Consider the following 181650-nt stretch of genomic DNA (forward strand, 5'->3'; position numbering starts at 1 on the left):
AGGAGGAGTGGAACGCGGTCGGTCTTCCGTGGTTCGGCTCGGAGCACTGGCGGGCCCCGCACGAGGAGGGGGAGCGGCTGGCGCGGCGGGCCCTCGGCCACGAGGCCTGCGAGGACGCCTTCCGCTCGGGCGCCCGCCTCACCCCGGACGAGGTCGTCGCGCTGGCCCTGGACACGACGGCCGGGCCCGGCGCCGCAGGAGGGGGATCAGTGGCAGGAGGGGGATCGGCGGGGCGGCGAGGAACGCACCGAACCGACCGTCCGGCTGCCTTCGGCCTCTATTGAGGTGTGTCGGCGTGCTGCCCCGCCGCACCCGCGCCGCGGCGGCGGCGTCCCTCACGCCGACTCCTTCAGCGCCGTCAGCAGTTGGTCGCTCGTGGCCACCGCGCCGAAGATGCCACCCTGCATGGTCACCATGCGCAGCGCGGCCTCGTAGTTGCTCCGCTCCGTGGCACCGGTGCAGTCCGACAGCAACAGGCATTCGTAGCCGCGGTCGTTGGCCTCGCGCATCGTGGTGTGCACGCACACGTCGGTGGTGATCCCGGTGAGCACCAGGTGTGTGATGCCGCGGGTACGCAGCACCAGGTCCAGATCGGTGGCGTAGAAGGAGCCCTTGCCCGGCTCCGGCGCGGGTGAGCGAGATGTCGTAGCCCATGGCATCGACGTAACCGCCGAGGCCGCAGAAGTCGGTCTGCCAGTCGATGCACAACAAGGCGGTACGCGAGACGGCGAGGCTGCCGTCGAAGGGCCAGAGGTACGGGGTGGCGTCAACGATGGCCACGGTCACGTCCCTTCGGGGTGGTGGGATGCGCGGGAGCCCGGAACGAGACGTTCCGCGGCGAGGTACAAGGCGGCACCGGCCAGCAGTCCTGCGACGGCTTCGCAGTACTGCGGACCCTCGTAGTGCACGAACGCGGCCACCACGGCCCCGCCCGCCCACGCGGCCAGGGCGCTGAACCGCAGCACGGAGCCGTCCGGCCGTGCCTCGGCGGGGCCCCGGCGTCAGCAGCCCGCCGTGGTGGTCGGTGAGCAGGCCGAGGAAGTCCCCGCCCGCCGAGCCGGGATCGGCCGCCGCGCCCGCTCCGACGATCACGGCACCGACGACCAGCGCCAGCAGGTTGGCCAGCGGGAAGGCGGTGAGCGCGGCCAGCACGGCCTCGCGCCCGTTGCGGGACCAGCGGGTGAAGTCCGCGGTCATGGTGCCGGAGTCGGCGAACCCGGCCACCACCATCGTGACGCAGGCGCCGAACGTCAGGGCTCCGCCGGCCGGGGCCTGGCCGCCGTAGGACAGTACGGAACCCGGGTCCGAGTCACGCAGCGCCAGCGCGATGGCCACACCGCCCAGCACCAGGTACAGCGGTGCCGCGATCCAGCCGATGACCACGGTCGCCAGGAACCCCGAGGCGAGGTGGGCACCGCGGGCACCGAAGGTGACCGCGGCCACGCGGGCGAACGTGTTGCCGGTGCGGCCGGCCAGATAGCTGAGCGCACCGACGTAGCCGCCCAGGATCAGACAGCCCGCACGGAATCGCCGCTGGGGAAGTACGGCAACTGGCGAGGTGTGTGAACCGGCCCGGATCCTGTAGTGCGCGGGGCCCGTCAACAGGTCGACGGGCCCCGCGCGTTGGGTGGGTTTACAGGTTGCCGCCGCGGTTCAGCCAGCATCGGACGGCGCCGCCGTCGTAGACGGTGACGTAGTCGGCCTTGCCGTCTCCGCTGATGTCGCGGAACGTCGACTTGGCGCCGGGGTATCCGGTCTTCTTGACGAAGTCGCGGTGTTCCTCGAAGCCGCCGTTGCCGCGCCCGCCCTGGTTGAGGTAGGCGTGGACGGTCCCGTCGGGGCCGACCATGAGGTAGTCGGCCTTCTTGTCGCCGTCGACGTCGGCGAGGCGCAGCTTGTCGCGGGATCCGTAGAAGACGCCGGGTGCCCAGTTCAGGTGTTCCTCCCAGCGCCAGTCGTATTCGTCGCTGCCCGGCAGGTTGAAGTACGCGTGCACGGACCCGTCTTCGCCCACCCTCAGATAGTCGTCGCGGCCGTCGCCGTTGACATCGGCGAAGCGTACGGAGTCCTGTTCGGCGCCGTCGAGGTCGAGGTCGATCGATCCACCCTCGTCCCAGCTGATCGTGGAGCCGTCGACCAGGCCCTCGTTGAGGTAGTTGAAGACGAGCCTGTCGTCGCCCGACGGCGGGATCAACACGATGTCCGCCCGTCCGTCACCGTCGACGTCCGGAAAGTCGATCTTCCAGCCGTCCGGCCAGGCCTCCGCGAGGTCGATGTCGGCCTTCACCTCTTCCCAGCGCGGCTGCCCGGGGCGGTCCTCGCGGTTCAGGGCGATACGCAGTGAGTGGTCCCTCGTATCCGTATCGACGCGGACGTAGTCGTCCCGGCCGTCACCGTCGAAGTCCGCGAGCTGGGTCTGGCCCTGAGGGTGTGTCATACCGGGGGCGATCACTCCCAGGGGGCGCCACCCGGGGCCCGCCGCGCTCGTGCCGTCCCCGTCGTCGCAGGGGGAGGAGACGCGGGACGGGTCAGGCTTTTCGATCCATCCCTTGCGTGCGGCGTCCTCGATCCCGGAGTAGAAGTCGCCGCCGAGCTTGGCGTAGCCCGCGTCGTCGGGGTGGGCATCGCTCTCCAGGCCGTCCCCTACGGAGATGTCCCCGGTATCGGTCAGCACGACGCGTTGGCCCTGGGCGCGCAGGTCGGCGACGATGCCCGGCAGTTCGGCGTTGAAGGCGTCGATCCGGGGTTGCAGGCCTGCCTTTCCGGTCGGGAGTACCTTCGCCACCACCACGACCGCCTTGGGCGAGTCCTTGTGGAGCCGGGTGATCAGGCTCTTCATACGCTCCGGGGCCGAGTCCAACTCGTAGTTCTGGTTGAAGTCGTTGGTGCCGGCGTGGAGCGTGATCACGTTGGGCCGGTACTGGGGAACGGTGCAGGCCGCCACCTCCGCGATCTCGTCGATCCGCCACCCGGGGTGGCCCTCGTGATCGAGGTCGGGCATCGTTCCCCGGCGCTGCGAGCCGGTGAAGTCGACCTGTCCGTCCGCGACGGTCTCGCGCAGCCTGGCGTAGAGCGCTCCGCGGTACCCGTTGTTGTCCGAACTCTCCACGCCCGCGGTGATCGAGTCGCCCAGCGGCATCACCCGCAGCGGCTGTTTCGTGATCGCGTCACCGCTGTCCACGCCCACCACCACGTCGCCGGGCTCCACGATCGTGCCGTTGCGCCACAGCGCGCGCAGCTGTGCCGCGTAGCCGTACGCCATGGTGCGGTAGCCGCGGGTGTTGGGAACCCCGTCGGCGTCCTGCCCGGTGTCCACGCCGCTCGTGCTGCTGGTGAAGCCCGTGTCCACGCGGCGGATCCGGTGCCCGGCCGCCGCGACACCGTCGATGATCGCCTTCGACCGCGCGCGGTAGGAGGACGTCCCGCTGAACATGGCCTCGCGAACGCTCGCGTCCTTGGACGGGGCGGGATCCCCGACGAGCACGGTGGTGTTGGGCACCACGAGGTAGATCTGCTCCAGGAGGTCCCGCAGCTGGTTCGCCTCATCGGCGGCACTGCGCGCGTTGCGCGTGGTGAGGTCGTTGGCGACGTCGATCTGCAGCACCACGACGTTGGGTTTGTACGTGGGCAGGTCCTCGGAGAGGTGCTGGCGCAGCTGCTCCATGCTCTGGCCCGGGAAGGCTTCCTGCTGGTTGTCGCCGTCGCTGACGGTGCCGCCCTCGGTGGATCCCACGTAGTCGAAGCTTGCCTCTTCGTCCGCGGCCGTACTGGTCGAACCTCCGGTACTGCCACGGGAGTTCGGGCACGGGCCACCGCCCTGCACGACGAGGCAGGCCCGCATGATCCCCCGCCCGCCGGCCTCGTCCTGCCCGTTCTCGCCGTCCATTCCGTATCCGCCCGTGGGCATGGCCGACATCTGAGGTCCGCCGTCGACGCGGGTGGCTCTGGGCCTGGTGGCGACCGGATCGTGATCGGAGCCGCCCCTGCTGGGTTGGGCCTCCGCGCTGAGAAGCTCTGCCGAACTGGTGGTCACGGTGAAGTCGAGTTCTCGTCGCGATCCGTCGGGGCTGTGGTGGGTCGGCATGCCGCTGCGCACGACAGCGGGAGGGATGCCGGTGTCCGGTGTGCGGATGTCGGCGAAACCCCTGCGCGATCGCAGCGTTTCGGGTGTGGTGTTGAAGTCTCCGGACACCGTCCAGTCGTATCGCCTTCCGGCCGCCCGGGAAGCCCGCTCGACAGCGGTTCCGACGTCGGTGAGCATGCGGACGGCGTCGCCACCGCCGCCGGAGAGCGCGTGGTAGCTGAAGTACCAGTCGTCACCGAGGCGGATGCCGACGGCCGGCCGGCCACGGCCGCTGCTGTGATCGCTGTCCACGATCATGGCTTCGTCGGCTCGTACCGTGGACATGACGATCGTGTTGACCCGGCCGCCCGGCCTGTCCGGGTCGTTCGTCTGGACGAACAGCATGTACCAGTTGCCCGGACGGGGTCCCGACGGCTCGTCCGAGCGCCAGCGCCAGTAGGAGGCCGTGTGATTGCCGTACGAGCCCGGCGGTCGTGTCTCGGCGTGGGCACTGTTCGGCTGGTCGGGACCGGCTTCCTGCAGCATCGCCACATGCGGCCGGGCCTGAGCGAGGACGCTCGGCATGTAGTCCGTCCACATACTGGCTCCGTTCGAGGTGGCTCCCTGCATGTTCCACGTCATGAAGGGTGTCTCGTACGGTGGCAGAGCCTGCGCGGGACTGCTGGTGAGAACCGTGAACGGCACCACCAGGAGCGCCACCAGCAACGTCTGGACGGCGCTGAAGGCAATGGCACGAGTGCGCGGTCTACCGACGTGAGTGGGTAAGTACTGCCCATCCGGGGGCACTTCGTCTTCTCGAAACGTCATGGGGGGAGGCTCACTCTCCTGTCTCATCCCTGCCGCGCTCGCGGCACCGCTCCGTCGTGACGGCTCAGCCGCGGTTCTGCCGTCCGTGGCGTCACTGGTGTGCGGCCGTGGGCCCGGCTCGGCCGCGCGCTCGGTCGATCAACACCCTGCCTGTCACGGCGGTCACGCGTGAGGGCAGTTACGAGGTGATGACACGCCTGAGGTGATCGCGGGACGTACGGACCCAAGACGGGCATCGCCCGCCTGCGTACGGGCACGGCTCACCCGGCTCAACGCCTGCACGCCGGCGATGCGGTGGAGGTGTTCTCCCGCTCTCGGTCAGCTGCTTCGGGCGTGGCCCATTTCGGCCGGGAACGCGGCCGTGTCGCAGTCGAACCCCGAGACCACCTCGTGGAGTTCCCACGCGCCGTGAACGTTGCGCACGAACTCCACGACGGTCGCAGAAGTGGACCCGGCCACCGGTGCGAAGTCGGTCCGCATCAGGTCCGTGTACGTCTCCACGACCACGGCTTCGGCGTTCTCGATGTCGCCGAACGTGCGGGGGCCGTGGTCCTGGTGGATCACCACTCCGACCACCACGCGGGCGTAGGAGGGCGCCAGGCGGTCGAGTTCGAGAGCCATGACCTCGACGAAGCCGAGACCCATCCCGGTCTCGCTGTGCCGGCTCATATTGATGGTGCCGTCGGGCGAGCGGCTGTCGTAGTGGACGACGTACCTGGGCTGTCCGTCGGTGGCGTCGCTGGAGTAGGTCGCGGCGACGATGTCGAGATGGTGTGGTGGCTGTCCGAGGGGGCTGGGGTCCCAGCGCAGCTTGACTTCGATCTTCTGTAGTCCTGTCGTGACGCTGCTCACAGGACGCCGCCTTTCCCGCGTCGAATCGACCAGGGCCCCTCCCGGCCCCGCGTCTCAAGTATGGCCCGCGACCAGCGCCTTGATGCCTTCTTAACCCAATTCGGCTCCGCACGGCGCCGCCGCGACGAGGGTGTGCGTGAGCCACTGTCCGCGTGCACCGAGGCGCTCGACGTCACCATGGCCATGACGTCTCCGCAGCACCGGCCGCGACACCCGGCTGCACCGGCACGCCCCGGAAGAGGCGCTGCGGCGGTTCCTGCTTCTGCTCGTGGACCACGCCGCCGTGGGCAAGGGCATGTCCAGCGTGCTGGAGAGCGTCATGGCGACGGACTCACCGCACGGTCGGACCTTACTGCCGTTGTGCCATAGTGATGGTCGAATGACGGAGAGTGGAACGGGGAGGTGGCGACAGTGGCCGATTGGCGTCCCGTCCGGCAATCGCGTACGCACGAGCTCGTCCTGGAGAGCATCGAGGAACAGGTGCTCGCCGGGAAGCTGAAGGCCGGGGACAGGCTCCCGCCCGAGCGTGAGCTGGCGCCGGTGCTCGGGGTCAGCCGGTCCGCTCTGCGTGAGGCGCTGCGGGTGATGGAGACGATCGGGGTGCTGGTGGCCACGGCCGGGCGCGGACCGGACGCGGGGGCCCGGATCGTACGGGATCCAGACGGCGCCCTCGGCCGGCTGCTGCGGCTGCATGTCGCGCTCGGCAGTTACAGCCTGGAGGACGTGATGGAGTCGCGGGTGACGCTGGAGCGGTCCAGCTTCGAGGCGGCCGCCCGGTCCGCGTCGAAGAAGGAGCTGGCCGAGGCCGACGCCATCCTCAAGAGCATGCGGGCTCCCGGGCTCACGGTGGCCGAGTTCAACGACCTGGACACCAGGTTCCATGTGCACATCGCCCGTATCTCCGGCAATGAACTGATCTCGACGCTGACCTCGGCGGTGCGCGAGTCCGTACGGACCCTGATCCTCGACGCCGAGGAGGCGGCCGGCGAGGACTGGCCGGAGACGGCCCGCGCCCTGAACGCGGAGCACACCGAGCTGCTGCGGCTTGTCCGGGCCGGCAAGGGGGCCCGCGCCGCGGACCTCGTCGAGAAGCACATCCGCGGCTTCCACGGCACGCTCGTCGACGAGGACTCCGCCGCGCACGGGGAGTAGAGCTCCAAGGGTCCGGCGCTTCCTTCCTACGGAAGCATCCAGGACAGCACCGGAAGGGACTGCAGGTACACCAGCGCGCACAGGACGGCGAGCATGGCGGCGCTGTAGCCGACGACCCTGCGCAGCAGGATCCGTTCGCTGCCGGGCTCGCCGACCGCGGTCGCGGCGATGGTCAGGTTCTGCGGGCTGACCAGCTTGCCGACCACGCCGCCCGAGGTGTTCGCGGCGACAAGGAGGGTCGGGTCGATGCCGGCCTTCTGCCCCGCGGTCTGCTGGAGCGTGGCGAAGAGGGCGTTCGCCGAGGTGTCCGATCCGGTGACGGCCGTGCCGAGCCAGCCGAGACAGGGGGACAGGAGCGCGAACGCCCCGCCGGTCGCGGCCAGCCAGGTGCCGATCGCGACGGTCTGCCCCGACTGGTTCATGACGTAGGACAGGGACAGCACGGTGGCGACCGTGGCGATCGCGACGCGCATGTTCTTCACCGTGCGACCGGCCGCGAGCACGGCGGTACGGCCGCTCATCGGGAAACGGTCGCTGCGGGTGCGGCGGTAGATCAGGGTGACGAGGATCCCGGAGACGATCAACAAGGTGCCGGGGTTGCCGAGCACCTCCAGCGTGTAGACGGCGCTGCCGGCCGCGGAGCCGTCGGAGGCGAGGAGGTTGCCGTACAGGCCGGGCCACTCGATCTCCAGATTCCAGGTGCTCAGCGCCTTCGGCACGTCGATGCCGCCGATGTTCAGCTTGGCGAGCGCGAAGATCACGATGACCAGCAGGTACGGCAGTACGGCGAGGGTGACGCGGCGCGGCGTGAGCCGCTCCGTCTCGACCTGGGAGCGCTGGCCGTCCGGGGTGGCGGGACGCCAGAAGCGCAGCATGAGGACCGCGGCGGCGAACCCGGCCAGCGAGGCGACGACATCGGTCAGCTCGTACGCGAAGTGGCCCGAGCACCAGAACTGGGCGAGCGCGAAGACACCACCGGTGAGCAGGGCGATGGGCCACAGCTGCCGCACGCCGCGGACCCCGTCGACGAGGAAGAGCAGCAGCGTCGGCACGAAGAGGGCGAGCAACGGGCTCTGGCGTCCGACGACCGCGGCGATCTCGTCCGCGGGGATCCCGGTCAGGTTCCCGGCCGTGGTGATCGGGATGGCCATCGCGCCGAAGGCGACCGGCGCGGTGTTCGCCACGAGGACGGTGACGGCGGCGCGCAGCGGCGGCAGGCCGAGCGCCATCAGCATGGCGGAGGTGATCGCGACGGGGGCGCCGAACCCGGCGAGGGCCTCGAGGAGGCCGCCGAAGCAGAAGGCGATCAGCATGGCCTGGACGCGCAGGTCGCCCCGTCCCACCGCGCTGAAGGAACGTCGCAGATCCTCGAAACGGTTGCTCACCACGGTGAGTTCGTAGAACCAGATGGCGGCGACCACGATGAGCATCACGGGGAAGAGGCCGAAGACCAGGCCCTGTGAGGCGGACAGCAGACCGAGGCCGACCGGCATCCCCATGCCGAACACGGCGACGAGCAAGGCGCTGATCAGCGCGCCGAACGCCGACTGCAGGGCGGGTCGCCCCGCCACCATGAGCAGGACGAAGAAGACCGCCAGGGGCACGATGCCCAGCAGTGCCGTCCCGGCGAGACTGCCGCCGACGGCGTGCACATCCGGCGTGTAGGCAGCGAGTGCCGCCCAGGGGGCTGAGGTCACGAACGTACTCCTCGTCGAGTTACGGACGCCGAAGCCGACCGGGATTCCGGGCGGAGGGCGGCATTCAGTAGTGCACTCGGTAACACCTGATGTCAATAAGGTCCGACCAAATTGATGTCAGAGCCACAGGGGGGAGCGCATGAGGTGCGACGCTAGTATGGTCGGACCGTAAATCAGTCGCGAGATCAGTCGCGAGATCGGATCGTGGAGGTTCCTCCCTTGCGTATCGGACTCTTCGCCACGTGCCTGGGAGACACCCTCTTCCCCGACGCGGTCAAGGCCACCGCCATCCTGCTGAGCAGACTCGGACACGAACTGGTCTTCCCGCCGGACCAGTCCTGCTGCGGCCAGATGCACGTGAACACCGGGTACCAACGCGAACCGGTGCCGCTCGTGCGCAACTTCGCCGAGCAGTTCGGTGACACGGCCATCGACGCCGTCGTCATGCCGTCGGGATCCTGCGCGGGATCGGTTCGCCACCAGCACGAGATCGTCGCCGAGCGGTACGGGGACCGTGCGCTGCGCGCCGGGGTCGCGCAGGTCAAGGCGAAGACGTACGAGCTGTCCGAACTGCTCGTCGATGTGCTGGGCGTGGTGGACGTCGGGGCCTATTTCCCGCACCGCGTCACCTACCACCCGACCTGTCACTCCCTGCGGATGCTGCGCGTCGGCGAGAAGCCGCTGCGGCTGCTGCGCGCGGTCGAGGACATCGACCTGGTCGAGCTTCCGGAGGCCGACGCCTGCTGCGGATTCGGCGGCACGTTCGCCGTGAAGAACGCCGACACCTCCACCGCCATGCTCCAGGACAAGATCGCCCATGTGACCGGCACCGGCGCCGCCGTCTGCACCGCCGGGGACTCCTCCTGCCTGATGCACATCGGCGGCGGACTCTCCCGCATCAGCTCCGGCACCCGCACCCTGCACCTGGCGCAGATCCTGGCAGCCACCCGCACCACGCCGTACGCCATGACGGAGGCCGCACGATGAGCAGCACCTTCCTCGGCATGCCCGCCGCCCCGCCCCGCGCCCCCTACGGCGAGGGGAACCTGCGCGGCGACGAGAAGTTCCCCAAGGCCGCCCACACGGAGCTGGGCGACGAGCAGCTCCGCGGGAACCTGCGCAAGGCGACCCACTCCATTCGTGCCAAGCGGCTCGCGGTGACCGGCGAACTGCCCGACTGGGAGGAGCTCAGGACGGCGGGTTCGACGATCAAGACCGACACGATGAACCGGCTCCCCGAACTCCTTGAGCAGTTGGAGGAGAGGGTCACCGCGGCCGGCGGCACCGTCCACTGGGCACGGGACGCCGTCGAGGCGAACGCGATCGTGACCCGCCTGGTCGAGGCGACCGGCAGCGACGAGGTCATCAAGGTCAAGTCCATGGCCACCCAGGAGATCGGGCTCAACGAGCACCTGGAGGACCGGGGCATCACGGCGTACGAGACCGATCTCGCCGAACTCATCGTGCAGTTGGCGCACGACAAGCCCTCGCACATCCTGGTCCCGGCCATCCACCGCAACCGCGACGAGATCCGGGAGATCTTCCTGCACGGCATCCCCGGCGTCGACCCGGGCCTGGACTCCGTCCCCGCGGACCTGGCCGCGGCAGCCCGCGCCTATCTGCGCGAGAAGTTCATGACCACCAAGGTCGCCGTCTCCGGGGCCAACTTCGGCATCGCCGAGACCGGCACCCTGTCGGTCGTCGAGTCCGAGGGCAACGGCCGGATGTGCCTGACGATGCCGCAGACCCTGATCACCGTCATGGGCATCGAGAAGGTGCTGCCCCGCTACAGCGACCTGGAGGTCTTCTTCCAGCTGCTGCCCCGCTCCTCCACCGGCGAGCGCATGAACCCGTACACCTCGCTGTGGACGGGGGTCACCCCCGGCGACGGGCCTCAGGAGTTCCACCTCGTACTGCTCGACAACGGCCGCACCGCCGCGCTCGCCGACGCCGTCGGGCGCGAGGCCCTCAACTGCATCCGCTGCTCGGCGTGCCTGAACGTCTGCCCCGTCTACGAGCGGGCCGGCGGGCACGCGTACGGATCGACCTATCCCGGACCGATCGGCGCGGTGCTCACCCCGCAACTGGCCGGCATGCACGAGGCCAAGGACGACCCCAACAGCTCGCTGCCGTACGCCTCCAGCCTGTGCGGCGCCTGCTTCGACGCCTGCCCGGTGAAGATCGACATTCCTTCGCTGCTCGTCGAACTGCGTCACCAGCACACCGAGCAGACGGGGGCGACCGCCGAGAAGCTGGCCATGAAGGCGGCCGGCGCCGTGATGTCACGGCCGAAGCTCTACAAGAGCGCGCAGCACGCCGCCGGTCTCGGCCGGGTGGTCGCGGGCCGGGACCGGAAGATCTCCCATCTGCCGCCGCCCTTCAACGGCTGGAGCGAAAGCCGGGACACCCCCGCCCCGCCCAAGCAGACCTTCCGCGCCTGGCTCGCCTCCGCCGAAGGCGCGGCCGCGCTGGACCGGGCGGCGGCCGAGGGCACGGGCCCCGCGGCGGCCGGAGGCGCGGGCCCCGCGGCGGGGGAGCCCGCCCCCGACACCTCACCCACACCCACGTCCGGCGAACACCCCGAGGAGCAGCGATGACCGGCACCATGGACGCCCGCGAGAGCGTGCTCGGACGCGTCCGGGACGCGCTGACCCTCGCCCCCAAGCCGCCCGCCTCGGTCGAGCGCGGCTACCGCAGGGGGCGGACACTGCCCGACGAGGAACGGCTCGACCTGCTCGTCGACCGGCTCGTCGACTACAAGGCCACCGTGCACACCTGCGTCGCGGACACCACGGCCGCCGTCGTCGCGCAGGTGCTCGCCGACCGGGGCGCCCGCACCGTGGGTGTCCCACCCAGTCTCGACCCGTCCTGGCTCGCCGACTTCGACGGCACCGTACGAGAGGATTCCGCCGACGTACCGGCTCCCCGGCTCGACGACCTCGACGGCGTGGTCACGGCCTCCGCGGTGACGTGCGCGGAGACCGGAACGATCTTCCTGGACGGCTCCCCGGACCAGGGGCGGCGCGCGCTGACACTCGTACCCGACCTGCACGTCTGTGTTGTCGACCTGTCGAGCGTCGAGGTGGGGGTCCCCGAAGCGGTGGCCCGCCTCGTGCCGGAGCGTCCGACGACGCTCATCAGCGGCCCGTCGGCCACGTCCGACATCGAGCTCGAGCGGGTCGAGGGCGTGCACGGGCCGCGCACTCTGGACGTGGTGATCCGGACGGACGTCTGACGGGCCGTCACGTCGTGGTGAGTGGTCCGGGCTGCGTCGAAGGTGTGCCGTTCGGGAGCCGACGGCGTGCCGCTCAGCTGTTGCGGTAGCGCTCCAACTCCTCGACCAGGCGCTGCAGATGGGCCCGCATGGCCTCCTGTGCGGCGGGGCCGTCGCCCTTGCGGACGGCGTCGAGGATACGGCTGTGGTCGTGCAGCCCCTGCTCGTCGGAGTCGCGGACGCGGATGACCCGGTCGAGTTCGCTCTGCAAGGGGTCGAGGGAGCCGTCGAGTACCACCGCCACCATGGAGCGCAGCAGGGCGTTGTCGCAGGCCGCGGAGATCAGCCGGTGGAAGCGGAGGGTGGCGCCGCGCGGGAGTTCCGTGCCGTACTCCAGGGCGTCGGTGTGCACGGCCAGGCTGTGCTCCAGTTCCTCCAGGGCGAGGCGTGAGCGGTGCCGGGCGGCGTCCGCCGCGGCGGCCGGTTCGACCGCGAGCCGCGCCACCAGCTGATCGTGCAGTTGGGCGTCGGTGCTGAGTTCGCTGGCCTCCGCCAGAAGGGAGGCGGCGCGCTCCACTCGTAGGGTCGAGGCGACGAGCCGGGCACCTTCCCGGGTGAGCACGCGGCCGTCCGTCAACGCGGCCTCTGTCAGGCCGAGTTGGTCGAGCCGGCGCAGCCGTCTGGCGACGGTGGACACACTGGCCTCCGCGCCCCGCTCGGCGGCCAGACGCTGGAGGACCTCACCGCCCAGCGGTCGCCCTGCCCGGTCCAGCTCGACCAGGAGCAGGCGCTCCAACATCGTCAACTCGCTCGACTGCACGCGGCCATCCCACCACACCTCGGCCGTGCCGCCCGCCCCAGGGCGCTTGTCCGGCAACTCTCCGGTGGCAACTCTCCGGCCGGTACGGAGTTTTGGCGCTCAGCCCCGGACCGCTGCCTCCGGCGCGGCGGCGACCGCCGCCTCCGGGACGTCCTCGGCCAGGGAGCCCGGCTCTATTCGCTTGACCACGAACATGTAGACCAGGCAGCCGGCCAGGGCCACACCGCTCGCGGAGAGCAGTCCGGGGACGAAGGTGCCGGTGGCGTCCTTGAGGAAGCCGATGGCGGCGGGCGAGACGATGCCGGCCAGGTTGGATATCGCGTTCTGGAATCCGGCGACGGCCCCGGTGACGGAACCGGTGCCCTGCGGAGAGATGTCGGCGGGCACCGCGAGGATGCTGGACGTCGCGAAGGAGACCCCGGCGAAGGCCAGCGAGAGCAGCGCCAGCGCCTGCCAGGCCTCCGGGGTGATCCCGGCAAGGCCCACGACGGCGGAGAGCGCCATGCCCACCACGATGCAGCCCTTGCGGGCGACGTTGAGCGAGTACCGCCCGGAGGCGACGATCCGGTCCGAGAGCCAGCCGCCCAGCCAGGAGCCGACGAATCCCGCGATGCCCGGGATGGTGCCGAGGAAGCCCAGCTCCAGCAGGTCGAAGCCGCGGTCCTCCACCAGGTAGCTGGGGAACCAGGTGATGAAGAAGTAGATGACGTAGGCCTGGCAGGCGAAGCCGATGCCGAGGCCCCAGACCGTACGGGAGCGCAGCAGTACCCGCCAGCCGATCTTGGCGGCCGGGCCCTCGTCCGCCGTCCGGTCCCGCTGGATGTGCTCCAACTCCTGGGCGTTGACGCGGGGATGGGTCTCCGGTCGGTCGCGGTAGACGAGGAGCCACACCGCCACCCACACAAGGCCGAGCCCGCCGGTGACGAGGAAGGAACCCTTCCAGCCGAGGGCGGCGATCAGGGCCGTGACCAGGGGGACGGAGAGCAGGGTGCCGCCGCGGGCACCGGAGTCGTAGATCCCGCTGGCCAGGGCTCTTTCGCGAACGGGGAACCAGTCACCGACCATCTTGGTCGCCGCCGGGAAGGCCGCCGCCTCCCCGGTGCCGAGCAGCAACCGCATCCCCAGCAGCGAACCGGCCCCGCGCACCAGCACGGTGGCCGCGGTGAACACCGACCACCAGGCCACCGCGAAGGCGAAGGTGAGCCGGGCGCCGAAGCGGTCCACGAGGGAGCCGGCCGGGATCTGGCAGATCGAGTACGTCCAGAAGAAGGCGCCCAGGATCAGCCCGGTCTCGCCGGAGGAGATGTGCAGGTCGTGGCTCATGAAGGGGAGCGCGACCGAGAGGTTGGCGCGGTCGATGTAGTTGATCGCCATGGCGGCGAACGCGAGTCCCACCATGAGCCAACGAACCCGGCTGGCCGGGGCAGTTGGCGACTTTCTCTGTGCCATTGGGCAATGGAACCCCGCCGTCCGCACCCTGTCAATAGTGACAGGGTGCCGGGTCCGAGTGCCGGGTCCGAGCGCCGGGTCCGGGTGTCGGTCCGGGGGGTGTCCGGGTGTTTGTAGCCACCATTGACGTGATGTGTGCGCGCTGCGAAACTCCCCTGGTCCGAGCCGCCGACCGATCGTTCGGGCGGTGTGGCCGGATGTCCTGTGTGGTGACTCGACGGAAGGCGGGACCATCCTGTGCGTGCGGAACCCATGAGAAGCGAACCCCGGCGACGGGGGCGGCGCCTCGCCGGTGCGTTGGGCGCCGGCCTGCTGCTGGCCGCGGCCACCGTGCCGCAGGCGCAGGCGCAGGCGCGGGCCGGTGCCGACGGGCGGGGTGGTGGCTCCGTCACCTCGCTGCGGCAGGGGGCCGTCACCATCAAGCGAGACACGTGGGGCGCCCCGAACATCTACTCCGGCACCACGTTCGGGCTGTTCTACGGGTACGGCTACGCCGCGGCCCAAGACCGCCTGTTCCAGCTCGACATGACCAGGCGCGGCGCCGAAGGCACCGTCTCCGAAGTGCTGGGCGGCGACTACGCGGACTTCGACTCCGCCGTCCGCTCCAACGTCGACACCGCCTCGGTGCGCGAGCAGTACGAGCATCTCTCCTCGCGCGACCGGGACATCCTCGACGGGTACGCGAACGGCCTGAACACCTGGATCGACAAGGCCCTGGCCGACCGCGACCGGCTGCTGCCGAAGGAGTACCACGACTTCGGCTTCACCCCGAAGCGCTGGACCGGCCTGGACGTCGCGATGGTGACCGTCGGCACTATGGCGATCCGCTTCTCCGACTACAACGCCGAACTCGACAACCTCGCCCAACTACGGCAGGTGGAGGCGAAGTTCGGGAAGAAGCGGGGGCGCGAGGTCTTCGACCAGCTGCACTGGACCGTGGACCCGAAGGCACCGTCGACGCTGTCCGCGGCCGACCGGGGCGACACCCCGGCCGGACAGCGGGCACCCTCGGCGCTTCCCGCCTCCGGCTCCGTGAACGGGCTGCGCCCGGGCGCGCCACCGGCGGCCGCCGCCCCGCCCGAGAAGACGCTGCCCGAGCCCGCGAAGGGTGGTGACAGGGGCAAGCAACGGGCGGCCGTCACCGAGCAGTTGGACGCGCTGTGGGCCCCGGCCCGCCAGCCCCGGTTCTCCAACATGATGCTCGTCGGCAAGAAGCGTGCGCGCGGCGCCGAGAGCCTGCTGCTCAACGGGCCGCAGTTCGGCACGTTCAACCCGTCCTACGTGTACGAAGTCGGGCTGCACGGCGCCGGGTTCGATGTCGTGGGCAACACACCCTTCGCGTACCCGGTGGTGCTCTTCGGGCACAACGCCGACATCTCCTGGGGTGCCACGGCCGGCAACGGTGACACCGTCGACATCTACGAGGAGCACCTCGACCCCGCCGATCGCCTGCGCTACCGGTACGACGGCGCGTACCGCAGGATGACGACACGCACCGAGACCGTACGGGTCAAGGGCGGGGCGGACCGCGAGGTGACGGTGCACTCGACCGTGCACGGACCGGTCGTCGCCGTCGACGCGGAGCGTGGTGTCGCGTACACGAAGAAGCGCAGTTGGGCGGGGAAGGAGCTGGAGTCGCTGTTCGCCTGGGTCGACTCCACGCAGGCCCGCGACCATGCCGAGTGGGAGCAGCAGGCGCGGCGCCTCGCCATCAGCATCAACTGGTACTACAGCGACCGGCACGGCAACATCGGCTACTTCTTCGCCGGACACTTCCCCGAGCGCCTCGCGGGCCAGGACCGGCGGCTGCCCGCCGACGGCAGCGGCGCCATGGAGTGGCGGGGCACCCAGCCCGTCGCCACCGGCAACCCCCACGTCCTCAATCCGCGCGAGGGCTACCTGGCCAACTGGAACAACTCGCCCGCGCCCGGCTACCCGAACTCCGACTTCACCCCCTGGGCCCGCGCCGACCGGGTCGTGCTGCTGCAGAAGCAGCTCGCCGCGAAGCGGAGTGTCGGCGCCGACGAGCTGTGGCGGATGATGAAGAACGCCGCGCTCACGGACGTCAACGCGGACTGGTTCCGGCCCCTCGTCCGCAAGGCCGCCGCCGGTCTTCCGGCCGACAGCGCGGAGCGGCGCGTCGCCGACGCCCTGGCCGCCTGGGACGGCCGCAGCACCGACGACGACCGTGACGGCCACTACGACAGCCCCGGCCCCGCCATCATGCGGACCTGGCTCGACGCGGCCCTCGCCGACACCCTCGGCAAGAGTCTGCCGAAGGACGTGGCCGCGAAGTACACCACCACCGAATACGCCGCCCCGGGCAAGCCGACGCCGGGCAGCCAGCACGTCACCGCCGGCGGCCAGGTCCTCTACAACGCCCTGCTCGGCAAGGACGCCTCCGTGCCCCAGCGCGTGAACCTGCTCGGCGACCGGAACTCCACGGACGTGATCCGCGAGGCCCTCCGTACGACGGCGCGAAAGCTCACCGACGCGTACGGGACCAACCGCACGGCCGACTGGCTCGCCCCCACCGCCCGACACACCTTCGGCACCAGCAGCTACCTCGGCGTCCCCATGACCGACAAGAACGCCGAGCTCTCCGGCCCGGTCTACATGAACCGCGGCACCGAGAACGATCTGATGGTGGCGGGCCGCGACCGCATCGCAGGACACGATGTCCTCCCGCCCGGCCAGAGCGGCTTCACCGCACCCGACGGCACCCGCTCACCCCACTACGCCGACCAGCTCGACCTGTACGTCAACTGGCGCCACAAGCCGACGTACTTCACCGAGCAGGAGGTGAACGAGAACCTCAAGTCGACGGAACGGCTGAGGTTCAGGACGCGCTGACGCAGTGACGCCCTGACGTCAGCGGCTCAGTCCCGGTTGTCGACGATGCGCTTGATCTTGCCGATCGAGCGCATCAGGGTCTCCGGTTCCACGATGTCGACCGAGACGGTGACACCGACGCCGTCCTTGACCCCCTTGACGATCTCCGCGGCGGCGGTCGAACGCTGGTCGGGGCCCGCGTCGGTGCGGGCCTCGACGCGTACGGTCAGGTGGTCCATGCGGCCACGGCGGGTCAGTTCCAGCTGGAAGTGCGGGGCCACGCCGGTGCTGCGCAGGACTATCTCCTCGATCTGGCTGGGGAAGACGTTCACCCCGCGCAGGATGATCATGTCGTCGCAGCGTCCGGTGACCTTCCGCATGCGGCGGAACGGCGCGCGGGCCGTTCCGGGCAGCAGCCGGGTCAGGTCACGGGTGCGGTAGCGGATGACGGGCATGGCCTCCTTGGTGAGCGAGGTGAACGTCAACTCGCCCTCCTCGCCGTCGGGAAGGACCTCGCCCGTGATGGGGTCGACGACCTCCGGGAGGAAGTGGTCCTCCCAGATGTGCAGGCCGTCCTTCGAGTCGACGCACTCCTGGGCCACACCCGGGCCGATGACCTCGGAGAGGCCGTAGATGTCGACGGCGTGGATGTCCATGCGGTCCTCGATCTCCCGGCGCATGGCCTCGGTCCAGGGCTCGGCGCCGAAGATGCCCACCTGGAGGGAGGTACCGCGCGGGTCGATGCCCTGGCGTTCGAACTCGTCGAGCAGGGTGAGCATGTAGGACGGCGTGACGAGGATGATCTCGGGCCGGAAGTCCTGGATGATCTGCACCTGCCGCGCGGTCATCCCGCCGGAAGCGGGGACGACGGTGCAGCCGGCCCGCTCCGCCCCGTAGTGCGCGCCCAGGCCGCCGGTGAACAGGCCGTATCCGTAGGAGTTGTGCACCTTGTGTCCCGGGCGGCCGCCCGCCGCGCGGATCGAGCGGGCGAAGACGTCGGCCCACATCGACAGGTCGTTCTCGGTGTAGCCGACGACCGTGGGGCGTCCCGTGGTGCCGCTGGAGGCGTGGATGCGGCGGACATCCTCCTGGGGGACGGCGAACATCCCGAAGGGGTAGCTGTCGCGCAGGTCCGCCTTGGTGGTGTACGGGAAGCGCGCGAGGTCTTCGAGAGTGCGGCAGTCCTCGGGGCGCACCCCGGCCGCGTCGAACTTCTTCCGGTACAGCTCTACGTTGTCGTAGGCGTGCCGCAGCGTCGCTCGCAGGCGGGTGAGCTGAAGCTCTCCGAGCTCGTCGCCGGTCAAGCGCTCACCGGCGTCCCGGAGTTCCCCGGGGAGCGGGGGACCGAGCCGCTGCTCCGTGCCGGCCCTGGTCATCGGCTTGCTGCCCATCGTCATGCCTCCACACTTCGGATCACGCGGCTTCGCCCCCGGAACTCGGCGACGACTTCCTCGCCCCGCCGGACAGTGATGTCGTAGATGCCGCTCCGCCCGTAGGTGGTGCGCTCCATCGCCGTCGCCCGCAGCACGTCGCCCTCCATGGCGGGCGTCACGAAGGTGATGTCCGCGCCCGCGGCCACCGTCACCGGGCCGTGGCTGTTGCAGGCACAGGCGAAGGCGGTGTCGGCGAGCAGGAAGACGTAGCCGCCGTGGGCGATGCCGTGTCCGTTGACCATGTTCTCGCGCACGGTCATCCGCAGTTCGGCCGACCCCTGGCCGGCGTCGAGCAGCTCGATGCCGAGCAGTTGGGACGCCTTGTCGGCGGCGAACATCCGCTGAGCCGGCCCGTCGTCGTCCGTCGTTCGCGCCTCCGTCGGCTCTTCCGGCCGCTCTTCCACCGGCCCTTCCGTCGGCTTTCCGGAATCGGAGATTTCCACAGTTCATCGACCACCCTTGCTGCCCGACCGAACATTCGGTTAGCGTGACGCCGCGATCAAGGAATCAGCATCTGAAGTGCCTGTCAAGAGGTGGATTGTCTTGTCCGAAACCCCCAGCGAGCGCCCCGACTTCTTCGCCCGCCACCAGAATCTGCTGGAGCGGGCGGTCGCCGCCGCGGCCGAGCGCGACCACTGGTCGGCGTACCCGGAGTCCCCGAGCCCCAAGGTGTACGGAGACGAGGCCGCGCCGACCGGGGAGGCCGCCTTCCGCGCGCAGCTCGACACCGCCTTCGAACTCCCCGGCCACCCCGGGGCCGGGACGGTCTCCGTCGGCGAGCGTTCCCCGTACGGGTTCGGCCTGGGCATCGACTACCCGAACGTGACACCGGAGTCGGCGGTCGCCGCGGCGAAGGCGGCCGCCCCGGCCTGGCGCGCGGCCACCGCGGACGTACGCGCGGGCGTCGCCGCCGAGATCCTGGCCCGGCTCAACGCGGCCGCCTTCGAGATGGCGCACGCCGTGCACCACACCACCGGGCAGCCGTTCGTGATGGCCTTCCAGGCCGGCGGCCCGCACGCCCAGGACCGCGGTCTCGAAGCGGTGGCGTACGCCTGGGCCGAGCAGAAGAAGCTCCCGCGGACGGCCCGTTGGACCAAGCCGCAGCGCAAGGGCGACGACCTGGTGATGGAGAAGACCTTCACCCCGGTCGGCCGCGGCATCAACCTCCTCGTCGCCTGCAACACCTTCCCGACGTGGAACGGCTACCCGGGCCTGTTCGCAGGACTCGTCACCGGCAACCCGGTGATCGTCAAGCCGCACCCGGGCGCCGTCCTGCCGCTCGCCCTCACCGTCCGCATCGCCCGCGAGGTCCTCACCGAGGCCGGCTTCGACCCGGACGTCGTGCTGCTCGCGGCCGAGGGCGCCGGGCAGCGCACCGCCGCCGAGCTCGCCGTGCACCCCGACGTACGCGTCGTGGACTTCACCGGCTCCAAGGAGTTCGGCAACTGGCTGGAGGACAACGCCCGCCAGGCCGTCGTCTACACCGAGAAGGCCGGGCTCAACACCGTCGTCCTGGACTCCACCGACGACTACAAGGGCCTGCTGCGCAACCTCGCCTTCTCGCTGTCCCTCTACAGCGGCCAGATGTGCACCACCCCGCAGAACCTGCTGGTCCCGCGCGACGGCATCCGTACGGACCAGGGCCCGCGCACGGCGGCCGAGTTCGCCGACGACCTCGCGCTCGCCCTCGACAAGCTGCTCGGCGATCCGCAGCGGGCCGCGGGGACGCTCGGCGCGATCGTCAGCGCCTCGGTCGGCGAGCGGCTCGACGCGGCGGCGGGCCTCGGCAAGCCCGTCCACCCCTCGCGGACCCTGGAACACCCCGAGTACGAGGGCGCCGTGCTGCGCACCCCGCACGTGGCGTTCCTCGACACCGCGGACGCGGACAGCCGGGAGACCTTCACCCGCGAGTGGTTCGGCCCCATCTCCTTTGTGATCGCCACCGATTCCACCGAGCACAGCCTCCGGCTGTTCACCGGGACGGTGCGCGAGCACGGCGCGCTGACGTCGACGGTGCACGCCGACGACGAGGACGTTCTCGCCGCCGCCCGGCTCGCGGCCCTGGATGCCGGGGTGCACCTCTCGGAGAACCTCACCGGCGCGGTGTTCTCCAACCAGACCGCCGCGTTCAGCGACTTCCACGGCAGCGCCGCCAACGCGGCGGCCTCCGCGACGCTCACCGACTCGGCGTTCGTCACGGGGCGCTTCGACGTCCTGCAGTCGCGTCGGCACGTGGCGGCGGAAGCCGTCGAGCTGGAGCGGATGTGAGTACGGATGTGAGTACGGGTTTGCGTACGCGCAACGCCATCAGCGGCCGGATGATCGAGGAACTGCACGCCGTCTGCGACGCGTTGGAGCGTGAGCCGGGGCTCGGCATCCTCGACGCACCCGGAGCGCACCCGGTCGCCGACGACCTCACGCAGGCCGTGCTGTTCGAGGGCCAGGACAAGAAGGACCGGATGACACGTTTCTTGGAGAAGAAGGGGAGCGGTCGATGAGTTCGATGGCGCACGACAACACGGCGGCAGCCGCCGCCCCGGACGCCGACGCCGCCGAAGACCGCCTCCGGGCCCACTTCGAGCGCACCATCGCGAAGGACCAGCGGATCGAACCGCGCGACTGGATGCCGGACGGCTACCGCAGGACACTGGTCCGGCAGATCGCCCAGCACGCCCACTCCGAGATCATCGGTATGCAGCCGGAGGGCGACTGGATCACGCGCGCGCCCTCACTGCGCCGCAAGGCGATCCTGTTCGCGAAGGTGCAGGACGAGGCGGGCCACGGCCTGTACCTGTACTCGGCGGCCGAGACGCTCGGCGCGGACCGGCAGGACCTGACCGAGCGGCTGGTCTCGGGCCGCCAGAAGTACTCCTCGATCTTCAACTACCCGACCCCGACCTTCGCGGACGTCGGCGTCATCGGCTGGTTCGTCGACGGCGCGGCGATCTGCAACCAGGTGCCGCTGTGCCGCGGCTCGTACGGCCCGTACGCGCGGGCCATGGTGCGGGTGTGCAAGGAGGAGTCCTTCCACCAACGCCAGGGCTACGAACTGCTGATGACGATGACGCGCGGCACCGAGGAACAGCGGGCCATGGTGCAAGGCGCCGTCGACCGCTGGTGGTGGCCCTCGCTGATGATGTTCGGGCCGCCGGACGACGACTCGCCCAACTCCGCCCAGTCGATGGCCTGGCGCATCAAGCGGCACTCCAACGACGAGCTGCGGCAGAAGTTCGTCGACATGACCGTCCCGCAGGCCGAGAAGCTGGGCGTCACCCTCCCCGACCCCGAGCTGCGGTGGAACGAGGAGCGCGGCCACCACGACTTCGGCACACCGGACTTCGCCGAGCTGACGCGCGTCATCAAGGGCGAAGGACCGTGCAACGCCGAGCGCGTCGACCGCCGCCGCACGGCACACGAAGAAGGCGCCTGGGTGCGCGAAGCGGCGGCGGCGCACGCGGCCAAGCAGACCAAGCGGGCCGAGCGGGAATCAGACCGGGAAGCGAAGGAGCACGCCGCATGAGCGGGACGAACGGCCAGTGGCCGCTGTACGAGATCTTCGTGCGCGGCAAGCGCGGACTCAACCACGTGCACGTCGGCTCGCTGCGCGCCGCCGACGACCGGATGGCGCTCACCCACGCCCGCGACCTGTACACCCGGCGCAACGAAGGCGTCAGCGTCTGGGCGGTGCGCAGCGACGGCATCGCCGCCTCCGCCCCCGACGAGAAGGACCCCTTCTTCGAGCCGAGCGGCGACAAGGTCTACCGCCACCCGACGTTCTACGACATCCCGGACGACGTCCCGCACATCTAGTGCGAAGGAACAGGAACAGGAACTGGAACAGGAACGGGAACAGACATGAGTGACGATCACGCGCATCTGGCCCTGGCCGACCTGGGGGCCGAGGAGGCGTCCGACGGCGACCGCTGGGCCTTCGGCACCGGCTTCGCCGACCCGCTGCACGGCGTGCCGACCGCGCTGCCCGAGGGCGTCGACGGCCGTGCGCTCGCCGCCTGTTGCACGGCGCTCGGCGACGACGCGCTGGTCGCCGCGCAGCGGCTCGCCCAGTGGTGCACCCGCGCGCCCGAACTGGAGGAGGAGGTCGCGCTCGCCAACATCGGCCTCGACCTGCTCGGCCAGGCCCGCCTGCTGTACTCCCGGGCGGGCCAGTGCGACGGCACCGGCCGCGACGAGGACGCGTACGCCTACTTCCGCGACGCGGACGCGTTCCGCAACGTCCGCCTGGCCGAACTCCCCGGCGGGGACTTCGCGTTCTGCGTCGGCAGGCTCCTGGTGCAGTCCGCCTGGCGGCTCGCCCTGTTCGAGCAGCTCACCGGCTGCGCCGACCCGGTGCTCGCCGCCGTCGCGGGCAAGGGCGCCAAGGAACTGGCCTACCACCGCCAGTACGCCGCCGAGTGGGTCGTCCGGCTCGGCGACGGCACCGCGGAATCCCACCGCCGCATGCAGCAGGCGTGGGACGAACTGGCGCCCTGGATGGGGGAGTTGTACGGGGACGGGGTTGCGGAGGCGTTCGGCGTCGCGCCGCGCGAGGTGGCCGATGTGACGCGTGCGGTCCTCGGGCAGGTGGCACAGGCCGCGGGCCTCACCTCGTCGCCCATGGCGACGGTCCCCGGTTCCGGCCGCGCCGGAGACCACACGGAGCACCTGGAGCCACTCCTCGCCGAGCTGCAGAGCGTGGCCCGCGCCCACCCGGACGCCGCATGGTGACCGCGGCCGGTGCCCCGAGCGCGGAGCGGATCGCCGCGGAGGTCGTGGACCCGGAACTGCCCATGCTCACCCTCGCGGAGTTGGGCGTGCTGCGAGCCGTGCGGACCGGCGTCGACGGTTCGGTGACCGCCACCCTCACGCCCACGTACTCCGGCTGCCCCGCGATGGCCGAGATGCGATCCGACCTGGCCGCGCGTCTCGCACGGGCCGGATTCACCGACGTCCGTATCGAGACGGTCCTCGACCCGCCCTGGACGACCGACTGGATATCGGACGAGGGCCGCCGCAAGCTCACCGAACACGGCATCGCACCACCGGGACCGGCCCCGAGACACCACGGAACCGGCCCGCTCCCTCTGGTCCTCTCACCGACCCGCTGGTCCGCGTCCGCGTCCGTGCCCTGCCCGCACTGCGGCTCGGCCGACACCGAGGAGACCTCCCGCTTCGGCGCCACCTCCTGCCGGGCGCTGCGCCGCTGCCGCAGCTGTCTGGAACCGTACGAGCAGGTCAAGGAGATCTGATGACCGCCCCCACCGTCTCCACCACCGCACCGGCGCGTGTTCGCCGCAGGCCGGCCTTCCACACCCTTCGGGTCGCCGCGGTCGAGCGGCTGACCGAGGACTCCGCGGCCGTCACCCTCGACGTACCGGCCGATCTCGCCGAGGAGTTCGCGTTCGCGCCCGGCCAGTCCCTGACGCTGCGCCGCGAGATCGCGGGCCGCGACGAGCGCCGCTCGTACTCGATCTGCTCACCGGTCGGCAGCGGCCCGCGGATCGGCGTCCGCGTCGTCCCCGGCGGCCTCTTCTCCTCGTGGCTGGTGAACGACGTACGTGCCGGGGACGAGGTCGACGTCATGTCCCCTACCGGCATGTTCACCCCTGACCTCACCGAAGCGGGCCACCACGTACTGATCGCGGCCGGTTCCGGCATCACCCCGATGCTGTCCATCGCCGCCTCGGTCCTCGCCGCGGACGAGCGCTCCCGAGTCACCCTCTTCTACGGCAACCGGCGCACCGGCACCGTGATGTTCGCCGACGAGCTGGCCGACCTCAAGGACGCGTACCCGAGCCGCTTCCAGCTCGCCCACGTCCTCTCCCGCGAACCGCGCGAGGCCGAGCTGCTCTCGGGACGCCTGGACGCCGACCGCCTCGCCGCGCTCATCGGCTCCCTCGTCGACACCGCGGACGCCGACCACTGGTGGCTGTGCGGCCCGCACGGCATGGTCCGCGACGCGCGGTCCGTCCTCGACGGTCTCGGCGTCCCCGAACTCCGCGTCCACCAGGAACTCTTCTACGCGGACGACGCCCCGCCCCGCGAGACACCCCACACCGGGACACCTCGGGCGTCCGGCCCCACCAGCGAGGTGACCATCAGCCTCGACGGCCGCACGACCACCACCCCGCTGTCCCGGGACCGCAGCATCCTGGAAGGCGCCCAACAGGCCCGCCCCGACGTGCCGTTCGCCTGCAAGGGCGGCGTCTGCGGCACCTGCAGGGCACTCGTGTGCGACGGCGAGGCGGACATGCGCCGCAACTTCGCCCTCGAACGGTCCGAGGTCGACGCCGGCTACGTCCTCACCTGCCAGACCTTCGCCGTGTCCGACTCCTTGACGGTCGACTTCGACAGCTGAGCCGTGGCGGCCCGCGCCCGTCAGTCCTGATGGCCGAGCGCGACGTCGAGGGCGTCGCTCGGGGCGCCGGTGCCCGACACCGTGACCGCCTTCGAGGCCGGCGGGTAGCCGCTCGCGATGACGGTGTACGTGTCACCGCTCAGACCCGCGAAGGCGTACGCGCCGTCGATGCCGCGGACCGTGCCCGTGACGGTCGCGGCGGAGCGCAGCGCGGCGTCCTGCCGGGTGGCGTACGGCTGGAAGCCCTCCGCTCTGCCGGGGAACGTGTAGGCGCCGGGCGGCAGCCCAGGCGCCGTGCCACGCCCGAGTCGACGAGGCGGTCGCGCTCGGCGTCGTCGAGGATCTCGCGCACCAGGGTGCCGGGCTGACCCCAGTCGTCGTCCTCGGCGTGGTCGACGTACGCGGCACGGGTGATGTCACCGTCGGCGTACCAGCTGGGCGGCGTGCCGCGCCCCGACGTGTCCAGTACGGGTCGGGACGGCCGGGAGCGGGGTCCTCCGGAGGGCTGCTCACCAGGCGCGCCCTGGAACACCGGTGGATTCGCCGATGGCAGCCCGTGGCGGCGGGCCGACACTGCGGGCACAGCCCCTTGGACACGCATACACGGAGGTACCTCGTGGGCATACTCGCTCGGTTATCCAGGCGGTCCGTCACCGTCACCGCACTGGGGGCGCTGCTGTGCGGCGCCCTGTCCGGCATCCCCCTGGCCGACCCGGCCGCGGCGTCCGCCCGCGCGGTCGCGGCCCCCACGGTCACCGTCCCACCCACAGGCAGTCACGGCTTCCCGTTCCTCGCGGCGGCGGAGGACCTCGGGTCCTTCGGCTACACCGAGCGGGAGTACTTCTTCTCGGGCACCGCCACCTCGTACGCCAAGTCCGGTCTGTGGACCTCGGACGGCCGATGGACCGTCCGCGCCACCGACACCGCGGCCTACAAGAGCCGCCTGCTGGTGCGCAGGCCCGCCGACCCGGCCGAGTTCAACGGCACGGTGGTCGTGGAATGGCTCAACGTCAGCGGCCAGATCGAACTCTCCCCCGACTACTGGTTCGAGCGGGAGGAGCTGCTGCGCCAGGGCTACGCCTGGGTCGGCGTCTCGGCACAAGCCGTCGGGGTCAACGGCGGACTGGGCGAGATCAAGGGCCTGAAGGGCTGGGACCCGGCACGGTACGGCAGCCTGGTCCACCCCGGGGACGCCTTCGCCTACGACATCTTCTCCCAGGCGGGCCAGGCCCTGCGCACCCCGGACGGGCCCGACCCGCTCGGCGGGCTCACGGTCCGCACGCTGCTCGCCGACGGCGAATCGCAATCGGCGGGCTTCATGACGACGTACGTCAACGCCGTCCAGCCGGTGTCCAAGGCCTACGACGGCTTCATGGTGCACAGCAACAGCGCGATCGCCTCACCGATCAGTGGTGTGCTCGCCGACACCCTGCTGATGCCGAACCCGTCCCGGGTCAGAACCGACCTGACGGTGCCGACGTTCGTCGTGCTCACCGAGACCGACGTGCCGGGCGCCGCCATCGCACGACAGCCGGACACCGGCAGCGTCGTGCACTGGGAACTGGCCGGCACCGCACACGGCGACCAGTGGGCGTACGACCTCGGCGAAGCGACCGTGCGGAAATCGGCGGGCTCGGCCGGCCCGTCGGCCGACTGCGCCGCCGGCTCGGCCCCCTTCAACGACGGGCCCGGCCACTGGTCGATGAACGCGGCGCTGCGCCACCTCGCCGCCTGGGCGCGTGGCGGCGCACGCCCGCCGAGCGCTCCACCGGTGAGCACCCTCCTGCGTGACCCCGCCACCGGCCTGGCCTCCGGAGGGGTCCGGCTGCCGGACGTCACGGTGCCCACCCGTACGCTCACCGGCTTGCGCGACACCACCGACAGCGGAGTCTTCTGCGGCCTGTACGGTGCGCGCGACCCCTGGAACGGCGATGCCGACGCCTGGGACCGGCACGACGACGGCGACCCCTCCGACCCGAACTTCCCTGCCACGGCTGAACCAGTGCTCAGCAGGCTCTACCCGACCCACGCCGACTACGTGGGCAAGGTACGCACCGCCGCGCAGGCGTCCGTCAACGCCGGCTACCTGCTGCCCGAGGACGCGACGGCGATCGTCGACGCCGCGCAGGATTCGGACATCGGCGGCTGACCCCGAACCCCATGCCTCACCCCTGGACGGGTGGATCATCCTCCGCTTAAGCTCATCCCACATTCCATAGAATCCAGAATCTGGGAAGGGTGCGGTCGATGAGGGCGCGGGCGGCCATCGTCCCCGGAGCCGGGGAAGCCATGGAGATCCGTGACTTCGAGGTGCCCGAGCCCGGTCCTGGCCAGTTCGTACTGAAGGTGGAACTCACCGGGATGTGCGGCACGGACACGCACATCCACCGCGGTCGCCTTCCCGGTGTCACCTTCCCCGCGCTGCTCGGACACGAGATCGTCGGCACACTCAGCGCCCTCGGGCCCGGTCTGCGCACGGACCACGCGGGACGGCCGGTCGCCGTGGGGGACCGGGTGGGTGTGCTGCCCGCGCTGAGCTGTGGGGTCTGCTTCGACTGTCAGGTCAGGCACCGGCCGGAGGCCTGCCGCGACCGGCGCCCGTCCTACGGATTCGCCTCGCCGGTGGGGGAGGTCCCCGATCTGAGCGGTGGGTTCAGCGAGTACCTGTTCGCCTCGAACGTGGGCAGCGTCTTTCATCGCACCGAACTCCCGCCCGAAATCGCCGTGTTGCAGGAACCGCTGTCGGTGGCGCTGCACGGCATCGACCGGGGCCGTGTCGGGATCGGCGCCACGGTGGTGGTTCAAGGGGTCGGAGCGATCGGCCTCATGGCCGTCGCCGCGGCCCGTGCGGCGGGCGCCGCACGCATCGTCGCGCTCGGCGCCCCCGGCACCCGCCTCGCTCTCGCCCGGGAGCTGGGCGCCGACGACGTCGTCGACATCACCGAACACACCGACACCGCACAGCTGCGCCGCGCCGTACTGACCGCACTCGGCCGACCGGAAGGCGCCGACTGCGTGCTCGGCACGGCCGGTTCGCCCCAGGCGTTCACCGAGGCCATCGGATACCTCGCGAACGGCGGCGTACTCGCCGAACTCGGAAACTTCACCGACAGGGGCACCATCCCCTTCAACCCCTTCTCCGACCTGCTGCGACGCGACCTCACGCTCACCGGCGTCTACGGCGCGGGCCCCGAGATGCGGCGCCGCTACCACGAGGCGCTGACACTCCTGGAGCGGCAGGACCGGCCGTACGAGCGGGTGGTCAGCCATCGCGTACCGCTGGAGCGGGTCGGCGAGGCGCTGGCCGCGCTCGACGGCAGCTACTCCCTCGACGGCCGCGACGTCGTCAAGGCCGCCGTCGCGCCCGCCACCTGAACACGCCCTTCCCGTTCCTCCCTCCCCCTCCGCTTCTCCCAACTGTCGTGAGGAGACCGCTTTTCATGCGCAGAATCCCTGTGCCGGTCACGGCTGTCGCGGCCGTGGCCCTGCTGGCCGCGGGCTGTGGCTCGCCGCCGCAGAAGGGCGGTGCCGGAAGCCTCGGCACCGCCCAACACCCGGTAGAGATACGGGTGTTGGCCAACGACGCCTTCGCCAAGCAGTGGCAGGACAAGCTCGTCCCGCGATTCCGCGAGGAGCACCCGGGCATCAAGGTCAGGGTCGATGGGCTGCCCTATGCCGATCAGCTCCCGAAGACGATGCTCGATCTGACCGGCGTCACCCCCACGTACGACATCGTGCTGGCCGACGACCCGTGGATCCCCCGGCTCGCGGAGAGCGGGGCACTGCTCGATCTGCGTAATGGCGCCGTCAGCAAATTCACCGACAAGGCGTACGACTGGGCCGACTTCACGCCGTCCGACCTGGCGGCCGGGCAGGCCGAGGGACATCAGTACGCCGTGCCCGTGCGCACCAACCTGATGCTGATGTTCTACAACCGGTCCCTCTACAAGAAGGCCGGGGTCGACGAGCCCGACGAGCGGACGACCTGGAAGCAGTACCTCAAGGACGCCCGCAAGCTCGACCAGGACACCAACGGCGACGGCAAGAAGGACTCCTGGACGATCGGCACGTACTTCACCAAGGACCCGCTGACGCCCACCATTTGGCAGTCGATCCTCAACGCCGACGGCGGTCACTTGATGGACGGCCGCCACCGCGTGACGTTCAACAACGCCAAGGGCGTGAAGGCGCTGCAAACGCACGTGGATCTGCTGGGGCACGCGCCGCCAGGGGCGAGTACGTATCAGTTCAACGAGCCCCTTGAAGCGTTCCGGCAGGGCCGGACGGCCACCATGTTCATGTGGGGCAGCGTCTACAAGGGCACCGCCCTCGACAAGACGTCCACCAAGCTCGCCCCGGGAGACGTCGGCATCACCACCATGCCCGCCGGTTCCGCCGGGCCCAGCACACACCGCGGCGTCTGGTCGGCGGCGATCACGAAGAAGTCCCGCCACCAGGCCGCCGCGTGGACGTTCCTCCAGTGGGTCACCTCGAAGAAGGGCGAGCGGTGGGCCGGCGCCAACCTGGGCTCGTTCCCCGCCCGCCGCTCCACACTCGCCGACCCGCCCGCCGACTGGCTCGGCCCCGTCTACGAGGCCATCAAGAAGGGCGACAAGGCCGTGCAGGCCGGGAAGATGTACCGCCCCCGGCTCCCGGAGTCCGACGCCGTCCAGCAGATCCTCGCGCTCCAGACCAGCCGGGCCATGTCCGGTGAGGTCAGTGCGAAGGGCGCCCTCGACCAGGCGGAGAAGGACATCCATACGCTCCTTGCGGCAAAGGGGTACGACCAGTGACCACCCCCACCATGAAGCCCGGCGGGCTCCTTCCGTTCCGCCGTGGCGCCCGCCTCGGCGAGCCCGGCACGGCGTGGCTGTTCCTGACCCCCGCGCTCGTGCTGCTCGGCGGCATGCTGCTCTACCCGATCGCGTACACGGTGTGGGTCAGCTTCTCCTCGTTCGACCTCGCGAAGTTCGAGCCCTCCGGATGGGTCGGCTGGAGCAACTACCGGCTCGTACTGCAGGATCCGGGCTTCGCGCAGTCCCTGAAGGTGACCGGCGTCTACCTGATCCTCGCGCTCCCACTCCAGATGGTGCTCGGATTCGCGATTGCCTTTCTGCTCAACGTGGACTGGAAGGGCCGCGGCGTGCTCAGGGCGCTGTTCCTCATCCCGATGGTGGTCGCCCCGGTCGTCGCGGGCGGGATCTGGCGGATGCTGCTCGACCCGATGTGGGGCATCGTCAACCACGTACTCGGGCTCGTCGGCATCGGGCCCGTGGAGTGGCTCGGCGACCCGACGCTCGCCATGGTCAGCCTCGTCGTCATCGACACCTGGCGCTGGACACCTTTCGTGGTGCTGATCGCCTCGGCCGGAATCATGGCGCTGCCCTCCGAGGTGTACGAGGCGGCCAAGATGGACGGCGCGTCCGCGCTGCGCACCCTGTGGCGGATCACGCTGCCGCTCCTCGTACCGGTCATGTCGGCGGCGTTCATCGTGCGCTGGCTCGGCGCGGTGAAGATGTTCGACATCGCGCTCGCCGCCACCAAGGGCGGCCCCGGACAGGCCACCGACGTGGTGAACCTCTACATCTACGACAAGGGCTTCCGCAGCCTGGAGTTCGGCAGCGCCTCCTCCATGGCCACCCTGGTGCTGCTGCTGACGCTGGCGGTCACGTACGTGCTCTTCCGGATGACCCGGCGGCTGGAGAACCGATGGTGAGCGAGACGGTACAGACGGCCTCCGGGCCCCGGAAGCGGACCGCGCCCACCCCCGCGCGGGACGGTGGCGGACGGCGGCAAGGACGTCCTGGCATCAGGTGGGGCCGGGTCCTGGCCATCGCGGGAGCCTGCCTGGTGACACTGGCCTTCCTCTTCCCGGTGCTGTGGATGGTCAGCATCTCGCTCAAGCTGCCGCGGGACATCTTCTCCAGCTCGCCCCGCCTGTTCAGCGAGCTGACCTCGACGAACTACACGAGCTACTTCCAGCAGGCCCGGATCCTGCCTCGCATGATCAACACGGTGATCGTGGCGGGCGGTTCGGCCATCGTGTCGATGGTCGTCGGCTCGATGGCCGGCTACGCGCTCTCGCGGCTGCGGATGCGCGGCGCGGGCGTGGTCGCCGGGCTGATCCTCGCCTCCCGCGCGGTGCCGCCTATCGCCCTCGTCGTCCCGATGTTCCTGGTCGCCCGCAAACTCCAGCTGACGGACCAGTACATCACCGTGATCCTCGCCTACATGACCTTCCTCATCCCGTACGTGGTGTGGCTGATGCAGGCCTTCTTCCGCGGTCTGCCACGGGAGTTGGAGGAGTCGGCGATGGTCGACGGGTGCACACGGTTCGGCGCGTTCTTCCGCATCATCGTGCCGTGCAGCCTCAGCGGGCTCGTCTCCACGCTGATCTACTGCATCATCCTGGCCTGGGAAGAGCTGCTGTTCGCGCTGGTCCTCACCAACGACCACGCGGTCACCATCCCGGTCGCCATCGCGGGCATGGCCGCCGACACCGAACGGGGCGGGCTTTGGGGCCCGCTCGCGGCCGTCGGAGTACTGACCGTGCTGCCGGTCGTCGTCTTCGCCCTCGCCGTACAGAAGTACCTCGTCAAGGGTCTCGCGGACGGAGCCACCAAGGGATGACCTCACGCATCCGGGACGTCCGCGCCAGGCTCGTCGAACTGCCCTACCCGCGCCCCTTCCGCCCCTCCTGGGCGCCGGAGGGCGGCCACCGCGTCATGTCCGCCGTGATCGTGGAGGTGGAGACCGAGGACGGTGTCGTCGGCGTCGCCGGCGGGGACATGGGGCACGGCACAGGGCCCATGCTCCTCGAAACGGTTCGTACGTGGCTGCGCCCCGCGCTCGTCGGCCTCGACGTCTTCGCCACCACCGGCATCGCCAACCGGCTCCGATACGTCGCCGAATACGTCTTCCCCCGGCCCTGGGTGGTGGGCGTCGCCGTCTGGGACGCGGTCGGCAGGACCTGCGGCCGGCCGCTGCACCAACTGTGGGGCGGCGAACCGGACCCGGTGCGCGCCTACGCCAGCTTCGGCGAGGTGCGCGGTGTCGAGGAACGGGTCGACGACGCACTCAGCGCGGTCGCGGCGGGGTTCACCGGCATCAAGCTGCGGGTGCACGCCGACACGATCGCCGAAGACGTGGCCCAGGTGACGGCCGTGCGGGAAGCGGTCGGTCCCGACGTGGCGCTGATGGTCGACGCCAACCAGGCGGCCGCGGCCTGGCGTTACCGGCCCGACGGCACCCGGATGATCTGGGACCTCGAACGGGCCCTCGCCACCGCCCGCGAGTTCGCCGACCTCGGCGTGGCCTGGCTGGAGGAGCCGCTGGGCCGTCACGACTACCGCGCCCAGCGGGAGTTGACGGCCGCCTCACCCGTCCCGATCGCGGGCTGCGAGCACAACCGCGGCATCGGGCAGCTCGTCCGCCTCCTGGAGGACGACTGCTTCGACATCTACCAGCCCGACGCCAACGAGAGCGAGGAGATCGGCGCGCTGCGGATGTTCGGGATGATGGCCGCGGCGCGGCAGCGGAAGGTGATCCCGCACGCCTGGGCGACCGGCCTCGGCGTGGCGGGCAACCTTCAGCTCTGCGCCTCGCTGCCGAACTGCGACTGGCTGGAGTATCCGTACGACCCCCCGGTGATCGTGCCGGAGGTCTTCCACGTGATGCTCACCCGCCCGTTGCTGCCCGACGCCTCCGGGAACGTAACCCTTCCCGAGGGCCCGGGGATCGGCGTCGAACTTGACCGTGCGGCCATCGAGCCGCTGACCGTACAGCAGGTGTGAGAGGCGCACATGACCCAGCCAGAACCCTTCAGGACGAAGGCGGACCTCGCCGCGGAGCACATCAAACAGCTGATCATGTCCGGGCGGGCCGAACCGGGCACGAAGCTCGTGGCACGCCCGGTCGCGGAGGCCGTCGGCATCAGCGAGACGCCTGTCAGGGAGGCCATCAAGCAGCTCGTCTCGGAGGGCTGGCTGGTCGAACGGCCGCACGTGGGCGCGGTGGTGGCCCAGGTGACGGTGGACAACGCGCGCGAGCTGTACGGGGTCAGGGCGGCGCTGTCGGCCCTTGCCCTGGAACTCGGCGGACCGCTGGAGGGGGACCGGCTGGAGCAGGTCGACGAGGTACTCGCCGACTCCGCCGAAGCGGTCGCAGCCGAGGACGTGGCCCGGTTCGCCACCCTCAACAGGCGCTTCCACTCACTGCTCTGCGACACCGAGCACACCCGGATGATCCACCGGATGCTGCTCGGCGTCTGGTCCCAGACCGCGACGGCGCAACGCGGTTTCCAGCTGGTGCCGTGGCGGCTTCCCGAGTCCCACGCCGAGCACCTCGCCATCCGGAACGCGCTCGTGGAGGGCGAGTTCCACAAGGCGGCGGAACTCGTGCGCACCCACGAACTGGCGGCCATGGACGCGCTGATCCGCGCGCTCGACGCCTCGTCGGCGAAGAACGAGTGAACCCGTGAATCCGTGAACCCGTGAACCCGTAATCCGTGAATCCAAGGAGAGCCACATGCACACCGGGCACCGCGTAGCGGAGCGCGAGATCACCCAGCGGACCGACCTGTGCCGACCGGACGGGCGGCTCAACCCGGCCGCCGTCGGCTGGAGCCGGGCTCCCCTGCACCGCACCAACATCAGGGGCTGGGGCCGCACGATGCGCTGGGAGTACTGGTGCGTCGTCACGCCGACCCATCTGTTCGCCATCACCGCGTCCAGCCTCGACTACCTGTCCAGCAAGGGCGCCTGGTGCCTGGACCGCCGCACCAACACCCCCGTCCGCTCGGTGGAGGTGACCAAGCCCGCCAGGGGCGTCAACTTCCCGGACCGCTGCGGCGAGGGCAGCGTCTGGCTGGGGCCCGGCGAGAACTCGGTCTCGATCGAGGAGGTCCCCGGGCACACCCGACTGCGGGTGGACGCGGGTGACCTCCGGGCCGATCTGCGGGTGGAGCGCGTCGAGGGCAGGGACAGCCTCGCGGTGGTGGTGCCCTGGTCGGACCGGCGGTTCCAGTACACGGTCAAGGACGTCGGCCGGCCCGTGGAAGGCACCCTCACCGTGCACGGGACGCGGATCCCGGTGTCGGCCGAGGAATCCGTGGCCACCCTGGACCACGGCCGCGGCCGCTGGCCGAGCAGCACCCTGTGGAACTGGGGCGCCGCGCACGGCAGTTGCGACGGCCGGGAGATCGGCCTCCAGATCGGCGGCAAGTGGACCGACGGCACGGGCAGCGTGGAGAACGGCCTGTTCATCGACGGCCGCCTGCACAAGATCAGCGAAGAACTGGTGTGGCGCTACGACAGCCGGGACTGGTACGCCCCGTGGCAGATCACCGGTGAGCGCGTCGACCTGGAGTTCAAGCCCGAGTACGTACGCTCGTCCGACACCTCCAGGCTGTGGATGCGCAGCCGGGAGGACCAGGCGTTCGGCCGGTACCAGGGCCGCGTCGTCGACGACGACGGCGAGACCGTGGAGGTGCGGGACCTCTTCGGCTGGGCCGAGGAGGTGTACCGGCGCTGGTGAGCCGGGGGTGGCACCCGAACTCACCTCCCTTTACGGCTCGTTGGCACCGCCATACGCTCCCGTGTCATGTCCATCATCCAACGGAGACCCTTGGCGCTGGCCGCCGCGGCCGCGCTCCTCGCCGCCTGCGCCCTGAGCGCCACGCCCACGCCCGCGTCCGCGTCCGCCGCGGATACGACGGCCGATGTGACGGCCGACGCGACCGTCGTGCCGGTCCAGCAGACCGGGCCCGCCGAGAAGCGGTTCAACATGGTGGTGCTCGGCGACGGTTACACGGCCGACGAGATGCCCGAGTTCCGTGCGGACGTCGAACGGCACATGAACGTGCTCTGGTCGATCGAGCCGTTCGCCTCGTACCGCTCATACATCAACGTCTGGGCCGTCGAGGCGCCTTCGGCGGAGTCGGGCGTCGACTGCGACCCGGGCCTCGACGCGCCCCGCCGCGACACCCGTCTCGACATGGGGTTCTGGGGCGGCTGCGACGCGGACAGCGTGCAGCGGCTGCTGACCGTGGACAGCTCGGCCGCCACCGCGCAGGCCGACCTGGTGGCGGGCACGACCACGGCCAACCGGCAGATCGTGGCGCTCGGCAACAGCGACACCTACGGCGGCGCGGGCGGCACGTACGCGACGGCGTCGGGTGGCAACGCCCTGTCCTCGCTGATCACTCCGCACGAGATCGGCCACTCGCTCGGGGGGCTCCAGGACGAGTACGACTACTACGGCCGCGGCGAGCCCGGCGGCGCCTACCAGGGTGGCGAACCCGCCTCCGCCCACCACACCACCCTCACCGCCGAGCAGCTGGCCGACCGCAAGAAGAAGTGGTGGCGCTGGCTCGGCGAGGAGAGCCTCTCGGGCGGCAGGATAGGGACGTACGAGGGCGGCATGTACAGCACCACAGGTGTCTGGCGGCCCAGCAGGCACTCGATGATGAAGACGCTCGGTTACGCCTTCGACCAGATCGGCCGCGAGGTCATGGTCAAGGCGATCTCGGGCAAGGTGAACCTGATCCAGGACCACACCCCCGACTCCGCCCCGGTGGGCGCGGACCGGGCCGTGTTCGTCGACACCATGCACCCGGTCGGCGGTGAACTCGACACCGTGTGGCGGCTGGACGGGAAGCCGGTCGCGCACAGCGTCCGCAGCCTGGACCTCAAGAAGCTCGGCATCGACCTCGGGCGCGGCAAGCACAAGCTGACCGCGACCGTCACCGACCCGACGCCGTTCGTACGCGATCCCGAGATCCGGGGTTCCGAGGCGTTGACGCGTACCGTCGAATGGACCGTGGACGGCACGCTCACCACCCAACCGGACGCCACCGAGGCCGAGTTCACCCACCACACCGCGACCGACACCCCGGTCGGCGCCCGGTCGGTGATCCACGCGGACACCACCCACCCGGCCACCGGAGTGCCACGCGTGCGCTGGGCCGTGGACGGCAAGGACATCGCGAACCCCGGCAACGACCGCGACCTGGACCTCGGCGCACTCGGCCGCACGCCCCACACCGTCACGGCCCGCACCGGTGACTCCGTCCTGACCTGGACGGTCGACGCGACACCTGCCACCACCTCGTACGAGCTGTCCGCACCGCTGCGGACCGTCAAGAGGCCCGGGCAGCCGACGCGTTACGTGTACGACGGACCGTTCACGATGAAGCTCACCGGGCGGGACGACCAGGAGGGCGCGGTCGTCAGCCAGTTCCGGGTGGACGGCGACGGCTGGTACACGTACTACGGCTGGCCGACGGACGCGGACGCGCCGTACCGGTTCACCCCGGAGGGGACCGTCATCGACGACCTCGTGTACGGAAAGCTCGGCGACGCCCGCGCGGTGCCGTGGGACGATCCGACGCCGCGCTACGGCACGCACACGATCGAGTACCGGTCGGTCGACGCGGCCGGGAACATCGCCCCGGCACGGAAGTTCGAGGTCACGTTGGTCGAGAAGCGGGACTGAGACGACCCGCACCCCCGAGCGCCGCCCGGACCGCCACGGGGTCCGGGCGGCACGGGTCAGTCGCGCCAGGTGTCGTTGAGGGTGACGGTGCCGGAGGAGGGGACGGTCGCCGTGCGGTTGGCTCCGCTCTCCCAGGTCACGTTGCCGCCCGCGTCCTTGCGGAGGTACTTGTACGCGAAGGTGGTTCCGGCGGGCAGCGACACGTTCAGCTTCCACACCGGGTAGGCGGCCGGGTCGAGCTTCAGGGCGTTCGCGGTGTTCCAGTTGCCCAGCTGGCTCTTGTCGCCGGTGACGTAGACGTTCTGGCCCCACGTGGTGGTGGCGTTCACGTTGAAGGACGCCCCGGTGGCGGGGGCCGGCTCGGTCGGGCCGCCGCCGCCCGCGCAGGTCCTGGCCCCGATGTGCAGCGCGACGGCCGTGTTGGCGCCGAGCGTGGCGGTGAACTGTCCCGCGGAGTTCACGGTGACACCCTTGCCGGACTGGACGTCGCAGTAGTCGCCGGCGGGCAGTGACGTCTGGAAGGTACGGGTCAGCGACGAGCCTTCGTGGTTGATGGCGACGTACGCCTTGGCGCCGCGGCCGAACGCGATCTGGTTGTTGCCGTTGTCCCACCAGTCGGTGACGGCCTGGCCGCGTGCGGTGTTGCGCCAGGCGACCATGCTCGCGATCTCGCGCCAGGCGTGCTGGCACTTCCAGCCGTCGGTGTAACAGGCGTTCACCTGGCCGTTGTTGGGGCCGCCCGCGTCCCTGTCGCTGAACTCGTATCCGGAGTGCACGTCCGGTGCGCCGTAGGGCCAGGCGAGCATGAAGACGTGGGCGAGAGTGTAGTTGGCGCCGTCCTTGTAGCTCAGTGTGGAGCCGTTGCGTTCGGTGTCGTGATTGTCGACGAAGGTCGCGGCCCTGCCGCTGGAGAGGTACCCCCATCCCTCGCCGAAGTTCTTCAAGTAGGCGAGCTTCTCACTGTTGAAGACGCGCTTGAGATCGCGGCCGTACTGGAACTCCTGGACGTCGCCCGTGTTCAGGTACTCGCCCGGCTGCACGGCCTCGCCGGCCGCCCCGATGACCTCCTGCTTCCAATAGGCGCCGGAGTCGCTCAGCCGGGACTTGATGTCGGCGAGGTCGCCCGCGGGCATGTGCTTGGCCGCGTCGATCCGGAAGCCGTCGACCCCCAGGGAGAGCAGGTCGTTCAGGTACGCCGCGATGCGCCCCCGCACATGGTCCTCGCCGGTGTCGAGGTCGGGCAGGCCGTCCAGTTCGCAGTGCTGGACGTTCCAGCGGTCCTGGTAGTTGTTGATCACGGAGCGGCAGTCGTCCATGTCCGCGCCGGAGTAGGTGCCGGGGTAGTCGTACTTGCTGTACCCGGTGCCGCCTGTGCCCGTGCCGGAGGAGTTGGCCATGTGGTTGATGACCGTGTCCGCGACCACCTTCACGCCCGCGGCGTGGCAGGTGTCCACCATGGACTTGAAGGCGGCCCGGTCACCGAACTTGGTGGCGATCTTGTAGCTGACGGGCTGATAGGCGGTCCACCACTGCGCGCCCTGCACGCGCTCCTGCGGCGGGGAGACCTGGACGTAGCCGTATCCGGCCGGGCCGAGGGTGTTCGTGCACTCCTTGGCGACCGAGGCGAAGTTCCACTCGAACATCACCGCGGTGACGTCCTTGTCGCCGGGTGGGGCGGCCTGCGCCGGGCCCGGCGACATGACGGAAGCGGCGGCTCCGGCTAAGGCGGCGAGCGTGGCGGTCACGGACTTTCTGGCCATGAATCATCCCTTTCGGAGGGCGAAATGGGGTGCGCGGCGAGCGGCCAGTAGGGCGGCATCGCTATCTGTAAGTCCTTGATGGAACTTGCTGCAAGATGTTGCGGGCTTGACCGTACGAGGACCCCACCCCACGGTCAATACTTGGGACAGGCAGAGGCGGCGAGGGTTTCCGCTCGGCGTCTGAGGTAGCGGGGTGTCAACGGCCGCAGGGGCCGGAGTGGTCGCAGTAGGGCTGGAGTCCACTGTCGCCGCAGCCGCACAGGACGACTCTGGTCTCCCGGCGCGGGCCGACCTCCGCGTCCGTTTCGGTTTCCGCGTCCGTCTCCGTCTCCGTTTCCGGGGCCGTCGCCGTGGTCGGGGCGAGCAGCAGGTCGCCTCGTACGTAGAGCTGTCCGGCCGGAGTGCGTGTGATGCGGGTGGGGCGGTCCGGGGTCTCCGCCTCGGCGTCGGCCAGTTCGTAGTGGAGTGCTCCCGACGGGCAGCGGCGCACCACCTCCGCCACCTGGTCGGCCGGGGCTCCGTCGGGGCGGATCCAGGGGCGCACGGTCGTGTCGAAGACCGAGGGAAGGCCGTTGACGCACTCGGCGGCGTGCAGACACCGTCGCGCCTCGAAGGTCACGGTGATGTCCGGGGACTTGTAGGCCTTCTTGTGGGGTTTGCCGTTCATGATGCCGGTCTCCCTGGCCGCGTCATGGGCCGATCGCGTCAGTCGCTGACCTTGCTCCGGGCCTGGTAGAGCAGGTCGGCGTACTCGGGGTGGCGGTTGATCCAGTCCGCGTAGAAGGGGCAGGTCGCCAGGACGCGCAGCCCCGCATCGCGTGCCTCGTCCAGAGACGTACGGACCAGTGAGGATCCGATCCCCTGCCCCTCGTGTCCGGGCTCCACCTCGGTGTGCACGAAGGCGATCAGCTCCGGTGTGCGGATGTACTCGGCGTGGCCCGCGACCGCGGACCTCTCGCCGGACCCGTCGTCGGCCCCCTCGTCGAGCAGCGCCTCGTAGCGCCGCTTCTCCGGTACGTCGACAATCTTGACCGCCACGTGTCCTCCTCGGGAGCCGGGCCGGGCGGGGCCGGCGGAATGCCGTGCGGGCCCTTCCAGGATGCGGCCCGGGAACGGACCGCGCATGGCGGGCTCCGCCGGGCCCCGCCGGTGGGGCGGCGGCCCCGGCTCGGCGGGCGCGGACCGCACCTCACCCGCCCGTCGCCCTGCGCAGCACCCGTCCCGGCCGCGCCCCCGTGACCTCGCCGTCGCGCAGCACGGGCTCGCCCGCCACCAGGGCCGTCGCGCACACCGGTCGCGTACTGCCAGGGGTCGGCGATGCTGTCGCCGATCCGGTCGCTGTAGTGGCCCGGCCCCAGCATGGCGAGGACGACGCCCTCGGGCAGGAAGGTGCGGCCCACGGCCGGGCGGAGGCCGGCGAGGATCCGCTCGCGGGACCCGCGGTCGTCGTCGCGTACGCCGCCATCGGCCTGCTGGTCATCCTGGTCATGCGGATGCTCGCCGAACTCTCCGTCGCCCGGCCCGACACCGGATCGTTCTCCAGCTACGCCGGGCGCGAACTCGGCCCCTGGGCCGGTCTCACCATCGGCTGGCTGTACGCCTATCAGTGGTGCACTCGCTGGCCGAACGCGGTGAGGTGCCCCGCGTCCTGACCCGCACCACCCGTCAGGGCGTGCCCGCCGCGGCCGTGATCGGCGCCTCCAGCATCGGGCTGCTCACCGTGGTCGCCAACTACTTCCTGCCGAGCGACGCCGTGCGCTGTCGCTGACCCTGGGCGTGACGGCCCTCGCCGTCGCCGCGGGCGTGATCCACCAGCGGCGGCGGGCGGCGAAGGGCTGAGAGCCGGTGCCGGGCAGGGCCTGCCCCGAACGACAGGTGACAGGTCCTAGATCCGCGAGTTGCGCAGCGACTGCCACACCGCGCCGGCCAGGGCCCGCGTCGACCGGGCCACCGACAGGTGCTCGTGCTGCCGGTAGAGCTCCCAGTTGTACTGGACCAGCGACATCTTGTTGGACGACAGCGACCCCGCCTGTCCTGCCCGGTACACCGCCAGCGGCTCGTCCAGGCCCCTGGCGTCGTGGCCGTCCCGCATGATCGACAGCCACAGGGCGTAGTCCTGCCGCTTGCGCATCGAGGGCATCAGCCGCGTGCCCAGCACGTTGCGGTCGTACATGGCGGTCAGGGCGCCGATGTGGTCCCGGACGAGCATCTGCCGGTAGTCCACGTGCGGCGTGGCGTGGATGACCCGCCCGTTCGGCACGAAGTCGGTGCTCTCGCCCGCGTGGTCGGCGTCCATCTTGAAGTACGAGGTGAACGTGAGCGGCGCGGTGCCCTCCGCGGCGAACGCGAGCTGGCGTTCCAGCTTCCGCGGCAGCCACATGTCGTCGCTGTCGAGGAAGGCGATGTAGTCACCCTTGGCCCGCTCCATGGAGAGGTTGCGGGCCCGGCCCGCTCCGCCGCGCTCGGGTGCCGCCTCCGGGCGGACGCGCTCGTCCTGCCGGGCGAACTCCTGGAGCAGGTCCATGGAGCCGTCCGACGACTGGTCGTCGGTGACCAGGAGCTCCACATCGCCGTGGGTCTGTGTGAGCACCGACCGCACCGCGGCACCGAGCGTGTCCGCCGAGTTGTAGACGGGCATCACGACGGAAACCAGGGGCACTGCAATTCTCCTTTGACGGGTCTGGGACGACGGCCCATTCAAACACCCGTTGTCCGGTGCTCGAGCAAGTTGGCCCGCGCCCAGTCCTCGAAGCGTGTCAGCGGGATGTCCAGGGCGCGGGCGTACTCGGGGCGGCCCGGCTGGCTCGCGGCGTTCATCCAGGTGCCCGAGGCGCCCATGGCCGGCATGCCGGCGGCGAGGGCCTGCTCCAGGGTCAGGTCCGGAGCGGTGATGGGCCGGTCGAGGACGCGGCCGAGTGTCTCGGCGATCTCCGCCATCGAGCGGTACTCGCTGGCCAGTTCAAGCTCCACCTCGTGGAAGCGGTCCGGGTCCGTGAGAGCCGCGGCGGCCGCGGCGCCGATGTCGGTGACCGCGGTGAGGGAGAGCCGGGTGTCGGGCTTGATGAGTGTGATCAGGCCGCCCTCGATGCCGCGCGGGAAGAGGTAGGCCATGGAGGGCAGCAGGTTCTCCATGAAGAAGCCCGGCTTGATGAGGGTCCAGCGCCGAAAGCCGGCCTCGCGGACCAGGTCCTGGATGGCGGCCTTGGTGTCGAGGGCGGGAGCCATGAAGTCCCAGCGCCCCTCGGCCCAGCCGGGCACCTCGGTGTGCCGGCCCGCGCCGGCCACGGAGGTGTGCACGAACTGGTCCACCCCGGCGGCCCGGGCGCCCTCGACGAGGTTGGTGGCCTGGGTCAGCTCGTTGTCGAAGTCGGCGCCCTCGGCGGTGAACCGGGGCATCTGGACGGAGAAGACGGCCCGTGCCCCTTCGGCCGCGCGCCGCACGGATTCACGGTCAAGGAGGTCTCCGGCGACGAGCTCGGCGCCGAGCGCGGCGACGGCGCGGGCCCGGTCGGTGTCCGGGTCCCTGACCAGGGCGCGTACGGGGGTGCCCGCGGCCAGCAGCGCACGGGCGGTGGCGCCGCCCTGGCGCCCGGTGGCACCGGTGACGAGTACGGGGGTCGGGGTTGGGGTTGGGGTGGTGGACGGCATGGGCATGTGAGGGGTCCTTTGGTGTGCGAGCGCTCGGGCGTACGGAGTCCTGAGGTGTACGGAGTCCTGAGGTGTACGGAGTGCTCGGGCGTGCGGGCGGTCGGACGCAGGCGTCGGCCACGAAAATGGCGGGGTCCGCCACTTCCGTTCGGCTACGATATGGCGGGCCCCGCCACTTAAGCAATCCTGGAGCTGAACACATGGTTGAGCGGCAGCGCGCCGACGCCCGGCGCAACTACGAGCGGATCCTCGCCGTGGCCGAGCGGGAGGTCGCCGCGCGGGGCGCCGAGGCCTCCCTGGAGCAGATCGCGCGCGTGGCCGGGGTCGGCTCCGCGACCGTGCGCAGGCACTTCCCGACGCGGCGGGCGTTGCTGGAGGCGGTCTCGCGGCAGCGGATCGAGACGCTGTGCGCGCGGGCGCGGGAGCTCGACTCGGGGGAGGCCGGTGGCCGGGAGGCGCTGCTGGAGTGGCTGGGCGACGTCGTCGCCTACTGCGTCACCGCTCGCGGGCTCGCCGAGGCCCTGTCGTACGACGAGGGGCAGGATCCCGTACGGGGGAACTCCTGCGCGGCGCCGCTCATCGAGGCGGGGGAGCCGCTGCTGCGGAGCGCCGCGCGGGAGGGCGCGGTGGCGCCACACATCACCGTCGAGGACCTGATCACCCTCGCCGTCGGCCTCGCCCTCGCCACCGAGCACCACCCCGAGCCCACCGCCCGCGCCGAGGCGCTGCTCGGCTTGGCGGTGGCGGGGATCAGTCCGCAGCGGGGCTGACGTCGGGCACTCCCCGCCGAATGTCCGAGAAATGGGCAGCCGAGGTCCGGGGTCTGGTGAGGAGGCCCATGGTGAGCAGGCCGGCGGGGCCGCCCGCGACGCCCGGTCAACTGACGGGAACCGTAAGGGACATGACGGAGCGTGGGGTGGACGGCGTCCTGTCCGGGAACTTCCCGCTGCCCGCCGCGCTGCGCCTGGCCCAACCGCCCAACCGCCCAACCGCCCAACCGCCCAACCGCCCAGCCGTTCCCGGAACTGACCGGCATACCGGGAATGCCGCGCCGCGGCCGACTGCTGTTGAGATGGCTACGAATGACCACGAACGACCACGACCGACTCTTGCGAGGTACACCCCCACATGAGCCAGCCAACACACGTCGAGAGCCTGGACGCGCCTGGTGACGACGGCAGAACCGACCCGCCCGCGGTCGGGACTTCGGCGCGCGCGGGCGTTCTCATAGCCGTCCTTGTCGCCTCCGCGTTCGTGATGATCCTCAACGAGACGATCCTGAGCGTCGCCCTGCGCGACCTCACCGTCGACCTGGGAGTCTCCACGACCACGGTGCAGTGGCTGACCAGCGGCTTCCTGCTGACGATGGCCGTGGTCATCCCGATCACCGGCTTCCTCCTCGAACGCTTCTCCGCGCGCCAGATCTTCCTGGCCTCGCTGACGGCGTTCAGCACCGGCACCCTGATCAGCGCCCTCGCGCCCGGCTTCGGCGTGCTGCTCACCGGTCGTGTCGTGCAGGCCTTCGGCACCGCCGTGATGATCCCGATGCTCATGACGACGGTGATGCGCCTGATCCCCGCGGAGCGCCGCGGGTCGATGATGGGCACCATCACGATCGTCATCGCGGTCGCCCCTGCCATCGGCCCGACGGTCGGCGGCGCGGTACTGGCGTCGCTGGGCTGGCGCTGGATGTTCTGGATCGTCCTGCCGCTGGCGGTGGCCGCTCTGGTGATCGGCGCGATATTGCTGCGCCTGGACAGCGAGACGCGAAAGGTGCCGCTGGACGTGCTGTCGGTGGTGCTCTCCGCCATCGGCTTCGGCGGCGTCCTCTACGGCCTCGCCTCCATCGGCGAGTCCGGTGGCGGGGAGCACACCATCGAGCCGTGGATGCCGATCGTCGCCGGTCTGCTGTCCCTCACCGCGTTCGTCCTGCGCCAACTGCGCCTGCAGCGCCAGGACCGCGCCCTGCTGGACCTGCGCCCACTGGCCAACCCCACCTTCTCCGTGGCCCTGTTGCTGTCCGCGCTGCTGTTCATGTGCATGCTGGGCGCGGCCGCGATCCTGCTGCCGCTCTACCTCCAGACGGTCATGGGGACGACGACGTTCGTCAGCGGCCTCGCCGTCCTCCCCGGCGGCCTGCTCCTCGGTCTCCTCGGCCGCCCCGTGGGCCGCCTCTACGACCGTGCCGGCGCCCGCCCCCTGGTAATCCCCGGCGCGGCCGCGCTCGCCGCCTCGCTGTGGCTGTTCTCGCTGCTCGGCCCGGACTCCTCGCTGACGGCGGTCATCGCCATCCACCTGCTGCTCATGGGCGGGCTCGGCCTGATGATGACCCCGCTGATGACGGCGTCCCTGAACGCGCTGCCGGACCACCTGCACTCCCACGGCAGTGCGATCCTCGCGACGTTGCAGCAGGTCGCGGGCGCCTTCGGCACGGCGGTCTTCGTCACCGTGGCGTCCGTGGCGTCCGACGCCGCGTCCGGCGCGCCCGACGCGAGCGGCCTGAGCGCGGCGTTCGTCCTCGCGGGCGTCATCGGTCTCGTGGCGTTCGCGGCATCGCTGTTCTTCGGCCGCGGCGCGCGCTCCGTAGGAGCCGGCGGCAAGTGAGGCGGCTGACCGCTCCCGGATCCGGGTACGCGTAAGGGGTCAGGGCGAGTCGAGGAGCAGAGGGTGTCCGAGCCGGTGTCTGAGACGGTGTTCCGAGGCCAGGACCTGCCACCGGCGCAGCGGTGGGAGGCGTGGCGTCAGATGGCCATCGCCAGTCATGAGACCAGCGAGATCACCACCGAGCACACGGCCGACTTCGACGCGACGCTGCGCGTACTGGGCCTGGGAGCGGTGCACGTGTCCACGCTCACCTGTCCGTCACTGGGCTCGAATCGCACATCGAGACTGATCCGGCAGTCGGACCCCGAGCTCTACCACCTCACATTCGCCCGACGGGGATCCATCGCCATGGACCACGCCGACCGGCAGGTGGTGCAAGGCGAAGGGGTCCTGACGCTGTCCACCACCTCACGGCCCTACCGGGCCCAAGTCGCCCCGGGCCGGGACGGTGTGGCGAACCGGTTCACGCTGGTGCAGGCCCTCCTGCCCCGGGCCCTGCTCCCGGTCCCCGCCGACGCCGCCGACCGTCTACTGGGGGTGCCGCTGCCCGCCCACGACGGCCCCGGTGCGCTGTTCGCCCAGTGCGTCGACCGCCTCGCTGCGGACACCACCAGCTACGCGCCCGCGCAGGCCGCGCGGCTGGGTGGCGTGATTCTCGGCCTGGCCGCCTCGCTGCTCGGTCACCACCTCGACACCGACCACGTGCCGTCGGCCGACTCCCGGACCCGCCGGGACACCCTGACGGTCCGCGTCCACGCGTTCATCGAGCAGCACCTGGGTGACCCCGGGCTCGGCCCGGATCTGATCGCCGCGGCCCATCACATCTCGGTGCGCTCACTGCACCGCCTCTTCCAGGGGCAGGGGACCACCGTCGGCGCGGTCGTCCGCCGCCACCGGCTCGAACGCGCCCGGCAGGACCTGGCCGACCCGGCGCTGAACACCCGGCCCGTCCACGCGATCGCCGCCCGCTGCGGCTTCCCGCGCCCTGCCGACTTCACCCGGTCCTTCCGCACCGCCTACGGCCTGCCCCCGCGTGACTACCGCCGCCTCGCCCAAGGCCACGGACCTGGCACGCCACGCTAAGCACCTGGCACGCGGTGCGAACACCGCCTCCGTGAGCAGTGGTCTACTCAGGAGTCGCCCACGCCACGACCAAGGGCGCGGGCGATGACCACGACGAGAAATCGGGGAGTCCAGATGAAGTCCGTCCTGCGCAAGGAGCGCATCGGAGCGGCCGCGGTGGCCGGTGTCGCGCTGTTCGGCGTCGTGACCGCGACCGCGACACCGGCCCCTGCGGCGAGCGCCTCAGGCGTCAAAACGGTGCGGCAGGAACGCAAGGGATCGTGCCACGCCTACATGTGGGCCAAGAGCACCGGGGCGCACCGGTACTACACCAAGCTCAACATGCTCAACCCCGGCCCGACGACCGGGTGTTACGCCTGGATGGAGCGGAAGCACAACGGCAAGGTCAAGCGGGTGACCAAGATCTACAAGGTTCGGAAGCACAAAGGCGAGGAGAGCGGCTGGCACTGGGACGGCTCCGGCTACCGGGCACGGGTGTGCATGGGAGTCCACTGGGCCCCCGGCCCCATCTCCGGAGTCAGCTGCTCCAAGTTCTGGTGACCGTGTGGGGCGGAGGCCGTTGGGCGGCATCGCGCGGGCGGCTCGTGCGTGGTGTGCTCAGCGGACCTTTTTGATGGGGATCACGACCAGCGCGCCCACCACGCAGATCGCCGCGGCGACATGCAGCATCGTGGCGTAGCTGTCGCCGCCGACCGTGGCGACGAGGAAGCCGGCGAGGCCGGGGGCGAGGGCCTGTGGTGCGGCGTTGGCGACGTTGAAGACGCCGAGGTCTTTCGCGGCGTTGTCGGGGTCGGGCAGGACGTCCATGACGAGCGCGATGTCGACGCCGATGTACATGCCGTAGCCGAGGCCGAGCACCAACTCGGCCCAGTAGAAGGCGCCGACGGAGTCCACGTGCACCAGCATGTACGTGCCGATGCCGAAGAGCAGGGTGGCCGTGCCCACGAACACCTTGCGGCGGCCCGTCTTGTCGGAGAGCCAGCCCGCGGTCTGCGAGGTGACCATCACGGCGACGGTGTAGACGAGGATGCCGGTGGCCATCGCGCCGGTGGCCTCGCTCACGGACAGGTCGAGCTGGTGCTCCAGGTACATGAGCCGGAACGTCGTGAACATGAACGACGCCAGCAGGATCATGAACCTGGACACGAACGCCCAGGCGAAGTCCGGGTGTTGGCGCGGACTCACCCAGAACGTCTTGACCGCGGTGCGCCAGCCGCCGTCGCGCGGCGGGCGCGTCCGCAGCGGGACGTCCGGCAGCATCACGGCGTACAGGACCATCGCGGCGAGGCCCACGAGGCCCGGCACCATGAACAGCACCAGCATGTCGGTGGCGAGGAGCTTGCCCACGTACGCGGCTCCCAGCACGCCGAGGTTCTGCATCAGGCCGACGAGACCGGAGACCTTGCCGCGCTGCCAGGTCGGCACCTGGTCGGCGACCGAGGCCAGATAGGCGGCGAGCGCGGCGTTGGCGCACACCTGGCCGATCAGCCAGGCCACGGCGACGGTGGCTACGTTGGGGGCGAGGGCGATCCCCAGGAGGCAGAGGGTGAGCCCGGTCGACCCGGCCACCAGCCAGGGGCGGCGGCGCCCGAAGCGGCCGGTGGTCATGTCGCTGATCCGGCCGAAGATCGGATTGGCGAGGAAGGCGCCCGCCGCGCCGAGCGAGGAGACGGTGGCCAGCGCGGTGACCGCGTCACCGTCCGCGGTGAGGGTCTGCAACTTGAGCGTGAGGCTGACGTAGACCGGGGTGAGGAGCGCGAAGTACAGGCCGGCCTGCGCGGTCGCGAGAAAGGCGAGAAGCCGGGGCGGGGCCTTGCGCGTGGGCGGCGGGACGGTGGACGCCGGTTCGGTTCTTGGTGTGTCCGTGTTGGTGCCGTGCGGGGTGGATCCCATGGTTCGCCTCCTTGCGAGCCAGGGCGGATGGGGGGGGGTGTCGGACCGGGACGCCAGGAACTGACATGTGGGGGCGGGCGCCCGGTCCGACGAGTGTCGTGCGGGAGGGGGTGGTCCGGTGGGTGCGCGGGTCCCCCTACGCAGGGTGGGTCCCCTGCGTCGACTGGAGCGGCGGGGTTCGGGACGGAACTCCGTGGCGCGGGAAGGGCCCCAGCGCGTCCGGCCGTCAGGCCGTCACGCCGTGGTGCGGCCCATCGCGGTGAGCGCGCTCCGGTTGCGGGCCAGGAGGTCGAAGCGGTCGAGCTCGGTGGTGTCGATCTCGGCGATGTGCCAGGCGAGGGCGGCGCCGCCGGCCTCGATGGCGGCGGAGACGTCGACGTCGCCGGTGCCGATCGGGGTCTGCGGCTCCTGGCGCACGGCCTTGCCGTCCTTGAGGTGCGCCGCCACCACGCGGCCGTCGAGCGCGCGCAGTACGGCGGCCGGGTCCTGGTCCGCGACGGTGGCCCAGTAGACGTCGAGTTCGGCGATGGCCCGGGAGCCGACGAGCTGCCAGAACACGTCGTAGCCGAGGCGGCCGTCGGGCAGCTTCGTCCACTCCATGTCGTGGTTGTGGTAGCCGAGGCGGATGCCGTGGCCGGCCAGTTCGGTGGCGGCCTCGTCGACGCGTGCGGCGAAGCGGGTCAGCGTGTCCAGGTCACCGAAGATGTCCCGGCCGAAGTGGTCTCCGCCGTCGAAGCCCTCGACGAGCCCGGGGATCGGGATGAAGACGGTGTCGGTGCCGAGGATGCGGCACTCCTCCGCGAGCGTGGCGAGCCCCTCCGCGGCGATCGAGGCGTGCAGGGAGCAGACGGAGAGGCCCGCCGCGTCCAGGTCGGCGCGGAGCGCACGCGCCTTGGCGAGGCGGTCGTCGGCGGGGGTGCGCCAGTCGCCGAAGCCGAAGGGCTCGACGTTCCGGTAGCCGAGCTCCGCGAGGCGGGCGAGGGTGCCCGCGCGGTCCTGCTCGAGTTCCTCGCGAAGGCTGTACAGCTGGACGGCGAGCGTGCCGGTGGGGGTGTCCGTGGGCGTGTCTGTAGGGGTGTCCGTGGCGGTCATGGTGGGTCGGTCCTCCGGGTATCGGTCGTGGCGGTCGTGTCAGTGGTGTCAGTCGACGATGAGGGGGCGGAGCGTGCTGTGGGCGATGTCGAGGCCCTGGACGACCTTCTCCGGGGTGCCGCCCCAGACGGGGTCCTCGTGCTCGACGGAGAGGGTGCCGGTGAAGCCGTGCTCGTAGAGCCGGTCGAGGACCGTGCCCCAGTCGACCTGCCCGCGCCCCGGGACGCGGTAGCGCCACCAGCCCATGTCCCAGGGGTTCTTGGAGCGGTCGCGGGCCGGGCCGAAGTGACCGTAGCGCTGCCGGTCGCGCGGGCGCAGCTCGACGTCCTTGGCCTGCGCGTGCACGATGCGGTCGGCGTACGGGGCGATGGTGTCGACCGGATCGATGCCGATCCAAGTGAGGTGCGAGGGATCCCAGTTGAGGTACAGGCCCAGGTCGAACATCCACTCCCACAGCTCCGGGGAGTAGGCGAGGTTGCCGGGGTAGCCGTCCGGGTGCCAGCCCTCCATCACGCAGTTCTCGATGATGAGCTTGACGCCGCGCTCGCCCGCGTAGTCCACCAACTCCGGGAAGACGCGCTCCGCTTCGGCGAGGTTCTCGGCGACCGGCTTCGTCCAGTCGCGGCCGATGAACGTACCCACGTACGGGATGTCGAGGCGCTGCGCCGTGTCGATGGCGTGCTTGAGGTGGGTGCCGTACGCGGCGCGCTGGGCGGGGTCGGGGTGGAGGTGGTTCTCGTAGTAGGCGAGCGCGGAGATCTCCAGGCCGTGGCGGTCGAGCAGGGCCCGGGTGCGGTCCTCGTCCTCGGTGGTGAAGGTGGCTACGGGGAGGTGGGCGGCCTCGAAGTCGCGGCCTCCGGTGCCGGGCCAGACGGCGACCTCCAGGGCCTGGTAGCCGCGGCCCGCCGCGTACCCGGCGATCCTGTCGAGGTCCCAGGAGGGCAGGCACGCGGTGAGCATGCCGAGCTTGATCTGGCTCGCGTCCGGGTTCGTCTTCGGTTGACTCATGGTCAGTTCACCTTTGTCCAGGCGCCGTTGGCGGATGAGGTCAGGAAGGCGTCGACGAGTCGTGCCGAGCGCAGCCCGTCGGCGAAGAGCGGGAGGCCCTCGGGGGTCTCGCCGGTGGTGACGGCCGCGTACACGTCGGCGACGAACGCGGCGAAGCAGTCGACGTAGCCCTGCGGATGTCCTGGCGGGACGACGTTGAGGCGCTGTTGGGCGGGGGAGGTGTGTCCGGCGCCGCGGTGCAGGATCCGGGAGGTGTCCTCGCCGCCGAGCCAGAGGGTGTCGGGGTTCTCCTGGTCGAAGACGGCGCTGCCGGCCGAGCCGTCCAGTTCGAACCAGAGCCGGTTCTTGCGGCCCGCGGAGACCTGCGACACCACGGTGGAGGCGAGGGCGCCGCCGTCGGTGCGCAGCAGGAGGGCGGCGGCGTCCTCGGTGGTGACCGTGGAACGCGCTGCCGAACCGGCCGCCTTCGAGAAGGACTTGGCGCCCGCGCCGGGCCGCTCCGGGACCGTGACCGTACGGTGCGCCGTCAGTTCCGTGAAGCGTTCGCCGGTGACCCACTCGACGAGGTCGCACCAGTGCGAGCCGATGTCGGCGAACGCGCGGGAGGCGCCACCGGCCCCCGGGTCCACGCGCCAGCCGGAGGCCTCCGGGTCGAGCATCCAGTCCTGGAGGTAACTGCCGTGCAGCAGTTGCCAGTTGCCGAACTCCCCGGCCTCGGCCCGGCTGCGCAGTTCCCGTACGAGGGGGTGGTAGCGGTACACGAACGGCACGGCGGCGACGGTGCCCGCCCGCTCGGCCGCGTGCGTCAGTCGCTCGGCGTCGGCCACGGAGGTCGCCAGGGGCTTCTCGCACACCACGTGCTTTCCGGCCGCGAGGGCGCGTTCGGCGTACGCCGCGTGGGTGCGGTTGGGGGTGCAGATGTGCACGACGTCGACGTCCGCGTCCGCGAGCAGATCCTCGAAGTCGCCGTAGGCGGCGACGGGTTGGCCGGGCGCCGACCAGTCGGCGGCGACCCGCGCGGAACGCTCAGGGGTGGAGGCGAGCACACCGGTCAGCCGGCCTCCCGCGGTGCGGACCGAGCGGCGGTGCACCTCGGCGATCATGCCTGCGCCGACGATCGCGGAGCGCGGCGTGGATGGTGCGGAGCGCGGCGTGGATGGTGGTGCGGGCGGGGCCATTTGCGGCCGCCCTCCTTTCGGCGTCGACACATGGCGCCGTGCACACCGTCGGCGGAGGTAACTCGTCCCGCTCATGAACGTAGGACATTCAATTTGACCCTGACAAGCAAAAGTTACTGCATCTTGAGAGTCATAAATGATGCGGAGGGGGTACGGTATGCAGCCATGTCCACCCCTGCCTCGGTTGCCTCGGTTCGCGCCCGCCTGTCCGTGCCCACCCTGAGGTTCCGGGACGGCGGCGGGCTGCTGTACTCCACGCTGGCCCGGCTGGTCGCGTCGGGCGCCGCCGTGCACCGCGCCGACCTGGTGGAACGCGCGGGTCTCGCCCGCTCGACCGTCACCCGGCACCTGGACGCCCTGATCGAGGCCGGCGTGGTGGTCGAAGGGGGTGGTGTGCCGCGCGGCGGCCGTGGGCGCCCGCCGCAACTCCTCGCGCTCAACCCGCGGGCGGGCCTGGTCGCGGTGGCGGACATCGGGGCGCGCGACGCCCGCCTCGCCATCGCCGACCTCTCGCAGAATCCGCTGGCCACCGCGCACATCGCCGTGGATCTCGCGCAGGGCCCCGAAGCGGTGCTCGGGCAGATCGAGGAGTCCCTGCGCGCGCTGCACGCGTCCACGTCCGACGGCGACGCCCCGCTGTGCGCCGTCGCGGTCGGCCTCCCGGGGCCCGTCGACCACGCCGCGGGGGCGCCGGTCCGGCCACCGATCATGCCGGGCTGGGACGGGTACCCCGTGGGCGACGTGCTCGCGGAGCGCTTCGGCTGCGTGGTCCTCGTCGACAACGACGTGAACCTGATGGCACTGGGCGAGGCGCGCAGCCTGCCCGAGGAGCAACTGCCCCTGCTGTTCGTGAAGGTGTCGACCGGCATCGGCGGCGGACTGGTGTCGGCGGACGGCGAACTGCACCGCGGGGCGGACGGCGCCGCGGGCGACATCGGCCATCTTCCGGTCACCTCCGCCGGCGCCGCGGAGATGGTGTGCCGGTGCGGGAAGGCCGGCTGCGTCGAGGCGGTCGCCTCCGCCGCGGTCATGGTGCGCACCCTCAACGCGGGCCGCGCGGCCGGGAGTTCGGCGCTTCGCAGCACGGGCGATCTGGTCGGACTCGTGGCCCACGGCGACCCCGAGGCGCTGCGCGTCGTACGTGCCGGAGCCGAGCGGATCGGCGAGGTGGTGGCCCTCCTGCTGCACGTCTACAACCCGGCCAGGGTCGTCCTCGGCGGCGCCCTCGCCGGCGCGGGCGACGAACTGCTCGCCGGGGTGCGCTCGGTGGTCTACCGCCAGGCGCTGCCGCTGGCCACCCGCAGGCTCGTCCTCGAACCGAGCACGCTGGGCGAGCACGCGGGCCGGGTGGGCGGCACGGTCCTCGCGGTGGAACACGTGCTGTCGCCGGACGGCGTGATGGACCTGATGGAACGGAGGTTGGACCGCAGCACACAAGCCGCCCCGGCCTCATGAAGCGACGAACGCACCCCCATGAATCGACGAACGCACCCCCATGAATCGCTGAACGCCCCCTTGACACCCCGACCCGCGGGTGTTTTCTTGATGCAAGATCGTGCACTTCGCGGCGGAGGACTCGTCCCCCGAACCCACCCCGCCCGAAGGGACGTCACACCTCATGAGCCGCAGCGTCAACGTCGGCATCCTCGGCACCGGTTCGATCTTCCGGGCCTACGCAGCCGGTATCGCCACCCTCCCCGAACTGACCGTCACCCGCGTCGCCGACGTGGACCTGGAACGGGCCCGCACCGCCGCGGCCGAGTTCGGCATCCCCGCCGCGGGCACCACGGAGGAGCTGCTGGCCGACGACGACGTGGAGATCGTCGTCAACATCACCCCGCCCGCCGTCCACGCGCCCCTCAACGAGGCCGCCCTGCGCGCCGGGAAGCACGTCTACACGGAGAAGCCGCTCGCCGCGTCCACCGAGCTGGCGCGAGCCAACCTCACCACCGCGACCGAGACCGGGCGCACGCTCGGCGGCGCGCCCGACACGTTCCTCGGCACGGCCGGGCAGACCGCGCGCGCCGCGCTCGACGAGGGCCTGATCGGCACGCCGTTCGCCGCGACGAGCTTCGTCCGCTCCAGCCGGGTGCAGGCCTGGCACCCGAGCCCCGGCTTCTTCTTCCAGGCGGGTGGCGGCCCCGTCCTGGACTGGGGGCCGTACCATGTGGCCGCCCTGGTCAACCTGTTGGGCCCGGTGCGGGACGTCATGGGCGCGAACACCATGGCGGAGCGGGAGTTGGCGGTGACGTCCCCCGAGCGCACCGTCGAGTCGGTGCCGGTGGAGGTGCCCACGCACGCCACCTCCATCCTCCGCTTCGACTCGGGGGTGCTGGCGACGGTGATGTACTCCTTCGACGTGTGGGACACCGAACTGCCCCACCTGGAGATCTACGGCACCGCCGGCACCCTCTCCCTGCCCGACCCCAACACCTTCGACCGGCCGGTGCGCATCAAGCGCCGCGGTGACACCGAGTGGCGCGAACTCCCCGCGGCGACCGCGCCGAAGGCCCCCGCCACCGGACCGTTCCGCGGCCTCGGCGTCCTCGACCTCGCCCGGCACCTCGACGGGGGCCCGCACCGCGCGTCCGGCGAGTTCGCGTTCCACGTACTGGACGTCCTGGAGCGGATGTCCCTCGCCTCCCCGGAGTCCGGCGCGCTCACGGTGCTCTCCTCGGTGAAGCGGCCGGCGCCGCTTGACCGGGACTGAGGCGGCACGGGTCGGCTGACCGGGACTGAGGCGGCACGGGTCGGCTCTTGGGGAGAGCGGTACGGGCCGCTACTTTGGGGAAAGCTCCGTGGCAGTTGACCGGATCTGCTCAAGGGGGAGGGGGACCGTGGCCGTATCGCCCAGGGTCAAGGCCGCGATCATGACGGTCGGCGGGTTGGGGATCGTTTCGACGCCGTTGTACTGGCTGCTGGCCGGCCCCAATGCGGGACAGTTGGCGGCCGCCTGTGTTCAGGGCACCACCGGGATCGTCGCGTTGATCTGGGCGTTCTTCACCACTCCGGCCACGCCACCGCACACCCACCCCACGGACACCGCGGTCGACACCGGGAGGGCGAGGGCCACCGGCGGCGGCGCGGCATCGACCGGCGTACGGCGTCCGCGTGGCGTACGGAAGGGGGCCGCGCGAGCACAGCGTACGGGCGACGCGAGCGCTGCCGGCCCGGACAGCAAAGCCAACTCCGGCGTCGACTACAGCAGTTGAGCGGGCCCGAGCCATGCCGCGACGTCGGAGGAAGAGGCGACCGCCGGAGCCGGGGGCCGGTCAGGACGGGGCCCCGCCCGATCCCCTCCGGGACGCCGCGGGAGGCGGGGACCCGGCCGGGGACGAGGAGCCCGTGCACGTGAGCGGCACAGGTTCGGCCACGGCGAGTGGGGGCGGCATCGCCAACACCGGGGTGCTGCACATCGGGACTCTGGTCCAGCCGGGCCAGAGCCCACCGCCCCCGCCGCCGTCGCCCGCCGAGATACCCGCATGGGTGGTGGACCGCGACGAGGTGGAACAGGCCGTCGCCGCCGTCTGCTCGTCGGGCGCGAGCCCGGTGGGCATCACCACCGGATTGGAAGGGTCCGGCGGATTCGGAAAGACGACCGTGGCCCAGATGGTGTGCGCGGCCCGTGAGGTCCGCGAGCACTTCCGCGACCGCGTGTATCTGGTCACCGTGGGCCGAGGCGTGCGCGACGCCACCTCGATCGCCGCGAAGATCGGCGAGGTGACCCGCTTCGTCACCGGGGACACGGCCACGTTCACCGACCCCGACCTCGCGGGGGCGCACCTGGGACGACTGCTCGACCAACACCCCGATCGGCGCACTCTCCTGGTTCTCGACGACGTGTGGGACGAGGATCAGCTCGCCCCGTTCCTCATCGGCGGCGACCGGTGCGTACGACTGGTCACCACCCGCGCCCCCGGCATCCTTCCGCCGCGAGCCACCCGCATCAAGGTCGACCAGATGACCGCGACACAGGCCCGTACGGTGCTCGCCTGGGACGTGCCGCCACTCGGACAGGAGACGAGCAGTGGCCTGCTCCGGGCCACCGGACGGTGGCCACTGCTGCTGCGCCTGGTCAACCGCGTGATCGCCCTGCGGGTGGCGACCGGTTCCGATCCCGGCGCCGCCGCCCTGAGCACCCTGAACCACTTGCGGGAACAGGGGCCGGCCGCCGTCGACGATCCGCACCTCGTCCCGGACCTCGACGACCCGCGACAGCGGAGGAAGTTGATCCGGGCGACGCTGGAAGCGGCGACCGGCCTCCTGCCTCCCAGCGGCGCACAGCGCTTCGCCGAACTCGGCGTCTTCGCCGACGGCGCGGCGGCCCCCGTCCATCTCGTGGTCACGCTCTGGCAGGCGACCGCCCAGTACGACGAACTCCGATCACGGCGCCTCTGCAAGACCATGAACGACCTCTCCCTGCTGACCCTGGACGCCGCGCAGGGAGGCGAGTTGACCCTGCACGACGTCATCCGCGACTACCTGCGCGCGGAAGCCGGCCCCGACAGCCTCACCGACCTCAACGGCCTGCTCGTCGATGCGATCGAGTCCGAGCTGCCCGAAGCCCCGGCGCTCGTGCCTTCCGCACCCCAACCCCGCCGCGCCTGGTGGGAGTTGACGGACCGATACCTGCTCGACCACGCGGTCACCCACCTGCTCGCGGCCGGGCGCACCGAGCGGGCCGAAGCCGTGGCCTGCGACATCCGGTGGGTCGAGGCCCGGCTGCGTGGGCAGGGCCCCAGCGCCCCCTGGAGGGACTGCTTCCGCGTCCCGACCTCCACAGCGGCCCGGCGAGCGGAGGACCTGGCCCGCATCGCGCATCTGCTCGCGCCCATCGAGCCCGCCGAGGCACTGACCTCCGTCCTCCACAGTCGCCTGGAGGCGCTGCCTGAATGGCGCGACCAGATCGCGGCACGACAGCGCGACCAGGTCTCGGCGCCACAGCACGGCCCACGACGGCCGACGCTGCGCAACGTGACGTCCCCACCGGACCTGCCGAGCCCCGCTTTGCTGCGCGCGCTGCCCGGAAAGGGCCCGATCGCAGCTGTGGCGATCTCGCCCGACGGGACGTGGCTCGTCGCCGCCGGGGAAGGCGGGGCCCTTCGGATCTGGGATCCGAAGTCCGGCCGCAAAGCTGTGCAGTTCGGCTGGGCCGATGACACCGGAGCCGTTCACCGGCCGAATGCGGTGGCGATCTCACCCGACGGCAGCCGACTCGCCACCGTCTGCCACGACGGAGCCGTAGCCATCTGGGACCCGGACACCGGCGAGGCCCTGACCGCCTTCCCCTGCGGCGCCGAGATCAGCGATCTGGCGATGTCCCCCGACGGCAGCCGGCTCGCCACCGCCTGCCACGACGGGACCGTACGCATCTGGGACCCGGACACCGGCGAGCAGACCCTGCCGCCTCTGCGGCACGAAGGACCAGTGAGCGTGGTGGAGTTCGCCCCGGACGGCACCTGGCTCGCCAGTGCGGGCGCCGACGCGACGGTGCGGCTCTGGGACCCGGCCACCGGCCGGGAAACCGCACGCAACACAGCCCACCGCGCACCGGTGACGGCGCTGGCGATCGCCCCGGACGGGACCTGGCTGGCCACCGCGAGCCACGAACGGACCATTCACATCTGGGACCCGGACACAGAGGACGAGATCGCCACCCTGTCCGACGGGGAGGAGTGGGAGAAGTGGGCGCTCGCCCCGGACGGCACCTGGCGAGCGACCACAAGCCGGGGAATCGTGCTGATCTGGGATCCGCGGACGGGGGAGCAACTCGCGCAACTCACCGATACGGACCGCGTGAACGACCTGGCGATCTCCTCGGACGGCACCTGGCTCGCCACCGCCTGCCACGACGGGACCGTACGGATCTGGGACCCGGACGGCCGCGGCAAGCCGGCACACCTCCGGGACCAGGCATCGGCCCGCACCACGGGCAGCCCGTACGTTGTCGCGCAGTCCACGGTCGCCATCGCGCCCGATGACACCTGGCTCGCGAGCGCGGGCCGCGACGGGACCGTACGCATCTGGGACCCGGCCGCCCGCCTGGACGCGGCGCGCCACTCGGCGGCCACGCGTGCGCGGAGAGTGGCAGCGCTGCAGTCGTCCGCCACGCCCGAGTACGACTTCCCGAACCCGACACGCGCGACCGCGCCGGACGGTACGTGGTTCGCCCGCGCCGGCCGGTACGGCAAGGTCGAGATCTGCGAGCGGGGCAGTGGACGCACGACGCTCGAACTCGAAGCGTTCGTCGACATCGTGACGGCGGTGGCGGTCGCCCCGGACGGCACCTGGCTCGCCGCCGTCAGCCGTGACGGAAGCGTTGTCATGTGGGATCTGCCCGGCGGACAGCGCACCGTCCTCAGGGAGACCCACTGGCTGGAACTGCACAACCTCGCCATGGCACCGGACGGAACCCGCTTCGCGACCGTCGGATACGAGCGCGTGGAGGTCTGGTCCAGATCCGATGCGGCCCTGATCGCCACGCTCGACGACACGGAAGAGGTCCACGAAATCGCCCTCGCCCCGTTCGGGGGCTTCCTGGCCGCGGTCGGCGGAAACTCGATCCGTATCTGGGACGTGGCCGCACGACGGATCGTCACCTCCATGCGAACCGAGCTGCCCGTGAGCCGCTGCGCCTGGGCACCGGACGGCCGACGTCTCGCCGTGCACGGCGAACTCGGCTCCCACCTCTACGAGTTCGACCCCGGCGACACGACCTGACCCCGCCGCCATCGCGGTGACGGTTCCGGACGACACCGGCGTGGGAGGCGTCAACCGGCCCGTCGAGCGCCGCGGGGGACCGGGTCGGTCCGTGCGGGGAGGGGTGAGGAGAGGCCCGATTCGTAGGCGAGGAGTGCGGCCTGGGTGCGGCTGGTCAGTTGGAGTTTGGAGAGCAGCCGTGAGGTGTGTGCCTTCACGCTGGAGAGGCTGAGGTGGGCCGTCGCGGCGATCTGCGCGTTGGACATGCCCTCGCCGATCAGACGCAGCACTTGCAGCTCCCCTTCGCCCAGCCGGTCCATCCGGCGCCCGGCGGCCGCGATGTGGCCCGGCAGATGGCGGGCCGGCGCGAGGAGGTCGGACACGGCCTCCCGGGAGAGCACCGTCGCGCCGTGCGCGGCGGCGCGGACGCTGGGGGCGATTTCCTCCGGGGCCGCTTGCTGGTTCAGGATCCCGGCAGCGCCCGCCGAGAGCGCGGCCCGCACCTCGCCGAAGTCCGGGTGGGCGCTCAGGATCAGGACGGCCGGGGTGTGTCCCGTTCGCCGGCCCTCCCGCACGACCTCCCGCGTGGTGGCGAGGCCGTCGTGCGGCGGCAGGTCCATGGATATCAGGACGACGTCGGGCCGCAGTTCGGCGCAGAGCTCCAGTGCCCGCGACGACTCCTCCGCCTCGCCGACCACGCGCAGATCCTCGGAGTCCTCCAGCAGGGCCCGTAGGCCGAGGCGGAGCAGCGCGTGGCTGTCCGCGATCAGTGCGCTGAGCGTGGGCCCTCGATCGGGGAGGGCGCCCGGGGAGCGGGCGTATCGGCCCTGCACGGTTCACCGTCTCTTCCGCGACGGCCGCCGAACCCGGTGGGGGCCAGGGCCGTCTCAGTGTTCGAGACTATGCCCGACGTAACACGGAATTTATGGAGGAAGGTCACCATCGTCGGGGACGAAGGACCCATGCGGAGATGACCATGGCCGGGTATCCGGCAGGCGCCGGGAGAGAGCGCCCGCCGCGCCCGCCGCGCCCGCCGCGCCCGCCGCGCCCGCCGTCAGTCCGTCTTCGGCTCGGTGAGTTCGAAGCGGAACGTGGTGCCGGTGCCGGAGGAACCGGTCACGGTGATCTTGTGCTTGCCCGGTTCGAGGTCCTTGAGCTCGGCCGTCCACGTTCCGTCCTCGTCGACCACGGCCTTCGCCAGGACCTTCTCGCGAACCACCCCGGCAGCGTCCTCGACCTTGGTGGTCAGGGTCAGTTCGTCGCCGGGGGTGCCGGTGCCGCGCACGACGACCGGTTCGCCCTCGGCCGGTTCGACCGCGGCGTCCTGCTCGGGGAACTCCACGACGGGCGCGGTGGGTTCGGTACCGGGGGACTCCTCCGGGTCCTCCGGCGTGGGGGACTCCTCCGGTGTCGGGGACTCCTCCGGTGTCGGGGTGTCATCGGGAGCAGTGGTTTCCTCCGGTGACGTGGTGTCCTCGGGCGTGGGCGTCGCCTCCTCCGACGCCTCCGTGTCCTCCGGCGCTGCCGCATCCGTATCGGTGTCCGCCGGGGACTCCTCCGCGGACCTGCCGGAACGCGCCGCCTCGGAGGCGGGCGTCGGAGCGGAAGGCGATGTGACGCCGTCCCTGGTCGGTACGTAGTCGACGAAGACGGAGCCGATCTGGGCTGCCTGGCTCAGGTCGCCCTGGTCCCAGGAGACGCCGGAGCAGTCCTCGGGTGTACCCGTGGAACTACTGGCCTGGGGCCAGGCGACGAGACGGTAGTAGCCGGCCCGGTCGAAGGAGACGCTGCCGAGCTCGGACAGGGTGACACCGTAGGTCCCCGACGAGTGGTCGCGGATGGAGACGCTCTTCGGCGTGGGGGTCGCCGAGGCAGGTGTGCCGTTCTGGTCCACGAACTGGTAGTAGACCTCGTCGGTCACATTGCAGCCCGTGGTGGCACTCCGAGCGGAGTTGAGCGCGTCCACGATGAAGCGGCCGGCGTTCACGCCTTCCCCCACGCCGACCTGATTCCCCCACCCCGACTGGGAGTTGGGGCCGTCGTGGCCGGCCAGGCCGTTGCCGATCGCGTCCCAGAAGTTGATCGCCACCGGGTGCCCGGTCTGCCCGCTCCGCCCCTCGACCCGTAGGTCGAACTGGGACTGGGCGGTCCCCGACGACGTGGTCACCTCCATGATCTGGGGGACGACGCGCGAGGTCGACTGGGCCGATACGACGGAGTCTCCGCGCACGCTCAGCACCAGGAGGTCGGAGAGGCCGTCCCGGGTTCGGCTGACGATCTGGTAGCTCTGGTCGATGGACGATTGGACGTCGTCCACCTTCGTGGCCGTGTACCAGACCGCGTTGGCCAGCGGGTCGAACCGGTACCGCACCCGGGTCGGCGACTCACCCGCGGGCACCCGCACCACGACATCCGCCCGGAACTCGTCGGGTCCGGCGGTCGTGTGCTGCATGGCGCCGAGCGTTCCCACGAAGGCGGGGGCGTCGGCCGTTCCGGGCGCGGACCTGACGTCGAACGCCCCCGACTCGACACCCGCCACGCTGCTCCCGGCCGCGTAGCCGCCCTGCGATACGAGGGTGAGGGCCGTGACGGTGGCGGTGAGGCCCCCGACGGCGGCCAGTGCGACGGCCCGGGGGCGTATGCGGCGGCCGCTGTGGGACCGGTCGTGGGACGGCGTGCGCATCATCTTCGTCTCCGGAAACTCGTCCTGCATTCGGCCCGTATTCGGCCTGCACCCATTAACGCGGCAAGAATTCCCTCACATATTAGCCGGAGGAAAGTGGAGTTGCGGGTGGGTATTTGGTCCCGGCCGGACCGGGACCAATTGCTCCCGACCGGTTCGTACAGGGGTCGGCAAGGGCTTACGCAGGTCTTATGACCTGTGAGTACGGGATGGGTGTGCAACTTTCGATCCGTCGTTGCACACAAAGTCCACGGCGGTGCGCAAAAGGTCGAGCGAAATCCCTGCGGGGCGTTTTCCCGTGAATTCCTGGCCTAATGTGGACAGCGTTCAGCCCGCCGAATTCCGGTCGCCGGATTCCTCACTTATGGACAGGCCATGACTGAAAACACCTCGAAGAAGCAGCGCTCCCGCAAGCGGACGCTGATGGCTTCCTCCGCCGTACTCGCCGGCGCCGCGCTCCTGGCCGCGGGCGGCTACGCGGCCTTCACCTCCAGCGCCATCCTGGGGTCCGGCCGGTTCTCGGTGACCGACACCCCCGGTGGCGGGCAGCCCGGTACCGACGCCGAGGCGGTGCTCCTCGCCAACGGGCAGAAGAAGAGCACCGTCAACCTGTCGCTGCAGGGGCTGGAGAACAACTCGCAGCGGTCCACCTCGGACAAGGTCGCGTTCACCAACGGCGGCACCGGCGCCGACGCGGTCCCGATCGAGGACCTGGTGCTCCAGGACGTCTCGATCAACGGAGCCGCCGCCAGCACCGAACTCCAGCAGGCCCTGACCGTCGAGTTCGTACTGGACAGCGGCAGCCAGAACGAGAGGAGCTACACGGCGACGCTGGCCGACCTGGTGAACAACCCGGGCGGGTTCCAGCAGGACGTGAAGCTGGATCCGTCCGAGGCGTCGTCCTCGGACTGGACCTTCAGGGTCACGCCCGCTGACGACCTCACCTCGGCGGCGAGCCAGGAGATCGACAGCGTGTCGCTGACCTTCACCGGCACGACGTCCTGAGTACGCGGGCGACCATGCGTATCCCCTTCGGGGTCGCCGGAGCGGTCCTGTGCGTGGCGGCCTGCACCGTCCCCGCCAGTGCCGCTCCGGCGGCCGGTGACGACGGGCGGGCCGCCGCCGACCGGATCGTGATCCGGGAGGCGGGGGCCACCGCCTGGAGCGCGGACACCGACATGCGACCCGGGGACACCGCCGTCCGTTACCTGGACGTGCGTTCCGGGCACGGGGCTCCGCTGACCGTGTCCTCGGCGGTTTCGGCGACCGGGTCCCTGGCGCGGGCCGACGGTCTGGAGGCCGGGATCAGCTCGTGCGAAGTGCGGTGGAGCGCGGGTGGACGGTGCGTGTCCGGCGCGGAGCCGCTCCTCTCCGGGGGCACCGCGCTCGGAAAGGAGCGCGGCCTGCCGGCCATCGCTTTGGACGCCGGCGGGACCCGCCACCTGAAGTTCGTCTTCACCGTGCCCGCCGAGCCGGCGCAGAACCTCAACGGCACCTGGGCGCGCGTCACTTACTCGGTGCACGCATCGGGTGCCGGAGGCGACACCACGGGGCACGGCGACGGGACCACCGGCTCGGACGCCGCCGACACCCGCGGCCACGCGGGCTCGGGCACCGCGGACACCGGGGGAACCGGCTCCGGCGGCGGGGCCACCGACGCCGACGCCGATGGCCCCGGCGGTGGGTGGATGGCGAGCACCGGCACCGACCCCTGGCCGTTCGTGTTCCTCGCGGCAGGGCTGCTGGTCGCCGGCACCGGCACGGTCGCCGCGGCCCGGCGGCGTCGCGGCAAGGACGTGGCCGCGGTCGACGTCCGGTCTTCGGAACTCGTGGAGCCGACGTCATGAGCGGGCGCACCGAATCCCTCACACGGCAGGCGAGCGAAGCCGATCACCGACGCCGAGCCGATAGCCCAGCCGAAGGCGACGGCCACGTCGAAGACGGTGGCGCGCCCGAGGCACCTGACCGCCCCCGCTCCTCCGGAACCCCGTCACGCAAGCGCGAACGACCGCTGTGGAAGCGGCTGTTGAGCGCGCTTGCCACGCTCCTCACCGTGGCTCTGATCGTCGGCGTCGCGGGGGCCGCGGCCGCCTGGAAGCTCGGCGACTACCGCTACGTTCCGATCCTCACCAACTCGATGGCCCCCGGCATGCCCAAGGGGTCCATGGCGATCACCCAGCCGATCAGCCCCGGCGAAGTGCGGGAAGGCATGGTCATCGCCTTCCTGCCGCCCGAGCCCTGGACCCCGGACGACGGCAACCCGGTCGTGCACCGTGTCGAGAAGCTCACCGAACCCGACGAGGGCAAGCTCGTCTCCCTGGAGACCAAGGGCGACAACAACGAGGCCAAGGACCCCTGGAAGATCAACCTCAATTACGGCGGCGGCACATACGCCGAGGTCGTCGAGGTCGTCCCCAAAGCCGGCACCGCGGCCACCGAGCTGAACGACATCGGGCTGTTCGGCGTGGGCGCGCTCCTCTTCGGGTTCCTTCTGTTCGCCTACGGAGTGCGCCGACTGTGGGCGCTGCGTTCAAGGCGCTCGACGCCGACGTAATCACCGGCCGGTGGCGGCTCGGTTTTAGTTGTGTTCCTCGTCGATGGTGACGGCGCTGCCGTTGTCGAGCTTGACGACGACCCGTACGCCGCCCTTCTTGGCGGCGGCCTCCAACTCGCCCTCGGTGCAGCGCTTGGGCACGTTGGCCTCGCTGCAGATCCAGCCGTTGCCGTTGATGGTCGTGGCGGTGGCGGTGTAGAACGCGGTCTTGGTGCCTTCGTTGTCGAGGATGTACTTGCCCGGGGCCAGGTAGCCGAGCTCTCCGGAGCGGGTGCCGCTCGGCTTGCCGGTGTCCGAGTCGTCGCCACCGCCGCCGCTGCTGGAGTGGTCCTCGACGATGCTGACCGCGACACCCTTCTCGATCTTCACCGTGGCGGAGACACCCTTCTTGGAAGCGGCCTCCAACTGCTCCTCGGTGCACGGGGTGGCGGCCTGCCCCTCGGCGTCGCCGCATATCTCGCCGGCGCCCTGGATATCGGTGTCGTCGGAGGTGAAGAACGCCTGCTCGGTGCCCTTCAGGTCGCTGACGGTGTACTTGCCGGGCGCCAGGTAGGAGACATTGCCGAACCAGGTGCCGGACACACCCTTGCTCGCGGACTGCCCACCGGAGCCGCTGCCGGTCTGCGACTCCGCGTTGTCGGCGCCGCCCGAACCGGCGTTGTCGGCCTTGTCCTTGGCCTCCGACTGCGAGGCCGAGGAGCCGGAACCGCTCGACTTGGTGTCTCCGTCCGAGTTCCCCTGGCAGGCCGTGAGCAGGGCGGTCGTGGCCATCAGGGCGGCGCCGGTGAGGACGGCCTTGCGGCGGTGGTTGCGAAGCATGATGTGTTTCCCCCGTTGCGGTAGGGATGGGTGGCCGGCCCGATCGGCAAGCCATGGTGTGCGCTTGGTCGATCTTGAGCCTGCCTCATCCGGGGTGCTCGGGTGAAGCACGGTTACGAGGTGATGACGTACTCGGCGTACCCCTGAGACGTTCGGGGGGCGCTGCTTCAGGTCACCACCACTTGCCGCAGCCGGTGGAGTCGCAGGCGCGCATGTAGACGCTCCAAGCGCCCCGGTAGACGTAGGTCTTCCCGAACTTCATCTTCTTCTGGGTTCGGCGTCCCGACTCCCAGTTGACCCTCATCTGGACCGACGGGTGGCCCCAGGCGCCGGCCCACTTGAGGTGGCCGTTGTAGCCGCCACGACCGTCCTTGTGCCATGTCTTTCCGACATCCGCGGTGAGATCTCGTGGGCTGTGGAGGGTCTTGACGTGCCACCTCGCCGTCGCGTCCACGGAGCCGGTTGATCCGGCGTGGGGCGAGGCTGTCGCCTGGTCGGCCGACGCGGCGGCAAGGCCGGTGCCGAGGACGGCGGCTGCCGTAGCGAGCGCGATGCGGCTTCGAGCGGACATGATGATCCCCTGACGATGATCGGGTATGCCGGTTCCGGGTATGCCGGTTCCGGCTTTGCCGGTGCAAGAAGCTAGCGCGCCGTCGCGGTGGAATCGTTAGCGGTGAGTGCCAGATGGTTGGCATGGCGCGCCGCATTCGTCGTGCAGTGCCAAGTGGCGGTATTCACGCGGCGGCAGACCGTAGGCGACGCGGAAGGCTCGCCCTGGAAGAGACGGTGCAGGGAACGGGTCGAGACGTGGTGGGCGAGCAGCGTGGCCGCCAGGGTGAAGTGGTCAGCCGTCAGCCGTCAGCCGTCAGCCGTCAGCCGTCAGCCGTCAGCCGTCAGCCGTCAGGCGTCGAAGCGGTGGCGGGCGGCCTCGATGTGTTCGAAGTAGCGGTGCGTCCAGTCGCACATTCCGTCGACGGTTGCGCGCAGGCCCTGGCCCGGATCGGTGAGGGTGTACTCGACGCGCGGCGGGACGGTGGGGTGCACGTCTCTCTCGACCAGGCCGTTGCGTTCCAGCATGCGCAGGTTCTGGGTGAGCATCTTGTGGCTGATGCCCTCGATCTCGTTCCGCAGTTCGCTGAAGCGCAGGGTGCGTTCACCGAGGGTCTCGATGATCAGGAACGCCCACTTGTTGGCGACGTCGGAGAAGATCTCGCGCGCCAATGAGTCCGCGCGCCTGAGGTCAGCTTCCTCGGACGAGCCCTTGACCTGCTTGGTCACCATCGGGTTCCCCTGTCACTGAAAAGTGCGTTCTTCCACGTCAGCGCAGACTCTCCTACGGTTCCTGAGTAACCACAAGAGACCGAGGAGGCGGGCGACATGGCCATCGACCTGGTGAACCCGACCGGATTACCCACGATCGATGTCTACCGGCAGGTCTCGATCGGGGCGGGGTCGAAGCTCGTCTTCGTCGCCGGCCAGGTCGCCTGGGATGCCGAGGGGGTGACGGTCGGCGAGGGCGACCTCGCCGCGCAGGTCGAGCAGTGCTACCTCAACATCGGCACCGCTCTGGCCGAGGCCGGCGGCTCCTTCGACGACGTGGCGAAACTGACCGTCTACGTCGTCGACTGGACCCCCGACAAGATGCCCTCGCTCCTGGAGGGCATCTCCCGGGCGTCCGCGAAGCTGGGCACCACCCCGGTCCCGCCGGCCACGCTGCTGGGTGTCGCGGCCCTGGACGTCCCCGCCCATCTGGTCGAGATCGAAGCCACCGCGATCCTAGACTGACGTGACCGGGGAGCTTCGCGCGGACGTCATGTCTGCAGCGCCCTGAAGTCCCCGAGCCACGCGTAGCCGCGCCCCGCGGAACCGTCCGCCCAGGGCCGCACGGTGTACGGGGCGAAGACGCTGTTGAGCAGCCAAGGGGGTTGGCCGGGGCCCCACTTGTTCACCATCGCGGAGCCTTGGCGGTAGCCGTAGGTCGCGACGGCGAGGCGGCCCGTGCCGCGGTAGAGCTCCATCTGGTGGCGCAGGAAGTGCTTGTTGTCCTCGTACCACGGCAACGACGCGAGGAACGCGTTCCACTTCCGCTGCGGGAAGGGCGCGTCGATCGCCGCCTGGACGACCTCCCACACCTTCGTACCGGCGGGGAAGCCGTACGCGTCCGTGAACGCGGCCGGGACCGGATCCTCGTTGTGGCGGCCCCAGAGGTCCACGAGGGAGAACTCCGTGACCAGGAACGTCTGGTCGTCGCGCATCTTCGGCAGGATGTAGTCCAGGAACGGCCGCGCGTCGTCGGCCGCCGGCACGTGCGGGTGGATGTCGACGCCCTTGATCTCCGGAGTCTCGCGTACGTACCTCATCCAGCGCCGGGCGACCGGGTTGTGGCCCTTGGGCAGGTCGAGCGCGGTCAGTGAGCCCATGTAGAGGGTGGTGCGGCAGTCCTCGCCGCAGTGTTCGGCGCGGTGGGCGATGGTGCGGCGGGCGGCGGTCTCGTGGAAGACGTTGAGGGCCTCGGTCTGGTCCACGGGTCGGGTGTCGATGAACGGTTCGTTGCCGACGACCAGGATGTCGACGTGGTCCATCAGCGCGGCGAGGGTCGGTTCGAGGCGGTCGAGCATGGCCGCCATCTCCGGGCTGCCGGCCGCGGGAAGCCGTGAATCGCGGTAGGGGAACTTGATGCTGCACACGGTGCGGTACCCCTGGGTGCCGAGTTCCACGATCCGCTGGACGTTGGGGTCCTCGGCGGGATTGCCGGTGTCCTCGTGGTGCACCGGGACGAAGCCGCGGATCCAGGTGGCGCGGCCGAGTTCGAGCTCACCGACGTCGATGTCGACGATGTTCTCGTTGAAGTTCGCGCCGAGCGCGCCGAACGCGCCGGGGACGGCCCCGCGCGGGGCGGGCCTGGTGGCGGAGGAGGGAGTGGGTAAGGCGGGCGAGGCGGCCGTCACGGCCAGGGCGGCCGCGGCAGCCCCGGCACCGGCCCCGGTGAGGACGCGGCGTCGGGACAGTGGGAGGGAGGGGCGCTGGGAGTGGGTCATCGGTTTCCTTTCGGAAGGGCTGAGGCGTCGGGTCGACGGAGCGGGGGAGTGGGGCGTCCAGTGGCCGAACCACCCCGCGCCGCGCGGAATTTGGGCGAACAGCACCGAAGTGCGTGAAGGTACTTCCTTGCGTACCCGCGCACCAAAGGGCATGGGTCACCCGCGTGTCGCGGCCCCTTCCGTGATCCCCTCGACGGTCCTCAGCGGAACGCCGCGATATTGCGGGCCACCCAGTCGGCGAACGGGCGCGGTGCGCGGCCGAGGACCCGTTCCACGTCCGGGCTGATCCGCAGTTCGGCCGGGTTCGGGGAGCCGATGATGTCCAGGGTGTCGTCAGCCAGTTCCGCTGGTACGAATCGGGCCATGCCGGCCTTGGCCTCGTCGCGGGTGAGCTCCTGGAAGCGCACCGGCGAGCCGAGTGCGGCGGCGATCGCCTCCGTCTGCTGACGCGGCGTGACGACCTCGGGGCCGGTCAACTCGTATACGCCGTACGTGTGTTGCTCGCCCAGCAGGCAGGCCGCCGCGACCTCGGCGATGTCCGCCGGGTCGACGACGGGCACCCCGACGTCACCGAACGGTGCGGCCGCCACTCCCCGCGCGCGGACGGACTCCGCCCAGGCGAGCGCGTTGGAGGCGAAGCCGCCCGGCCGCAGCAGGGCCCAGTCGAGGCCGGAGGCCCGTACCGCGTCCTCCAACGCCCGCATGGCGACCCGCGTCGTGCCGAGGGGGCGGGTCGCCACGCCCTGCGAGGACAGCAGGACGACGCGGCGGACCCCGAGGGTCGCGGCCAGCTCGACGACATCGGCCGGCCTGGCTCCGGGGGCGTGCAGGTCGCCGGAGAGCAGCAGGAACAGCGCCTTCGCCCCGGCGAGGGCGGGCTCCAGGCTCGACGGCTCACGCAGGTCGGCCGCCACGTGCCGCACCCCGGACGGCACCTCCGTGGCATGCCGCGACACCGCCGTCACCTGCTCGCCCGCCTCGGCCAGTGCCCGCGTCAGCGGACGGCCTACGTTTCCGGTCGCTCCGGTCACCACGATCATGGTCAACTCCCCGTCTGGAACGTCGTATTGGGTATCCGCGGTGACGCTAGGAGTCCGGCTCGCGAGTCGTAAGTACGTACCTGGAGGTAAGCTCAAGTCATGGGGGAAGGTGCGCAGTTGGCGCGGGTCGAGGCCGGTGGGCGGAGTGACGCGAGTCACGAGGACTGTCCGGCGCGCGAGGTTCTCAACCATGTGACGAGCAGATGGGGCGTGTGGGTGCTGATCGCCCTGCGCGACGCCGACTTGAGGTACTACGAACTTCGCCGGAGCCTCCAGGGCGTCAGCGAGAAGATGCTCGCCCAGACGCTGCGCGCGCTGGTGCACGACGGCCTCGTCCGGCGCGAGGTCGAGCCCACGACGCCGCCGCAGGTCACCTATGGGATCACGACGTTCGGGACGGAAGTCGTCGAGTCGCTCGAGGAGTTGTTCCAGCGGATCGGCCGAGGCCCTGGCGCTGCGGCGAACTGAACACCGCTTCAGGTTGCCCGCGCCGAAAGGGCCGGTGCCAGCCAGCGGCCCAGGAAGGCGCGCAGCCGGGCCTCGTCCTGGGGAGGCTCGCCGGGGTGCTGAAGGAGCGAGGTGAGCAGGCGCATGATCATTTCCGCGAGGCCGTCGAGGTCCGCGTCGTCGACACCCGCGGCGGCCCAGTCGACGGGGAAGCGCCGCAGCATCTTGGCGCCGTAGCCGATGGTGTCACTCGTCGTGGCTCCGCGGCCGAAGGCGTTGGTGTCTCCGAGTTGCAGCAGCAGGCTGAGCCGTGGCTCGGTGGGGATGGTGCGTACGCAGAAGACCATGCCCTCGACGACGGCTTCGGCCGGGTCGGTGATGCCTTGCAGGTGCGCGATCATCAGGTCGACGAACGACTCGGCGCCCTGGGCCGCCACCTCGGCGACGATGTCCCCAAGCCGCCCGAAGTGCCGGTACACGGTCTGGCGGGTGACGCCGAGTTCCCCGGCGACGTCGGACAGGGTCGTCTTCGTGACGCCGTGCCGGTCGACACAGCGGGCGGTCGCGTCGATGATCCGCTGCCGTGCCTCCGCGTCCGATGCGGGAGGCCGTCCTCCCCAGCCGTGGTGCCCCATGTCCTCAGGATCGCACAGGCTCCTCGGCTCGTTGGGGTGTGGTGGTCGTGCTGAGCACCGCCACGACCAGGCCGGTCGCGGCGAGGGCACACAGCGCGGCGTACCAGAGGCTGCCGACCGGTGTGCCCTGCTCGGTGACACCGCCGGACGCGTCGACGTACGCGGGCAGCGCGACCAGCCAGAGCGCGACATGGACGACGAGGTACAGCGCCGGATAGGTGCGGGCGAACCCCGGCGACGCCACCGCCGGCTCCTGATGTGTCCGGCGCGTGCGCCACGCGTCCGTGAAGAGGTAGAGGCCGACGATCCACACCACGGCGATCTCTACGCCGAGTATGGCCCGCTGGACGCCGAGTCGGTCGCCACCCGCGAAGAGGTTGCTGGGGATACCGGCGATGCCCATCGCCAGCGGTGTCAGGACACCGGCCGCCACCGTGCGCAGGCCGACCTGACGACCCGTGAGCGCGGCACGGCCGTCCTTAGGGCCGACGAACCGTACGACGAGGTAGGTCATCGCGCCGAAGGACACCGACGCGAACAGGAACATGCTGTTCATCGGGACGGAGGCGAGCGCGGGCTCGTTGATCGTCTTGTTGCCGGGGTTCCAGGCCCACCACTTCAGTTGCGGCCCGAGCTGATCGAAGATCTCGTAGAAGACCTGGCAGACGAACGCGACGGCCAGTGACCCGGCCAGCGGACCGGACAGCCTGCCGCGCCGGGCGAACACGCCCAGGGCGCGGACCAGTTCGTAGGCGAGCTGCGAAAGCGCCGGGTAGAACGCCACGATGTAGAGCGGCAGCCGGTCGTACATGAACTGCACCGTGAACACGTTGTGGGAGAAGATGAACCCGACGTGCTCCTGAAGCCCGAACCAGCTCGGGAAGTAGAGCGGCGGCTCGATCACCGCCAGGTAGACGACCGAGGCGAACCACAGCGAGATGTTGACCGGGTCGCCGTCGCGGCGCCACCGCCGCCACGCGTGGACGAAGGCGAACACCGCGCCGCCGACGACGAGGAGTTCGAGGAACGGCATGGTGCCGCTCTCCAGGCCGAACGGGTTGCGGAAGTCCACGACGGGAGCCGCGTCATGGCAGGAGAAGCCGAGCCGTTCCGCGAGGCGCTCGGCGGCGGAGTCGCATGAATAGGTCATTCGTCACTCACTCCTGCGGTCGGTCGGCCGGTGTGGTGGCCCGGTTCAGTCGTTGACGAGGTCGGTCTTGGTGGCGGGGGAGTGGGTGTCGTAGGTGTGGAGGTTGGCCCGCGTGACGTGGGTGAAGTCGGTGCCGGGCGGGTCCTGTTGGTCGTCGAAGCCGTGCGGGACGACCGTGCGGCCGAACAGTTCGCGCAGCTTGTAGCGCGCGATGCGGAGCCAGAACCGCGGGTCGGTGGCCATCTCGCGCAGTGACTTGTCGAGGTTGAAGACCTGGGTGAACGTCCGGTCCACGTACTCGTCCTCGCGGCTCGTGGCGGTGATGGCGTTGAAGACGGGCCAGCTCATGCGCGCGGCGATCCTGCGGCGCCAGGCGGGCACGACCTCGGTCCCGGTCGCGAAGTCGTAGGCCTGGTCACGGGCCATCGCGAGCATCCACGGCACGTCGAGCGACGCCTTCTGCCGCGTGAGGAACTCGCGGAAGAAGGCGGCGTCGAGAGTGTCACGCGCGCGCAGCAGCTCGGCGAGGATGAGCGCGGAGCGGGAGGCCGAGCTCATGCCCTGGGCGTAGAACGGGTTGAACGCGCAGATGGAGTCACCGATGCTCACCAGGCCGAGGGGCGGCCGGTCGAGCAGGTCGAAGCGGCGCCACTTGTTGCCGGTCGAGCGGGTGAGGTGCACCTCGGACGTGGGCGTGCAGTCGTGCATCGCCCGGCCGAAGGACGCCGCGCGCACCCGGTCCGCCGCGGCCTCGAAGGTGTCCACCTCGCGGGGCATCTTGAGCCCCCACGCTCCCATGCACACGATGGCCCGATCGCCCTCGATCGGGAAGAAGTTGCTGAGGAACTCGTGCTCCTCGGGATGGTCGCCGGTGTCCTGGGTCGGGGTGACGACGAGGTGCTTCCACCACCACGACGCGGGACGCCGGTCGGCGGGCGGCAGGTCGTACCACCGGGAGGTGTAGGTGACCTTGGCGTCCAGGGTCTTCTCCTCGGCCGCCGACCACCCAGCCCCGGCCAGCCAGTCCGCCACGGAGGAGCCGCGCCCCAGCGCGTCGACGACCAGGTCGGCGGCGATCGAACTCGATCCCGAGCCCGAGCCCGAGTCTTCGGCACTCGTACGGAAGTCAACTCCCTCTACGCGCCCGGTCGTTGTCCCGCCGCCGCTGGTACGCAGCCCGGTCACCGTCACGCCCTCCCGGATCTCGATGGCCGGGAGTTCGCGGACCTTGTCGCGCAGGACCCGCTCGATGAGCACGCGAGAGCTGTACACCATCGTCATCGAACTGGACTTGCGCGCGGCCCAGCCGTCGTTCTCGCAGTACGCCGCGTCCAGCGACGGCATCAGGAGCATCCCGCCCGCGGCGATCAGCGCCTCCTCGAACCCGGGGAAGATCTCGCCGATCGCGCGGCGCCCGGAGTTGAGCAGGAAGTGCGGGTGCTTGCTCTGCGGTACGCCGCGTCGGTGCTCGGCGTCCGGCGGGAGCTGGTCCCGTTCCAGGACGATCACCTTGTCGAAGTGGCGCGCGAGCACCCCCGCGGCGCACAGCCCCGCGACGCTGCCGCCGAGCACCACGGCCGTCTTTCCCCGCATGATCCCTCCATTCATACACGTGGTGACTGAATGTATGATCGATGGGAGGGGAAGCTAACAGGCGCGGCTCGAAGGTGCCAGCCTTACGCGGGGACTTTCGGGTGTGCGCGCGGATGCGGATGCGGATTCGGATGCGGATGCGGGCCGGGCGCGGGCGTCACACCCCGCCCCACACCTCTTCCGCCGTCTCCACGATGAGGCGCAGCTTGGCCAACTGGTCATCGGCGGTAAGCCTGTTGCCCTCGACGGTGGAGGAGAAGCCGCACTGCGGGGACAGGGACAGCTGGTCGATGTCGATGTAGCGGGAGGCCTCCTCGATGCGCCGCTTGAGGGTGTCCTTGTCCTCCAACTGAGGCCGCTTGGTGGTGACGAGGCCGAGAACGACCTGCTTGCCCTTGGGGACGTAGCGCAGCGGTTCGAAGCCGCCGGAGCGCTCGTCGTCGTACTCCAGGAAGAAGCCGTCGACGTCGAGGCCGCCGAAGACGGCCTCGGCGATGAAGTCGTAGCTGCCCGAAGCGGCCCAGGAGGAGGCGAAGTTGCCGCGGCACATGTGCGTGGTGACACGCAGGTCGCCGGGGCGGCCGGCGAGCGCCCGGTTGATGTTCGCGATGTACGTCTCGTGCTGGTGCTCCGCGTCGCCGCCGATGGACGCGACGTAGGAACGCTGCTCGGGGTCGTTCAGGTACGCGAGCGAGGTGTCGTCCAACTGGAGGTACCGGCAGCCGAGTTCGTGCACGCCGCGGATCTGGGCCGCGTAGGCGTCGGTGAGGTCGGACCAGAAGGCGTCGAGGTCGGGGTAGACGGCCGGGTCGATCGCGGCGCGGCCGCCGCGGTAGTGGACCATGCTCGGCGAGGGGATGGTCAGCTTCGGGGTGACACCCTCGGCGACGGTGTCGCGCAGGAAGGCGAAGGCGTCCGCGAAGATGGTGTGTTCCAGTGTCACCTTGCCGTCGATGCGCGCGGAGGGCGGCGCGAACTCGATGTCGCCGTCCTCGTTGTGGAAGCGCACGTGCAGCGACTCGTCCTCGACGCGCCGCACGCCGCCCAGGGCGTAGATGAAGTCCATGTGCCACGACGCGCGGCGGAACTCGCCGTCGGTGGCGCTGCGCAGCCCCGCCTCCTTCTGCGTCGCGACCACGTCACGTACCGCCGTGTCCTCGGCGGCGGCGAGCGCGGCATCGTCGATCTTCCCGGCGGCGTGCTGTTCGCGGGCCCGCAGGAGCGCGGGCGGGCGCAGCAGGCTGCCGACGTGGTCGGCGCGGAACGGGGGCTGGGTGGTGGCGGCCATGGCGGGGTCCTTTCCTCGGTTCTTCGACTCTTCGGTTCTTCGACTCTTCGGCACCTCGGTGGTGGCCACCACCCTCACCCGAATCGGTGCGTCACTGGAAGACCGAACGGAAGCTTCTTCTGCTCCCCCTGCTCACAGGCCGTTTCGGCCCTCCGTAGAATGCGCGTTCGCGGCTCGGCCCATCTCCCGGGCGGGGCGGGATGAGGGAGTGATGAGCGAACCCGGGGCGGGGCGCCAGGACGCCGTGGCCGCCATGCTGGAGCAGTGGCAACGCGAGTTCCCCGAGGTGGATGCCACCGCGTTGGGGGTGTTCGGGCGGCTGCATCGCAGTTTCAACCGCTATCAGGCCCAGTTGAACGCGTTCTTCGAGGCCTACGACCTCACCGTTCCGGCCTTCGGGGTGCTGGCCGCGCTGCGGCGGGCCGGTGCCCCCTACCGGCGAACCGTCAGTGAACTGGCCGACGCCAACCTGCTGACCAGCGGCGGCATCACGCAGCGGGTGGACAAGCTGGAGGCCGCCGGGCTCGCGCTGCGCGTGCGGGACCCGGACGACCGCAGGATCGTACACATCCAACTCACCGACCGGGGGCTGGCGCTCGCCGAGGAGATCATCGGCGCCCACTTCGCCCACGAGGCGGACATGCTCGCCGACCTCTCGGACTCCGAACGTATGCAGCTCGGGGGCCTGTTGAGCCGGCTTGAGCGTTCCCTGGACCGGGCGGCGGAGCGGCGCGGCATCTGAGGGCACAACACATGTGAAGCGGTCGCGATCTCTTGGCACGAAGGGGTTGTGGCCGCTTCTTGCGGCCTGCTAGAAATCTTAGCGCTCAAACATTTAGCGCTAAGTCATATCCGTCAGGGCCGCCAGGGCCCGCAGGAGGGCCGAATGAGTACCAGCGTCACTCCCGACGCCACGGGGCAGGACATCGCGGCGCGCCTCGAACGGTTGCCCATGTCCCGCTGGCAGATCACCGTGCGCCTCGCCATCGGTGTGGTCACCTTCTTCGAAGCCTTCGACCAGCTGCTGATCGCCTACACGCTGCCCGTCATCACCAAGGAGTGGGACATCTCCGCGGCGGGCACCACGCTCACCCTCACCATCGGCTCGATCGGCATGCTGCTCGGCGCCTACGTCTCCGGGTGGGCCGCCGACCGGGTCGGCCGGGTCAAGGTCATCTCGATCTGTGTCGCCCTCACCGCCCTGTGCAGTCTGCTGATGGCCGGCTGCACCTCGCTGCTGCCGTTCCTCGTCCTCCGGTTCGTGCAGGGACTCGCCATCGGGGGCGAGGTGCCGACCGCCGCCGCCTACATCAGCGAGATCAGCCGGGCACACCGTCGTGGCCGCTTCGTCCTCTTCTACGAGATCGTCTTCCCGGCCGGACTCGCGGCCGGCGCGCTGCTCGCCGCCTGGGTCATCCCGCACTGGGGCTGGCGCGCGCTCTACCTGTTCGCCGCCGTCCCCGGCCTGGCCGCCGTGCTCCTCCAGCGCCGCATCCCGGAGTCGCCCCGCTGGCTGGCATCCCGCGGACACCACGAAAAGGCGCGCGCGGCAATGGACTTCATCGAGAAACAGGTGCGCCGCGCCACCGGCAGGGAACTGCCCGAACCGACCGTGCGGGAAGCCCTGCCGGCCGCCGCTCCTGCCCCCGCCCGCGGCACACTGCGGGACCTGTTCACCGGCCGCTACCGCCGCCGCACACTGGTCATCTGGACGATCTGGTTCGTCGGCTACCTCGCCAACTACGGCATCACGTCCTGGCTGCCCACCATCTACAAGGGCGTCTACGACATGTCGCTGAGCTCCGCGCTCTGGTACAGCACCATGGCCTCGGTCGCCGGACTCGTCGGCTGCGTCCTCGCCGCGCTCCTGGTGGACCGGGTCGGCCGGCGCGGGATCGTCGTGGGCGGCCTCGGCGGGACGACCGCGATGCTCGTCGTCCTGGCCGTGCTCGGCGCCGGAGCGCCCTGGCAGCTGGCGGTGTGGTCCTCGCTGGCGGCGATGTTCAACTTCGCGGTCAACATCAGCCTCTACCTGTACACACCCGAGCTCTACCCGACCCGTGCCCGCGCCCTCGGCTGCAGCATGGGCGGCGTCATGAACCGCCTGGGGCTGATCGTCGGCCCGCTGCTCGTGGGCCTGGTCTACGGCGGCGGCACCCAGCTGTCGGCGGTCTTCCTCCTGCTCTCCGTCTTCACCCTCGCCGGCGCCGTGGTGGCCGGTCTCTTCGCCGAGGAGACGACCGGCCGCACCCTGGAGGAGGTCTCACCATGAGCGACCCGCGGCACGAGAAGCGGACGGCCGCGAACCTGTGCACCTGCGACGGCGCCACCCCGGCCCCCGCCTCCCCGGCCTCCGCCTCCCCGAACCTCGCCGTCCCGCCCGACGCGGTCCACGTGACCGGCGACGCCCGGCCGGACGGTTCGACCGCGCTGAGCGTCATCCTGCTCGGCACCGGCGCCGGGCCCTACCCGGCGCCCGGTCGACAGGGCGCGTCCACCGCGGTCGTCGTCGGCGACCGCACGTACCTCGTGGACGCCGGATACGGCGCGCTGCGCAAATACGCGCAGGCCGGACTGCGCCTCAGCGACCTGCGCGCGGTCTTCCTCACCCATCTGCACTCCGACCACACCGCCGACCTCTTCAACCTGTTCCTCCTCGGCTGGGGCCCGGCCAACCACGGCGTGAACCAGCCGGTCCACATCGCGGGTCCCGGCCCCGACCGCACCCTGCCCGAGCACCCGCAACCCGGCACCGAGGGCCTGCTCACCCACCTCCTCGCCGCCTTCGGCCAGGACGCCGCCGTACGCATGCGCACCAGTGCGCGCACCCCGCTGACGGACCTCGTCCGGCCCCACGACCTGGTCTCCCCGCCACCCGGCAAGGACCTGCTCGTGTACGAGGACGACCGGGTACGGGTCACCGCCCGCGAGGTCCCGCACCCACCGCTGCACCAGAGTTTCGGCTACCGATTCGAGACCGAGGAGGGCGTCGTCGCCTTCTCCGGCGACACCGCGTACAGCGACAGCGTCGGCGAACTCGCCGCGGGCGCCGACCTGTTGGTCCACGAGACCATGGAGCCCGACTTCTACCGCGGCCTCGGCTACTCCGACCGCCTCCTCGACTTCCTCAGCGCCTCCCACACCGCGCCCGGTGACGTCGGCAGGCTCGCCGCCGCGGCCGGAGCGCGCCGCGTCGCCCTCAGCCACATCGGCCCACCGGACCCGCGCGAGGTCGGTGACGAGGACTGGACCCGCAAGGTGGCCGCCACCTACACCGGCCCTGTCGTCGTCGGGCACGACCTGACCCGCCTCGTTCCCGCTCGCCGCACGACCTCCTGACCAACCCTTCCCCCCCGAGTTCCACGGAGAACCGCACCATGCACGAGAACAAGCAGCAGCACCACCGCGCGACTCGCGAGACACCCACCGTCGGCATCGTGGGCGGCGGTGTCGGCGGGCTGGCCGCCGCGATCGCCCTGCGCCAAGTCGGCCTGGAGGCAGTCGTCTTCGAACAGACGGCACACTTCGGCCGCGTCGGCGCCGACATCAACCTCACGCCCAACGCGGTCAAGGCCCTCGACGGCCTGGGCATCGGCGACACACTACGACGCACGGCGGCCCGCCCCACCCGCCGTCTCAGCCGGACCTGGGACACCGGCGAGGAGACCTCCCGTATCGAAATGGGTGAGGAAGCCCTGACCCGGTACGGGTCACCGCAACTCACCATGCACCGCGCCGACTTGCTCGCCGCGCTGGAGGAGGCGCTGCCGTCCGGCGCCGTCCGCTTCGGCAGCCGCCTCACCCACACCACCGAGCACGCCGACGGTGTCACCGCGACGTTCGAGGACGGCACCGAGACGGACGTCGACATCCTGGTCGGCGCCGACGGCATCCACTCCGTCGTACGCACCGCCCTGTTCGGCCCGGAGAGCCCGCACTTCACCGGCGTCGTCGCCTACCGCTCCGTGGTCCCCGCGGGCCGCCTCGACCTCCCCGGCCTGGACGCCTTCACCAAGTGGTGGGGGCCCGACCCGGCCACCCAGCTGGTCACCTTCCCCCTCAACCGGGGCCGGGACCTGTTCGTCTTCGCGACCACCGCCCAGGAGAGCTGGCAGCACGAGTCCTGGACCACCCCGGGCGACGCCGCCGAACTCCGTTCCCACTACCGGGACTTCCACCCCGAGGCGCGCGCCGTCCTCGACGCCTGCGACGAGGTCCTCAAGTCCGCCCTGTACGTCCGCGACCCCCTGCCCTCGTGGTCCTCGGGCCGCCGCACCCTGCTCGGCGACGCCTGCCACCCGATGACACCCTTCATGGCCCAGGGCGCCGCCATGGCCATCGAGGACGCCGTCGTCCTCGCCCGCGCCCTGGCCGGCGCCGACCCCCGCTGCCCCGAACCGGCCCTGAAGTCGTACGAGACCACCCGCCAGGAGCGCACCGCCCGCGTCCAACTCGGCTCCCGCGGCAACGACTGGCTGCGCACCTCGGGCAACGGCGAGTGGGTGTACGGATACGACGCCTGGACGGTGCCCCTGGGCTGAGGCCGCCGGTCAGCGGCCCGCGTGCCTCCTGAGGTACCGGCCGACCACCTCGTTGAACTCCTCGGCGCGTTCGACCTGGGATCAGTGCCCGCACCGGCTGAAGAAGTGCGCGTCGGCGTTCGGGATCCCGGTGACGGACATCGGCATCCAGTACCCGCACGGCCCGTTCGAGACCGTCGTTCGTGCCGTAGCCCTTACCCGCATGATCGACAGGATGCGGGGGGCGGGGTGGTGTCCAGGGACAGGCAGCGCTCCACCCACCGGTCGGTGTCGGCGCGGGTGGCGTACGTGGATGTCTGGCGACGGAACTTCGCCACCACGGTGTCCGTGAGGTCCGCGACGGAGGGTGTCCGGTGGGTGTCGAGGGCCTCGTACGTGACCGGGTCACCGCCGTCGGTGAACTCGACGGTGACGCTGGCTCCCCAGCGGCCCGGCAGGTGGGCGTCGAGCGCGGGGTCGTGCCTCACCAGCACCTCGGGAGCGTCCGGCGGCAGCGGCCCACGGAAGAAGCCGACGTCCGTCGCCGCCCCGCCGAGCCAGGCCGCGACGGCGAAGGTGGCACTGGCCGCCGCCTCGGTGGGTCCCTCCGGATCGCGGTCGGCGGTGACGAAGCGCAAGAGAGGGCCCGGCAGGCCGATCCTGACGCGCCGGGTCCGGTCCAACGGCGCTCCCTGCGCGGCGAGTTCGGCCAACGCGTCCAGCGCGGCGTGCAGCGGCCGGGCGCACGGGTAGCGCTTGAAGGTACAGTCACGGAGATGTGGCCCTGTTGCCGTGGGCGCTTCGGGCGGCGTGCCGAGCGCGGCGGTGGCCGGGCCGTCCAGCAGGGTGCGGGAGGCCCGCGCCCCGGCCCGCGCGAGGTGGGCGGCCTCCGTTCCGTCGGCGGCGGCGTGTCCGAGCAACAGGTAGTGTCCCGCGCCCAGTTGGTCGCCGCTGAGGAGTCCGCCGAGGCCCGCCGCCGCGATCCCGAGGGCCGCCACGGTGTCGTCCTCGTCGAGGCCCAGCAGGCTCGCCACCGCCGCCGCCGCGCCCAGCGCGCCGAAGGTCGCCGACGGCCACCAGGACCGCTCGTACAGCCGCGGGCCGCCGAACCGCAGGCCCGCCTCGACGACCACCTCGTAGCCGCTGATCACCGCGTCGACGACCGCCCGGCCCGGCCGCCCCTCCCGCTCGGCCACGGCCTGCGCGGCCGGCACCACCACGGCGCCCGGCGCCACCGCCGCGCCGGGGTGCAGCGCGTCGTACTCGTCGACGTGCGCGAGGACCGACTCCGCCCACACGACCGTACGCAGCGGATGGGTGCCGGACAGGGCGGGCGTCCGCATGGCGCCCGCGTCCCCCATGTCCCTGACGAGGCCGCCCAGTTGGGCCGCCAGTGGGTGCCCTGAGCCCGCCACCACGCACCCCACAGTGTCGAGTACGTGCAGCGCGGCGAGCGCACGTGTTTCGGTGTCCGCCGCCCGCGCCGCCCGGCGTCCCCGGCGGGCCAGGTCCTCCAGTACGGTCACCGGCGGGGCCCCTCCCGTAGGGCGGGCAGCACCTGTGTGCCCACGCTCTCCACGAGTTCGGTCGGCGGATCGTACGAGCCGACGTGCTGGAGGAAGACCCCGCTCACGCCCGAGGCGTGCAGGGAACGCATCCGGTCGGCGATCTCCTCGGCCGTGCCGAACAGGCAGAACTGCCGCACGAAGCGGAGCGCGTCATCGTCGCTGACCCACTGCGAGCAGATCCGCACCGCCGCCTCCCAGTCCTCGGCGTGGACCAGGTCCGGGTAGACACCCTCCACCCGTGCGGGGACGTCGAGTTCGATGCCCGCGAGGGCGAGGAACGGCGCCCCGCCGTTCTGGGCGATGGACGCGCAGATCGGCTTGATGGTCCGGGCGGCGGCCTCGACGTCGTCTGTGACCGCGCAGTACGCCGAGACGGTCAGCGGGATCGCGGAGGCGTCGCGGCCCGCCGCCTCCGCGCCCTCCCGCACCCGGGCCGTGGCCCCGTCGAGCGTCTTCGGCGAGGCACCACTGAGCAGGATGACACCGTCGGCGAGCTCCCCGGCGAGCCGCAGGTTCTTCGGGCCGCTCGCGGCGAAGTGGATCGGCACCTCGGGCCGCGGGTCGCGCAGTCGCGAGCGCACACCGTCGTAGTCCCACTCCTCGCCGGACAGCAGCGCCCGCAGCTGTGTGATCCCGTCCCGCATCGCGGCGCGTGTGCTGGGGCGCAGCCCCACGGGCCCGACCGAACTGTTGCCGACACCGAGCCCGAGCGTGAACCGGCCCGGCGCCAGCTCGGCGACGCTACGGGCGGCGGATGCCACGACGGCCGGGTGCCGAGTCACCAGGTTGGTGACGGCCGTGCCGAGCGAGATCCGTTCGGTGCCGAGCGCCGCCGCCGTCAAGGCCGTGAAGACGTCACGCCACAGCAGCTGCGAGTCGGGGAACCACGCCTCGTCGAAGCCGAGTTGCTCGGCTCTGCGCACCGTCCCCACGAGCGTGTCCACGCGTTCGCAGGGCGGGACACGGATGCCGACGCGCGGACCGGCGGCGGGACCCGCCGCGCTCATGCCGCCTGCTCCTCGCGCAGGAAGTCGAGGTGCAGGGCGTTGAAGCGGGCGGCGTGCTCGTGCTGCGGCCAGTGCCCGCACTCGGCGAAGATCTCCAGCCGGGAGTTCGGCACCCGCTCCGCCAGCTTGTGGGCCTCGGGGACATCACCGAAGGGGTTCTGCGCGCCCCAGACGACGAGCGTCGGTGCGGCGATGCGGTTCAGCTGCTCGGTGGTGAGGAGGTCCTCGGTGCGGTTGACCATGTCCTGGAGGCAGAGCAGGTGCGGCAGTTGCTTGACGAACTCGGGGCGGTGGTAGATGTCGTGCCGTACGCGGACGAGTTCGTCGCTGACGTTCGCCGCCGGGTCGAACATGAGCAGTTCCAGGCGCTTGCGGGTCAGGCCGATGTCGTCGCTCTCCACCGCCTTGCGGGTGCTGGTCCTGATCCGCTCCATCACCTCGGGGTTGGCGACGGTGCCGCCGGGAGCGACGAGGGAGAGCCGCCCGACCCGCTCCGGGTGGTCGGCCGCGAGCCGCCCGGCCACCCAGCCGCCGAGGGACTCGCCGACGAAGTGCGCCTTGTCGATGCCCTGGGAGTCGAGGTAGGCGAGGACGTGGTCGACGTAGCGGGGGATGCGGTAGTCGTGGTCGGGGCCCTCGGTGTAGCCGTGGCCGAGCATGTCGATGGCGTGGCAGGCGTAACCGGCCGCCGCGTGCGCCGGGATGTTGCGGACGAACGCCTCCAGGTGGCCGCTGGTGCCGTGCAGGAACACCACCGGATCGCCCTCGCCCGCCCGGAGCGTACGGGTGCGCAGCCCTGCCACGTCCACGTAGGACAGTCGGAAGTCGGTGCCGGTCAGATCGGTCCAGATGCTCATCGGGGGTCTCTCTTTCTGAACGTACGAAACGTGTGAAGTGTGGTGCGTGGCAAGGGAGTTCAGGGGCGGGGCTCGATCACGGCGACACCCATTCCGGTGAGCCACTCGTCGATCGCGGAGTAGGCGAGGGTGTGTCCGGTGCACGGGCCGACGGCGGCCTTCATGGCGATCCACGAGCGGATCTCCTGGGCGCCGTTGCCGGCCTCGGCGGCGAGCTCGTCCGAGGTCAGGCCGAGCACCGGGCCGATGTCACCCGACGTGACCATGTCGAGGAAGCGGCGGTCGAACTCCTCGTTGATACGGGGTCGGGCCGCACGGATGATCTGCCGTCGACGCACCTCGTACTCGCTCCAGGAGTCACGGCCGTTCAGCCATGCCTCCACCAGGAAGCGGTCGTCGTCGTTCAATGTCTCGAACCACTTGGGCCAGGGCAGTTGGTGCGAGAGTCCGCCGGACGCGATCACGGCGACGCGCTTCGCGGAACCGTCCGCGCGCACCGCCCGCCCGATGGCCTCGCCGAGTGCCCGGCAGCGGTCGAGGGACGGCAGGGGCGGCGCGAACATGTTGATGACCACCGGAACGATCGGCACATCGAGGTCCGGCAGCAGGTGCTGGAGGCTGTGCGTGATGCCGTGGTCGACGGTCAGACGCAGCGAGAACGCGGGGTCGAACCCGTCCCCGACCAGCGAGTCCACCAGATGGCGCGCGAGGTCGGTGTCGACGGGCAGTGGCCCGGACGGGGTGCCTGCCTCGCCCGCGCCGAGCACCTCGCCGACGCCGACGGTGAAGGCGGGCATCATGTCGAGGAAGAAGCCGCGGAAGTGATTCGAGCCGATGACGACGAGAGCGTCCGGGCCTTGCTCCGCGAGGAGTTGACGTGCTGTGCCGAGGCCGTCGCGGAAGGCGTGGGCGCCCTTGAGGTGGTCCACCTCCGCCCAGTGGGTGTTCATCAGGGTGCTGTGGGAGGCCCCGACCCCCATCACGACGGAACTCATGACACCGGGCCCCTCTCTGCGGCGGACACGTCCGCTCTGGTGCGCGTACAGGTGTTGATCACGGCGTGCACGAGCGCGCGCGTGAGGCGGTGTGCCTCACGGGCGTCCGCGACGTTCATCCCGGCGGGGAAGTCCAGCTTCATCGGCGCGTCCGCGCCGATGCGGTCCATGCCGATACGGGCGGTCGGGATGCCTCGGGCGCGCAGGATATTGGCGTCCGTGGCACCGCTGTTGAGGAGGATCGGCTCGTGCGGACGGCCCTCGATCTCCTCCCACGCGGCCTTGCCCGCGCGGACGATCCAGCTCTCCTGAGGGGTGGCGGTGCCGGGGATGGCCAGGGTCATCTCCCAGTCCAGGTCGATGTCCGGGTGCTCGGCGCGGATCGCGTCGATGGCCTCGGCGAACTCGCGGCGGGCCTCCTGCGGGCTCGTCCGCGGGCTGATCCGCAGATCGACGTCGAGTCGGCACTGGGCGGGGGAGAGGGAGGCCGTGCGGGCCCAACCCCCCTCCACGGAACCGATGTTGGCCTGCGGCGCCACGAGCCCGTCGGTGTGCTTCGCCGCGTACTCGGGGAACCAGCGCTCAAGCCCGGTGATCACCTTCGCCGCGTCGACGATCGGGTTGCGGTAGTCCATCCGGTGCCGGCTGCCGACGTACGAGTACGTTCCGTTGACCCGGATCCGGAACCAGCACAGGCCGACCTCCTCCCACGCCGCGGTCCAGCCGGGCTTGGTGATCAGCGCGTAGTCGGCCCACAGCCCCTGTTCGAGCATGAAGGAACAGCCGTTGCCCTGGCCCGCGTTGTACCGCGCGCCGTCGACGGGCCTGCGGTTGGTCGGCATGCCGCCCGCGCCGAGCCCCACCAGGACGTCACCGGTCAGTGGCACTCCGGCCCGCCGCACCGCCTCGACGGCGGCGATCACACAGGCGCCGTGCCCCTTGGGGTTGCTGGCGCCGAGGCCGATGACGTGGTGTCCGTCGACGACCGGCTCGGTCCGCATGTCCAGGCGGAGTTCGGGGCCGATCCAGGGGACGTCCTCCTCCTCGGTGCCGACGGTGAGGGTGTCGATGGGCGCGTACAGGAGCAGGTCCGGTCCGGTGCCGTCGCCGCGCAGCCGGCCGACCGCGTTGCCCTGGTCGGCGTCGATGGGCTGGTAGCGGCCCTCGGCGCCCGCTTCGACGAGCCGGTCCGCCAGCCAGCCGGCCAGTGGGCCCTCCTCGCCGGTCGGGCTGGGGATCGCGACCATCCCGGAGATCAGCTCGGCGATACGGCGCTCGTCGATGTGGGCCCAGGCCGCCTCGGTCCAGGCGCGGCGCCGCTCGGCCGCGGCGGTGGCTTCAGCGTCCATCGGTGCCGGCCTGTGCCGCACGGGCGAGCGGCCGTTCGTCGCGGACGACGGTGCCGGTGGTCTTGAGGACCAGTGCGGCTCCGGCGCGCCGGAGCGTCGGGGCGGCGGCGAGCGCCACCAGGGCGCCGCACAGGCCGACCTTGAGGGCTGACCGTGACATGAGGGACCTCCAACTGGTGCTGAGGGGTGGGCTGTTCACAGGGATCGGGAGACGGAGGAGGGGACGGGCGCGGGGTCGAGGAAGGCGCGCGCTAGGGCGGCGTAGCGACCCGGGCGTTCCTCCGCGGGATGGTGCGAGGTGCGGGAGAGCACGGCCATGTCGGCGCGGGGCAGCCGGTCCGCGAGGGCCAACGCGTGGACGGGGGAGCAGAACGGGTCGTACGCGCCCCACAGCAGCAGGACCGGCGCCGCGACCTCGCCGAGCAGGGCGCCCAGGTCCTCGGGTTCCCCGCGCCCGGTGGCGGCGGTGCCGCGGGCGAGGGCGCGCGGTGCGACGGCGTTGCGATGGCGCAGCTCGACGGTCTCCTGGGGCGGGCCCGTCGGGTCGTACCATTCGAGCCGTGTCATCAGGGCGCGCATCTTGGCGGGGCTCGGGCCACCGTCGCCGTAGTACTCCTCGCGGGCCCGTACGGCGGGTGAGGGCTCGTCCCGCGCCGGGCCCGGCACAGGTGTGCTGCCGGTGATCACCAGGCGTCCGACCCGCTCCGGGTGGCGCGCGGCGAGCAGCAGGGCGACCGAGCCGCCCAGTGACTGGCACACGAAGTCGGCCCGTTCCACGCCGAGTTGGTCGAGCAGCCCGCGTACGTGGTCGGCGTGGAAGGCGAACTGTCCGCCCGTGATGTCGGGGCTGTCAGAGCCGCCGTACTGCGGCAGGTCGACGAGGAGCAGCCTGCGCCCCTCGCCCAACTGGTGGGCCACGGCGCCGAAGTCCGTCCACGCAGAGCAGCCGGGGCCGCCGCCGTGCAGCAGCACCGTGGGAGTCCCGGCGCCGCCGAGATCGGTGACGTGGACACCCGCACCATGGACGTCGACCAGTCGGCCGGCCGGGACCTCAGCAGTCACGGGTGGGCCGTATCTGGGGCGGCTGGACGGTGAGTTCGCGCTGCTCGACGTGGCGGCGCCAGGCCGTCAGCGACAGGTCGGGCCGGTACAGGCGCTCCGGCGGCGCGTCGGTGACATCGACCATCCAGGCGTCCTGGCCGGTGAACTGCCCGTGGAACAGCCAGCGGATCGCCGCCAGGTACTTGGCCTTGAACAACGCCGCCTTGGGACCGGTCTCGTAACGCACCATCAGCTGCACGTAGCGGACGTGGTCGGCGTCCACGGGGACGTACCACTCGTAGTGGATGAAGTGCGGGTACGCGACCCGCAGCAGACCCGGAAGGCGGATCGACACGAAGCCGGGGATGTCAAGGGACTTGATGACCGGGTTGATGTTCTGCGACTTGCCCGGGTGGTCGGGCAGCGGCATCCGCTTCCACCACCGCTTGTTGGTCCAGGTGCCGAGGCCGGGGAACTCCGCCTCCCAGTGCACCTCGTCCTGGACCCGGATCAGCCAGTCGCCCTTCTCGACGACACGGGTCTTGTTCCACGCCGGCATGACCTTGAACAGCCGCCAAAGAGCCGTGTTGTGAAGGTACTTGGCGTGGCCCTCGTCGAAGCCGTTCTCGGCGGCGAACCGCCAGTTGCCGTCTCGGACGTCGGTGCGGCCACCCATCACGAACGGCTGGTCGAGCAGCTCGTCGGGGATGTCCCGCTCCACCGGAGGTGTCTCGCCGTCACTGTCACCGACGTAGACCCAGACGAGCCCGAGGCGTTCGGCGACCGGGTAGCTGCGGACGGCCAGCTTGCCGCAGATGGGGGAGTCGGGGCCGTCGGTGAGGACGGCGCGCAGCTTGCCGCTCTCCAGGTCGAAGGTCCAGCCGTGATAGGCGCAGCTGACGGTGCCGGGGTACTGGGGACGGCCGAGCGAGAGCGGCACACCCCGGTGCGGACAGCGGTCGTGCAGCGCACGGACCACACCCTTGTCGTCCCTGGCCAGCATGATCTTCTCGCCGAGCAGGGTGATCTGTACGGGCTTCTCGGTGATCTGGCCGGCCCACTGCACCGGGTACCAGTAGTCGCGGAAACCCAGCTCAGCGCTGTTGTACATGGGCCAGCTCGACCAGTCCTGCCCCTCGGGGTCCGACACCGGCCGCTCGGTGGTGTGTTCGCGGGTGGCCGGGGGCGTGGCCGCATTTCGGGGCCTGCGCCGGGCGGCCTGGGGTGCGGCGGCCGCCGTGGCGGTGGTCGTCTTCGGGTTGGTGTCTGCTGGATTCACCTTGTCCGTCCTTCGTGTCTGTTCATGTCGTGGCGGCTTCGCGCGCTCAGCCGGGGGAGGGGAGCGGGGGCGCCGGTCACAGGTCGAGGACCAGCCGCTCGGAGCGGGCGCGGGAGACGCAGAGCATCGCGGTCTGGCCCGAGGCCTGTTCGTCGGCGCTGAGCAGCGAGTCGCGGTGGTCCACGTCGCCGCTGAGCACCTTGGTCTCGCAGCTGCCGCAGATGCCCTCGCGGCAGGCACTGTCGACGACGATCCCGGCCTCGTCGAGGCAGTCCAGGACGGTGCGGTCCGCGGGGACCCGCACCGTCGTACCGGACCGATCGCACACCACCTCGAACTCCCGGTCCGCCGCCGCGTCCCCGGCCACCGCCTTCGCCTTGAACCGCTCGATGTGCAGGCTGCCATCGGGCCAGTCCGCGCACCGCTCCTCGACCGCCGCGAGCAGCCCTTCGGGCCCGCAGCAGTAGACGGCGGTGTCCGTACGAGGGATGCCGAGCAGCGCCGCCAGGTCCAGTGGGCCGCGCTCGGCCTCCACCGCGAGGTCGACCTTGTCGCCGTGGGCGGCGAGTTCGGCGGTGAACGCCATCGAGGAGCGCAGCCTGCCGCCGTAGGCCAGCGACCACGGTGTGCCGCTCGCCTCGGCGGCGGCGATCATCGGCAGCAGCGGGGTGATGCCGATGCCGCCCGCGACGAACTGGTAGCGCTCGGCGGGGGCGAGCGCGAAGTTGTTGCGGGGGCCGCCCACTTCGACGAGTTCCCCGACCCGCAGCGCCTCATGGACATACCGCGAGCCACCCCGAGAGTTCTCCTCGCGCAGCACCGCGACGCGGTACGTGAAGCGGTCGGCCGGGTCGCCGCACAGCGAGTACTGGCGGACCACGCCGGGCAGCCCCAGGTCGATATGGGCTCCGGGGGTCCACTCCGGCAGCGCGCCCCCGTCGGGGTCCACCAGGGTCAGCGAGACGACCCCGTCGGACTCCCTGCGCAGCTGCTCCACCCGCAGATCGAGGACACCTTCGAGGTCGTCCAACGGCTGGTTCACGATTGCCTCCTGAGGGACTGCGGATGCTCGCTCGTACTATGTACGAGTCTAAGTACGGACGTCAATGGACGGATGCGCGAAGAGGCGCTGAACGTCCGCCGCGGGCAGCTTTTCGGCAAGGGCCAGGGTCAGCAGCAGCCGCGCCTTCCACGGGCTCAGGTCGCCCGCAGCGACGAACCCTCCGGCCCGCGTCCCCGCGTGCGGCACCACCCGTCCCGAGCCCACCCGGGAGGCCTGACACACCAACACGCCCTCGCCCGCCGCTCGTTCCAGGGCCGCTTGTTCGGCCGGGGTCGGATAGCCCCCACCGAGACCCGCGCTCACGATGCCCGCAGCGCCGGCCGCCACCGCGGCGTCCACCAGTGCCCCGTCCGCGCCGAGGAAGGAGACCACGACGTCGACGCGCGGCAGCGCGCCCGGCAGCGCCGTCGGGTCGAACGGCGGATCCGGTGGTGTCTCCTCCGGTCTGCGGGAGTACACCACCTGGCCGTCGGCGTCCGCGACGCCCAGCGGGCCGAACTCCGGGGAGCGGAACGCGTCCAGCCGGTACGTCGCCGTCTTCGCCGCGTCGCGCGCGGCCAGGATCGAGCCGTCGAACACCACGAGGACGCCGCGCCCCGCCGACGCCGGATCGGCGGCCACCCGCACCGCGTCGAGCAGGTTGGAAGGACCGTCGCCGCCCAGCGCGGACGCCGGGCGCATGGCCCCGGTCACGACCACCGGCACCCGGCCGCCGACCGTCAGGGAGAGCAGGAAGGTCACCTCCTCCAGGCCGTTGGTGCCGCAACTGACCACGACACCTGTCGCCTCGGGGTCGGCGGCTTCCCGTGTCACCCGGCGGGCGAGCGCGGCCAGGTCTTCAACGGTCCAGGCGTGGCTGGGTGGTCGGGCGGTGTCGGTGTCACCGGCGTCATAGGTGTCACCGGCGTCGTCGTGGCCCGTGCGCGCGTCGTCGTCCGTGGGTGACCAGGATGTCACCCGGACCTCGGCCACGTCGTCCAGCTCCGGCAGCTCGGCCACCAAATCCCGTGGTGGGACCCGGCGTTGGGACTCCCCGTAGGCCGTGCGGTCCATCCGGTCGTGTCCGCGCGCCTCGATCGTGCCGCCCGTGGCGATCCACGTCACCACGGGGCGCCGGCTTCCGTCTGCCATTACGCCGCCCCCTTCCGCTCCGCGCCCGCCGTCGGCCGCTCGCACTCCGTCAGGAACTCGGCGACGGCGCGGGCGAACTGCTCGGGCCGGTGGTCGACGGACGGCACGCCTGTCTCCGGAAGCAGGGCGGAACGCGCCCCGGGAATACGGTTCTTGAGGTGTGTCATGTCCGGTCGGGAGAACGTGTCCAGCGCCCCGCACAGGATCAGGGTGGGGGCCAGGACCTGCCCGACGCGCTCCTCCATCCGGTAGGCGTTCACCGCCTCGTGCCCCTCCTCGACCCGGTCGAGCACGGTCAGCGCGTCGCGTACGAGCCGCGCCTTGAGGTCGGGCCGGTCGGCGGGATAGTAGGACTCGCGCCCGCGCCACAACTCCAGCAGGTGACCACCGTCCGCGCGCGCGTCGACCTGGTCGATCGGCGGCCGTGACGCCACCCGCCGACGCCGCTCGGCATCGACGTACGGCACACCGGAGAGCACCAGCGCCGTTACCCGTTCGGGGAGCCGGGCCGCCACGTCGAGAGCCACCACACCGCCGGTGTGATGCCCCACGAGAGACACGCGGGGCAGGCCGATGGCATCGCACAGGGCGACGACACCATCGGCGAACAGCTCGATGGACCACGCCTGTTGGGGCCGGGCCGAGGCGCCGAAACCCAAAGTGTCCATGGCGATCGCGCGTCGGTGCTCGCCCAGCAGCGGCAGCACATCCCGGTACTCGTCCCAGGAGCGCGGGGTCTGATGGAGCAGGAGGACGGGCTCGCCCCGTCCCTCCTCCACGTAGTGGATCTGGCCGAAAGGCGTGTCGGCGTAGCCGCGTCGCATGCTCACACGCTCTCCTTCATGTGCGCGTCGTCCGCTCCGGCGGGCGGTGCCCCGTCCTTGGTCGCGGTCGGTGCGGTCCCCTTCGGCTCGCGCAGGAACACCCCCGCCACCAGCGACAGCACCGACATCGTCGCCATGTAGGCGGCGATGCCGACCCAGCCGCCGGTGGCGTCGTGCAGGTACGTGGCGATGGCCGGGGCGACCGCGTTGCCCGCGATCAGACCCACCGTGAAGCCGATCGACATGCCGGTGAAGCGGACGTGTGCCGGGAACACCTGCGAGAAGTAGGCGGGCACCACCGCGTAGTTGGCGGAGTAGCCGATGAAGAGCAGGGCGAAGCCGAGCAGCATCAGCCAGTACTCGCGGGTCTCCAGGAGCGCGAGTCACGCGAAGGGCAGAAAGACCATGGAGACCGCACCGGCGAGGAACAGTGTCCGGTTGCCGAAGCGGTCGGAGAGCGCTCCGGCGAGCGGGACGCAGACGATGATGACGAGCGTCGCGGGCAGCAGCACGGAGACCATGGTGTCGCTGTCCAGACCCAGGGCCGTGCGCCCGTACTCCAGGCTGTAGACACTCGCCATGGTGAAGGCGACGCCCGCGCTGAGAATGCCGATGGAGGCCAGCGCCACCTGTTTGCCGGACTCGCGGAACACCTCCACGATCGGCAGCCTGCGCACCGTGTTCTCCGCCTTGACCCCGGTGAACTCCGGGCTCTCCGTCACCTTCAGGCGGACGACGAGGCCCACGACGATCAGCACCGCACTGGCCAGGAACGGCAGTCGCCAGCCCCAGGACTCCAGTTGCTCGTCGGGCAGTTGGAGGACGCCGAGGAAGGCCAGGTTCGCCAGGAGAAGACCGGCGGACGTGCCGGTGTTGATCAGGGAGCCGCGGAAGCCGCGCCTGCCCTCCTCGGCGTGCTCGACGGTCATCAGGATCGCGCCGCTGTACTCGCCGCCGACGGAGAAGCCCTGGATGAGCCGGGCGAGGACGAGCAGGACCGGAGCGACGATCCCCACCTGTCCGTACGTCGGGAGCAGACCCACCGCGACCGTGGCACCGCCCATCAGGCCCAGCGTGACGACCAGGACTCCCTTCCGGCCGAGCCGGTCACCGTAGTGCCCGAACACGACGGCGCCGACGGGCCGGGCGACGAAGCCGATGGCGAAGGTCGACAGCGAGAGGAGGGTTCCCACCAAGGGGTCGGAGGTGGGGAAGAAGAGCTTGGCGAAGACGACGGACGACGCGAGTCCGTAGATCGAGAAGTCGTAGTACTCCACCGTGGTGCCGATCCAGCCCGCGGCAGCGGCCTTTCGGCTCTGGGCCCGGCGTGAACCCGGGTCGGTTTCGGTCATGGAGGGGGTTCCTTAAGCGGTAGCAGAGGCGAGTGGCTCGGGTGCGGGAGACGTGGTGTGTCAGGGCAGCCGGAAATCTGCGTCTTGCTCGTGGCGCTGTCGATCGCGAGGCGCGGGCACCGGGCCGTGGGCCGAGCGGCGGAAAATCTCGGGATCAGGTGTCTCGTACTATGTACCGGCCACCGTATGCCGTCAAGGTTCGGCCATGTTTCACGGCCGTTGCGGCACAGAAAAACCCGTCACGGCCAGGCGGTCGTGACGGGTCGGGAGGGGAGTTGAAAGGGGTGGGTCAGTCGGCGATGTCGGATCGGCGCACGAGGCCCTCGGCGAGGCAGTCGAGCCCGAAGCGGAACTGGTCGTCGCTGGGCAGCGTGGTGATCTCGGCGGCGAGATCCACCATGTTGGAGAAGCCCTCACGAGGCAGGCCCGCGTAGAAGTGCGTGCGCTGTCGCCGCAGTTCCTCGACGTCCGGGTGGTCGGGCTTCCCCCACGAGCGCGGTGCCTGGTACGAGGCGAATCCGAGCGTGTACTGGAGGATCATCCCGTAGGCACGCACCGCGTCGTGGTCCGCGAATCCGACCGCGCGCAGTTGGCCGATGACCGAGTCGAAGGCCCCGCGCATCGATTCGGGTCCGGTGTTCACGCGCGTCGAGAACAGCCGGACGATGCTGGGGTGCTCCCGCATCATCCCCAGGAACGCCCAGGCCAGGGAGCGCACCACATCGGCGGGGGCGGTCACGTCCTCGGACGGCAGCCGGAACTTGCCCATCACGTGGTCGGCGATACCGTCGAGGATCTCTTCCTTGCTGCGGAAGTAGCTGTAGAGCGTCATCGGCCCCACGCCGAGCTCCGAGGCGAGGCGCCGGATGGTGAGGACGTCGACGTCCTCCTCGTCGCAGATCCGGGTGGCCACCTCGATGATCTGGTCCGGCGAGAGGGACTTGGCGCCCCGCGGCTTCCGCTTGGCGGCGGACGCGGACGCGGACGCACCCGACGGCGAACCAGCCACTCCGCTTCTCCTTCCACCACCCGCCCACAACGCCGGGCGACCACAACAAGGGCCCGTACAAGATACCGTACGGCCGCCTCGCGCAGACGCGAATCCCTGGGGTGTGTATCGTGCACAAGCCATGCATCGTGCACCCTTGTTGTGCGCTGCGCACCGCCGGTCCCTACGTCACCGTGAACACCCGCCGCCTCCACCCCCACGAGGAGACGCACCATGACCGACCAGGCCGAACGCCCCTACGCCCAACCGCCCGTCCGTCTGCCGCTGGCCGGGGACACCCCGCTCCAACCGCCCGCCGTATGGGAGGAGTTGCGCGAGCGGTGCCCCGTCGCGCACGCCACGCTGCCCAGCGGTGACACCGCCGTCTATCTGACCCGGTACGACGACGTACGGGGCCTGCTCTCCGACCCCCGCTTCGTCCGTCCCTCCGCGGCGGACAACGCCGCCCGCATGGCGCCCGAGGGGGCCGGCGGGGCGGCGGCGACCGGCAGTTCCGCCATCGCGGTACCCGACCGCGGCGAGCCGCACCAGCGCTGGCGGCGGCAGGTGGGCCGGTACTTCACCGCCAAGCGGATGACCGCCCTGCGCCCCGGCATGACCCGGCTCGCCGAGGACCTCGTGGACGCCATGCTCGCCGACGCAGCCCCCGCCGACCTGCGGTCCGGCCTCGGGTTCCCGTTCCCCGTCTACGTCATCTGCGAGCTGCTCGGGGTTCCGGCACGGGACCGGGACCGGTTCTCCGGCTGGTCCGACAGCTTCCTCAGCGTCACCCGCTACGGCGCCGACGAAATCCGCGCGGCCCACGAGGAGTTCGTCGCCTACATGTCCGCGCACATCGCGGCCAAGCGCGCCGAACCGGCCGACGACCTCCTCAGCGTGCTCATCACGCAGAGCGAGGACGGTGGCGGGCTGAGCGATGACGAACTCGTTGCCACCGGAATGGGGTTGCTGGTCGCGGGACACGAGACCACCGCCAACATGATCGGCAAGATGGTCTCGATGCTGCTCGACGACCGGAGCCGCTGGGAGCGGCTGCTGGCGGACCGCTCCCTGGTGCGCACCGCCGTCGAGGAGTCCCTGCGGTTCGACAGCAACCTCGGCTTCGGGCTCCGCCGTTACCTCGGTGAGGACGTGGAGATCGACGGGGAGCTCGTGCCCGCGGGCAGCACGGTCGTGTGCAGCATGCCGGCCGCCAACCGCGACGAGCGTGCCTTCGGCGGCGCCGACGAGATGGACCTCACCCGCGCCCCGAATCCCCACCTGACCTTCGGCGTGGGGCCGCACTCGTGTCTCGGCCAGGCCCTTGCCCGCACCGAACTCCAGGTGGTCCTGGAGGTGTTGCTCGACCGTGTGCCGACGCTGCGCTTCGCCGTTCCCGTCGCCGAACTGCGCAGGACCGAGGGTCTGCTCGTCGGTGGACTGAGCGAGGTGCCCGTCGCGTGGTGACGCGGCGGGCGAGCGCCCGGGACCGGGATCAGAGGGAGGGGCAGGACTCGTACCGCAATCCGTGCCCGTGCCGGAACTGTGGGTCCGCCGTGTCGAAGGGGACGTCGGTGCGGCTCTCCGTCACCGCCCGCATCGAGCTCGGCAGGTCGAACGGGAGGCGGCCCTGCGGTGCGGCGCGGCCGAAGAGGACCGAGAGCAGGGCCTCGTCGCAGGAGCCGAAGTCGGCGAGGACCGCGGCGGGTTCGTCGGCCAGGGCGCCGAGGACCGCCGGGCGGTCGAGGTAGACCACGAGGACGGTCGGGAGCCGCTTGGCCAGGGTCAGGATCCGGTCCCGGTCCTGTTCGGCGAAGTCCAGTGAACCGGCGTGGAAGCCGGCCGCGAGTCCGTCCCTGGCCTCGAACGGCGCCCGGACCCGGAGCACCGCCACGTCGGCCCCCTCGGGCTCCGCCGCCACCTCGGCGTACTCCGAGAGCGCGGTGGGGGCGATGCCCTCCGCGTAGATCCGGAGGCCGGGTCGGAGGGGGAGGCACGGGGTGTCGGTGGCGGGGCCCGTGCGGTTGGTGAGGAGGGTCAGGGAGCGGCGTTGCGCGTCGAGGGCGGCGGCGCGGAACTCGGCGCGGCCCGCGACGCGTTCGGCCCGCTCCGGGTCCACATAGGGGTCGTCGAAGAGGCCGAGGCGGAACTTCTCGGTGAGGATGCGGCGGACCGAGCGGTCGATGCGGTCCATCGACACCTCGCCCGTGCGCAGGAGGTCGAGGACGAGGTCGGTGCGGTACTCGCCGCCGAACTGGTCGACGCCCGCGTCCAGGGCCTTCAGCAGACGCTGCCTCGGCGTCAGGTGCTCCGCTCCCCACGCCCGCGCCGACACCTCGTCGCCGAGCGCCGTACCGTCGCTGATCAGGCTCCAGTCGGTGCAGACGATGCCCTCGAAGCCGAGGCGTTCGCGCAGCACGCCCGTGATCACGGAGCGGTTGAAGCCGAAGCCGACCTCCTCGTACTCGGTGCCGACGGGCATGCCGTAGTAGGGCATCATCTGCGTCGCGCCCGCCTCCAGCGCGGCGATGAACGGCTTGAGGTGCAGCTCGAACCGGCCGCCCGGATAGACCTGTTCGCGTCCGTACGGGAAGTGCGGGTCCTCGCCGTCCTTCTGCGGGCCGCCGCCGGGGAAGTGCTTGACCATCGCGGCGACCGACTCGCCGTCGGGGTGCGCGCCGTCCAGGCCGCGGACGTACGCCGCCGCCATGCGCGACACCAGGTCCACGTCCTCGCCGAACGTGGTGAAGACGCGGGCCCAGCGCGGCTCGGTCGCCAGGTCGACCTGGGGGTGCAGCGCGACGTGCAGGCCGACCGCGCGGTACTCCTGGCGGACGACGTCGGCGAACCTCTCGGTCACCTCGTCCGAACCGATGGCGGCCAGGCCGAGTGTCTCCGGCCACTGCGAGAAGAAACCGGCGGGTGACTCGCTCTCGGGGTCGCCGGTGAGCGCGTTGCGCGGGTCGGCCGACAGCGGATGCCGGGTGTCGGTGGAGAAGGTGACGGGGATGCCCAACGGGCGTGCCAGGGCGATGCGTTGGACCTCGTTGTGCCATTCCGCGAACTCGCGCGGGGTCGGCTTCGTGCCGAGCAGGCCGAAGTGGGTGATGCGCCGCTCCTCGATGGTCGGGCGCAGTGCGGGCAGGCCGAACTCGGTGTTCGGGGTGTCGACGTCCTGGAGCGTGCCCATGGGGTGGAACAGCTGGCCCGCCTTGTCCTGAGGCGACAGCCGGGCGACGAGGTCGTCGACCCGCCGCTCGATGGGGAGCGTCGGATCCTGGTACGGCAGGTCGGCGGCGGCGTCGGCGGCGGCGGGGCGCGGCATGGGGTGGCTCCTCGGGTGTGTGGTTCGGGTGGGTGGTTCGGCTGGGAGTTACTGGGCGGCGTCCATCGGGGGCGCCTGCGCCGCCAGGTCGTCCGCGAGCGCGCGCAGCGTCGCCGACGGGATCCCGCCGCTGCCGGCCAGGTCGAAGAGGCTCGCGGACCGGGGGACGACCAGGCCCTCGGTGCGGGTGAGTTCGGGGGCGTGGCGTTCCACGACGGCGCGGAGCACGGGCTCGGACAGGAGGTCGGTGAGGGGGCGGGCGAGCAGGGTGGCGGCCGGGAGCAGGTGGAGTTCCGGCAGTGGCTCGGCGGTCGCGGCGGCGCGCTCCGCCTGCGCGCGTACGAGGAGGTGTGCGGCGGTCGGCTCGGTGTCGTAGGGGAGGCCGAGGCGCTCGAACTGGCTGCGGGGCGCGTCGTTCTCCCGCATCAGGCGGCACAGCAGGGACGCCATGCGCAGCTCCAAGGCGTCGTCATGGAGCGGGTTTCGCTGCTCCGGGTCCGCCTCGACGTCGAAGAGGAGGGTGCCGTGTGTCCATGAACTCACCCAGCCGGACGCCGCGTTGACACGCATCGTCGGCAGGCCCTTGGTGAAGGAGAAGGGTTCGGCCTGCCGCCAGCCGGAGAGTTCCGCGACCGAGAACCGGGATGTCATGTGGGTGGGCATCAGCGTGTACTCCTCCAAGGGTGTGTTGGAGGGGTGGGCTGCCGCCCGCAGGTACACGTAACGGCCGTCGGTGACATTGACATGGCCGCCGTGGATGCCGAAGAGGGCGCCATCGGCGGGTGGTGTCTCGCCGCGCGCGACGGCCGCGAGGTCCCGGCCCTGCATGTCGGCGGGCGGAGTGAGGGCGAAGTGGGCGAGCACGGTGGGCGCGAGGTCGATCGTGCGGGCCAGCGTGTCCGAGCGGGTGCCCGGCCGGGGGTCGGACGGGTCGTGCAGGAACATGGGGAGGTGGACCAGCTCCTCGTACCAGGGCTGGACACACTTGGCCCACCAGCCGTGCTCGCCGAGCAGGAAGCCGTGGTCGGTGTTGACGACGAGCAGGGTGTCCGACCACATGTCGTGGGCGTCCATGAAGTCCAGTACGCGGCCCAGGGAGCGGTCGCACATCGTCACCAGCGCCGCGTACGCGCTGCGCGCGTGGGCGATCTCTGCCGCCGTCTCGCCGGTCTTGGCGTAGGGCGGCCAGTCGAACTCGGGGCCGTCGTAGCCGTCCGGGTAGAGCTTGCGGTAGTGCGGGGGAGCGAAGAACGGCTCGTGCGGGTCGAAGAGTTCGAGCTGCAGCAGCCAGTCGTCGGCTTCCGCGTTGGTGTCGAGGAAGTGCAGGCCCGCGTCGACGGTGCGGGTCTGGGAGTGGGTCTCCTCGGTGGGCTGGTAGCCCCGGTTCACCAGGTTCTGCGGGAACTGGGCGGCGCGGCCGCGTAGTTGGGTATCGGTAGGTGGGTTCACCACACCCTTCCAGGGGTCGTTCTCCTGGCCGCGAAAGAACTCCCAGGTGGAGAAGCGGGTGTGGTAGGTCGCGCCGCCGTCCTCCCAGTAGTGCGGGTGGTCGCTGGCCAGGTGGGTGTGGACCCCCGACCGCTTGAGGAGTTCCGGCATCGAGTCGTCGAACGGCTCCAGCGGACCCCAGCTGCGGTGCAGGAAGTTGTGCCTGCCGGTGTGCAGTTCGCGGCGGGCCGGCATGCAGGGCAGCGATCCGGCGCGGAAATTGTCGTACGTCGTCGATCTCGCCGCCAGGCGCTGGAAGTTGGGGGCCTGGACGTCGGACGACGGTGCGTACGGCGGCAGCAGGTGCCGGTTGAGGCTGTCGAACATGAGGATGATGGCGCGTGGCATGGCGGCCGGCTCCCGTCTCTTCTCGTCCCTTCCTGACTCTTCCCGTCTCTCGCGGTCAGCCCTTGACGCCGCCGCTGAGCAGGTCCACCCGCCAGTACCGCTGGAGGAACATCATCAGGGCGACCAGCGGGACGATCGCGAGCAGGGCGCCGGTGATGGCGAGGGTGTAGAGGGCCGGCGCCGACGAACCCCGGTTGAGCATCAGATAGAGGCCCAGTGTGAGCGGGAACTTGTGCTCGTCGCTGAGCATGATGAACGGCAGCAGGAAGTTGTTCCAGATGCCGACGAACTGGAGCATGAAGACGGTGACGAGGCCGGGCAGCATCATTGGCGCCGCGACGGAGCGGAAGGTGCGGAACTCGCCCGCGCCGTCCATGCGGGCGGCCTCAAGCGTGCTCAGCGGCACCGAGCCCTGCGCGTAGATGCAGGCGAGGTAGATCCCGAACGGGCTGATGACGCTGGGCAGCAGCACGGCCCAGTACGTGTTGGTCAGGCCGAGCCCCGAAACCAGGAAGTACTGCGGCATCGCCAGCGCCACCTGCGGGATCATGACCGCGCCGAGGAGGACGGTGAAGACCGTGCCGCGGCCTCGGAACCGGAAGCGGGCCAGCGCGTATCCGGCGGCCGCCGAGACCGCGGTGGACAGGGCCGCGCCGCCGCCCGCGTAGAGCAGGCTGTTCGCCGCCCACAGCCAGAAGCGGCCGCCCTCGTAGCGGGACAGGTCCGCTACGTTGCCGAGGAAATCGGAGCCGGGCACGAACGGCACGGTGGAGAAGAGGTCTGCCGGCGATTTCGTGGCGGAGGTGAGCACCCAGAAGATCGGCGCCAGTGTGTAGAGGGCGCCGAGGATCAGGGCGGCGGTGGGGAGCAGTGCCACGCGCTCGCGCCGTCGCCGTCCGGCCGCGCTCGTCGCCGAACTCCCGTGGTGGCGTGGGCCGTTCGGGGGGACGGGGGTCTTGTGGGCTCCGGGCAGAGTTGTCGTTGTCATCAGGCGTCCTCGGATATGGTCCGCCGCTGCAGCATGCGCAGCAGCCCCAGGGAGACAATCACCGTGCCCGCCGCGAGGACCACGGACATGGCGGCCGAGCCCGACAGGTCGTCGGTGCCGAAGCCGTCCTGGTAGATCTTCATCATCGGGAAGAAGGACGAGGAGATCGACGGGGACATGCTGAGCAGGGTCATCGGCTCGGAGTAGGTCTGCAGCGTGGCGATCACGGAGAACAGGAGGGTGAGTACGAGCGCGGGCGCGAGCAGCGGGACCTTGATGCGCCAGGCGATCTGCCACTGGGACGCCCCGTCGATGGCCGCGGCCTCCGTCACCTCGGCGGGGATCGAGCGCAGCGAGGTGTAGAGGACGACCATGTTGAAGCCGACGCCGCCCCAGATGGCGATGTTGCCGAGCGAGCCGTAGATGCTCCCGCCGTTCAGGAAGTCGGCCGCGGGGAGCCCTAGTTGGTCAAGGAGCCGGTTCACCGGGCTGGTGGAGGGGAGGTAGAGGAAGCCCCAGAGCAGCGAGCCGATCACGCCCGGCACCGCGTACGGCAGGAAGATCGCGGTCCGGGTGAACCGCTTCGCCCGTGCGCGCGGCAGGTCGAGCAGGAGCGCGAAGAGCAGGGCGAGCCCGAGGGTCAGCGGCACGGAGATCGCCGCGAAGCGGGCGAGCCGGAGCAGCGAGTCGACCAGCTCCGGGTCGGTGAGCGCGGCGCCGTAGTTCTCCAGCCCCGCGAACTCCGGCCGCTTGACCCCGTACGCACCGCCACTGGAGCGCTGCCGCATCAGGCTCAGGTAGACCGCGTACCCGACGGGGATCGCGATGAAGACGAGGAACAGGAGAAGGGCGGGGGCGAGGAAGGCCCAGGGTGGCAGCGTGGAGCGGCCGCCGCCGGAGTGCGTGCGGCGGGGTTTCGGGCGGATAGGTGTCGCGGGTGCGGTGGTGGGTGTCGCGGGTTCGGTGGTGGTGGGTTCCGGTGGGGTGATGGTGTCCGGTTCGTTGGCGGGGTTCATGTGGCGCTCCGGTGGCGGGAGGTGTGCGGGCGGTCGGTGACCGTGAAGCCGGTGCGTTCGAGGTCGGCGACGACGGCACGCTGTGTCGCCGCCGTCACCTCGCGGAACGAGGCTCCGGAGCCCGTCACCTTCTTCACCTCGTCCTCCCAGGTGTCGAAGCCGACCTGGACGTTCGGCCCCCAGGTGACCGGTGCCGCGCGCTGTGCGGCCGTCACCGCGACGTCCCAGAAGTCGCGCTGGCCCTTGACGAGTTCGGGGGCGGGGCGGCCCGCGACCTGCTCCAGACCGGGGTCCGACGCGGGGAAGAGGCCGCCGTTCGCGGCCAAGGTCCGGGTGCCGGCGGCCGTGGCGTTGAGCCAGGTCAGGAACTCCACGGCCGCCTCGGGATGCCGTACGTCCTTCGTCAGCATCGCCGAACTGCCGCCCATCAGCCCGGTGCTCTTCTCCCCGGCCCACGTCGGCATCGGAGCGACCGCCCAGCGGCCCGCGGTCTTCGGCGCCACGGAGACGGCCGAGCCGGGGCCCCAGGCGCCGACGGTCCAGCTCAGCAGTCGGCCGGAGTTCATCTTGGTGCCCCACTCGGGCGTCCACATCGCCGATTCGTCGGTGAGCCCGTGGCCGGTCAACTCGTCCCAGAACGCGGCGATCCTTCGGGTGCCTGAGCCGTCGATCCCGACGTGCCACGACTCGCCGTCCGTGCTCCACCACCGCGCGCCCAGCGGCTGCGCGTAGGCGGCGGCCATCGAGGCGTCCAGCGGGAGGCCGCCGAGCACCGAGTCCGGGGCGACCTCGGGCACCCGGCGGGCGAGGCGGGCGTAGTCCTCCCAGGTCTCCGGCACGTCCAGGCGATACTTGGCGAACAGGTCCCTGCGGTACATGAACAGCATCGGCGCGACGTCCTGCGGGACCGCGTAGGTGACACCGTCCATGGTGACAAGCTCGCGCACCGCGTCCGAGTAGCGGTCGGCGAACATGTCGGCGTAGTCGCTGATGTCCTTCGCGATGCCGCTGACCACGAGGTTCGGCAGCTTGTGGTACTCGGCCTGCGCGATGTCGGGGCCCTGGCCCGCCCGGACCGCGGCGAGCAGTTTGGGCAGCATGTCGTCGGGGCCCGCGGCCTGCACCACGTTCACCTGGATACGAGGGTGTGTCCTGTTCCATGCCTCGGCCATCTGGGCGGCGTTGGTGGCCCAGGTCCAGTACCGCAGTGTCACCTTCCCACCCGGCGTGCCACCACCGGCCCCGCAGCCCGCGGTGGCCAAGGCGCCGGCGCCGGCCGCGGCGAGGCCGAGAAACGTACGCCGTGGGAGCGAGGTCGTCATGCGTGGTCCATCCGTCGTCGTCGATTCGGAATGTCGAAGCGCTTCGATCGATGTCTTGTTCGTGACTGTAATCACGGGGTCCGGGGCCCTGGCAATGCCTCGTACGCGACGGATTTCGTGAACTGGTCCCCCAGTTGAAGGGGTGTTGTCGCAGTCCTTGTCGAAATCGGAAGCGCTTCCTACGATTTGCGAACCGCTTCGACAGTCGCCCGCCCGTCAGCGCCAGTCAGCCGTCGAACTGCCCCCGCACGGCACCGAGGAGAGCTTCCATGACACCGTCGACACCCTCGACACTCTCGACGCCCGCGACACCGGTCGGATCCGGCCTCACGCCCCGGGACCACTTCCTGTTCGGCGGTGACTACAACCCCGAGCAGTGGGACGCGGCGACCCGGGCCGAGGATGTGGAGCTGATGCTCCGGGCCGGCGTCGACACCGCCACCGTCGGGGTGTTCGCCTGGTCGTGGCTCGAACCGGCCGAAGGGCACTACGAGTTCGGCTGGCTGGACGAGGTGTTCGAGCGGCTCCACGCGGCGGGCATCGGCGTCGTCCTCGCCACGCCGACCGCCTCCCCGCCACCGTGGTTCACCCTGGCGCACCCGGACGCGCTCCCGGTCCAGCCGGACGGCAGCCGGCACACCCACGGCAGCCGCGACACCTACGCCATCAGCGCCCCCGCCTACCGGGATGCCTGCCGCCGCATCGCCCGCGCGCTCGCGGAGCGCTACGGCACCCACCCCGCGCTGCGCGGCTGGCACATCCACAACGAGTACGGGAGCCTCGACCACTCCGACCACGCGGCGGCCGCCTTCCGACGCTGGCTGAAGCGGCGGTACGGGACGTTGGAGGAGCTCAACCGGTGCTGGGGCACGGCGTTCTGGTCACAGCGCTACGGCGACTGGGCCGAGATCCTGCCGCCCCGCCAGACCCAGTACATGCACAACCCGACGCACGCGCTCGACTTCCGCCGGTGCACCGCCGACGAGTTCCGTGACGCGTACGCCGAGCAGGTCGCCGAGATCCGCGCCGCCGGCTCGACCGCCGCGGCCACCACCAACTTCATGCTGCCGTCCTGGAACCACCTCGACCACTGGTCCTGGCGGCCGCACCTCGACGCCGTCTCCATCGACCACTACCTCGACACCACCGGGCCGTCGGGCGAGACCCACGTCGCGTACGCCGGAGACCTGGCCCGCTCCTGGGCGGGCGGACACCCCTGGCTGCTCATGGAGCAGGGCACCACCCAGATCGCGCTCGGCGACCGGCACGCCCACAAGGCGCCGGACCGGGTGCTGCGCAACACGCTCTCCTACCTCGCCCGGGGATCGCAGGGCGCGCTCTTCTTCCAGTGGCGCGCCTCCGCCGCCGGGTCCGAGACGTGGCACGGCGGGATGGTGCCGCACACCGGCCCGGACACGGCCCGGTTCGAGTCCGTCGTCGAACTCGGCGCCACACTGCGCCGGTTGGCCGAGGCCGCCGAGCCACCCACCGAAGGACCCGTCGTCGACGCCGACGTGGCGATCCTGTGGGAGGCCGACGGATGGTGGGCCCTGGAGAACGACGGGCTGCCGTCGGACCGCCTCGGTTTCCCCGAAGCGGTGCGGCGCACCCACGCCGCGCTCTGGCGCTCCGGTATCCCCGCCGACTTCGTCCCCGCGGACGCCGACCTGAGCGGCTACCGGGTCCTCCTCGTCCCGTCGATGATGCCGGTCTCCGCCGAACTCGCCGAGCGCTGGCAGCAGTTCACCGCCGCTGGCGGCACGGTCGTGATCGGCTACTTCACCGGCATGACGGACGAACGCCTGCACGTCGTGCGGGGCGGCTACCCGGGCGCCCTGCGCGACCTCCTCGGCATCCGCACCACCGAACTCCACCCCCTGGCCACCGGCGAACACGTCCGCCTCTCCGACGGCACGCCGACCACCCACTGGAGCGAACACATCGAACTGCGTGGCGCCGAAGCGGAGTTGAGCTACGCCGACGGCCCTCTCGACGGCCTCCCCGCCGTGACCCGCCACCCGGTCGGCGCCGGACACGCGTGGTACGTCTCGACCCACCTGCCCGACGACACCCTGCGCCGCTTCCTCGACGACATCTGCTCCCGGTCCGGTGTCACACCCACCGTCGCCGGCCTCCCGGACGGCGTGGAAGCGGTCCGCCGTCGCGGCCGCGACCACACGTACCTGTTCGTCCTGAACCACGGCACGTCCGCGCTTCACCTCACGGGAGGCGAACGGGAGTTGACGCGCGACACCGACCTGACGGCCGAGCCGGTGCGGGTGCCGCCGCGTGGTGTGGCGGTGGTGCGGGAGAACACGAAGCCCGTACGCGTCGAGACCGCGTACTGAACGTCACCTCAGGTGGCCCGCACCGAAAGGGGCGGTGCCGGCCGACGGCCCAGGAAGGCGCGCAGGTGGGTCGCGTCCTGGGGAGGCGGCATCTTGGTCAGACCGTGGTCCGCCTCGCGAACGACCTGTCCGCGGCGGCACGGACGTACGCACGCCAGCCGCCGTACGACGTGATCTCCTGGGCGCCCGTGAGGGCCTCGGGTTCGCACAGGAAGCCGGTCACGAGGCGTCCGTCGGCGAGTTCCACGGTTCCCAGCGTCATCGGGCGGGGCAGGGCGGCGAGGAGTGCGCCCAGTCCTTCGGCGGGCAGTTGCCACAGTTCCGCCTCGATCGAGCCGCCGCCTTCGCCTTCGCCTTCGCCTTTGTCTTTGTCTTCGGCCGGGCCTGCCCGGACCAGGCCCGGCTTGGCGGGCGTCGTGTCGAGCGCGTAGAGGCGGTAGGCGGGTGCGGTCGTGGTCGGGCCCAGCAAGCGGCCGCCGAGGGCGAGCAGTTGGCCGTTCAGCGGCTGGCCGGACAGGTGTGCGCCGACGACTGCCAACTGGAGGGGTGGCGCGGTGAGCAGGGTCGCGATGCGGGCGAGGCGCTCGTCCGTGAAGGGCGCGCCGATCAGCATGACGCCGAACGGCAACCCGTTCACCTCGCCCGCAGGGACGGCGACCGCCGCCAGGTCGAACAGGTTCGTCGAGTTGGTGAACCGGCCGAGCCGGGCGTTGGCTCCCAGGGGGTCGGCCGCGACCTCGGCGATCGTCGGGTGACCCGGCGTCGTGGGCAGGAGCAGCGCGTCCGCGGGGCCGAGGGTGGCGAGGGCCCGGGTGCGCAGCGCGGCCAGCCTTCTCTGGTCGGCGTAGAGCTGGTGGGCCGGGATGTGCTTGGCCGCGGAGATGATCCCGGCGACGGTCGGATCGAGGTCCTTCGACTCCGGTTTCGGTCCCGGTTCCAAGTCGTGGTCCGCGTGCGCGTCGACGAAGGCGCCGACGGCCGCGTACCGTTCGGCGACGAACGCGCCCTCGTACAGCATCGCCGCCGCCTCGGTGAACGGTGTCAGGTCGACGGGCAGGAGTTCGGCGCCCGCGTCCGAGAGCCGTCGCGCGGCGGCGGCGAACGCCTCGGCCCAGCCCTCGTCCAGGTCGCCGAGCTGCTCCGGCGCGGGGACCGCGACCCGCCACGGCCCCGGGCTCCGCCGCGCCACCGGCGGGAGGGCCCGCGTCGGCGGCGTCGTCATGAAGGACAGCGCGCGTTCGGCCTCGGGGAGCGTACGGGCGAAGACCGTGACGCAGTCGAGCGAGGCGCAGGCGGGGACGACGCCCTCGGTCGGGACGAGGCCGATGGTCGGTTTGAGGCCGACGATGCCGTTGAAGGCCGCCGGGACCCGGCCCGAGCCCGCGGTGTCCGTGCCGAGCGCGAAGTCGGCGATGCCGAGGGCGACCGAGACCGCCGATCCCGACGAGGAGCCGCCCGCCACGTACTCCGGGTCGACGGCGCCCCGGACCGCGCCGTACGGGCTGCGGGTGCCGACGAGGCCGGTCGCGAACTGGTCGAGGTTCGTCGTGCCGAGGACCACGGCGCCCGCCGCCTTCAGGCGGGCCACCACCGGGGCGTCGGCCTCGGGCTCGTACGCGTACGAGGGGCAGCCCGCGGTGGTCGGGAGTCCGGCCACGTCGATGTTGCCCTTGACCGCGAACACCGTCCCGGCGAGGGGGAGTTGTTCTCCGGCGGCGAGCCGCGCGTCGACGGCGGAAGCGTCCGCCGCGACCTCGGACCGCGGGCGCAGGCCGATCCACACCTCGGGCCGGTCCACTTGCGCGATGCGCGCGTACGCGGCCCGCACCCGCTCCGTTGCCGTGATCATGCCGCCACCCCCGGAGAATCGAGGGGAGCGAGGACGATCAGCGCGGCTCCCGGCTCCACCTGGCTGCCCGGTTTCGTCAGGACCTCCGCCACGATGCCGTCGGCGGGCGCCGCCACCCGGGACTCCATCTTCATCGCCTCCAGCGAGAGGAGTTGCTGGCCGGCCGACACACGGTCGCCGGTCTCGACGCTCACCTGCCAGACACACGCGGTGAACTCGGCCTCGACCAGGTGGCCGCCCTCGGGAACCGCGATCTCGGCGGGCGGCGCGGCGACCTCGGCGGCCGCCTCGGCGCGCGTGAACTCGCCCGCCGCCTCCCAGGCTTCGCGCTCCGCGCCGAACGCGGCACCCTGCCTGGCCCGGAACGCGGCGATCGACTCGGCGTTCTCGGCGAGGAACCTCTCGTGGTCGGCGAGCGAGAAGGTGCCGTCCTCGGTCCTCGGCACGAAACGGCCGGAGGCGATGTCCGCGCGCAGCTCCAGGAGTTCGTCGGCCTCGACCGGGTACCACTTGATCCTGTCGAAGAAGCGCAGCAGCCAGGGCTTGCCCGGTTCGAAGGCGCCGCGTTGCCGCCACGGCGACCAGACCTGTGTGGTGCGGCCGACGAACTGGTAGCCGCCGGGGCCCTCCATGCCGTAGACGCACAGGTACGCGCCGCCTATGCCGACCGAGTTCTCCGCGGTCCAGGTGCGGGCCGGGTTGTACTTGGTGGTGACGAGGCGGTGCCGCGGGTCGAGCGGGGTGGCGACGGGCGCGCCCAGGTACACATCGCCCAGGCCGAGGACCAGGTACTCGGCGTCGAAGACGGTGCGGTACACGTCCTCGACGCTCTCCAGGCCGTTGACACGGCGGATGAACTCGATGTTCCACGGGCACCAAGGGGCGTCGTCGCGCACGCCCGCCATGTAGCGGGCGATGGCCTCGCGGGTCGCGGGGTCGTCCCAGGACAGCGGCAGGTGCACGGTCCGGCTGGGCACCGTCAGCTCGCCGGTGGCCGGGAGTTCGTCCTCCACCTGGAGCACGAGGTCGAGGAGTGCGGACTGCGGCAGCGCGTCGGGGTCCGTCTGGACCTGGAGCGAGCGGATGCCCGGGGTCAGGTCGATGACACCGCCCAACTCCCTTGCGGCCAGGGCCTGGGCGAGGGCGTGGACGCGCATGCGCAGCGCCAGGTCGAGCCGCATCGGCCCGTACTCGATGAGCAGGTTGTCGTCGCCGCTGCGCCGGTACGTGACCGAGGGCCGGTCCGCCGTCTCCTCCCGGTGGGCGAGGATGCCGCCGTCGACGACGGCCGCGCGGTCGGCGAGCGGGGGCGCGGCCGGAGTGCGCCGCAGCTCGGCGGCAGTCCGTGCCGTCACCGGTACGAAGCGGACCGTGTCGCCGGGACGGAACTGGCCGAGCTTCCAGCGCTGCCCGGTGACGACGGTGGCCGGGCAGACGAAGCCGCCGAGGGACGGGCCGTCGGGGCCGAGCAGGACGGGCATGTCGCCGGTGTAGTCGACGGCGCCGACGGAGTACGGCGTGTCGTGGATGTTGGAGGGATGCAGGCCTGCCTCGCCGCCGTCCGTGCGCGCCCAGCGCGGCTTGGGGCCGACCAGGCGGACGCCGGTGCGCGCCGAGTTGAAGTGCACCTTCCAGTCCGCGGCGTAGAACTCGCGGATGTCGTCCTCGGTGAAGAACTCGGGGGCGGCGTTCGGGCCTTCGACCACGCCGACGTGCCACTCGCGGCCGAAGACGGGACGCGGATCGGGGGAGACGTCGGGGGAGACGTCGGGGGAGACGTCGGGGGAGACGTCCCGCACGGCGGAGGCCCTGTCCGGGCGGGTGCGCCGCTCGCCGCCGATGGCCGCACGCAGGACGTCACCCGTGCGCAGGGCGCGCCCGCCGTGCCCGCCGAACCGGCCCAGCGTGAACGTGGCCGCGCTGCCCAGGAACCGCGGCACGTCCAGGCCGCCCGCGAACAACACGTAGGTACGCAGGCCCCGTTCGTCGGGCGCCGCGACGGCGAGGGTCTGCCCGGCGCCGACGGTGACCGGCTCCCATTGCGGTACGGCGACCTCGTCGACGGTCACGCGCGCGGGCGCCCCGGTGACACACACCGTCGTCGGGTGGGTGAACGTCAGGGACGGCCCCTGGAGCGTGCACTCAAGGCCGGGCGCGCCCTCGTCGTTGCCGAGCGCCGTGTTGCCGAGCCGGAAGGACAGGTCGTCCATCGGCCCGCACGGTGGCACCCCGACCTGCCAGTGACCGCTGCGGCCAGGCCAGTCCTGCACGGTGGTGAGGGTGCCGGGCGCGAGGACCTCGATACGGGGCGTGGGATCGCCGATCGCGGCGAGCGAGGCGGTGGAGTGGGCCGCGGCGCGCACGTCCTCGTCGCGGAGCGCGGCGCGCACCAGGCCGAGGTTGGTCTCGATGCCGTCGACGCGGGTCGCGGCGAGCGCCGACTCCAGCCGGTCGAGCGCCCGCGCGCGATCCTCGCCGTACGCGACGACCTTCGCGAGCATCGGATCGTACGAGGTGGTGACCTCGGTCCCGGTCTCCACCCACGTGTCCACGCGGACGCCGTCGGGGAAGTCGACGCGGGTCAGCAGGCCCGCGCTCGGGCGGTGGTCGCGTGAGGGATCCTCGGCGTAGACACGTGCCTCGACGGCGTGGCCCCTGGGGGCCGGTGGCTCGGTGACGACGGCGGTGTCGCCCTGGGCGAGGCGCAGCATCCACTCGACGAGGTCGACGCCGTAGATCTCCTCGGTGACGGGGTGTTCCACCTGGAGCCGGGTGTTGACCTCCAGGAAGTACGCCTCCTCGCGGGCGGCGTCGTACACGAACTCCACGGTACCGGCGGAGCGGTAGTCGACGGAGGCACACAAGTCCCGGGCGGATGTGGCGAGTTGGCGGCGGACACGGTCCGGCAGGCCCGGTGCGGGGGCCTCCTCGACGACCTTCTGGTTGCGGCGTTGCAGCGAGCAGTCGCGGTCGCCGAAGGTGACGACCGAGCCCGCGCCGTCGCCGAAGACCTGCACCTCGACGTGGCGGGCCCGCTCCACCAACCGCTCCAGGAAGACACCCGCGGAGGAGAAGGAGGCCGCGGCCACCCGCTGCACCCGCTCCCACGCGTCGGCGAGCTCGGCGGCGTCGCGACATGCCCGCATGCCGATGCCGCCACCGCCGCCGGTGGCCTTGAGCATCACCGGGTAGCCGATCTCCTCGGCCGCGGTGAGCGCGGCGGCCACGTCGGGCAGCAGCCCGGTGCCGGGGGCGAGGGGCACGCCGGCCTTTCGCGCGGCGGCGCGCGCGGTGTGCTTGGCGCCGAACAGCTCCAGTTGGTCCGGGGTGGGGCCGACGAAGACGAGCCCGGCGTCGGCGCAGCGGCGCGCGAAGTCGGCGTCCTCGGACAGGAATCCGTAGCCGGGGTGGACGGCTCCGGCGCCGGTCTCCTTGGCGGCCGCGAGGATCAGGTCGGCGTCGAGGTAGGACTCCTTGGCGGGCGCCGGGCCGAGCCGGACGGCTTCGTCGGCGAGCCGGACGTGTGCGGCGCCGCGGTCCGGGTCGGAGTAGACCGCGACGGTGCGCAGGCCGAGCCGGCGGGCGGTGCGGATGACGCGCGCCGCGATCTCGCCGCGGTTGGCGACCAGCAGGGTGTCGAACGTCATGGTGCTCAGCCCTTCAGCCCTCGTCCGGCTCGGTGATGGTCAGCTGTACGGCGGTCGGGTCGAAGCCGTTGCAAGGGTTGTTGATCTGCGGGCAGTTGGAGAGCAGCGCGATGACATCGGTCTCGGCGCGCAGCACGACCTTCAACCCCGGGGCCGAGATGCCGTCGACGATGCCGAGGGTGCCGTCCTCCTCGACCGGCACGTTCATGTACCAGTTGATGTTGGAGACCAGGTCGCGCTTGCCGAGGCCGTGCCTGCTGCCCTCGGCGAGGAAGTTGTCCACGCAGGCGTGCTGCGACCAGGTGTGATGGCCGTAGCGGAGGGTGTTGGACTCCTTGGAACAGGCGCCGCCGACGGTGTCGTGCCGCCCGCAGGTGTCCTCGACGACGGTCATCAGCGGGGTGTGCTCGTTGGACAGCAGCACCGAGCCGGTGGTCAGGAAGAGGGAGCCCTGGGCCTGGAGGGTGTCGGGGGCGCTGTAGCGGACGGCGGTGTCGTGGGCGTCGTAGAGGAGGAAGTCGACGGCCTGGTTGCCGTGCAGGTCGGTGATGGTCAGGAACTGGCCCGCGCGGACGACCGCGGACCAGGCGGCGCGGGCCGGGACGGTCTCGTCGTGGACGACGCGGCGCGTGGGGCCGGTGACGGCGTCGGTGCCGGTGATGGCGGCGGTCATGCGATCCCCCGGGCGGTGAGGTGGTCGGCGGTGTTGAGGAAGGCGCGGCGGCCCTCAGGGGTGTCGTCCCACAGCGCGTCGCCGGGGGCGGTCGGACGGGCCCCGTACGCGAGGACTTCGAGGGCGCCGCAGGTGTACGCGGGCCGGGGGTCCAGAGGGTGCGGGACGTTGGCGATCAGCACGGTCAGCGGTTGCTCGGCGCGCAGGGTGACGGACGCGCTGGGGCCCGCGGAGCCGGTGAACTCGGTGCCGCCGTCGGCGGCGACGCGTACGCCCTGGAAGAAGGAGACGGACGGCGGCAGGTCGCGCGGGGCGAGCCCGTTCTTGAGGGCGGCGAGCTTGAACAGCTCGCGCCCGGCCGGTGAGGCGGACTGCGGGGAACCGTCCCCGTACCGCGCGGTGTTGCGCGCGAGGGTCGAGGTGCCGGTCAGGGCGTCGTGCCGGCCGGAGGTGTCCTCGGTGAGGGACGCGAGGACCCGGCCCTGGTCGGACAGGAGCAGGTGCCCCGCTCCGAGGTAGGCGTTCCAGAACACCTTGACCGTGTCGGCGGCGTTCAGCCGTTCCCAGGGGCGGTCGGCGCTGAACAGCAGGAGGTGGGCACAGGCGTCGCCGGTGAGGTCGGTCAGGCGCACCTCGGTGCCGCGCGCGAGGACCTTGTGGGTGTAGTTGCCGCCCGCCACGGTCTCGGCCCACACGATCGCCTCGGCGGCGATGCCGTCCGGGGGCGTCGGCCAGTCGCGCGCGGGGAGTACGGGCATGGTGTCGGCCCGGGTGCCCTCCTGGGCGCGGGCGTGGGCGCGGGCGCCCTGCGCGGATGCGGTTCCTGACGCTGCCGACGCGGTTCCTGACGCCGCCGATGTGGTTCCCGGCGCCGCCGATGCTGTCGTCGTCACTGCTCAACCTCCGGCTCGGCCCTATTTCTGTCGTACGACAGAAATTAAGTGCGGGCCAAGTCGGCGCCGTTGCCCGCGAGTTGCGGACCGGTTACCGGAAGCTCACCCTCGGAGCCGGGGGCGGTCGGAGGCCCGTGGGCCTGTGCGAGGATCGCGGGGTGAGCACGCCAACCAGCAGAAGAGTCGGCCGTCCGCGCGCCCAGGAGCGTCCCGCCAGCGGTCTCGAACCGCGCGAAGAGGTCCTCGCCGCGGCCGCCGAACTGTTCACCACGCGCGGCTACACCGCCACCTCGACCCGGGCGGTCGCCGAGCGGGCGGGCCTGCGCCAGGCGTCCCTCTACCACTACTTCGACGGCAAGGACGCGATCCTCGCGGCGCTCCTGGAAGGCACCGTCCGGCCCTCGCTGCGGGTGGCGCACGAGCTGGTGCCCCGCGCCGACGTGCCCCCGGAGGCGCGGCTGTGGGCCCTGTGCCACTCCGACGTGGCGCTGCTGTGCGGCGGCCCGCACAACCTCGGCGCGCTCTACCTCCTCCCCGAGGTGCAGACCGACCGCTTCACCGTCTTCCACGAGGTCAGGGCCGAACTCAAGGAGTCCTACGCGCAGTTGCTGGCCGCCACCGAACCGGGCTCGGCGCTGGACGCGCGGGAACTGGCGCTCCGCGCCGACCTCGTCTTCGGCCTCACGGAGAGCGTGATCCTCATCCGCCGCGCCGCACCCGAGCGCGAGCCGGGGTCCCTGGCCGAGGCGACCGCCGACGCGGCCCTGCGGATCGCGGGCGTGCCACAGCGCTCCCTGGCACGGCCGCGCCGCGAGGGGCGGGGGCTCCTCGCGGCGCGGGGGTGACGCGGCGCGCCGAAGGACGCGCAGATCAGTCTCAGGTCCGTACGGCCTCCGAGGCGACGCCCCGGCGCCAGCGGTACACCGCCCCCACGACGACCACGCCCCCCACGAACAGCACCGTGAACCACTGGAAGTACCAGTGACCGCCCTCCGGGTCGTACACCCCGGCCCGCGGCCAGGCGAGGTTGACCGTCATGAACAGCCCGTAGCATACCGCGAGTACATTGACGGGCAGGCCCCAACGGCCGAGCGAGAACAACGGCCTGCCCCGCTCGTCGACATCGCCGCCGCCGCTGGCGTCGGCAGGCGGCCACTGGCCCCGCAGCCGCCGGACCAGCATCGGCGTGGTGACCCCCGCGTAGGCGAGGTACAGCATCGCGATGCACGTCGTACCGATGGCCACGAAGGCTTCCGGCGATGCGAGGTTGAGCAGCGCGAGCGCGGCGGCGAGGACGCCGACCACCACGGCCGGGGCGAAGGGCATGCCCGTACGCGGTGACACCTTCGCCAGGCGTGCGGAGCAGGGCAGCACACCGTCGCGCGCCATGGAGAACAGCATCCGGGTGCCCGCGGTCTGGATGGCGAGCGTGGCCACGGCGATGGCCACCGCGACGTCCGCGAGGAGCGCCTTGCCGACGCCGTCGCCCAGGCTGCTGGTGAGGACGTAGCCAAGGCCCTCAGCGGCGAGGCGGCCGTCGAAGAGGCTGGGCGCGGCGAGCAGGCCGCCGAGCAGCAGCAGTCCGCCCAGCGTGCCCGCCGCGGCGAGCGCGCCGAGGATGGTGCGCGGAGCGGTACGGCGCGGATCCCGGGTCTCCTCGCTCATCTCGCCCGCGCTGTCGAAGCCGATGAGGACGTACGCCGCGGTGAACGAGCCCACCAACAGCGCGCCGATCGGGCCGCCCTGACCACCCGTCTGGAAGGTGACCGTGGCGCCGCGTTCGGCGTGCGTGAACAGCAGCAGCACGATGAGGAGCGCGCCGATGACCTCGGCGGTGACACCGACCCGGTTGACGGCCGACATGACGCGGTTGTCGAGGACGTTCACGACCGTGGTCAACGCCAGCAGGCCGAGAGCGAGCAGCGCGGCGTTGGCCGCGCCGGTCGGCGTGGTGGGTGCGGGGTCGCCGCCGATGAGTTGGAAGCCGGACCAGATGGCGGGTAGGACGACCTGCAGCGCGAGCGCCGCGGCAGCCACCACGACCACTTGACCGATGACCATGACCCAGCCCGTGAACCAGCCGACGACCGGGCCGCTCAGCCGGCTCGACCACTGGTAGATCGCGCCGGATATCGGGTAGCGGGCGGCGAGTTCGGCGAAGCAGGCGGCGACGAGCAGTTGGCCGATGAACACGGCGGGCCAGGTCCAGAAGAACAGCGGCCCGCCGAAGGAGTAGCCGAGCGAGAAGAACTGGAAGACCGTGGTCAGCACGGAGATGAACGAGAACCCGGCGGCGAAGGAGGCGTACCGCCCCATCTGCCTTCGCAGTTCCTGGGGGTAGCCGAAACCGGCGAGCGAGCGGTCGTCGTCGGGGCCGGATCCGGAGCCGGCGCCGACTCCGGGGGACGCGGGTGACGGTGATGCGGGATCGGTGGTCACGGACATGGCGGTCCCCTGTCACGGAGGCATGGTCATGGCGGCATGGTCACGGAGGCATGTGCCGACTGAGTTCCTGTCGTGCGACAGAAATTAGGCACGGCTGGTTTCCGTGACATATCGCGGCCGTGTCCCGACCGTTAGTGACTCCTCTCCCGGAGGAACGCGCGCCACCCGTTACCCGTACGAAACGGGACGCCCCTACGTTCCTGCCGGAAGGAGTGTGGTGTCCTCGTGATGTCTTCGTGGTGGCTGCCATGAGTGAGCGCATGCCGCGCCGGGCGGTTGCGATACGGGCCAACAGGTCGGCGGACATTCGTCAGTGGACGGAGGTCATGGAGCGCGAACACGCCGGCATGTCCTTCCGCGCGACGGGTGGCGACTTCACCGGCGACCTACGTGTGGTGGGGGAGCGGGACCTCCACATGCTCAGCGTCGACGCGAAGTCGCTCGTCTCCCACCGCAGTTCGAAGGATGTGGCGCGGGACACCGCGGAGCGCATCGACATCGTCTACATGCTCGACGGCGGCGCCGTGGCCGAGCAGAACGGCGAACGGACGGTGCTGCGCGGCGGCGAGGCATGTCTCGTCAACCTCGGAGCGCCGTTCCGCTTCCACTGCCCCGGCCCCTTCCGGCAACTGGTCCTGACGGTGCCCACGGCGGAGCTGCGCCGACGCGGGACGCCGGTGGACGAGCTGATGACACACGCGCTGCGCGTCGACTCGCACGGACTCGGGGCTCCGTGGCTGGCCTTCGTACAAGGCCTGTGGTCGTTGGTCTCCCGGCAGGGTCCCGAACCGCTGTCCAGTCTCCTGCCCAGCCTGCTGGACGCCATCGAGATGCTCATGGGAACCAGCCCCGACCTGGCCGCCGCCCGTGCACAGAGCGCGTCGCAGCGCCTGTACGCCGAGGCCATGTCGCTGATCGAGACCTCCAGCCACGACCCGGCCTTCGGCCCCGACACCCTGGCCGCACTGCTCCACGTCTCGCGCCGCACCGTCTTCCGGGCGTTCGCCGAGCACGGAACCACGGTGGCCGAGGAGATACTGCGCTGCCGGCTTCGGCGCGCCGAGCGGGCGCTGCGCGTCCAGGGCGGACGGGCCACCGTCGAACACATCGCGTACGCCTGCGGGTTCCGGTCGGCATCGACCTTCCACGCGCGCTTTCAGGAGCGGTTCGGCGTCTCGCCCCGGCGATACGTACGTGGGGCGGGCGCCGGCACGCGTTCGGAGCAGGTCGGCACCCGCTCGGAGAAACCGAAACCCATGCGCCGCACGGGCAACCACGACGCGTAACCCCACGTACGAAGGCTGTGCCCATGCCCACCGACCGAGAGTTCGTGGAAGCCGCCATCGCCCGGCACGGCCTGACCGTCCCGCCCGACGAGGTCGACCTCTTCGTGGCGAACTACGCCCCGTGCAGAGCCGCGCTCGAAGCCCTCTACCGGCTGAACGGCGTCCGCTACGAGGAACCGGCCGTGATCTTCAACGCCATGACCTGAGACGGGAATTAGCGACATGACCACAGTGGACCGTATCCCCGCCACAAGCACCACGGGAGCCAGAACCCTCACGGACGTCGCCGAGGCGATCAGGACCGGGGCGACCACCAGCGTCCAGGTCGTCACCGACGCGATCGAGGTCGCCGAGCGGTACGACAAGGCGGTCGGCGTCTACCTCGCCCGCTACGACGAGCAGGCCCTCGAAGCCGCCCGGGCCGCCGACGCCGCGCTGGCCGCCGGTGAACCGGTCGGCCCGCTGCACGGTGTGCCGCTGGGCATCAAGGACATCATCACCACCCGCGAGGGAGAGACCACGGCCCAGTCGCTCGTCCACGACCGTACGGCGATGTCGGGCGACGCCGTGGTCGTCGAACGGCTGAGAGCCGCCGGCGGCATCGTCATGGGCAAGCTCACCACGATGGAATTCGCCATCGGCATGCCGGACCCCGCCAAGCCGTTCCCGATCCCGCGCTGCTCCTGGGACCTCGAACGCTGGGCCGGAGGATCGAGCTCCGGCTCCGGTTCCTCGGTCTCGCTCGGCGCCGTCCTCGGTGCCCTCGGCACCGACACCGGCGGCTCCATCCGGATCCCCGCGGCGTACTGCGGCATCACCGGCCTCATGCCCACGTACGGCCTGGTCCCCAAGTCCGGTACGGTGCCGCTGGGGTACACCCTGGACCACATCGGCCCGATGGCCCGCTCGGCGCGCGACTGCGCCGCCCTGCTCGACGTACTGGCCGGTCCCCACCCCTCGGACCCCACCCTCGCCACGCCGCCCGGCGCCGACCGCACCGGCTCCGTCACTGGCTCCGTCACTGGCTCCTTCACCGATGCCCTCACCGGGGATCTCACGGGAGTTCGCATCGGCGTCGACCGCCTGGAGCGGGTCAACCCGGAGTACGACCCGGCCCTGAACCGGGCCTTCGACGCCGCCCTCGACGTCCTCGCCGGACTCGGCGCGCAGGTCGTCGAGATCGAACTGCCCCACTACGCCGAGATGACCACGGCCGACGAAGTCATCATGTTCACCGAGGCGTTCAGCCACCATCTGCCGGACCTGCGTACCCGGTGGCTCGACTACGGAGCCGCGACCCGCCGGACCATCGGCACCGGCGTCTACTACAGCGCCGCCGACTACCTCCAGGCCCAACGGGCCCGCCGCGTCGGCCAGAAGGCGATCCGACGGACCTTCGAGGACGTCGACCTCGTCCTCACACCCACCGCGGGCGGCGGCGCCGCCTCCTTGGAACGGGTCAAGGACGGCTTCTTCCAGCCCGGCGGCATCGGGCCCGTCTACACGGGCTACTGGGACACCACAGGAAACCCGGTGATGAGCGTTCCCTTCGGATTCACCGACGACGGCATGCCGCTGGGGCTGCAGATCGCGGGGCGCTGGTTCGACGAGCGGCTCGTGCTGCGCGCCGGAGACGCCTTCCAGGGCCGGACGGACTGGCACCTGCACACCCCCGACCCCCTGGACGACGTCCCGGCCCCTTGAACGTCGCCCCGGCGAACGTCGCCCCGGCGAACGTCGCCCCGGCCACGCGGGAATACGACGCGTGCCACGGCGATTGGCCATGACATGAAGGCCATCGTGTACAGCAGCAACGGCGACTCCGACGTACTGGCGCTGGAGGAGCGCCCCGTCCCCGAACCCGGTCCCGGCGAGGTCCGCGTCGAGGTACATGTCTCCGGAGTCAACCCCACCGACTGGAAGGTCAGGGCCGGAGTCTCGGGTCGACTCGGGGACGGCGAGAGCCAGGTACCCAACCAGGACGGCGCGGGCCGCATCGACGCCGTCGGCGCCGGAGTCGACCCCGCACGGATCGGTGAGCGGGTCTGGCTGTACCTCTCCGCCGCCGGGCGCCCGGACGGCGGCACGGCGCAGGAGTACCTGACCATCCCCGCCGAGCGGGCCGTGCCGCTTCCGGACGGCGCCGATGACGACCTGGGCGCGGCGCTCGGCGTGCCCGCGCTCACCGCACACCGGGCCCTGACCCTCGCCGCCGAAGGACCGGACCGGCTGGCGCCCGGAGCGCTCGCCGGGCGGACCGTACTGATCGCCGGAGGAGCGGGCGCGGTCGGCAACGCGGCGATCCAACTGGCCCGTTGGGCCGGGGCGACGGTCATCACGACCGTCAGCTCCCCGGAGAAGGCGGACCTGGCGCGGGCCGCCGGCGCCCACCACATCGTCAACTACCGTACGCAGGACGCCGCCAAGGCCGTCCTCGAACTGGCGCCGGACGGAGTGGACCTCGTCGCCGAAGTCGCCCCGGCGGTCAACGCCGAGCTGAACCTGGCCGTCACCAGGAACAACGCGACGATCGCCTTCTACGCCAACAACGGCGGCGACGAACTGCGCCTGCCGCTGCGCGCGACCTTCGGCCGGAACCTGGACTGGCACGGCCTGTCCCTGTACACGGTCCCGGCCGAGTCGATGCGGCGCGGCGTGGCGGCCGTCTCGGAGGCGGTCGCCTCCGGCGCGCTGCGGGCGGGCACGGACGCCGGCCTGCCGTTCACCCGCTTCCCGCTGGCCGACACGGCGAAGGCGCACGAGGCCGTCGAGAGCGGCGCGGTGGGCAAGGTCCTCATCGACGTCAGGGCGGCCGACTAGGTCCTGTCCGACGGGCACGGCTGAAGCCGCATCTGCCCATGCCAGGGCAGCGGGGCGGACGTTGGGAGAACCATGATGGTCGGCTCTTGACCTCTACCAAGCTTGAGGTCGGACGATCTCCTGAATTGATCCGCAAGAGGCGGAGCTCGGGGACGAAGGGCAGGCCAATGGAGACAGTGACCGAATGGATCAAGAAGAACTCCCATGTGCTCGTGAACAGGAAGCCTGACGAGCCACTGGACGATCTGCGGCCGCTCGCCCCGCTGGTACGGGACGCCAAGATCGTGGCGCTTGGAGCAGCCGCCCGACAGACCCACGAATTGTCGGACGTGGCGCATCGCATCGTGCGGCTGCTGGTGGAAGAGGAGGGGTTCCGCTCCCTTGCCCTGGAGGGCGACGACCCTGGTCGCCTCGGCCTGGACGTCTATGTCGCCACCGGCGAGGGAGACCCCCGTGCCTTGCTGGGAAAGGCACGACCGTTCTGGCAGACCGCCGAGATCCTCGATCTCGTCCACTGGATGCGGTCCTACAACAAGCGTCACCCAGGCGACCCTGTACGTTTCGCGCAGTTCCCTGCTGAACCAGTGCGGCACACCACACGGCTCGATGGTCTGGCCGAACTGGAACGCACGCTGGCCGACGGTGTGAACTGGTGGCAGCAGCTCACCGGCGACAAAGTCGTCTACTGGGGCGGTATGGCGCACACCGCCGTCGGCGCCCCTCGCACCGTGTCCCCCTCCGAGCCCTTGGAGTCCCATCAGAACATGGGCGGATACCTGCGTGAACGACTGGGGCTGGACTACCGGTCCGTGGGCCTGACCATGGCGCATGGTTCCATCGGCCAACCACTGCCCGCTCCACCCCCAGACTTCGTCGACAGCCTGCTGCATGCGGCCGCCGAGAACAGGGCGGGATACGTCCTGAATCTGGGCACACCCCAACCCCAGCCGATCCGCCGCCTCCTGGACACCCCGACGCGCACGCGGCTGATCGGCCCGTTCTACGATCCCCGGGATGATGCGGCCCACCACATGTCGGGCGGGTCACTCGCGAGCTGGTTCGACGTCGTCGTCCACACCACAGAGGTGACACCGTCCCGGCCCTTGCCCTGAAGGCTGCACAGGTTGACGCTGATCCGCCGGTCAGGACCTTGCGGACGACTGAGCCCTTCAGTCCTGGACGATGACGTTCGTGCCCGGACCGCCGTGGAGTTCGTCGGTGCCGGGGCCGCCGTAGAGGGTGTCGTCACCCTTGCCGCCGTACAGGATGTCGTCGCCCTCGCCGCCGTCGAGGTGGTCGTTGCCCGCGCCGGCGCGGATGGTGTCATGGCCCGCGTCGCCGGCCAGGTTCTGGTCCTTCGCGCCGCCGCGGATCTCGTCGTCGCCGTCACCGCCGCTGACGGAGGAACCGTCGCCGGTGGCGGTGAGGGTGTCGTTGTCGGCGCCGCCGAGCACGACGGCCCCGCCGCCCTTCGCGGTCACGGTGTCGGCGCCGTCGTCGCCGAGGACGACCGCGGCCCTGCCGACACCGATGGTGTCGTCGCCTGCGCCGCCGCGCACGGAGTTGCCGTCGACGCTTCCGGTGTCGGTGAGCCGGTCCGCGCCCGCGCCGAGGTCGATGGCGGCGTAGTAGTAGGTCTGGCCGGTGGTGTTGTCGTAGGTCACGGTGTCGTCGCCGTCGCCCGCGTTCACCTTCAGGCTCGCGTACGGGTCCTGGCTCTCGACCGTGGTGACGGTGCAGCTGACCCGGGTGGGATCGGCGGCGTCAGGGTGGGCGCAGCCGGTGGTGACGTCGATGGGGGCGACGTCGTCGATGACATACGTGATCCGGTCCGAGCCGGCCGCCGTGGACGCGGTGACGGTGGCCTCGTTGGCCTGTCCGGCGCCGGCGGTGTAGACGACGGTGCGGCCGGTGGTGTCGAACCCGGCGGTGGCCGTGTTGGACGTAGTGGTGGCGGTGGTTGTGGTGGTTGTGGTGGTCGCGGCGTCGGCCGGTCCGGGGAGCGCGAAGGGGACGGCGAGGCCCGCGCCGAGGACCAGGGACAGCAGCGGGGCGGTGCGCAGGGCGCGACGGTGGGTGGGGCGGATGTCCATGTGTGGGTCTCCATACGAACTACGTGACGTTGACACATGGTTGAGACACCGGCGGCGGCTCGGGGGTTGCGACCGGTTTCCACCCCCGATTCGGACAAGCCTGGACCGCACCCCTTCCTGACCAGCACCGTCCATCGGCCCCTCAGGCGGCGATCGCCGCTGCGCCGCCCCCGCGTAGCCGAAAGTTCACGCGGCTCCATCCGCCCGGGTGGGTCCGGCCCTTGTGGGGTGGCCGATCCCAATGGTAGACACTCTGTAAATTTTCCTTCGCTTTGCTCGGGGTTATACATGGTGTCGCATCAGTGCAATGACGCACTCGGCAGCCCGCCTGAGTGGTCGTTCCTCAACGGCCGCAGGATCGTGGACTGTTCGGAGCTGCTGCCGGGCCCGTACGCCAGCACCCTGCTGGCCGACCTCGGCGCGGACGTGATCAAGGTCGAGCGTCCGGCCGGCGATCCCACCCGCCGTAGTCCCACGAGATTCGGCGCGGTCAACCGCAACAAGCGCTCGGTCGTGCTCGACCTGAAGACGGGCGACGGGTGCGAGGCCTTCCTCGGGCTCGCCGCCACCGCCGACGCGGTCGTCGAGGGGTTCAGGCCCGGAGTCCTCGACCGGCTCGGGGTGGGCTGGAACGTGCTGCGCCGGGTCAATGAACGGCTCGTCCTGTGCTCGCTCAGCGGCTTCGGCCAGGACGGTCCGTACGCCGACAAGCCGGGTCACGACCTCAACTTCCTTGGCCTCTCGGGGTACTTCGCGGCGCCGGGGACCGTGGACGGCGGGGTGGTCAGGCCCGGCGTGCGGATCGCGGACATGCTCGGCGGCCTGTACGGCGCGCTGTCCCTCGCGGTGGCGCTGGCCAGTGTGGACCGCACCGGCCGCGGGCAGCACCTCGACCTGTCGCTCACCGAGGCCGCGGTCGCGGCCGCCGCGCCGTTCGTGCTGGGGCTGCCCGACGGCCGCCCCGCCACTGAGGCCGACCTCGTGATGGGCGACAACGACGTCTTCCGTACCGCCGACGGCAGGGAGCTCGTCTTCGCCTGCTTCGAGGACAAGTCCTGGCGCGCCTTCCGGGAGGACCTCGCCGCCGAGTTCCCCGAGTTCCCCGAACTCGCCACGGCGGCCTGGGACGAGCGGGCGGCGCGTACCAGCGCGAGGGCCGAGGTGAGCGGGGTCCTGCGACGGGTCTTCGCCGCCCGCCCGCGCGGCTGGTGGGACGAGCGGCTGACGGCCCTCGGGCTGCCCTGGACCCCGGTCGTCGCCGACCGGGACGAGCTGCTGAGCCATCCACTCCTCGTCGAGCGGGAGGTGTTCGGCGCGCTGCCGGACACACCCGGAACCGCGCTGCCCGACACACCAGCAACGCGGTACGCGCGCTTTCCCACGCGGTTCTCCGACGGCCTGGATACCGTTCGCCGTCCGCCACCCCAACTCGGCGAACACACCGCCGAGTTGCTGGGCCAGGACCAGGATCAGAACCGGAATTCCGCGGAGGTGACCGCATGACCGCGATGCAGGTGGCCTCGCTCGTGCTGCTGCTCCCCGCGTTCGGCGTCGCCATGTGGCGGGACATCAACGTGGGCCTCGTGACCATGCCGCTCGCCCTCGTGGTCGCGGCCGCCGCGGGCATCGCGCCCGAAGAGGTCGTCAAGCACTTCCCCGGCGGCATCGTCCTGCTCATCATCGGCGTGATGTACCTGTTCGCCCACGCCAGGGAGAGCGGCGCCATCGACCTGGTGGTGGGCTGGGCGGTCCGGCTCTGCGGGCGCAGGATCTGGCTGATGCCCTGGACCATGTTCCTGCTCTCCGCGGTCATCAGCGGGGTCGGAACGCTCCCCTCGGCCACCGTGGCGATCACCCTCCCACTCGCCCTGCGCATGGCCCGGACACACGGCATCCCCGTCACGCTGATGGCCGTGATCGCCCTGGCCGGGGGAGGGGCCGGCGGATTCTCGCCGGTCGCGCCCTGGACGAAGATCGTGGACGAGGCCGTCGCGGGGGCCGGCATCGCCTACTCCCCCTGGGCGCTGTTCGCGCTCGTGACGGGGCTGCAACTCGTCCTCGCCGTCGTCGCGTTCCTCGCGTTCGGCGGTCTGCGGCTGCTGCGCTCCGACAGCGAGCGGCGCGCGGCCGAGCGCGAGGTCGGCCAAGTGGTGCGTGGGGCCGCGCCCATGTCGACGTATCAGCTGTGCTCGCTGCTCGGCCTCGGCGTCTTTGTCGTGAGCGCCTTCGCCTTCGACGTGGACGTCGCCACGGTCGGCCTGGTGCTCGGGGCGCTGCTGCACGCCGTGTTCCGCCCGGACGGCAAGCGCGTGGTCAGCGGCCTGCCGTGGAACGTCATCCTGCTGACGACGGGTGTGCTGCTCTACGTGGGTGTGCTGGACGACCTCGGGACCCTGGACCGGATCGCGGCCGGCCTGGAACACGTGTCCTCGCAGGTGCTCGCCGTCCTCGCGGTGCTCTTCCTCGGGACGATCTTCGCCACCTTCGAGTCCTCGACCGTGGCGGTCCTGAGCATCACCGCGCCGGTGGCCGTGGCCGCCATCCCGGCAGGCGCGTCAGGGGCCGTCATGACGGGGATCGTCGCGGCGCTCTGTGTCTCGGTGAGCTCGGTGGCGGTCAGCCCGTTCCACCTCGGCGGGGCGCTCGCGGTCGCGAACTCCGAAGAGGCCGAGCAGAGCCGGGTGCTGCGCATGCTGCTGCTGTGGTCGCTCGGCGCGGCCCTCGTCGTACCCCTGGCGACCCTGCTCGTGCCGCTCGCCGCGGGGCTGTGAGCCGAGGCCCCGCCGGGCCGGGGGCAGCCGGGTCCGGAGACCGCCGGGTCCGGGTCCGGCTCCGGGTCACGACTCGGTCGGGCCGCGGACCTCCTCGGGGTCGCCGTCGAACCCGTTGGCCCAGTAACGGCCGCGCAGGGAGAGGTCGAGGAGCATTCCCGTGACCTCCTCCGGTGTCATGGCCGGCGGGTCCGTCTCCAGCCACCACTGAAGGACGCCGATCTGCTCGCCCACCCAGGCCCGGGCGAGTACCTCCGGGTCGATGCGCACGCTCACGCCGAAGTGGGCGGCTCGGTCGGTGAAGACCTCCGCGGCGGAGGCCACGCGGCTGTCGGTGAAGGTCCTGAGGGCGCGCCCGTTGCCCTCGCCCCGGACGATCATCCGGTAGGTGTCGCGCTCCTCCAGGGCGTGCCGGAAGAGTTCGAGGACCGGCTTACCAGTGAAGCCGCGGTGCGACTCCAGGGCCAACGGCCTTGTGCGGGTGTGCAGTTCGGTCTGCAGGTCGTCGACGATCTGGTCGAGCAGGGCCTGCTTGTCGCTGTGGTACTTGTAAAACGTCGCCCGGCTGATGTCCGCGTGCTCGGTGATGTCCTCGACCGTCACCTTGTCGTAGCCACGCTCCAGGACCAGCTGCACCAGCGCGTCCTTCAGCAGTCGCTTGGTCCGCCGCCGCCTGCGGTCTTCGGCCATGTCCTCGTCCCCCCTCGTACCGGTTCCGGAGCTGTACGGAGCTTACCCAGCCCTTCACACCGAGACTAATTGGTGACACTATGTATGAAATCAAACAGACTGTAAGTGACTTCTGCAAGTAGCTAGGGAGTGCTGGATGCTCAACCTGGGGCGCTTCATCACCCGCAGTGCGTCGTACTGGCCCGGCCGCGAGGCCCTGGTGTGCGAGGGGCGGCGCTGGACCTTCGCCCAACTCGAAGCCCGTAGCAATCAGTTGGCCTCCGCGCTGCTGGGGCTCGGGCTGCGGAGCGGCGACGCGGTCGGCACCTTCGCCGCCAACCGGGCCGAACTCGTGGAGGCGGAAATAGCCTTCTACAAGGCCGGGTTCCTGCGGGTCCCGATCAACGCCCGGCTCGGCGGCGGCGAAACCCGGCACATCCTCGTGGACGCCGATGTGCGGCTGCTGCTCACCGACGCCGCGCACGCCGAACAGGCCGCCGAGGCGATCCGCGCCTGTGGCCGCGACATTCCCCTGGTGGTCTTCGACGACGCCGCCCCGGTCGGCAGCGAGACCAACGCCGCCCCGGTCGGCCGCGAGACCTACGCCGACCTCCTGGTGAAGGGCTCCGAGGACCCGGTCGCCGTCGATGTGGACCCCGGCCACCCGTGCGTACTGCACTTCACGTCCGGCTCCACGGGCAAGCTGAAGGCGGCGGTGCAGACCACGGGCAACCGGCTGGCCAACATGCGCAAGCGCCTGATGTCTCCGGAGAACTCCACGGAGGACTCCGCGGAGACGCCGGGCCGTTATCTCGTCGCGGGCCCCATCACCCACGCCTCCGGCATGGGCGTGCTGGCCCAGCTCAGCCGGGGCAACGCGATCGTGGTTCTGCCCTCCTTCCATCCGGCGGGCTTCCTGGACACGGTCGCCAAGGAGCGCGTGACCTCGACGTTCCTCGTGCCGACCATGCTGAACATGGTGCTGGCGCACCCCGCGGCCCCGACCGTCGACCTGTCCTCGCTGACCTGTGTGCGGATCGGCGGCGCCCCCGTCTCCCCGCAACGGCTGCGGGACGCCGTCGAGTTGTTCGGCCCGATCGTGATGCAGGGGTACGGGCAGGCCGAGACCACCAGCGGGATCACCATCCTGACGCCGGGCGACGTTGTACGCGGGCTCGACGGGGACCCGGACATCCTGCTCTCGTGCGGGCGCGCCGTGTTCGACACGGAGATCCGCATCGTCGACGAGGAGATGAACCCCGTGCCGGCCGGCACCAAGGGCGAACTGATCGTCCGCGGGCCCGACTGTGTGACGTCCTACTGGAACGAACCCGAACTGTCGGCCGAGACCTTCAAGAACGGCTGGGTCCTGACCGGGGACATCGCCTATCTGCGCGAGGACGGCTATCTGTTCATCGTCGACCGCAAGAAGGACATGATCATCTCGGGTGGCTTCAACATCTACTGCAGCGAGGTCGAGGCCGCCCTGTACGAGCACCCCGCGGTCGGCGAGGCCTGTGTAGTCGGCGTCCCCGACGAGAAGTGGGGGGAGGCCGTGAAGGCCGTCGTCGTTCCGAAGGCGGACGCCGCGATCGACCCGGCCGCCCTGATCGACTTCTGCGCCGAGCGCCTCGACCGCTTCAAGAAGCCCAGGACCGTGGACGTCGTCGACGCCCTGCCCGTCAACCGCAACGGCAAGATCGACCGCAAGGCCGTCCGCGCCCCCTACTGGGCCGACAGCGCCCGCGCCGTGAACTGAGGACCCCGCCATGACCTTCGAACTCACGCCGTCGTACGACGACATGCCGTCGATCAGGACCGTCGTCGAGGACCTGCGCGGCTACCTCTCCGGCGAACTCGCCGACTACGAGCGCGCACACGACCTCGGCCCCGAATCGGTCTTCGACCGCTCGATGCTGCAACCCGTCTGGAAGCGCAGCCGCGAACTCGGCTTCTACGGCATCCACCTCCCGCCGGAACACGGCGGCCGCGGTCTGACCAACACCGAACTCGCCGTCCTCAAGGAGGAGGTGGGCGCGTCCGGGCGGGCGCTCTACCACAGCGTGCTCGGCGACATGGGCGGGCCGCTGCGCGCCGGAGCCGTCTTCCAGCACGCCACGGACGAGCAGGTACGGCGCTATCTGCGCCCGGTCGTCGAGGGCGACCGCGCCTGCTGCTTCTCGCTGACCGAGACCGACGCCGGTTCCGACGTGCGGGCGATGCGGACCACCGCCACGCCCGACGGCGACGGCTGGCGGCTGACCGGGCGCAAGGTCTTCAGCTCGGCCGGACCCTTCGCCGACTTCTCCCTCCTCGTGGCCCGCATGGCGGGCGAGGAGGAGTCCTACTCCGCGTTCCTCGTCGACCTCGACGCCCCGGGCTGCTCCGTGCTCCCCGGCGAAGTACCGCTGTCCGGCCAGCACATCGAGGCCGACATCGCCTTGGACGACTGCTACGTGGGCCCGGACCAACTGCTCGGGAGGGTGGGCGACGGCCTGCGCATCGGCCTCGGCCGCGTCACCACCAACCGGCTCCTGCACTGCCCGACCATCCTCGGCCACGCCCGCCGCATCCTCGAACTGACCGTGGACTACACCCGTACGAGAAGGGTCTCCGGCGGCGTCCTCGCGGACCTGCAGTCCATCCAGCACAAGCTCGCCGACATGGCCACGGCCTTCTACGCCGCGCGCAGCATGACGTACGACGCCCTGGCCGCCCTCGACCGCGGCGAGAGCCCCCGGGTCGAGGCATTCATGTGCAAGCTGTTCGTCGCGGAGAACGCCTTCCGCATCGCCGACGAGAGCATGCAGATCCACGGCAAGGCGGGCATGGTCCGCGGCTCGGAGATCGAGTGGATGTTCCGCCGCCTGCGCATGTTCCGGATCCTCACGGGATCCTCCGAGATCCAGAAGAACGGCATCGCCAAGGCGCTGCTGCGCTGACATGCGAGGGACGGGGCCGGTGGCCGCGGCGCCGGCAGGCACTCCTGCGTAACCCCAGGTCAATCTGGGGTTACCGGGGCCGACCGGGCGGATTCCCGGTCCCCGCCCCCGCTTCGTACCGCGCCTCGTCCCGTGGTTAGCCTGGCGTATCCGACCAACAATGTGCGGCGCCGGCTCGCCACGTCGGTGATGCCGTGCGCCCGTCGAGAGGAGACCCGTCGGTGAAGTTCGGGATCAATGTGCTCAATTACGGGCCGGGTACCACCCCCGCCTCCATGGAGGACTGGGTTCTCCGCGCCGAGGGCCTGGGGTTCCACCTGGCGATGATCTCGGACCATGTGACGCTCCCTCAGGAGGCCCTGCCGGTCTTCCCGCCGCCGTTCTACGACCCGTTCACCACCCTCGCCTACCTCGCAGGCCGCACCACGACCATCGAGCTGGGCACCACGGTCATCGTCCTGCCGTACCGGCACCCGCTGCAGACGGCCCGGGTCACGGCGAACATCGACCAGATGACCAACGGACGGTTCGTGTTCGGCGTGGGCGTCGGCTGGTCCGAGCAGGAATTCCAGGCGCTGGGCGTGGACTTCGCCGCCCGCGGCAAGATCAGCGACGAGTACCTGGAGTCCATCAAGGACCACTGGACCAAGCCGCTGATCTCGTTCCACGGCGAGCACCTGGACTACACCGACATCACCACGGGACCCGCCCCGGCCCGTGACCCGCACCCGCCGGTGTGGGTCGGCGGCCTCAACGGCCCCGCCATCCGGCGGGCCGCGCGGTTCGGCGACGCCTGGCACCCGTTCGGTCTCGGCCCGGCCGAGCTCCGGGAGCGGCTGCCCAAGCTCAAGGCCGCCGCCGAGGCGGCCGGGCGTCCCACGCCCGCCCTCGCGCCGCGCATCCCGCTGCACATCACCGAGCAGCCGGTTCCGGAGGAGGGACGGCTCACCGGGCACGGCACCGTCGCCCAGATCCGCCGCGACCTGGCGGAACTGGCCGAGCTGGAGCCCGACTGGATCATCCTCGACACCTTCCTCACCTTCTACCTCGGCGCCGTCTCCGCGGACGAGGTCCCCCGCCACGACCCGGCCCAGCTGGAGATCGCGGCGGCGGAGCTGATCGACCTCAAGGGCGAGACCCTGCGCTGACAAGCGGTCAGGCCCGGACGGGCGACGGCGTCCCTGGGGCCTGGTCCGAACGGCAGGCCCTCACGGCAGGTCCCAACGGCAGGTCCTAGCTCTGCAGATCCGCCCTGCGGTGGCGCTCGGTGAGCCGGGAGCCGGATTCGCGGCGGGCCGCGCGTCGTCGCCGTGCTCCGGATCCACGCCGAGCACACTCACGTCCCCGGCGGAGCGCCGCCGGAAGCCCTCCAGGATCTCGACGGTGGTCGTCTTCCCCGCGTCGTTGGGCCCGAGCAGCGCGCACACCTCGCCGCGGTGGACGTCCAGGTCGACACCGCGCAGCACGTCGACGTCGCCGTACGTCATGGTCAGACCGCGTGCACGGATGACGGGCCGCTCGGGCGCGTCGGGCGCGTCGGGCGCGTAGGGCACCGTCATGGCTTCGCCTCCGTGACGGCGGGGACGGCGGGGGCGGCGGGAGCGGCGGAGCCCGCGCTCTCGACGATCGCCCGCAGCGCCGCGACATGCCCTTCGAAGGCGGTACGCCCACGATCCGTGAGCCGCACCCTGGTGCGCCGCTTGCGGCCGCCGCCCTCCTTGCGCAGCTCCAGATACCCGGCCTCCTCAAGGGTGTGCAGCTGCTTGGACAGCGCCGAGTCACTGAGCGAGAGGCTGTCGCGGACGAAGGAGAACTCCGCCCACTCCGTCGCGGCGAGCAGTGACACCACCGACAGCCGGGTGGCGGGATGAATCAACTCGTCGAAGCCGTCGGGAACGCTCATCGGCCCGCCCCCGGCACCGCCGCACCCGTCGCTCGGGCCCGCGCCGACCTGGCCGTCCAACGCGTCATCGGCCCCACGAACAGCACGAACACCGCCGCCGACACCGTGGCCTGGATCAGGCTGCCGGGGAGCGGCGCCAGGGAGTCGACCAGCCGACCGGACAGCAGCACGGTCCCACCGGTCACCACCGCGCCCGCGACGAAACCGGCGAACATCCGCGGCGTGCAACGGGTGTGGTGCAGCATGACCCGGCTGCGCCGCTGACGGCGCACGAACAGCCGTCCCAGCAGCGCGAGATACGCCGCCATGACCAGACCCGCACCCCACCCGGGCAGTTCGAGGCCGAGCCCGGCGAGGAACAGCCACATGAGCACGGCCGTCCCCCACGGGCTGTCGCTGCCGACGGCCGCGGACCGCTCCACCTCGTCGTACACCCGCTCCTGCGGCACGCGGATGCGCTGCAGGTCCCGCCATGCCTGGTCGGCGTCCATCGGTGCGCTCACATTCCACTCCCTCCCGTACCCGCTCCACTTTCCTGGTGGGCAAGTGAAGGTCGGGCGGCGTGGTGCACCATGTGGAACATGACCGAGACCCTTCCGACGTACGACGATGTGGTGCGCGCGCACGAGCGCATCGCCGGGCACGCGCACCGCACCCCGGTCCTCACCTCCCGCCTCACGGACGCCGAACTCGGCGCCCACTTCTTCTTCAAGGCGGAGAACCTGCAACGCATGGGTGCCTTCAAGTTCCGCGGCGCGTTCAACGCCCTGTCCCGGTTCACCCCCGAGCAGCGCCGCGCCGGCGTCGTCGCCTACTCCTCCGGGAACCACGCCCAGGCCGTCGCCCTCGCCGCGAGCATCCTCGGCATCCCCGCCACCATCGTGATGCCGCACGACGCGCCGGCCGCCAAACTCGCCGCCACCAAGGGGTACGGGGCGTCCGTCGTCTCGTACGACCGCTACACCGAGGACCGCGAGGAGATCGGCCGGGCGCTGGCGGCGGAACACGGGCTCACCCTCGTACCGCCCTACGACCACCCCGATGTGATGGCGGGTCAGGGCACCGCGGCCAAGGAGCTCTTCGAGGACGTGGGCGAACTGGACGCGCTCTTCGTCCCGCTGGGCGGCGGCGGCCTGCTCTCCGGGACCCTCCTGTCCGCCCGTGCCCTCGCCCCCGACTGCACGGTCCATGGCGTGGAGCCCGAGGCGGGCAACGACGCCCAACTCTCCCTCCAGCGAGGCGAGATCGTGCACATCGACACCCCGCAGACCATCGCCGACGGCGCCCAGACACAGCACCTGGGCCGCCACACCTTCCCCGTCATCCGCGACCACGTCACGGACGTACTGACCGCCACCGACGCCCAACTGGTCGACTGCATGCGCCTGTTCGCCTCCCGCATGAAGACGGTCGTGGAACCCACGGGCTGCCTCGGCTTCGCCGCCGCCCGCGAACGCGCCGACGCGCTGCGCGGCAAGCGCGTCGGTGTCATCATCAGCGGCGGAAACGTGGACCTGGAGCGCTTCGCGGGCCTGCTGATGCCGTGACGTCAGCCCGCGCGGCAGATGTAGATGGGGCCGAGCCAGTGGGTGCAGGTGGGAGTGGGAGTGGGCGTGGGCGTGGGAGCGGGCGTGCTGGGGGCGGTGGGCTCGGTGGGCTCGGTCGGCTTGCTCGGTTCCGTTGGTTCCGTCGGTTCCGGAGTCGGTGTCGGTGTCTGCGTCTGCGTGGGTGCTGCGGGGGTGGGGGTCGGGGTAGGCGTGGTCGGTGTCGGTGTCGGTGTCGGTGTCGGTGTCGGGCTGGTGGGTCGATCGGCCGGGGTGTCGTCGGTCGAAGGTGTGTCGGCCGTGGGCTCCTCCAGTGTGGGCCGCTCGGCCGTGGGCGGAGCCGCGGGACCGGCCGGGGTGTCCGGGGCATCCGGAGGGCTCGGGCGTTCGGCGTTCGGGGGCGTGGGGGCGGCCGGTGTCTTCGGGTGCGTGGAATCGTCCGGTGTCGCCCCGGAGTTGCCGGGCGCGGGTGAGCGCTCCGAGCGGTCCTGCGGGGCAACCGGCGTAGGGGGAGCGGAGGTTGACTGGGGTGCGGGCGGGGTCGATGGAGGTGTCTCGCGCTCGGCGGGTGGCTCGCTCCGCACCGCTGCCGAACGCTGGGGCGGCACCGTATCGGTGTTCCCGGCGAGCATGAGCCCGGCCGCAGCGACGGCCCCCGCCACCGAGACCCCGAGCACCCCGGCCACCGCCCCCTGCGCCTTCGCCCCGCCGGTCAGCGTGTGCCGGATGCCGTGCAGCAGCCCGGAACCGGCCGCGTGCCCGCTCGCGGCGGCGCCGCCGGAGGCCCCCGCCCCGGCCGCGAGCGGCAGCAGGAACTTGCCCGCTCCGCCGAGCACGAAGATCAGGAGGGCCGGGCCGACCAGGGCCGGGAGTTGGTCGTTGGCGCGCAGCAGGACGGTGAGCCGGGCACGGCAGTCCTCGCAGTCGTCGACGTGTGCGAGGAGCTTCTCCGACTGGCGCGCGGAGGCGCTGCCGCGCACGTGCGCGGGCATCCGGTCCCAGTGGCTCTCGCAGGCCGGATCGTCCGGGGTTCCCGGGTGTGCCCGCAGGAACGCCTGCCGCATGCCCTCGCGCGCCCGGTGCAGCAGCACGGCCGTGGCTCCGCTGCCCGCGCCGATGCCCCGGCCCACCGCCTCCAGCGGCTGCCCCTCCGCCTCGGCCAGCCACAGCGCCTTCACCCACCGCTTGGGCAGCTGCCCGAGTACCTGGGTCAGCAGGTCCACCGCGGAGGCGCGGGTGGCCGGGTCCTGGTCGCCGTAGCCCCCGGAACCGTACGCGGCGGTGCTCGACACCTGCACCGGTTCGACGCCGGTGTGCGGGTCGATGGGTGTCTCGCGCGCCGCTCCGCGCCCGGCCGAGGCGGCCAGGTGGCGCACGGTCGTCGTCAGGTACGCGGCCACGTTGTCGACCGTGTGCCCGGCGGAGAGGCGGCGCCAGACCCGGAAGTGCGCCTCGGCGACGAGGTCGTCGGCGAGCCACGGGCTGCCGGTGAGCGAGCGCGCATACGCGACGAGGCGAGGCTGCTCCGCCTCGTAGACGCGTGCGTACGCGGCCGGGCTGAGGCCGCCTTCCGTGGCGGCAGGGGGTATCGGCGCGGCGGGGCCGTCGGTCATGGCAGGAGTCTTCCGTTCCGTCCGGCGTCGGCGGTGCTCTGGGGACGCTCTGCCCGACTGCGGATCGGGTGGCGAGTTTGAAACCGTAATTCACAAATGTCGGATTTTGGAGGGGTGGGTGGCACAGCTCACAACCACCTCTTCAAGAAATGCCGTAATCCCCGGCCCCGCTGCCGCGTCGAACGGACATCTGACACCCACGGCGCACAGCGCACAGCGCAGAACGCAGAGCGCAGTACACAGAAAGGGGCCCGTCATGCCGACCACGCTGCCCGTCACGCTCGAACAGCCCGCCCGCGCCCGCCTCGTCACCGCCGAGGGGGAGGGGTCCGAGCGTGGTCTCACCGTCACCCTCCGCTACGAAACCACCGATCCGCTCGCCCTCCGGCTGGTGTTCCCCGGCGAGGCCGCGCTCGACGGGGCGGAGGTGACCTGGGCCTTCGCCCGCGCCCTCCTCGACGACGGGCTGCGCGTGCCGACGGGGACCGGGGACGTCCATGTGTGGCCGTGCGGCCGGGCGCGCACCGTCGTCGAACTGCACGCGCCGCAGGGCATGGCCGTCGTCCAGTTCGACACCTCGGTGCTCCGCCGTTTCCTGCTGCGTACGTACGCGCTGGTGCCGGCCGGCGGCGAGGACGTGACCGCCGTCGTCGACCGCGCGCTCGCCGCGCTGCTCGGTCCCGGCGCGGAACGGTGACGCCCTACGCGGTCCGCAGAGTGGGCCAGGTCGTCTGCTCCTCCAGGGCGAACGAGACTTCCAGGAGGGTGCGTTCGTCGCCGTACGCCGCTGAGAGGTGTACGCCGATGGGGACACCCTCGCGTGCCATGCCCATGGGGAGCGAGATGCCGGGTGCGCCGGTGACGTTGTGCAGCGGGGTGAAGGAGACGTAGCGCTGGAGCCGGTCCATGAGGGTGTCGAAGGGGACGTTGGGGTCGAGGTGGCCGAGCGGCGGGGTGACGTGGGACAGGACGGGGGAGAGGATCAGTTCGTGTCGGTCGAAGGCGGCCGCGTACGTCCTGGCCGCGCGGCGAAGTCGCCTCAGGGCGCCGGGGAGGCGGGCCCAGCCGCCCTGGATGAACTGCCTGCGCAGCCCCAGGGTGAGGCCGTCGAGACGGGTGGCGTCGAAGGAGCGGTCGAAGGCGAACCTGCCGAGGCCGCCGGCCATTCCGGCGAGCATGCCCCAGTAGGTGATGAAGTCGTCCGCGAGGCTGTCGGCCGCCGGGATCGGGACGGGCTCGACGACGTGGCCCTGTGCCTCCAGGAGACGCGCGGTGTGTTCGACGGCGGCGCGGGTCTGCTCGTCGACGACCGCGCCGGTGACGGATTCCAGGACGAGTCCGACGCGCAGGCGCCGGCGGGCCGGACCCTGGACGAGGCCGATCGGCGCGAGCCGAGGATTGCGCCAGTGGTCCTCGACGGCGGCGACGTACGCGGCGGTGTCCCGGACCGTACGGGTCAGGACGCCCTCGGAGATGATGTTGAGCGGCATCGTCCGTGCCATCTCCCCGTCGAGGTGGCGCCCGCGGCTGGGCTTGAGTCCGATGAGGCCGGTGGCCGCGGCGGGGATGCGGATGGAGCCGCCGCCGTCGTTGGCGTGCGCGAGCGGCAGCGCACCGGCGGCGACCAGCGCCGCGGCGCCGCCGGATGAGGCGCCGGTCGAGCGTTCGGTGTTCCAGGGGTTGCGGGTGGGTGCCGCGACCCGGAACTCGGTGGAGGCGTTGAGCCCGAACTCGGGCATCCGGCTCTTGCCGAGCACGGTCGCCCCGGTGCTCAGGAGCTGCCTGGCGTAGCGGCCGTCCCTGCGGGCGGGACCGGCCCGGAAGGCGTCGGTCCCGTGGTTGGTGGGCAGTCCGGCGATGTCGGTGTTGTCCTTGACGAACATCGGCACCCCGTAGAGCGGAGCCTGTGGTGTGCGGGACCGCCGGGGCCTGTCGTAGGCCGCGAACGCGACGGCGTCCAGGGCCGGATCGACACGCTCGATCCGGGCCACCGCCGCCGACTCGACCTCCTTCACGCTGAGTTCACCGCTGCGGATGAGCGCCGCGAGAGCGACGGCGTCGTGGTCGGCGAGGGCGTCGCCGTCGGTGAAGGCACCAACACGTGTGGGGTGACTCATGCCGTCACTGTAGGCGGCCGAGCCGGGCAGAGCCGGGCCGGGGCGTCGTCGGCCCCGGCCCGGCTGGTGCGGCCCGGGTCAGGCCGTGGGGGTTCCCAGTTCGCCGCGTACGGTGCGGGCGGCGGCCACCAGGTTCTCCAGTGAGGCCCGGGTCTCGGGCCAGCCGCGGGTCTTCAGGCCGCAGTCCGGGTTGACCCACAGGCGTTCGGCCGGGATGGCCGCGAGCCCCGTGCGCAGCAGGGCGGCTGCCTCGTCCGCGCCGGGGATGCGGGGCGAGTGGATGTCGTAGACACCCGGACCGGCCTCGCGCGGGTAGCCGTGCTCCGCCAGTTCGTGGGCGACCTGCATGTGGGAGCGGGCGGCCTCCAGGCTGATGACATCGGCGTCGAGGTCGTCGATGGCCCGCACGATGTCACCGAACTCGGCGTAGCACATGTGCGTGTGGATCTGCGTCTCGGGCCGTACGCCCGCCGTCGTGACACGGAACGCCTCGGTGGCCCAGGCCAGGTACCCGGCGTGGTCGGCGGCGCGCAGCGGGAGGGTCTCGCGCAGCGCGGGCTCGTCGACCTGGATGACCGAAGTGCCGTTCGCCTCCAGGTCGTTGACCTCGTCGCGTAGGGCGAGGGCGACCTGGCGCGCGGTGTCGCCGAGCGGCTGGTCGTCGCGGACGAAGGACCAGGCGAGCATGGTGACGGGCCCGGTCAGCATGCCCTTGACCGGACGGTCGGACAGCGACTGGGCGTACGAAGTCCAGCGCACCGTCATCGGTTCGGGGCGGGAGATGTCACCGGCGAGGACCGGTGGGCGGACGTAGCGGGTGCCGTAGGACTGCACCCAGCCGTGCCGCAGGGCCAGGTAGCCGGTGAGCCGTTCGGCGAAGTACTGCACCATGTCGCCCCGTTCGGGCTCGCCGTGCACGAGGACGTCGATCCCCGCCTTCTCCTGGAAGGCGACGACGTCGCGGATCTCGTTCCTGATCCGCTCCTCGTAGCCGGATGTGTCGATCCGGCCCGCCCTCAAGTCGGCGCGTGCGGTGCGCAGTTCGGTCGTCTGCGGGAACGAGCCGATCGTGGTGGTCGGCAGCGGCGGCAGGTTCAGGTGGGCGCGCTGCGCGGCGGACCGTTCCGGGTAGGCCTGGGCGCGGCGGGTGTCGGCCTCGGTCACGGCGGCGGCGCGGGCACGTACCGCAGGGTCACGGGTGAGGGACGAGGTGGCGCGGGAGGACAGGGCGGCCCGGTTCACGGCGAGTTCGGCGGTGATGGTGTCCGTGCCCCGGGTCAGGCCGGTGGCGAGCGTGGCGATCTCGGCGGTCTTCTGGCGGGCGAAGGCGAGCCAGCGCAGGACCTGCGGGTCGATGTCGCGCTCCAGCTCCGCGTCCAGCGGAATGTGCAGCAGGGAGCAGGACGCCGACACGTCCACGGGCTCCGCGAGACCGAGCAGCGTACCGAGCGTGGTCAGCGACTTCGCCAGGTCGTCGACCCATACGTTGCGGCCGTTGACGACGCCCGCGACGAGCCGCTTCCCGGGCAGGCCGCCCACGGCGGCGAGGTCGTCCAGGTTGGCGGCCGCCGCGCCGGTGAAGTCGAGCGCGAGGCCGTCGACCGGGGCCTTCGCGAGCACCGGCAGCGCGTCGCCGAGCCGGTCGAAGTAGGAGGCCACCAGGAGCTTGGGCCGGTCGGTGAGGGAGCCGAGGTCGCGGTAGGCGCGCTCGGCGGCGTTCAGTTCGGCCGGGGTGCGGTCCTGGACCAGCGCCGGCTCGTCGAGCTGCACCCACCGCGCACCGGCCGCGCGCAGGTCGGCGAGCACCTCGGCGTACACGGGCAGCAGCCGGTCGAGCAGCGTCAGCGGCTCGAAGTCGGCGGCGACGCCGGGCGCGGGCTTGGCCAGGAGCAGGTACGTGACCGGGCCTACGAGGACCGGTCGGGCGGCGGTCAGCCCCAGGAACAGGGCCTCCTTGAACTCCGCGACCTGCTTGGCGGAGTCGGCGGTGAACACCGTGTCCGGGCCCAACTCCGGTACCAAATAGTGGTAGTTGGTGTCGAACCACTTGGTCATCTCCAGCGGCGCGACGTCCTGCGTGCCGCGGGCCATGGCGAAGTAGCCGTCCAGGGCGTCGGCGTCCACGGCGGCGCGGTGGCGGCCGGGGATCGCGCCGACCATGACGGTGGTGTCGAGGACGTGGTCGTAATACGAGAAGTCGCCGGTGGGCACCTCGCCGATGCCCGCGTCGGCGAGCTCCCGCCAGTTGGTCCTGCGCAGTTCGGCGGCCGTGGCCCGGAGGGCGTCGGCGTCGACGCGGCCCTTCCAGTAGCCTTCGATCGCCTTCTTGAGCTCGCGGTTCTGACCCTGGCGCGGGTAGCCGTACACGGTGGCCCGTGCTGCCGCGGCTGTGGTTGTGGTGGTCACGAATTCCCCTTCGAGAGACGTATCCCTGGAATCCCGGGGACCCGTACGCACGGAAGGAGTGACACAACCGGCGGCCCGAACTCGCGCGCGCTGCGCGGCCGTCCGCCCGATATGTACGCCGACCCGCCCACGAGGTCACCGGAACGTCCGCACGCGCGGTGCGCGCACGGGCAGTGGCAGGTCTTCGGACTCGCGAGCACGTCCACCCGTCTCGGATGTATCGGATGGACACCTACTGGCCGTCGCTTCCCAAGTCCCGTTTCCTCGGGGCCCAGTGCGTATGACGGCGGTCGTTCCCGCTCACCGCTGCGGGGCAGTCCCGGATTCCCACCGGGTTCCCTCTTACGACGCATCCCGCCTGGCGGACGGGGCGAACCAGCTGCGTCCCCCACTCTACGATGCCGTGGCCGCGCCCCGCCGGGAGGTGCGGGAGAACGGCAGCGGGCGGGCCTGCACAATGCAGGGATGGATCACGCAGTCATGAAGGTCGTCGCGGCGGCCGTGGTCGAGGACGGCAAGCTGCTCGTCGTCAGCAAGCGGGCCGCACCGGACGTCTTCTACCTTCCGGGCGGCAAGCCCGAGCCCGGCGAGCGCCCCGAAGAGACCCTGGAACGGGAGTTGCGGGAAGAGTTGGGTGTCGTACCCGACGCGCTCGAACACCTCGCTGTGGTGGAGGAGACGGCGGCGCTGGAGCGGGTCCCCATGCACCTGACCGTCTTCTCCGCGACGCTGATCGGGGAGCCGGTGCCCGCGGCCGAGCTGTCCGCCCTGCGGTGGACCGACGGGCGCGACCCGGACCTGCGGCTCGCCCCGGCTGTCGAGCACCACCTGCTGCCGCTGCTGCGCGGCGCGGGGGCGCTCTAGACGGCCGGAGCCGGGACGGGCGAAGACCGGTTCCTCGGGGACCGGCTGATGAGGGGCGAGCGGATCAGCGGGTGGCGAGCGGATCAGCGGGTGGCGAGCCAGCCGATGACGAGGATGGCCAGGACGATCGCCGAGAAGGTGATCATGACCGCCTCCGCCTTCGTCGCACGGTTCTTGTCCTGGATCGAGCCCATGTGGAAGAGGGCCGTGCGCAACCACTGCCATCCGTCGGTCGCGCGGTGCTCCGGTTCCGGAACGGTGGGCGTCGCAACCGTGCTGGGCCTCGACGGCCTGTCGAGCCGCCCCCGAGCGCCGGGGACCGACGGCCGCTGCTCGGCGTTCTTGGCGAGGAGGGCGTGGATCAGGGGCCGCAGACGTGCGGCGCGGCGCATCGGGGGAGGGTCTTCCGTGAGCAGCGCCGTGAGCGTCGCGGTGGGGGTCGCGCGGCGGAACGGGGAGGTGCCTTCCGCCGCCTGATAGAGCGTCGCTCCGAGGGAGAACAGGTCCCCCGCGGGGCCGTCCGATCCTCCGCCCAGGCGCTCGGGCGCCATGTACTCGAGCGAGCCGACGACCGCTCCCGTCGTCGTGAGCGCGGTGTCCGTGTCCTGCACGGCGATGCCGAAGTCCGTGAGCAGCACCTCACCGGAGGCGGTGAGCATCACGTTGGCCGGTTTGATGTCACGGTGCACGATCCCGGCGGCGTGCGCGGCCCCGAGCGCGTCCAGCAGACAGCGCGCCACATGCTCCGTCTCCGCCTCGGACAACGGCCCGTTCGCCCTGAGGCGGTCCTCCAGGGAGTGCCCGTCCACCAGCCGCATCACCAGCCACGGCCGGTCGTCGTCGACGAGCATGTCGTGGACCGTGACGATGTGCGGGTGGTCCCGCAGCGCGGCCGCCTTCCTGGCCTCGCGGCGTGCCCGTAGCAGGCGCTCGGCGTGCTCGTCGGCCGTGGCCGCGGGCGGCAGATGGACCTCTTTGACGGCGACGTCGACGTGCAGGTTCAGGTCGCGGGCCCTCCAGACCACGCCGAATCCCCCGCGAGCCAGTGACTCGTCGAGGCGGTAGCGTCCCCCGACCACGCGGCCGGCCCGCGTCTCCTGTGGCATGGTCAACTCCCCGTGTCCGACGTGCCGTTCACGTGCATACCGCAACGTGCGGCGCCGTACCAGTGTCGTGCCTGGAGGGCGGGTTGTGGAGAGTGCGGCGTACTGATGCGCTTCTTTGGTGCCGGTCCGTCGTTGACACACATGACCATGATCAACGTGTTCGAGGAGGCGACGGATGAGTACGAGGCCGAAGAGGAAGGGCCGTCGACACCGTAAGGTCAACCGCACGCCGCGGCCGGTGACTCGACGTACCACTGCCACTACCACCACGACTACCACTGTCGCGGAGCCGGAAGCGCGCCCCGCGAGTGGCCCGGACCTGGCGAAGAACACGCGGGCGACGCTGGGGGTGTTGGAAGCGGCAGCGGGCGGACGACTGACGGTTGAGGAGGTGTGCGAAGCCGTTGGGTGGACGCCGCGCACGGTGTCCAGGCACCTGAAGACGCTCGCCGACCACGGCCTCGCCGAACAGGACGGGAACGGCTCCTGGCGGGCGACCGCGGCGCTGACCGCAGGCGTGCCGCGGGCCTGATCGACGTACCCTCTTGCCCATGTCAGCCACCCGCCTGCACCGCGTCGCCGTCCTGGTGCTCGAAGGTGCGAAACCGCTCGACGTCGGCATTCCCGCGCAGGTCTTCACGACGCGCGCGAGCATGCCGTACGAGGTGCGGGTGTGCGGGGCGGCGCCCGGGCCGGTGACCGGTGGCGACGGCCTGTCGTACGCCGTCGCCCACGGTCTCGACGCGCTCACGTGGGCCGACATCGTCTTCGTGCCCGGCTACCGGTTCCCGGACCGCGAGGACCCGCCGCGGGCCGTCATCGACGCGCTGGTCGCCGCCCACGCCCGGGGCGCCCGGCTGGCCGCGATCTCGACGGGCGCCTTCGCGCTCGCCGCCACGGGCCTGCTCGACGGCAGGCGCGCCACGACGCACTGGCACTACACGCGGTCCCTCGCGGCCCGGCACCCGCTCGTACAGGTCGACGAGAACGTGCTGTTCGTCGACGAGGGGAGCGTGCTCACCTCGGCCGGCGCCGCCTCCGGCATCGACCTGTGCCTGCACATCCTGCGCGGCGACCTCGGCGTGGCCGCGTCCAACCACGCGGCCCGCCGCCTGGTCGCGGCGCCCTACCGCAGCGGAGGCCAGGCCCAGTACGTGCCGCACAGCGTTCCCGAGCCGCGCGGCGAGCGCTTCGGCGCCACCCGCGAGTGGGCACTGCGCCGGCTCGGCGAACCCCTCACCCTCGACATCCTGGCGCGGCAGGCGGAGGTCTCGCCGCGCACCTTCTCCCGGCGCTTCGTCGAGGAGACCGGCTACACGCCGATGCAGTGGGTGATGCGCGCGCGGATCGACCTGGCCCGCGAACTCCTCGAACGCTCCCAGCGCGGCGTCGAACAGATCGCCGCCGACGTCGGCCTCGGCACCGGCGCCAACCTCCGCCTGCACTTCCAGCGCATCCTCGGCACCACACCGAGCGAATACCGGCGCACCTTCACGCGGGGCGAGTGAGCGGCGCGGCGCACCCGTGGCGACATCTGGCGACATCCTTGTGAACCGGCATCTGGCGACATCCTTGTGAACCCTGGCGATCCCGCCACTGTCAGCGACCCGGACCGCGAGCGAGCCTGGTGGTGAAGGGAAGGGACACCACACATGACACGCACTCGCATCGCCATCAACGGATTCGGCCGCATCGGACGCAACGTGCTGCGCGCCCTGCTGGAGCGCGACAGCGACCTGGAGCTCGTCGCGGTCAACGACCTGACGGAGCCCGCCGCGCTCGCCCGGCTTCTCGCCTTCGACAGCACGGCAGGACGCCTCGGCCGCCCGGTGACCGCCGAGGGCGACACACTCGTCGTCGACGGCCGCCGCATCAAGGTGCTGGCCGAGCGCGATCCGGCGCGACTGCCGTGGGCCGAACTCGGCGTCGACGTCGTCCTGGAGGCCACCGGCCGGTTCACCTCCGCCAAGGCCGCCGGCGCCCACCTCGACGCGGGCGCGAAGAAGGTACTCGTCAGCGCGCCGTCGGACGGCGCCGACGTCACACTCGCGTACGGGGTCAACACCGACGCCTACGACCCGGCCGTGCACACCATCGTCTCGAACGCCTCCTGCACCACCAACGCGCTCGCGCCGCTGGCCGCGGTCCTCGACGAACTCGCCGGTATCGAGCACGGGTTCATGACGACCGTGCACGCCTACACGCAGGAGCAGAACCTTCAGGACGGCCCGCACCGCGACGCCCGCAGGGCCCGCGCCGCCGGGATCAACATCGTGCCGACCACGACCGGCGCCGCCAAGGCGATCGGCCTGGTCCTGCCGAACCTCGACGGCAAGCTGTCGGGCGACTCGATCCGCGTCCCCGTACCGGTCGGCTCGATCGTCGAACTCAACACGACCGTCGCCCGCGACGTGACGCGCGACGACGTGCTGGCGGCGTACCGCGCCGCGGCGCAGGGCCCGCTCGCCGGTGTCCTGGAGTACTCGGAGGACCCGCTCGTGTCCTCCGACATCACAGGCAACCCCGCCTCGTCGATCTTCGACTCGGCCCTCACCCGCGTCGACGGCCGGCACATCAAGGTGGTCGCCTGGTACGACAACGAGTGGGGCTTCTCGAACCGTGTGATCGACACGCTGGAACTGCTCGCCACCCGCTGAGCGACCGGGGCGGGGGGGCCAGTACACCGGGAAGGCAGCGGGTTGTCGTCGGGGCCGTGGTCGGCCCCGACGTGACGTTCCTGTCGGTCAGAAGACGGCGAGCGGATTGACGACGAGTCCGGTGGTGCCGGTGATGCGCGGTGGTGCCAGTACGAGCATGAAGGTCCAGCGGTCGAGCGATGCGCAGACGTCGGCGAGGTCGTCGAGGTAGGCGGCGTCGACCAACGGCAGTCCGAGGCGGGCGAGCGCGACCTGGTGCACGGGCATGGGGAATTGGGCCGGCCGCCGGTCGCTGATGTCTCCGACGTAGACACTCGCTCCGTGCCGGTTCAGCCATGTGACCGCGCTCAGGTCGAGCCCGGGGACCGGCTGGTCGAGCGGCTTGTTGACGTCCCACCCGGCGCGCAGCACCAGCGCGTCCCCGGGCTCGAACGTGACGCCGGTGCGGGCGAGCGCGGCGTCGAGGTCCGAGGCGCCGACGTACTGGGAGGCGGGGAGGCTGCCGCCGTCCGGTGCCAGGTCCAGGAGTACGCCGCGGGTGAGGATCCCCGGTGTGAAGGGGTCGGCGGAGCCGTGCGTGACCCCGGTCGGTGTGACGGCCTCGGCCACCGGCACACCCGGGTATATCTGCTCGTCGACCGGCATGTGGGACACGGCGTCGAGGTGGGTCAACCCGGCGTTGTGCGTGTTGATGACGAGCGAATCGGTGAGCGCGAGCGGCTTCGCCCCGTTGAAGTTCACCACCTGCAGGACACCGGCCGGCATCGTCGCCGGGCTCCCGACCGGCCCGAGCCCGGTCGTGAGCGGCACCGGGTCGACGGGCCGGGCAAGGCTGACGTGGCGCGCCTCGCGCACCTCGGCGGCGGCCCGGGCGCGGGCCGCCGCGTCGATCAGGTTCAGGGTGCCCGACCGGTCGTCGCGGCCCCAGCGCGCCCAGTTGCTCGGCAGGTCGTTATCGGTCATCGCTGCTCCTCTGAGTCACGGTGCGTACGGGCCACGAACGAGCGTCGGCCCGCCGGTTCTTCAGCGCGGCCAGGCCCGGGTCAGGGTGTTCCGCAACTCCGCCACCACAGCGGGCCCCAGCCGACCGCACAGGTCCTGTTCCAGGTCCTGAAGAATTCCTGACGCGACGTCACAACGCCGACGGCCCGCGTCGGTCAGCGCGATGAGTGTGCTGCGCGGGAACCCCGGACCGGGCGCGCTGGTCAGCAGGCCCTCGTCGACGAGCTGTGTGACGGCGCGGTGCATCGTCTGGCGGGTGACTCCGGCGCGGCGGGCGAGTTCGGCGATGCTCAGTGGTGTGCCGGGGCCCAGGTGTGCGAGCACGGCCGCGTGGGCCGGCGTGATGGGTGCCACGCCCGCGGCGTCCAGCCGCTCCATCAGCTCGTCGGAGAACCACCTGACACCCCGTTGCATGAGGGTGATGAGGGGCGGATCCACACCCGGGCGGTCCTCGGAGTCCATGGCTCGCGGTCCTCTCGCTCGTGGGATAAGGTCCTGCGTCAGCATAGCTGACACAGAGGGAGTGCGGTTGCCATGACAGATCACGATGTCGATGTCCTCGTCGCAGGGGCCGGCCCGGTCGGACTCACGGCGGCGCTGCAACTGGCCAGGTGGGGTGTCTCCGTTCGCGTCGTGGACGCCGCGTCCGGCCCGGCCACGACCAGCCGTGCGCTGGGTGCTCACGCCCGCAGCCTGGAGATCTACGACCAGCTCGGGATCCTCGCCGACATCGCTCCGCACGGAACGCGGATCAACGGATTCATCCGCCACCAGGGCGGCCGCGCGAACCGGCTCGACTTCGACTACGGCGACCTGACGACCCGGTTCCCGTACATGTTCAACATCGATCAGGTCATCACCGAGCGCGTGCTGCGCGGACATCTCGCCGCGGCCGGGGTCGACGTGGAGTGGAACACCGGGCTGGAGGCATTCGAGCACGACGAGGAGTCCGTCACGGCGGTGTTGAGCGGTGGCGGTGACGGCTCCGGCACGGGGCGGGAGACCGTACGGGCCCGGTACCTCTGGGGCTGCGACGGCGGACACTCGACCGTGCGCAAGACCCTCCAGCTCCCGCTGGCGGGCGAGGCCGCGCACACCTGGCTGATCGCCGACGCGATCGTCCGCACCGACCTGGAGCGGGACGGAGTGCACTGGCTGTTCCCGCCCGGCGGCGCGCTGATGATGTTCCCGTTCCCGGACCCCGGCAAGTGGCGGCTGCTGGACACCACCGGCGAGGGAAATGCCGAACAACTCGACGCGATCGCCCGGCAGTTCGGCACCAAGCTGTCGCGGGCGCTGGGGCGAGACACCGTCGTGGACACCCCCAGCTGGGTGTCGAAGTTCACCGTCCAGCAGCGCGCGGTGCCCGCCATGCACGTCGGGCGGTGCTTCGTCTCCGGCGACGCCGCCCACGTCCACTCCCCGGCGTCCGGACAGGGCCTCAACACCGGCATCCAGGACGCGTACAACCTGGCGTGGAAGCTGGCCATGGTCGTACACGGCCACGCCGACGCCACGCTGCTCGACACCTACGACGCCGAACGCGTCCCCATCGGCCAGGCCCTGCTCGCCTCCACCGGGGAGGTCATGAACAACGCCATGGTCGACACCGGCGACACCAAGGAGGCCCAGGACACCGACCGTGGCTTCATGCGCCAGCTCATCCGCAGCATGTCGGGCCTGAACATCGCCTACCCCGACAGCCCCCTGACCGTGCCCGACGCCGAGCCCGGCGAGGGCCCACGACCCGGGCGGCGGCTCACTCAGATCTCCGCCGCCGACGCCCAGTCACCCGGCTGGACGGCGCTGCGCGCGCTGCTCAGGAACCCGGCCTGGCACCTGCTCGTATTCGCCGGGACCACGCACGCCGGCGCGGAGACCGGGCCACTTCCGGCCTGGCTGGACAAGGTGACGATCCGTCGGCACCGGCAGGACGACGAGGACCACGGTGTGTGGGATCCCGACGGCCGGGTCCGGGACACGCTGGCCGCCGGTGACGGGGACTGGCTCCTCGTACGTCCCGACGGCCACCTCAGCGCTCGCGGCACCGGGGACGTCGGCCTGCGCGATGCCCTGGACCGGTTGGGCGACCTGGGCATGCGGCGGTACGCAGGGGCCTGATCAGTGCCCGGTGGGGGCGGGCCCCGTCATCGCAGCACCACCGCCTCTTCGTCCGGGTGCGCGGCCGTGCCGCGGAAGTCGCGGTTGGTCAGGCCGGTGCAGCGCTCGGCGTACAGGGCGTGCCGGGCGTCGTCGGGGTGTGCCGTCCGGACGACCTCGCAGTCGCGCAGCCGTACGTCGTGGGCGTTCTCCAAGTGGAAGCCGTCGGTGGGCAGTTCGGGGAAGTCTTCGCCGCGGCGGGGTCGCAGGTCGGCGTGGCCGCCGGGCCAGCTACTCCACCGGTCGATCTCGACGCGTACGTCGTCGAAGGTGAGGCCCTCGATGCGGCCGGGGTCCTGGGCGATGACCAGGGCGCCGTTCTCGGAGCGGCACAGGATGTTGCGGAAGCGGACGTTGCGGATGGTGCCGCAGTTCTCCGTCCACGGCACCGCCATGACGGCGATCGGTTCGCCGCGGCCCCACCAGCCCTCGTGGAAGAAGCGGGTCTCCACGGTGATGTCGCTGAACAGGATGTTCTCGATGTCGCCGCCCTCGGCCTGAGGCTGCTGGCCGTGCTGGGCGCCGCGCCCCCCGAGAGCCTCGAAGTCCCGGCCCCGCACCTCGTGGTGCGGGAGTCGACGGGACCGGCCCCTTCGGACTCCGCCACACGCGGACGAACAAGCTGAACGAGCGGCCCGATGCCGCCGTGGGCCGGCTTCCCCACGATCCGTACGACGCCCCGTCACCCGGGAGTCACGATGTCACCGCCCCGTCCGAGGCCGACCCCACGGTCGCCGCGTACTTGGTGAGGACGCCGCGCTCCAGAGGGCGTGCGGGGCGCGTCCAGTGGGCCTCGCGTGCGGACAACTCCTCGGCGGGGACGTCGAGATCGAGGGTGTTGCGGGCCGAGTCGACGACGACGGTGTCGCCGTCCCGTACGAGCGCGATGGGGCCGCCCGCCCATGCCTCGGGGGCGACATGGCCGATGACCAGGCCGCGGGAGACGCCGCTGAACCGTCCGTCGGTGACCAGGGTGACGGAGTCGCCGAGCCCCTGCCCGACCAGGGCGCCGGTGATCGACAGCATCTCCCGCATGCCGGGGCCGCCCGCCGGGCCCTCGTAGCGGACGATCACTACGTCGCCCTCGGCGATCCGGCCGCCCTGGATGGCCTCGAAGCACTCCTCCTCGGAGTCGAAGACCCGCGCGGGCCCCCGGCGTACGAAGTCGGGCCGCCCGCCCAGCTTCAGCACGCACCCGTCAGGAGCGAGCGAGCCACGCAGGATGGCCAGCGCCCCCGGCGGCTTCACCGGGGACTTCACCGAGGTGACGACCTCCTGCCCTTCCGCCTCGGTGGCCTGCGACGCCACGTCCGCCGGTGAGCGGCCGTCGACCAGCGTCACCGAGTCGCGCAGCACGCCCGCCTCCAGCAGACGCGCCGCGACCAGCGAGGTGCCGCCGGCGCGCCACAGGTCCGCGGCCGTGCAGGGGCCCGCGGGCTTCAGGGCGGTGATGATCGGTACTTGGCGGCACACCTCGCCGATCCGGTCGATGGGGAGGTCGATCCCGGCCTCGCGGGCGATGGCGAGCAGGTGCAGGACGGCGTTCGTGGAGCCGCCCATGGCGGCCACGGAGACGATCGCGTTGTGGAAGGCGTCCTCCGTGAGGATCGCGGACGGGCGCAGGTCGCGGGAGAGCACGTCGAGGGCGAGTTCGCCGACGCGTTCGGCCGCGTCCTTCTTCTCCGGCGCCGTGGCGGGGATGTCCCCGACGCCGAAGGGCGCGAGGCCGAGGAAGTCCGCGACGGTGCCCATCGTGTTCGCCGTGTACTGCGCCGCGCACGTTCCGGCGCCGGGGCAGGCGTGCCGGGCGAGGTCGTCCACGTCCTCCTGGCCGACCCGGCCGACGGCCCGCTCGCCGAGTGCCTCCCACATGTCCTGGATCGTCACGTCGCGGCCGCGCCACCTGCCGGGCATCATGCTGCCGCTGTAGAGGAGCACGGACGGGACGTCGAGGCGGGCCATCGCCATCATGGCGGCGGGGACCGTCTTGTCGCAGCCGACGATGCAGACCATGGCGTCGAATTGGTGGGCCCGGTCCATGAGTTCAATGGAGTCGGCGATGACCTCCCGGCTGACGAGCGAGGCCCGCATGCCGCTCGTGCCCATCGTCAGGTTGTCGGAGACGGCGACGGTGTTGAACTCCATGGGCTGACCGCCCGCCCTGCGCACTCCCGTGGCGACGTGGCGCGCCAGGTCACGGTGTGTCAGGTTGCAGGGCATCGTCCCGGTCCAGGTCGAGGCGATGCCGACGGTGGGGCGTCGCATCTCCTCGTCGGTCAGGCCCATGGCGTACAGGTGGGAGCGGGCCGGTGCGCGGTCGGGATCGTCGGCGATGTTCATCGTGGCGCCTTCGTCGTTCATCGTGACTCCTTCGTCGCGAAGTCGGAGGTGTCGGAGGTGTCGGAGGTGTCGGAGGTGTGTGTCAGTCGGTGACGTGGATCGGGTTGCGCAGCAGGCCGATGCCCTCGACCTCGACCTCGACGACGTCACCGTCCCGCAGCCACAGCTGCGGATCGCGGCCCATGCCGACGCCGTGCGGGGTGCCGGTGGCGATGACGTCGCCGGGGTGGAGCGTCATGTAGCGGGAGAGGTAGGCGATGGTCTCGGACACGCCGAAGATCATCTCCTTGGTCGAACTGTCCTGCACCGTCTGGCCGTTGACGCGGGCGGAGATGGCAAGGCCCTGCGGGTCGGGCACGTCGGACGCGGTGACGATCCAGGGGCCGAGCGGGCAGAAGTCGTCGAAGTTCTTGCCGCGGAACCACTGCCCGTCGGAGAACTGGGCGTCGCGGGCGGACACGTCGTTGGCGACGGTGTACCCGAAGACGTACGACGCCGCGTCCTCGGCGCTCACGTCGCGCGCGGTGCGGCCGATGACGACGGCGAGTTCGGCCTCCCAGTCGAGCTGTTCGGTGGCGCCGCGCGGGACGCGGACCGGGGCGGTGGGGCCGGTGAGGCAGTGCGCGGTCTTGACGAAGGCGAGTGGGACCTCGGGGGTTTGGAGGCCGGTCTCGCGGATGTGGTCGGCGTAGTTGAGGCCGATGCAGACGATCTTCTGTGGGGCGGCGAGCGGGCTGAGCAGTTCCACGTCGGCGAGCGGCACCCCGGTCACGCTGCCTGTCACGCCAGCTGTCATGCCGGCTGTCACGTCGGCGCCGTTCAGTGTCTCCTCGGCCGTTCCGTCCGCGATGAGGTCGCGCACGGCGTCGGACATGTGTCGCTGTTCCTCCACCACGACGGGGAACACGGTGTCACCGTCCACGCGGGCCGCCATGACCCGGCCCTCGTACCGCACTCGGGCAATCTTCACAGTCTCTCCAGGGGTTGGAGTCGTCGGTTGGTGTGCGGGCGGGTCAGGCGAAGCGGGGCAGGAACTGGGCCTGGGCGCCCAGCAGTTCGTCCGTCAGGGCGGCGGCCGCGTCCCGGTCGGTGACCGCGCCGTCGGCGATGACGGCCTCGACCGCCATGTCGCGGTCGCCGGTCATCGCGGCCTCGACCGCGAGGTCCACGGGCGCCAGGCGCCGCGCGAGGATCGCGGTCAGCGGCGTCGACAGGTCGGGGACCCGCAGCTGACGCAGGCCCCGCGCCGTGGCCACGGCCGGGATCTCCAGCGCGGCCCCGTCCGGCAGGCCAGGGACACTGCCCCGGTTCGGCACGTTCACCGAGAACATCTCCCGCCGGTCGAACGTGATCGACCGGATGATCGCGAGGAGTTGCTCCTGCTCCCCGGTGGACCGGTCGAACGCGGACGCGTCGAGCGGCGCGTCCCCCTCGGCCTGAGTGCGCATCGACTGGTAGCGCTCCTCGCCCCACGCGAGGATCTCCGGCACGGAGAACGCGTCGACGCCCAGCTTCTTCCCGTAGTAGTCGCCGCCCGCCCAACGTTCGGGGAAGAACTCCACGACGTGCCGGTCATTGGCCGCCGGGTACGCGCCGTACGTACGGAAGAACTCCCAGGAGAACGGGTTGTGCCACGCCTTGCCGTTCTCCCAGATCGCGCCGATGTCGTCCGGGTGCGGCGGCTCGGCGAGTTCGCGCTCCATCCGCTCCCGCACGACGGGCCAGGCGTCCTGGCCGCGGTGGCGGAAGTCGTAGATGAACGTGAGGTGGTTGATCCCCGCGTACAGCGTCGACGTCTCCTCGAACGGCAGCCCGGCGAACGCGGCGAGTTCCCGCTGCACGTGGTGCATGCCGTGGCACAGGCCGATGACTTCGGCGCCCGCGTACCGGGTGATCGCCTGGACGTTGGCGGTCATCGGGTTGCTGTAGTTGAAGAAGTAGGCGTCGGGGGCGAGTTCGACGATGTCGCGCGCGATGTCGACCATGACGGGCGTGGTGCGCAGCAGCCGGGAGATGCCGCCGGGCAGGACGGAGTCGCCGACCGGCTGGAAGACGCCGTGCCGCTGGCAGATCTCGTGGTCCGTCTGCCACGCGGGCCGCCCGCCGACGCCCACACAGGTCACGACGTAGTCCGCGCCGGGCAGTTCGCCGCGCCGGTCGGTGGACGACCGTACGGTGATGCGCTTCTCGGCACCGCGCGCCTCGACCATGCGCTCGGCGAGGCGCGCGGTGACGGAGAGGGCCTCGGGGTTGACGTCGACGAGCCGGATCTCCCAGGAGCCGAGGTCGTCCGCGCCGATCAGATCGGCGAGCAGGCCGCGGGTGAAGACGGCGCTGCCGGCGCCGATGAGCACGAGGGAGCGTCGGTCGGGGGTGCTGGCTGAGTCGGGGGTGCTGGCTGACACGAGCTTGTCCTTTCGGGGGCGTTCTTCCGGAGGCCCGTCCCGGAGGAGGGCGCGCGGCGGAGCGGTTGCGGTGGGGAGTGCGGTGGGAGTGCCGTGGCCGGGTCAAGTGGTGGGTGCGGGGCGGCAGTTCGCCGGGTCACCGGGTCACCGAGTCACTGGGTCACTGGGTCACCAGCGAACCGGGCGGCGAGCAGGGCCGCGCCGACCGCGGGGGAGTCGCGCGGCGGACGGATGTCGTACGGCTCCGGGTAGGCGGCGAGGGCGTCGGTGAACGCCTCGCGTACGCGGTCCTCCGTGAACACACCACCCGACCAGGACACGGGGACCGTCTCTTCGGGTGCTGCCGCCACGGCGTGCCGGGCGGCGCGGGCCAGTGCGGCCAACTCCTCGCCGGCCCGGGCGAGGATGCGCGCGCACCGCGCGTCGCCGTCCGCCGCGGCCTCGGACACGTACCGGCTCAACGCGGCGACGGACGTGCGGTCGGGGCGGCTCAGGAGCATGACGTCGACGAGCTCCAGGTCGCTGTCGAGCGCGAGACGGCTCCGCAGCAGGGCGTGCAGCGGACCGGGCGGCATGCGGCCGTCGCTCATGCGCGAGAACAGGTTCAGGCCCTGGACGGCGATCCAGTACCCGGAGCCCTCGTCGCCGAACAGCTCGCCCCAGCCGCCGGTGCGTGCCTCCCGGCCGCGCAGGACGCCGTACGCCATCGAGCCCGTGCCGCTGATGACGTTGACGCCGTCGGCGAGCCCGAGCGATCCGGCCCAGCCGCACATCATGTCGTTGCCGACGGCGTACCGGTCGTGTCCGAGGACCCGCGCGGGAAGCGCGTCCAGTGCCTCGGTGAGACGCGGCGACTCACCGTGTGCGGGCAGCCCGAAGTACGCGTGCTTCAGCCGCGTGGGATCGGTGCCCGCCCGCCGGCACACGGCCGTGATGCCTTCGCGCAGCACGGTCCGCGCGGTGTCCATGCCGTGCTCCCCGGGCGCGGGCGAGGTGGACGGTCCTTCGGCCTCGGCGAGCACGGCGCCGGAGGCGTCCACGATCGTGAAGGCGGTCTTCGTGCCGCCGCCGTCGACTCCGAGATACATGGTGTGCCGCGTCCCTTTCCGTTCAGGAGGTGGGCAGAGGGTGGATCGTGACGCCCTGGACGACGCGGTTGACCTCGCCGTCGGGGAACGGGTTGTCGGGCCGCACGCCCTGGGCCAACGAGGCGTTCAGCGCCACGAGTTGGGCGCACAGCACGGCGGGCAGCGCCAGGGCGGAGTCGTCGGCGTCGGCCATGCCCTCCACGAGCCACGTACGGTCGGCCGGGAGCCCGTCGGCGCGTGCGGCGACCGCCACCACGTGTCCGGCGGGCAGCGCGGCGCTCAACTCCCGGAAGATGTCGACGTCGTACTGGCGTGTGTAGGCGTCGTTCGACACGTAGACGACGACCGCCGTACGCCGGGTCAGGAACGCCTTGGGCCCGTGCCGGAAGCCCAGGGACGAGTCGGCGAGAGCGGTGACCGCGCCGCCGGTCAGCTCCAGGAGCTTGAGCGCGGACTCGCCTGCCAGGGCCCGGAGCGCGCCGCTGCCGACGTAGACGAAACGGTCGAGCCCCCGGTCGACCAACTCGGCGGTGCGGTCGGCGACTTCGCCGGACAGCAGGGCCGTGGCCGCGGCCTGGCAGTCGTCCAACCCTCGGACGCGGTCACCGCCGACGGCCAGGAGCGCCGCGAGGAGCATGCACGTCAGGCTGGACGTCATGGCGAAGCCCTGGTCCTCGGACTCCGGCGGGGTGAGCAGGACGTAGGAGTCCGCGCGGCCCTGATGCAGGGCGGCGAGGGAGCCCTCCGCGTTGCAGGTGATGACGAGGTGGGCGCGGTGGGCGAGCAGTTGGTCGGCGATCCCGGTCGCGGCGAGGCTCTCGGGGCTGTTGCCGGAACGCGCGAAGGAGACGAGCAGTGTCGGTCTGTCGCTCTCCTCGAAGCACGCCGTCGGGTCGGCCGTGATGTCCGTCGTCGCGACGGCCTCGACCGTACGACCCGTCGCTCTCGCCAGCGCCGGGCGGGCGATCTCCCCGGCGTACGCGGAGGTGCCCGCGCCCGTGAGCACGATCCGCAGCCGCGGTTCGGCGAGCAGGGGCCCCAGGAACGCGTCGAGCGCGACGCGCTCCTCGCCCACGCGGGCCGTCATCTCGGCCCACAGGCGCGGTTGTTGGCGTATCTCCCGATGCGTGTGGGCGGCGCCCGGTGGGACGGTCGGGCGGTCGGCGGTGTCGGGATCGGCGGGGTCGGCGGCGGCGGTCTTCACAAGGACTCCTTCGTGCGTGGAGGGCGGGGGTCAGCCTCGGTGGACGGGGCGAGGCTCGTCGTCCGGAGCGGGCGTCAGTCTGCTCATGAGCGCGGTCGCGGCGGGCGTGGCGCCGTCCGGGCCGGTGTCCCGCAGATGCCAGAGCTGTCCGCCGCGGCGTACGACGAGGTCCGTGCGGCCCGGCTCGTAGGAGATCGGCGTGGCCGCGAGTGCGGTGACGTCCCCGGACCCGGGCAGTGCCAGCCGGCGTGTCGGGCCGGGGTGTCCTGGCGTGAGGACGTCGAGCCATGGGCCCTCGGACCATACGTAGATCCGCGCGCCGTCGCCGTCGCCGTCGCCGTCGTCTTGGGCGACGGCGGTGGTGACCGTGCCCGCCGGAACCGGGTGTGTGTCTCCGGTGGGGGAGAGGTAGCGGCCTTCGCGGTCTCCGGTCAGGACGACCCCGGGGCGTGCCCCGGCCCCGTCCCGGAGTGCCACCAGCGCCATCGCGGTCCATCGGGAGTCGGTGAGGAGGTGGTGCGCCGGTGTGGCGTCGGACCATGTGAGGTGCGGATAGGCCGATGTGTCCGCGCGCAGCAGGCGTGGTTCGCCGTCGGTGCCCAGGAAGCCGGTCCACAGCGTGCCGTTGGCGGTCTCCGTCGCCGTGACCGCGCGAGCGGGGCCGCCGGGCGGGGGCGGTTCCGTGGTGAACGCGGCCTCGGGGCTCCAGCGCAGCCGGTGGGACGAGTCGCCGCAGCGGGCGGTGAGTTCGAGGTGGTGCGGACCGTGCCTGCTCTGCAGGACGCCGACGTCGTCGTAGCGACGGCCCGTCGCGAAGCGCAGTGCGCCGCTCCACTCACCGGGCGGCGGGCCGCCGGGCGCGGGAGCGGTGTCCTGCGGGTCACTGTTGAACCACAGCACCCACAGTCCGTCGTCTTCGTCGCAGAGGACGAGTTCCAGGTTCCCGCGGACACCGTAACGTCCCTGCGCGAGACCGATTCCGCCCCGGGACACCGGGGGTGACGCGACGCGGGGGGAGAGAGAAGGGGGAGCAGCCATGGGACACCTTTCCGTCGGCCGGGAGCGCCACAGCGGCAGCCTATTCACACCCATTAACAAGCGTCAATGAGCAGAAGTGAGCAACAATGCGCGATGAGCCACTCGACAGTGAGCCACTCGACAGGAAGGCCCTGGTGATGTCAGAACGCACCGAACGCGCCGAACGCACCCAGCGAACAGGCGGGCAGGTACTGGTCGTTGGCGCGACCCGCATCCTGCGCCCCGCCGTCACCGCGCTGAGCGGGAGAGCCGTGTCCGTGACGGCCGTCGCCCGTTCCACGGCCGACCTGCGCGAGCTCGCGGATGAGCACCCGGGCCGTGTCTCCGCGCTCGCCGCGGACGTCACGGCGCCCGACTTCCGCTCGGTGCTGCGCGGAACGGCCGAGCGCGCGCCGCTGACCGGGGCCGTGGTGTACGCCCCCGCCCTGCCGCCCGGAACGCTGGCGGAACTCGTCGGCTCCGTCGTCGTCGGCCCGGTCGTCGTTCTCGCGACGAGCGAGTGGGCCGCGCCGTCCCCCTCCGGTGCGGACGAGGGTGCGGGTGCGGACACCGACGTGTGGACGCCCAACGACCTTCCCGCGGGCGCCCGTTCGGGAGCGGTGAGCAGGCTTCTCGTGCTCGGCTGGCACGAGGGCGGGCCCGCGCCGCGCCGGCAGACGCGGTGGCACACGCCGCACGAGATCTCCGCCGCCGCGCTCGACCTGCTGGGCGCCCCGGCCGACCGCGACATGACGCTGGGCGCCGTCCGGCCGTGGACGTCACGCCCGAGGTGACCCAACGGTCGGGTGGTCGCCTGGTCACCGCACCCGGCGGAGTCAACTTCTCGCAAGGATGAGCAACGCCAGTAAGCTTCCTGTGCGGCCGCCGGGCCACCGCCGGCCGAGGAATCCGCGAGTGCCGAGACCGAGCAGGTCGACGCACCGAAGCCGAGGGAAGTGGGACCGGGCGATGCTGGGCGCCGAGCGAAGGAAGAGGCTGCTTCATGTGGTGCGCGCGGAAGGCGTCGCCCATGTGGGCAAGCTCGCCGAGCGCCTGGACGTCAGCCCGTCGACGATCCGCAGGGATCTGTCCGCGCTGCAGTCCCAGGGCCTGCTGAACCGCACCCACGGCGGCGCGATGGCCGAGGCCGTCCAGGCCGACGAGCCGGACCGGCCGCAGCGCAGCGGCTTCGCCTCCTGGGAGAAGAGCAAGCTCGCGAGCGCCGCCGTGGAGCACATCGCACCCGGCGCCACGATCCTCATCACGGGCGGCACCACCACGGCGGCGATGGTGCCGCTGCTCGACGGCATCGAGCGGCTGACCGTGGTCACGAACTCGCTCCATCTGGCAGGCGAGCTCGCCCAGTTCGAGGACATCAGCACCGTCGTCCTCGGCGGCTACCTGCGCCACCGCGAGATGTCCCTGCTCGGCCACCTGACGCGGCAGGCGCTGGAGGAGCTGCAGGTGGACGAGGCGTTCGTGGGGGCGTACGGCATCACGGACGCCGGGATCAGCGGCGCGCACGTGGACGAGGCGGAGACCGACCGCTGGCTGCTCTCGCGCGTCCGGCGGATCACGGCCCTGGTCGACGGCTCGAAGTTCGGCCGCTCGGGCCCCGTCCGGGTCGCTCCGGCCGACCGCCTGTACCGGGTGATCACCGACGCGTCGGCGCCCGAGGACGAACTGCGGGCGCTGCGCGCCGCCGGGGTGGACACCGTGCGGGTCTGAGCAGACCCGGTCGGTCAGTCACCCGTCGCCCGGGAGCCGGCCCACTCGACCCACACCTCTTCGCGCGGGACGCCCCAGCCCTCTGCCAACGCCGCCCTTGCCGCGTCCAACGCCCGTCGCGTCGCGTCCCGTCCGCGGTCGGAGCCGTGAACTACAGCCAGCGGCCACGCCGGCACGATTCCGTCGCCCGTGCTGGTCACGGCCGCCGCGGAGAGAACCGCCACCACCCCGGAGGGCGGCAGCCCGAGCGCCGCCGCGACGTCGCCGCACAGGCGCTTCAGTCGTGCCGCGTCGGTGCTGTCGTCGGTGGTGTCGCCGATGGTGTCGTCGGAAGCCTTCGGTGCGGTCACCTGGATCACGGGCATGCGCCGAGGCTAAGCCCGTGTCCCCAGAGCCAGTCAAGAAAAAATGAGCAATAAAAATCAAGACGTGCTTGTTATTGACCGACCTTGGCGGCGGCGACTACAAAGCAGGCATCAAGGCCTCACGAGGCCGAATCTCCCCCTTGACGACGGAGGTTGTGCACGATGGCTGTCGCCAGACGAGCGGTCCTTGGCGCCGCCGTGGCGGGCGCCGGTGCGGTCGGCTTCACCCGGCGATCCGGTTTCTCGCCCTCCAGCACGGGCTCGGCAGGAGCGGACACGCTCACCTTCTCGCTGTGGGGGGCCGACACCGAGATCGCGGCCTTCCAGGCCCTGGCCCGTGCCTACGAGCGCCGCCACCACGGGATCCGTGTGCAGATCAGGCTTGAGTCGTACCAGCAGATGTACACGAACATGGACGCGCTGCTCGCCGGAGGGCGCGCCCCCGACCTGTTCCGCTGCGACTACGCGAACCTCGGGATGTACAGCGCCAGCGGCCAACTCCTCGATCTCAGCCCCTACTTCGGCGACAAGGAACGTGACGCGTTCCTGCCCGCCCTGTGGAAGGCGGTCTGCCACGAAGGCAAGCCGTACGCCGTCCCGCACCACACCGACACCACGGCGGTCCTGTACCGCAAGGACATGTTCCACAAGGCGGGCATCACCTCGGTGCCCACCTCGCTCGAAGAAGCCTGGACCTGGGACGAGTTCAGCGAGATATGCGCACGACTGCGCAAGAAGCTGCACGGCGTCTACCCCTTCGTCTACGGCTGGCAGCAGGCCGGCGCCTTCCGCTGGCTGACGTGGCTGTGGGAGGCCGGGGGCCGGCTCCTCGACGACAGCCTCACGGCGCCGGCCATCGAATCCGCCGCCGGACTGCGCGCCCTGCGCTTCACCCAGGGCTTCTTCCGGGAGGGCTTCGTCCCGCCCAACACCTCGGTGAAGAGCGCCGCGTTCCCCGACTCGCTGCTCACCGCGGGCACCGTCGCCATGAGCTTCGCCGGTGACTTCCTGCTGCCCGTCATCGACCCGGCGCTCGACAAGGACCTCTACGGAGTCACCTTCCAGCCGCGCGGACGCCGCGCGGCCACCGACCTCGGCGGCAACGCGGTGGTGGCCACCCGCACCACAGAGAACCCCGAACTCGCCGCCGACTTCCTCAAGTTCCTCGCGAACGAGGAGAACATGGCCCGCTTCTGCGAGCAGACCGTCGTCCTGCCCACCCGCCGGTCCCTGCTCGGCCGGCACCTCGACTACGCGGTACGGCCCGACCTCATGCCCGTGTACGCGGAGCAGGCCACGGCGCTCACCCCGGCCATGACGGAACAGGTCGCGATCCCCGGCTTCGGCCGCATCAACTCGGCGCTGCAGGACGAACTCGAGGCCGCCTTCGTCAACCGACAGCCCGCCGAGGTCACGCTCCGGAACATCGCCGCGTCCACCCGGACCGCGCTGGCCTCCGTGTAAGGCCCTCCCCACCGCACACAGGAGTTGCCATGGCCACCACCGCCTCGCCGCCACGCGACCTGCGCCCACCCACCCCGGTCAGCACGCCGCCCGCGCCCCGGAAACGTAGCGCCGCGCGCTTTCGCGAGACACTCGCCGCCTACTGCACACTCGGCCCGAACCTGATCCTGGTCACCGTCTTCCTGCTGGTCCCGTTGGTCATGGCGCTGGTGCTGAGCTTCCAGTACAGCACCGGACTCACGTCCCCCACCTGGGCGGGACTCGCCAACTACCGCCAGCTGGCCGGTGATCCGGTCTTCTGGCGCACCGCCTTGAACACCGGCGTCTTCTGCGTGGCGACCGTGCCGGTGGAGATGGCCCTGGGGCTCGGCGTCGCCCTGCTGTTCAACAAGGTGATGCCCGCCCGCCCGCTGTGGCGGACCCTCGTCTACCTGCCCATGGTCATCTCCGGCGTGGCGACCGCGCTCATCGGCACCCTGATGTTCGACCAGAACATCGGCCTGTTGAACAAGCTGCTCGCGACGTTCGGCCTGCCCGCCGCGCCGTGGCAGACCAGCGGAGGCACCGCCATGGTCTCCGTCGTACTGATCACGCTGTGGATGCGCGTCGGCTTCAACATGGTGATCTACCTGGCCGGCCTGCAGGGCATCTCACCCGAGATGTACGAGGCGGCCGAGGTCGAGGGCGCGGGCCCGTGGCAGCGGCTGCGCAACATCACGGTCCCGCTGCTCGGACCGTCGACGTTCTTCCTGCTCATCATGAACGTCATCTACTCGTTCCAAGTCTTCGACACCGTCTACGTGATGACCCTCGGCGGGCCGGGACACGCCACCGACGTCATGATCACGTACGCGTACCGCAATGGCTTCGAAGGGCGGCAGCAGGGCTACGCGGCCGCCATCGGCATCGTCCTGTACGTCATCGTCATGATCTTCACGGCGCTGCAGTGGCGGTTCAGCCGCAACAGGGACACCGTCGGCTGACCCCCTCGCCCTCCCGCAAGGACACGCTCTCGCAAGGACACCCTCCCTCAAGGGCACGCTCTCTCAAGGACTCGCTCCCTCAAGGGCACTCCTCTTCCTAAGGACACCGATGTCCGTCACCTTCTCCGCCCGGCTCCCTGGAACGACGACCCGACCAGGACGACGCGACCGCGCGCGCCATCTCCGTACGGCAGCGGCCGTCGTCATCGGCCTCGCCATGGCCCTACCCCTGTTCTGGATGGTCCTGGTCGCCTTCTCGCCCATCGCGGACCTGCACACCTCGCAACTCCGCTTCTGGCCGAGCGCGCCGACCCTGGACAACTTCCGCCGTGTGTTCCGGCTGCCCGTGGGGACCTGGGCGATGAACTCGACCGTCATCACCTGCCTCGTCGTCCTCATCACGGTCTCCTGCAACCTGCTGGCCGGATACGCCTTCGCGAAGATGCGCTTCCGCGGCCGCAACCTGCTCTTCCTGGTCATGCTCAGCACGATGACCGTGCCCGTGCAGGTGCTGATGGTGCCTCAGTTCAAACTCGTCAGCGCCCTGGGCATGTTCGGCAGCTTCTGGGCCGTCATCGTCCCCGCGGCCTCGACGGCCTTCGGGGTGTTCCTCGCCCGGCAGTTCATGCTCGGCATCCCCGACGAGGTCATCGAGGCCGCGCGGATGGACGGCGCGGGACAGCTGCGCACCTTCCTCACCGTCGTCCTGCCGCTGTGCAAGCCGCTCATCGCGGTGCTGTCACTGCTCACGTTCCTCTACCAGTGGAACGACTTCGCCTGGCCGCTGACCGTCCTCAAGGACGAGCGGCTGTACACGCTCGCCGTCGGCATGCAGTTCGTCAACGGCCAGTACACCGCCGACTACGGCGCCATCATGGCGCTCGCGCTCATCTCCGTCCTGCCCATGGTCGTTCTCTTCCTCTGCTTCCAGAAGTACTTCGTCCAGGGCTTCGCACGATCGGGAATCAAGTGACCACCTCTTCGTCCCCCGTCCACTACCTGAGCACCCTCTCGTTCCCCGACTGGTGGCTCGACCGGCTGCGCGCGAGCCACCCGGAGCTCACCGTCACCCAGGTGCCCGCCGCCTCCCCTGCGGACGTGCCCGAGGAGGTGTGGCGCCGGACGCGGATCCTGCACACCGGCTCCGTCTTCCCGAACACCCCCGACACGGCACCGGACTTGCGCTGGATCCAGCTCGACACCTCGGGCGCGGACCACCTCAAGGACACCGCCGTCTGGGACCTTCCGGTGCCGCTCACCTCCATCGGCGGCATCTCACCGGTCCCGATGGCCGAGTACGTGATGATGATGCTGCTCGGGCTCGCGCACCGGCTGCCCCGAGCCATCGAGGTGCGGAACAGTGGCAAGTGGCCCTCGCTCGACGAGCGTTGGAACACCCTCATGCCGCGCGGGCTGCGCGGCGCCACCGTCGGCGTCGTCGGCTACGGCCGCATCGGCCGCGAAATAGGCCGCCTCGCCGGGGAGTTCGGCATGACCGTGCTCGGCCTCAAGCGCGGCCGCTGCGCGCGAGCAGGCGAGTTCTTCGGGAGCCCCGCCGCGGGCTCCGGCGAGGCCGAGCTCTACACCCCGGACCAACTCCACGCGTTCATGAACCGCTGCGACTACCTCGTCGTGACCTGCCCCCTGACGGACGAGACACGCGGCATGATCGACGCCGCCGCGCTCGGCGCACTCAAGGACGGCGCGATGGTCGTCAACGTCTCCCGCGGCGGCATCGTCGACGAAGCCGCACTGCGCGCCGGACTCCGCTCGGGCCGCATCGCGGGCGCCGCCCTCGACGTCTTCGACGAGGAACCCCTGCCCGCCGACCACCCCTGGTGGACCGAGCCCGGAACCGTCCTGACCCCGCACGTCGCCGGCTTCGCTCCCGACTACTACGAGCAGACCCTCGAACTCGTCAGCGCGAACGTGGAGCGCTTCCTCGCGGGCCGCGACCTGATCAACCTGGTGGACCGTTCCCGTGGCTACTGACTACCTGCTCGCCCCACAGCGCCGGCACGCCGTACTGACCCGGCTGCGCCGCCGCGGCACCGTCAACGTCCAAGAGCTCTCCGACCTGCTGCGCATCAGCGCGTCCACGGTCCGCCGCGACCTGCGCGACCTCGAACTGCAGGGCATGCTGCGCCGGGTGCACGGCGGCGCCACCACTGTGGACGGGGCCCACGAACCGGAGCAGCCGCAGCGCGCCTCGGCGCAGTTGGAGGAGAAGGGCCGGATCGCCGAGGCCGCCCTGCGGCTGATCCCCGACCACAGCACCGTCCTCATCAGCGGCGGCACCACGACCGAAGCGCTCGCCGCCAGGCTGGGGGAGCGCCGCGGCCTCACCGTGGTGACCAACGCGCTGCCGATCGCCGGGGCCCTGTCGGCCACGCCCGACATCGACGTGATCGTGCTCGGCGGCGTCCTGCGCCACCGCGAGCAGTCCCTGCTGGGCCACCTCACCGAGCACGCCCTGCACGAACTGCAGATCGGCCACATCATCACCAGCGCGTTCGGGCTCGACGCCGACGCGGGACTCACCGGAGCCCACGTCGACGAGGCCCAGACGGACCGCGCCCTCCTCGCCGCCGCGCGCAGCGTCGTCGTCCTCGCCGACGAGTCCAAGCTCGGCCGCCGCGGCCCGGTCCGCCTCGCCCCGCTCGACCGCGTCGCGACCCTCGTCACCGACGCCGACCCCGAACACACCGTGTGTCGAGCCCTCGACGAGCGCGGCAGCACCGTCGTCCACGCGTAAGGCGCGCTCCGCTCCGCGTCAGAACCCACCGTTGAAATCCACCGTTACGCAGAGGTGCCCCATGCCCCTGGTCCCCACCGCCACCCTGCTCGACCAGGCCGTACGCGAAGCGTCCGCGGTCCTCGCCTTCAACATCGTGACCCTGGAGCACGCCGAAGCCGTCGCCCAGGCCTGTGAGGCCGCCGACGCCCCGGCCGTCCTCGCCGTCAGCCAGAACGCCGTCCGCTACCACCACGACGACCCGGCCCCACTGCTCGCCGCCGCGAGCGCCGTCGCCCGCCGCTGCTCCGTCCCGCTGGCCCTCCACCTCGACCACGTAGAGGACGAGCAACTCGCCCTGCGCGCAAGGGAACTGGACTGCGGCTCCGTCATGTTCGACGCCTCGCGGCTGCCGCACGCGGAGAACGTCGACCGGACGGCGCAGGTCACCGCGCGCCTCCACCACGACGGCATATGGGTCGAGGCCGAACTGGGCGAGATCGGCGGCAAGGACGGCGTCCACTCCGCGACCGCCCGCACCGACCCGGCCGAAGCAGCCGACTACGTACGAGCGACCGGCGTCGACGCCCTGGCCGTGGCCGTCGGCAGCTCCCACGCGATGACCGAACGCACCGCCACCCTGGACCAGGACCTCATCGCCCGGCTCCGGGACGCCATCGAGGTGCCGCTCGTCCTGCACGGCTCCTCCGGCGTCCCTGACCAGGCACTCCGGGCGGCGATCGACCACGGCATGCGAAAGATCAACTTCGGTACGCATCTGAGCGCGGCCTTCACCCGAGCCGTACGCGCCGACTTGGACGCGTACGCGGGAGTGGACCCACGGCGCTATCTGGCGGCGGGCCGCGAGGCGGTGGCCGCGGCCACGGAGGAACGGCTCCGGCTCCTGACCTCCGCCCCGGTCGCCCTCTGAGCACGAACAGCCTTACCAGAACAGCCTTTCCGCACCACGACGTCACAGGAGTCGCGAGCGTGACCACCCCCGCACCCCGTCATGAACCCGTCCCCGACCCCCGCGCCCTGCTCACCGAACTCGGCGAACGCGCCCTCGAACGCGAGGGCATCCCCATGTTCCTGGCCCTCCAGGCCCCCGTACCCGACGGCGAAGCACCCGCCAGCGACCAGGCCCCGGCAGACGCCGAGGGCGAGGAACTCGCCGGGCTGCTCCGCCACTACCGGGGCGCCCTCGTCCCGGACGCCCCGGGCGACTCCGAACCCGCGCTGATCGAAGTCCTCCAGGTCATGGGCGCCGCCCACTTCACGCCCCAGCACCCCGCCGCACAGAAGGACGAGACCCGACGATGAACACGTCCGCCCGCACCCGACTGCCGTCCTTCGAAGGCCAGGAGCAGGCCCTGCGGTCCGGCCGGTACCTGCGCGTGGTGAACTACCACAACACCCCGCACGCCGACACGGACAAGATCCGCGGGGAACTGACCGAGCTCGCCGCCCACTTCTCGTCCGTCACCCTGGAGGACCTCGACCTGTTCCGCTCCACCGGCCGCTGGCACAAGGACCGCCCCGGGGCCGTCCCGGTCTTCTACGAGGGCTACCGCAACAACGCCGAGGTCGCCGCGCCGCTGGCCGAGGAGGCGGGCCTGACCGCCTGGTTCTTCATCTGCACCGCGTTCCTGGACGTGCCGGTCGCCGACCAGTACGACTACGCCAACGCCCACCACATCGACCTGGTGCCGGAGAACACGAAGGGCGACCGGCTCGCCATGACATGGGACGACGTCGCCGAACTGAGCCGCCGCCACGTGGTCACCCCGCACACCGCGAACCACGCGGAGGCCGCCTCCCTGCACACCGACCTCGACCTGCGACGGGAGATCCTTGAGCCCAAGCGCCGGATGGACGCGGTCACAGGACAGGACGCCGCGAGCACGGCCTTCCTGTGGGGCACGCCTTACGGAGCGAACCCGGCGGTGGACGCGGCGCTGCGCGAGGCGGGCTACCGCTACCAGTTCGGCAACACGATGATCCAGTACATCGGTTAGGGCCTGATCCAAACGACAGGCCCTGCCGCGCCCCCGCCCCGGCCTCAGCGGGGCAACCGCTGCACCATGGTGTTGCTGAACACGAAGCGGTAGCCGGCCTCGACCAGCGCCCGGTCGGCAGCCGACTCACCGGTCCAGGAAGTGCCTTCGAGCCAGGCGGTGCACAGCGCGGAGCCACCGGTGGCCCGGTCCATGCGCCGCTTCGGTTCGATCACCTCGCGCTCGATGTCCTCGGGGGCGAGGACCTTGCGGGCGAGGGCGTGGGAGGCGGTGTGCGGGGTGACCACATGGCCGCGCCGGTGCAGATCGGCGATCTCGTCCCACGTCATGGCGAGCCGCTCCCCGCGCGGATTCTCCGGCACGAGCTTGATCCGATGCGCGAGGGCGTAGTCGTACTGGGCGTCGACCGGGGTGTCCACGAAGGCCGTGCAGACGAAGAACCACCCGACGACCCCGGCCTCTTCGCAGGCCGCCGCCGCGACGTCGTAGTTGTCCCGGTAGCCCTCGTAGAACACGGGCAGCAGCCCTGGCCGGGACTTGTGCCACACGCCGGTCCGCGCGAAGCGTTCGAGATCGTCGACCTCGACGGACTCGAAGTCCTTCGCGTACCCGCGCAGCTCGGCGACCAGTTCGTCCTTCCAACTGGCGGGCGTGTTGTGGTAGTTGACGACGCGGAGATAGTGGCCGGCCCGCAGGTCGGACTCGGTGCCGCGCGTGCTGACGCCGAGATCGGTCGACAAGGGCCGGGGTGCGGCGGGCCCCTGGTCGGCGGGTGCGTGGTCGGCGGTCGTGGCCGCGCGGTGGGGCCCAAGCCCGGCGTAGGCCAGGGCCTGCAACGTCCGTATCACGGTCTCCTCCTCGCCGGGCGCTTCGAGCTGCGGCCGGGACACGGAGAAGGCCTCCGCCAGTTCGGCGTCGGCCGGGTGCGGGGAGCCGGAGGGCGGGTCACCCACGCCGGTGGCCGAGGCCGAGGCCGAACGCAGGGACACATACATCGGCACACCACGACGCCGAACCACCAGATCCTGACTGGCGGCATGGGCGTCCCGCGGGGTGATTTCGGTGAAAGAAGGAGACATGCCGGATCCTCGCTGCGGTACTCAACTGACCTCCTCACTCTGCTCGTTCGAGCGAAGAGCGGCAATAACATGCAGAGGTTGACTGATATTGCTCAGTTCGGGCCGCGGTCACGCTCCCGCACAATGGGGCCATGCGCATGCCGGAACCGTCGTACACACCACCCTCGTACACGCCACCGCGATTCCCCTGGCCCTGGCTGGCCGCCAATGTGTTGCTGCTGGCCGGGATGGTGGTCTGGGGCGTCGCCGTGTATCCGCGGCTGCCCGACCGCATCCCGCAGCACATAGGCGGCGGTGGTGTGGACGCCTGGACGGACAAGTCCGTGGGCGGCGCGTTCGTGCTCGTCTTCGTCTACGTCGGTGTGACCGCGCTGCTGTCCGCCACCGCCGTGCTGCTGTTGCGGGCCACGCCGACCGCCGAACTTCCCGACGGCGAGCCCCGGTTCGCCCTCACCGGCAGCCAGCGTCCCGCGACGCGCGCCGGGGCCCGGCGGATGGCGGTGGCGGTGCTCGGCACCAACCTCGGGGTGGGGGTGTCGTTCGTCGTCGGGAACCTGGTGATGTGGCGCACGACTGTCACGCCCGAGGTTCCGTGGTGGTTCTTGGCCGGGATGCTGGCGCCGATCGGGGTCGGTGCGGTGGCCACGGTCGTCGTGGGTGTGCGGGACCGCAGGGAGGGCGAGCGGATCCGGGCGGCCGACCGTGGGCCGCGGCAGCGGTAACGGCGGCCCGGACCGCCGCGTTCCGGACTCTTCACGCTGGAATCAAGCCATCCGCTTGCTTCAATCAGTTGTTTTAACCTTGGGTGGGTGGCCACGCCAGGCACCTACTTCGGAGGCCGCCATGCCCCACGTACCCCAGGACGAAGCGGCGGTTCGGCACTACCCGTTCGCGCAGCCCGCGCCGCTCGAGGCGCCCCCGGAGTGGGAGTCGATGAGACGGGAGTGCCCGGTCGCGCGCGTGACCCTGCCCAGCGGCGACGAGGCCACCCTGCTCACCCGCTACGACGACGTCAGGACCGCCCTGCGCGATCCGCGGCTGAGCCGCGAAGGCACCGCGAGCGAGGACGCCGCGCGGGTGTCCGACGGCGAGGGTGACATCTTCAACAGCCCAATGGCCCGCACCCTCAACGCCGTTGGGCAGCAGCGGTGGCGCAGGCGGCTCAGCCGCTGGTTCACCGCCAAACGCGTCCAGGCGCTGCGCCCCGACATGGAGCGCGTGGCGGAGCGCCTGATCGACGAGATGACCGCGAAGCCCGGCCCCGCCGACCTGGTGGCCGGGCTCGCCTTCCCGCTGCCCGTCTACGTCATCTGCGCCATGCTCGGCGTGCCGGAGCGGGACCGGGACGCCTTCAAGGGCTGGTCGGACACGTTCTTGAGCATGACGAAGTACACCGCCGACGAAATGGCCACCGCACAGCGCGAGTTCGCCGCATATATGACGGGGCTGATCGAGGAGAAGCGGGCCGACCTGGAGGCGGGTCGGGTCGTCGAGGGCGAGGAGGACCTCCTCACGCTCCTGCTCACCGCGCCGGACAGCGAGGGCGCCGTGCTGCCGGACGAGGCCCTCGTCGCCACCGGACAGGCGCTGCTCCTCGCCGGGCACGAGACCACCGCCGGGTTCATCGCCCTGATGGTGGCCCACCTGCTGTCCGACCGCGCCGGCCGCTGGGAACGCCTCGTCGCAGACCGTACGCTCATCAGGTCCGCGGTCGAGGAGTCCCTGCGCATCGACCCCAGCAACGGGCTCGGCATGGTCCGTTACGTCCACGAGGACGTGGAGTTCGGCGACGAAGTCGTACCGAAGGGGACCACCGTGGTGTGTTCCATGTCCGCGGCCAACCGGGACGAGAGCACCTTCACGGACGCGCACACCATGGACCTCTCGCGCTCGCCCAACCCGCACCTCACCTTCGGCGCGGGCCCGCACTCCTGCCTCGGTCAGCCACTGGCCCGCACCGAGATGCAGACCGTCCTGGAGGTACTGCTGCGCCGCCTTCCCGGCCTCGAACTGGCCGTGGAGCGCGCGGAGTTGCGTCACGTCGAGGGGCTGTTGACCGGGCCGCTGCGGGAACTGCCGGTGCGATGGTGAGCGTGCCTTCCGAGCACGCGCCCCGCCCCGCACCCCGCGCCACGGGCCGGTCGCCGGGCGTCAGGTCCCTGGAGACCCGCCACGCCATCATGGCCGCGGCCGAGCGCCTCTACGCCGAGCAGGGCATCGGCGGCGTCTCCAACCGGCAGATCAGCGAGGCGGCGGGGCAGGGGAACGTGGCGGCCGTCGGCTACCACTTCGGCTCCAAGACCGAGCTGGTGCGCGCCATCGTGGCCCACCACTCCGCCGCCGCCGAACGCATCCGCCAGGACATGCTCGACCGCATCGACGACCCCGACGACGTGCGCGCGTGGGTCGAATGCCTGGTGCGGCCCGTACCGGAGTACCTGGCCCGACTCGACTCCCCGTCCTGGTACGCGCGGTTCTCCTCGCAGCTCATGACGGACCCGGTCCTGCGGGCCGTGCTCACCGACGACGCCCTGAACCGGCGGCCCCTCGCCGCGGTCCTCAGCGGTCTCGGCGGACTCCTCGGCCATGTGCCGGACGAAGTACGCCGCGCCCGCGGGGCGATGGCCACCGTCCTCATCACGCACACCTGCGCCGAGCACGAGGAACGGGTGGGACGCGGCGAGGTGCCACCCGCCTCCTGGCGCGCCACGGCCACGCTCCTCGCCGACGCCGTCAGCGGCCTCGTCGCCGCACCCGCCACCCCCACACCGAAGGAGTGAGTGACCCCCATGAAGATCACCGTCGACCAGGACAAGTGCTGCGGCGCCGGACAGTGCGTACTGATCGCACCCGAGGTCTTCGACCAGCGCGACGAAGACGGCATCGTGGTCCTGCTCGACTCCCAACCGCCCGCGGACCAGGACGTGTTGGTGGACGAGGCCGCCAGCGTCTGCCCGGCCGCCGCGATCGAATTGAGCGGCACGCCCGGCGGCGCGGCGTGAGCGAGCCGCCGTCCGTGTACGCCGGCGCCGACCGATGTCACGCAGTGAGTGACGTACGCGCCGCCATCACCCCGAACCCCGCGATGTACTCCTTGATCGGCCGGTAGAACGAGTGCTCCACCTCGTACGGACCCGCCGCGCCAAGGGCGGCGAACGCCGCGACCCATGTACGTACCTCATGGGCGGAGTTGCCCGCCTCCTCGGCCATCCGCTCCGGTGTCATCGCGTCGACGGGGGAGAGGTCGCCGGAGGCGAGCGTCGCCATCAGGGCGCGGTCCCACTCGGGGTTGAGGTCCTGGATCGTGGCCGTGCCGGCGGCGAACGCCTTCGCCGTGTCGATGACCCGCTGCTGGCGGGCGTCGCGGGCCGCGGCCGTGGGGTGGCGGCCGTTCAGGAGCATGGCGCGGGCGGCGCCGTCGGCGGTGGCCCACTGGGGGACCGGCGGGTCGTGCGAGAGGCCGCCGGAGCCGATGACCAGGACCCGCTCGTCCTTCAGTCCCGCCAGGTAGCCGCCGATCGCCTCGCCGAGCCTGCGCACCCTGCGCATCGTCACGAACGGCTCGGCGACGCCGTTGACGAAGACCGGGATGGTCGGCACGGTGTCGATGCCGTCGAAGAGGATCTCCAGCGGCTGGATCGCACCGTGATCGACCTCCATGCGGCGGGAGACGGCCACGTCGATGTCGCGCCGCGCCACCCACTGGGCGAGTTCCTCGGCGCGCTCGGTCGGCACGTTCAGCGGGCCCGCGGCGGTGCCGTAGTCGCCGACGCCCAACGCCTCGTAGCCGATGCAGAACGGTGGCATCAGGTCGTAGAAGAAGCCGTTGTAGTGGTCGGGCGCGAAGGAGACGACCAGCGTGGGGTCGTAGTCCCGTACGAAGGTGCGGGCGGCGGAGAACGCGCCCTGGACCGCCGCGTTCACCTCGGCGGGCGGATCCGCGTACTCAAGGAGCGGGCTGTGCGACATGGTGACGAGGGCGACGGTCATGCCGCGACTCCTTCCCGGGTGGGCTCATCGGCGGATTCGGTGGTCAGCGATGCGGCTCGGCGCAGCGCGGCGAGAGCCCGTGGTGCCTGCCGGGTGAGGCAGGCGGCGGCCACGAAGTGGTCGGGGCGCAGCACGACCAGGCCGCAGGCGCGGACGTCGAACCAGTCCTTGAGGGCGCCGGTGCCGTCGCCGACGACGGTGATGGGTGCCGGGGAGTCCGCGAACTGCCGCTCTGCCCATGCGCGTTGGGTCTCCGGCATGAAGGAGACCAGCTTGACGCGGTGGCGTCGCACGAACGCGAGATCGGCGGCGTTGAGGTACGCGGTGGGGTCGGTGCCCCAGGTGGCGAGCGTCCACCAGTCACCGGTGACGTCGTCCAGCAACACCCCAGCGGCCTCGGAGGTGTTGACCCTCGGCTGAATGAACTGCAGCCCCACCGGGGAGAGTTCACCGGCCGAGTCAACGAAGGGTGCGAGCCCGCCGCCCCGCTTGAATCCGGCCCGCGCCCGGCCCGGTGTCAGCGTCGCCTGGTCGACCACGACCCCGGCGGCGTAGCGCGGCATCGGCTTGAACCGCAGCTCGGTGAAGTACGACTTCCACTTCGGTACGAGGTTCAGCGCGGACGCCGCGACGTCGCGCATCGCGCCGCCGAAGCGGCCCATCTTCATGACCGCGCCCGCCGCCATGTTCACATCGATCATGTCGGAGGCGTGCTTGCGGCGTTCGGTGCTGTACGTGTCGAGGAGCGCGTCGGACGCGTCGTCCGCGAGGACGGCGCTGAGCTTCCACGCCAGGTTCGTGGCGTCGCGGATCCCGGAGTTCCAGCCCTGGCCGAGCCAGACCGGCATCAGATGCGCGGCGTCCCCGGCGAGGAAGACGCGGCCCTTGCGGAAGTCGGCGGCGACGCGGCCGTGGTGGGTGAAGGTGCGCTGGTTGATGACCTGGAGCGCGGCCGGGTCGGGGACGTGGCGGCGCAGCAGGGAGCGCATGAAGGCCGGGTCGTCGCACAGCTCGGTGGGCTCGTCGTCGTGGAGCATGAACTCCCAGCGGCGGATGCCCTGTGGCAGCCCGATGGACACGTACGGGCGGCGCGGGTCGGCGCCGAGGTAGACCGACGGGGTGCCGATCGGGTCGTTGGCGACGTCGACGACCACCCAGCGGGTCGAGGGCGACTTTCCCTCGAAGTCCACGCCCATCCACTTGCGGGTGAAGGAGCTGCCGCCCTCGCAGCCGACGGCGTACCGGGCGGTGAGGGTGACGCTGTCGACCAACTCGCCCTCAGGGGACCTGAGTTCGGCGGTGACGGCGACGTGGTCGCCGCGGTCCTCCAGGCCGGTCACCTTGTGGCCGAAGCGGAGTTCGGTGCCGGGGAAGCGGTCGAGTCCCGCGGCGAGTTCCTTGTCGACCAGCGGCTGTACGAAGCCGTGCTTGCGCGGGTACCCGAACTCCTGCGTGCGGGGGTTGTTGGTGGCGAGGACCCGGCCGGTGCCGTTGACGAGGCGGACCACGTGGTGCGGGACGGTGTACGGCTCGACCCGTTCCCACAGGCCCGCGGTGTGCAGGGTGCGGATGGACTCGTCGTCGAGGCCGACGCCGCGCGGATAGTCGATCAGTTCGTGGCGGGCTTCCAGGACGGTGGCCCGGTGGCCGCGGACGCCGATCAGATTGGCGAGGGTGAGGCCGACGGGCCCGGCTCCTATGACAACGACGTCGGTGTCGAAGGTGGTCATGCTGGATCCGATCGGTTCAGTTGTGCGACAGGAAGTCGATGACGAGACGGTTGAACTCGGCGGCGTGCTCGATCATCGCCCAGTGGCCGCAGCGATTCAGCAGGACGAGACGGGAGTTGGGGATGTTGGCGAGGAGCCACAGGCTGGTCTCGTAGTGCAGGACACGGTCGTCCTTGCCGTGGATCAGCAGGGTCGGCGTCTCGATGCCGGGGATCCTGTCGCGGTCGACCTTGACCGGTATGGGGGCGCCGTGCGCGAGGCCCTCGATGTAGTTCTTCAGGTGGTCGGGGCGGGCGAGCGCCGCCTCGGAGCGGGCGCGCGTCAGCTCAGGCGTCGCGAACCGCGCCTTGTCGTACGTCATGATCTCGACGAGCGCCCGCATGTTCTCCGGGCTCGCGTCCTTGTACGCCTTCACGATGACCTTCAGGCCCTCGCTGGGGCCGTCGCCTGCGCCGAACAGGGAGGCCGGGCCGCGGCCGAGCGAGGCACCCATCGTCACCAGGTGTGTGATGCGCTCGGGGTGCAGCGTGGCGAAGCGGACCGCGGTATGGGCGCCCATCGAGTTGCCGACGAGGGCGGCCTTCGGCAGGCCGAGGGCGTCGAGGAACTCCACGAGGGTCGCGTCGTGGTCCATGTCCTTGGTCGCCTGGGCGTCGGAGTCGCCCCAGCCCGGCATGTCGGGCGCGATGACACGGAATCCGGCGGCGGCGATCTCGGCGATGTTGCCCGAGAAGTTCGACCAGCCGGTAGCGCCGGGCCCCGACCCGTGCAGCAGCACGACCGGCACGGCGCCGGCCTCCCCGGCCTCGTAGTAGCGCAGGCGCGGGCCCGACGGAAGGGCGATGTCGTGCGCCGCGGCTTCCTTGGTGAGGGACATGACTCGACTCCTCGTTCTTGCATGCGTTCTGTGTGTGCGTTCTTTATGTGCACGCCAGCGATCGTTATTTACACGCCAGTGACATCGATGGAACGCTCGCCCGCTACGAATGTCAAGGGGTTCCTGACGCCTCTTGACCGCTGTGACCAGGGACTATGGGCGTACGGGCATGCCGACGGGGGCCGGGAGACACCGCCCCTCCCGGCCCTTGGTGTACGTGATGTCAGCTCGCCTGCGCGAGCCCCAGTGCCACGTCGACGATCATGTCCTCCTGGCCTCCGACGAGGCCGCGCTCGCCGATCTCGACGAGGATCGTGCGGACGTCGACTCCGTAGCGCTCGGCCGCCGCCTCGGCGTGCCGCAGGAAGGAGCCGTACACCCCGGCGTACCCGAGGGTGAGCGTCTCGCGGTCGACCCGCACCGGGCGGTCCTGGAGCGGGCGCACCAGGTCCTCGGCCGCGTCCTGGAGGGCGAAGAGGTCGCAGCCGTGCTCCCAGCCGTTGAGGTTCGCGACGGCGACGAACGGCTCGATGGGACAGTTGCCCGCGCCCGCGCCCTGACCGGCGAGCGAGGCGTCGACGCGGGTGACACCTTCCTCGACCGCCGTCATCGAGTTGGCGACGGCGAGGGAGAGGTTCTCGTGGGCGTGGATGCCGAGTTCGGTGGCCGGGTCGAGTACGTCGCGGTAGGCGCGCATCCGCTCGCGGACGCCGTCCATCATCAGACGGCCGCCGGAGTCGGTGACGTAGACGCAGTGCGCGCCGTAGGACTCCATGAGCTTGGCCTGAGCCGCGAGCGTCTTGGCGTCCGCCATGTGGCTCATCATCAGGAATCCGGAGACGTCCATGCCCAACTCGCGGGCGGTCGCGATGTGTTGGGCCGACACGTCGGCCTCGGTGCAGTGCGTGGCGACCCGCACGGAGCGCACCCCGAGCGCGTACGCCTGCTTCAGTTCCTCGATGGTGCCGATGCCCGGCAGGAGAAGGGTGGTCAGGCGGGCGTTCTCGATGTGTGCGGCCGCGGTCTCGATCCACTCCCAGTCGGTGTGGCTGCCGGGGCCGTAGTTGAGGGAACCGCCGGCGAGTCCGTCGCCGTGGGACACCTCGATGCCGTCGACACCGGCCGCGTCGAGGGCGGCCACGATCTTCCCGACCTGCTCGGGCTCGATGCGGTGCCGGATGGCGTGCATGCCGTCGCGGAGGGTGACGTCCTGGATGAAGAGCTTGGTGGCGGTGTTCGCGGCGGCGTTGTCGGCGGTGTTCGCGGCGGTCATGCGTCGGCTCCCTCAAGTGTGTGCGTGTGTGTGGCCATGGCCTCGGCCATCCGCAGGGCCGCGCTGGTCATGATGTCGAGGTTCCCGGCGTACGCGGGCAGATAGTGTGCGGCCCCCTCGACCTCCAGGAACACGGACACCTGATGGGTGACCGGGGCGGCGGTGAGGGTGTGCACGGGCTGGTCGGCCGGGACCGGCGTGATCTGCACCCGCTGCTTGAGGCGGTAGCCCGGAACGTACGCGGACACCTCGTCGACGCGCCGGGCGATCGCCGCGCGGATGGCGTCGTGGGCGGCCTCGTCCGGCGCGTTCACGAGCGCGAGCACCGTGTCACGCATGATCAGCGGCGGCTCGGCCGGGTTGAGGATGATGACCGCCTTGCCGCGCGCGGCGCCGCCGACCGTCTCGATGGCGTGGCTGGTCGTCTCGGTGAACTCGTCGATGTTGGCGCGGGTGCCGGGCCCTGCGCTCTTCGACGCGATCGAGGCGACGATCTCCGCGTACGGGACGGGCGCCACGGAGGAGACCGCCGCGACGATCGGGATGGTGGCCTGGCCGCCGCACGTCACCATGTTCACGTTGGCCGCGCCGACATGGTCGTCGAGATTGACCGCCGGGATCACCATCGGGCCGATGGCGGCGGGGGTGAGGTCGACGAGCTGCTTGCCGTACGGGGCGAGCGCGGCGGCGTTGGCGACGTGCGCCTTCGCGGACGTGGCGTCGAAGACAATCTTGATGTCCTCGAAGCCGTCCATCGCGATGAGCCCCTGCACACCCTCGGCGGTCACGGGCACGCCGAGCCGCTTCGCGCGGGCGAGCCCGTCGGAGTCGGGGTCGATGCCGACCATGGCGCCCATCTCCAGGGTGTCCGAGAGCCGGAGCACCTTGATCATCAGGTCGGTGCCGATATTGCCCGAGCCGATGACGGCGACCTTGACCTTGGTCTTCATGCTTCAGGCTCCTTCGTCGGAAGATGTGTGGAAGCGGACGGAGACGGAGCCGAGTCCGCCGATCTCGGCGGTGAACGCGTCCCCGGCCGCGGCGGGCACCATCGGCCCGAGCGCACCCGACAGCACGACCTGGCCGGACCGCAGCGGGTCACCGAAGTCGCGCGCGGTCCGGGCGAGCCAGCCGAGGGCGGTGAGCGGGTCGCCGAGGCAGGCCGCGCCGTCGCCGCTGGACACGGTCTCGTCGCCCCGAGTCAGCGTCATCGTCGCCTCGACCGGCTCGAACTCGGCGAGCGGCCTGGCCGGGGCGCCGAGCACGTACAGCGCGGACGAGCCGTTGTCGGCGACCGTGTCACCAAAGGTGATGTCCCAGTCGGCGATCCGGCTGTCCACGATCTCCAGCGCGGGCACGGCATGCGCCACGGCGGCCCGGATCTGAGCGTCGTCGAGCGGGCCATCGGCGAGGTCCGCGCCGAGCACGAACGCGATCTCCGCCTCGACCTTCGGCTGGAGCAGCCCGCCGACCGGCACACAGCCGCCGTCGGCGACGCTCATGTCATCGAACAGCACCCCGAAGTCCGGCTGATCCACGCCCAGTTGCTTCTGCACGGCGGGCGAGGTGAGCCCGATCTTGCGACCGGTGACCCGGCCGCCCGCTTCGAGGCGGCGCGCGGTGAGCAGCTCCTGGACGGCGTACGCGGCCTTCACGTCGTCGCTGCCGATGAGGTCGCGTACCGGAGGGCAGGGCACGTGGTCGGCGGCGGCGCGCTGGAGGCGGCGCGCGGCCTGTGCGACGGCTTCGTCGCCGGGGGATGTCTCGTTCATGCCCTCAGCTTGGACACGGGGGTGGCGCCACGCCCAGCATCGAGTTCCGTGTGGCGGAACTCGGCCGTGAATCGGTGTCTCAGTGACCGAGTCACCGAGTGACTCAGTGCTTGCGCAGCTCCGCACGCCGCCCGAGCGTCGCGGAGATCCCGGCCGCGGCCGCGCGCACACTGTTGGCGTGCCGGGCGGGCTGGAACCGGTGCACGGGACCGGTCACGCTGACCGCTGCCACGATCTCGTCCGCCGGACCGAAGATCCCGGCCGCGACACACACGATGCCGACCGCCGACTCCTCGTACTCGAAGGCCACACCCTTGGTGAGCACGTCGGACAGCTGCCCCCGCAGGACCTCGACGTTGGTGATGGTCCGCGGCGCCTTGCGCTCCAGCGGCCCGCGCAGCGTGGCATCGCGCACCTCGGCCGGGGCGTGGGCCAGCAGCACCTTCCCGATCGCCGTCGCGTGCAGCGGCATCCGCCCGCCGAGCCGTGAAGGCGAGTCGGCCTGCTGATGACCCCCCATCTTGGCCACGTACACAACCTCGGACCCCTCACGCGTCCCCAGGTGCACAAGCTCGTGCGTCCGCACGAACAGGTCCTCCAGGAAGGGCGTGGCCACTTCGAGCAGCCCCCGCTCGACCGACGCCCGCATCCCCAGCTCGAAGACGAGCCCGGACAGCCGGTAACGCCCCTGTACGCGGTCCAGGAGCCGGGCCGCCACCAGATCGCCGAGCACCCGGTGCAGGGTGCTCTTCGCGAAGTCCGTACGCCGTTGCAACTCGGCGAACCCCAGGGTGGTGTCCTCGACCGTGAAGGCCTGGAGCACGGTGAGCGCCTTGGCCAGGACGCCACTGGGCGCGTCGTCGCTCACGGTTCTTTCCTTCCGGGTGGGGTGACGTGCCGACTGTACGGGACGGTGGGCACGCCCCTTGGTGACGGTGTGTCACGACGGCGTACGTAGACTGACCGGATGAGCAACAACCAGGCGGCGGCTGACACGCAGGCGGACCACGAGGGCGCGCCGAGCGGCCGTTCCGGCGCGGCCACCGGCAAGGCCGTCGGCTCGCAGACACTCGCACGCGGACTGCTGGCCCTCCAACTGGTCGCCGCGCAGCCGCAGGGACTCGCCGTGCAGGACGTGGCACAGCGCCTCGGCGTCCACCGCACCATCGCGTACCGGATCCTGGTGACGCTTGCGGAGCACCACTTGGTCGTCAAGGCGCCCGACGGCCGCTACCGGGCCGGCTCCGGCACGGTCACGCTCGCGCGCGGGTACGCCGCCGGGGTCCGCGAGGCCGCGCTGCCGCTGCTGCGCCGCACGGCCGACGAGCTCGGTGCCACGGTCGCCCTGATCGCGGCCGAGGGCGACGAGGCGGTCGCCGTCGCGGTCGTCGAACCGCTCTCCGTCGACTACCACATCAGCTACCGGGTCGGCAGCCGCCACCGCATCGGCGTCGGCGCGGCCGGCCTCGCCCTCGCCTCCCTGCGGACGCCCGCGCCGGGCGAGGCGGTGGAGATCACGCAAGCCCGCGACCAGGGCTACGCCCAGACCTTCGGCCGGATCGAACCAGGTGCGTACGGCGTCGCGGTCCCCCTGCACCTGGCCGACCCCGCACTGCACATGTGCGTCAACCTCATCACGTCCCGCGAAGACGTGGCGCGTGACTCCGTGGCGGCGATGCGGGACGCCGCACGGGACATCTCGGCTCTGGGATGAGCGGCAGGCCGACGCGCGGCCGATTTGAACTGCTCGGCCACCTCGGTGCCGCCGGGCCGGCCTCGCCGACTGACCGATGAATTCACCGATCTGCGCGGGACTGCTCCGCAGGTCACCGCGTCCGACCCGAAAGGTGCGACCGTGCCGTTCGACCTCGACCGTCCGGCCCCGGCGAACGGGGTGAAGTACCGCACCGAGCACGGCTACATCCTGGCCGGACCGGATCAGCACGGATGCTGCGTGATCCACGAGTTGTGGGTCGCGCCCGGGCAGCGCGGTAGCGGCGTGGGGCGGGCGCTCGTCGATCGGGTTCGGGCCTGGGCGAGGGGGCGTGGGCTGAGGCCGTTGATCGTTCACTGCTCGCCCGGCAACCAAGGAGGCCGTGCCTTCTACGAGGCGCTCGGGATGCGGGCCGTGTCCGTCGTCTACCAGGATGATCTGGCCGACGAGGCCGACGGTCGGTGACCTCGAAGTCCTCGCCGCGAAGCCATGGTCCAGTGGTGGTCAGTGGGGCGGTCCCGGCAGCCCCGACTCGATCTCGGTGAAGGCCTCCCGGAGGAGTGTGCGCAGGCCCTTGACTCCGGAGCGCGGGGTCCAGGTGACCAGGGTGGTGCGGAGCGCGGTCATCGCGGCTCCGGCGAGCAGCATCGGGTGGAGGCTCTCGGCGGGGACGCCCATCCGGCGGCCGAGTTCGGCGGCGGTGAGGTCCTCGCTGGTGCGCAGGCTGTGTGCCAGGCGGCCGATCAGTTCGGGGTGGTCGGCGAGGAGGCGTCGGCGTACGGGCCAGTTCCCGTCGGCGCCCGCCACCGGAAGTACCTCTTCGATGGCCAGGCGGAGGGAGGTCAACGGCGGTTCGTCGAGGGGGCGTTGGGCGAGGCGGACCAGCATCTTGCGGGTCAGTTGCTGGTCCCAGACGAAGAACGCGTCTTCCTTGGCGTCGAAGTAGTTGAAGAACGTGCGCGGCGAGACACCTACCGCGCGGCAGATGTCCTGAACGGTGACCGCCCCGGGGCCGTGCTCCGCCGCCAGCCGGATCGCCGTGTCCCGCAGCTGTTCGCGAGTGCGGTGCTTCTTCGCCTCGCGCAGCGAGGGCTCGTTGTTCGAGTGCTCGTTGGGTGACACGTTCGACGGCTCGGGGCTCACCCGCTCACCCTAGCCCGTGATCTCGCGGCCACCCGTGCACCAAATGTGCATGGATGCAATTTTGCAGTCGTGCAAACATGTGCCTACGGTGCCACCATGCTGAAGTCTGCGCCACGCGACCCCGACGTCCCCGGCACGGCCCGCACGCTCGCGGAGTGCCTGTGGCTGCCCGCGGTGTTCCTGATCGGCGTGCTCTGCTCCTACATCCCGGCCTTCTTCCACGCCCGGCCGCACCGGGTTTCGCTCGACGTGGTCACCGGCGCGAGCGGTGGCGGGGCCCGGCTCGGCGCGCTGCAGCGGCTCTTCGACACCGTCTCGCCCGGCGGCTTCCGCCTGCACGGCGTGCGTACGCTCGCGCAGGGGCGCTACGACGTACTCCACCAGCACGCGGTCGCGGCCTACGCCCCGGGCGCGTCCGGAGGGGCCGGAGTGTCCGGCACCGCACCCCAGCTGCTCACCGCGCGCGCCGACGGCAGCTCGCTGGAATCGGTGGTGCAGAACACCGTCCGGGCCGTCGGACAGCTCACCGCCCAGCACGCCCACACCGGCAGCGCCCTGCCGCTCAAGGTGCGCGAGCTGCTGCCGACGCTCCCCGGCGACGCCGCCGGTACCTGCGCGCTCTACATCGTGCTCGCCTGCACCCTGCCCTGCTACTTCATGGTCGTCTCGATGCTGCGCGCGGTCGGCTTCAGCCGGACCAAGCACGTACTGACCTACGTCTTCGGCGCGTTCGCCATCGCGCTGCTCTGCTACCTGATCGCCGGACTCGGCATGCACGCGATCAGCGACAACCCGCTGGTGCTGGTCTACCTGACGCTGATGGCCGAGGCGGTGACCCTCACCTCGTACGGACTGGTGTGGATCTTCGGGCGGTTCTTCCCCGGCGTCGCCGTGGCTGTCTTCATGATGCTGGGCATGCCCTCCAGTGGCGGGGCGGTGCCCGCGAGCATGCTCCCGGCGTTCTTCCGCTGGCTCCACCCGGTGCTGCCGGGCGGCAACCTGGTGGACGCCCTGCACTCGATCGCGTACTTCGGCCGTGAGGGACTCACCAGGCCGACGCTGGTGCTCGTCGCGTGGGTCGTCTTCGGGGTGTTGCTGGTGGCCGCGGGTGCGTGGCGGGACCGGGCGCGCCTGAACCGGGTGGCGGCGGAGTCGGACGCGCCGCCCGCGTCCGCGGTGGAGGACCCCACGGTGGAGGTCCCCGCCCCGGCCGCGCTCGCCCCGCACGCCAGGCACCACTTCGGAGATCAAGTTCCGGTCCTGACCGGGCGTCTGACGGACGATCAGGGCGCCCCGGCGGTGGGCGCGCTGGTCACCGTCACCACCCCGCACGGCCGCCGCCTCGTCCGCACCCGCACGGACGCCTCCGGCGAGTACGCCTTCGGCGGGCTCCCGGACGGCCCGGTCATCGTCCTCGGCACGGCCCCCTCCCACCACCCGGCCGTCACCCGCGAAATCGTCCGCGGCGCCCGCCCGTCGCGGCTCGATCTGCGCCTGGCGCGATGGTGACTCCGCGGGAGGCGTTTCAGATGAGCGTGCCGATGTCGTGGGCGGTGATGGTGTCCAGCGCGCGTTCGGCGACGGCCGCGATGGTCATGGAGGGATTGCACGCGCCGGTGGTGCCGGGGATGAGCGCGCCGTCGAGTACGTAGAGGCCCTTCTGGCCCCGTACGCGGCCGTCGAGGTCGCAGACGGTGCCCATGGGGGCGCCGCCGAGTGGGTGCCAGGTGCTGTTGACCAGGGAGTTGGTGTCGATCAGGGCGCCGAGGCCGCGGGACACCTCCTTCACGCGGCGGTCGATGGCGCGGTAGCTGCCGGTGTCGCCGTGGCGGGGCCAGTGCAGGGACACCGAGTCGGTGGCGGAGTCGTAGCGCAGGTGGCCGCGGTCGGGGCTGACTCCGAAGCCGACGAGCATGGTGGTCCTGGTGTCGATGCCGAGCGGGGGCAGGGAGGCCTGGATGATGGTGTTCGCGGTGTGCGGGTCGGTCCAGTCCTTGCTGCCGTAGACGACCGGGCCGCCTTGTTCCTTGCCGAAGTCCTGCTGGAGGTTGGTCCAGGCGTAGATGCGGTCGCCGTTGGCGCCCCAGCCCTCGCCGATGCCGTCGGGCAGGTCGGGGATGGCGCCGGTGGCGTCCGCGCGGACGAGGAGTTTGCTGGTGTTGACGCTGCCGGCCGCCATGATCAGGGCGCGGCTGGTGAGGACCTTGTGTTCGAGGACGGTGCCGGAGTCGTCGGTGCGGTCGACGGTCACCTCCCAGCGGCCGTCGGCGGCCCGTGCCACGGAGGTGACGTGATGGTGCGTCAGGACGGTGACCTTGCCGGTGGCTTCGGCCTGCTTGAGGTAGGTGACGTCGACGGAGTGCTTGCCGCCGTTGTTCACGCCGAGCGCGCAGTCGCCGTTCGTGTAGGAGGCTTTCATGGCGCCGCGGAGTTCGGCTTGTGCGTACGACCAGTCGATCGGCATCGGGATCTTCTCGACGCCGTACCCGGCCCGTCGGGTGCGGTCGGCGAAGGTGCGGGCCGCGTAGTAGGTGGGGGAGTCGATCAACTCGTCCGGGGCGGTGGCGGCTTGGAGCATGCGTGCGACGCGCGGGTAGTGGATGCGGTCCATGCGCCGGTAGTCGAGGGCTTCGGGCAGCCAGGTGTTGAAGACCGCTTCGGAGGGCTGGAGGGTCATGCCCTGGTAGACGAGTGATCCGCCGCCGACGCCGGCCGCGCAGACGCTGAGGATGTTCTCGCCGAGTACGGGTTCCAGGAGCCCGGCGTAGGGCTGGAAGTCGAGTGGTGTGCCGATGAGTTTGGCGAGCGGGCGGACGGCTTCGGGCACGGTGCCGTACCACAGGGCCCGCTTGTCGAGGCCGGACACCCGGGGGAAGGTCTCGGCGTCCGGCCCGGTCGGCCAACGCCGCCCGCGCTCCAGCACGGTGACCGGCACCCCGGCCTGCGCCAGGCGCAGCGCGGAGACGCCGCCTCCGAATCCGGATCCGATGACGACGACCCGGTGGTCCTCCCTGGTCAGGCGTACGCGGGCCGGGGCGGCCGAGGCAGCCGATGCGGGCCGGGGTGCGAGGGTCGCGGTGGCGGCGAGTCCGGCGGCGCCGGTGAGTACGGCGCGACGGCTGGGAGTGGGCATGCGTGACTCCAACGAGTGGGGGAGGGGGTGGAGTTGGCGGTGGGCGAGCTGGGCCGTGTGTTACTCGCCGGTCAGCTACTGCAGAGTAGGAGTGCCTGTCACTGAGTGACAAGATGTCTGTGCGTGCTATTTCAAGCCGCGGTCGCCGCGCGGGAGTTGGGGTTCTCGGCAGGTGCTGGAGTGCGGCCGCCCCCGTACCCGTCGGACGTGCGTCGATATGCTGCGGGCCTCCGAGGTGAAGGACGGTGAGGCGGGGTGCGCGAGGCGCCATCAGGGATGCGGAGGCGAGAGGCGTCGGCGGACGCGGACGACCGTCGGCCGTCCTTCGCCGAGCGTCGAAAGACGGCTCTCCGCTTCGAAATCGCCCGCGAGGCGGTCCACTTGTTCACCGCGCAGGGCGTCACCGCCACCACGGGCGAGCAGATAGCCCAGGCCGTGGGTGTGTCCGCGCGTACGCTGTGGCGCTACTTCCCGACCAAGGAGAGCTGCGTCCTTCCGCTGCTCTCGGCGGGGCTCGACTTCGTGGTGGACCGGCTGCGCCACTGGCCGCCGGAGCAGAGCCTGTTGGACTTCTTCACCGACGCCTGCCGCATCAGCGACCTGCCGCCCGAGACGGCCGTCATACTCGACCTGATTCGCATGACCTCCACCGACCCGGCGCTGCGGGCGGTCTGGCTCCAGGCGCACGACGACGCGCTGCCGGTCCTGGCGCGGGTGCTCGCGCGGCGCTCCGGAGGCGCCCCCGATTCGCTGCGCGTCTCGGTGCACGCCGCGACCCTCAACGGTGCGCTGCGCGCGGCGGCGGAGGAGTTCGCGCGACGGTACGGGGAGGAGGCGGGGGCCTCCGGCGCGGAGATCGGGGCGTGTCTCGAAGCGGCGTTGCGGGCGGCGATGGAGGGGCTGCCGTACTGAGTGCCGCCCGGACCGCTCCTCTCAGCGCCTCACGCGGTGAGGTCACCGGAGACGGCGAGGCCGAGTTCCGCCGCGGCGCGTCAGACACCCATGGCCGAGAGGCCGGTCGCGGCGAACACCGCGGTGTCGTGGCTACCCCACCGTCCGGCGGAGGAGCGCGGAGGGCGCCGCGTACAGCGCTGTCGCACGCAGCGCGTCGTCGTCGTGGTCGAAGGTGGTGCCACGGTCCTCCCCTCCGGCAGCGGCGGTGCGCAGGGTGTGTACCGCGTGCGCCAGTGGTTCCTGTTCGGCCAGCGCCCCGTAGAAGGCGATCACGTGGTCGAGGCCGCCCTCCGGGAAGAGGCCCGTGCAGACGATCGCGGGGCAGTCGCCGAGCCGGAACAGCTGCGCCGCGAAGAGGTTGCGCAGGGCCAGCTGGACGTGGATGTCGAGCTCCGAGCCGGGGCACGGCGGATCGAGGACGACCAGCGGCGTACTGCCCGGCTCGAACCGGGCCAGCCAGCGCGACAGTTGCCCAGGGAAGAGATCCGTGCCACGCCCCGTGCTTCCCGGCGGCCGGGCATGGCCGGGCGGCGAGAGTTCGAGGTACGCCGTGCCGTCCCGCTGCCCGAGCGGGGCGGCGATGTGCAGGATGTCGATCGCGCCCGGGGGCGACGAAAGGCGGTTGGCGAGATCAGTGTCCTGTTCCGCCACCAACGTGGGCCGGACGTGTCCCCGCTGCCGCTGACGGTCGCGCTGCCCGTACGACAGCGCGGCCGCCCGCCCGTCCTGTCGCGCGCTGAACACGAGCAGCTTGCGCGGACCCGGCTCCCGCACATCGTGACGCCGCAACGCGTTCCTGGTCTCCGACGTGAGCAGCGGCCGCCCCTCGGTCGGCTCGGCGGGCTGGATGCGGTGCAGTGCCGCGCGGGTCTCCGGGCCCACCAGGCCGTCCACATCGAGGAGCGGGCCGAACTGCCGGTTCAGGCAGAGCTGCAGCCAGCGGACATCGATGTGGTGTGCCGCGGTGGGCAGCGTGCGGTAGATCACCGGCTGGTCCTCGCTGTCCGCCGCGTCCAGCGCGGGCCGCAGCGCCATTTCCCAGGGCAGCGCATGCGCACCGGGGTCGTCGGACTCCAGGCGCAGGAAGCGGGGCCGGGACATCTCCAGCCGGCTCACGGCGGCGCGCAGCGGCCACTGATCCGTATGCCAGACCGCCAGTTTCGCCGGATGCGGCGAGGCCTCGTCGTCCACCGGATCGATGCTCGGGTAACGGCGCAGCGCCAACGCCCGTTCCTCCGGCAGGTCCGGGAAGAGCCGCGGATCGCCCAGGGGATCCACGTCGGTGTCGAGGAACATCGACCGCTTCGAGTGGTGCAGCAGCTCCTGCAAGCGCTGCGGTACGCCGTCGACCTGGATGCGCCGGGCGCACTCCGTCAGTGTCGCCAGGAGACTGTGCGAGACGAGGCCGCCCCGCTCGGCCAGGGCGACGGCCCTGTTGAACGCCTCCGCTGCCGTCGTGGGATCCGGGGCGATCCCGGCGCACAGCACCAACGCGGCGAAGGCGAGCCGGGCATGGGGAACGCGCGGCGCGCTGCCCGGCCCCCGGCGCGGCTCCTCCCACGGCACCCGGAGCAGCAGCCCGACCGCCAACTCCCGGTGGCCCAGCCTGGCGGCGGTGCGTGCACACCTCCAGACGATGAGCCGGTTGCCGTCGGCTTCCTCGGTGAGCCTGTCCACCGTGTGTCCCAGTCGCACCGGGTCTTCGTCCCCACGCACCTCGGCGAGCAGGAGCCTGGTCAGCGCCCGGTCGGCGTCGTCGCCTTCGTTCTCCATCTCGTAGCAGGGACGCAGCAGGGGCCAGGGCAATCGGCGCATCAGAGAGGGGTTGTCGGCCAGATCGCGCAAGGTGGCGAGCCGGGCCTGAACGGGCCGCACCTCGCCGAGCGCCTCGGTCAGCCGCCGCAACGGCTCCTCGGGCAACGGCTCCTCGGGCAACTGATCCTCTGGCAGGCCCGCGATGTGGCACAGGGCGTACAAGGGACGTACCAGGGCGGGAAGTTCGCCGTACGCCAGTGGCGTGCCGTCACCCGCCGTCGCTCCCGGGGAACGCCCCGTCCAGGCATGGGCCAGCAGACGCAGGCGGAGCGCGAACTCCGGTTCCTGGCCCGGTTCACCCTTGACCCTCAGCAAGCGGTGGGCGGCGGCGGAGTCCATGCTGTCGCGCAGCAGGAAGCGGGTGTAGAGGAATCGGCACTCGGGTTCGCCCGCCAGGTAGCCGAGTTCGAACCAGAGCCCGGTCGCGTTGGTGAAGGAGTCGTTGGCGTCGGCGATCTCCTGGAGCTCGCCGAGAATCACGCCGCGCAGTTGGGCGTTCTGCGCAAGATGCCGGTAGCGCTCGGCGCCCTGGAGCTGCTCGGCGGCGGTGTCCGCGCGGTGGATCGCGGTCAGCGCGGGTTCCTCGCGGCCGAGCAGCAGGTGCGCCTTGGCCCGCAGCCGCTCCTGGTCGGCCCGCTCCTCGGGGGTCGTCACCAGCGCCTCGTCGAGCACGGTGAGTGCGAACTGCGGGCGGTGGCAGCGCAGCAGCAGGTCGGCCTGCTGGGCGATGGCCGGGAACGTGGGCTGCCCGGCCTCCGCGCACAGTTCGGCGGCCCGCGCGTACAGCTCGATGGCCCGGCCCACGTCACCCTTCAGCCGACGCTGCGCCGCCTCCTCCGAAGCGGCGCGCGCCGCGACTCCCAACTCGCCGATGGTGTGCGCGAAGACGAGGACCTGGTGGTGGGCGGCGGCCGTGTCCTGGGAGCGCAGCAAGCGCAGTTGCGCGGCGCGGGTGTTGAGTGCCCAGAGCCGGTCGATCGCGGGGAGCTCCGCACGGCACAGCACGTGCTGGTCGAGCAGGCGCACCGCGTCCGCCGCGTTCCCGCCGAGGCCCAGCATCGTGGCCCGTACGACGTCCTCCCGTGCCGAGTGCCGCCTGGCCGCCGGGTCGGTGCCGCCCTGGGCGTACAGCTCGTCGGCGCGCGTGAGGTGCAGCTCGATGTCGGCCCATGTGCGGTCGTGGACGTCGGAGGGGGTGCCTTCCGCCATGGCCTCGCGGAACTGGGCGTAGGCGATGTTCAGATGGGCCTCGGCCATGACGGAGAAGGAGATGATCGTGCCGCCGTGAACACGGCGAGGCACGTCGCGGTCCACGTACTCGTCCCCGAGGACCTCCTCGGCGAGCCCGCGAAGCTGATCGGTGTTCCCGGCCGCCCAGGCGCGCTCCATCGCTTCGCGCCACACTCCGACGGCCTGCGGGTCCCGCATCTGGAAGCGGTGGTAGAGGGACTCGCGCAGATACCAGGCCCAGTTCTCCGGGTCGGACTCGCCGAGCGACTCGGCCCTCTCCGCGAAGCGCTCGGCGAAGTCCCGGTGCAGATCGGTGAAGACGCTCTTGTCGGAGATGAGGTCGCGCATCGGGCCGAGGACCACGCTGTGGAAGACGACGGACTCGTCGTCGCCCGCCACCTCGCGGATCAAGGAGGAGCTTCCGGCGTACTGGAGCAGCCTGCCCCACGCATCGTCGAGCCTTGCCCCGTCCACGGGCGGAACGGGCGGATCGTCCGCCGCGGGTCCGGCGGTCGCCCGCTGATTCAGATGGGGGCGCAGGACGATGTGGACGTGTTCGCGACGCAGCCTCCGGGGGATCACCCCGTAGCGTACGAGCCACAGCACGACTGGGTCGTCGATGCGGCGCAGGAGACGCTGGACGAAGTGGCGAGCGAGCGGGTCGTGGCGGTCGCCCTCCAGTGTGTCCGCGGTGACGTCGGAGTCCTGGTCGGTGACATCGGCGAACAGCGCGAGATGGAACGGCATCCCGGCGCTGCGCCGGACGATGGTCCGGCGCACCTCCGGGCGCTGGATCTCACGTATGTCGCGCAGGTAGCGGTCCGCCTCGTCGGGGGTGAACCCCGCCACCTGTACGTTCTCGTAGTCGCCGAACGAGGCGAGGGCCTGGCCGTGCCGGATGCTCAGGTCCTGGCGGCCCGAGAGGATCAGGCGCAGCGCGGGGCAGGCGCGCACGGTCTCGCCGAGCAGCCGCAACAGGCCGTCCGTGCGCGAGGCGCTGCGCAGCACGACCTGCTCCAGCGCATCCACCACCACGAGCACGGGCCTGGACGGCTCCGTGCCGAAGCTCTCGTTGAACCGGGCGGTGAACGCCTCGACGACCTCGCGGTGGATCCGCTTCTCGTCCTGGGAACGGATGCCGCGCGCGGCCTCCGCGGCGGACTTCGAGGTGGGGCGGCGCAGCAGCGAGCGGTAGGCGGCGTATTTGTCGAGTCCCGTGAACACCCGCTGTGGCAGCCGCTGTTCGAGCTGCTCGGCCGCTTCCAGGAGCAGCAGCCAGGGCCAGTGTGCCGCGTTGAGCGGGTCGACGACGTCGAAGTCGATGCGGGCGCAGTTGATGTCCGCCTCGGCGGTGACCGCCTTGCGGGACACCAGCCAGCGCAATCGCGTGGTCTTGCCGGTGCCGCCGGTGCCGTGCATCTGCCAGACGCGCGGTCCCTGCGCGGACAGCAGCCGCCTGGCCCGCTCCCACAGCCCGTCCGGTTCCAGGAACTGCGCGCAGCGGCCGTAGTCGCCCGCCCAGTACGTGCGGGCCCGCAGATATCCGGCCCGGTCCTCCGCCAGTCTGAGAAGCTTGCGCGGGGCCACCGTCGCCCGGTCCGGGTCGGCCAGCACATGGGTGAGGCGCTGGCAGCGGGCGAAGTCACGCTCGGCGTCACTGGCGAAGAACAGCTCGTCGAAGAGCGTCGCGGCGGCGTCGGGGGCAATGAGGATCAGGTGCCGCAGCTGCTCGGTCGGCCTGCCCCTGGCCCGCCAGTGCTCGCTCAACGACTGCTCAAGTCCGACAAGCCGCTCGGGGAGTCGCTGGCCGTCGACGGTGCGCAGCCAGGAGAGCAGGTAGCCGGGGCGGTCCGCGTCCGGGACCTGGTAATAGGGGCGTTTGCCGGGGACCTTCTCGATGGCGCCGCGCCGCAGCAGGTCGGTGACGCTGGGCGGATCGGAACCCGCGAATAGCCTGATGACAGTGGTGTACGTCTCCTCGTCGAAGAGCCGCGCGACGGCCGCGGCCCTGAGGGTGTCCGTCCAGCTCTCGGGCAGCAGGGTGCGCCGGATGTCGTCGGGGGTCTCGCCCCGGCCGAGGCGGTCGACGAGTTCGGCGAGCGCGTCCGCGAGCCGCGCTTCGGGATCGGCGAGCGCGTCCGTGGGGCGCGCTTCGGGATCGGACATCAGCCCGCCTCCTCCATGCCGTCGACGTCGGCCATGCTCAGCCACGTGTCCAGGATCTGCTGGTACACCCCGACGGGGAACGACGGCGGTGTGCCCTGCAGCTTGTTGATGCCGTCGAGGAGTACCTCGAAGTCCTGGAATCTCAGCCGACGCAGGACCTTGTTCGCGTGCCGCTGACGCTCCCAGAATTCCCTGGCCAGCCGCTTGTAGTGGGGCTGTTGGAACTCCGTGAGGACCACGGGGGAGCCCGCCATGAACTTCTGCAGATGCCGGTAACCGGGCCAGCTCTGCGGTGCGACGACCAGAATGCGCACGGGATAGTCGCCCTTGAAGTCCTGCACGGCACCGAACAACAGCGGCAGGAGCACCTGGTCCAAATCGTATTCGCCGATTTCCTGGGCGTTGTCGATGGCCAGCAGGTGGGGGCGGCGTCGCGTCTCGGCCCGGATTCGTAAGGTGGTCAGGAATGCCTGGAAGATCTCGGCCTTGCGGGCCTCCGCGTGCCGGTCGGCATCCATGTCGAAGGGGTCACCGAGGTCCACATCGGGCGACGGCATCCGCTCGGTCCACGGACGCCCGCCCCGGGTGGCGAGGTTGAGGACCTGGTTGAACCGGGCGAAGTCCGAGGCGTTCATCGAATCGGGCTGCCGCTTGTCCACGCACGCCTCGCGCAGCGCCCGCAGCACGGACAGCCAGTCGAGCTCCGCCGGCTCGCCGCTGTCGTTCCCCGGCACGTAGTCGAGGTCGGCGTATGTGACG

General features: G+C 71.2%; 161 protein-coding genes, 5 pseudogenes and 1 riboswitch (1 of these 167 cut by a window edge). Of the genes and pseudogenes, 80 read left to right on the forward strand and 86 right to left on the reverse strand.

Translation table 11 applies throughout. The annotated features are described in order from the left end of the window. On the forward strand, positions 1 to 284 hold the 3' end of the coding sequence (locus RBJ65_RS28300; protein WP_306317128.1) for a BTAD domain-containing putative transcriptional regulator. Its footprint begins 2788 nt before the window's first position; 284 of the gene's 3072 nt are visible here — the last part of the coding sequence; its start codon lies off the left edge, out of view; the stop codon is at positions 282 to 284. A gap of 51 nt (positions 285 to 335) precedes the next feature. Here the strand turns inward: RBJ65_RS28300 and RBJ65_RS28305 are convergent, their stop codons facing one another. From RBJ65_RS28305 to RBJ65_RS28325, 5 genes and pseudogenes are all read right to left on the reverse strand, one after another. Then, on the reverse strand, positions 336 to 659 hold the full coding sequence (locus tag RBJ65_RS28305; RefSeq protein WP_306317127.1) for a cysteine hydrolase family protein: 324 nt from the start codon (positions 657 to 659) through the stop codon (positions 336 to 338). Between the two features lie 123 nt (positions 660 to 782). Further along, complete coding sequence (locus RBJ65_RS28310; protein WP_306317126.1) at positions 783 to 965, reverse strand: hypothetical protein; 183 nt, start codon at positions 963 to 965, stop codon at positions 783 to 785. Positions 966 to 1122: 157 nt separating this feature from the next. Continuing rightward, a pseudogene (locus RBJ65_RS42180) lies at positions 1123 to 1443 on the reverse strand (cytosine permease); the annotation flags it as partial. A 190-nt stretch (positions 1444 to 1633) separates the two neighbouring features. Next, on the reverse strand, positions 1634 to 4705 hold the full coding sequence (locus RBJ65_RS28320; RefSeq protein WP_306317124.1) for a GDSL-type esterase/lipase family protein: 3072 nt from the start codon (positions 4703 to 4705) through the stop codon (positions 1634 to 1636). 504 nt (positions 4706 to 5209) lie between these two features. Further along, the gene (locus tag RBJ65_RS28325) at positions 5210 to 5743 is read right to left on the reverse strand and encodes a TerD family protein (RefSeq protein WP_306317123.1); all 534 of its coding nucleotides are present in this window, start codon (positions 5741 to 5743) and stop codon (positions 5210 to 5212) included. 217 nt (positions 5744 to 5960) lie between these two features. On the opposite strand from RBJ65_RS28325, the pseudogene RBJ65_RS28330 reads away from it, so the two are divergent. Both RBJ65_RS28330 and RBJ65_RS28335 read left to right on the forward strand, forming a co-directional pair. Next, positions 5961 to 6080 (forward strand): annotated as a pseudogene (locus RBJ65_RS28330) (TetR/AcrR family transcriptional regulator); the annotation flags it as partial. A gap of 74 nt (positions 6081 to 6154) precedes the next feature. Further along, on the forward strand, positions 6155 to 6895 hold the full coding sequence (locus RBJ65_RS28335) for a FadR/GntR family transcriptional regulator (protein ID WP_372341193.1): 741 nt from the start codon (positions 6155 to 6157) through the stop codon (positions 6893 to 6895). A 26-nt stretch (positions 6896 to 6921) separates the two neighbouring features. Here the strand turns inward: RBJ65_RS28335 and RBJ65_RS28340 are convergent, their stop codons facing one another. Next, positions 6922 to 8592, reverse strand: coding sequence for an L-lactate permease (locus RBJ65_RS28340; protein ID WP_306317121.1), 1671 nt, complete (start codon positions 8590 to 8592; stop codon positions 6922 to 6924). Between the two features lie 219 nt (positions 8593 to 8811). Here RBJ65_RS28340 and RBJ65_RS28345 point away from each other — a divergent pair, with 219 nt between their 5' ends. From RBJ65_RS28345 to RBJ65_RS28355, 3 genes are read left to right on the forward strand one after another with little or no spacing between them, the layout of a single operon-like run. Then, positions 8812 to 9579, forward strand: a complete 768-nt coding sequence (locus RBJ65_RS28345) for a (Fe-S)-binding protein (RefSeq protein WP_306317120.1) — start codon at positions 8812 to 8814, stop codon at positions 9577 to 9579. Then, positions 9576 to 11189 carry a LutB/LldF family L-lactate oxidation iron-sulfur protein gene (locus RBJ65_RS28350; protein ID WP_306317119.1) on the forward strand — a complete coding sequence of 538 codons (1614 nt, stop codon included), beginning with the start codon at positions 9576 to 9578 and terminating at the stop codon, positions 11187 to 11189. Before RBJ65_RS28345 ends, RBJ65_RS28350 begins: the two co-directional genes overlap by 4 nt. A gap of 8 nt (positions 11190 to 11197) precedes the next feature. Further along, complete coding sequence (locus tag RBJ65_RS28355) at positions 11198 to 11827, forward strand: LUD domain-containing protein (RefSeq protein WP_306317168.1); 630 nt, start codon at positions 11198 to 11200, stop codon at positions 11825 to 11827. Positions 11828 to 11900: 73 nt separating this feature from the next. Here the strand turns inward: RBJ65_RS28355 and RBJ65_RS28360 are convergent, their stop codons facing one another. Beyond that, positions 11901 to 12626 (reverse strand): FCD domain-containing protein, encoded by a 726-nt coding sequence (locus tag RBJ65_RS28360; protein WP_306317118.1) that lies wholly within the window; start codon positions 12624 to 12626, stop codon positions 11901 to 11903. 99 nt (positions 12627 to 12725) lie between these two features. Further along, entirely contained in the window at positions 12726 to 14024 is a 1299-nt protein-coding gene (locus RBJ65_RS28365) for an MFS transporter (RefSeq protein WP_306317117.1), read from the reverse strand. 303 nt (positions 14025 to 14327) lie between these two features. Here RBJ65_RS28365 and RBJ65_RS28370 point away from each other — a divergent pair, with 303 nt between their 5' ends. Further along, entirely contained in the window at positions 14328 to 16928 is a 2601-nt protein-coding gene (locus RBJ65_RS28370) for a penicillin acylase family protein (RefSeq protein WP_306317116.1), read from the forward strand. A gap of 26 nt (positions 16929 to 16954) precedes the next feature. Here RBJ65_RS28370 and paaK read toward each other — a convergent pair whose 3' ends face one another. Together paaK and paaI are read right to left on the reverse strand one after the other, a co-directional pair. After that, a complete protein-coding gene (paaK, locus tag RBJ65_RS28375; protein ID WP_306317167.1) occupies positions 16955 to 18298 on the reverse strand; it encodes a phenylacetate--CoA ligase PaaK in 1344 nt (447 codons plus the stop codon). A gap of 2 nt (positions 18299 to 18300) precedes the next feature. Next, a complete protein-coding gene (gene paaI / locus RBJ65_RS28380; protein ID WP_306317166.1) occupies positions 18301 to 18678 on the reverse strand; it encodes a hydroxyphenylacetyl-CoA thioesterase PaaI in 378 nt (125 codons plus the stop codon). A 205-nt stretch (positions 18679 to 18883) separates the two neighbouring features. Here paaI and paaN point away from each other — a divergent pair, with 205 nt between their 5' ends. The 7 genes and pseudogenes from paaN (at position 18884) to paaE (ending at position 24695) form a co-directional block, all read left to right on the forward strand. After that, entirely contained in the window at positions 18884 to 20608 is a 1725-nt protein-coding gene (gene paaN / locus RBJ65_RS28385) for a phenylacetic acid degradation protein PaaN (RefSeq protein ID WP_306317115.1), read from the forward strand. A 113-nt stretch (positions 20609 to 20721) separates the two neighbouring features. Further along, positions 20722 to 20838: pseudogene (locus tag RBJ65_RS42185) on the forward strand (enoyl-CoA hydratase/isomerase family protein); the annotation flags it as partial. Next, a complete protein-coding gene (gene paaA / locus RBJ65_RS28395; protein WP_372341192.1) occupies positions 20835 to 21860 on the forward strand; it encodes a 1,2-phenylacetyl-CoA epoxidase subunit PaaA in 1026 nt (341 codons plus the stop codon). The pseudogene RBJ65_RS42185 and the gene paaA, both read left to right, overlap by 4 nt. Further along, the gene (gene paaB / locus RBJ65_RS28400) at positions 21857 to 22150 is read left to right on the forward strand and encodes a 1,2-phenylacetyl-CoA epoxidase subunit PaaB (RefSeq protein ID WP_306317113.1); all 294 of its coding nucleotides are present in this window, start codon (positions 21857 to 21859) and stop codon (positions 22148 to 22150) included. The genes paaA and paaB overlap by 4 nt, the downstream gene beginning before the upstream one ends. Before the next feature lie 45 nt (positions 22151 to 22195). Continuing rightward, a complete protein-coding gene (gene paaC / locus RBJ65_RS28405; protein ID WP_306317112.1) occupies positions 22196 to 23065 on the forward strand; it encodes a 1,2-phenylacetyl-CoA epoxidase subunit PaaC in 870 nt (289 codons plus the stop codon). Beyond that, complete coding sequence (paaD, locus tag RBJ65_RS28410) at positions 23059 to 23586, forward strand: 1,2-phenylacetyl-CoA epoxidase subunit PaaD (RefSeq protein ID WP_306317111.1); 528 nt, start codon at positions 23059 to 23061, stop codon at positions 23584 to 23586. The genes paaC and paaD overlap by 7 nt, the downstream gene beginning before the upstream one ends. Then, positions 23586 to 24695: a 1,2-phenylacetyl-CoA epoxidase subunit PaaE gene (gene paaE / locus RBJ65_RS28415; RefSeq protein ID WP_306317110.1), complete on the forward strand. Its 1110-nt coding sequence runs from the start codon at positions 23586 to 23588 to the stop codon at positions 24693 to 24695. Before paaD ends, paaE begins: the two co-directional genes overlap by 1 nt. Before the next feature lie 286 nt (positions 24696 to 24981). Here paaE and RBJ65_RS28420 read toward each other — a convergent pair. Then, positions 24982 to 25200 (reverse strand): annotated as a pseudogene (locus RBJ65_RS28420) (catalase); the annotation flags it as partial. A gap of 111 nt (positions 25201 to 25311) precedes the next feature. Between RBJ65_RS28420 and RBJ65_RS28425 the strand changes: the two are divergent. The 9 genes from RBJ65_RS28425 to RBJ65_RS28465 all read left to right on the forward strand — a co-directional run bounded on the left by RBJ65_RS28425 (position 25312) and on the right by RBJ65_RS28465 (position 36188). Next, positions 25312 to 26844, forward strand: a complete 1533-nt coding sequence (locus RBJ65_RS28425) for an alpha/beta hydrolase domain-containing protein (RefSeq protein ID WP_306317109.1) — start codon at positions 25312 to 25314, stop codon at positions 26842 to 26844. Positions 26845 to 26942: 98 nt separating this feature from the next. Continuing rightward, the gene (locus RBJ65_RS28430; protein ID WP_306317108.1) at positions 26943 to 28070 is read left to right on the forward strand and encodes a zinc-binding dehydrogenase; all 1128 of its coding nucleotides are present in this window, start codon (positions 26943 to 26945) and stop codon (positions 28068 to 28070) included. Positions 28071 to 28135: 65 nt separating this feature from the next. Then, positions 28136 to 29488: a sugar ABC transporter substrate-binding protein gene (locus RBJ65_RS28435; RefSeq protein WP_306317107.1), complete on the forward strand. Its 1353-nt coding sequence runs from the start codon at positions 28136 to 28138 to the stop codon at positions 29486 to 29488. Further along, complete coding sequence (locus tag RBJ65_RS28440; RefSeq protein WP_306317106.1) at positions 29485 to 30411, forward strand: carbohydrate ABC transporter permease; 927 nt, start codon at positions 29485 to 29487, stop codon at positions 30409 to 30411. The genes RBJ65_RS28435 and RBJ65_RS28440 overlap by 4 nt, the downstream gene beginning before the upstream one ends. Then, positions 30405 to 31325 (forward strand): carbohydrate ABC transporter permease, encoded by a 921-nt coding sequence (locus tag RBJ65_RS28445; RefSeq protein WP_306317105.1) that lies wholly within the window; start codon positions 30405 to 30407, stop codon positions 31323 to 31325. Before RBJ65_RS28440 ends, RBJ65_RS28445 begins: the two co-directional genes overlap by 7 nt. Further along, positions 31322 to 32488, forward strand: a complete 1167-nt coding sequence (locus RBJ65_RS28450; RefSeq protein WP_306317104.1) for a mandelate racemase/muconate lactonizing enzyme family protein — start codon at positions 31322 to 31324, stop codon at positions 32486 to 32488. The genes RBJ65_RS28445 and RBJ65_RS28450 overlap by 4 nt, the downstream gene beginning before the upstream one ends. Positions 32489 to 32497: 9 nt before the next feature. Then, on the forward strand, positions 32498 to 33166 hold the full coding sequence (locus RBJ65_RS28455) for a GntR family transcriptional regulator (protein WP_306317103.1): 669 nt from the start codon (positions 32498 to 32500) through the stop codon (positions 33164 to 33166). Between the two features lie 55 nt (positions 33167 to 33221). After that, on the forward strand, positions 33222 to 34229 hold the full coding sequence (locus tag RBJ65_RS28460; protein WP_306317102.1) for a DUF2804 domain-containing protein: 1008 nt from the start codon (positions 33222 to 33224) through the stop codon (positions 34227 to 34229). A gap of 66 nt (positions 34230 to 34295) precedes the next feature. Further along, positions 34296 to 36188, forward strand: coding sequence for a M64 family metallopeptidase (locus RBJ65_RS28465; protein WP_306317101.1), 1893 nt, complete (start codon positions 34296 to 34298; stop codon positions 36186 to 36188). A gap of 56 nt (positions 36189 to 36244) precedes the next feature. Here the strand turns inward: RBJ65_RS28465 and RBJ65_RS28470 are convergent, their stop codons facing one another. The 3 genes from RBJ65_RS28470 to RBJ65_RS28480 all read right to left on the reverse strand — a co-directional run bounded on the left by RBJ65_RS28470 (position 36245) and on the right by RBJ65_RS28480 (position 38986). After that, entirely contained in the window at positions 36245 to 37948 is a 1704-nt protein-coding gene (locus tag RBJ65_RS28470) for a carbohydrate-binding module family 20 domain-containing protein (protein WP_306317100.1), read from the reverse strand. A gap of 196 nt (positions 37949 to 38144) precedes the next feature. Next, entirely contained in the window at positions 38145 to 38615 is a 471-nt protein-coding gene (locus RBJ65_RS28475; protein WP_306317099.1) for a (4Fe-4S)-binding protein, read from the reverse strand. A gap of 38 nt (positions 38616 to 38653) precedes the next feature. Then, positions 38654 to 38986 (reverse strand): GNAT family N-acetyltransferase, encoded by a 333-nt coding sequence (locus tag RBJ65_RS28480; protein ID WP_306317098.1) that lies wholly within the window; start codon positions 38984 to 38986, stop codon positions 38654 to 38656. A gap of 305 nt (positions 38987 to 39291) precedes the next feature. On the opposite strand from RBJ65_RS28480, the gene RBJ65_RS42190 reads away from it, so the two are divergent. Beyond that, positions 39292 to 39600, forward strand: a complete 309-nt coding sequence (locus tag RBJ65_RS42190) for a hypothetical protein (RefSeq protein ID WP_372341191.1) — start codon at positions 39292 to 39294, stop codon at positions 39598 to 39600. Beyond that, positions 39585 to 39716 (forward strand): hypothetical protein, encoded by a 132-nt coding sequence (locus RBJ65_RS28490; protein ID WP_306317097.1) that lies wholly within the window; start codon positions 39585 to 39587, stop codon positions 39714 to 39716. The genes RBJ65_RS42190 and RBJ65_RS28490 overlap by 16 nt, the downstream gene beginning before the upstream one ends. Before the next feature lie 117 nt (positions 39717 to 39833). Here the strand turns inward: RBJ65_RS28490 and RBJ65_RS28495 are convergent, their stop codons facing one another. Further along, positions 39834 to 40607 (reverse strand): glycosyltransferase family 2 protein, encoded by a 774-nt coding sequence (locus RBJ65_RS28495; RefSeq protein ID WP_306317096.1) that lies wholly within the window; start codon positions 40605 to 40607, stop codon positions 39834 to 39836. Positions 40608 to 40645: 38 nt separating this feature from the next. Beyond that, positions 40646 to 41602, reverse strand: coding sequence for an NmrA/HSCARG family protein (locus RBJ65_RS28500; RefSeq protein WP_372341190.1), 957 nt, complete (start codon positions 41600 to 41602; stop codon positions 40646 to 40648). Positions 41603 to 41796: 194 nt separating this feature from the next. Between RBJ65_RS28500 and RBJ65_RS28505 the strand changes: the two genes are divergently transcribed. The 4 genes from RBJ65_RS28505 (at position 41797) to RBJ65_RS28520 (ending at position 45823) form a co-directional block, all read left to right on the forward strand. Beyond that, entirely contained in the window at positions 41797 to 42366 is a 570-nt protein-coding gene (locus RBJ65_RS28505) for a TetR/AcrR family transcriptional regulator (RefSeq protein ID WP_306317095.1), read from the forward strand. 358 nt (positions 42367 to 42724) lie between these two features. Next, entirely contained in the window at positions 42725 to 44200 is a 1476-nt protein-coding gene (locus RBJ65_RS28510) for a DHA2 family efflux MFS transporter permease subunit (RefSeq protein WP_306317094.1), read from the forward strand. 75 nt (positions 44201 to 44275) lie between these two features. Further along, positions 44276 to 45283 carry a helix-turn-helix domain-containing protein gene (locus tag RBJ65_RS28515; protein ID WP_306317093.1) on the forward strand — a complete coding sequence of 336 codons (1008 nt, stop codon included), beginning with the start codon at positions 44276 to 44278 and terminating at the stop codon, positions 45281 to 45283. A gap of 84 nt (positions 45284 to 45367) precedes the next feature. Continuing rightward, positions 45368 to 45823: a hypothetical protein gene (locus tag RBJ65_RS28520; protein ID WP_306317092.1), complete on the forward strand. Its 456-nt coding sequence runs from the start codon at positions 45368 to 45370 to the stop codon at positions 45821 to 45823. 57 nt (positions 45824 to 45880) lie between these two features. Here the strand turns inward: RBJ65_RS28520 and RBJ65_RS28525 are convergent, their stop codons facing one another. The 4 genes from RBJ65_RS28525 to RBJ65_RS28540 form a co-directional block, all read right to left on the reverse strand. Further along, a complete protein-coding gene (locus tag RBJ65_RS28525) occupies positions 45881 to 47176 on the reverse strand; it encodes an MFS transporter (RefSeq protein WP_306317091.1) in 1296 nt (431 codons plus the stop codon). A 234-nt stretch (positions 47177 to 47410) separates the two neighbouring features. Beyond that, positions 47411 to 48268 carry a sugar phosphate isomerase/epimerase gene (locus tag RBJ65_RS28530; protein WP_306317090.1) on the reverse strand — a complete coding sequence of 286 codons (858 nt, stop codon included), beginning with the start codon at positions 48266 to 48268 and terminating at the stop codon, positions 47411 to 47413. 48 nt (positions 48269 to 48316) lie between these two features. Beyond that, positions 48317 to 49276, reverse strand: coding sequence for a sugar phosphate isomerase/epimerase (locus RBJ65_RS28535; RefSeq protein ID WP_306317089.1), 960 nt, complete (start codon positions 49274 to 49276; stop codon positions 48317 to 48319). A 2-nt stretch (positions 49277 to 49278) separates the two neighbouring features. Further along, a complete protein-coding gene (locus RBJ65_RS28540; RefSeq protein WP_306317088.1) occupies positions 49279 to 50454 on the reverse strand; it encodes a Gfo/Idh/MocA family protein in 1176 nt (391 codons plus the stop codon). 165 nt (positions 50455 to 50619) lie between these two features. Here RBJ65_RS28540 and RBJ65_RS28545 point away from each other — a divergent pair, with 165 nt between their 5' ends. From RBJ65_RS28545 to RBJ65_RS28560, 4 genes are all read left to right on the forward strand, one after another. After that, complete coding sequence (locus tag RBJ65_RS28545) at positions 50620 to 51909, forward strand: ROK family protein (RefSeq protein ID WP_306317087.1); 1290 nt, start codon at positions 50620 to 50622, stop codon at positions 51907 to 51909. A 163-nt stretch (positions 51910 to 52072) separates the two neighbouring features. Further along, positions 52073 to 53164, forward strand: a complete 1092-nt coding sequence (locus RBJ65_RS28550) for a Gfo/Idh/MocA family protein (protein WP_306317086.1) — start codon at positions 52073 to 52075, stop codon at positions 53162 to 53164. Positions 53165 to 53291: 127 nt separating this feature from the next. Then, entirely contained in the window at positions 53292 to 53666 is a 375-nt protein-coding gene (locus RBJ65_RS28555) for a hypothetical protein (RefSeq protein WP_306317085.1), read from the forward strand. A gap of 139 nt (positions 53667 to 53805) precedes the next feature. Further along, the gene (locus RBJ65_RS28560; protein ID WP_306317084.1) at positions 53806 to 57174 is read left to right on the forward strand and encodes an NB-ARC domain-containing protein; all 3369 of its coding nucleotides are present in this window, start codon (positions 53806 to 53808) and stop codon (positions 57172 to 57174) included. A gap of 50 nt (positions 57175 to 57224) precedes the next feature. Here the strand turns inward: RBJ65_RS28560 and RBJ65_RS28565 are convergent, their stop codons facing one another. Beyond that, positions 57225 to 57986, reverse strand: coding sequence for a response regulator transcription factor (locus tag RBJ65_RS28565; protein ID WP_306317083.1), 762 nt, complete (start codon positions 57984 to 57986; stop codon positions 57225 to 57227). A gap of 221 nt (positions 57987 to 58207) precedes the next feature. Beyond that, entirely contained in the window at positions 58208 to 59866 is a 1659-nt protein-coding gene (locus tag RBJ65_RS28570) for a hypothetical protein (RefSeq protein WP_306317082.1), read from the reverse strand. Between the two features lie 345 nt (positions 59867 to 60211). Between RBJ65_RS28570 and RBJ65_RS28575 the strand changes: the two genes are divergently transcribed. Genes RBJ65_RS28575 through RBJ65_RS28585 form a run of 3 tightly spaced genes read left to right on the forward strand, consistent with a single transcriptional unit; the run spans position 60212 to position 62390 of the window. Next, entirely contained in the window at positions 60212 to 60841 is a 630-nt protein-coding gene (locus tag RBJ65_RS28575; RefSeq protein ID WP_306317081.1) for a hypothetical protein, read from the forward strand. A 14-nt stretch (positions 60842 to 60855) separates the two neighbouring features. Further along, the gene (locus RBJ65_RS28580) at positions 60856 to 61683 is read left to right on the forward strand and encodes a hypothetical protein (protein WP_306317080.1); all 828 of its coding nucleotides are present in this window, start codon (positions 60856 to 60858) and stop codon (positions 61681 to 61683) included. Beyond that, positions 61680 to 62390 carry a signal peptidase I gene (locus tag RBJ65_RS28585; RefSeq protein ID WP_306317079.1) on the forward strand — a complete coding sequence of 237 codons (711 nt, stop codon included), beginning with the start codon at positions 61680 to 61682 and terminating at the stop codon, positions 62388 to 62390. Before RBJ65_RS28580 ends, RBJ65_RS28585 begins: the two co-directional genes overlap by 4 nt. A gap of 24 nt (positions 62391 to 62414) precedes the next feature. On the opposite strand, the gene RBJ65_RS28590 is transcribed toward RBJ65_RS28585, so the two are convergent. The 3 genes from RBJ65_RS28590 to RBJ65_RS28600 form a co-directional block, all read right to left on the reverse strand. After that, the gene (locus tag RBJ65_RS28590) at positions 62415 to 63209 is read right to left on the reverse strand and encodes a hypothetical protein (protein WP_306317078.1); all 795 of its coding nucleotides are present in this window, start codon (positions 63207 to 63209) and stop codon (positions 62415 to 62417) included. Positions 63210 to 63381: 172 nt separating this feature from the next. After that, positions 63382 to 63780: a hypothetical protein gene (locus RBJ65_RS28595; RefSeq protein WP_306317077.1), complete on the reverse strand. Its 399-nt coding sequence runs from the start codon at positions 63778 to 63780 to the stop codon at positions 63382 to 63384. Positions 63781 to 64109: 329 nt separating this feature from the next. Beyond that, a complete protein-coding gene (locus RBJ65_RS28600) occupies positions 64110 to 64490 on the reverse strand; it encodes a helix-turn-helix domain-containing protein (RefSeq protein WP_306317076.1) in 381 nt (126 codons plus the stop codon). Positions 64491 to 64586: 96 nt separating this feature from the next. Between RBJ65_RS28600 and RBJ65_RS28605 the strand changes: the two genes are divergently transcribed. Beyond that, a complete protein-coding gene (locus tag RBJ65_RS28605; RefSeq protein WP_306317075.1) occupies positions 64587 to 64994 on the forward strand; it encodes a RidA family protein in 408 nt (135 codons plus the stop codon). 26 nt (positions 64995 to 65020) lie between these two features. On the opposite strand, the gene RBJ65_RS28610 is transcribed toward RBJ65_RS28605, so the two are convergent. Next, positions 65021 to 66247 carry a hypothetical protein gene (locus tag RBJ65_RS28610; RefSeq protein WP_306317074.1) on the reverse strand — a complete coding sequence of 409 codons (1227 nt, stop codon included), beginning with the start codon at positions 66245 to 66247 and terminating at the stop codon, positions 65021 to 65023. A 200-nt stretch (positions 66248 to 66447) separates the two neighbouring features. Further along, positions 66448 to 67287, reverse strand: a complete 840-nt coding sequence (locus RBJ65_RS28615; protein ID WP_306317073.1) for an SDR family oxidoreductase — start codon at positions 67285 to 67287, stop codon at positions 66448 to 66450. A gap of 99 nt (positions 67288 to 67386) precedes the next feature. On the opposite strand from RBJ65_RS28615, the gene RBJ65_RS28620 reads away from it, so the two are divergent. Continuing rightward, positions 67387 to 67755: a helix-turn-helix domain-containing protein gene (locus tag RBJ65_RS28620; protein WP_306317072.1), complete on the forward strand. Its 369-nt coding sequence runs from the start codon at positions 67387 to 67389 to the stop codon at positions 67753 to 67755. A gap of 8 nt (positions 67756 to 67763) precedes the next feature. Here RBJ65_RS28620 and RBJ65_RS28625 read toward each other — a convergent pair whose 3' ends face one another. From RBJ65_RS28625 to RBJ65_RS28640, 4 genes are all read right to left on the reverse strand, one after another. Then, positions 67764 to 68369: a TetR/AcrR family transcriptional regulator gene (locus RBJ65_RS28625; protein WP_306317071.1), complete on the reverse strand. Its 606-nt coding sequence runs from the start codon at positions 68367 to 68369 to the stop codon at positions 67764 to 67766. A 4-nt stretch (positions 68370 to 68373) separates the two neighbouring features. Next, complete coding sequence (locus RBJ65_RS28630) at positions 68374 to 69519, reverse strand: hypothetical protein (protein WP_306317070.1); 1146 nt, start codon at positions 69517 to 69519, stop codon at positions 68374 to 68376. A 45-nt stretch (positions 69520 to 69564) separates the two neighbouring features. After that, on the reverse strand, positions 69565 to 71112 hold the full coding sequence (locus RBJ65_RS28635) for an NAD(P)/FAD-dependent oxidoreductase (protein WP_306317069.1): 1548 nt from the start codon (positions 71110 to 71112) through the stop codon (positions 69565 to 69567). A gap of 157 nt (positions 71113 to 71269) precedes the next feature. Further along, positions 71270 to 72400: a 5-methyltetrahydropteroyltriglutamate--homocysteine S-methyltransferase gene (locus RBJ65_RS28640; protein ID WP_306317068.1), complete on the reverse strand. Its 1131-nt coding sequence runs from the start codon at positions 72398 to 72400 to the stop codon at positions 71270 to 71272. Between the two features lie 211 nt (positions 72401 to 72611). Here RBJ65_RS28640 and RBJ65_RS28645 point away from each other — a divergent pair, with 211 nt between their 5' ends. The 4 genes from RBJ65_RS28645 to RBJ65_RS28660 all read left to right on the forward strand — a co-directional run bounded on the left by RBJ65_RS28645 (position 72612) and on the right by RBJ65_RS28660 (position 76941). Beyond that, the gene (locus tag RBJ65_RS28645; protein ID WP_306317067.1) at positions 72612 to 73142 is read left to right on the forward strand and encodes a MarR family winged helix-turn-helix transcriptional regulator; all 531 of its coding nucleotides are present in this window, start codon (positions 72612 to 72614) and stop codon (positions 73140 to 73142) included. 144 nt (positions 73143 to 73286) lie between these two features. Next, entirely contained in the window at positions 73287 to 74672 is a 1386-nt protein-coding gene (locus RBJ65_RS28650) for an MFS transporter (protein ID WP_306317066.1), read from the forward strand. Then, positions 74669 to 75739 carry an MBL fold metallo-hydrolase gene (locus tag RBJ65_RS28655; protein ID WP_306317065.1) on the forward strand — a complete coding sequence of 357 codons (1071 nt, stop codon included), beginning with the start codon at positions 74669 to 74671 and terminating at the stop codon, positions 75737 to 75739. Before RBJ65_RS28650 ends, RBJ65_RS28655 begins: the two co-directional genes overlap by 4 nt. Positions 75740 to 75777: 38 nt before the next feature. Further along, positions 75778 to 76941, forward strand: a complete 1164-nt coding sequence (locus RBJ65_RS28660) for an FAD-dependent monooxygenase (RefSeq protein WP_306317064.1) — start codon at positions 75778 to 75780, stop codon at positions 76939 to 76941. A gap of 194 nt (positions 76942 to 77135) precedes the next feature. Here RBJ65_RS28660 and RBJ65_RS28665 read toward each other — a convergent pair whose 3' ends face one another. The 14 genes from RBJ65_RS28665 to RBJ65_RS28730 form a co-directional block, all read right to left on the reverse strand. Beyond that, a complete protein-coding gene (locus RBJ65_RS28665) occupies positions 77136 to 78446 on the reverse strand; it encodes an MmgE/PrpD family protein (protein ID WP_306317063.1) in 1311 nt (436 codons plus the stop codon). Next, positions 78443 to 79495, reverse strand: a complete 1053-nt coding sequence (locus RBJ65_RS28670) for an LLM class flavin-dependent oxidoreductase (RefSeq protein WP_306317062.1) — start codon at positions 79493 to 79495, stop codon at positions 78443 to 78445. Before RBJ65_RS28670 ends, RBJ65_RS28665 begins: the two co-directional genes overlap by 4 nt. Continuing rightward, a complete protein-coding gene (locus tag RBJ65_RS28675) occupies positions 79492 to 80352 on the reverse strand; it encodes an alpha/beta fold hydrolase (RefSeq protein ID WP_306317061.1) in 861 nt (286 codons plus the stop codon). Before RBJ65_RS28675 ends, RBJ65_RS28670 begins: the two co-directional genes overlap by 4 nt. 59 nt (positions 80353 to 80411) lie before the next feature. Next, the gene (locus RBJ65_RS28680) at positions 80412 to 81347 is read right to left on the reverse strand and encodes a catechol 1,2-dioxygenase (protein ID WP_306317060.1); all 936 of its coding nucleotides are present in this window, start codon (positions 81345 to 81347) and stop codon (positions 80412 to 80414) included. After that, positions 81344 to 82696 (reverse strand): M20 family metallopeptidase, encoded by a 1353-nt coding sequence (locus RBJ65_RS28685; protein WP_306317059.1) that lies wholly within the window; start codon positions 82694 to 82696, stop codon positions 81344 to 81346. Before RBJ65_RS28685 ends, RBJ65_RS28680 begins: the two co-directional genes overlap by 4 nt. Further along, positions 82686 to 82856, reverse strand: coding sequence for a hypothetical protein (locus tag RBJ65_RS28690; protein WP_306317058.1), 171 nt, complete (start codon positions 82854 to 82856; stop codon positions 82686 to 82688). Before RBJ65_RS28690 ends, RBJ65_RS28685 begins: the two co-directional genes overlap by 11 nt. A 35-nt stretch (positions 82857 to 82891) precedes the next feature. Further along, on the reverse strand, positions 82892 to 83758 hold the full coding sequence (locus tag RBJ65_RS28695; protein WP_306317057.1) for an alpha/beta fold hydrolase: 867 nt from the start codon (positions 83756 to 83758) through the stop codon (positions 82892 to 82894). Further along, on the reverse strand, positions 83748 to 85016 hold the full coding sequence (locus tag RBJ65_RS28700) for a Rieske 2Fe-2S domain-containing protein (RefSeq protein ID WP_372341189.1): 1269 nt from the start codon (positions 85014 to 85016) through the stop codon (positions 83748 to 83750). Before RBJ65_RS28700 ends, RBJ65_RS28695 begins: the two co-directional genes overlap by 11 nt. 76 nt (positions 85017 to 85092) lie before the next feature. Beyond that, positions 85093 to 86058 (reverse strand): PDR/VanB family oxidoreductase, encoded by a 966-nt coding sequence (locus RBJ65_RS28705; protein ID WP_306317056.1) that lies wholly within the window; start codon positions 86056 to 86058, stop codon positions 85093 to 85095. Positions 86059 to 86106: 48 nt separating this feature from the next. Continuing rightward, positions 86107 to 87210, reverse strand: coding sequence for an asparaginase (locus RBJ65_RS28710; protein WP_306317055.1), 1104 nt, complete (start codon positions 87208 to 87210; stop codon positions 86107 to 86109). Further along, a complete protein-coding gene (locus RBJ65_RS28715; RefSeq protein ID WP_306317162.1) occupies positions 87210 to 88034 on the reverse strand; it encodes an alpha/beta fold hydrolase in 825 nt (274 codons plus the stop codon). The genes RBJ65_RS28710 and RBJ65_RS28715 overlap by 1 nt, the downstream gene beginning before the upstream one ends. A 2-nt stretch (positions 88035 to 88036) precedes the next feature. Next, positions 88037 to 88384 carry a hypothetical protein gene (locus tag RBJ65_RS28720; RefSeq protein WP_306317054.1) on the reverse strand — a complete coding sequence of 116 codons (348 nt, stop codon included), beginning with the start codon at positions 88382 to 88384 and terminating at the stop codon, positions 88037 to 88039. A 33-nt stretch (positions 88385 to 88417) separates the two neighbouring features. Beyond that, positions 88418 to 89386, reverse strand: a complete 969-nt coding sequence (locus RBJ65_RS28725) for an MFS transporter (protein WP_306317053.1) — start codon at positions 89384 to 89386, stop codon at positions 88418 to 88420. Between the two features lie 289 nt (positions 89387 to 89675). Further along, the gene (locus RBJ65_RS28730) at positions 89676 to 90395 is read right to left on the reverse strand and encodes a TetR/AcrR family transcriptional regulator (RefSeq protein WP_306317052.1); all 720 of its coding nucleotides are present in this window, start codon (positions 90393 to 90395) and stop codon (positions 89676 to 89678) included. Positions 90396 to 90608: 213 nt separating this feature from the next. Here RBJ65_RS28730 and RBJ65_RS28735 point away from each other — a divergent pair, with 213 nt between their 5' ends. After that, a complete protein-coding gene (locus tag RBJ65_RS28735) occupies positions 90609 to 91841 on the forward strand; it encodes a cytochrome P450 (RefSeq protein ID WP_306317051.1) in 1233 nt (410 codons plus the stop codon). 28 nt (positions 91842 to 91869) lie between these two features. Here RBJ65_RS28735 and RBJ65_RS28740 read toward each other — a convergent pair whose 3' ends face one another. From RBJ65_RS28740 to RBJ65_RS28760, 5 genes are read right to left on the reverse strand one after another with little or no spacing between them, the layout of a single operon-like run. Then, on the reverse strand, positions 91870 to 93699 hold the full coding sequence (locus tag RBJ65_RS28740) for a glycoside hydrolase family 3 protein (protein ID WP_306317050.1): 1830 nt from the start codon (positions 93697 to 93699) through the stop codon (positions 91870 to 91872). Positions 93700 to 93747: 48 nt separating this feature from the next. Then, complete coding sequence (locus RBJ65_RS28745; protein ID WP_306317049.1) at positions 93748 to 95535, reverse strand: sulfatase; 1788 nt, start codon at positions 95533 to 95535, stop codon at positions 93748 to 93750. 55 nt (positions 95536 to 95590) lie between these two features. Beyond that, positions 95591 to 96523 carry a carbohydrate ABC transporter permease gene (locus tag RBJ65_RS28750; RefSeq protein WP_306317048.1) on the reverse strand — a complete coding sequence of 311 codons (933 nt, stop codon included), beginning with the start codon at positions 96521 to 96523 and terminating at the stop codon, positions 95591 to 95593. Beyond that, the gene (locus tag RBJ65_RS28755) at positions 96523 to 97539 is read right to left on the reverse strand and encodes a carbohydrate ABC transporter permease (RefSeq protein ID WP_306317047.1); all 1017 of its coding nucleotides are present in this window, start codon (positions 97537 to 97539) and stop codon (positions 96523 to 96525) included. Before RBJ65_RS28755 ends, RBJ65_RS28750 begins: the two co-directional genes overlap by 1 nt. Continuing rightward, a complete protein-coding gene (locus RBJ65_RS28760) occupies positions 97536 to 98861 on the reverse strand; it encodes an extracellular solute-binding protein (protein ID WP_306317046.1) in 1326 nt (441 codons plus the stop codon). The genes RBJ65_RS28755 and RBJ65_RS28760 overlap by 4 nt, the downstream gene beginning before the upstream one ends. A 269-nt stretch (positions 98862 to 99130) precedes the next feature. On the opposite strand from RBJ65_RS28760, the gene RBJ65_RS28765 reads away from it, so the two are divergent. Then, complete coding sequence (locus RBJ65_RS28765) at positions 99131 to 101209, forward strand: beta-galactosidase (protein ID WP_306317045.1); 2079 nt, start codon at positions 99131 to 99133, stop codon at positions 101207 to 101209. A gap of 97 nt (positions 101210 to 101306) precedes the next feature. Here the strand turns inward: RBJ65_RS28765 and atzF are convergent, their stop codons facing one another. The 4 genes from atzF to RBJ65_RS28785 are packed head-to-tail and all read right to left on the reverse strand — an operon-like array spanning position 101307 to position 108271. After that, positions 101307 to 103058, reverse strand: coding sequence for an allophanate hydrolase (atzF, locus tag RBJ65_RS28770; protein ID WP_306317044.1), 1752 nt, complete (start codon positions 103056 to 103058; stop codon positions 101307 to 101309). Then, the gene (uca, locus tag RBJ65_RS28775; RefSeq protein ID WP_306317043.1) at positions 103055 to 106705 is read right to left on the reverse strand and encodes an urea carboxylase; all 3651 of its coding nucleotides are present in this window, start codon (positions 106703 to 106705) and stop codon (positions 103055 to 103057) included. The genes atzF and uca overlap by 4 nt, the downstream gene beginning before the upstream one ends. A 13-nt stretch (positions 106706 to 106718) precedes the next feature. Beyond that, entirely contained in the window at positions 106719 to 107378 is a 660-nt protein-coding gene (locus RBJ65_RS28780) for an urea amidolyase associated protein UAAP2 (RefSeq protein WP_306317042.1), read from the reverse strand. Then, positions 107375 to 108271 carry an urea amidolyase associated protein UAAP1 gene (locus RBJ65_RS28785; protein WP_372341188.1) on the reverse strand — a complete coding sequence of 299 codons (897 nt, stop codon included), beginning with the start codon at positions 108269 to 108271 and terminating at the stop codon, positions 107375 to 107377. Before RBJ65_RS28785 ends, RBJ65_RS28780 begins: the two co-directional genes overlap by 4 nt. A gap of 158 nt (positions 108272 to 108429) precedes the next feature. On the opposite strand from RBJ65_RS28785, the gene RBJ65_RS28790 reads away from it, so the two are divergent. Next, positions 108430 to 109116 (forward strand): TetR/AcrR family transcriptional regulator, encoded by a 687-nt coding sequence (locus RBJ65_RS28790; protein WP_306317041.1) that lies wholly within the window; start codon positions 108430 to 108432, stop codon positions 109114 to 109116. Between the two features lie 31 nt (positions 109117 to 109147). On the opposite strand, the gene RBJ65_RS28795 is transcribed toward RBJ65_RS28790, so the two are convergent. Continuing rightward, positions 109148 to 110716, reverse strand: a complete 1569-nt coding sequence (locus tag RBJ65_RS28795) for an amino acid permease (RefSeq protein ID WP_306317040.1) — start codon at positions 110714 to 110716, stop codon at positions 109148 to 109150. Positions 110717 to 110964: 248 nt separating this feature from the next. Here RBJ65_RS28795 and RBJ65_RS28800 point away from each other — a divergent pair, with 248 nt between their 5' ends. The 5 genes from RBJ65_RS28800 (at position 110965) to RBJ65_RS28820 (ending at position 115934) form a co-directional block, all read left to right on the forward strand. Next, positions 110965 to 112002: a helix-turn-helix domain-containing protein gene (locus RBJ65_RS28800; protein WP_306317039.1), complete on the forward strand. Its 1038-nt coding sequence runs from the start codon at positions 110965 to 110967 to the stop codon at positions 112000 to 112002. Positions 112003 to 112025: 23 nt separating this feature from the next. After that, positions 112026 to 112208: a hypothetical protein gene (locus RBJ65_RS28805; RefSeq protein ID WP_306317038.1), complete on the forward strand. Its 183-nt coding sequence runs from the start codon at positions 112026 to 112028 to the stop codon at positions 112206 to 112208. 16 nt (positions 112209 to 112224) lie between these two features. Then, positions 112225 to 113706, forward strand: coding sequence for an amidase (locus RBJ65_RS28810; protein ID WP_306317037.1), 1482 nt, complete (start codon positions 112225 to 112227; stop codon positions 113704 to 113706). An 84-nt stretch (positions 113707 to 113790) separates the two neighbouring features. Further along, entirely contained in the window at positions 113791 to 114822 is a 1032-nt protein-coding gene (locus RBJ65_RS28815) for an NADPH:quinone reductase (RefSeq protein ID WP_306317036.1), read from the forward strand. A gap of 167 nt (positions 114823 to 114989) precedes the next feature. Further along, the gene (locus RBJ65_RS28820) at positions 114990 to 115934 is read left to right on the forward strand and encodes an erythromycin esterase family protein (RefSeq protein WP_306317035.1); all 945 of its coding nucleotides are present in this window, start codon (positions 114990 to 114992) and stop codon (positions 115932 to 115934) included. 57 nt (positions 115935 to 115991) lie between these two features. Here RBJ65_RS28820 and RBJ65_RS28825 read toward each other — a convergent pair whose 3' ends face one another. Then, positions 115992 to 116915 (reverse strand): calcium-binding protein, encoded by a 924-nt coding sequence (locus RBJ65_RS28825; RefSeq protein ID WP_306317034.1) that lies wholly within the window; start codon positions 116913 to 116915, stop codon positions 115992 to 115994. Between the two features lie 288 nt (positions 116916 to 117203). On the opposite strand from RBJ65_RS28825, the gene RBJ65_RS28830 reads away from it, so the two are divergent. Continuing rightward, a complete protein-coding gene (locus RBJ65_RS28830; protein WP_306317033.1) occupies positions 117204 to 118418 on the forward strand; it encodes a CaiB/BaiF CoA-transferase family protein in 1215 nt (404 codons plus the stop codon). After that, on the forward strand, positions 118415 to 119686 hold the full coding sequence (locus RBJ65_RS28835; RefSeq protein WP_306317032.1) for an SLC13 family permease: 1272 nt from the start codon (positions 118415 to 118417) through the stop codon (positions 119684 to 119686). Before RBJ65_RS28830 ends, RBJ65_RS28835 begins: the two co-directional genes overlap by 4 nt. A gap of 66 nt (positions 119687 to 119752) precedes the next feature. Here the strand turns inward: RBJ65_RS28835 and RBJ65_RS28840 are convergent, their stop codons facing one another. Then, positions 119753 to 120376 (reverse strand): TetR/AcrR family transcriptional regulator, encoded by a 624-nt coding sequence (locus RBJ65_RS28840; RefSeq protein WP_306317031.1) that lies wholly within the window; start codon positions 120374 to 120376, stop codon positions 119753 to 119755. Positions 120377 to 120512: 136 nt separating this feature from the next. On the opposite strand from RBJ65_RS28840, the gene RBJ65_RS28845 reads away from it, so the two are divergent. From RBJ65_RS28845 to RBJ65_RS28855, 3 genes are all read left to right on the forward strand, one after another. Beyond that, complete coding sequence (locus RBJ65_RS28845) at positions 120513 to 122114, forward strand: AMP-binding protein (RefSeq protein ID WP_306317030.1); 1602 nt, start codon at positions 120513 to 120515, stop codon at positions 122112 to 122114. A gap of 10 nt (positions 122115 to 122124) precedes the next feature. After that, positions 122125 to 123297 carry an acyl-CoA dehydrogenase family protein gene (locus tag RBJ65_RS28850; protein ID WP_306317029.1) on the forward strand — a complete coding sequence of 391 codons (1173 nt, stop codon included), beginning with the start codon at positions 122125 to 122127 and terminating at the stop codon, positions 123295 to 123297. Positions 123298 to 123518: 221 nt separating this feature from the next. Continuing rightward, complete coding sequence (locus RBJ65_RS28855; protein ID WP_306317028.1) at positions 123519 to 124445, forward strand: TIGR03619 family F420-dependent LLM class oxidoreductase; 927 nt, start codon at positions 123519 to 123521, stop codon at positions 124443 to 124445. Positions 124446 to 124595: 150 nt separating this feature from the next. Here the strand turns inward: RBJ65_RS28855 and RBJ65_RS28860 are convergent. The 3 genes and pseudogenes from RBJ65_RS28860 to RBJ65_RS28870 form a co-directional block, all read right to left on the reverse strand. Beyond that, positions 124596 to 124784 (reverse strand): annotated as a pseudogene (locus tag RBJ65_RS28860) (ATP-binding cassette domain-containing protein); the annotation flags it as partial. A gap of 68 nt (positions 124785 to 124852) precedes the next feature. Next, positions 124853 to 125200 (reverse strand): transcriptional regulator, encoded by a 348-nt coding sequence (locus RBJ65_RS28865; protein WP_306317027.1) that lies wholly within the window; start codon positions 125198 to 125200, stop codon positions 124853 to 124855. Beyond that, positions 125197 to 125691 (reverse strand): hypothetical protein, encoded by a 495-nt coding sequence (locus RBJ65_RS28870; protein ID WP_306317160.1) that lies wholly within the window; start codon positions 125689 to 125691, stop codon positions 125197 to 125199. Before RBJ65_RS28870 ends, RBJ65_RS28865 begins: the two co-directional genes overlap by 4 nt. A 90-nt stretch (positions 125692 to 125781) precedes the next feature. Between RBJ65_RS28870 and RBJ65_RS28875 the strand changes: the two genes are divergently transcribed. After that, positions 125782 to 126747, forward strand: a complete 966-nt coding sequence (locus RBJ65_RS28875; RefSeq protein ID WP_306317026.1) for a threo-3-hydroxy-L-aspartate ammonia-lyase — start codon at positions 125782 to 125784, stop codon at positions 126745 to 126747. Between the two features lie 2 nt (positions 126748 to 126749). Here the strand turns inward: RBJ65_RS28875 and RBJ65_RS28880 are convergent, their stop codons facing one another. Continuing rightward, positions 126750 to 128357: a sigma factor gene (locus RBJ65_RS28880; protein WP_306317025.1), complete on the reverse strand. Its 1608-nt coding sequence runs from the start codon at positions 128355 to 128357 to the stop codon at positions 126750 to 126752. A 256-nt stretch (positions 128358 to 128613) separates the two neighbouring features. Between RBJ65_RS28880 and RBJ65_RS28885 the strand changes: the two genes are divergently transcribed. Then, positions 128614 to 129054, forward strand: a complete 441-nt coding sequence (locus RBJ65_RS28885; protein ID WP_306317024.1) for an SsgA family sporulation/cell division regulator — start codon at positions 128614 to 128616, stop codon at positions 129052 to 129054. A gap of 4 nt (positions 129055 to 129058) precedes the next feature. Here RBJ65_RS28885 and RBJ65_RS28890 read toward each other — a convergent pair whose 3' ends face one another. After that, positions 129059 to 130474, reverse strand: coding sequence for an amidase (locus tag RBJ65_RS28890; RefSeq protein WP_306317023.1), 1416 nt, complete (start codon positions 130472 to 130474; stop codon positions 129059 to 129061). Between the two features lie 78 nt (positions 130475 to 130552). Then, the gene (gene metE / locus RBJ65_RS28895) at positions 130553 to 132880 is read right to left on the reverse strand and encodes a 5-methyltetrahydropteroyltriglutamate--homocysteine S-methyltransferase (RefSeq protein WP_306317022.1); all 2328 of its coding nucleotides are present in this window, start codon (positions 132878 to 132880) and stop codon (positions 130553 to 130555) included. Between the two features lie 157 nt (positions 132881 to 133037). Beyond that, positions 133038 to 133275: riboswitch (cobalamin riboswitch) on the reverse strand. Positions 133276 to 133345: 70 nt separating this feature from the next. On the opposite strand from metE, the gene RBJ65_RS28900 reads away from it, so the two are divergent. Then, a complete protein-coding gene (locus RBJ65_RS28900; RefSeq protein ID WP_306317021.1) occupies positions 133346 to 133744 on the forward strand; it encodes an NUDIX domain-containing protein in 399 nt (132 codons plus the stop codon). Between the two features lie 83 nt (positions 133745 to 133827). Here the strand turns inward: RBJ65_RS28900 and RBJ65_RS28905 are convergent, their stop codons facing one another. Continuing rightward, a complete protein-coding gene (locus RBJ65_RS28905) occupies positions 133828 to 134850 on the reverse strand; it encodes a serine/threonine-protein kinase (protein WP_306317020.1) in 1023 nt (340 codons plus the stop codon). 175 nt (positions 134851 to 135025) lie between these two features. Between RBJ65_RS28905 and RBJ65_RS28910 the strand changes: the two genes are divergently transcribed. From RBJ65_RS28910 to gap, 3 genes are all read left to right on the forward strand, one after another. Further along, a complete protein-coding gene (locus tag RBJ65_RS28910) occupies positions 135026 to 135382 on the forward strand; it encodes a helix-turn-helix domain-containing protein (RefSeq protein ID WP_306317019.1) in 357 nt (118 codons plus the stop codon). A gap of 19 nt (positions 135383 to 135401) precedes the next feature. Further along, a complete protein-coding gene (locus RBJ65_RS28915) occupies positions 135402 to 136358 on the forward strand; it encodes a GlxA family transcriptional regulator (protein ID WP_306317018.1) in 957 nt (318 codons plus the stop codon). A gap of 144 nt (positions 136359 to 136502) precedes the next feature. Further along, on the forward strand, positions 136503 to 137507 hold the full coding sequence (gap, locus tag RBJ65_RS28920) for a type I glyceraldehyde-3-phosphate dehydrogenase (protein WP_306317017.1): 1005 nt from the start codon (positions 136503 to 136505) through the stop codon (positions 137505 to 137507). Between the two features lie 87 nt (positions 137508 to 137594). On the opposite strand, the gene RBJ65_RS28925 is transcribed toward gap, so the two are convergent. Together RBJ65_RS28925 and RBJ65_RS28930 are read right to left on the reverse strand one after the other, a co-directional pair. Then, on the reverse strand, positions 137595 to 138470 hold the full coding sequence (locus RBJ65_RS28925) for a cyclase family protein (RefSeq protein ID WP_306317016.1): 876 nt from the start codon (positions 138468 to 138470) through the stop codon (positions 137595 to 137597). Positions 138471 to 138530: 60 nt separating this feature from the next. Next, complete coding sequence (locus RBJ65_RS28930; RefSeq protein WP_306317015.1) at positions 138531 to 138971, reverse strand: MarR family winged helix-turn-helix transcriptional regulator; 441 nt, start codon at positions 138969 to 138971, stop codon at positions 138531 to 138533. 72 nt (positions 138972 to 139043) lie between these two features. On the opposite strand from RBJ65_RS28930, the gene RBJ65_RS28935 reads away from it, so the two are divergent. Then, positions 139044 to 140630, forward strand: a complete 1587-nt coding sequence (locus tag RBJ65_RS28935; protein ID WP_306317014.1) for an FAD-dependent oxidoreductase — start codon at positions 139044 to 139046, stop codon at positions 140628 to 140630. A gap of 26 nt (positions 140631 to 140656) precedes the next feature. On the opposite strand, the gene RBJ65_RS28940 is transcribed toward RBJ65_RS28935, so the two are convergent. From RBJ65_RS28940 to RBJ65_RS28970, 7 genes are all read right to left on the reverse strand, one after another. Next, positions 140657 to 141229: a hypothetical protein gene (locus RBJ65_RS28940; protein WP_306317013.1), complete on the reverse strand. Its 573-nt coding sequence runs from the start codon at positions 141227 to 141229 to the stop codon at positions 140657 to 140659. A 133-nt stretch (positions 141230 to 141362) separates the two neighbouring features. Beyond that, complete coding sequence (ilvD, locus tag RBJ65_RS28945) at positions 141363 to 143030, reverse strand: dihydroxy-acid dehydratase (RefSeq protein WP_306317012.1); 1668 nt, start codon at positions 143028 to 143030, stop codon at positions 141363 to 141365. A gap of 61 nt (positions 143031 to 143091) precedes the next feature. Next, complete coding sequence (locus tag RBJ65_RS28950) at positions 143092 to 143979, reverse strand: fumarylacetoacetate hydrolase family protein (RefSeq protein WP_306317011.1); 888 nt, start codon at positions 143977 to 143979, stop codon at positions 143092 to 143094. A 43-nt stretch (positions 143980 to 144022) separates the two neighbouring features. Then, complete coding sequence (locus RBJ65_RS28955; protein WP_306317010.1) at positions 144023 to 145414, reverse strand: hypothetical protein; 1392 nt, start codon at positions 145412 to 145414, stop codon at positions 144023 to 144025. A 152-nt stretch (positions 145415 to 145566) separates the two neighbouring features. Continuing rightward, positions 145567 to 146502, reverse strand: a complete 936-nt coding sequence (locus RBJ65_RS28960; protein WP_306317009.1) for an N-acetylglucosamine kinase — start codon at positions 146500 to 146502, stop codon at positions 145567 to 145569. A 22-nt stretch (positions 146503 to 146524) separates the two neighbouring features. Then, positions 146525 to 147706, reverse strand: coding sequence for an SIS domain-containing protein (locus RBJ65_RS28965; RefSeq protein WP_306317008.1), 1182 nt, complete (start codon positions 147704 to 147706; stop codon positions 146525 to 146527). A 30-nt stretch (positions 147707 to 147736) separates the two neighbouring features. Next, positions 147737 to 148744 (reverse strand): hypothetical protein, encoded by a 1008-nt coding sequence (locus RBJ65_RS28970; protein WP_306317007.1) that lies wholly within the window; start codon positions 148742 to 148744, stop codon positions 147737 to 147739. A 137-nt stretch (positions 148745 to 148881) separates the two neighbouring features. Here RBJ65_RS28970 and RBJ65_RS28975 point away from each other — a divergent pair, with 137 nt between their 5' ends. Then, complete coding sequence (locus tag RBJ65_RS28975) at positions 148882 to 149517, forward strand: hypothetical protein (RefSeq protein WP_306317006.1); 636 nt, start codon at positions 148882 to 148884, stop codon at positions 149515 to 149517. Between the two features lie 175 nt (positions 149518 to 149692). Beyond that, entirely contained in the window at positions 149693 to 150451 is a 759-nt protein-coding gene (locus tag RBJ65_RS28980) for a DeoR/GlpR family DNA-binding transcription regulator (RefSeq protein ID WP_306332180.1), read from the forward strand. Positions 150452 to 150465: 14 nt separating this feature from the next. On the opposite strand, the gene RBJ65_RS28985 is transcribed toward RBJ65_RS28980, so the two are convergent. After that, the gene (locus tag RBJ65_RS28985) at positions 150466 to 150816 is read right to left on the reverse strand and encodes a hypothetical protein (RefSeq protein ID WP_306317004.1); all 351 of its coding nucleotides are present in this window, start codon (positions 150814 to 150816) and stop codon (positions 150466 to 150468) included. A gap of 162 nt (positions 150817 to 150978) precedes the next feature. Between RBJ65_RS28985 and RBJ65_RS28990 the strand changes: the two genes are divergently transcribed. From RBJ65_RS28990 to RBJ65_RS29025, 8 genes are all read left to right on the forward strand, one after another. Then, positions 150979 to 152280, forward strand: a complete 1302-nt coding sequence (locus RBJ65_RS28990) for a sugar ABC transporter substrate-binding protein (protein ID WP_306317003.1) — start codon at positions 150979 to 150981, stop codon at positions 152278 to 152280. A 29-nt stretch (positions 152281 to 152309) separates the two neighbouring features. After that, a complete protein-coding gene (locus RBJ65_RS28995) occupies positions 152310 to 153263 on the forward strand; it encodes a carbohydrate ABC transporter permease (RefSeq protein WP_306317002.1) in 954 nt (317 codons plus the stop codon). Positions 153264 to 153372: 109 nt separating this feature from the next. Continuing rightward, positions 153373 to 154236 carry a carbohydrate ABC transporter permease gene (locus tag RBJ65_RS29000; protein WP_306317001.1) on the forward strand — a complete coding sequence of 288 codons (864 nt, stop codon included), beginning with the start codon at positions 153373 to 153375 and terminating at the stop codon, positions 154234 to 154236. Then, positions 154233 to 155255, forward strand: a complete 1023-nt coding sequence (locus RBJ65_RS29005; protein ID WP_306317000.1) for a D-2-hydroxyacid dehydrogenase — start codon at positions 154233 to 154235, stop codon at positions 155253 to 155255. The genes RBJ65_RS29000 and RBJ65_RS29005 overlap by 4 nt, the downstream gene beginning before the upstream one ends. Next, on the forward strand, positions 155245 to 156018 hold the full coding sequence (locus RBJ65_RS29010) for a DeoR/GlpR family DNA-binding transcription regulator (protein ID WP_306316999.1): 774 nt from the start codon (positions 155245 to 155247) through the stop codon (positions 156016 to 156018). Before RBJ65_RS29005 ends, RBJ65_RS29010 begins: the two co-directional genes overlap by 11 nt. A 61-nt stretch (positions 156019 to 156079) precedes the next feature. Beyond that, positions 156080 to 156928 (forward strand): class II fructose-bisphosphate aldolase, encoded by an 849-nt coding sequence (locus RBJ65_RS29015; protein ID WP_306316998.1) that lies wholly within the window; start codon positions 156080 to 156082, stop codon positions 156926 to 156928. Between the two features lie 59 nt (positions 156929 to 156987). After that, entirely contained in the window at positions 156988 to 157320 is a 333-nt protein-coding gene (locus RBJ65_RS29020) for a hypothetical protein (RefSeq protein ID WP_306316997.1), read from the forward strand. Beyond that, on the forward strand, positions 157317 to 158015 hold the full coding sequence (locus tag RBJ65_RS29025) for a polysaccharide deacetylase family protein (RefSeq protein ID WP_306316996.1): 699 nt from the start codon (positions 157317 to 157319) through the stop codon (positions 158013 to 158015). The genes RBJ65_RS29020 and RBJ65_RS29025 overlap by 4 nt, the downstream gene beginning before the upstream one ends. 44 nt (positions 158016 to 158059) lie before the next feature. Here the strand turns inward: RBJ65_RS29025 and RBJ65_RS29030 are convergent, their stop codons facing one another. After that, positions 158060 to 159094 (reverse strand): polysaccharide deacetylase family protein, encoded by a 1035-nt coding sequence (locus RBJ65_RS29030; RefSeq protein WP_306316995.1) that lies wholly within the window; start codon positions 159092 to 159094, stop codon positions 158060 to 158062. 131 nt (positions 159095 to 159225) lie between these two features. Between RBJ65_RS29030 and RBJ65_RS29035 the strand changes: the two genes are divergently transcribed. The 4 genes from RBJ65_RS29035 (at position 159226) to RBJ65_RS29050 (ending at position 162096) form a co-directional block, all read left to right on the forward strand. Then, a complete protein-coding gene (locus RBJ65_RS29035; RefSeq protein WP_306316994.1) occupies positions 159226 to 159816 on the forward strand; it encodes a DUF1648 domain-containing protein in 591 nt (196 codons plus the stop codon). Between the two features lie 121 nt (positions 159817 to 159937). Next, positions 159938 to 161185, forward strand: a complete 1248-nt coding sequence (locus RBJ65_RS29040) for a cytochrome P450 (protein ID WP_306316993.1) — start codon at positions 159938 to 159940, stop codon at positions 161183 to 161185. Positions 161186 to 161187: 2 nt separating this feature from the next. Next, positions 161188 to 161874 carry a TetR/AcrR family transcriptional regulator gene (locus tag RBJ65_RS29045; protein WP_306316992.1) on the forward strand — a complete coding sequence of 229 codons (687 nt, stop codon included), beginning with the start codon at positions 161188 to 161190 and terminating at the stop codon, positions 161872 to 161874. A 9-nt stretch (positions 161875 to 161883) separates the two neighbouring features. Next, positions 161884 to 162096 (forward strand): ferredoxin, encoded by a 213-nt coding sequence (locus RBJ65_RS29050; RefSeq protein WP_306316991.1) that lies wholly within the window; start codon positions 161884 to 161886, stop codon positions 162094 to 162096. A 37-nt stretch (positions 162097 to 162133) separates the two neighbouring features. On the opposite strand, the gene RBJ65_RS29055 is transcribed toward RBJ65_RS29050, so the two are convergent. From RBJ65_RS29055 to RBJ65_RS29085, 7 genes are all read right to left on the reverse strand, one after another. Then, positions 162134 to 163084 (reverse strand): 3-carboxyethylcatechol 2,3-dioxygenase, encoded by a 951-nt coding sequence (locus RBJ65_RS29055; protein ID WP_306316990.1) that lies wholly within the window; start codon positions 163082 to 163084, stop codon positions 162134 to 162136. Further along, entirely contained in the window at positions 163081 to 164814 is a 1734-nt protein-coding gene (locus RBJ65_RS29060) for a bifunctional 3-(3-hydroxy-phenyl)propionate/3-hydroxycinnamic acid hydroxylase (protein WP_306316989.1), read from the reverse strand. Before RBJ65_RS29060 ends, RBJ65_RS29055 begins: the two co-directional genes overlap by 4 nt. Before the next feature lie 16 nt (positions 164815 to 164830). Next, a complete protein-coding gene (locus RBJ65_RS29065; RefSeq protein WP_306316988.1) occupies positions 164831 to 165691 on the reverse strand; it encodes an alpha/beta fold hydrolase in 861 nt (286 codons plus the stop codon). Between the two features lie 223 nt (positions 165692 to 165914). After that, the gene (dmpG, locus tag RBJ65_RS29070) at positions 165915 to 166964 is read right to left on the reverse strand and encodes a 4-hydroxy-2-oxovalerate aldolase (RefSeq protein ID WP_306316987.1); all 1050 of its coding nucleotides are present in this window, start codon (positions 166962 to 166964) and stop codon (positions 165915 to 165917) included. Further along, complete coding sequence (locus tag RBJ65_RS29075; RefSeq protein WP_306316986.1) at positions 166961 to 167914, reverse strand: acetaldehyde dehydrogenase (acetylating); 954 nt, start codon at positions 167912 to 167914, stop codon at positions 166961 to 166963. Before RBJ65_RS29075 ends, dmpG begins: the two co-directional genes overlap by 4 nt. Positions 167915 to 167917: 3 nt before the next feature. Beyond that, the gene (locus tag RBJ65_RS29080; RefSeq protein WP_306316985.1) at positions 167918 to 168736 is read right to left on the reverse strand and encodes a 2-keto-4-pentenoate hydratase; all 819 of its coding nucleotides are present in this window, start codon (positions 168734 to 168736) and stop codon (positions 167918 to 167920) included. A gap of 103 nt (positions 168737 to 168839) precedes the next feature. After that, entirely contained in the window at positions 168840 to 169604 is a 765-nt protein-coding gene (locus RBJ65_RS29085) for an IclR family transcriptional regulator (RefSeq protein WP_306316984.1), read from the reverse strand. Between the two features lie 99 nt (positions 169605 to 169703). Between RBJ65_RS29085 and RBJ65_RS29090 the strand changes: the two genes are divergently transcribed. Continuing rightward, the gene (locus RBJ65_RS29090; RefSeq protein ID WP_306316983.1) at positions 169704 to 170450 is read left to right on the forward strand and encodes an IclR family transcriptional regulator; all 747 of its coding nucleotides are present in this window, start codon (positions 169704 to 169706) and stop codon (positions 170448 to 170450) included. 141 nt (positions 170451 to 170591) lie between these two features. Beyond that, complete coding sequence (locus tag RBJ65_RS29095) at positions 170592 to 170915, forward strand: N-acetyltransferase (RefSeq protein WP_306316982.1); 324 nt, start codon at positions 170592 to 170594, stop codon at positions 170913 to 170915. A gap of 39 nt (positions 170916 to 170954) precedes the next feature. Here the strand turns inward: RBJ65_RS29095 and RBJ65_RS29100 are convergent, their stop codons facing one another. Beyond that, positions 170955 to 171593 carry a TetR/AcrR family transcriptional regulator gene (locus RBJ65_RS29100; RefSeq protein ID WP_306316981.1) on the reverse strand — a complete coding sequence of 213 codons (639 nt, stop codon included), beginning with the start codon at positions 171591 to 171593 and terminating at the stop codon, positions 170955 to 170957. Positions 171594 to 171689: 96 nt separating this feature from the next. On the opposite strand from RBJ65_RS29100, the gene RBJ65_RS29105 reads away from it, so the two are divergent. After that, complete coding sequence (locus RBJ65_RS29105; RefSeq protein ID WP_306316980.1) at positions 171690 to 173102, forward strand: carboxypeptidase regulatory-like domain-containing protein; 1413 nt, start codon at positions 171690 to 171692, stop codon at positions 173100 to 173102. A 16-nt stretch (positions 173103 to 173118) separates the two neighbouring features. Here the strand turns inward: RBJ65_RS29105 and RBJ65_RS29110 are convergent, their stop codons facing one another. Further along, positions 173119 to 174726 (reverse strand): GMC oxidoreductase, encoded by a 1608-nt coding sequence (locus RBJ65_RS29110; RefSeq protein ID WP_306316979.1) that lies wholly within the window; start codon positions 174724 to 174726, stop codon positions 173119 to 173121. Between the two features lie 276 nt (positions 174727 to 175002). On the opposite strand from RBJ65_RS29110, the gene RBJ65_RS29115 reads away from it, so the two are divergent. Beyond that, the gene (locus RBJ65_RS29115) at positions 175003 to 175638 is read left to right on the forward strand and encodes a TetR/AcrR family transcriptional regulator (protein ID WP_306316978.1); all 636 of its coding nucleotides are present in this window, start codon (positions 175003 to 175005) and stop codon (positions 175636 to 175638) included. Between the two features lie 132 nt (positions 175639 to 175770). Here the strand turns inward: RBJ65_RS29115 and RBJ65_RS29120 are convergent, their stop codons facing one another. Further along, positions 175771 to 180891, reverse strand: coding sequence for a hypothetical protein (locus RBJ65_RS29120; RefSeq protein ID WP_306316977.1), 5121 nt, complete (start codon positions 180889 to 180891; stop codon positions 175771 to 175773). Next, positions 180891 to 181650 (reverse strand): hypothetical protein (locus tag RBJ65_RS29125; protein WP_306332181.1); only part of this gene is annotated, 760 nt, incomplete at its 5' end. The genes RBJ65_RS29125 and RBJ65_RS29120, both read right to left, overlap by 1 nt.

Source organism: Streptomyces sp. KL109B (genome assembly GCF_030766935.1).
Taxonomy (GTDB): Bacteria; Actinomycetota; Actinomycetes; order Streptomycetales; family Streptomycetaceae; genus Streptomyces.

Coding starts and splice junctions, on each gene's coding strand:
- RBJ65_RS28715 (WP_306317162.1), bottom strand. CDS start 88,034: ATGCGACGCGGCTACGCCGACACGCCTTTCGGCCAGATCCACTACGTG.
- RBJ65_RS28740 (WP_306317050.1), bottom strand. CDS start 93,699: ATGCCGCGCCCCGCCGCCGCCGACGCCGCCGCCGACCTGCCGTACCAG.
- RBJ65_RS28605 (WP_306317075.1), top strand. CDS start 64,587: ATGGCCATCGACCTGGTGAACCCGACCGGATTACCCACGATCGATGTC.
- RBJ65_RS28690 (WP_306317058.1), bottom strand. CDS start 82,856: ATGTCACGGTCAGCCCTCAAGGTCGGCCTGTGCGGCGCCCTGGTGGCG.
- RBJ65_RS28590 (WP_306317078.1), bottom strand. CDS start 63,209: ATGCTTCGCAACCACCGCCGCAAGGCCGTCCTCACCGGCGCCGCCCTG.
- RBJ65_RS28465 (WP_306317101.1), top strand. CDS start 34,296: ATGTCCATCATCCAACGGAGACCCTTGGCGCTGGCCGCCGCGGCCGCG.
- RBJ65_RS28875 (WP_306317026.1), top strand. CDS start 125,782: ATGACCGAGACCCTTCCGACGTACGACGATGTGGTGCGCGCGCACGAG.
- RBJ65_RS28835 (WP_306317032.1), top strand. CDS start 118,415: ATGACCGCGATGCAGGTGGCCTCGCTCGTGCTGCTGCTCCCCGCGTTC.
- RBJ65_RS29120 (WP_306316977.1), bottom strand. CDS start 180,891: ATGTCCGATCCCGAAGCGCGCCCCACGGACGCGCTCGCCGATCCCGAA.
- RBJ65_RS28870 (WP_306317160.1), bottom strand. CDS start 125,691: ATGGACGCCGACCAGGCATGGCGGGACCTGCAGCGCATCCGCGTGCCG.
- RBJ65_RS28475 (WP_306317099.1), bottom strand. CDS start 38,615: ATGAACGGCAAACCCCACAAGAAGGCCTACAAGTCCCCGGACATCACC.
- RBJ65_RS29055 (WP_306316990.1), bottom strand. CDS start 163,084: ATGACCGTCGCCCTCGTCACCATGTCGCACAGCCCGCTCCTTGAGTAC.
- RBJ65_RS28960 (WP_306317009.1), bottom strand. CDS start 146,502: ATGTATCTCGGAGTCGACGGCGGCGGCACGAAGACCGCCTTCACGATC.
- RBJ65_RS28830 (WP_306317033.1), top strand. CDS start 117,204: ATGGTGTCGCATCAGTGCAATGACGCACTCGGCAGCCCGCCTGAGTGG.
- RBJ65_RS28615 (WP_306317073.1), bottom strand. CDS start 67,287: ATGATCGTGGTGACCGGAGCGACCGGAAACGTAGGCCGTCCGCTGACG.
- RBJ65_RS28905 (WP_306317020.1), bottom strand. CDS start 134,850: ATGCCACAGGAGACGCGGGCCGGCCGCGTGGTCGGGGGACGCTACCGC.
- RBJ65_RS28735 (WP_306317051.1), top strand. CDS start 90,609: ATGACCGACCAGGCCGAACGCCCCTACGCCCAACCGCCCGTCCGTCTG.
- RBJ65_RS28915 (WP_306317018.1), top strand. CDS start 135,402: ATGTCAGCCACCCGCCTGCACCGCGTCGCCGTCCTGGTGCTCGAAGGT.
- RBJ65_RS29030 (WP_306316995.1), bottom strand. CDS start 159,094: ATGTCTCCTTCTTTCACCGAAATCACCCCGCGGGACGCCCATGCCGCC.
- RBJ65_RS28575 (WP_306317081.1), top strand. CDS start 60,212: ATGACTGAAAACACCTCGAAGAAGCAGCGCTCCCGCAAGCGGACGCTG.
- RBJ65_RS29000 (WP_306317001.1), top strand. CDS start 153,373: ATGTCCGTCACCTTCTCCGCCCGGCTCCCTGGAACGACGACCCGACCA.
- RBJ65_RS28580 (WP_306317080.1), top strand. CDS start 60,856: ATGCGTATCCCCTTCGGGGTCGCCGGAGCGGTCCTGTGCGTGGCGGCC.
- paaI (WP_306317166.1), bottom strand. CDS start 18,678: ATGTTCGCCGCCGACAAGGCGTCCCAACTGCTCGGCATCGAGCTGCTC.
- RBJ65_RS28445 (WP_306317105.1), top strand. CDS start 30,405: ATGGTGAGCGAGACGGTACAGACGGCCTCCGGGCCCCGGAAGCGGACC.
- RBJ65_RS28355 (WP_306317168.1), top strand. CDS start 11,198: ATGGACGCCCGCGAGAGCGTGCTCGGACGCGTCCGGGACGCGCTGACC.
- RBJ65_RS28725 (WP_306317053.1), bottom strand. CDS start 89,386: ATGACCGAAACCGACCCGGGTTCACGCCGGGCCCAGAGCCGAAAGGCC.
- RBJ65_RS28530 (WP_306317090.1), bottom strand. CDS start 48,268: ATGACCGCCACGGACACCCCTACAGACACGCCCACGGACACCCCCACC.
- RBJ65_RS28745 (WP_306317049.1), bottom strand. CDS start 95,535: ATGCCACGCGCCATCATCCTCATGTTCGACAGCCTCAACCGGCACCTG.
- RBJ65_RS28520 (WP_306317092.1), top strand. CDS start 45,368: ATGACCACGACGAGAAATCGGGGAGTCCAGATGAAGTCCGTCCTGCGC.
- RBJ65_RS29065 (WP_306316988.1), bottom strand. CDS start 165,691: ATGTCCCTCACCAAGGAAGCCGCGGCGCACGACATCGCCCTTCCGTCG.
- RBJ65_RS28305 (WP_306317127.1), bottom strand. CDS start 659: ATGCCATGGGCTACGACATCTCGCTCACCCGCGCCGGAGCCGGGCAAG.
- RBJ65_RS28765 (WP_306317045.1), top strand. CDS start 99,131: ATGACACCGTCGACACCCTCGACACTCTCGACGCCCGCGACACCGGTC.
- paaC (WP_306317112.1), top strand. CDS start 22,196: ATGAGTGACGATCACGCGCATCTGGCCCTGGCCGACCTGGGGGCCGAG.
- RBJ65_RS28760 (WP_306317046.1), bottom strand. CDS start 98,861: ATGACGACCTCGCTCCCACGGCGTACGTTTCTCGGCCTCGCCGCGGCC.
- RBJ65_RS28750 (WP_306317048.1), bottom strand. CDS start 96,523: ATGACAACGACAACTCTGCCCGGAGCCCACAAGACCCCCGTCCCCCCG.
- RBJ65_RS28510 (WP_306317094.1), top strand. CDS start 42,725: ATGAGCCAGCCAACACACGTCGAGAGCCTGGACGCGCCTGGTGACGAC.
- RBJ65_RS28780 (WP_306317042.1), bottom strand. CDS start 107,378: ATGACCGCCGCCATCACCGGCACCGACGCCGTCACCGGCCCCACGCGC.
- RBJ65_RS28460 (WP_306317102.1), top strand. CDS start 33,222: ATGCACACCGGGCACCGCGTAGCGGAGCGCGAGATCACCCAGCGGACC.
- RBJ65_RS28450 (WP_306317104.1), top strand. CDS start 31,322: ATGACCTCACGCATCCGGGACGTCCGCGCCAGGCTCGTCGAACTGCCC.
- RBJ65_RS28925 (WP_306317016.1), bottom strand. CDS start 138,470: ATGACCGATAACGACCTGCCGAGCAACTGGGCGCGCTGGGGCCGCGAC.
- RBJ65_RS28540 (WP_306317088.1), bottom strand. CDS start 50,454: ATGGCCCCGCCCGCACCACCATCCACGCCGCGCTCCGCACCATCCACG.
- RBJ65_RS28865 (WP_306317027.1), bottom strand. CDS start 125,200: ATGAGCGTTCCCGACGGCTTCGACGAGTTGATTCATCCCGCCACCCGG.
- RBJ65_RS28500 (WP_372341190.1), bottom strand. CDS start 41,602: ATGCCCATGCCGTCCACCACCCCAACCCCAACCCCGACCCCCGTACTC.
- RBJ65_RS28910 (WP_306317019.1), top strand. CDS start 135,026: ATGAGTACGAGGCCGAAGAGGAAGGGCCGTCGACACCGTAAGGTCAAC.
- RBJ65_RS29050 (WP_306316991.1), top strand. CDS start 161,884: ATGAAGATCACCGTCGACCAGGACAAGTGCTGCGGCGCCGGACAGTGC.
- RBJ65_RS29115 (WP_306316978.1), top strand. CDS start 175,003: ATGCGGAGGCGAGAGGCGTCGGCGGACGCGGACGACCGTCGGCCGTCC.
- RBJ65_RS28710 (WP_306317055.1), bottom strand. CDS start 87,210: ATGGCAGACGGAAGCCGGCGCCCCGTGGTGACGTGGATCGCCACGGGC.
- RBJ65_RS28820 (WP_306317035.1), top strand. CDS start 114,990: ATGGAGACAGTGACCGAATGGATCAAGAAGAACTCCCATGTGCTCGTG.
- RBJ65_RS28535 (WP_306317089.1), bottom strand. CDS start 49,276: ATGAGTCAACCGAAGACGAACCCGGACGCGAGCCAGATCAAGCTCGGC.
- RBJ65_RS28720 (WP_306317054.1), bottom strand. CDS start 88,384: ATGCTGCTCGGCTTCGCCCTGCTCTTCATCGGCTACTCCGCCAACTAC.
- RBJ65_RS28600 (WP_306317076.1), bottom strand. CDS start 64,490: ATGGTGACCAAGCAGGTCAAGGGCTCGTCCGAGGAAGCTGACCTCAGG.
- RBJ65_RS28350 (WP_306317119.1), top strand. CDS start 9,576: ATGAGCAGCACCTTCCTCGGCATGCCCGCCGCCCCGCCCCGCGCCCCC.
- RBJ65_RS29040 (WP_306316993.1), top strand. CDS start 159,938: ATGCCCCACGTACCCCAGGACGAAGCGGCGGTTCGGCACTACCCGTTC.
- RBJ65_RS28810 (WP_306317037.1), top strand. CDS start 112,225: ATGACCACAGTGGACCGTATCCCCGCCACAAGCACCACGGGAGCCAGA.
- RBJ65_RS28880 (WP_306317025.1), bottom strand. CDS start 128,357: ATGACCGACGGCCCCGCCGCGCCGATACCCCCTGCCGCCACGGAAGGC.
- uca (WP_306317043.1), bottom strand. CDS start 106,705: ATGACGTTCGACACCCTGCTGGTCGCCAACCGCGGCGAGATCGCGGCG.
- RBJ65_RS28610 (WP_306317074.1), bottom strand. CDS start 66,247: ATGACCCACTCCCAGCGCCCCTCCCTCCCACTGTCCCGACGCCGCGTC.
- RBJ65_RS28755 (WP_306317047.1), bottom strand. CDS start 97,539: ATGAACCCCGCCAACGAACCGGACACCATCACCCCACCGGAACCCACC.
- RBJ65_RS29060 (WP_306316989.1), bottom strand. CDS start 164,814: ATGACCACCTTCGACACCGACGTCGTTGTCATAGGAGCCGGGCCCGTC.
- RBJ65_RS28655 (WP_306317065.1), top strand. CDS start 74,669: ATGAGCGACCCGCGGCACGAGAAGCGGACGGCCGCGAACCTGTGCACC.
- RBJ65_RS28805 (WP_306317038.1), top strand. CDS start 112,026: ATGCCCACCGACCGAGAGTTCGTGGAAGCCGCCATCGCCCGGCACGGC.
- RBJ65_RS29075 (WP_306316986.1), bottom strand. CDS start 167,914: ATGAAGACCAAGGTCAAGGTCGCCGTCATCGGCTCGGGCAATATCGGC.
- RBJ65_RS28365 (WP_306317117.1), bottom strand. CDS start 14,024: ATGGTGGGACTCGCGTTCGCCGCCATGGCGATCAACTACATCGACCGC.
- RBJ65_RS28815 (WP_306317036.1), top strand. CDS start 113,791: ATGAAGGCCATCGTGTACAGCAGCAACGGCGACTCCGACGTACTGGCG.
- RBJ65_RS28505 (WP_306317095.1), top strand. CDS start 41,797: ATGGTTGAGCGGCAGCGCGCCGACGCCCGGCGCAACTACGAGCGGATC.
- ilvD (WP_306317012.1), bottom strand. CDS start 143,030: ATGAACGACGAAGGCGCCACGATGAACATCGCCGACGATCCCGACCGC.
- RBJ65_RS29025 (WP_306316996.1), top strand. CDS start 157,317: ATGAACACGTCCGCCCGCACCCGACTGCCGTCCTTCGAAGGCCAGGAG.
- RBJ65_RS28990 (WP_306317003.1), top strand. CDS start 150,979: ATGGCTGTCGCCAGACGAGCGGTCCTTGGCGCCGCCGTGGCGGGCGCC.
- RBJ65_RS28545 (WP_306317087.1), top strand. CDS start 50,620: ATGTCCACCCCTGCCTCGGTTGCCTCGGTTCGCGCCCGCCTGTCCGTG.
- RBJ65_RS28825 (WP_306317034.1), bottom strand. CDS start 116,915: ATGGACATCCGCCCCACCCACCGTCGCGCCCTGCGCACCGCCCCGCTG.
- RBJ65_RS28935 (WP_306317014.1), top strand. CDS start 139,044: ATGACAGATCACGATGTCGATGTCCTCGTCGCAGGGGCCGGCCCGGTC.
- atzF (WP_306317044.1), bottom strand. CDS start 103,058: ATGATCACGGCAACGGAGCGGGTGCGGGCCGCGTACGCGCGCATCGCG.
- RBJ65_RS28435 (WP_306317107.1), top strand. CDS start 28,136: ATGCGCAGAATCCCTGTGCCGGTCACGGCTGTCGCGGCCGTGGCCCTG.
- RBJ65_RS29015 (WP_306316998.1), top strand. CDS start 156,080: ATGCCCCTGGTCCCCACCGCCACCCTGCTCGACCAGGCCGTACGCGAA.
- RBJ65_RS28885 (WP_306317024.1), top strand. CDS start 128,614: ATGCCGACCACGCTGCCCGTCACGCTCGAACAGCCCGCCCGCGCCCGC.
- RBJ65_RS29105 (WP_306316980.1), top strand. CDS start 171,690: ATGCTGAAGTCTGCGCCACGCGACCCCGACGTCCCCGGCACGGCCCGC.
- RBJ65_RS28595 (WP_306317077.1), bottom strand. CDS start 63,780: ATGTCCGCTCGAAGCCGCATCGCGCTCGCTACGGCAGCCGCCGTCCTC.
- RBJ65_RS28370 (WP_306317116.1), top strand. CDS start 14,328: ATGAGAAGCGAACCCCGGCGACGGGGGCGGCGCCTCGCCGGTGCGTTG.
- RBJ65_RS28470 (WP_306317100.1), bottom strand. CDS start 37,948: ATGGCCAGAAAGTCCGTGACCGCCACGCTCGCCGCCTTAGCCGGAGCC.
- RBJ65_RS28970 (WP_306317007.1), bottom strand. CDS start 148,744: ATGGCTGCTCCCCCTTCTCTCTCCCCCCGCGTCGCGTCACCCCCGGTG.
- RBJ65_RS28320 (WP_306317124.1), bottom strand. CDS start 4,705: ATGACGTGGAACATGCAGGGAGCCACCTCGAACGGAGCCAGTATGTGG.
- RBJ65_RS28645 (WP_306317067.1), top strand. CDS start 72,612: ATGAGCGAACCCGGGGCGGGGCGCCAGGACGCCGTGGCCGCCATGCTG.
- RBJ65_RS28900 (WP_306317021.1), top strand. CDS start 133,346: ATGGATCACGCAGTCATGAAGGTCGTCGCGGCGGCCGTGGTCGAGGAC.
- RBJ65_RS28850 (WP_306317029.1), top strand. CDS start 122,125: ATGACCTTCGAACTCACGCCGTCGTACGACGACATGCCGTCGATCAGG.
- gap (WP_306317017.1), top strand. CDS start 136,503: ATGACACGCACTCGCATCGCCATCAACGGATTCGGCCGCATCGGACGC.
- RBJ65_RS28570 (WP_306317082.1), bottom strand. CDS start 59,866: ATGCAGGACGAGTTTCCGGAGACGAAGATGATGCGCACGCCGTCCCAC.
- RBJ65_RS28650 (WP_306317066.1), top strand. CDS start 73,287: ATGAGTACCAGCGTCACTCCCGACGCCACGGGGCAGGACATCGCGGCG.
- RBJ65_RS28995 (WP_306317002.1), top strand. CDS start 152,310: ATGGCCACCACCGCCTCGCCGCCACGCGACCTGCGCCCACCCACCCCG.
- RBJ65_RS28795 (WP_306317040.1), bottom strand. CDS start 110,716: ATGTCCGTGACCACCGATCCCGCATCACCGTCACCCGCGTCCCCCGGA.
- RBJ65_RS28890 (WP_306317023.1), bottom strand. CDS start 130,474: ATGAGTCACCCCACACGTGTTGGTGCCTTCACCGACGGCGACGCCCTC.
- RBJ65_RS28525 (WP_306317091.1), bottom strand. CDS start 47,176: ATGGGATCCACCCCGCACGGCACCAACACGGACACACCAAGAACCGAA.
- RBJ65_RS28630 (WP_306317070.1), bottom strand. CDS start 69,519: ATGACCTATTCATGCGACTCCGCCGCCGAGCGCCTCGCGGAACGGCTC.
- RBJ65_RS28670 (WP_306317062.1), bottom strand. CDS start 79,495: ATGAGCGCGGCGGGTCCCGCCGCCGGTCCGCGCGTCGGCATCCGTGTC.
- RBJ65_RS28635 (WP_306317069.1), bottom strand. CDS start 71,112: ATGCGGGGAAAGACGGCCGTGGTGCTCGGCGGCAGCGTCGCGGGGCTG.
- RBJ65_RS29110 (WP_306316979.1), bottom strand. CDS start 174,726: ATGCCCACTCCCAGCCGTCGCGCCGTACTCACCGGCGCCGCCGGACTC.
- RBJ65_RS28585 (WP_306317079.1), top strand. CDS start 61,680: ATGAGCGGGCGCACCGAATCCCTCACACGGCAGGCGAGCGAAGCCGAT.
- RBJ65_RS29080 (WP_306316985.1), bottom strand. CDS start 168,736: ATGAACGAGACATCCCCCGGCGACGAAGCCGTCGCACAGGCCGCGCGC.
- RBJ65_RS28840 (WP_306317031.1), bottom strand. CDS start 120,376: ATGGCCGAAGACCGCAGGCGGCGGCGGACCAAGCGACTGCTGAAGGAC.
- RBJ65_RS28985 (WP_306317004.1), bottom strand. CDS start 150,816: ATGCCCGTGATCCAGGTGACCGCACCGAAGGCTTCCGACGACACCATC.
- paaD (WP_306317111.1), top strand. CDS start 23,059: ATGGTGACCGCGGCCGGTGCCCCGAGCGCGGAGCGGATCGCCGCGGAG.
- dmpG (WP_306316987.1), bottom strand. CDS start 166,964: ATGACCGCCGCGAACACCGCCGACAACGCCGCCGCGAACACCGCCACC.
- RBJ65_RS28845 (WP_306317030.1), top strand. CDS start 120,513: ATGCTCAACCTGGGGCGCTTCATCACCCGCAGTGCGTCGTACTGGCCC.
- RBJ65_RS28455 (WP_306317103.1), top strand. CDS start 32,498: ATGACCCAGCCAGAACCCTTCAGGACGAAGGCGGACCTCGCCGCGGAG.
- RBJ65_RS28800 (WP_306317039.1), top strand. CDS start 110,965: ATGAGTGAGCGCATGCCGCGCCGGGCGGTTGCGATACGGGCCAACAGG.
- RBJ65_RS28685 (WP_306317059.1), bottom strand. CDS start 82,696: ATGGACGCTGAAGCCACCGCCGCGGCCGAGCGGCGCCGCGCCTGGACC.
- RBJ65_RS28980 (WP_306332180.1), top strand. CDS start 149,693: ATGCTGGGCGCCGAGCGAAGGAAGAGGCTGCTTCATGTGGTGCGCGCG.
- RBJ65_RS28430 (WP_306317108.1), top strand. CDS start 26,943: ATGAGGGCGCGGGCGGCCATCGTCCCCGGAGCCGGGGAAGCCATGGAG.
- RBJ65_RS28640 (WP_306317068.1), bottom strand. CDS start 72,400: ATGGCCGCCACCACCCAGCCCCCGTTCCGCGCCGACCACGTCGGCAGC.
- RBJ65_RS29090 (WP_306316983.1), top strand. CDS start 169,704: ATGAGCAACAACCAGGCGGCGGCTGACACGCAGGCGGACCACGAGGGC.
- paaK (WP_306317167.1), bottom strand. CDS start 18,298: ATGGGCAGCAAGCCGATGACCAGGGCCGGCACGGAGCAGCGGCTCGGT.
- RBJ65_RS28660 (WP_306317064.1), top strand. CDS start 75,778: ATGCACGAGAACAAGCAGCAGCACCACCGCGCGACTCGCGAGACACCC.
- RBJ65_RS28930 (WP_306317015.1), bottom strand. CDS start 138,971: ATGGACTCCGAGGACCGCCCGGGTGTGGATCCGCCCCTCATCACCCTC.
- RBJ65_RS28550 (WP_306317086.1), top strand. CDS start 52,073: ATGAGCCGCAGCGTCAACGTCGGCATCCTCGGCACCGGTTCGATCTTC.
- RBJ65_RS29035 (WP_306316994.1), top strand. CDS start 159,226: ATGCGCATGCCGGAACCGTCGTACACACCACCCTCGTACACGCCACCG.
- RBJ65_RS28625 (WP_306317071.1), bottom strand. CDS start 68,369: ATGGGGCACCACGGCTGGGGAGGACGGCCTCCCGCATCGGACGCGGAG.
- RBJ65_RS28975 (WP_306317006.1), top strand. CDS start 148,882: ATGTCAGAACGCACCGAACGCGCCGAACGCACCCAGCGAACAGGCGGG.
- RBJ65_RS28680 (WP_306317060.1), bottom strand. CDS start 81,347: ATGAGTTCCGTCGTGATGGGGGTCGGGGCCTCCCACAGCACCCTGATG.
- RBJ65_RS28675 (WP_306317061.1), bottom strand. CDS start 80,352: ATGAGCATCTGGACCGATCTGACCGGCACCGACTTCCGACTGTCCTAC.
- paaA (WP_372341192.1), top strand. CDS start 20,835: ATGAGTTCGATGGCGCACGACAACACGGCGGCAGCCGCCGCCCCGGAC.
- paaB (WP_306317113.1), top strand. CDS start 21,857: ATGAGCGGGACGAACGGCCAGTGGCCGCTGTACGAGATCTTCGTGCGC.
- RBJ65_RS28620 (WP_306317072.1), top strand. CDS start 67,387: ATGGGGGAAGGTGCGCAGTTGGCGCGGGTCGAGGCCGGTGGGCGGAGT.
- paaE (WP_306317110.1), top strand. CDS start 23,586: ATGACCGCCCCCACCGTCTCCACCACCGCACCGGCGCGTGTTCGCCGC.